General features: G+C 69.6%; 159 protein-coding genes, 3 tRNA genes and 7 pseudogenes (1 of these 169 cut by a window edge). 60 read left to right on the top strand and 109 right to left on the bottom strand.

The genetic code is table 11. The features are described 5' to 3' along the window. The 4 genes from ACFT7S_RS04385 to ACFT7S_RS04370 all read right to left on the bottom strand — a co-directional run. On the bottom strand, window positions 1–2,538 hold a 2,538-nt coding region (locus ACFT7S_RS04385), incomplete at its 3' end, for a tetratricopeptide repeat protein (RefSeq protein WP_382726751.1). Further along, the gene (locus tag ACFT7S_RS04380) at window positions 2,535–2,915 is read right to left on the bottom strand and encodes a hypothetical protein (protein ID WP_382726748.1); all 381 of its coding nucleotides are present in this window, start codon (window positions 2,913–2,915) and stop codon (window positions 2,535–2,537) included. The genes ACFT7S_RS04380 and ACFT7S_RS04385, both read right to left, overlap by 4 nt. A gap of 533 nt (window positions 2,916–3,448) precedes the next feature. Next, window positions 3,449–3,991 carry a GNAT family N-acetyltransferase gene (locus ACFT7S_RS04375; protein ID WP_382726745.1) on the bottom strand — a complete coding sequence of 181 codons (543 nt, stop codon included), beginning with the start codon at window positions 3,989–3,991 and terminating at the stop codon, window positions 3,449–3,451. Continuing rightward, complete coding sequence (locus tag ACFT7S_RS04370) at window positions 3,988–4,761, bottom strand: GntR family transcriptional regulator (RefSeq protein WP_382726827.1); 774 nt, start codon at window positions 4,759–4,761, stop codon at window positions 3,988–3,990. The genes ACFT7S_RS04375 and ACFT7S_RS04370 overlap by 4 nt, the downstream gene beginning before the upstream one ends. A 592-nt stretch (window positions 4,762–5,353) precedes the next feature. Between ACFT7S_RS04370 and ACFT7S_RS04365 the strand changes: the two genes are divergently transcribed. From ACFT7S_RS04365 to ACFT7S_RS04340, 6 genes and pseudogenes are all read left to right on the top strand, one after another. Beyond that, a complete protein-coding gene (locus ACFT7S_RS04365) occupies window positions 5,354–5,620 on the top strand; it encodes a DUF6284 family protein (RefSeq protein WP_382726742.1) in 267 nt (88 codons plus the stop codon). Beyond that, window positions 5,617–6,216: a hypothetical protein gene (locus ACFT7S_RS04360; protein ID WP_382726740.1), complete on the top strand. Its 600-nt coding sequence runs from the start codon at window positions 5,617–5,619 to the stop codon at window positions 6,214–6,216. Before ACFT7S_RS04365 ends, ACFT7S_RS04360 begins: the two co-directional genes overlap by 4 nt. Next, window positions 6,213–6,539, top strand: coding sequence for a DUF6303 family protein (locus ACFT7S_RS04355; RefSeq protein ID WP_382726737.1), 327 nt, complete (start codon window positions 6,213–6,215; stop codon window positions 6,537–6,539). Before ACFT7S_RS04360 ends, ACFT7S_RS04355 begins: the two co-directional genes overlap by 4 nt. Next, on the top strand, window positions 6,536–7,399 hold the full coding sequence (locus ACFT7S_RS04350) for a protein spdB (protein ID WP_382726735.1): 864 nt from the start codon (window positions 6,536–6,538) through the stop codon (window positions 7,397–7,399). The genes ACFT7S_RS04355 and ACFT7S_RS04350 overlap by 4 nt, the downstream gene beginning before the upstream one ends. Continuing rightward, window positions 7,399–7,635, top strand: a pseudogene (locus ACFT7S_RS04345) (RRQRL motif-containing zinc-binding protein); the annotation flags it as partial. The gene ACFT7S_RS04350 and the pseudogene ACFT7S_RS04345, both read left to right, overlap by 1 nt. 217 nt (window positions 7,636–7,852) lie before the next feature. Then, window positions 7,853–8,206, top strand: a pseudogene (locus ACFT7S_RS04340) (tyrosine-type recombinase/integrase); the annotation flags it as partial. 47 nt (window positions 8,207–8,253) lie between these two features. Here the strand turns inward: ACFT7S_RS04340 and ACFT7S_RS04335 are convergent. The 15 genes from ACFT7S_RS04335 to bldG all read right to left on the bottom strand — a co-directional run bounded on the left by ACFT7S_RS04335 (window position 8,254) and on the right by bldG (window position 28,548). After that, window positions 8,254–8,327, bottom strand: a tRNA-Thr gene (locus ACFT7S_RS04335). Window positions 8,328–8,436: 109 nt separating this feature from the next. Beyond that, a complete protein-coding gene (locus ACFT7S_RS04330; RefSeq protein ID WP_382726732.1) occupies window positions 8,437–9,966 on the bottom strand; it encodes an alpha/beta hydrolase in 1,530 nt (509 codons plus the stop codon). An 82-nt stretch (window positions 9,967–10,048) separates the two neighbouring features. After that, on the bottom strand, window positions 10,049–11,254 hold the full coding sequence (locus ACFT7S_RS04325) for a DNA polymerase III subunit delta' (RefSeq protein WP_382726730.1): 1,206 nt from the start codon (window positions 11,252–11,254) through the stop codon (window positions 10,049–10,051). 227 nt (window positions 11,255–11,481) lie between these two features. Continuing rightward, window positions 11,482–14,742, bottom strand: coding sequence for a dTMP kinase (tmk, locus tag ACFT7S_RS04320; protein ID WP_382726728.1), 3,261 nt, complete (start codon window positions 14,740–14,742; stop codon window positions 11,482–11,484). Between the two features lie 159 nt (window positions 14,743–14,901). Then, window positions 14,902–17,760: a type I DNA topoisomerase gene (gene topA, locus ACFT7S_RS04315; protein WP_382726725.1), complete on the bottom strand. Its 2,859-nt coding sequence runs from the start codon at window positions 17,758–17,760 to the stop codon at window positions 14,902–14,904. Window positions 17,761–18,062: 302 nt separating this feature from the next. Continuing rightward, window positions 18,063–18,260, bottom strand: coding sequence for a hypothetical protein (locus ACFT7S_RS04310; RefSeq protein WP_382726723.1), 198 nt, complete (start codon window positions 18,258–18,260; stop codon window positions 18,063–18,065). Between the two features lie 150 nt (window positions 18,261–18,410). Beyond that, complete coding sequence (locus ACFT7S_RS04305; protein WP_382726720.1) at window positions 18,411–19,238, bottom strand: ABC transporter permease; 828 nt, start codon at window positions 19,236–19,238, stop codon at window positions 18,411–18,413. Between the two features lie 35 nt (window positions 19,239–19,273). Continuing rightward, window positions 19,274–20,077 carry an ABC transporter permease gene (locus ACFT7S_RS04300; RefSeq protein ID WP_382726717.1) on the bottom strand — a complete coding sequence of 268 codons (804 nt, stop codon included), beginning with the start codon at window positions 20,075–20,077 and terminating at the stop codon, window positions 19,274–19,276. Beyond that, the gene (locus ACFT7S_RS04295) at window positions 20,074–21,165 is read right to left on the bottom strand and encodes an ATP-binding cassette domain-containing protein (RefSeq protein WP_382726714.1); all 1,092 of its coding nucleotides are present in this window, start codon (window positions 21,163–21,165) and stop codon (window positions 20,074–20,076) included. The genes ACFT7S_RS04300 and ACFT7S_RS04295 overlap by 4 nt, the downstream gene beginning before the upstream one ends. Before the next feature lie 76 nt (window positions 21,166–21,241). Next, window positions 21,242–21,961, bottom strand: a complete 720-nt coding sequence (locus ACFT7S_RS04290; RefSeq protein ID WP_382726711.1) for a winged helix-turn-helix domain-containing protein — start codon at window positions 21,959–21,961, stop codon at window positions 21,242–21,244. A gap of 288 nt (window positions 21,962–22,249) precedes the next feature. Beyond that, window positions 22,250–23,749 (bottom strand): methyltransferase, encoded by a 1,500-nt coding sequence (locus tag ACFT7S_RS04285; RefSeq protein WP_382726708.1) that lies wholly within the window; start codon window positions 23,747–23,749, stop codon window positions 22,250–22,252. 103 nt (window positions 23,750–23,852) lie between these two features. Further along, complete coding sequence (locus ACFT7S_RS04280; RefSeq protein WP_382726705.1) at window positions 23,853–24,467, bottom strand: small secreted protein; 615 nt, start codon at window positions 24,465–24,467, stop codon at window positions 23,853–23,855. 292 nt (window positions 24,468–24,759) lie between these two features. After that, complete coding sequence (locus ACFT7S_RS04275) at window positions 24,760–27,210, bottom strand: sodium-translocating pyrophosphatase (RefSeq protein WP_382726702.1); 2,451 nt, start codon at window positions 27,208–27,210, stop codon at window positions 24,760–24,762. A 313-nt stretch (window positions 27,211–27,523) separates the two neighbouring features. Continuing rightward, window positions 27,524–27,991, bottom strand: coding sequence for an ATP-binding protein (locus ACFT7S_RS04270; protein WP_382726699.1), 468 nt, complete (start codon window positions 27,989–27,991; stop codon window positions 27,524–27,526). A 203-nt stretch (window positions 27,992–28,194) separates the two neighbouring features. After that, window positions 28,195–28,548 carry an anti-sigma factor antagonist BldG gene (bldG, locus tag ACFT7S_RS04265; RefSeq protein ID WP_078075833.1) on the bottom strand — a complete coding sequence of 118 codons (354 nt, stop codon included), beginning with the start codon at window positions 28,546–28,548 and terminating at the stop codon, window positions 28,195–28,197. 78 nt (window positions 28,549–28,626) lie between these two features. Here bldG and ACFT7S_RS04260 point away from each other — a divergent pair, with 78 nt between their 5' ends. Beyond that, window positions 28,627–31,101 (top strand): DEAD/DEAH box helicase, encoded by a 2,475-nt coding sequence (locus ACFT7S_RS04260; RefSeq protein ID WP_382726696.1) that lies wholly within the window; start codon window positions 28,627–28,629, stop codon window positions 31,099–31,101. Here the strand turns inward: ACFT7S_RS04260 and ACFT7S_RS04255 are convergent. From ACFT7S_RS04255 to ssd, 7 genes are all read right to left on the bottom strand, one after another. Continuing rightward, entirely contained in the window at window positions 31,046–31,477 is a 432-nt protein-coding gene (locus ACFT7S_RS04255; protein ID WP_382726824.1) for an Rv3654c family TadE-like protein, read from the bottom strand. The two genes, ACFT7S_RS04260 and ACFT7S_RS04255, sit on opposite strands and share 56 nt — an antisense overlap. A 35-nt stretch (window positions 31,478–31,512) precedes the next feature. Then, a complete protein-coding gene (locus ACFT7S_RS04250) occupies window positions 31,513–31,920 on the bottom strand; it encodes a TadE family type IV pilus minor pilin (protein WP_382726693.1) in 408 nt (135 codons plus the stop codon). Further along, complete coding sequence (locus ACFT7S_RS04245) at window positions 31,907–32,128, bottom strand: DUF4244 domain-containing protein (protein WP_382726822.1); 222 nt, start codon at window positions 32,126–32,128, stop codon at window positions 31,907–31,909. The genes ACFT7S_RS04250 and ACFT7S_RS04245 overlap by 14 nt, the downstream gene beginning before the upstream one ends. Before the next feature lie 175 nt (window positions 32,129–32,303). Then, window positions 32,304–33,098 (bottom strand): type II secretion system F family protein, encoded by a 795-nt coding sequence (locus tag ACFT7S_RS04240; RefSeq protein WP_382726691.1) that lies wholly within the window; start codon window positions 33,096–33,098, stop codon window positions 32,304–32,306. After that, window positions 33,095–33,931, bottom strand: coding sequence for a type II secretion system F family protein (locus ACFT7S_RS04235; RefSeq protein ID WP_382726819.1), 837 nt, complete (start codon window positions 33,929–33,931; stop codon window positions 33,095–33,097). The genes ACFT7S_RS04240 and ACFT7S_RS04235 overlap by 4 nt, the downstream gene beginning before the upstream one ends. 23 nt (window positions 33,932–33,954) lie before the next feature. Next, window positions 33,955–35,103: a TadA family conjugal transfer-associated ATPase gene (locus ACFT7S_RS04230; RefSeq protein ID WP_382726688.1), complete on the bottom strand. Its 1,149-nt coding sequence runs from the start codon at window positions 35,101–35,103 to the stop codon at window positions 33,955–33,957. Further along, entirely contained in the window at window positions 35,100–36,236 is a 1,137-nt protein-coding gene (gene ssd / locus ACFT7S_RS04225) for a septum site-determining protein Ssd (RefSeq protein ID WP_382726686.1), read from the bottom strand. Before ssd ends, ACFT7S_RS04230 begins: the two co-directional genes overlap by 4 nt. 501 nt (window positions 36,237–36,737) lie before the next feature. On the opposite strand from ssd, the gene ACFT7S_RS04220 reads away from it, so the two are divergent. Then, complete coding sequence (locus tag ACFT7S_RS04220) at window positions 36,738–37,577, top strand: HAD family hydrolase (protein WP_382726683.1); 840 nt, start codon at window positions 36,738–36,740, stop codon at window positions 37,575–37,577. Between the two features lie 477 nt (window positions 37,578–38,054). Here ACFT7S_RS04220 and ACFT7S_RS04215 read toward each other — a convergent pair whose 3' ends face one another. Beyond that, a complete protein-coding gene (locus tag ACFT7S_RS04215) occupies window positions 38,055–38,879 on the bottom strand; it encodes an oxidoreductase (RefSeq protein ID WP_382726681.1) in 825 nt (274 codons plus the stop codon). 102 nt (window positions 38,880–38,981) lie between these two features. Here ACFT7S_RS04215 and ACFT7S_RS04210 point away from each other — a divergent pair, with 102 nt between their 5' ends. Beyond that, window positions 38,982–39,977 (top strand): ATP-binding protein, encoded by a 996-nt coding sequence (locus ACFT7S_RS04210; protein ID WP_382726679.1) that lies wholly within the window; start codon window positions 38,982–38,984, stop codon window positions 39,975–39,977. Between the two features lie 104 nt (window positions 39,978–40,081). Here the strand turns inward: ACFT7S_RS04210 and ACFT7S_RS04205 are convergent, their stop codons facing one another. Continuing rightward, the gene (locus ACFT7S_RS04205; protein ID WP_382726677.1) at window positions 40,082–41,401 is read right to left on the bottom strand and encodes a hypothetical protein; all 1,320 of its coding nucleotides are present in this window, start codon (window positions 41,399–41,401) and stop codon (window positions 40,082–40,084) included. Window positions 41,402–41,688: 287 nt separating this feature from the next. On the opposite strand from ACFT7S_RS04205, the gene ACFT7S_RS04200 reads away from it, so the two are divergent. The 6 genes from ACFT7S_RS04200 to ACFT7S_RS04175 all read left to right on the top strand — a co-directional run bounded on the left by ACFT7S_RS04200 (window position 41,689) and on the right by ACFT7S_RS04175 (window position 49,847). Further along, the gene (locus ACFT7S_RS04200) at window positions 41,689–44,211 is read left to right on the top strand and encodes a SulP family inorganic anion transporter (protein WP_382726674.1); all 2,523 of its coding nucleotides are present in this window, start codon (window positions 41,689–41,691) and stop codon (window positions 44,209–44,211) included. A 156-nt stretch (window positions 44,212–44,367) separates the two neighbouring features. Next, complete coding sequence (gene acs / locus ACFT7S_RS04195) at window positions 44,368–46,362, top strand: acetate--CoA ligase (protein WP_382726671.1); 1,995 nt, start codon at window positions 44,368–44,370, stop codon at window positions 46,360–46,362. A 225-nt stretch (window positions 46,363–46,587) separates the two neighbouring features. Next, on the top strand, window positions 46,588–47,994 hold the full coding sequence (gene nhaA, locus ACFT7S_RS04190) for a Na+/H+ antiporter NhaA (protein WP_382726668.1): 1,407 nt from the start codon (window positions 46,588–46,590) through the stop codon (window positions 47,992–47,994). A gap of 39 nt (window positions 47,995–48,033) precedes the next feature. Beyond that, complete coding sequence (locus tag ACFT7S_RS04185; RefSeq protein ID WP_382726665.1) at window positions 48,034–48,564, top strand: phage holin family protein; 531 nt, start codon at window positions 48,034–48,036, stop codon at window positions 48,562–48,564. After that, entirely contained in the window at window positions 48,561–49,538 is a 978-nt protein-coding gene (locus ACFT7S_RS04180) for an alpha/beta fold hydrolase (protein WP_382726662.1), read from the top strand. The genes ACFT7S_RS04185 and ACFT7S_RS04180 overlap by 4 nt, the downstream gene beginning before the upstream one ends. A 105-nt stretch (window positions 49,539–49,643) precedes the next feature. Beyond that, on the top strand, window positions 49,644–49,847 hold the full coding sequence (locus ACFT7S_RS04175) for a hypothetical protein (protein WP_362848261.1): 204 nt from the start codon (window positions 49,644–49,646) through the stop codon (window positions 49,845–49,847). Between the two features lie 60 nt (window positions 49,848–49,907). Here ACFT7S_RS04175 and ACFT7S_RS04170 read toward each other — a convergent pair whose 3' ends face one another. The 3 genes from ACFT7S_RS04170 to nth form a co-directional block, all read right to left on the bottom strand. Beyond that, entirely contained in the window at window positions 49,908–51,107 is a 1,200-nt protein-coding gene (locus tag ACFT7S_RS04170; protein WP_382726659.1) for a MarP family serine protease, read from the bottom strand. 99 nt (window positions 51,108–51,206) lie between these two features. Continuing rightward, window positions 51,207–51,959, bottom strand: coding sequence for an NUDIX hydrolase (locus ACFT7S_RS04165; protein ID WP_382726656.1), 753 nt, complete (start codon window positions 51,957–51,959; stop codon window positions 51,207–51,209). Window positions 51,960–52,052: 93 nt separating this feature from the next. After that, complete coding sequence (gene nth, locus ACFT7S_RS04160) at window positions 52,053–52,856, bottom strand: endonuclease III (RefSeq protein WP_382726653.1); 804 nt, start codon at window positions 52,854–52,856, stop codon at window positions 52,053–52,055. Between the two features lie 336 nt (window positions 52,857–53,192). Between nth and ACFT7S_RS04155 the strand changes: the two genes are divergently transcribed. Next, on the top strand, window positions 53,193–53,867 hold the full coding sequence (locus ACFT7S_RS04155; protein WP_014046869.1) for a Crp/Fnr family transcriptional regulator: 675 nt from the start codon (window positions 53,193–53,195) through the stop codon (window positions 53,865–53,867). Between the two features lie 153 nt (window positions 53,868–54,020). Here ACFT7S_RS04155 and ACFT7S_RS04150 read toward each other — a convergent pair whose 3' ends face one another. The 4 genes from ACFT7S_RS04150 to ACFT7S_RS04135 all read right to left on the bottom strand — a co-directional run bounded on the left by ACFT7S_RS04150 (window position 54,021) and on the right by ACFT7S_RS04135 (window position 56,498). Next, a complete protein-coding gene (locus tag ACFT7S_RS04150; protein WP_382726650.1) occupies window positions 54,021–54,851 on the bottom strand; it encodes an MBL fold metallo-hydrolase in 831 nt (276 codons plus the stop codon). Continuing rightward, window positions 54,848–55,741, bottom strand: coding sequence for an NUDIX hydrolase (locus ACFT7S_RS04145; protein ID WP_382726648.1), 894 nt, complete (start codon window positions 55,739–55,741; stop codon window positions 54,848–54,850). The genes ACFT7S_RS04150 and ACFT7S_RS04145 overlap by 4 nt, the downstream gene beginning before the upstream one ends. Window positions 55,742–55,869: 128 nt before the next feature. Beyond that, window positions 55,870–56,340, bottom strand: a complete 471-nt coding sequence (locus ACFT7S_RS04140) for a RidA family protein (protein ID WP_382726645.1) — start codon at window positions 56,338–56,340, stop codon at window positions 55,870–55,872. Beyond that, window positions 56,340–56,498 (bottom strand): DUF4177 domain-containing protein, encoded by a 159-nt coding sequence (locus tag ACFT7S_RS04135; protein WP_019992579.1) that lies wholly within the window; start codon window positions 56,496–56,498, stop codon window positions 56,340–56,342. The genes ACFT7S_RS04140 and ACFT7S_RS04135 overlap by 1 nt, the downstream gene beginning before the upstream one ends. Before the next feature lie 71 nt (window positions 56,499–56,569). Between ACFT7S_RS04135 and ACFT7S_RS04130 the strand changes: the two genes are divergently transcribed. Together ACFT7S_RS04130 and ACFT7S_RS04125 are read left to right on the top strand one after the other, a co-directional pair. After that, window positions 56,570–57,544: an ArsA family ATPase gene (locus tag ACFT7S_RS04130; protein ID WP_382726642.1), complete on the top strand. Its 975-nt coding sequence runs from the start codon at window positions 56,570–56,572 to the stop codon at window positions 57,542–57,544. Next, window positions 57,541–58,962, top strand: coding sequence for an ArsA family ATPase (locus ACFT7S_RS04125; protein WP_382726639.1), 1,422 nt, complete (start codon window positions 57,541–57,543; stop codon window positions 58,960–58,962). The genes ACFT7S_RS04130 and ACFT7S_RS04125 overlap by 4 nt, the downstream gene beginning before the upstream one ends. A 48-nt stretch (window positions 58,963–59,010) precedes the next feature. On the opposite strand, the gene ACFT7S_RS04120 is transcribed toward ACFT7S_RS04125, so the two are convergent. Further along, window positions 59,011–59,361 carry a WhiB family transcriptional regulator gene (locus tag ACFT7S_RS04120; RefSeq protein ID WP_185299971.1) on the bottom strand — a complete coding sequence of 117 codons (351 nt, stop codon included), beginning with the start codon at window positions 59,359–59,361 and terminating at the stop codon, window positions 59,011–59,013. Between the two features lie 406 nt (window positions 59,362–59,767). Between ACFT7S_RS04120 and ACFT7S_RS04115 the strand changes: the two genes are divergently transcribed. Further along, complete coding sequence (locus tag ACFT7S_RS04115; protein ID WP_382726636.1) at window positions 59,768–61,999, top strand: transglycosylase domain-containing protein; 2,232 nt, start codon at window positions 59,768–59,770, stop codon at window positions 61,997–61,999. Between the two features lie 96 nt (window positions 62,000–62,095). Here ACFT7S_RS04115 and ACFT7S_RS04110 read toward each other — a convergent pair whose 3' ends face one another. Continuing rightward, window positions 62,096–62,560 carry a GatB/YqeY domain-containing protein gene (locus tag ACFT7S_RS04110; RefSeq protein ID WP_382726633.1) on the bottom strand — a complete coding sequence of 155 codons (465 nt, stop codon included), beginning with the start codon at window positions 62,558–62,560 and terminating at the stop codon, window positions 62,096–62,098. Between the two features lie 79 nt (window positions 62,561–62,639). On the opposite strand from ACFT7S_RS04110, the gene ACFT7S_RS04105 reads away from it, so the two are divergent. From ACFT7S_RS04105 to ACFT7S_RS04095, 3 genes and pseudogenes are all read left to right on the top strand, one after another. Further along, entirely contained in the window at window positions 62,640–63,578 is a 939-nt protein-coding gene (locus tag ACFT7S_RS04105) for a metallophosphoesterase (protein ID WP_382726631.1), read from the top strand. A 284-nt stretch (window positions 63,579–63,862) separates the two neighbouring features. Then, window positions 63,863–64,039 (top strand): annotated as a pseudogene (locus ACFT7S_RS04100) (hypothetical protein); the annotation flags it as partial. Then, window positions 64,030–64,103, top strand: a tRNA-Pro gene (locus ACFT7S_RS04095). The pseudogene ACFT7S_RS04100 and the gene ACFT7S_RS04095, both read left to right, overlap by 10 nt. Window positions 64,104–64,181: 78 nt before the next feature. Here the strand turns inward: ACFT7S_RS04095 and xerC are convergent. The 12 genes from xerC to ACFT7S_RS04035 all read right to left on the bottom strand — a co-directional run bounded on the left by xerC (window position 64,182) and on the right by ACFT7S_RS04035 (window position 70,809). After that, window positions 64,182–65,348 (bottom strand): tyrosine recombinase XerC, encoded by a 1,167-nt coding sequence (gene xerC / locus ACFT7S_RS04090; protein ID WP_382726629.1) that lies wholly within the window; start codon window positions 65,346–65,348, stop codon window positions 64,182–64,184. Beyond that, window positions 65,345–65,566, bottom strand: coding sequence for a helix-turn-helix domain-containing protein (locus ACFT7S_RS04085; protein ID WP_382726626.1), 222 nt, complete (start codon window positions 65,564–65,566; stop codon window positions 65,345–65,347). The genes xerC and ACFT7S_RS04085 overlap by 4 nt, the downstream gene beginning before the upstream one ends. Beyond that, on the bottom strand, window positions 65,560–66,960 hold the full coding sequence (gene repSA / locus ACFT7S_RS04080) for a replication initiator protein RepSA (RefSeq protein WP_382726624.1): 1,401 nt from the start codon (window positions 66,958–66,960) through the stop codon (window positions 65,560–65,562). Before repSA ends, ACFT7S_RS04085 begins: the two co-directional genes overlap by 7 nt. 2 nt (window positions 66,961–66,962) lie before the next feature. Then, complete coding sequence (locus ACFT7S_RS04075; RefSeq protein WP_382726622.1) at window positions 66,963–67,157, bottom strand: hypothetical protein; 195 nt, start codon at window positions 67,155–67,157, stop codon at window positions 66,963–66,965. Window positions 67,158–67,162: 5 nt separating this feature from the next. Continuing rightward, entirely contained in the window at window positions 67,163–67,342 is a 180-nt protein-coding gene (locus ACFT7S_RS04070) for a hypothetical protein (RefSeq protein ID WP_382726620.1), read from the bottom strand. 90 nt (window positions 67,343–67,432) lie between these two features. Next, entirely contained in the window at window positions 67,433–67,717 is a 285-nt protein-coding gene (locus tag ACFT7S_RS04065) for a hypothetical protein (RefSeq protein WP_382726618.1), read from the bottom strand. 14 nt (window positions 67,718–67,731) lie between these two features. Next, window positions 67,732–67,920 (bottom strand): mobile element transfer protein, encoded by a 189-nt coding sequence (locus ACFT7S_RS04060; RefSeq protein WP_382726616.1) that lies wholly within the window; start codon window positions 67,918–67,920, stop codon window positions 67,732–67,734. Next, the gene (locus tag ACFT7S_RS04055) at window positions 67,917–68,105 is read right to left on the bottom strand and encodes a hypothetical protein (protein WP_382726614.1); all 189 of its coding nucleotides are present in this window, start codon (window positions 68,103–68,105) and stop codon (window positions 67,917–67,919) included. The genes ACFT7S_RS04060 and ACFT7S_RS04055 overlap by 4 nt, the downstream gene beginning before the upstream one ends. Before the next feature lie 12 nt (window positions 68,106–68,117). Then, on the bottom strand, window positions 68,118–68,780 hold the full coding sequence (locus ACFT7S_RS04050; protein WP_382726612.1) for a DUF2637 domain-containing protein: 663 nt from the start codon (window positions 68,778–68,780) through the stop codon (window positions 68,118–68,120). A gap of 69 nt (window positions 68,781–68,849) precedes the next feature. Further along, the gene (locus ACFT7S_RS04045; protein ID WP_382726609.1) at window positions 68,850–69,041 is read right to left on the bottom strand and encodes a hypothetical protein; all 192 of its coding nucleotides are present in this window, start codon (window positions 69,039–69,041) and stop codon (window positions 68,850–68,852) included. Between the two features lie 83 nt (window positions 69,042–69,124). Further along, window positions 69,125–70,477 carry an FtsK/SpoIIIE domain-containing protein gene (locus tag ACFT7S_RS04040; RefSeq protein WP_382726607.1) on the bottom strand — a complete coding sequence of 451 codons (1,353 nt, stop codon included), beginning with the start codon at window positions 70,475–70,477 and terminating at the stop codon, window positions 69,125–69,127. A 2-nt stretch (window positions 70,478–70,479) separates the two neighbouring features. Then, window positions 70,480–70,809: a hypothetical protein gene (locus tag ACFT7S_RS04035; protein WP_382726604.1), complete on the bottom strand. Its 330-nt coding sequence runs from the start codon at window positions 70,807–70,809 to the stop codon at window positions 70,480–70,482. Window positions 70,810–70,946: 137 nt separating this feature from the next. On the opposite strand from ACFT7S_RS04035, the gene ACFT7S_RS04030 reads away from it, so the two are divergent. The 4 genes from ACFT7S_RS04030 (at window position 70,947) to ACFT7S_RS04015 (ending at window position 76,400) form a co-directional block, all read left to right on the top strand. Further along, complete coding sequence (locus tag ACFT7S_RS04030) at window positions 70,947–71,813, top strand: GntR family transcriptional regulator (protein ID WP_382726601.1); 867 nt, start codon at window positions 70,947–70,949, stop codon at window positions 71,811–71,813. Beyond that, on the top strand, window positions 71,803–72,501 hold the full coding sequence (locus tag ACFT7S_RS04025; RefSeq protein WP_382726598.1) for an HAD family hydrolase: 699 nt from the start codon (window positions 71,803–71,805) through the stop codon (window positions 72,499–72,501). The genes ACFT7S_RS04030 and ACFT7S_RS04025 overlap by 11 nt, the downstream gene beginning before the upstream one ends. Before the next feature lie 1,352 nt (window positions 72,502–73,853). Beyond that, window positions 73,854–74,798, top strand: a complete 945-nt coding sequence (locus tag ACFT7S_RS04020) for a restriction endonuclease (protein WP_382726596.1) — start codon at window positions 73,854–73,856, stop codon at window positions 74,796–74,798. 492 nt (window positions 74,799–75,290) lie between these two features. Beyond that, the gene (locus tag ACFT7S_RS04015) at window positions 75,291–76,400 is read left to right on the top strand and encodes a hypothetical protein (protein WP_382726593.1); all 1,110 of its coding nucleotides are present in this window, start codon (window positions 75,291–75,293) and stop codon (window positions 76,398–76,400) included. 332 nt (window positions 76,401–76,732) lie between these two features. Here the strand turns inward: ACFT7S_RS04015 and ACFT7S_RS04010 are convergent, their stop codons facing one another. Further along, window positions 76,733–77,590 (bottom strand): DUF6551 family protein, encoded by an 858-nt coding sequence (locus tag ACFT7S_RS04010; RefSeq protein ID WP_382726590.1) that lies wholly within the window; start codon window positions 77,588–77,590, stop codon window positions 76,733–76,735. 457 nt (window positions 77,591–78,047) lie between these two features. Here ACFT7S_RS04010 and ACFT7S_RS04005 point away from each other — a divergent pair, with 457 nt between their 5' ends. Then, window positions 78,048–78,236, top strand: a complete 189-nt coding sequence (locus ACFT7S_RS04005) for a GIY-YIG nuclease family protein (RefSeq protein WP_382726588.1) — start codon at window positions 78,048–78,050, stop codon at window positions 78,234–78,236. Between the two features lie 448 nt (window positions 78,237–78,684). Here ACFT7S_RS04005 and ACFT7S_RS04000 read toward each other — a convergent pair whose 3' ends face one another. Continuing rightward, on the bottom strand, window positions 78,685–80,001 hold the full coding sequence (locus ACFT7S_RS04000) for an MFS transporter (protein WP_382726586.1): 1,317 nt from the start codon (window positions 79,999–80,001) through the stop codon (window positions 78,685–78,687). Then, the gene (locus tag ACFT7S_RS03995; RefSeq protein WP_382726584.1) at window positions 79,998–81,236 is read right to left on the bottom strand and encodes an aminotransferase class V-fold PLP-dependent enzyme; all 1,239 of its coding nucleotides are present in this window, start codon (window positions 81,234–81,236) and stop codon (window positions 79,998–80,000) included. The genes ACFT7S_RS04000 and ACFT7S_RS03995 overlap by 4 nt, the downstream gene beginning before the upstream one ends. Here ACFT7S_RS03995 and ACFT7S_RS03990 point away from each other — a divergent pair. The 3 genes from ACFT7S_RS03990 (at window position 81,235) to ACFT7S_RS03980 (ending at window position 83,351) form a co-directional block, all read left to right on the top strand. Next, window positions 81,235–82,662 (top strand): PLP-dependent aminotransferase family protein, encoded by a 1,428-nt coding sequence (locus ACFT7S_RS03990; protein ID WP_382726582.1) that lies wholly within the window; start codon window positions 81,235–81,237, stop codon window positions 82,660–82,662. The genes ACFT7S_RS03995 and ACFT7S_RS03990 overlap by 2 nt on opposite strands. Before the next feature lie 206 nt (window positions 82,663–82,868). Further along, the gene (locus ACFT7S_RS03985; protein ID WP_382726580.1) at window positions 82,869–83,018 is read left to right on the top strand and encodes a hypothetical protein; all 150 of its coding nucleotides are present in this window, start codon (window positions 82,869–82,871) and stop codon (window positions 83,016–83,018) included. A 162-nt stretch (window positions 83,019–83,180) separates the two neighbouring features. Beyond that, window positions 83,181–83,351, top strand: a complete 171-nt coding sequence (locus ACFT7S_RS03980; protein ID WP_382726578.1) for a hypothetical protein — start codon at window positions 83,181–83,183, stop codon at window positions 83,349–83,351. A 3-nt stretch (window positions 83,352–83,354) separates the two neighbouring features. Here the strand turns inward: ACFT7S_RS03980 and ACFT7S_RS03975 are convergent, their stop codons facing one another. The 9 genes and pseudogenes from ACFT7S_RS03975 to kdpF all read right to left on the bottom strand — a co-directional run bounded on the left by ACFT7S_RS03975 (window position 83,355) and on the right by kdpF (window position 93,162). After that, the gene (locus tag ACFT7S_RS03975) at window positions 83,355–84,710 is read right to left on the bottom strand and encodes a hypothetical protein (RefSeq protein ID WP_382726575.1); all 1,356 of its coding nucleotides are present in this window, start codon (window positions 84,708–84,710) and stop codon (window positions 83,355–83,357) included. An 89-nt stretch (window positions 84,711–84,799) separates the two neighbouring features. Beyond that, on the bottom strand, window positions 84,800–86,158 hold the full coding sequence (locus ACFT7S_RS03970; protein WP_382726573.1) for an ATP-binding protein: 1,359 nt from the start codon (window positions 86,156–86,158) through the stop codon (window positions 84,800–84,802). 2 nt (window positions 86,159–86,160) lie between these two features. Continuing rightward, complete coding sequence (locus tag ACFT7S_RS03965) at window positions 86,161–86,838, bottom strand: response regulator transcription factor (protein ID WP_382726571.1); 678 nt, start codon at window positions 86,836–86,838, stop codon at window positions 86,161–86,163. A gap of 71 nt (window positions 86,839–86,909) precedes the next feature. Continuing rightward, complete coding sequence (locus ACFT7S_RS03960) at window positions 86,910–87,188, bottom strand: hypothetical protein (protein ID WP_382726568.1); 279 nt, start codon at window positions 87,186–87,188, stop codon at window positions 86,910–86,912. Between the two features lie 82 nt (window positions 87,189–87,270). Then, a pseudogene (locus tag ACFT7S_RS03955) lies at window positions 87,271–88,398 on the bottom strand (sensor histidine kinase); the annotation flags it as partial. Window positions 88,399–88,545: 147 nt separating this feature from the next. Continuing rightward, window positions 88,546–89,220, bottom strand: coding sequence for a potassium-transporting ATPase subunit C (locus ACFT7S_RS03950; protein WP_382726565.1), 675 nt, complete (start codon window positions 89,218–89,220; stop codon window positions 88,546–88,548). A gap of 23 nt (window positions 89,221–89,243) precedes the next feature. Continuing rightward, window positions 89,244–91,403 carry a potassium-transporting ATPase subunit KdpB gene (gene kdpB / locus ACFT7S_RS03945; protein WP_382726562.1) on the bottom strand — a complete coding sequence of 720 codons (2,160 nt, stop codon included), beginning with the start codon at window positions 91,401–91,403 and terminating at the stop codon, window positions 89,244–89,246. Continuing rightward, complete coding sequence (gene kdpA, locus ACFT7S_RS03940; protein WP_382726559.1) at window positions 91,400–93,064, bottom strand: potassium-transporting ATPase subunit KdpA; 1,665 nt, start codon at window positions 93,062–93,064, stop codon at window positions 91,400–91,402. The genes kdpB and kdpA overlap by 4 nt, the downstream gene beginning before the upstream one ends. Before the next feature lie 8 nt (window positions 93,065–93,072). Beyond that, on the bottom strand, window positions 93,073–93,162 hold the full coding sequence (kdpF, locus tag ACFT7S_RS03935) for a K(+)-transporting ATPase subunit F (protein WP_361896819.1): 90 nt from the start codon (window positions 93,160–93,162) through the stop codon (window positions 93,073–93,075). A 326-nt stretch (window positions 93,163–93,488) separates the two neighbouring features. Here kdpF and ACFT7S_RS03930 point away from each other — a divergent pair. Beyond that, window positions 93,489–94,240: pseudogene (locus tag ACFT7S_RS03930) on the top strand (HAD-IC family P-type ATPase); the annotation flags it as partial. Window positions 94,241–94,394: 154 nt separating this feature from the next. On the opposite strand, the gene ACFT7S_RS03925 reads toward ACFT7S_RS03930, so the two are convergent. Further along, entirely contained in the window at window positions 94,395–95,300 is a 906-nt protein-coding gene (locus ACFT7S_RS03925) for an aminoglycoside phosphotransferase family protein (protein ID WP_382726556.1), read from the bottom strand. 275 nt (window positions 95,301–95,575) lie between these two features. Here ACFT7S_RS03925 and ACFT7S_RS03920 point away from each other — a divergent pair, with 275 nt between their 5' ends. Then, window positions 95,576–96,370 carry an SGNH/GDSL hydrolase family protein gene (locus ACFT7S_RS03920; RefSeq protein ID WP_382726553.1) on the top strand — a complete coding sequence of 265 codons (795 nt, stop codon included), beginning with the start codon at window positions 95,576–95,578 and terminating at the stop codon, window positions 96,368–96,370. Window positions 96,371–96,439: 69 nt separating this feature from the next. Here the strand turns inward: ACFT7S_RS03920 and ACFT7S_RS03915 are convergent, their stop codons facing one another. Next, the gene (locus tag ACFT7S_RS03915) at window positions 96,440–97,270 is read right to left on the bottom strand and encodes a class I SAM-dependent methyltransferase (RefSeq protein WP_382726550.1); all 831 of its coding nucleotides are present in this window, start codon (window positions 97,268–97,270) and stop codon (window positions 96,440–96,442) included. A gap of 88 nt (window positions 97,271–97,358) precedes the next feature. Here ACFT7S_RS03915 and ACFT7S_RS03910 point away from each other — a divergent pair, with 88 nt between their 5' ends. After that, window positions 97,359–99,164, top strand: a complete 1,806-nt coding sequence (locus ACFT7S_RS03910) for a S9 family peptidase (protein WP_382726548.1) — start codon at window positions 97,359–97,361, stop codon at window positions 99,162–99,164. Between the two features lie 137 nt (window positions 99,165–99,301). Continuing rightward, on the top strand, window positions 99,302–100,108 hold the full coding sequence (locus ACFT7S_RS03905; RefSeq protein ID WP_382726546.1) for an SURF1 family protein: 807 nt from the start codon (window positions 99,302–99,304) through the stop codon (window positions 100,106–100,108). 91 nt (window positions 100,109–100,199) lie between these two features. On the opposite strand, the gene ACFT7S_RS03900 is transcribed toward ACFT7S_RS03905, so the two are convergent. The 5 genes from ACFT7S_RS03900 to ACFT7S_RS03880 form a co-directional block, all read right to left on the bottom strand. Continuing rightward, on the bottom strand, window positions 100,200–101,474 hold the full coding sequence (locus tag ACFT7S_RS03900) for a hypothetical protein (RefSeq protein WP_382726545.1): 1,275 nt from the start codon (window positions 101,472–101,474) through the stop codon (window positions 100,200–100,202). Between the two features lie 47 nt (window positions 101,475–101,521). Continuing rightward, a complete protein-coding gene (locus tag ACFT7S_RS03895) occupies window positions 101,522–102,097 on the bottom strand; it encodes a SigE family RNA polymerase sigma factor (RefSeq protein WP_362848596.1) in 576 nt (191 codons plus the stop codon). A 357-nt stretch (window positions 102,098–102,454) separates the two neighbouring features. Next, entirely contained in the window at window positions 102,455–103,519 is a 1,065-nt protein-coding gene (locus ACFT7S_RS03890) for an aspartate-semialdehyde dehydrogenase (RefSeq protein ID WP_382726541.1), read from the bottom strand. After that, complete coding sequence (locus tag ACFT7S_RS03885; RefSeq protein WP_382726539.1) at window positions 103,516–104,787, bottom strand: aspartate kinase; 1,272 nt, start codon at window positions 104,785–104,787, stop codon at window positions 103,516–103,518. The genes ACFT7S_RS03890 and ACFT7S_RS03885 overlap by 4 nt, the downstream gene beginning before the upstream one ends. A gap of 280 nt (window positions 104,788–105,067) precedes the next feature. Further along, window positions 105,068–105,517 (bottom strand): hypothetical protein, encoded by a 450-nt coding sequence (locus ACFT7S_RS03880; protein WP_382726536.1) that lies wholly within the window; start codon window positions 105,515–105,517, stop codon window positions 105,068–105,070. Between the two features lie 299 nt (window positions 105,518–105,816). Here ACFT7S_RS03880 and ACFT7S_RS03875 point away from each other — a divergent pair, with 299 nt between their 5' ends. Next, entirely contained in the window at window positions 105,817–106,227 is a 411-nt protein-coding gene (locus tag ACFT7S_RS03875; protein WP_382726533.1) for a PPOX class F420-dependent oxidoreductase, read from the top strand. A 50-nt stretch (window positions 106,228–106,277) separates the two neighbouring features. On the opposite strand, the gene ACFT7S_RS03870 is transcribed toward ACFT7S_RS03875, so the two are convergent. The 3 genes from ACFT7S_RS03870 to ACFT7S_RS03860 all read right to left on the bottom strand — a co-directional run bounded on the left by ACFT7S_RS03870 (window position 106,278) and on the right by ACFT7S_RS03860 (window position 108,035). Further along, window positions 106,278–106,937 carry a DUF5063 domain-containing protein gene (locus ACFT7S_RS03870; RefSeq protein ID WP_382726530.1) on the bottom strand — a complete coding sequence of 220 codons (660 nt, stop codon included), beginning with the start codon at window positions 106,935–106,937 and terminating at the stop codon, window positions 106,278–106,280. A gap of 65 nt (window positions 106,938–107,002) precedes the next feature. After that, window positions 107,003–107,602 carry a recombination mediator RecR gene (gene recR, locus ACFT7S_RS03865; RefSeq protein WP_382726527.1) on the bottom strand — a complete coding sequence of 200 codons (600 nt, stop codon included), beginning with the start codon at window positions 107,600–107,602 and terminating at the stop codon, window positions 107,003–107,005. A 94-nt stretch (window positions 107,603–107,696) separates the two neighbouring features. Next, on the bottom strand, window positions 107,697–108,035 hold the full coding sequence (locus ACFT7S_RS03860) for a YbaB/EbfC family nucleoid-associated protein (protein ID WP_362848598.1): 339 nt from the start codon (window positions 108,033–108,035) through the stop codon (window positions 107,697–107,699). A gap of 308 nt (window positions 108,036–108,343) precedes the next feature. Here ACFT7S_RS03860 and ACFT7S_RS03855 point away from each other — a divergent pair, with 308 nt between their 5' ends. Beyond that, entirely contained in the window at window positions 108,344–109,126 is a 783-nt protein-coding gene (locus ACFT7S_RS03855; RefSeq protein ID WP_382726524.1) for an SLATT domain-containing protein, read from the top strand. 136 nt (window positions 109,127–109,262) lie between these two features. On the opposite strand, the gene ACFT7S_RS03850 is transcribed toward ACFT7S_RS03855, so the two are convergent. The 3 genes from ACFT7S_RS03850 to ACFT7S_RS03840 all read right to left on the bottom strand — a co-directional run bounded on the left by ACFT7S_RS03850 (window position 109,263) and on the right by ACFT7S_RS03840 (window position 112,223). Continuing rightward, window positions 109,263–109,913 (bottom strand): hypothetical protein, encoded by a 651-nt coding sequence (locus tag ACFT7S_RS03850; RefSeq protein ID WP_382726521.1) that lies wholly within the window; start codon window positions 109,911–109,913, stop codon window positions 109,263–109,265. An 83-nt stretch (window positions 109,914–109,996) separates the two neighbouring features. Next, window positions 109,997–110,734 carry a GntR family transcriptional regulator gene (locus ACFT7S_RS03845; RefSeq protein ID WP_382726518.1) on the bottom strand — a complete coding sequence of 246 codons (738 nt, stop codon included), beginning with the start codon at window positions 110,732–110,734 and terminating at the stop codon, window positions 109,997–109,999. Window positions 110,735–110,858: 124 nt separating this feature from the next. Further along, entirely contained in the window at window positions 110,859–112,223 is a 1,365-nt protein-coding gene (locus ACFT7S_RS03840; protein ID WP_382726516.1) for an aspartate aminotransferase family protein, read from the bottom strand. Between the two features lie 176 nt (window positions 112,224–112,399). On the opposite strand from ACFT7S_RS03840, the gene ACFT7S_RS03835 reads away from it, so the two are divergent. Next, the gene (locus ACFT7S_RS03835) at window positions 112,400–112,993 is read left to right on the top strand and encodes a type 1 glutamine amidotransferase family protein (protein ID WP_382726513.1); all 594 of its coding nucleotides are present in this window, start codon (window positions 112,400–112,402) and stop codon (window positions 112,991–112,993) included. After that, window positions 112,990–113,454 carry a MarR family winged helix-turn-helix transcriptional regulator gene (locus ACFT7S_RS03830; RefSeq protein ID WP_382726510.1) on the top strand — a complete coding sequence of 155 codons (465 nt, stop codon included), beginning with the start codon at window positions 112,990–112,992 and terminating at the stop codon, window positions 113,452–113,454. Before ACFT7S_RS03835 ends, ACFT7S_RS03830 begins: the two co-directional genes overlap by 4 nt. Before the next feature lie 14 nt (window positions 113,455–113,468). Here the strand turns inward: ACFT7S_RS03830 and ACFT7S_RS03825 are convergent, their stop codons facing one another. The 3 genes from ACFT7S_RS03825 to ACFT7S_RS03815 are packed head-to-tail and all read right to left on the bottom strand — an operon-like array spanning window position 113,469 to window position 117,744. Beyond that, window positions 113,469–114,959, bottom strand: coding sequence for a nickel transporter (locus tag ACFT7S_RS03825; protein ID WP_382726509.1), 1,491 nt, complete (start codon window positions 114,957–114,959; stop codon window positions 113,469–113,471). Further along, window positions 114,956–116,251, bottom strand: coding sequence for a tetratricopeptide repeat protein (locus ACFT7S_RS03820; protein WP_382726506.1), 1,296 nt, complete (start codon window positions 116,249–116,251; stop codon window positions 114,956–114,958). Before ACFT7S_RS03820 ends, ACFT7S_RS03825 begins: the two co-directional genes overlap by 4 nt. Further along, on the bottom strand, window positions 116,248–117,744 hold the full coding sequence (locus ACFT7S_RS03815; protein WP_382726504.1) for a DUF4331 domain-containing protein: 1,497 nt from the start codon (window positions 117,742–117,744) through the stop codon (window positions 116,248–116,250). Before ACFT7S_RS03815 ends, ACFT7S_RS03820 begins: the two co-directional genes overlap by 4 nt. A 324-nt stretch (window positions 117,745–118,068) precedes the next feature. Here ACFT7S_RS03815 and ACFT7S_RS03810 point away from each other — a divergent pair, with 324 nt between their 5' ends. The 3 genes and pseudogenes from ACFT7S_RS03810 (at window position 118,069) to ACFT7S_RS03800 (ending at window position 119,812) form a co-directional block, all read left to right on the top strand. After that, complete coding sequence (locus tag ACFT7S_RS03810; protein WP_382726501.1) at window positions 118,069–118,740, top strand: hypothetical protein; 672 nt, start codon at window positions 118,069–118,071, stop codon at window positions 118,738–118,740. Between the two features lie 94 nt (window positions 118,741–118,834). Beyond that, window positions 118,835–119,476: a hypothetical protein gene (locus tag ACFT7S_RS03805; protein WP_382726499.1), complete on the top strand. Its 642-nt coding sequence runs from the start codon at window positions 118,835–118,837 to the stop codon at window positions 119,474–119,476. A gap of 110 nt (window positions 119,477–119,586) precedes the next feature. Further along, window positions 119,587–119,812 (top strand): annotated as a pseudogene (locus tag ACFT7S_RS03800) (DUF397 domain-containing protein). 56 nt (window positions 119,813–119,868) lie between these two features. Here ACFT7S_RS03800 and ACFT7S_RS03795 read toward each other — a convergent pair. After that, the gene (locus ACFT7S_RS03795; RefSeq protein WP_382726497.1) at window positions 119,869–120,282 is read right to left on the bottom strand and encodes a hypothetical protein; all 414 of its coding nucleotides are present in this window, start codon (window positions 120,280–120,282) and stop codon (window positions 119,869–119,871) included. Next, the gene (locus tag ACFT7S_RS03790; RefSeq protein ID WP_382726494.1) at window positions 120,282–120,548 is read right to left on the bottom strand and encodes a hypothetical protein; all 267 of its coding nucleotides are present in this window, start codon (window positions 120,546–120,548) and stop codon (window positions 120,282–120,284) included. The genes ACFT7S_RS03795 and ACFT7S_RS03790 overlap by 1 nt, the downstream gene beginning before the upstream one ends. 452 nt (window positions 120,549–121,000) lie before the next feature. On the opposite strand from ACFT7S_RS03790, the gene ACFT7S_RS03785 reads away from it, so the two are divergent. Both ACFT7S_RS03785 and ACFT7S_RS03780 read left to right on the top strand, forming a co-directional pair. Next, complete coding sequence (locus ACFT7S_RS03785; protein ID WP_382726491.1) at window positions 121,001–122,317, top strand: hypothetical protein; 1,317 nt, start codon at window positions 121,001–121,003, stop codon at window positions 122,315–122,317. A 173-nt stretch (window positions 122,318–122,490) separates the two neighbouring features. After that, window positions 122,491–124,476: an Ig-like domain repeat protein gene (locus ACFT7S_RS03780; RefSeq protein WP_382726817.1), complete on the top strand. Its 1,986-nt coding sequence runs from the start codon at window positions 122,491–122,493 to the stop codon at window positions 124,474–124,476. Here ACFT7S_RS03780 and ACFT7S_RS03775 read toward each other — a convergent pair. After that, a complete protein-coding gene (locus ACFT7S_RS03775; RefSeq protein ID WP_382726814.1) occupies window positions 124,466–125,929 on the bottom strand; it encodes a helix-turn-helix domain-containing protein in 1,464 nt (487 codons plus the stop codon). The genes ACFT7S_RS03780 and ACFT7S_RS03775 overlap by 11 nt on opposite strands. A 375-nt stretch (window positions 125,930–126,304) precedes the next feature. On the opposite strand from ACFT7S_RS03775, the gene dnaN reads away from it, so the two are divergent. Next, window positions 126,305–127,420, top strand: coding sequence for a DNA polymerase III subunit beta (gene dnaN / locus ACFT7S_RS03770; RefSeq protein ID WP_382726489.1), 1,116 nt, complete (start codon window positions 126,305–126,307; stop codon window positions 127,418–127,420). A gap of 86 nt (window positions 127,421–127,506) precedes the next feature. On the opposite strand, the gene ACFT7S_RS03765 is transcribed toward dnaN, so the two are convergent. After that, window positions 127,507–128,400, bottom strand: a complete 894-nt coding sequence (locus ACFT7S_RS03765) for a glycoside hydrolase family 19 protein (protein WP_382726486.1) — start codon at window positions 128,398–128,400, stop codon at window positions 127,507–127,509. A 263-nt stretch (window positions 128,401–128,663) separates the two neighbouring features. Between ACFT7S_RS03765 and ACFT7S_RS03760 the strand changes: the two genes are divergently transcribed. Next, window positions 128,664–130,193: a substrate-binding domain-containing protein gene (locus ACFT7S_RS03760; RefSeq protein ID WP_382726812.1), complete on the top strand. Its 1,530-nt coding sequence runs from the start codon at window positions 128,664–128,666 to the stop codon at window positions 130,191–130,193. Window positions 130,194–130,271: 78 nt separating this feature from the next. Here ACFT7S_RS03760 and ACFT7S_RS03755 read toward each other — a convergent pair whose 3' ends face one another. Then, a complete protein-coding gene (locus tag ACFT7S_RS03755) occupies window positions 130,272–131,555 on the bottom strand; it encodes an adenylosuccinate synthase (protein ID WP_382726483.1) in 1,284 nt (427 codons plus the stop codon). A gap of 185 nt (window positions 131,556–131,740) precedes the next feature. On the opposite strand from ACFT7S_RS03755, the gene ACFT7S_RS03750 reads away from it, so the two are divergent. Next, on the top strand, window positions 131,741–132,589 hold the full coding sequence (locus ACFT7S_RS03750; protein WP_382726481.1) for a diacylglycerol kinase: 849 nt from the start codon (window positions 131,741–131,743) through the stop codon (window positions 132,587–132,589). Window positions 132,590–132,595: 6 nt separating this feature from the next. Here ACFT7S_RS03750 and ACFT7S_RS03745 read toward each other — a convergent pair whose 3' ends face one another. Continuing rightward, entirely contained in the window at window positions 132,596–133,117 is a 522-nt protein-coding gene (locus ACFT7S_RS03745; RefSeq protein WP_382726479.1) for a GbsR/MarR family transcriptional regulator, read from the bottom strand. 101 nt (window positions 133,118–133,218) lie between these two features. Here ACFT7S_RS03745 and ACFT7S_RS03740 point away from each other — a divergent pair, with 101 nt between their 5' ends. Continuing rightward, the gene (locus tag ACFT7S_RS03740; RefSeq protein ID WP_382726477.1) at window positions 133,219–134,142 is read left to right on the top strand and encodes an ATP-binding cassette domain-containing protein; all 924 of its coding nucleotides are present in this window, start codon (window positions 133,219–133,221) and stop codon (window positions 134,140–134,142) included. Beyond that, window positions 134,139–135,773, top strand: a complete 1,635-nt coding sequence (locus tag ACFT7S_RS03735) for an ABC transporter permease (protein WP_382726474.1) — start codon at window positions 134,139–134,141, stop codon at window positions 135,771–135,773. The genes ACFT7S_RS03740 and ACFT7S_RS03735 overlap by 4 nt, the downstream gene beginning before the upstream one ends. Window positions 135,774–135,836: 63 nt before the next feature. Here the strand turns inward: ACFT7S_RS03735 and ACFT7S_RS03730 are convergent, their stop codons facing one another. Both ACFT7S_RS03730 and ACFT7S_RS03725 read right to left on the bottom strand, forming a co-directional pair. Continuing rightward, entirely contained in the window at window positions 135,837–137,042 is a 1,206-nt protein-coding gene (locus tag ACFT7S_RS03730; RefSeq protein WP_382726471.1) for a cytochrome P450, read from the bottom strand. Between the two features lie 83 nt (window positions 137,043–137,125). Further along, window positions 137,126–137,413 carry a hypothetical protein gene (locus tag ACFT7S_RS03725; protein ID WP_382726469.1) on the bottom strand — a complete coding sequence of 96 codons (288 nt, stop codon included), beginning with the start codon at window positions 137,411–137,413 and terminating at the stop codon, window positions 137,126–137,128. 40 nt (window positions 137,414–137,453) lie between these two features. Here ACFT7S_RS03725 and ACFT7S_RS03720 point away from each other — a divergent pair, with 40 nt between their 5' ends. Beyond that, a complete protein-coding gene (locus ACFT7S_RS03720; RefSeq protein ID WP_382726466.1) occupies window positions 137,454–137,912 on the top strand; it encodes a hypothetical protein in 459 nt (152 codons plus the stop codon). 39 nt (window positions 137,913–137,951) lie between these two features. Here the strand turns inward: ACFT7S_RS03720 and ACFT7S_RS03715 are convergent, their stop codons facing one another. From ACFT7S_RS03715 to ACFT7S_RS03650, 14 genes and pseudogenes are all read right to left on the bottom strand, one after another. Next, on the bottom strand, window positions 137,952–138,614 hold the full coding sequence (locus ACFT7S_RS03715) for a response regulator (protein ID WP_382726463.1): 663 nt from the start codon (window positions 138,612–138,614) through the stop codon (window positions 137,952–137,954). After that, window positions 138,611–139,951, bottom strand: coding sequence for a sensor histidine kinase (locus ACFT7S_RS03710; protein ID WP_382726460.1), 1,341 nt, complete (start codon window positions 139,949–139,951; stop codon window positions 138,611–138,613). Before ACFT7S_RS03710 ends, ACFT7S_RS03715 begins: the two co-directional genes overlap by 4 nt. 99 nt (window positions 139,952–140,050) lie before the next feature. Then, window positions 140,051–140,926, bottom strand: a complete 876-nt coding sequence (locus ACFT7S_RS03705; protein ID WP_382726457.1) for an alpha/beta hydrolase family protein — start codon at window positions 140,924–140,926, stop codon at window positions 140,051–140,053. Between the two features lie 181 nt (window positions 140,927–141,107). Continuing rightward, window positions 141,108–142,298: a kynureninase gene (gene kynU, locus ACFT7S_RS03700; RefSeq protein WP_382726454.1), complete on the bottom strand. Its 1,191-nt coding sequence runs from the start codon at window positions 142,296–142,298 to the stop codon at window positions 141,108–141,110. After that, window positions 142,291–143,139, bottom strand: coding sequence for a tryptophan 2,3-dioxygenase family protein (locus tag ACFT7S_RS03695; RefSeq protein ID WP_382726453.1), 849 nt, complete (start codon window positions 143,137–143,139; stop codon window positions 142,291–142,293). Before ACFT7S_RS03695 ends, kynU begins: the two co-directional genes overlap by 8 nt. Before the next feature lie 257 nt (window positions 143,140–143,396). Further along, on the bottom strand, window positions 143,397–143,810 hold the full coding sequence (locus tag ACFT7S_RS03690; protein ID WP_362848404.1) for a DUF3151 domain-containing protein: 414 nt from the start codon (window positions 143,808–143,810) through the stop codon (window positions 143,397–143,399). Window positions 143,811–143,848: 38 nt separating this feature from the next. Beyond that, on the bottom strand, window positions 143,849–145,351 hold the full coding sequence (locus ACFT7S_RS03685) for an MFS transporter (RefSeq protein ID WP_382726450.1): 1,503 nt from the start codon (window positions 145,349–145,351) through the stop codon (window positions 143,849–143,851). A 202-nt stretch (window positions 145,352–145,553) separates the two neighbouring features. After that, a pseudogene (locus ACFT7S_RS03680) lies at window positions 145,554–146,703 on the bottom strand (MalY/PatB family protein). Window positions 146,704–146,795: 92 nt separating this feature from the next. After that, window positions 146,796–147,818 (bottom strand): class II fructose-bisphosphate aldolase, encoded by a 1,023-nt coding sequence (fbaA, locus tag ACFT7S_RS03675; protein WP_382726447.1) that lies wholly within the window; start codon window positions 147,816–147,818, stop codon window positions 146,796–146,798. A 178-nt stretch (window positions 147,819–147,996) separates the two neighbouring features. Next, window positions 147,997–148,536: an orotate phosphoribosyltransferase gene (gene pyrE / locus ACFT7S_RS03670; RefSeq protein ID WP_382726445.1), complete on the bottom strand. Its 540-nt coding sequence runs from the start codon at window positions 148,534–148,536 to the stop codon at window positions 147,997–147,999. 30 nt (window positions 148,537–148,566) lie between these two features. After that, window positions 148,567–149,361: an aldose 1-epimerase gene (locus ACFT7S_RS03665; protein WP_382726442.1), complete on the bottom strand. Its 795-nt coding sequence runs from the start codon at window positions 149,359–149,361 to the stop codon at window positions 148,567–148,569. Between the two features lie 21 nt (window positions 149,362–149,382). Continuing rightward, the gene (locus ACFT7S_RS03660; protein WP_382726439.1) at window positions 149,383–150,234 is read right to left on the bottom strand and encodes an SRPBCC domain-containing protein; all 852 of its coding nucleotides are present in this window, start codon (window positions 150,232–150,234) and stop codon (window positions 149,383–149,385) included. Window positions 150,235–150,321: 87 nt separating this feature from the next. Further along, window positions 150,322–151,920 (bottom strand): polyamine aminopropyltransferase, encoded by a 1,599-nt coding sequence (locus ACFT7S_RS03655; RefSeq protein WP_382726436.1) that lies wholly within the window; start codon window positions 151,918–151,920, stop codon window positions 150,322–150,324. Between the two features lie 142 nt (window positions 151,921–152,062). After that, a complete protein-coding gene (locus ACFT7S_RS03650) occupies window positions 152,063–152,584 on the bottom strand; it encodes a DUF2617 family protein (RefSeq protein ID WP_382726433.1) in 522 nt (173 codons plus the stop codon). Between the two features lie 715 nt (window positions 152,585–153,299). Between ACFT7S_RS03650 and ACFT7S_RS03645 the strand changes: the two genes are divergently transcribed. Continuing rightward, window positions 153,300–154,478, top strand: coding sequence for a pyridoxal phosphate-dependent aminotransferase (locus ACFT7S_RS03645; RefSeq protein ID WP_382726430.1), 1,179 nt, complete (start codon window positions 153,300–153,302; stop codon window positions 154,476–154,478). 87 nt (window positions 154,479–154,565) lie between these two features. Here ACFT7S_RS03645 and ACFT7S_RS03640 read toward each other — a convergent pair whose 3' ends face one another. Together ACFT7S_RS03640 and clpB are read right to left on the bottom strand one after the other, a co-directional pair. Then, on the bottom strand, window positions 154,566–155,111 hold the full coding sequence (locus tag ACFT7S_RS03640) for a YbjN domain-containing protein (protein ID WP_382726427.1): 546 nt from the start codon (window positions 155,109–155,111) through the stop codon (window positions 154,566–154,568). 121 nt (window positions 155,112–155,232) lie between these two features. Further along, a complete protein-coding gene (gene clpB / locus ACFT7S_RS03635) occupies window positions 155,233–157,833 on the bottom strand; it encodes an ATP-dependent chaperone ClpB (RefSeq protein WP_382726424.1) in 2,601 nt (866 codons plus the stop codon). A gap of 183 nt (window positions 157,834–158,016) precedes the next feature. On the opposite strand from clpB, the gene ACFT7S_RS03630 reads away from it, so the two are divergent. Continuing rightward, entirely contained in the window at window positions 158,017–158,418 is a 402-nt protein-coding gene (locus ACFT7S_RS03630; RefSeq protein ID WP_382726422.1) for a pyridoxamine 5'-phosphate oxidase family protein, read from the top strand. A 98-nt stretch (window positions 158,419–158,516) separates the two neighbouring features. Here ACFT7S_RS03630 and ACFT7S_RS03625 read toward each other — a convergent pair whose 3' ends face one another. After that, window positions 158,517–158,837 carry a (2Fe-2S)-binding protein gene (locus ACFT7S_RS03625; RefSeq protein WP_382726419.1) on the bottom strand — a complete coding sequence of 107 codons (321 nt, stop codon included), beginning with the start codon at window positions 158,835–158,837 and terminating at the stop codon, window positions 158,517–158,519. Continuing rightward, window positions 158,834–158,977 carry a hypothetical protein gene (locus ACFT7S_RS03620; RefSeq protein WP_382726417.1) on the bottom strand — a complete coding sequence of 48 codons (144 nt, stop codon included), beginning with the start codon at window positions 158,975–158,977 and terminating at the stop codon, window positions 158,834–158,836. The genes ACFT7S_RS03625 and ACFT7S_RS03620 overlap by 4 nt, the downstream gene beginning before the upstream one ends. Window positions 158,978–159,198: 221 nt before the next feature. On the opposite strand from ACFT7S_RS03620, the gene ACFT7S_RS03615 reads away from it, so the two are divergent. Beyond that, complete coding sequence (locus ACFT7S_RS03615) at window positions 159,199–160,203, top strand: helix-turn-helix transcriptional regulator (protein ID WP_382726414.1); 1,005 nt, start codon at window positions 159,199–159,201, stop codon at window positions 160,201–160,203. 158 nt (window positions 160,204–160,361) lie between these two features. Here the strand turns inward: ACFT7S_RS03615 and ACFT7S_RS03610 are convergent, their stop codons facing one another. The 4 genes from ACFT7S_RS03610 to dnaK all read right to left on the bottom strand — a co-directional run bounded on the left by ACFT7S_RS03610 (window position 160,362) and on the right by dnaK (window position 164,588). Further along, window positions 160,362–160,814, bottom strand: a complete 453-nt coding sequence (locus ACFT7S_RS03610) for a heat shock protein transcriptional repressor HspR (RefSeq protein ID WP_382726412.1) — start codon at window positions 160,812–160,814, stop codon at window positions 160,362–160,364. A gap of 1 nt (window position 160,815) precedes the next feature. Next, window positions 160,816–162,000: a molecular chaperone DnaJ gene (gene dnaJ, locus ACFT7S_RS03605; RefSeq protein ID WP_382726410.1), complete on the bottom strand. Its 1,185-nt coding sequence runs from the start codon at window positions 161,998–162,000 to the stop codon at window positions 160,816–160,818. A 93-nt stretch (window positions 162,001–162,093) separates the two neighbouring features. Continuing rightward, window positions 162,094–162,741: a nucleotide exchange factor GrpE gene (gene grpE / locus ACFT7S_RS03600; RefSeq protein ID WP_382726408.1), complete on the bottom strand. Its 648-nt coding sequence runs from the start codon at window positions 162,739–162,741 to the stop codon at window positions 162,094–162,096. After that, window positions 162,738–164,588, bottom strand: coding sequence for a molecular chaperone DnaK (dnaK, locus tag ACFT7S_RS03595; protein ID WP_382726406.1), 1,851 nt, complete (start codon window positions 164,586–164,588; stop codon window positions 162,738–162,740). The genes grpE and dnaK overlap by 4 nt, the downstream gene beginning before the upstream one ends. A 363-nt stretch (window positions 164,589–164,951) precedes the next feature. Between dnaK and ACFT7S_RS03590 the strand changes: the two genes are divergently transcribed. The 4 genes from ACFT7S_RS03590 to ACFT7S_RS03575 all read left to right on the top strand — a co-directional run bounded on the left by ACFT7S_RS03590 (window position 164,952) and on the right by ACFT7S_RS03575 (window position 170,422). Next, window positions 164,952–165,587, top strand: coding sequence for a sugar transferase (locus ACFT7S_RS03590; protein WP_382726403.1), 636 nt, complete (start codon window positions 164,952–164,954; stop codon window positions 165,585–165,587). Window positions 165,588–165,681: 94 nt separating this feature from the next. Continuing rightward, window positions 165,682–167,949, top strand: coding sequence for a (Fe-S)-binding protein (locus ACFT7S_RS03585; RefSeq protein WP_382726401.1), 2,268 nt, complete (start codon window positions 165,682–165,684; stop codon window positions 167,947–167,949). Between the two features lie 266 nt (window positions 167,950–168,215). Beyond that, window positions 168,216–169,397 carry an FG-GAP repeat domain-containing protein gene (locus ACFT7S_RS03580; protein WP_382726398.1) on the top strand — a complete coding sequence of 394 codons (1,182 nt, stop codon included), beginning with the start codon at window positions 168,216–168,218 and terminating at the stop codon, window positions 169,395–169,397. Window positions 169,398–169,504: 107 nt separating this feature from the next. Beyond that, entirely contained in the window at window positions 169,505–170,422 is a 918-nt protein-coding gene (locus tag ACFT7S_RS03575) for a YIP1 family protein (RefSeq protein ID WP_382726395.1), read from the top strand. 81 nt (window positions 170,423–170,503) lie between these two features. Here the strand turns inward: ACFT7S_RS03575 and ACFT7S_RS03570 are convergent, their stop codons facing one another. Together ACFT7S_RS03570 and dcd are read right to left on the bottom strand one after the other, a co-directional pair. Next, complete coding sequence (locus ACFT7S_RS03570; protein WP_328911052.1) at window positions 170,504–171,004, bottom strand: phosphoribosyltransferase; 501 nt, start codon at window positions 171,002–171,004, stop codon at window positions 170,504–170,506. Between the two features lie 6 nt (window positions 171,005–171,010). Then, on the bottom strand, window positions 171,011–171,586 hold the full coding sequence (dcd, locus tag ACFT7S_RS03565) for a dCTP deaminase (RefSeq protein ID WP_382726392.1): 576 nt from the start codon (window positions 171,584–171,586) through the stop codon (window positions 171,011–171,013). Window positions 171,587–172,108: 522 nt separating this feature from the next. On the opposite strand from dcd, the gene ACFT7S_RS03560 reads away from it, so the two are divergent. The 4 genes from ACFT7S_RS03560 to ACFT7S_RS03545 all read left to right on the top strand — a co-directional run. Continuing rightward, window positions 172,109–172,182, top strand: a tRNA-Gly gene (locus ACFT7S_RS03560). A 239-nt stretch (window positions 172,183–172,421) separates the two neighbouring features. Continuing rightward, on the top strand, window positions 172,422–172,880 hold the full coding sequence (locus ACFT7S_RS03555) for a hypothetical protein (RefSeq protein ID WP_382726390.1): 459 nt from the start codon (window positions 172,422–172,424) through the stop codon (window positions 172,878–172,880). After that, entirely contained in the window at window positions 172,877–173,527 is a 651-nt protein-coding gene (locus ACFT7S_RS03550; RefSeq protein WP_382726389.1) for a hypothetical protein, read from the top strand. The genes ACFT7S_RS03555 and ACFT7S_RS03550 overlap by 4 nt, the downstream gene beginning before the upstream one ends. 3 nt (window positions 173,528–173,530) lie before the next feature. After that, window positions 173,531–174,235, top strand: partial view of a putative T7SS-secreted protein gene (locus tag ACFT7S_RS03545; RefSeq protein WP_382726388.1) — the start only. The gene runs 4,044 nt beyond the window's last position; 705 of the gene's 4,749 nt are visible here — the first part of the coding sequence; the start codon lies at window positions 173,531–173,533; the stop codon falls past the right edge of the window.

The raw sequence follows: 174,235 nt of genomic DNA, 5'->3' as shown, positions 1-174,235 counted from the left end.
GACCTGCTCGCATTGGGCAAGGGTGGCCTCGTACAGAGGGATGGCCCGCACCAGATCGCGCCCTGCCAAGTAGGCGCCGGCGAGGTCGTTGCGGCTGGAGAGAGTGTGGGGGTGGGTGTCGCCGAGGACCTGCTCGCATTGGGCGAGAGTGGCCGAGTACAGACGGATAGCCCGCACCAGATCGCGCCCTGCCAAGTAGGCGCCGGCGAGGTCGTTGCGGCTGGAGAGAGTGTGGGGGTGGGTGTCGCCGAGGACCTGCTCGCGCTCGGCAATGACGGCCTCGTACAGAGGGATAGCCCGCCCCAGATCCCCTACCGATTCATACGCGTAGGCGAGGTCGTTGCGGCTAGACAGGGTTTGCAGGTGGGTGTCGCCGAGGACCTGCTCGCATTGGGCAAGGGTGGCCTCGTACAGAGGGATGGCCCGCACCAGATCGCGCCCTGCCAAGTAGGCGCCGGCGAGGTCGTTGCGGCTAGAGAGAGTGTGGGGGTGGGTGTCGCCGAGGACCTGCTCGCATTGGGCAAGGGTGGCCTCGTACAGAGGGATGGCCCGCCCCAGATCGCGCCCTGCCATGTAGGCGCCGGCGAGGTTGTTGCGGCTGGAGAGAGTGTGGGGGTGGGTGTCGCCGAGGACCTGCTCGCGCTGGGCGAGAGTGGCCTCGTACAGAGGGATAGCCCGTTCCAGGTCCCCCACCGATTGGTACGCGTAGGCGAGGTTGTTGCGGCTCGTCAGGGTTTGCGGGTGGGTGTCGCCGAGGACCTGCTCGCGCTCGGCAAGGACGGCCTCGTACAGAGGGATGGCCCGCCCCAGATCCCCTGCCGATTCAAACGCGTAGGCGAGGTCGTTGCGGCTAGTCAGCGTATCGGGGTGGCTGCCACCGAGGACCTGCTCGCGCTCGGCAAGGGTGGCCTCGTACAGAGGGATGGCCCGCCCCAGATCCCCCGCCGATTCAAACGCCCCGGCGAGGCTGTTGCGGCTAGTCAGCGTATCGGGGTGGCTGCCACCGAGGACCTGCTCGCGCTCGGCAAGGACGGCCTCGTACAGAGGGATGGCCCGCCCCAGATCCCCCGCCGATTCAAACGCCGCAGCAAGGTTGTTCCGGCTAGTCAGGGTGTGGGGGTGGGTGTCGCCGAGGACCTGCTCGCGCTCCGCGAGAATGGCCTCAAAAAGGGGGATGGTGCGGGCGGTGTGGCCTTGTTGGTGAAGACGGTTCGCAGCGGTGGCATACGCGTCGGCAAGGGGGATGTTGTGGCGGCCGGGCGGAGTCGTGGCGGCGAGGGTGACCAGGTGGGGCGTAGTGGAGTCCCACTGGTTGTTAGTGGTGTTGCCCTGGCCCGGAGGCGGGGTCAGATGGCGAAGGACACATTGTTCGGCGCGGTTGCGGCCCTGGAGCTGCCGCTCTGAGTACGTGCCGACGGTGTCTTGGGGAGTGCGCAGGACGGTTTGGACCATGCGGTGCACACTGAGACCGCTTCCGGTGTCGGTAACCATGCTGTAGGCGGCCAGGGTGCCGATGGCCTCCGCGATGTCGTCCGGCTCTGCACCAGATGGTGTGACCAGGGTGTGCGGGATGTCGTCCGGGGCGAGCCAGGAGGCGGTATGCAGTACCTCCACGGCAAGCGGACTGTCCTCCTCCAGGGTGTGGAAGGTGACGTTCCAGATCCGGGCGATGGTGCGTTCGGCGTCGATTCCATGGGCGGTCTTGTCAAGTTTGGTGTCCAGGCGACGGCGATAGGAATCGAGACTGACACCGCGGTTCTGCGCTAGGTAGGCGCCAGCCTGCCTGATTGCCAGAGGGAATTGCCCCAGGTCGGCGGTCAGAGCGCGGGCGTCCTCCTGCTGCCGTGGCGTAGGGGCAGTGTCCTTGAAGACAAGTCTGCACAGCAGGACGGTGGCATCGTCGGAAGCCAGGTTGCCCAGGATCAGTGTGGGGACGTTGTCGGGCCAGCCCGTGGTGCGGCGGCTGGTGGCCAAGTGGTGCCCCTGGTGGAGTGCCCCGGTGTATGGGGCAAGGTCGTCGGGGTTCTCGACGTTGTCGTAGACCAACAGCCAGCCCGGATTCCAGGCCAGCCACTGCATCGCCCACGCTACCTGGGCGGCGCGTCCGGCCATGGCGGCCCAGTCGGGAACGAGCATGTGCGTGAGGTTGGTGAGGGAGGTCTCGATCTCGTCGGAGGACGCGGCGTTGATCCACCAAATTAGGGTGTAGTCGCCGCGGTGGCGGTGGGCGTAGTGCAGGGCGAGGGCACTCTTGCCGATCCCGCCCAGGCCGTGCACGGCCCCGCTCTGGGTAATGGCGCCTTCACACTGGTTAGTCAAACTGCGGCGCAACCGGACCAGTTCTTCGTTACGTCCCAGGCAGAGAGCGTCCGGGGCCAGGTTGGACGTGCCCGGAGCCGCTGTGACCTTCGCCGGCGCGTACAACGCTTCGGTCGGCACCACGTCCCCGGTGTAGGCGTTGCCGATCCGCCCAGCCGCGATCGACCGGTTTCCGACGGCCTCGACACGCAGCCGGGACACGGCGTCGTCCGTACTCATGGCCGGGGTGGGGTGTGACCGTCGCCGGTGATCGCGGTGCCGATGTGCTGAGCGGCAATCGACCGCTCACCGGACGCTGTGACGGTGACTGTGCCCGCGGTCGGCACGGGCAGCAAAGCGGTCAGTTCCTCCCGCAGCTCGCGGTCATCCTGCAACGCGCTCTTGAGCAGCCTGACCAGCACGGCCGTGGTGTACACATCGTCCTGTTCGTCGACGGCCTCGTTCACCACACGTTCCAGCTCGGCCCGGCCCGCCTCGTCCCCACGCCGCCACACCGCCTGGAGGATTCGCTGCCCCAGACCGACTGTGGCATCGGCGGCCGCGTCCTGGGCCCGGGTAAGCACTGCCGCCCCGTAGGCACTCACCGCAACCGTCACGGCAGGACCAGCCTGCTGCACCCACTGCGCGATCTCAGCACTAACCACACCCAACCCCCGTCACGCACAAGACTGTTACCGGGGCATCCCCGGACGTCCGTGAACCCAGGGTAGGTCCTCACACCTCGATGTGCCGGGTGTGGCGGGATATTCGGTAGGGGCACGGAAGCTGCGGTCGGCGGAGCGGCTTTGGGCTGGAGCTGCTTCGGCGCGAGTGACCATGCCCCTTAAGTTTCCGGCGCGTTGGGCGCCTATGGACCTGCCCGGCAATCACGACGTTGCGGCCGTGATCTTCGAGGCTCGCGCCAAAGTGGCTGCCTAAAGCTGTGGAGTGGACCGCCTCAGCCACGAAGTGCCCCCTTCCGTGGCATCGGGCGGCTGATTGCTGTGTGCGGGACAGGCGCCGACCGGGCTGGAGCGGGGCGAAGACAGGGGCGCAGGCCCAGCACGGGGGCGGGCCTGCGCGCGGTGAGCGGAGCGAGCCGCCTTGATGAAGTTGGAAAAGTTCTACCGCGCTTGGAAGCAAGTCGATTTCAGGCGGGAGCGTTCTCGAATCCGTGCTTGGTCGGCGCCGTTCGACGCTGGGCGAGCCACCCGGACACCCGCGGTCCCCCGTTCACCGCACCTCCAGCTCGGACAGTACGGACATGCTCGAACCCTTGCTGGAGGTAGTAGAGCTGTAGAGGTTCGTTCGTGGTCCACGCGTCGAGGCGGAGCCAAGTTGCACCACCTCGATAGGCCCGGTCGCAGGCCCAATTGAGCACCCGACCCCCAAGGTCCTGCCCGGCGTGTGTCCGGGCCACAGTCAGCTTGGTGATGAAGATGGATGGCTCAGCCAACTCCTCGTCCGTCCACAAGCCCTCTTCCGCCTCCGGCGAGAGAGTGATGGTGGCTGCGGTCAAGTCGCCGTCCATGACCATGAAAACGGAGCCCGCCTCGATCGCGGCGGCAAGCCGGTCGGCAGGATATGGGCGTTGCCACTGGTCGCTGCCGAGACGTGAGAGCCAAGCCGCAGCCTCCTCTCGAAACGCGATGAGCTTGGATACGTCGTCAGGGCGTGCGGGCGTGATTTTCACTGGGGATCGATCTCGCTTCGGGCCGACTGGTCGCCGATCTCGTAGTTCATCCGGTTCAGGTCACCCCGGAACGTCGTGATGGTGCAGCGGATGGGGCGTTCTGCTGAGTACCCCGTGCGCATCCAGAGAAGTACGGGCACTCCCGCGCCGATCTCCAACAGGCGCGCCTCGTCGGGCGTCGGCATGCGGGTTGAAATCTCGTCGAAGTACCCCACCTGCTCGGTCCCGCGTGCGGCGAGGTAGCGCGTGGTGCCCTCTTCGATGTCTCCGGGCTCGGCAAGCCTGGGAGCCTCGTCGGCGAGCCATGCGGGGTAGTACGTGGCCTGAGTCGACCACGGCACGTCATCGACGTACCGATGGCAGAACCGCAGGACCGCACGGGACTGAGCATCTACCTTCAGCCGCTCTGCCACTTCGGCCGGCGCAGGAAGGATTTCGACCCTGAACGTCTGGTGCGGTCGTCGGCCCGCGGCGGTTACGTCGGTGCTGTACGCGTCACCGTTCTGCGGGAAGTCCAGGTTCTCGAACCGGGAGGCGTTCAGCTTGAACACCTCGTGCTTGGACACCTCGTACCCGAGCCCCTGGCTTGAGGAGACAAGGCCCTGCGTGACCAGCAAGCCGAGCCCGGACCGCACGGTATTCCGCGACGCGTCGAAGCGGGCTGACAGCTCGCTCTCCGAAGGAAGTCGGGACCCGGGCGAGTAGGTCCCGTTGTCGATTTCGCGGCGCAGAGCATCCGCGACTTGCCGGTACTTCGGCTGCTTGCTCATGACCCCATCATGACGCACTCGCTCAACTTGTTGGTACATGTAGGCCCCGATCGCTTGACGCCTGACGTTCCGTGGGTGCACCATCACTACATCGACTTGTACCAACAAGTTGAGCAAGCGGTGCAGCTCCTTCAAGTGTGCCCGGTTGCGCGTTATTCCCCTCCTTCGGGCGGCGGACGCATGACTCAACAACTCCACAGCGTGATCCACCGCAGTACGACGGCCGCGACAGTTCCGGCCGAGGCGAGTGGAGACCAGCCGACCGAGAAACGGCCCCCTTCACACCGGGGCCCACACCCCCTGACCGGGGAACGCCATCGGCTCTAAGAACCGCACGGCACACCTTCGAAGCTGCGACCTCAGACTTCTGGGATTTCGGATCTCCCCGGAACGAGCAGCGCCGTGCGCAACAGGAGAACCGAAGCACCAGCGCTCACGGTGCCCGGCATTCGGGCTCGCCTCTTCGGCGGGCTGCGGTGCCGGGTCGCCGCGGTCGCTCGTAGTCCACGAACGACCCAGACGGCGCGAGGCCCCGGTGCTCGAACACCGGGGCCTCATTTCGGGCCGTCTCACCCCTAGGAGATAACGACCCATGAAGCCCATCGCTGCACTTCAGGACCTCGTTACGGCCGCGTCGCTCGATATGGAGCCGTCGGCCGCTGAGCTGGACGCGATCGAGCTGGAGATGCCCGTCATCCTGGCGGACGTCGACCTGCTGGACGCGCAGATCATGACCATCGACCGCCTGGCCACCGAGCTGGACGAGCGGCGTATCCGCCGGGCCCGCCGGCGGGTGCTGGCCGCCCGCCGCGACCTGACCAACCGCGCCGACTCGGTGCTGTCGGGCGGTGCCGCATGATGGCCATCGCCCCCGCCCCCGAGAGGCTGCTCGACCACCGGGGAAACCCCCGGGCGTCCTTCGAGATTTCGCTCGGCTACGAGCAGGCGCGGCTTGGCATGGCGTTTCACGAGGCCGGTCACGCGGTGCTGGCCATGGCCTACGGGATGTGCGTCCTGACCAGCGAGGTCATCGCCTGGTCCCCCGAAGTAGACGAGTGGACCCTTACCGGCAACACGGCGTTCAATACGCACGACCTCAATCCGTGGCATTTCGCGGCACAGCACGCTGCCGGTGAGATCGCCCAGGTGCAGTACCTGCTGACGTACGGCCTGTGGACGCCGGAGCGGGCCTTGGCCTGCAACGCCGACCACGACCGCGAGCAGGCCATCGACGTACTCGCCGACTTCGGGTACGACCTGGGCCGCGACCACACCCCCCAGGACGGCAAGTCCTGGGGCATGGTCCGCGGCATGGCCCGCCGCAAGATCGGCTACCTGTGGCGTGAGATCCGCACCGTGGCCCTGGCCATGGACGAACGGACCATCCTCACCGGCGACGACATCGCCACCCTGACCGGCATGACCAACCCTCCGCTGTCCGGAGGTTCGGTATGAACGGGCGCACGTTGAGGGCGCGGCTCGGTCTGCGCTGCTGCGGAACGACCGCACCGCAGCGCACCACCGGCCCGTGCTGGCAGATGTTCGTGGCCATGACCGGCAGGGTCAGTGACTGGCCGGTCCACACCTGGCCCACGTCCACGGAGATTCCGAGCATCAACGAGCGCGAGGCGGCTCTCGCGTCCCTCGGGTTCGTCCTGGTCGACGGGGCCGAGTGGGAGTGGACGGAGGACACCGGGCCGGAGTACCACCCTCACCCGGTGCGCGTCTCGCTCATCGCCGCTGCCGAGGTCCGGCCGTCGGACGGGGGTGCGGCATGAAGGGGAAGACCGTGCTGCCCGCCGTCGCGATGACGGCGGTGTCGATGGTCCTCACGCTGGCCGTCGTCGTGATGTGGCTCGGCACGGCGATGCCGTGGCCTGTCGCTCTGGTCGTCGGCCTCGGGATCGACGGCGGATGGCTCGCCACCCTCGCCTACGAGCGCCGCCTGGCCGCGCAGGGCGACCACAGCAACGTCGTTACCGGCGTCGGTTGGTCCTTCGGTCTGATCGCGACTGGCGTCCTGATTGCTCACGCGCTCACCGCCGAGGGATCGGCCGGCGCGTGGCTGGCTGTTGCCTGGCTACCCGTCGCGGCCAAAGCCCTGTGGTTGGTGCACGGGCTGTGGGAGCGGACCGCACTCACCGGCCAGGCGCTGGACGCGATCCAGGGCATCCAGCAGGAAGCCCGCGACGAAGCCGCCGTGGCCCGCGCCCGACTGCGGTCTGAGGCTGCCACGGAGGAGACCCGGCTGACCGCTGTGACGCAGGCCGGGGCCCGCGTCGCACAGGTCCAGGCAAAGACCGCCAACACCCTCTCCCGGGCCTGGTCGACGCTGGAGACGACGCGTAAGGGGGAGGGCACGGGCAGGGCGCTGACCAGCGTGACGACCCGCGTCACGCCCGGCGTCACACCCCGCTGGGAACTGCCGGTCTGGGGCCCCACCGAGTCGGTCACGCAGCTCGCCCTGGAGACAGCCCCCGTTCTCACCTATGAGGCGTTGGACGCGCTGGTCGAGCAGATCCGTCACAGCGAGACGCCCGCTCTGTCCTACCGGGAGATGGCGAGCCGCTTCCGGTCTGCCGGCCATTCCGCTTCCGAGGTCCGGTTGCGGTCCGCGTGGAAACGCATGGTCGCCTGATGGCCACCCTGCCCATCTACCGGTGGCGCCTCGCCCCAGACGGCTACGCGACCCGCCGCCAACTCCGGTCCCTCGGGCTACGGCCCGGCGGGCAGGACGTCGCCGCACAGCTCGAACGCCCCCGCCGACGGCGGGGCCCGCTGGTCGCCTACCTCTACCGCATCGACCGAGCCAAGCCCGTACGCCCCATGACACCGGGCCGCGCCGCAGCGCTCTCCAGCCCCGGGCGGAGCAGGTTCGGAGCGGCCCCGCCGTCAACGGCCTTGTCCCCCAGCGCCATGCGGGCCTGGGACTCAGTGGTGGGAACGGAGGGGTCGGCGGTGGCGGCGGCCCACCCGTGGCAGACGCGGGCGACGGCTTGTCTTCGATCTCTTCGACCGTCGTCTCAGGGGCCGGCTGCAACCAATCTGCGTCCGTCCAGGCCGGCGACGATCCGGGGCATCGCCGCACTCGGATGGGCGTCCCCTTGACCCGCGCGCCGACTACGAAGAGTTCAAGCAACTGCTCGGGGAGGCTGGGATCGACGACCGCCGCCTGTACGACGGCAGTCGCCACACTGCTGGCACGATCCTGAACGAGTTGGGGGTGGACATGCCCACGATCATGGAGATCCTTCGGCACACCCAGATCAGCCAGACCCGGCGCTACGTGAAGGGGCGGTCTCACCTATCGAAGGACGCCATGCGTCGCATGGGCGAGTTCTTCGTCCCCTCGCCAACGAAGCCGGATCCGGGCCCCACTGAGACCAGAACTGAGACCGTCGACACTCGCGCGGCCCGCGCTCGGCGTCGTCGCCGCATCCAGTAAAAGCAAAAGCCCCAGGTCACGGTTAGTGAGTCCTGGGGCTTCAACGGAGCCGCCTTCGGGATTCGAACCCGAGACCTACGCATTACGAGTGCGTTGCTCTGGCCAACTGAGCTAAGGCGGCACGCCCTGTCGCACTATGGTGCGATCAGCAGCGGGCCCAAGTCTACACAGTTTCCGGGGGTGCTCCGCACCGGCCGCCCCCGGAGACGTATCCGCAGGTCAGGCGCCGGTCAGGAGCACTTCTTGCCGTCCTTGGGAGGCGTGCCCTCCAGCAGGTACGTGTTGATCGCCGTGTCGATGCAGTCGCTTCCCCGGCCGTACGCCGTGTGGCCGTCGCCCTCGTACGTGAGGAGGGTGCCGGAGGAGAGCTGGTCCGCGAGCGACTCGGCCCACTTGTACGGGGTGGCCGGGTCCCTGGTGGTGCCGACCACGACGATCGGCGCCGCGCCCTTCGCCTCGGTGCGGTGGGGGGTTCCGGTGGGCTCGGCCGGCCAGTAGCCGCAGTTCAGGGCCGCCCAGGCGAAGCCCTTGCCGAAGACCGGGGACGCCTGCTCGAAGCTGGGGACGGCCGTCCGGACTGCGGTGGGAGTGTCGAAGGCCGGGGGCAGGTCGAGGCAGTTCACGGCCGCGTTGGCGAACATGAGGTTGGCGTACGAGCCGTTCGGCTCGCGCTCGTAGTAGCTGTCGGCGAGGGCGAGAAGACCCGAGCCGTCGCTGCGCTCGGCGCCTGCCAGGGCCTCACGGAGCTGCGGCCAGGCCGATTCGTCGTACATGGCGGCGATCACGCCGGTCGTGGCCAGCGACTCGCTGAGCTTCCGGCTTTCGCCGGTCGGGATCGGCTTGGCGTCCAGGTCCGTGAAGAGCTGCTTGAGCGCGGTGCCCGCCGCGTCGGTGGAGGTGGTGCCGAGGGGGCAGTCCTCCTTCTTCACGCAGTCCGCGGCGAAGGACTGGAACGCCGCCTCGAAGCCCGCTGTCTGGTCGCGGTTGATGTCGATCGCCGGGAGGGACGGGTCCATCGCACCGTCGAGGACCAGCCGGCCCACCCGGTCCGGGAAGAGCTCGGCGTACGTCGCACCGAGGAAGGTGCCGTAGGACGCCCCGACGTAGTGCAGCTTCTCGTCGCCCAGCAGGGCGCGCAGGACGTCCATGTCGCGGGCCGTCTCGACAGTGGAGACATGCGGGAGGATTCTTTCGGAACGCTTCTCGCAGCCGTCGGCGAACTTCTCGAAGGCGGCGCTCAGCTTGCTGATCTCGGCGTCGTCGTCGGGGGTCTGGTCGACCTGGGTGTAGGCGTCCATCTCCTTGCCGGTCAGACACTCGACGGGCTCACTGCGGGCCACTCCGCGCGGATCGATGGCCACCATGTCATAGCGGGCGCGGACCGGGGCCGGGTAGCCGATGGCCGCGTACCCCTGGAGGTAGCCGATGGCCGAACCGCCCGGGCCGCCCGGATTCACCAGGAGCGAGCCGATCCGCTTGCCCGGTCCGGTGGCCTTCTTGCGGGAGACGGCCAGCTTGATGTCCCCGTCATCGGGATTCGCGTAGTCCAGCGGCGCCTTCATGGTGGTGCACTGGAAGCCCTCCGCACCGCAGTCCCGCCAGCTCAGCTTCTGCGCGTAATACGGCTTGAGATCCTTGGGGGCCGCGGCTCCGGCGGCCGACGCACTCGTCGTCGACGATCCGCTGCTGCAGCCGGAGATGAGGAGGCCGGCAGTGCCGAGCGCGGTGGCGGAGATGCGGAGCAGGCGCCTGGTGTCCATCCCCGGAGCCTAGCCGCCGAGTGACGACTCGTCCGATTCCCTACTCATTCGGATTAATACCCGCCCCACCTACGCTGCTGCGTCAGCCGGCCCGGAGCGCCATCGTCATCGCCTCCACCGCGAGCAGCGGTGCCACGTTGCGGTCGAGCGCCTTGCGGCAGGCGATCACCGCCTCGATCCGGCGCAGGGTGCGCTCGGGGGTCGACGACCGGGCGATCCGGTCGAGCGCGTCCTCCGCGTCGACATTGGCGATCGCGATCCGCGAACCGAGCTGGAGTGCCAGTACGTCGCGGTAGAAACCGGTCAGATCGGTGAGCGCCAGGTCGAGGCTGTCACGCTGCGAACGGGTCTTGCGGCGCTTCTGTCTGTCCTCCAGCTCCTTCATCACCCCCGCCGTGCCACGGGGCATCCGACCTCCGGCGACAGCGCCGAGGGCCGCCTTCATGTCCTCGGTCTCCTTGACGTCGACCTCGTCCGAGACCTGCTTGGCCTCATCGGTCGCGGTGTCGATCAGCTCCTGGGCGGCCTTCAGGCAGCCGCCGACATCGTCGATCCGGAGCGGGAGCTTGAGCACGGCAGCGCGGCGGGCCCTGGCCCGCTCGTCCGTGGCCAGGCGACGGGCCCGGCCGATGTGGCCCTGCGTGGCGCGGGCCGCGGACGCGGCACGCTCGGGGTCGATGCCGTCCCGCCGGATCAGGACGTCGGCGACGGCCTCGACGGGCGGTGTGCGGAGCGTGAGGTGGCGGCAACGGGAGCGGATCGTGGGCAGGACGTCCTCCAGGGAGGGCGCGCAGAGCAGCCACACCGTGCGAGGGGCGGGCTCCTCGACGGCCTTCAGCAGGACGTTGCCCGCGCCCTCGGTCAGGCGGTCGGCGTCCTCCAGGACGATGACCTGCCAGCGGCCGATGGCCGGGGAGAGCTGGGCGCGGCGGACCAGCTCTCGGGTCTCCTTCACACCGATCGACAGCAGGTCGGTGCGGATGACGTCGACGTCGGCGTGCGTACCGACCAGGCTGGTGTGGCAGCCGTCGCAGAAGCCGCAGCCCGGGATGCCGCCGAGGGCCCGGTCCGGGCTGGTGCACTGGAGCGCGGCGGCGAAGGCACGGGCGGCGGTGGACCGCCCGGACCCGGGCGGTCCGGTGAACAGCCAGGCGTGCGTCATCCTCGAGCCCGGGGGCACGGGCTCACCCGTGGAGATGGCGGTGACCAGCGCATCGGCATCCCGGGCGGCCGCAGCGAGCTGCGCCTGCACCCGGTCCTGTCCGACGAGGTCGTCCCATACGGTCATGGGTCACCGCCCTTCCGGTGGTGTGATGGTGCGTCGTGCGTTGGCGGGGTGGTGCGGCGCGCGTTCGTGTTGCGGTCGGGCCGGATTCCCATTGTGGGGGAAGGGTCTGACAATCCCGGCTTTCCGGCCTGAGGGGCGAGCAGGCTCCCCCGGACGCGGCCGCCGGTTACGCGCCATCGGCGGGCCCGGAATTCCGGGCCCGCCGATAAGGGGAGTCGGGCAGACGGTCAGCCGCGCGGACGCCGGCCCCGGCCGGACGGGCCCGGGTCCTCGTCATGGCCGCCGAGCAGTTCGTCGGCCAGGGACGGCAGGTCGTCCAGCGGCGTCTCCTCGGCCCAGTCGGGACGGGGGCGCTTCTGGCGGGCCTGACGGTCGTACGCGTCCTGGGTGGCCCGCGGGTCGTCGCTGATCTGCGGCAGCTCGCGCGTGCGCTCGTTCTCGCTCTCCGAAGCGGGCGCGGCAGGACGCTCGTCGCGGAAGATGCCCGGCGGCACACGGTCGGACGGTGCCTCGTCCCGTACCGACGGCAGGACCGTCGTCTCGTCCGCGTCCCGTGCCGGACGGCGCCCGGCCGGATCGTCCACCCGCGGCAGCATGGCCGTTTCGGCGTCGTCCGCGACCGGACGGCCGGAGCGGGGAGAGCGGTCGGAGTGCGGGCGGTCGGCCGGGGGCGCCACCGGCGAAGGCACCGGCTGCGTCACCTCGTTCGCCCCGACGATCGGCGTCGGCACCGTGAGCTCGTTGTCGGGCACGGACGGCCCGGAGCGGTCGGAGCGGTCAGACCCGTCGGACGGAGCGGACGGCTGTGAGCGCTCGGCACGCTCCGCTGCCGCAGCGGCGGCAGCCTCGGCCTGTGCCCTGGACGCAGCCTCTGCCTGTGCCCTGGACGCAGCCTCCGCCTCCGCCCTGGACGCGGCCTCCGCCTCCGCCTGACGCCGTGCCTCCTCGGCCCTCAGCAGGGCCTCCTCCGCCTTGCGCTGCTTCTCAAGACGCCGCGCCTCCGCCTCCTTGCGCAGCCGCGCCTCTTCCTCGGCCTGCCTGCGGAGGCGTTCCTGCTCGGCCGCGCGCACCTGCTCCTCGGCCTCGCGCCTGACCCGCTCCTCCTCCGCGAGACGACGCGCTTCCTCGGCCCGCAGCCGGGCCTCCTCGGCCTGCCGTTCGGCCTCGCGCTGCCGCGCCTCCTCCAGCTCGCGGCGCTTGCGCTCCTCCTCCTCGGCACGGAGCTTGGCGAGCTGTTCCTGCCGCTCGCGCTCCAGCCGCTCCTCCTCGGCCTTGCGGGCCGCCTCTTCCTCGGCCTTGCGCCTGGCCTCCTCCTCGGCCGCCCTGCGCGCCTCCTCCTGGGCCTTGATCTCGGCCTCGGAGAGCGGAAGGAGCCGGTCGAGCCGGTGGCGTACGACGGTGGTGATCGCTTCCGGCTCCTGGCCGGCATCCACCACCAGGTAGCGGACCGGGTCGGCCGCCGCGAGAGTGAGGAAGCCGGAACGCACCCGGGCGTGGAACTCCGGCGGCTCCGACTCCAGCCGGTCCGGTGCCTCCGTGAACCGTTCGCGCGCGGTCTCCGGGTCCACGTCCAGCAGCACCGTCAGATGCGGTACGAGGCCGCTCGTCGCCCACCGGGAGATCCGGGCGATCTCGGTCGGGGACAGATCACGGCCCGCGCCCTGGTAGGCGACGGACGAGTCGATGTACCGGTCGGAGATGACGATCGCACCGCGCTCCAGCGCCGGACGTACGACCGAGTCGACGTGCTCGGCGCGGTCGGCGGCGTACAGCAGGGCCTCGGCCCGGTTGGAGAGCCCGGCCGACGACACGTCGAGCAGGATCGACCGCAGCCGCTTGCCGACCGGCGTCGCTCCCGGCTCTCGCGTCACGACGACCTCGTGGCCCTTGGCCCGGATCCACTCGGCGAGCGCCTCGACCTGGGTGGACTTGCCGGCCCCGTCGCCGCCCTCCAGGGCGAGGAAGAAGCCGGTGGCGGCGGGCGCGACCGTGGGGTCGCCGCCGCGCACGGCCTCGCGCAGATCGCGCCGCAGCGGCACGCCCGCGCGGTCGTCCGTCCTGGCGAGGAGCACCGCGGCGACGGGCAGCAGCAGCGCGCCGATGAGCATCAGCGCGAACGCTGCCCCGCCGTGCGCGAAGACGAAGTCACCGGAGGCCAGGCGGTGCCGGCCGATGGCGGCGGCGAGCAGCGGGCCGCCGACGGCGCCGAGCGCGATGAGCACCCGGACGACGGCCTGGAGGTGTTCGGTGGTCCTGGCCTGCCGGAACTCCTCGGTCTCCTGGTCGATGATCGTGTGCCCCGTGCGGGCGGCGACACCGGCCGCGTAACCGGCGAGGAGCGCGAGAAGCAGCCCCGTCGCCGTGTCCGGCACCAGGCCGAGCGCGAGGAGCGCGACTCCGGTGACGGCGGTGGCGAAGGCCAGCAGACGGCGCCGCGACAGGGTGGGCAGCACCTTCTGCGCGGTACGGATACCGAGGCCGGTGCCGCCGGTCAGCGCCACGATGAGCAGCGCGAACGTGGCGGGGCCGCCACCCAGGTCGAGCGCGTGCAGTACGGAGACGGCCGCCGCGGCGGCGATCGCCCCGGCGACCGCGGCGCAGGCGCCGACGACCAGCGGAACCGTGCCGGTGCGGCCCTTGTCGGGTCCCGTACCGGTGGCCGGACGGCGCAGGCCCTCCAGGGGCGAACGCGGGCGGGGCGTCGGTGTGCCGGGCAGTTCGAGGAAGTACAGGGTCGAGATCGAGGCGGAGAAGAGTCCGGCCGCGACGTACGAACCGAGTGCCGCCTGGTGGAACGAGAACCAGTCGAGTCCCGCGCCGAGCAGATTGCCGATCAGTGTGGCGATCAGCAGGGCCGCGCCGGCGGCGGGGACCGCGAGGAAGTTCGTCCGCAGGGAGAGCCTGCGCAGTGCGTCACGGTGGTCGGGCAGCGGTCGCACGGCGGCGCCCTCGGCGGGCGGGGCGGGCAGCAGCGCGGGGGCCGCGCTCTCCTTCGCGACCGTCCACAGCCGCTCACCGACGCCGGTGACGAAGACGGTGATCAGGATCATCATGAGTGCCTTGTCGGGCATCCAGTCGATCCACAGCGGGGCGACGACCAGCAGCGCGAGCCGCAGCCCGTCCACCCCGATCATCAGCCAGCGCCGGTCCACCGGCCCGCCCGGTCCCGTGAGCGACGTCAGTGGCCCCAGGAGTACGGCTCCGAAGAGCACCGTGGAAATAATCCGGGCACCGAACACCGCGGCGACGGCGAAGGCCGCCCCTCGGTATCCGGCTCCGAATGAGCCCTCCAGGACCGCTGCTTGCAGCGACAACAGCACCAGCACGAGAAGGGCGAGTGCATCGCCGATACTCCCGACGAGCTGGGCGCTCCACAACCGCTTCAGCGGGGGAACACGCAACAGGGCTCGTACGGCGCGCTCGCGTGAGTCTGCGGCAAGTGTGTCGGAGGTGGGGCTCACGACCGTTGGCTGCTCGGCTCGCGTCATCCGCCCAGCCTATCCGGAGCGGTGCGGTCACCGTTGGCCCCATCCGAACATACGGCCGTCGGGGGGTGGGGCCGGCACCTGCGGGGCTGGGACGAAATACGGGACGGCGGGGCCCGAAGGCCCCGCCGTCCCGTGTGCGCGTGCTCCGTCAGTCCTCGGTCAGTCCTCCGTGGAGGCGGACGAGACCGTCTTCTTCGCCGCTGTGGCCTTCTTGGCCGTCGTCGTCTTCTTGGCAGTCGTGGTCTTCTTGGCGGCCGTCTTCTTCGCCGCCGTCTTCTTCACGGCCGTGGTCGTCTTCTTCGCCGTGGCCTTCTTTGCCGGGGCCTTCTTCGCCGTCTTCTTCTTGGCGGGTCCCTTGGCGCGCTTCTCGGCCAGCAGCTCGTAGCCGCGCTCCGGCGTGATGTCCTCGACGCTGTCGTCGCTCCGAAGCGTCGCGTTCGTCTCGCCGTCCGTGACGTACGCACCGAAGCGGCCGTCCTTCACCACCACCGGGGCCCCGCTCACCGGGTCGGTGCCCAGTTCCTTCAGCGGCGGCTTGGCGGCGGCCCGGCCGCGCTGCTTGGGCTGGGCGTAGATCGCCAGGGCCTCTTCGAGCGTGATGTCGAAGAGCTGGTCCTCGGAGGTCAGCGACCGCGAGTCCGTGCCCTTCTTCAGATACGGACCGTAGCGGCCGTTCTGCGCGGTGATCTCGACACCCTCGGCGTCCTCACCGACCACACGCGGCAGCGACATCAGCTTGAGCGCGTCGGCCAGCGTCACCGTGTCCGGCGACATCGACTTGAAGAGCGAGGCGGTCCGCGGCTTCACCGCGTTCTTGCCGGTCTTCGGCGTGCCCTCGGGCAGCACCTCGGTGACGTACGGGCCGTAGCGCCCGTCCTTCGCGATGATCTGGTTCCCGCTCACCGGGTCCGCACCGAGCTCGAAGTCACCGCTCGGCTTCGCCAGCAGCTCCTCCGCGTACTCCACGGACAGCTCGTCGGGTGCCATCTCCTCGGGCACATCGGCGCGCTGGTGACCCTCGGAGTCCTTCTCGCCACGCTCGATGTACGGGCCGTAGCGCCCGACGCGCAGCACGATGCCGTCGCCCACGGGGAACGAGGAGATCTCCCGGGCGTCGATCGCACCGAGGTCGGTGACGAGCTCCTTCAGGCCGCCGAGGTGGTCGCCGTCGCCGTTGCCCACGTCGGAGGCCGCACCCGCACCGGCCGTGTCCTCGCCCGCACCGAAGTAGAAACGCTTCAGCCACGGCACGGACTGGGCCTCGCCCCGCGCGATGCGGTCGAGGTCGTCCTCCATACGGGCGGTGAAGTCGTAGTCGACCAGCCGGCCGAAGTGCGTCTCCAGCAGGTTGACCACGGCGAAGGAGAGGAACGACGGGACGAGCGCCGTGCCCTTCTTGAAGACGTAGCCGCGGTCCAGGATCGTCCCGATGATCGAGGCGTACGTCGACGGGCGGCCGATCTCGCGCTCTTCGAGCTCCTTGACCAGCGAGGCCTCGGTGTAGCGGGCGGGCGGCTTGGTGGCGTGGCCGTCGACCGTGACCTCGTCGGCGGACAGCGCGTCGCCCTCCGCGACCTGCGGCAGGCGCCGCTCGCGGTCGTCGAGCTCGGCGTTCGGGTCGTCGGCGCCTTCGACGTACGCCTTCATGAAGCCGTGGAAGGTGATCGTCTTGCCGGAGGCCGAGAACTCGGCGTCCCGGCCGTCGCTCGCCCGGCCGCCGATCTTGACGGTGACCGAGTTACCGACGGCGTCCTTCATCTGGGAAGCGACGGTCCGCTTCCAGATGAGCTCGTACAGCCGGAACTGGTCGCCGGTGAGGCCGGTCTCGGCAGGGGTACGGAAGCGGTCGCCCGAGGGACGGATCGCCTCGTGCGCCTCCTGCGCGTTCTTGACCTTGGCGGCGTACGTGCGCGGCTTGTCCGGCAGGTAATTCGCTCCGTACAGCTGCGTGACCTGCGCCCGGGCCGCGGAGATCGCGGTGTCGGAGAGGGTCGTGGAGTCCGTACGCATATAGGTGATGAAGCCGTTCTCGTACAGCTTCTGCGCGACCTGCATCGTGGCCTTGGCCCCGAAGCCCAGCTTGCGGCTGGCCTCCTGCTGGAGGGTGGTCGTACGGAACGGCGCGTACGGCGAGCGGCGGTACGGCTTCGACTCGACGGAGCGGACCGCGAACGTGGAATCGGCGAGCGCCGCGGCCAGGGCGCGGGCGTTCGTCTCGTCCAGGTGCAGCGTCTGGCCGGAAGCCGACTTGAGCTGGCCGTCCGGACCGAAGTCGCGGCCCTGGGCGATGCGACGGCCGTCGACCGCGCTGAGGCGGGCAGTGAGCGTCGAGGGGTCGGAGGCGTCACCGGTACGGCCGGTGGCGAAGGTGCCGGTCAGGTCCCAGTACTCGGCGGAACGGAAGGCGATGCGCTCGCGCTCCCGCTCGACGACGAGGCGGGTCGCGACGGACTGGACACGGCCCGCCGACAGGCGGGGCATGACCTTCTTCCAGAGGACCGGGGACACCTCGTAGCCGTAGAGGCGGTCGAGGATTCGGCGGGTCTCCTGGGCGTCGACCATGCGCTGGTTGAGCTCGCGCGGGTTGGCGACGGCGGCCCGGATCGCGTCCTTGGTGATCTCGTGGAAGACCATCCGGTGGACCGGGACCTTGGGCTTCAGGACTTCCTGGAGGTGCCACGCGATGGCTTCGCCCTCGCGGTCCTCATCGGTGGCGAGGAAGAGTTCGTCGGACTCGGCCAGCAGCTGCTTGAGCTTCCTGACCTGGGCCTTCTTGTCGGCGTTGACGACGTAGATCGGCTGGAAGTCGTTCTCGACGTCCACGCCGAGACGACGTACCTCACCGGTGTACTCGTCCGGCACCTCGGCGGCGCCGTTCGGGAGGTCGCGGATGTGCCCGACGCTCGCCTCGACGACGTATCCGGGGCCGAGATAGCCCTTGATCGTCTTCGCCTTGGCAGGCGACTCGACGATGACGAGTCGGCGGCCGCCCTGTGCGGTCTCGCTGGTCGGGGACAACTTCGCTCTTCTCTCCGGTCGGCACTCAGTGGGCATCCGGGCAGCGCAATGACGCTGCCCGCGGTGCTGTCGCTGCGGAGTGTGACGGTACAACCCGCCCCCGTGTCAAACGGCAAAAGCCCGCAACGGCCACTCGAACGGTAACCCGACTTCCGCCATTCCTGCCGCCCGGACCGCCCGGACCGCCGTGCGCATGCCTCCTGCCTGCGCATTCCGAGGTGCCGCCGAGGTGCCGCCGAGGTGCCTTCGCGGAGTCGTCCGGAGGTGTCCCGTCCGGGATCAGGCCCTGCGGGGGTTGGGAATCAGACGCGGGTGAAGCACCAGACGCCGACCACGAGGAACGTTCCGCCGAAGAGCGTGGCGAGGGTGGCAGAGGCGACGGGGCTCACACCGTGAGCCACCGGCGCGCGGTGCAGGGTGCGCGCCCCCGTCCAGATCAGGAGCGCGGCACCGAACAGTGCGAATGCCGTACCGGCGAAGACGGCGGTGACGCTCTCCATGTCCGTACCCCTCAAACTCACTCGTCGTGATGCGCCTCAGCAGGGGGAGGCTGCCACGCCGGGGCGTCGTCGACACGAACCCCCGGTGAACAGCACTCCCACGGCTCGTCTCACCTCGTCTCACGTCCTCACATCTCACCTCGTCTCACTTCACATCACGTCGAGGGTCGCGCGTCGCCGGCTGCCGCGTTCGAACAGCGCGAGGAGGGCCACGGCGAGCAGCGCGTACCCGGCGCCGACCGCCAGCTCCGCCCCGAGCAGGCCCGTGTCGAGTACGCCGCCCGCCGACAACTGCCGGGCCGCGTCCGCGGCATGGGTCAGCGGGAGTACGTCGCCGAGTGAGCGCATCCACGCGGGGAGCTCGCTCCGCGGCACGTTCGCCCCGGTCAGCAGGAGCAGTACGGAACAAGCCACATTCGAGACCAGGAAGACATCGCGGAAGCGGAGCCCGAGCGCCCCCAGGGCGAGCCCGAACGCGGAGCATCCGGCGGAGGCGGCGAGCAGCACCGCCGCAAGTCCCGGGACGGACCCGAGCGGAATCCGCAGACCCAGCAGGAGGGACGCAGCGGTGAGAGTGAAAGCGCTGATGAGGAGCCCGTTGAGTACGTAGGGCAGGGCGCGGCCGAACCAGAGCGGAGCCCGGTGGCGGGGGCTGAGGAGGACCGCGCCGAGCGTGCCGAAGCGGCGCTCGTTGGAGATGGCCATCGTGCCGCCGTAGACGCAGGCGGTCGAGGAGGCGAGCACCGCGTTGCCGATCAGGTAGAAGCGGTCGTCCGCCACCCCGAGCTGGCGTCCGAGGAAGACGAAGAACAGCAGTTGCAGCAGCGGCCCGGCCAGCAGCGTGCCGATGAACATGGGCGGCGTCGTCCAGTTGAACAGCGCGCGGTAGGAGATGGCCCCGCCGAGGACGACAAGTCGTGCCGTACGGAGGATTCCCGAAGCGAGGGCCGCTACGGACGCGGGGACTGACGAGAGCATGCGGAGGCTCCTGGAGATCCTGAATGGCCCGGTCATCAGGCGAGGGAGAGGGTGGCGGCGGCCCGGGCGCGGCGTTCGACCCGGCCGAGGACCAGCACCGCGAGCAGCGCGTAGAACCCGCCGAGAGCGAGGGCCGCGCCCATCGGGACGAGCACCTCGGCGACGGCGGGCCCGCCCGAGGTCGCCGCGTGCACGGCCCGCGAACCCCAGGTGGTGGGCAGCGCCCAGGAGACCGGACGGGTCCAGTCCGGCAGGACGGTGACGGGGACGAGCATTCCGGACAGCAGCCACACGGGCGCGTCCAGCGGGTTGGCGAGCGCGTTCGCGTTGCGCAGCAGGACGAAGGTGGCGGCCAGAAGCAGCCCCATCATGCCGAGCGACAGCACGCATACGGGCACGGCGACGAGGAAGAGCAGCGGGTGCGCGAAGTTCAGCGGTACGTCGAAGAGCACCGCGCCCCAGAGGACCGTCGCGCCCATGGCGTAGGTCCCGATGACGGCCGTGGCCAGCGTGATCGGCAGCAGGACGAGGGAGAGCGGGGCCGGCGAAGCGACCAGCGTCTCCAGAGTGCCGAGCCAGCGCTGGTTCTGCACGGCGCCGCCCGACCCGAACAGCACCGAGGACCAGATGCCCATCAGCCCTGCCCCGACGGCCGCGGTGAGCAGCCGGTCGGGGTCGTCGGCGGCGCGGAAGAGATAGACGGCGAGGGTCGCGTACACCAGCGGCAGGAGGACGGCGAAGGTGATTTCGAGCGGTGACCTGCTCATGTACGAGACGTGGGTGCGCACACCGACGACGGTCAGCCGCAGGACCCGGCGGGGGCTCTTTCCCGTCCTCATACCGTGGCCTCCTGCTCGCCGGTCACGGCCTCCTGCTCGCTGTGGGAACGGGCTTCCCGCTCGCTGTGAGAACCGGCTTCCCGCTCGCCGCCGGGGGAACCGGTTTCCGGCTCCGGGCCGTTCGCCTCCTCGACGATCGCGATGTAGGCGTCCTCCAGGGTCGGTTCACGGGTGACGACCCGTCCGACCCTGATGTCGTCGAGCGCCGCCAGCACCCCGGCATACAGGCCGGCGCCCCGCTCCGTCTGCACGGTGACCGCCTGCCCGCTTCCCCGCTCCTCCACGGCCACACCCCGGACCCCGGGCAGCGCCCGAATGCGGTCGAGGTGCTCGTCGGCTGCCCCGTACGCCTCGATCTCCAGGACATCGCGGTCCTGGACCCGGGACTTGAGCCGGTCAGGGGTGCCCAGCGCCCGTATCGTGCCGCCCGCGATCACCGCGATCCGGTCGCACAACTCGTCGGCCTCGGCCATGTAGTGGGTGGTCAGCAGGACCGTGGTACCGCCGGCCCGGAGGTCGGCGACCGTACGGCGCAGATCGCGGGCCGCCACCGGGTCGACGCCGATGGACGGCTCGTCGAGGAAGAGGACATCGGGCTTGTGCAGCAGGCCGCGGGCGATGTGCAGGCGTTGGCGCATACCGCGCGAGTAGCCCTCGACCCGCTCCCTTTCCCGGCCCGTGAGCCCCACCAGGTCCAGCAGTTCGCCGATCCGGGCCTTCTGTTCGCGGGGCCCGACTCCGTACAACTCCGCGAAGTAGCGCAGATTATCGAGGGCTGAGAGCCGGTCGTAGAGACCCCGGTCGCCCCCGAAGACGTACCCGATCCTGCGGCGTACGGCCACGGGGTCGGCGGCCACGTCGTGTCCCAGCACCTTCGCGGTGCCGGAGGTCGGCAGGAGAAGGGTGTTGAGCATCTTGATGGTCGTGGTCTTGCCCGCGCCGTTGGGCCCGAGCAGTCCGAAGAGTTCGCCGCGCGCCACCTGGAAACTGACACCGCGAACGGCTTCGGTCTCGGTGCGGCGCGGGCGCAGGAAGCCCGTGCGGGCGGTGTAGGTGCGGCGGAGATTCTTCGCCTCGATCGCAAGCATGGCGGCGACGCTAGAGCCGCGGCCGCTGCCCGGCCATCAATTCGGGGGCCGCCGAATCGTCGTGCGGCGCAGGCCGTCAGGACACCGCGCGCAGGACGTCCTCCCCCGACAGGAGTGCGAGCAGGGCGCGGCCGGTGTCGGTGAGCTGGTAGTACACGCTGCGGCCGACGCGGTGCCGGGTCACGACGTCCGAGTCGGCGAGGACCGACAGATGCTCGGAGACCGTGCTCGGGGCGAGGCCCAGCCGGTCGGATATCCCGGCCGTGGTGAGCGGTGCGCCGAGCTGGCGCAGGACCGATGCCCGGCCCCGCCCGAGCAGCAGACCGAGCCGGTCGGCGCTGCCCGGCTCCGCCTCGGCGGGCCGCTCGCGCAGGGCGGCCGCGCCTCTGGCCTGGAAGGAGACGGTCAGGACCTCCGGGTCGTCGGTGGAGTAGAGCCGGCAGCCCTCGGCGAAGACGAGGGGGACGAGCAGCAGCCGCCGCTCGCCCGCCCGGTAGTCGGCGTCGATGTGCTTGGTCAGCTCCAGGACGGGCGGCGTCCATCTGGCCCGTGTCTCGAGCCCGGCGAAGAGTGCGTCGACGCCCTCCGTCGCGAAGGTGCGGGCCCGGATGAGGACCTCGTCCTTCCACGAGGCGGCGCATGGTCGGCCAGTGCTGCTCCAGCGCGCCTTCCCAGTACGCCGCGTACGCGTCGGCGAGCGCGGCGCAGGCCGCCTCGGGGTCGTCGAGATAGGGGCGGACCCAGGGGTGTTCGCCGAGGTGCCCGTAATGCTCGGCGATCCCGGCCCGTACGACATCGGCGGGCGTGGCCCGGACGATGTCGAGCTCCGTCTCGATGGACGAGGCCCCGACAGGCTTGGGCACCATGAAGTCGGGGAAGCCGTCCGGACCGTCGATCAGGAGGCGCAGGGCGTGCGTCCGGTCGTCCTCGCGCAGGACCTCGCGGGCCCGGCCCACCCACTCCTCGTACGGCCAGGAGGGCATCCGGTGCGGGCGGGTCAGATGGATGCTGCAGAAGGTGTCCCACAGCGGACTGACGGCGATCCGGGTCGCGCCGAGCGACGCCTCGTCCAGCGCTATGCGGATCACCTGCGCACCGGCTCCAGAAAACCCTCTTCCACCAGCAGCCTGATCGCCTGCGGGGTGCGGTCGCGCAGCAGCACCGGGTCCTCGGACATCAGCTGGGCGATGGCGTCGAGAATCCGGCCGGCGGGAAGCGACCCGTCGCACACACCGGCGAACCCGGCGCCGACGGCGTCGACCTTCGTGGCACGGCGCATCCCGCGGTGCTGGCGCAGCACCACATGTTCGGGGTCCTCCGCACCCGGCAGTCCGACCTGCTCCTGCACGACCTCGGCGGCGAGCGTGAACCGGGCGGCCAGCAGCGCCGCGTCGTCCTGGTCCCGGAGGTAGTCCTGGCGGGCGAAGTGGGCCTCGATGGCGGGGCCGAGCGGCTGCTCCACCGGGTGCGGCCACTCCTCGATCACGACCGACGGCTCGGCCGCCCCGGTCTTCCTGAGCGTGATCCAGCCGAAGCCGACCGCCTTCGTACCGCGGGCCTCGAACTCGTCGAGCCACGCCTCGTAGCGCGCGGTGTACTCGGCGGGGTCCGAGCGGTGGTCGCCGCTGTCGCGCAGCCACAGCTCCGCGTACTGCGTGATGTCCTGCACCTCCCGCTGCACGATCCAGGCGTCGCAGCCGCGCGGCACCCAGGTGCGCAGCCGGTCCTGCCACTCCTCGCCCTGGACGTGCTGCCAGTTGGCGAGGAACTGGGCGTAACCCCCCTCGTTCAGCCGGTCGCCCGCCTGCTGCACCAGGGTCCGGCACAGGTCGTCGCCGCCCATTCCGCCGTCGCGGTACGTCAGTCGGGCGCCCGGAGAGATCACGAACGGAGGATTGGAGACGATCAGGTCGAACGTCTCGTCGGAGACCGGTTCGAAGAGGGACCCCTCACGAAGGTCGGCCGGAGCGGCGCCGGACAGAGCGAGGGTGAGCCGGGTGAAGGCCAGGGCCCGCGGGTTGAGGTCCGTGGCCGTGACGCGGGTGGCGTGCTGCGAGGCGTGCAACGCCTGGATGCCCGAACCGGTGCCGAGGTCCAGAGCGGAGGCCACCGGCTCACGGACGGTGATTCCGGCGAGCGTGGTCGACGCCCCGCCGACGCCGAGGACGACACCCTCCTCGTGCGAACCGATACCGCCGGCCCCACCGACCGCACAGCCCAGGTCGGACACGATGAACCAGTCCTCGCCCTCCGGCCCGCCGTACGGCCGGACGTCGACGGTCGCCCGAACCTCGTCGCCGTCCCGTCTCAGCCAGCCGTCCTCGACGCACTCCTCCACGGGGAGCGCGGCGCGGGCCCGCTCGTACGGGACGGAGCGCTGGAGAAGGAAGAGCCGCACCAGCGTGTCGAGCGGCGATTCGCCTCTGGTCGCCCGCAGTGCGGGGACCGTTTCGCTGCGGGCGAGCGCGGCGTAGGCGGACGCGCCGAGCCGGTCGAGGAGCCCGTCCGCGGTGAAGGCGGCGGAGAGCAGGGCTTCGCGGAGCGCGGGGATACGGTCGGATGCGGGAAGGCTGGTCGTACTCACCCGCCCATTGTGTCCGCTCCCACTGACAAAGGCAGCGGCCCGGCACCCATAAAGGGCGACCGGGCCACTGACCGGCGGTCCACCAGCTCTTCCCTGGTGCCTGTTACGCCTTCTTGCTCGCCGAGGCGGACGGCGACGCCGCCTTCGAGGTCCCGGCGGACGGCGAGGAGGAGGCCGTCGGCTTCTGGCAGCCCTTCTGCTTGGCCATCGCGGTGCCGACCTCACCGGACTGGAGCTTCTTCAGCGCCTGGTCACCACTGGTGCTGATCTTGTTCAGCTCGTCGGCGATGTCCTTGAGACCGTCGGCGAACTTCGCCTGGTCCTTCGTGTTGAGCGCGTCGACCTTCGTCTTCAGCTCGGCGTAGGCGACGGAGGAGGCGTTGAGCTCCTTCACGGCCTCCTTCTGCGTGGTCTCGCCGTCGTCGACGGGCGGCGGACCCGCCGAGTCCACGGCTGCACCCAGCGCCTTGTACGCCTGCGAGATCTGCTGGAAGGCGGCCGAGTCGGTCGCCTGGACGTCGGCCGGCTTGCTGTTGTCCGCGGTCTGCCGCTGGATGTCGGCGTTGGCGTCCGCGATCTTCTGCAGCTGGGGCTGGACCTGGTCGCAGACCTCCTTGGCCCAGTCGTTGACCTTGTCGTCGCTGTCGTCGCTGCAGCCCGACAGCGTCAGTACGAGTACCGCACCGCCGGACAGTGCGGCTGCAAGCTTCTTGTTCACCGGATTGGGTCCCTTCCAAGGCTCTCGGCCCCGGAACTTACACGCCAAGTGGGCGACATTCTGGCGTCGGGCGTCGGATATGCAAGCTTTTGCAGCCATTTGCACCAAGGGAATTGAGAGAGATACAACTCACCCGAATGCTCGATCACACGTGCGGAAACTCACCGATTCGGATGAAGAACCGTGAAGCACGACGGGCGGACGAACCCTCAGAAGAGTTCGTCCGCCCGCCGCTTGAGCCGGCACTACCGCCTCCGAGCCCCTCCGGGCACGCGAGACCGGCCGTTCCGGATCAGGAAATGGCCGCCGGATCAGGCGACTTGGCAGGACGGTCACCGTCGTCGCCGTCATTTCCTGCGCTCCCGGAGCCGTCTTCGTCACCCATGACGATCCCGCGCCGCTTGGACACGTACACCGCCCCGACGATGACGACGATGGCGAACACCGCCACCACCGCCCGTACACCGGCGCTCGCGTCCTCCCCGTAGCTGAACTGCACGACCGCCGGGGCGATGAGCAGCGCCACCAGGTTCATCACCTTGAGGAGCGGGTTGATCGCCGGTCCGGCCGTGTCCTTGAACGGGTCTCCGACCGTGTCACCGATGACGGTCGCGGCATGGGCGTCACTGCCCTTGCCGCCGTAATGACCGTCCTCGACGAGCTTCTTGGCGTTGTCCCACGCGCCACCTGAGTTGGCGAGGAAGACGGCCATGAGCGTGCCGGTCGCGATCGCGCCCGCGAGATACGAACCGAGCGCCCCGACACCGAGACTGAAACCGACCGCGATCGGCGCCAGCACGGCGAGCAGCCCGGGCGTGGCCAGCTCGCGCAGCGCGTCCTTGGTGCAGATGTCGACGACGCGCCCGTACTCCGGCTTCTCCGTGTAGTCCATGATCCCCGGGTGCTCGCGGAACTGCCGCCGCACCTCGTAGACCACGGCCCCGGCGGACCGGGACACCGCGTTGATGGCCAGGCCGGAAAAGAGGAAGACGACCGCCGCGCCGAGGATCAGCCCGACCAGGTTGTTGGGCTGCGAGATGTCCAGGCTCAGCCCCAGCTCACCCGCTTCGGCCCCCACGTCCTCGACCGCCGTGGCGATCGCGTCGCGGTACGAACCGAAGAGCGCCGCCGCCGCCAGGACGGCGGTGGCGATGGCGATGCCCTTCGTGATGGCCTTGGTCGTGTTGCCGACGGCGTCCAGGTCGGTGAGCACCTGAGCCCCGGCGCCCTGGACGTCGCCGGACATCTCGGCGATGCCCTGCGCGTTGTCGGAAACCGGTCCGAAGGTGTCCATGGCGACGATGACCCCGACGGTGGTGAGCAGGCCGGTCCCGGCGAGGGCCACCGCGAAGAGCGCCAGCATGATCGACGTACCGCCGAGCAGGAACGCCCCGTAGACGCCGAGCCCGATCAGCAGCGCGGTGTAGACGGCGGACTCCAGGCCGATGGAGATTCCGGCGAGCACGACGGTCGCCGGGCCCGTCAGCGAGGACTTCCCGATGTCCCTGACCGGGCGGCGGTTGGTTTCGGTGAAGTAGCCGGTGAGCTGCTGGATCAGCGCGGCGAGCACGATGCCGATGGCGACAGCGACCAGGGCGAAGATCCGGGGGTCGCCGTCGTGCGCGGCGATGGCGCTGTCGGTGACGCCGTCCAGCTCGGCGTACGAGGACGGGAGGTAGACGAAGACCGCCACGGCCACCAGGACGAGCGAGATCACCGCGGAGATGAAGAACCCGCGGTTGATGGCGGTCATCCCGCTGCGATCGGCGCGCCGCGGGGCGACCGCGAAGATGCCGATCATCGCGGTGACCACGCCGATCGCCGGCACGATCAGGGGGAAGGCCAGTCCGGAGTCCCCGAAGGCGGCCGAGCCGAGGATGAGTGCGGCGACGAGCGTCACGGCGTACGACTCGAACAGGTCGGCCGCCATGCCCGCGCAGTCCCCGACGTTGTCGCCCACGTTGTCGGCGATGGTGGCGGCGTTGCGCGGGTCGTCCTCCGGGATGCCCTGCTCCACCTTGCCGACGAGGTCGGCGCCCACGTCGGCCGCCTTGGTGAAGATGCCGCCGCCGACCCTCATGAACATGGCGATCAGCGCGGCACCGAGGCCGAAGCCTTCCAGGACCTTGGGCGCGTCGGCGGCGTACACGAGGACGACGCAGGAGGCGCCGAGCAGGCCGAGGCCCACCGTGATCATGCCGACCACGCCACCCGTACGGAAAGCGATCTTCATCGCCTTGTGCGATACGGCGGTGAGATCCTTCTCCGGTTCGCCTTCTTCCGGAGTCGCCTCACGCGCGGCTGCGGCGACGCGCACATTGCTGCGTACGGCGAGGCGCATGCCGATGTATCCGGTGGCCGCCGAGAAAAGCGCACCCACCAGGAAGAACAGCGACCGTCCTGCGCGCTGCGACCAGCTGTCGGCCGGCAACAGCAGGAGCAGGAAGAACACGACGACGGCGAAGATGCCGACGGTACGCAGCTGCCGCGCCAGATACGCATTCGCGCCCTCCTGGACGGCTGCCGCGATTTCCTTCATGCGCTCGGTGCCCTCGCCGGCCGCCAGGACCTGGCGTGCCAGCAGCTGGGCCACGACCAGTGCGGCTACGGCGACGACCGCGACAACGATGATGATCAGCCGGTTGTCATCGGTGAGAACCGCGGCCGCGAGTGAGGTGGGACGGTCGGAAGGTGCGGAAAACTGCGTCAGTTCTGCCAGTGGTGTGTTGAAAGACCCCGCCATACGTCCTCCTTGACGCTCAGCGCTCAAGACGTGGACGGATTGTAGGGAGCAGAACCTGATCAAAACAGTGGGTGCGTAATGGAATTGACCTTCATCCCTCAATCGGCAAATGATCTCACCCTTGATTCAGCCCGAATGCAGTAACGGGGCAGGGGCATTTCCGGAAGATCACCGATCAAGCGAAAACGAAAAAAGGCCCTGCTCAGCAGGGCCCAGAAAATAATCGATCACCCGCACCCGGGAGAGTGACGGGAGCCCGGGACGTTTCAGGCCCGCGTTCGATCACGCGCACCCGGCAACACCGGCGCAGGACTCAGGCAAGTGCCGCCGCGGACTTCGTCGGCCAGCTCATGCGGATCACTCCGCCGTCTGCACCCGATCTGACTTCCACGTCGTCGACCAGGCCGCTGATGACCGCGAGACCCATCTCGTCCTCGCCGTCACTGTCGGTCTCGGAATCCATCGAGCCGGTCCGCCCGTCGGGCGTGGCGTCGGACGATCCGGTCGCGGTGGCGGCCTCGCTGCCGGGGCCGGGCACCTCGTCGCCGACCTCGATGGAGAAAGCCTTCTCCTCGTCGGTCAGCACGACTGTCACCGGGGCAGTGATGCCATGACTGCGATGCAGCCCGACAGCACGGCTGCACGCCTCGCCCACGGCGAGTCTGACCTCGTCGAGCAACGCCTCGTCGACCCCGGCCCGGCGCGCCACGGCGGCTGCCACAAGGCGTGCCGTCCTGACATGTTCGGGCTGAGCGCTGAAGCGGAGTTCAACGGTGGCCATGCGATCCCCCTCGAGCGTACGGGCGTGCTTCTCAGAGGCCCGGGCGTGTCGCCCGGTCCCCCTGCTCTCCAACCTCCGGAAGAGCCGACAAAGCGGGCAGTCGGCCAAGGGCCGACCACCTGCTCGACGCGGCCTGTCTGCTGCCGCGTGCCGGGCTGCTCACTGCCTGCCGGCCGGCCAGATGAGGCCGGCCCGCTCCGACGTCAGTCGGTGGCCGCGACAGCCTCTTCGACCGTGGTGTGAATGGGGAACACCTTGGTCAGACCTGTGATCCGGAAGATCTTGAGAATGCGCTCCTGGTTGCAGACCAGGCGCAGTGAGCCCTCATGGGCTCGGACACGCTTCAAGCCGCCCACGAGCACGCCGAGGCCGGTGGAGTCGAGGAAGTCGACGCCTTCCATGTCGACAACCAGGTGGTAGCTGCCGTCATTCACCAACTCGACCAACTGCTCGCGCAGCTTGGGCGCGGTATACACATCAATCTCGCCACCGACCTCGACGACCGTACGGTCGCCACCAGGGCCGGACACATTGCGAGTCGACAGGGACAGGTCCACGGATCCTCCAGCACCTTGCTATCGAGCGGTCGCCCCTCGGTCTCCCCGACGGAGCCAGGGGACGGATCGCCAGCCGCGATGGCATTCAATCACTTACCGGCAGCCATGCACGACGCCTTGGGACCATTGTCCGCCACGCCAGTGACACACTCGGTCCCGATGGCCAAGAATCACCGCCCCAGTCGACCGCCCGAGAGCGGGGGCTCCCGCCCCTCTCCCGCCATGGTCCTCGACCGGCTCGCCGCAGGGGCGGACCGGTCCGCGCGCATCACTCATACGGAGCACTTGCCCCCGCGGGAGGGAACCCATGCCATCTGGCCGGATCGCATCCGTCCAGAAGTCGTCGCGGCGATTCAGCAGGCCGGAATCGACCATCCGTGGGCACATCAGGCCGCCGCCGCCGAGCACGCCCTGGACGGCGAATCCGTCGTGATCGCCACCGGCACCGCGTCCGGAAAGTCCCTCGCCTACCTCGCGCCGGTGCTCAGCGCCCTCCTCGACGGCTCGCAGGCGCCGAACGGACGCGGGACGACCGCCCTGTATCTCGCCCCCACCAAGGCCCTCGCCGCCGACCAGCGGCGGTCCGTGAAGGAACTCGCGGCGCCCCTCGGCCACGCGATCCGGCCCGCGGTGTACGACGGGGACACCCCCGTCGAGGAACGCGAATGGGTACGTCAGTACGCCAACTACGTCCTGACCAACCCCGACATGCTGCACCGCGGCATCCTGCCCTCCCATCCCCGCTGGTCCTCGTTCCTGCGCGCCCTGCGCTTCGTCGTCATCGACGAGTGCCACACCTACCGGGGCGTCTTCGGCTCCCACGTCGCCCAGGTGCTGCGGCGCCTGCGCCGCCTGTGCGCCCGTTACGGCGCCGATCCGGTCTTCCTCCTCGCCTCCGCCACCGCGGCGGACCCCTCGGTCGCCGCAGGCCGCCTCACAGGCCTCCCCGTCAAGGAGGTCGCCGACGACGCCTCACCCCGCGGCGAACTGGTCTTCGCCCTCTGGGAACCCCCGCTGACCGAACTCCACGGCGAGAAGGGCGCCCCGGTACGCCGGACCGCCACGGCCGAGACGGCCGACCTCCTCACCGGCCTGACCCTTCAAGGCGTCCGCTCGGTCGCTTTCGTACGCTCCCGGCGCGGCGCCGAGCTCATCTCAGTGATCGCGAAGGAACGCCTGGCCGAGGTGGACCGCTCGCTGCCGAAGCGGGTCGCTGCCTATCGCGGTGGCTACCTTCCGGAGGAACGCCGCGCCCTGGAACGCGCCCTGCACTCCGGCGAGCTCCTCGGCCTCGCCGCCACCACCGCCCTGGAACTGGGCATCGACGTCTCGGGCCTGGACGCCGTCGTCATCGCCGGTTACCCGGGCACCAGGGCCTCCCTGTGGCAGCAAGCCGGCCGTGCCGGCCGCTCCGGTCAGGGCGCGCTCGCCATTCTGGTCGCCCGGGACGACCCTCTGGACACCTATCTGGTCCACCACCCCGAGGCGCTGTTCCAGCAGCCCGTGGAGTCGACCGTCCTCGACCCGGACAACCCGTACGTCCTCGCCCCCCATCTGTGCGCGGCGGCCGCCGAGCTGCCGCTCACCGAGTCCGACATCGCGCTCTTCGGTCCTGCGGTGCCCGAGCTGCTGCCTCAGCTGGAGGCCGCGAAACTGCTGCGCAAGCGGCCGTCGGGCTGGCACTGGACCCGCCGGGAGCGGGCGGCCGATCTCACCGACATCCGGGGCGAGGGCGGCCGTCCGGTCCAGATCGTCGAGGAGGGCACCGGCCGCCTGCTCGGCACCGTGGACGAGTCGGCCGCGCACACCGCCGTCCACGAGGGCGCCGTCCACCTCCACCAGGGCCTCAGCTACCTGGTGCGGAAACTGGACCTGGAGGACTCCGTGGCCCTCGTCGAGGAGGCGAACCCGCCGTACTCGACCACCGCACGCGACACCACCGCCATCTCCGTGCTGGAGACCGACACCGAGATCCCGTGGGGCGACGGGCGGCTCTGTTACGGCTCCGTGGAGGTCACCAACCAGGTCGTCTCCTTCCTGCGCCGTCGGGTGATCACCGGGGAGGTGATGGGCGAGACCAAGCTCGACCTCCCGCCCCGCACCCTGCGAACCCGCGCGGTGTGGTGGACGGTCACCGAGGACCAGCTCGATGCCGCCCGGATCAATCCGGAGATCCTCGGCGGCGCACTGCACGCCGCCGAGCACGCGTCGATCGGGATGCTCCCGCTGTTCGCCACCTGCGACCGCTGGGACATCGGCGGGGTCTCCGTGCCGCTCCACCCGGACACCCTGCTGCCCACCGTCTTCGTCTACGACGGCCACCCGGGCGGCGCCGGCTTCGCCGAGCGGGCCTTCCACACCGCCCGGAGGTGGCTGACGGCGACCCGCGAGGCCATCGCGTCCTGCGAGTGCGAAGCGGGCTGCCCGTCGTGCATCCAGTCCCCCAAGTGCGGCAACGGGAACGAACCCCTGCACAAACGAGGCGCCGTACGCCTCCTCACCGAACTCCTGCGCACCGCTCCCCCGGGCCCGGAAGACAACCAGAAGGCGTAACGGGCGAAGCCCCCTCAGCCCCCTCCTGCATCCGCACCCCGCCCGGTGGCCCCGCGCGGGACCTGATCTCCGGTTCGTACGGGCCGAAGCGGGCGCGGGCCGTCACGTCGGCGATCTCTCCTTGCACCGCGCACCGCACCACCACCGCCTCCTGCGCCCCGGCGACCCGCCCGGCCGCCTCGCACGCGGCTGCCGGGCCCTGGAGGGCGCGGTCGGCCGCGGCGAGGGCTGCCAGGTCCGCCGCACCGCCGGCCCGGTGCCGGGCCGCCACGGCCTGCCCCAGGGCGAGGACCACCGCGAACACCGCGCACAGGGTGGCCGTGGTCATCGCCACCCACACCGTCGCCAGCCCTCGATCACCGGACCCGGACCCGATCCCGAACCTCAGCCTCAGCCCCCTCCGCCGCCCCCTCACGGCTCCACCCCCACCGTGTCCTCGGCCAGCGCGGCCGCCTCGGCGCTCAGCGTGAGCGTCAGCGGGCCCGGCCCCGGTGTCGGCGCCTCCACGCGGACCCGCCACAGCTCCCCGGACCGCTCCACCTCGACGTGTGCCTGTCTGGGCGCCGCCGCCCGCGCCGCGTCCAGCACCGCCGCCGCAGGCTCCGAACGGGCCGCTGCCCGCGCCCCTGCCCGTGCCGCGTCCACACACCGGATCTGTGCGGCTGCGGCCACCAGGGCCCAGACCAGGACCAGAGCGAAGGCGACAAGCGCGGGAATGACCATCGCCGCCTCCGCCGTCACGGCACCCCGGTCCCGGCCGGGGCGGGCAGGAGCCCGCGCCCGGCACTTCTGCCCGGTCCCGGTCTCAGAACTTCGCATCGAGCGCATCCTTGATCAACGACTGCATCGCCGAGAGAACGGGCCCACTCGTCACGACCTTGTAGAGCACCGCGGCGAACCCGCAGGCCGCGATGGTTCCCACCGCGTACTCGGACGTCGTCATCCCACGGTCCGATCGGCCGAACCTGCCCGGCCACCCCCGCTTGCCGGTCCATACCCGGCGCACCGAACCCAGCACCCGCTCCATGAAGTTCCCGCTCATTTCAACCCCCGAAATAGATATGTCGATTTTCTGTGGCCCGAGTGGCCCGAGTGGCCCGAGTGGCCCGAGTGGCCCGAGTGGGCCGAGTGGCCCGAGTGGGCCGACCGGGCCGACCGGATGCCCGAACGGATGCCCGAACGGAGCCCCCGTCGCTCTCGTGTCAGTCGGCGGTCAGCAGCCCGGTCGCCAGCCCGATCACCACCGGCGCCACCCCGATCGCCAGGAAGGCGGGCAGAAAGCACAGCCCGACCGGTGCCGTGATCAGTACGCCGGCACGCTGGGCGCGGGCCACGGCCGCACTCGACCGTTCGGCACGCATCGCTTCCGCCAGCCGGGCGACCGGTTCCGCCGCCGGTGCCCCGGTCGAGCCCGCCCGGTCCAGGCAGCGGGCCAGCGGCCTCGCGCCCGGTATTTCCGCGAACCGCCCCCACGCCTCGGCCGGTTCCCCACCGAGCCGGATCTCCGCCGCCGCCCTGGCCAGCCGGTCACCGACCGGGCCGCCCATGGACTCGCCCACCGCCTCCGCCGCCTCCCTCGGACCGGCCCCGGCAGAAAGGCAGGCCGCCAACAGATCGGCTGCGAGTGGAAGTTGCCCCGCCGTCACCGCGGCCTCCGCACCGACAGCACCCGCATCACGCGCCCTCCGCGACCGCTGCCAGCGCCACGTCCCGTACGCCGCCCCCGCCGCGGCCACACAGCCCGGCAGTCCGCCGACCAGGACCCAGCCGACCGCCGCTGCCCCCAACGGACCTGCCCACCTCCGTACACCGGCATCGGCTCCCGGCCGCCACCGACGCCGCTTCCCCGCACCGACCGCCAGCAGCAGCGCCCCACGTCTGCGCACCGCCCGCTCCCGGCGCCGTCCGACGATGGCGAGGGCCACATACGCGGCCGTGCACACCACCGCCCCGGCCACCCCCAGGCTGTGGACAGCGCCCCCTGACGCCCCGTTCACGCCGCCTCGCCCGCCCTTACGATCCGCCGAGCCCACACGAGGCCCGCCGTCTCCAGCAGTCCTCCCGCCGCCAGGCAGGCCAGCCCGCCCGGACTGTGCAGAAGGACCCGCAAGGGGTCTGCCCCGAGTGCGGCACCCAGTCCCAGCCCCGCCACCGGCAGAAGCGCCAGCACCACGACCGTCGACCAGGCGCCCGCCAGTTGGGCCCGCAACTCCTCCCGCCGGCGCCTGTCCGCCCGTAACGCGCCCTCCAGACGGTCGAGTCCGGCCGCGAGCCCCGCCCCGCCGTCCACCGCGACCCGCCAGCACGCCGCCACTCCGGCGAGCCCGTCACGCCCCGGCGCATCCGCGGCCTGCCTCAGAGCACCCGGCACATCCCCACCGAACCGCGCAGCCGCCAGCACGGCGGCCTCCGCCTTGCCCAGCGCCTCCGCCGAGTCACGGGCGGCAACCAGCAACGCCTGCCCCGGCTCACGCCCCGCCCGCAGCTCCCCCACCACCGCACCGCACAGCGTCATCACCGCATCCGCCGCACGCTCCCGCTCCCGCTGCCGGGACCGCACACCCAGCCACCGCCGCACCAACGGCACCGCCACGGCCCCAGCGACCAACGGCAGCACCGACTCGCCCAGCACGGCCAGCAACACCGCCACCGGGGCACACAGCCACTCGCGCCGCCCATGGAAGAACACCCGCATCGCCGACCAGTACGCCCCCAGCCGATTCGGCTCCGGCTCCCCGTCCACGAACAGCACCCGCGCCCGACGCGGCGCCGGATCGCGCTGTACGGCCGTCCAGGCCGCCAGCCCGGCGCACACCGCCATCGCGTACATCGCGTATCCCGACCCCACGCCTGTCACAGCGCACCCCCGATCAACGAGCTCAACCGCGCCCAGCCCCGCTCCCGTACGAACCCGTCGGCGCCCCAGCGCAGCGCGGGCACGGTCACCACCAGCCCCGCCGCATCCCGTTCCAGCACGTGGACCTCGGCGAGCCGCCGCCGCCCGGTCCGGTCCCGCACCAGGTGGACGACCACCGACAGCGCGGCGGCCAATTGGCTGTGCAGGGCTGTCCGGTCGAGGCCCGCGGCCGTCCCCAGGGCTTCAAGGCGGGCCGGGACGTGTTCGGCGGCATTGGCGTGCACCGTGCCGCACCCGCCCTCGTGCCCGGTGTTCAGCGCGGCCAGCAGTTCCGTGACCTCGGCTCCTCGCACCTCCCCGACCACCAGACGGTCGGGCCGCATCCGCAACGCCTGCCGCACCAGGTCCCGCAGAGTCACACGACCCGCGCCCTCCTGGTTGGCGGGGCGCGACTCCAGACGCACCACGTGAGGGTGATCCGGCCGCAACTCGGCGGAGTCCTCGGCGAGCACGATCCGCTCCTGTCCCCCGACCGCCCCGAGAAGGCTCGACAGCAACGTCGTCTTCCCCGCGCCCGTCCCCCCGCTGATCAGATACGAGACCCTGGCCTCCACCAGGGCCCGCAGCACCCGGTCCCCGCCCGGCGGCACCGTCCCCGCCTCGACCAGCTCCGTCAGCGCGAACGCTCTTGGCCGCACCACACGCAAGGACAGACATGTCGAGCCGACGGACACCGGCGGCAGCACCGCGTGCATCCGAGTCCCGTCCGGCAGCCGCGCGTCCACCCAGGGGCGGGCATCGTCCAGACGCCGCCCCGCGACGGCTGCGAGCCGCTGCGCCAGCCTGCGTACGGCGGCCGCGTCCGCGAAGGTGACCCCGGTCAGTTCGAGCCCGCCGCCCCGGTCCACCCACACCCGGTCCGGCGCGGACACCAGTACATCGGTCACCGCAGGGTCCGCGAGCAGCGGCTCCAGGACCCCGGTGCCGACCAGCTCGCCCCGTAACTCCTGTGCGGCCCCGAGCACTTCCGCGTCCCCCAGGAGCCGCCCCTGGGCGCGCAGGGCGGCCGCCACCCCTGCCGGGGTCGGCGCCGCGCCACTGCGCGCCAGCCGCTGCCGCACGGCGTCGAGCAGAGCCTCCGTCATGACACACCTCCGCCGGGAAGCCCGGCGGCGAGGCTTCCGCCGCCGGTGGCGCCCGCCTGCGCCCAGAAGGCCGTGCAGAACCGGGCCAGTGGCCCGCGTACCGCGCTCCCCGGTGGCGCACCGTCATCCTGGGCCGCCGGAAGCCCCGTCTCCCACGGCAGTTCGCCGACGAGCGGCAGTCCGAGCGCCTTGGCCACCCACCGCTCGTCAAGGCCCGCCGCGTACGGGCCGCGCGCGACGACCCGCAGGTCCTCCAGGACCATTCCGGCCATCGACGCCACCCGCTGGGCCGCCGCGACCGCCCTCAGCTCGCCGGGCACGACCAGCAGCCCGAGATCGAGTTGAGCCAGCGCCTCGGCCACGCCTTCGTCGACCCTGCGCGGCAGATCCACGACGACCACGCCGCCGAGTCTGCGAGCGGCGGCCAGCACCGCCCGTATGGCCTGCGGCGGGACGACCACCTCGTCGTCGCGGCCCCAGCTCAGCACTCGCAGCCCGTGCAGGGCGGGCAGCGAATCCTCCAGCGCACCGCCGCCCACCCGCCCTTTGGACTGGGCGAAATCCGGCCACCGCATCCCGTCGGCCCGTTCACCACCGAGCAGCACGTCGATGCCGCCCCCCAGCGGGTCGCCGTCGATCAGCATGGTCCGCCGGCCGGACCTGGCGGCGGTCACGGCGAGCGCGCAGGCCAGCGTGGATGCGCCGGAGCCGCCCCTCCCGCCCATCACGCCGACGGTCAGCGCGGGACGACCCACGCCCTCCGCCGCGTTGGCGATCTGGTCGACGAGCCAGCCCTCCGAATCGGGCAGCCGCAGCACATATTCGGCCCCGATCTCCACCGCCTTCCGCCAGACGTCCGGCGCGTCCTGGTCCCGCCCGACGAGCATCACGCCGCGCCTGCGGGCGGCGCCACGGCATCGCGGGGCGGCGTCGTCGCCCACCAGAACCATCGGAGCCTGCTCCCAGCCGCCCCTGCGTTCGGGCGGCCCGTAATGAACTTCCGGCTCCGCTCCGGCCGCCGCGCAGAGCCTCAGCAGATCGTCGAGCAACTCCACGTCCTCGGTCACGATCAACGGCCCGCCCCGACGCTCTTCCGCGCTCGGCAAGCCTTCTCGTGCGAACGATCCAGCCACGATCTCCGCCCCCCTTCTCGCTGCCCCTTCAGTACGGTTCGCGGCGATCTCGGAGCGTTCCGAGATGCACGATTCCGGAACCCGTGGACTTCACGGGTGGAATCACCGTGCAGCGCTTCGGAAAAACATGTGGATCTTGCTGGAAAACTGTGGACAACTTCAGCGTTGTGAATAACTCGGTAACCCATACCGGCGACTTCCGAGCGCAGCTCTTCCGTAACGCACCGTGACGAGGCAGACTGAAGAAAGTCCCGCGCAGAGCCGGGCCGTCGCGGCCGGGAGAAGGGCGAAAACCTTGATTCCGGGCGGCAAAAACGCGTCCGGACATGCGACGACCCCCGCCGGGGGGGAGAGCGGGGGTCGTCCCCACGGCCGACTCGGGGGGGGGAGGAGTCGGACCGGGTTAGCACGGTCGCGAACGATCCGTGACTTCCATGGTGTACCCGAGAGCCTTCTCAGGCAAACCCACACGCCAGAGTTTACGCCGAATGGTGGGCCCCTATGCTCAGCCTTGTGGAAAACTGCTTCTCGCCGCGCACCGCAGCCTTCTTTGACCTGGACAAGACGGTCATCGCGAAGTCATCGACGCTGACCTTCAGCAAGTCCTTCTACCAAGGCGGACTGATCAACCGCCGTGCCGTACTGCGCACTGCGTACGCACAGTTCGTCTTCCTTGCCGGAGGCGCCGATCACGATCAGATGGAGCGGATGCGCGAATATCTCTCCGCGCTCTGCAAAGGGTGGAACGTCGAGCAGGTCAAGGAGATCGTCGCCGAGACCCTTCACGACCTGATCGACCCGATCATCTACGACGAGGCCGCCACGCTCATCGAGGAGCACCACACCGCGGGACGCGATGTGGTCATCGTGTCCACGTCGGGCGCGGAGGTGGTCGAACCGATCGGGGAGCTGCTCGGCTCCGACCGGGTTGTCGCCACCAGGATGGTCGTCGGCGACGACGGCTGCTTCACCGGCGAGGTCGAGTACTACGCCTACGGACCGACGAAGGCGGAAGCGATCAAGGCGCTCGCGGTATCGGAGGGGTACGACCTCTCGCGCTGCTACGCGTACAGCGACTCCGCGACCGATGTGCCGATGCTGGAGTCCGTCGGCCACCCGCACGCGGTCAACCCGGACCGTGCGCTGCGACGTGAGGCGACCATCAGGGAGTGGCCGATTCTCGTCTTCGACCGGCCGGTCCGGCTCAAGCAGCGACTGCCCGCCTTCTCGATGCCCCCGCGCCCGGCGCTCGTGGCGGTGGCAGCCGTGGGAGCGGCAGCGCTCACCGCAGGCCTGGTCTGGTACACCAGCCGCCGCCGGGCCACCACGCTCGCCACCTGACACCCCCGTGCGGGGAGGCCGGCCGGCCCCGGGACACGCATCCCGCCCACTCCCAGGCCCTCCCCACGACGGCCCGTGAGGGCCCGCGTGGGCCTGCGACACGTCACGCCCGACTCACCCGTATTTGAACCAAAAAGTAAAGAAGTCGGGCCACCACTTTCCCTTCCCCCGCCAGGGGAGTAGAAAGGACTCAACGGCCCGCGAGACCAAGGACATCCGAGAGGATCACCTTTTCACGCAGGTTGGCCCCACGGACCGCGCATGGAAGCCGAGCACCCACGCGACGTCGACCCGTCGATTACGGGCCAGCCGCACCAGGGCACGGGCGAAGTACCCGACCTGATGGGCATATTTCGAGGACGCTTGGTAACCCGGCGGACATGCCAGCGGCGGTACCGGTTCCCGGTACCGCCGCAACCCTTTCGGGGCCGTAAGCCTCAGCCGTGAGACACAGCCGCGAGACAAGAAGTCAGCACGTCATGCGGCGCCGCGCTGCAGCGCCTCGCAGACAGCCGTCGACTCCCGCACACCCAGCTCCACCGCACGGCCGCAATGCGCGATCCACGCCGCCATGCCCTCCGGCGTTCCCGCCAGATAGCCCTCGAACGCCGCCACGTACGCCGTCGGCCCCTGCTCCGCATGGCCCACTTCGGCCGGGCAGATCGACTTCGGGTCGAGGCCACTGCCGATCAGTACGATCCGCTCGGCCGTCCGTGCGACCAGGCCGTTGCGAGAGCTGAAGGGGCGCAGGGCCAGCAGTTCACCGTGCACGACCGCCGCCGAGACCAGAGCCGGCGCCGCGCTCCCCGCGATGATCAGCTGGGAGAGCCCTTCCAGCCGCCCGGCGACCTCACCGGCGTCCGGCACAGGGGCCTCGATCAGCGGCTCGTCGACGGCCTCACCCGTCAGTCGCGGCCGCCCGACAGCGTCATCGGGGGAGGCGCCGCCGGCCGCCACCAGGTGCAGACGCGCCAGGACACGGAGGGGCGACTGCCGCCAGATGGACAGAAGTTGACCCGCTTCGGCGGTCAGCCGCAGGGCCGCGCCGATCGTGCGGGCCTCGTCATCACCCCTGAAGTCGGTGCGCCGGCGCACCTCCTCCAGATTCCAGTCGGCGCCCGAGAGCGCCGCGGAGCCGCGAGCGCCACGCAGGGCCGCCTCCGCCGTGACCTCGTTGCTCCGGCGCCGCATGACACGGTGGCCGTAGACCCGGTCCACGGCCTTGCGTACGGAGTCCACGGCATCGGTCACGCCGGGCAGGGCGGCCAGCGCGGCGAGCGGATCTGAGGCAGTCGTACTCATAAGTAGCGAGGCTACGCGCCCCCTACACCCTTACCGCCTTGGAGTGGTCTTCTTCACGAAGTGTGACAGCGCACTGCGATCGCACCACTACCCTAGGTGAACATGAAGATCGCTTTCGTGGGGAAGGGTGGCAGCGGCAAGACAACGCTGTCCTCGCTCTTCATCCGCCACCTCGCTGCCAATGAAGCCCATGTCGTCGCGGTGGACGCCGACATCAACCAGCACCTCGGAGCCGCGCTCGGCCTCGATGAGGAGGAGGCCGCCGCACTGCCCGCCATGGGTGCGCAGCTCCCTCTCATCAAGGACTATCTGCGCGGCAGCAACCCCCGTATCGCCTCCGCCGAAACAATGATCAAGACGACGCCGCCCGGCGAGGGTTCGCGGCTCCTGCGCGTCTGCGAGGACAACCCGGTCTACGACGCCTGCGCGCGTACGGTCCGGCTCGACGACGGGGAGATCCGGCTGATGGCCACCGGCCCGTTCACCGAGTCCGACCTGGGCGTGGCCTGCTACCACTCCAAGGTCGGGGCGGTCGAGCTGTGCCTCAACCATCTGGTCGACGGCCCGGACGAGTACGTGGTGGTCGACATGACCGCGGGCTCGGACTCGTTCGCCTCCGGGATGTTCACCCGCTTCGACATGACGTTCCTGGTCGCGGAGCCGACCCGGAAGGGTGTCTCGGTCTACCGCCAGTACAAGGAGTACGCACGGGACTTCGGCGTCGCGCTGAGGGTGGTCGGCAACAAGGTGCAGTGCCAGGACGACCTGGACTTCCTCCGGGCCGAGGTGGGCGACGACCTGCTGGTGGGCGTCGGTCACTCCGACTGGGTGCGCTCGATGGAGAAAGGCCGGCCCTCCCGGTTCGAGCTGCTGGAGGCGGACAACCGGATGGCGCTGCAGGCCCTGCAGAACGCCGCCGAGGATTCGTACGCAGAGCGCGACTGGGAGCGCTACACGCGCCAGATGGTCCACTTCCATCTGAAGAACGCGGAGAGCTGGGGCAATGCGAAGACGGGCGCCGACCTGGCCGCGCAGGTCGACCCTGCCTTCGTACTCGACGAGCGGTGCGCACAGACGGGCGTCGCTCAGCCCGCGTAACGGTGGCCGGACGAGGCCGCTACCGGTGGGGTGTGCGGCATCCGGGGCAGCACTGCCTCGGACGCCGCACGCCTCACGGCTCACCGGCCGGGCAGGTAAGGAAGTCAGCCGGCGGACTGCTCACCCGTAGCGGACTTGGCGGCAGGCCCGGCGTCTGCGGGCTTGGCGGCCGGCATTCCCGGGGACGTCGGGCCGAGGTAGGTGGACCAGCTCTCCTTGGGTGCCTCACCGACGCCGAGCGTGCCGAGTTTGGCCAGCGTCGCCGGGTCCTGCGCGTCGAGCCAGTCGGCGAGCTGCCGGAAGGAGACGCAGCGCACGCCCTCCTTGGGGCAGACAGTCTCGATCGTCTCCTCGATGGCGCGCATGTACGTGCCGCCGTTCCAGGACTCGAAGTGGTTGCCGATGATCAGCGGGGCCCGGTTGCCGCTGTACGAGCGGTCGAAGGCCTGGATCAGGCCGTCGCGCATCTGGTTGCCCCAGTACTCGTGCTTGGCGGGGTCGCCCTGTGTCGTGCCGGACTGGTTGAACATGAAGTTGTAGTCCATCGAGAGCGTCTCGAAGGCGCGGCCGGGTACGGGGACGAGCTGGAGCGGCAGGTCCCAGACTCCGCCCTTCTTCGTGGGCCAGACCTGGTTGCCGACGCCACTGGAGTCGTACCGGAAGCCCATCGTCCGGGCTGCGGCGACCATGTTCTCCCGCCCTTCCAGGCAGGGGGTGCGACCGCCGACGAGTTCCTTTTCGTAGTCGAATGGCAGCGGCGCCTCGGCCTTGAGGGCCGGGGCGTTGGACTTCCAGTTCTGCACGAAGGACTTCGCCTGGCGGATCTCGCTCTTCCACTCCTCCACGGACCAGGTCCCGACTCCGCCGTCCTTGCCGCAGAAGTGGCCGTTGAAGTGGGTGCCGATCTCGTTGCCGTCCTGCCAGGCGGCGCGCAGTTCGGTCAGGGTGTCGCGAATGCCCTTGGTGTCGTTGAAGCCGATGTCGGAGCGGCCCGCCGAGTGCTGGGGCGGGTTGTAGAGGTCCCGCTTCTCCTCCGGCACCAGGTACACGCCACTGAGGAAGTACGTCATGGTCGCGTTGTGCTTCTTGGCCACCCCGCGGAAGTGCGAGAACAGCTTCTGACTGTCCTCGCCCGCGCCGTCCCAGGAGAACACCACGAACTGCGGGGGCTTCTCACCCGGTGCCAGACGCTTGGCGACGGGGAGTTTCGGCTGAGTCCCGGTGAACGCGGTGGAGCCGTCACCGATGAGCTGGACCTTGTTCTTGGGAACGGCCGGCGCGTGTTCCTTCGGGCCGGCCGCTCCCTTTTCGGCCCCGGAACCGGCTGCCCCCGACCCCGCACCGGAGCCGGCGCAGCCCGCCAAGCCCGCGACCAGTGCCGTCGCCATGACACCCATGACGATCCTCTTCGTGGCGGCCATCATCCGCCCACCCTCTTCCTTGCAGCAGGTTATTTGCGTCGAAGTGCCGACACGGCGCGGTCAACGTCGCACGCAAGCCGCACAAACCAGGACGACAGGCCGAATGAAAAGATGCATATTCACCTGATTGGGTGGGTCAAGGGGTCATTTGCCCTAGATCATAGACATGCCTCTTTACTCTGCATTACGATTCGTTTACTGAGAGTTGAGAAAACCCGCCGCTGCACGCCGTGACCCACGGCCGCGTCCCCCACGTTCCGCGACCGCGCTGCCCCGGAGGAGACGGGAACATGTCTGCATGCGTCCCCACCCGTAATGACCACTCATCCCGTAGTTCGCGCCCTTCCCGGGCCTCGGGAATCAAGCGACCACACAGCCCGCCACCGCCACCCGGCGGACGCCGCTTCCGCATCGCCGGCGCCGATCTGTCCGCGTCGGTCACTGTCTTCCTCATCGCAGTCCCCATGTCGCTCGGCCTCGCCGTCGCCATGGACGCCCCGCTCCAAGCCGGCCTGGTCTCCGCGGCCATCGGCGGCATCGTCGCCGGGCTGCTCGGCGGCACCCCTCTTCAGGTCAGCGGACCCTCCGCCGGACTGACCGTCGTCACCGCCGAGTTGATCCAGATCTACGGCTGGCGGACCACCTGCGCGATCACCATCGGCGCCGGACTTCTACAGATCCTGCTGGGCTCCCTGAGAGCGGCCCGCAGCGCGCTCGCCGTCAGCCCCGCCATCGTGCACGGCACACTCGCCGGGATCGGGGTGGCCATCGCCCTGGCCCAGCTGCACATCGTGCTCGGCGGCTCGCCCCAGAGTTCCGTCGTCGACAACGCCCTCGCCCTGCCCGCCCAGTTGGAGCGGATCAGTCCGTCCGCTCCGCTGATCGGCTCGCTGACCATCGCCGTCCTGGTGCTGTGGCCACGCCTCCCGGGGCGGGCCGGACAGGTGGTGCGGAGAATTCCAGCGGCGCTGGCCTCCGTGGTGATCGCGACCGCGGTCGCTGCCCTCGCGACCCCGGGGATCGCCCGCGTCGATCTGCCGTCCTGGCGCTCGCACGCCCTGCCCGAAATGCCGCAGGGTCCCGTTCTCGCCCTGACCACCGCGGTGTTCACCGTCATGCTGGTGGCCAGCCTGGAGTCACTGCTCGCGGCGGTCGCCGTGGACAAGTTGGCGGCGGACCGGGCGGCGGACCGTTCCGGAGGCGGGCCGTCCGGCCACGAGCCGGTCAGACGCTCCGATCTCGACCGCGAGTTGCGCGGCCAGGGCATCGCCAACTCGCTGGCCGGCCTGCTCGGCGGACTGCCGGTCTCCGGTGGCGCCGTGCGCAGTTCGGCGAACGTTCGGGCCGGGGCGACCGGCCGGGCGTCCACGGTACTGCACGGCCTCTGGGTGCTGCTGGCCGCCGCCCTGCTGGTCACGGTGCTCGAATGGATTCCGCTGGCCGCGCTCGCCGCCCTGGTCATGGTGGTCGGTATCCAGATGGTGAGCTTCGCCCACATCCGTAACGTCCACAAGCACCGCGAATTCCTGGTGTACGGGGCGACGATCACCGGGGTCGTCCTCTTCGGTGTGCTGAAGGGTGTGGTCCTCGGCATCGCGGTGGCAGTGGCCGTCGCGCTGCACCGGCTGGCGCGCACGAGGATCACGGTGACGGAGCAGGACGGCCGTCATCTGGTCACGGTCCGCGGCCAGTTGACGTTCCTGGCCGTACCGCGGCTCAGCAGGACTCTCGGCCAGCTCCCCCACGGGGTCGATGCGATCGTCGAGCTGGACGGCTTCTTCATGGATCACGCGGCGTTCGAGACGATCCAGGACTGGCGCAGCGCCCAACTCGCCCAGGGCGGCCAGGTCGTGTTCACCGGCAGATCGGGCGGCCAGGTCGCCGAGCCCGCAGCGGCGACGCGCTCCTGCTGCCGCCCCTGGACCAACCATCACTGCCACGACCGGGCCGAGCACTCCAGCGGGACCGCCACCGGATTCACGGCGCACGATGCCACGGAACGCGGCGCATCCGGCGCGTGGGGCCTCGACCGCATCAGCGCGGCGGGCGCGCCCGCAGGCCCGGGCACGGGGGGCGCGACGGCGGGCGGCGCGCCACGCCCGGCCGGAGCCCACCGCCTGTTCAACGGCCTCAGTTCGTTCCAGCGCAATACGGCCCCGCTGGTGCGCGAGGAGCTCGCCAGGCTGGCCGCCGAGGGCCAGCGGCCCTCCCAGCTCTTCATCACCTGCGCCGACTCCCGGCTGGTCACCAGCATGATCACGTCGAGTGGCCCGGGTGACCTCTTCACCGTGCGGAACGTGGGCAATCTCGTTCCCCCGCCGGACACGGAGACCACCGAGAGCGGCGACGACTCGGTGGCCGCCGCCATCGAGTACGCAGTGGATGTGCTGAGGGTCGAGTCCATCACCGTCTGCGGACATTCCGGCTGCGGCGCCATGCAGGCGTTGCTCGGAGCAGAGCCGCGCACCCCCCGGACGCCTCTGTGGCGCTGGCTGCGGCACGGCCTGCCGAGCCTGGAGCGGATGGCGTCGCGTCATCACTCCTGGGCCCGGATCTCCGGACGACTGCCCACCGATGCGGTGGAACAGCTCTGCCTCACCAATGTGGTCCAGCAGTTGGACCATCTGCGGGCACACGAATCGGTGGCGCGCCGAATGGCGGAAGGCACGCTGGAACTGCACGGCATGTACTTCCACGTGGGCGAGGCGCAGGCGTATCTGCTGGCCGAGGGGGCCAGTTCGGGTACAGGCCCCGACGAGGTCTTCGACCGGGTAGGCCCCGGCGCCGACCTCAGTACCGCCCTCGACGCCTGAACCGCACGCCCGCCCGGTCCGTGAGACCTTGTGGTCCCGCTTCCGCGTCTCACCGCACCGCTTGCGGAAGCGGGGTCTGTGGCCCCATACACGAGAACACAGGTCTAAACCAATTCCCGGCAGACACTTGTCACCCGGCCTTTGGCCTGATGAGCTATGCCCCGGGACACAACGGACACCCTGGGACTGGGAGAAGTCGTGAGCAACGAAAGCCTCGCCAACCTGCTTCGGGAAGAGCGGAAGTTCGCTCCGCCTGCCGAGCTGGCCGCCAACGCCAATGTCACAGCGGAGGCGTACGAGCAGGCCGAGGCGGACCGGCTGGGCTTCTGGGCCGAGCAGGCCCGCCGCCTGAACTGGGCCACAGAGCCGACCGAGACGCTCGACTGGAGCAACCCGCCCTTCGCGAAGTGGTTCGCGGACGGCAAGCTCAACGTCGCGTACAACTGCTTGGACCGCCACGTCGAGGCGGGCAACGGCGACCGGGTCGCCATCCACTTCGAGGGCGAGCCCGGCGACAGCCGCGCCATCACCTACGCGGAGCTGAAGGACGAGGTCTCCCGCGCCGCCAACGCCCTCACCGAACTCGGTGTCGTCGCCGGCGACCGGGTCGCCGTCTATCTGCCGATGATCCCCGAGGCCGCCGTCGCGATGCTGGCCTGCGCCCGCATCGGCGCCGCGCACTCGGTGGTCTTCGGCGGCTTCTCCGCCGACGCCATCGCCGCCCGTATCCAGGACGCGGACGCCAAGGTCGTCATCACCGCCGACGGTGGCTACCGCCGCGGCAAGCCCTCCGCGCTCAAGCCCGCGGTCGACGACGCCGTCTCCCGTATCGCTTCCGTCGAGCACGTCCTCGTGGTGCGGCGCACCGGCCAGGACACGGCGTGGACCGAGGGCCGCGACGTCTGGTGGCACGAGATCACCGCCCGGCAGTCCGCCGAGCACACCCCCGAGGCCTTCGAGGCCGAGCACCCGCTCTTCATCCTCTATACCTCGGGTACGACGGGTAAGCCGAAGGGCATCCTGCACACCTCGGGCGGCTACCTCACCCAGGCGGCCTACACCCACCACGCGGTCTTCGACCTCAAGCCGGAGACCGACGTCTACTGGTGCACCGCCGACATCGGCTGGGTCACCGGGCACTCGTACATCGTCTACGGGCCGCTGGCCAACGGCGCCACCCAGGTCATGTACGAGGGCACGCCCGACACCCCGCACCAGGGGCGTTTCTGGGAGATCGTGCAGAAGTACGGCGTCACCATCCTCTACACCGCGCCGACGGCGATCCGTACGTTCATGAAGTGGGGTGACGACATCCCCGCCAAGTTCGACCTGTCGTCGCTGCGCATCCTCGGTTCGGTCGGTGAGCCGATCAATCCCGAGGCATGGATGTGGTACCGCAAGCACATCGGCACCGACAAGTGCCCCATCGTGGACACCTGGTGGCAGACCGAGACCGGCGCGATGATGATCTCGCCGCTGCCCGGGGTCACGGCGACCAAGCCCGGATCGGCGCAGCGCGCGCTGCCCGGTATCTCCGCCACCGTCGTCGACGACGAGGCCCGCGAGGTCCCGGACGGCGGAGGCGGCTACCTCGTCCTCACCGAGCCGTGGCCGTCGATGCTCCGCACCATCTGGGGCGACGATCAGCGCTTCCTCGACACCTACTGGGCGCGCTTCGAAGGCAAGTACTTCGCGGGCGACGGCGCCAAGAAGGACGAGGACGGCGACATCTGGCTGCTGGGCCGGGTCGACGACGTCATGCTCGTCTCCGGGCACAACATCTCGACCACCGAGGTCGAGTCCGCACTCGTGTCGCACCCGGCGGTCGCCGAGGCCGCCGTGGTGGGCGCGGCCGACGAGACGACGGGCCAGGCCATCGTGGCCTTCGTGATACTGCGTGGCACGGCCACCGCCTCCGACGAGCTGGTGGCAGAGCTGCGCAACCACGTCGGGACCACGCTCGGCCCGATCGCCAAGCCCAAGCGGGTCCTGCCGGTCGCCGAGCTGCCCAAGACCCGCTCCGGCAAGATCATGCGCCGTCTGCTGCGCGATGTCGCCGAGAACCGCGAGGTCGGCGACGTCACCACGCTGGCCGACTCGACAGTGATGGACCTGATCACGACGCAGCTGCCGTCCTCGTCCGAGGACTGACAGCCACCGCATCTCCCGTACGGCCCCGAGGGGCACCCGGCAACGAGCCGGGTGCCCCTCGGGCATTTAGCCTGAAGATCGTTCGATACGGCTCCGGGCCCCCCAGGTACAGTGATGGCTCCGTCAACAACGTAATAAGAAATCTCCACTAGGTGCGCCGGGAAGTCTGGTCGGCAAGTGCTACAGCCGTGCCCCCGCTGCCGTACCGACCCGGAGGTCTCCACCGTGGCCGCGCCCACTCCAACCCCGCCTCCCGCCCGCCGTACCGCTCTCGGACGCCTTTCCCTGCCCGAGCGGAACTACGTCGCCGAAGCGCTGCGCACCGAGACGGTCGGCGGCATCATCCTGCTGGTCGCCGCCGTCGCCGCGCTGATCTGGGCGAATACCTTCGGGGCAAGTTACGAGTCGGTCAGCCACTTCCACTTCGGCCCCGAAGCCCTGGGGCTGAACCTCTCCGTGGCCCACTGGGCCGCCGACGGCCTTCTCGCCATCTTCTTCTTCGTCGCCGGTGTCGAGCTCAAGCGTGAACTGGTCGCAGGCGAACTGAAGGACCCCAGGGCGGCCGCCCTGCCGGTCATCGCCGCGCTCTGCGGCATGGCCGTCCCCGCCCTCGTCTACGCCCTGACCGCGCTCGTCGGCGACGGCTCCATGGCCGGCTGGGCGGTCCCCACCGCCACCGACATCGCTTTCGCGCTCGCCGTCCTCGCGGTCATCGGCACCTCGCTGCCCTCAGCGCTCCGCGCGTTCCTGCTCACCCTCGCCGTGGTCGACGACCTCTTCGCGATCCTGATCATCGCGGTCTTCTTCACCGACAGCATCGACTTCATGGCGCTCGGCGGAGCAGTCGTGGGCCTGGTCGTCTTCTACTTCCTGCTGCGTGCCGGGATCAAGGGCTGGTACATCTACCTACCGCTGGCCCTGGTCATCTGGGGGCTGATGTACAACAGCGGCGTCCACGCGACCATCGCCGGTGTCGCCATGGGTCTGATGCTGCGCTGCACGACGCGTGACGGCGAGGCGCACTCGCCCGGCGAGCACATCGAGCATCTGGTCCGCCCGCTGTCCGCCGGTTTCGCCGTACCGCTGTTCGCGCTGTTCTCCGCCGGCGTCTCGCTCCAGGGCGACGCGATCGCCGGCGTCTTCACCCGGCCCGAAACACTCGGTGTCGTCCTCGGTCTCGTCGTCGGCAAGACTGTTGGCATCTTCGGCGGCACCTGGCTCGCCGCCCGCTTTACCAAGGCGGAGCTCAACAAGGACCTGGCCTGGGCGGACCTCTTCGCCGTCGCCTCGCTCGCCGGTATCGGTTTCACCGTCTCCCTGCTCATCGGGGAGCTCGCTTTCGAAGGGCAGGGCGAGATGGTCAACGAAATCAAGGCCGCCGTGCTCATCGGTTCCCTGATTGCGGCCGTACTCTCCGGTGTACTGCTCAAATTGCGGGTACGCGGGTACCGGGCCCTTTACGACGCCGAGGAGCTCGACGAGGACGAGGACGGTGTCCCCGACGTCTACGAGCAGGACAACCCGGAGTACCACCTCCGGATGGCCGCGATCCTCGAAAAGAAGGCCGCCGAGCATCGCCGCCTGGCCCGGGCGGCGGGGGCGACGAGCAGCGAGACGGACAGTCCGGCATGATCTGACACCGGATGTGTTGAAGAGGAGAGGGAGTCAGGGATGAGCGACCCCGGCAACTACGCGGGCAACGGCGACCGCAGTCTCGGACAGTTGGTCGCTTCGGCGACGGCCGAGATGTCGGCACTGGTGCACGACGAGATCGCACTGGCCAAGGCCGAAGTACGCCAGGACGTGAAGCGCGGCGTCACCGGCAGCGTGGCGTTCATCGTCACCGGCGTGCTGATTCTGTTCGCGATTCCCGTGCTGAGCTTCGCGGCGGCGTACGGAATCCATAATCTGGGCCTCGGCCTCGCCTGGTCGTTCCTGATCGTCGGCGGCGCGTTCATCCTGCTGGGAGTCCTGCTGGCGCTGTTCGGCTGGGCCAAGCTCAAGAAGGTCAAGCCGCCGGAGAAGTCCATCGCCTCGGCCAAGCAGACCGCCGCCGTCCTCCAGGGCGTCAAGCCCCACCCCCGCCCCGAGGTCCTGCCCGGTACGGACCGTACGACGGTGGGCAGCACCCTGTCGGACAAGGCCATCGAAAGCCGCCCGGTTCAGGACAAGGCGTCCGCTGTGGCACGCTCGTCCACATGACGGTCCCCGATTCCAGCACGTCCGGTCCGGCAGCAGGCCCCCTGGGCCCGGCCGGTTCCGGCAGTCCCGTACGCCTCGACGGTCCATGGACCCACCGGGACGTGGCGGCCAACGGCGCGCGCTTCCACATCGCCGAGCTGGGCGAGGGCCCGCTGGTACTCCTGCTGCACGGCTTCCCGCAGTTCTGGTGGACGTGGCGCCACCAGATGACCGCGCTGGCCGACGCCGGATTCCGGGCGGTGGCCATGGACCTGCGAGGGGTCGGCGGCAGCGACCGTACGCCCCGGGGGTACGACCCGGCCAACCTGGCCCTCGACGTCACCGGCGTGATCCGCTCGCTCGGCGAGCCGGACGCCGCGCTGGTCGGCCATGACCTGGGCGGCTATCTCGCCTGGACCGCTGCCGTGATGCGGCCGAAGCTGGTCCGACGGCTCGTGGTCTCCTCGATGCCGCACCCGCGCCGCTGGCGCTCCGCGATGCTCTCCGACTTCTCGCAGTCCCGGGCGAGTTCGTACGTCTGGGGGTTCCAGCGGCCGTGGCTGCCGGAGCGTGGGCTCGTAGCGGACGACGCGGCCCTCGTGGGCCGGCTGATCAGGGAATGGGCGGGCCCCGGCACCGCGGACTTCCCCGACGACGAGGTGCTGGACGTCTACCGGCGCGCGATGTCGATCCCGTCAACGGCACACTGCTCGATCGAGCCGTACCGCTGGATGGTGCGGTCCATGGCCCGGCCGGACGGCGCCCAGTTCAACCGGCGGATGAAGCGGCCGGTGCGCGTACCGACGCTGCATCTGCACGGTTCACTCGATCCGGCGATCCGTACGCGGAGCTCCGCGGGGTCCGGCGAGTACGTGGAAGCGCCGTACCGTTGGCGACTTTTCGACGGTCTCGGGCACTTCCCCCACGAGGAGGACCCGGCGGGGTTCTCGAGCGAACTCATCAACTGGCTCAAGGATCCCGAGCCCGACCGCTAGCCCGGGGGCACGCGTGTGCGCCGAACAGCCAATTGCCTGCCGCATAGGCCAATTGGCTGACTCCCGCACGATTACCGACCTTGGGTGACGGGCAGACGTCGGGGTATGGGCTGGACGCACGACTTCGGTGACGCAGCACGCAACCGCCGCTCGACCGCAACGGTCGGTCCGAGCACTCATGAGGGGGGCGGCCCGCAGGGCCGGGTGCACGAAGTGCATGATTTTCATGATCCCCAGCTTGGAATCCCACGCATTCTCCGCCGCCGGGCCCGCTGGGTCTCGGCGCGGCTGCGTCATCCCCGTGGATGACGCAGCCACCTTCTGCCGACCGGACCCGCAGTCCGCCTGGGGCCTCTCGAACAAGAGGCCCTAGAGCGCGCAGTCCTGGCTGTCGACCTGCTGGTTCGCGCTGCGGCCGCGCTCGATGTCCTGGCGGATCTCGTCGGCCGACAACGCGTAGCCGGTCTCCGGGTCGTCGAGGGACTTGGCGAACACCACTCCGTACACCTTTCCGTCCGGAGTGAGCAGCGGGCCACCGGAGTTGCCCTGCCGCACGGTCGCGTAGAGCGAGTACACATCGCGGCGGACGGTGCCCCGGTGGTAGATGTCCGGGCCGTCGGCGTCGATGCGCCCGCGGACCCGCGCGGAGCGTACGTCGTAGTCGCCGCCCCCCGGGAAGCCCGCGACGATGGCACTGTCGCCGGTCTCCGCGTCGCTGTCGGTGAAGCGCAGGGGCTTGGCTTCGAGATCCGGCACGTCCAGTACGGCGATGTCGCGCCGCCAGTCGTAGAGGACGACCTTCGCGTCGTACAGCCGGCCCTCGCCGCCGATCTGGACGGTCGGCTCGTCGACTCCGCCGACGACATGCGCGTTGGTCATGACACGGCGGTCGTCGAAGACGAAGCCGGTGCCTTCGAGGAGCTTGCCGCAGCCGGGTGCCATGCCCTCGACCTTGACGATGGACTTCATGGCGCGGGCGGCGACGGGGCTGCCTGCGAGTGCCGGGTCCGGGGCCTTGACCTCGGTGATGGGCTCGTTGGCGAACGGGCTGAAGACCTGCGGGAAGCCGTTCTGGGCGAGCACCGAGGAGAAGTCCGTGAACCAGGTGGATGCCTGATCGGGCATCACACGCGAGACGCCGAGGAGGACCTTGGAGTTGCGGACCTCCTTGCCGAGCGTGGGCAGCGACGTGCCGGCCAGGGCGGAGCCGATCAGCCAGGCGACCAGGAGCATCGCCACGACGTTGACCAGGGAGCCGCCGGTGGCGTCCAGGGCGCGCGCGGGCGACCACGTGATGTACCGGCGGAGTCTGTTGCCCAGGTGGGTGGTGAACGCCTGGCCCGCGGAGGCGCACACGATCACGATGATGACCGCGACGACGGCGGCCGTGGAGGAGACCTCTGAGCCGTCGGTCACCTGGTCCCATATGAACGGCAGCAGATAGACGGCGACGAGTCCGCCGCCCAGAAAGCCGATCACCGACAGGATGCCGACGACGAAACCCTGGCGGTAGCCGATAACCGCGAACCACACGGCGCCGACCAGCAGCAGGATGTCCAGCACGTTCACCGTCTCTAGCCTCGCAGATTCGTCACCTGGCCCGTCGTTCGTCCGACGGGATCCGGGCCGGGCCGGAGCAGCGCAGCACGGGATGGAGCAGTCAGCCTGTCATGGGCGCCAGTCGAGCGGCACCTGTCTGGTCGGGTCCCAGGGGCGCTCCCAGCCCGCGTAATGCAGAATCCGGTCGATCACACCGGCCGTAAATCCCCAGACGAGGGCGGATTCGACCAGGAATGACGGGCCCGGATGGCCGCTGGGATACACGGTGGTCACCCGGTTGGCCGGGTCCGTGAGATCCGCCACGGGAACCGTGAACACCCGGGCGGTCTCGCCCGGGTCGACGACACCGACCGGGCTCGGCGCCCGCCACCAGCCGAGCACGGGCGTCACCACGAAGCCGCTCACGGGGATGTACAGCCGGGGCAGCACGCCGAAGAGCTGGACGCCCCGCGGATCGAGTCCCGTCTCCTCCTCGGCCTCCCGCAGCGCGGCCCTGAGCGGCCCCGTGGTCGCCGGGTCGCCGTCCTCGGGGTCCAGCGCGCCGCCGGGGAAGGACGGCTGGCCCGCGTGGGAGCGCAGGGAGCTGGAGCGCTCCATGAGGAGCAGCTCCGGACCGCGCTCGCCCTCGCCGAAGAGGATCAGCACGGCGGACTGGCGGCCCGCACCGCTCTCGGGCGGCAGAAAGCGGCTGAGCTGCCGGGGCCGGATGGTCCGCGCCGCGCGGGCGACGGGGTCGAGCCAGTCGGGCAGCCCCTCGGTGGTGACGGGGACCACGTCGCCGTGGGACGCGTCCCAACCGTCGTCGGCGGGCACGCCCGACGACGAAGTCGGAGCGGACCGCATGCCCTGTGCGTGCGTCATAGGCACCCCCTCCGTTTCACAACGCCTGTCATCGGCCATTTCGTTCCGGGGCCATTTCGCTCGGTTTCGTACGGCTCGTGCTGTGCCCGTCCCTCATTCGGCCCCGAGGGGCGGTGCCGGTTTGCCCGGGTAGTCGGGCGGGGGGCTGAGGCGCTGGCCCGGATAGCCGCCCATCTCGTACTTCAGGAGCTTCCGCGCCTTCTCCGGGTCCGTCTCCCCTTCCCCGTACGAAGGACAGAGCGGGGCAATGGGGCAGGCACCACAGGCGGGCTTGCGGGAGTGGCAGACGCGGCGGCCGTGGAAGACCACGCGGTGCGAGAGCATCGTCCACTCGCTCTTCGGGAAGATCGCGGCCACGTCCGCCTCGACCTTCTCCGGGTCCTCCTGGTCGGTCCACTTCCAGCGGCGGACCAGCCGGCCGAAATGGGTGTCCACCGTGATGCCGGGGACCCCGAACGCGTTGCCCAGAACGACGTTGGCGGTCTTGCGGCCCACGCCGGGCAGCGTGACGAGATCGACGAGCCGGCCGGGGACCTCGCCGCCGAAGGTGTCCCGGATGGCGGTCGAAAGACCTATCAGCGACTTGGTCTTGGCCCGGAAGAAGCCGGTCGGCCGAATCAGCTCCTCCAGCCTTTCCGGAACGGCCGCCGCCATGTCCTCGGGCGTCGGGTAGGCGGCGAACAGCGCGGGAGTTGTCTGGTTGACCCGCAGGTCGGTGGTCTGCGCCGAGAGCACGGTGGCGACGAGAAGCTCGAAGGGATTCCGGAAGTCCAGCTCGGGATGGGCGTACGGATAGACCTCGGCGAGCTCGCGGTTGATCCGGCGGGCGCGGCGCACCATCGCGAGGTGCGATTCCGGTTTCGTCGTTTTCGTCGTCTTCACAGCCTTCGTCTTCACAGCCTTCGTCGCGGGCTTCCCCGCAGTGGTCTCGTCCGGGCGTTTTGTGGCATTCAGGGGGTAATGTACGAACTGTTCGCCCACAGCGGAATCAGGGTCTTCCGACACCCCATCAGCCCCCTCGACCTGCGCTCTCACCGGCGTTCTGGACACCCGGCCAGCCTAGAGCCCGGCACTGACATCCGCCCCGGTCACCGCGTATCCGCGCCAATCGGCCCCCTGCCGTACGGACCGGCACTCCCGTGCGTCAAACTGGTTTGTGATTGATCGCACTGTTTTACCGTCCGGCATCATGGGGACCACGGTTCCCTGAACAGGCCGACAAGGAGAGAACTCGTGGACGACGTTCTGCGGCGCGCCCCGCTTTTCGCGGCGCTCGATGATGAGCAGGCCGCGGAGCTCCGCGCCTCGATGAGTGAGGTGACCCTCGCGCGCGGCGACGCGCTGTTCCACGAGGGCGACCCGGGCGACCGCCTGTACGTGGTCACCGAGGGCAAGGTGAAGCTCCACCGCACCTCCCCCGACGGACGCGAGAACATGCTGGCCGTCCTCGGTCCCGGCGAGCTCATCGGAGAGCTGTCGCTCTTCGACCCGGGCCCGCGCACGGCGACGGCGACGGCCCTGACCGAGGTCAAGCTGCTCGGCCTCGGCCACGGCGACCTCCAGCCCTGGCTGAACGCCCGCCCCGAGGTGGCCACCGCGCTCCTGCGCGCTGTCGCCCGACGGCTGCGCAAGACCAACGACCAGATGTCCGACCTGGTCTTCTCCGACGTACCGGGCCGTGTCGCCCGTGCGCTCCTCGATCTGTCGCGCCGCTTCGGCGTGCAGTCGGAAGAGGGCATCCACGTCGTGCACGACCTGACCCAGGAAGAGCTGGCCCAGCTGGTCGGCGCCTCCCGCGAGACGGTCAACAAGGCCCTCGCGGACTTCGCCGGTCGCGGCTGGCTGCGCCTGGAAGCCCGCGCGGTGATCCTGCTGGACGTGGAGCGGCTGGCGAAGCGGTCCCGCTGACCCGTGTGACGTTGTGCGAGGGCTCCGCCGGGTGGCGGGGCCCTTCGTGCTTCGCGGTGCGGTGGTGCGCCGGGGTACGTCGGCGGTTCGCTTCGTCCCCAATCGCCGGACGGGCTCGATATGGCCGGCTCGGGCTTCATTCGGCCAGGTCGACTAGATCAGTCCGTGCTCGGTCAGATACTCCAGCTGGGCCCGCACCGACAGTTCCGCCGCCGGCCACAGCGAGCGGTCCACGTCCGCGTACACAAGGGCCACCACGTCCGACGGCGACCGGTGTCCGGACTCCACCGCCGTCTCCACCTGGGCCAGACGGTGTGCACGGTGGGCGAGATAGAACTCGAGCGCCCCCTGCGCGTCCTCCAGGACCGGACCGTGCCCCGGCAGGACGGTGTGCACCCCGTCGTCGACCGTCAGCGAGCGCAGGCGCCGCAGCGAGTCGAGGTAGTCGCCCAGCCGCCCGTCCGGGTGCGCCACCATCGACGTACCGCGCCCCAGGACCGTGTCGCCCGTGAGCACCGCCCCGTCGGCCGGCAGGTGGAAGGAGAGCGAGTCCGCGGTGTGCCCGGGGGTCGGGACCACCCGGAGTTCGAGTCCGCCGGTGGTGATCACATCGCCCGCCCCCAGCCCCTCGTCGCCCAGGCGCAGCGCGGCGTCCAGGGCCCGCACCTTCGTACGGGTCAGCTCGGCGAAGCGTGCCGCGCCCTCCGCGTGGTCGGCGTGGCCGTGGGTGAGGAGGGTGAGCGCGACACGCCGCCCGGCCCGCTCGACGGTGTCGGTCACCGCCCGCAGATGGGCCTCGTCCAGCGGGCCCGGGTCGATGACGACCGCCAGGTCCGAGCCGGGCTCGGCCACGATCCAGGTGTTGGTTCCGTCCAGCGTCATCGCCGAGGCGTTCGGGGCGAGGACGTTGACCGTACGGGGGGTGGCAGGGCCGGAGAGGACTCCGCCCCGCGGCTGCCCGGGAAGTGCCGCCGCGTCGCTCATGCGCCCTCGCCTCCCGCGCCCCCGGCCGGGATGTGTTTGGTGAACTCGTCGTGTCCCGGCCAGCTCAGCACCAGCTCGTCGCCGTCCAGGCGGGCCTGTGCGAGTACGGGAGTGAGGTCCTGGGCATCTGCCGCCTTCAGGGCCTCTGCGGCCGTCCCGTACGGCCTGAGCGTCCGCAGCGTGGACACGGTGGGCGGCATCATCAGCAATTCGCCCCTGTCGTAGCCGTCGGCCGCCTCGCCGGGGGCGATCCACACCGTCCTGTCGGCCTCGGTGGACGCGTTGCGGGTGCGCTGGCCCTCGGGGAGCGCGGCGACGAAGAACCAGGTGTCGTAGCGGCGCGGTTCGAACTCCGGGGTGATCCAGCGCGCCCACGCGCCGAGCAGGTCGGAGCGCAGCAGCAGACCGCGCCGGTCCAGGAATTCGGCGAAGGACAGCTCGCGGGCGACCAGCGCCTCGCGGTCGGCCTCCCAGTCCGCCCCCGTCGTATCGCTGACGACCGTGCCGGCCGTCGGCCCCGCCAGGAGGACGCCCGCCTCCTCGTACGTCTCGCGCACGGCCGCGCAGACGATGGCCTGGGCCTCGGTGACCGTGGCGACGCCGAGCCGCTCGGCCCAGTGCTCCAGCGAAGGACCGGCCCAGCCGACCAGGTGGTCGTCGTCGCGCGGATCGACTCCGCCACCCGGATAGGCGTACGCGCCCCCGGCGAACGCCATGGAGGTGCGGCGGCGCAGCATGTGCACGGCCGGCCCGCCCCCGATGTCCGCGCCAGGGTCCCTGAGCAGCATCACGGTGGCGGCCCGCCTGGGGGCCACGGCTGTCAGCTCGCCTGCGGCGAGGGCCCGAATCCGGTCGGGCCATTCCGGTGGGTACCACTGACCATTGGACATGGCCGGAGGCTATCCGGAACCTTCCCGATGTTCGAGGGCCGCGGGTGATCCGTACATGCCCTGTACATGGATGATCCCGCCCGGTCACGCGGACCGAACGGGATCATCCATCGAGTACGGGGTACGGGTCAGGCCTCGACGAGCTCGACCTGGACCTCGATCTCCACCGGCGCGTCCAGCGGCAGCACCGCGACGCCCACCGCGCTGCGTGCGTGCACACCCTTGTCACCGAGGACCGCGCCCAGCAGCTCGCTCGCGCCGTTGATCACGGCCGGCTGACCGGTGAAGTCGGTGGCGGAGGCGACGAAGCCCACGACCTTCACGATCCGTGCGATCCGGTCCAGGTCGCCCGCGACCGACTTCACGGCCGCGAGGGCGTTGAGCGCGCACGTCCTGGCGAGCTCCTTCGCCTCGTCGGGCGTGACCTCGGCGCCGACCTTGCCGGTCACCGCGAGCTTGCCCTCCACCATCGGCAGCTGCCCGGAGGTGTAGACGTACACCCCGGACTGCACGGCCGGCTGGTACGAGGCCAGCGGCGGGACGACGCCCGGGAGCGTCAGGCCCAGCTCGGCGAGGCGCGCTTCGACGACGCCCGCCATTACGGCTTCTCCCGCTTCAGGTACGCCACGAGCTGCTCGGGGTTGTTCGGGCCGGGCACGACCTGGACGAGCTCCCAGCCGTCCTCGCCCCAGGTGTCCAGAATCTGCTTGGTCGCGTGCACGAGAAGAGGCACGGTCGCGTATTCCCACTTGGTCATAGGGCCGACTGTAATGCCTGGCACGTACGGCCTCGTGCGTAGCCCGGGGCACGACTGGTTAGGCTCCAGGCGTGAGCAGGTTCCAGGTCGTCAGCGGCAAGGGCGGTACCGGTAAGACCACGGTTGCCGCCGCCCTCGCGCTCGCCCTCGCGACCGAGGGGAAGCGCACCCTCCTCGTCGAGGTCGAGGGCAGACAGGGCATCGCCCAGCTCTTCGAGTCGGAAGCCCTTCCCTACGAGGAGCGCATGATCGCCATCGCGCCGGGCGGCGGGGAGGTGCATGCGCTGGCGATCGACGCCGAACGGGCCCTCCTCGACTACCTCCAGATGTTCTACAAACTGGGCAGCGCCGGCCGGGCACTCAAGAAGCTCGGGGCGATCGATTTCGCCACCACCATCGCGCCGGGGGTCCGGGACGTCCTGCTGACCGGCAAGGCGTGCGAAGCCGTACGCCGTAAGGACAAACAGGGACGTTTCATCTACGACCACGTGGTCATGGACGCGCCTCCCACCGGCCGCATCACGCGCTTCCTCAATGTGAACGACGAGGTGGCCGGGCTGGCGAAGATCGGCCCGATACACAATCAGGCACAGGCCGTGATGCGGGTCCTGAAGTCCCCGGAGACGGCGGTCCACCTCGTGACACTGCTGGAGGAGATGCCGGTCCAGGAGACCGCGGACGGCATCGCCGAACTCCGCGCGGCCGAGCTGCCCGTGGGCCGGGTGATCGTGAACATGGTGCGCCCGCACCTGTTGGACGAGGAAGCGCTGCGGACCGCATCGGGGGCCCGTCGCAAGGAGATCGCGAAGACGCTGACCCGGGCGGGCGTGACCGGTTCCGCCGCACTCGTACGGCCGCTGGTCGCGCAGGCGGCCGAGCACGCGCAGCGGGTCTCGCTGGAGCGCGAGCAGCGCGCCGTGCTGGCCGGCCTGGAACTGCCCACGGCCGAACTCCCGCTGATCGGCGAGGGGGTGGATCTCCCCGCGCTGCACGACCTGGCGGCCGAGCTCCGTAAACAGGGCGCAGGGGAAGAGGTGGAGTCATGACGCTGGGTTCGGACGTCGTACCGGGGCTGGACATGGACGCGCTCCTGGACGACCCGGAGATCCGGATCGTCGTGTGCTGCGGCTCGGGCGGGGTCGGCAAGACCACGACGGCCGCGGCTCTCGGCGTACGGGCCGCCGAACGCGGGCGCAAAGCGGTGGTCCTCACCATCGACCCGGCCCGCCGGCTCGCCCAGTCCATGGGCATCGACCAGCTGGACAACATCCCGCGCCGGGTCGAGGACATCGACGGCGCCGGCGGCGGCGAACTGCACGCCATGATGCTCGACATGAAGCGGACCTTCGACGAGACCGTCGAGGCGCACACCGATGCCGCCCGGGCCCGCGCGATCCTGGAGAACCCCTTCTACCAGTCCCTGTCGGCCGGCTTCGCGGGCACGCAGGAGTACATGGCGATGGAGAAGCTGGGGCAGCTGAGGGCGCGCGACGAGTGGGACCTGATCATCGTCGACACGCCGCCCTCGCGCTCCGCGCTGGACTTCCTGGATGCGCCGAAGCGTCTCGGATCGTTCCTGGACGGCAAGTTCATCCGGCTGCTGGTGGCTCCGGCGAAGATCGGCGGCCGGGCCGGGATGAAGTTCCTCAATGTCGGCATGTCGATGATGACGGGGACGCTCGGCAAGCTGCTCGGCGGTCAGTTCCTCCGTGACGTACAGACCTTCGTCGCCGCGATGGACTCGATGTTCGGCGGATTCCGTACCCGTGCCGATGCCACGTACAAGCTGCTCCAGGCGCCCGGCACGGCGTTCCTCGTCGTCGCGACGCCGGAGCGGGACGCGCTGCGTGAGGCCGCGTACTTCGTGGAGCGGCTGGCCGCGGAGGAGATGCCCCTGGCCGGCCTGGTGCTCAACCGGGTGCACGGCAGCGAGGCTTCCCGGCTGACCGCGGAGCGTGCGCTGGCCGCCGCGGAAAATCTTGAAGAGGGCGGCATTGTGGATCAGACGACCGGGAAGGCTGGCCTTAGTGACCCGGTGGACCCGGCGGGCGCCTCTCCCGAAGCCCACGGCACACCGCTGCCCCCTGACGAACGCAACAAGCCGCATGAGCCGCATGCGCACCAGCCGAATGAACAGCACAAGCAGTCGGAGCCGCCGACGGACGCGCATTCCGCTTCCGCTGCCGCCATTGCCGCCGCTTCTTCCGATGCCGCGTCCGATGCCGCGTCCGCCGAGCACTCGGTCGAGCAGCTGACCGCAGGTCTGCTGCGGCTGCACGCCGAGCGCATGCAGGTCGTCGCGCGCGAACAGCACACACGCGACCGCTTCACCGCGCTCCACCCCGAGGTCGCCGTCACCGAAGTGGCCGCGCTGCCCGGCGATGTACATGACCTCGCAGGTCTCCGAGCCATCGGGGACCGGCTCGCGGCCGGTTCCGTTTCCGCTCCGGCCGGAGCTGCCTAGGCCCTACTCGCCCGAACCCCTCCCCTCACGGGGTACGGGCTCGTGCGCCTACCCCACGGCGGCGTACGTCTCGTGCAGTACGTCGTCGTCCAGGCCGACCGCTGCGGGCAGGATGCCCGTCGACTGCTCGTATTCGCTGCGAGCGGTCTCCAGCAGGCGGCGCCAGGACGTGACGGTGGGTCGTCGGCGCAGCAGTGCGCGGCGCTCCCGCTCCGTCATTCCGCCCCAGACGCCGAATTCGACGCGATTGTCCAGCGCATCTGCCAGGCACTCGGTCCGCACCGGACAACCGGTGCACACCGCCTTGGCCCTGTTCTGCGCTGCCCCTTGTACGAACAGTTCATCCGGATCGGTAGTGCGGCAGGCTGCCTGCGCACTCCAGTCGGTTACCCAGCCCATGCCGGCGCCGTCCTCTCCCGAATCGAGGCTCCCCCACGGCGGCGGCGGCATATTCACCGCCACCAGTTGAGGACGTTACGGAAGGTAGGGACAGCACAACACCCCCTTCGGGCCCAATCTTCGATGGCCCGAACGGACTATGCGTACGCGGCAGATCACCCAGAGGAGTGAGGTGAGGACATACGAGACCATCACCCTGAAATCGGGGCAGTACACCCAAGTCGCAGTGGGCATTCCGTGACACACCAGGCGAATTCGGGAGCGCCTCGGGTCGCGGAGACAGTGCGTACGAAGATGGCTGGAACTGCACGGGGGTTGAAACGAAACCGGTCTGCTGTGACAGTTGAGAGCAGCTTAGGCCAACGCATATACGCCTGTCCGGCGAATGAGAACGTAGGCTGCCCCCATGCCAAAGAAGCGCTCGGGCGGGGGTCTCACGACGACCCAGCAGGCCGCCAAGTTCCTCGGTGTCGCCGCACTATCCGGAGCTGTCCTGGCAGGTATCGCACTGCCGGCAGCCGGAGTGCTCGGCCTCGCGGTCAAGGGGACGGTCGAGGGATTCGACGAAATCCCTTCCAACCTCAAGACGCCACCGCTCAGTCAGCGCACCACGATCCTGGACAACAGCGGCGGGCTCATCGCGACCGACTACTCGCGCGACCGGACCGTCGTCCCGCTCCAGGACATCTCCCCGTACATGCAGGACGCGATCGTCGCGATCGAGGACTCGCGTTTCTACGAGCACGGGGCCGTCGACCTCAAGGGCATCCTGCGTGCGATGAACCGCAACGTGCAGGCCGGCGGGGCCACACAGGGTGCGTCGACCCTCACTCAGCAGTACGTGAAGAACGTCTTCGTCGAAGAGGCGGGCGACGACCAGGCGAAGGTCGCGGAGGCCACCCAGCAGACGCTCGGCCGCAAGGTCCGCGAGCTCAAGTACGCGATCCAGGTCGAGGAACAGCTCGGCAAGAAGAAGATCCTGGAGAACTACCTCAACATCACGTTCTTCGGGCAGCAGGCGTACGGCATCGAGGCCGCGTCCCAGCGCTACTTCTCCAAGCCCGCGAAGAAGCTGAAGCTGGGGGAGGCCGCGCTGCTGGCCGGCATCGTCCAGTCGCCGAGCCGCTACGACCCGGTCAATGACGCGCAGGAGGCGACCAAGCGTCGCAACACCGTGCTGCAGCGCATGGCCTCGACCAAGAGCATCACGCAGGCCGAGGCCGACAAGGCCATGGAGACCCCGCTCGGCCTGAACGTCAGCAGGCCCCGCAGCGGCTGCATCACCGCCGTCGAGGGCGCCGGCTTCTTCTGCAACTACGTCCGCAAGACCGTCCTGTCCGACCCGGCCTTCGGCAAGACCGAGGCCGAGCGGCAGAAGCTGTGGGACCTCGGCGGTCTGACGATCAGGACCACCCTCGACCCCAAGGCGCAGGCCGCTGCCAACAAGGCCGCCACCTCCCGCGTCAACAAGAACGACGGCGTCGCCGCCTCGGTCGTCCAGGTCCAGCCGGGCTCCGGCAAGATCCTCTCGATGGGACAGTCGCGGCCGTACGGGCTCGACGGGACGAGGAACGAGACGGTCATCAACCTCGCCGTCGGCAGCGAGATGGGCGGTACGACGTACGGCTTCCAGGTCGGCTCGACCTTCAAACCCATCACCGCGGCGGCCGCCCTGGAGAAGGGCATCAGCCCGACCACGGTCTTCAACGACCCGTGGAAGATCAGCATGGCGAAGAGCGACTACCGGAACTGCTCCGGCAGCCCGACCGGCTCGGACCAGTGGCCCGTACAGAACGAGCTCGAGTCCGAGAAGGGGCCCTTCGACCTGACCAGCGCGCTGGGCAAGTCCATCAACACCTACTTCGCGCGGCTGGAGCAGAAGGTCGGTCTGTGCGAGACCGTCACCATGGCGAAGAGCCTCGGGTACGAGGCAAGCACCGGGAGGAAGCTCGGCGAGGACCCGTCGATCACCCTCGGGGTCGCGGAGAACACGCCGCTGGGCATGGCCTCCACGTACGCCGCCTTCGCCAACCGCGGTGCGTACTGCTCCCCCGTCGCCATCGAGGCGGTCACCACGCGGGCAGGCAAGTCGCTGCCCGTACCGAAGACCGCCTGCAACCAGGCGATGAGCGAGAACACCGCCGACATGATCAACCAGATGCTCAAGGGCGTCGTCGAGGACGGCACCGGCACCCAGGCCGGCCTCACCGACCGCGACAACGCGGGCAAGACCGGTACCACTGATGACCGCAAGGACGCCTGGTTCGTCGGCTACACCCCGAACCTGTCCACCGCGGTCTGGGTCGGCGACGACATCGGTGAGAAGCGCGGCATGTACAACATCACCATCGGCGGCCAGTACTACGACAAGGTCTGTGGTGGCTGCCTTCCCGGCCCGATCTGGCGGACCGCGATGACCGAGGTGCTGACCGCCGGCGAAACGCCCTCGTTCAACTACGTCAAGGTCCCGCGCGGCAACACCAAGCCCGAGAAGGAAGACAAGGAAGACAGGGACGAGAACGGCGGCGGTCGGGACGGCGCCAAGCCCGGCGACGACATCACCCTCCCGCCCGGCCTCCTCGGCGGCGCCACCGGCGGTGACGGTCGCCGGGGAGCCACCGGCGGCGGCCGGGACTGACCTGACAGCGGTGCTGGTCGTTCAAATGCGCGAAGAGGGTGCCCCGGGATGATCCCGGGGCACCCTCTTCGCGTTGCTGCGTGCCGATGCCGGTGGTCAGCCCGCGAGGAGCTTCTTCACCGTGGCGGCTACCCGGCCGCCCTCGGCGAGGCCCGCCACCTTCGGGTTCACGATCTTCATGACGGCGCCCATCGCGCGCGGCCCCTCGGCTCCGGCGGCCTTCGCCTCCTCGACCGCGGCGGCGACGATGCCCGTCAGTTCCTCGTCCGTGAGCTGCTTGGGGAGGTACGCGTCGAGCAGCTCGCCTTCGACCTTCTCCCGGTCGGCCTGCTCCTGCCGGCCGCCCTGAGCGAATGCCTCGGCCGCCTCGCGGCGCTTCTTCGCCTCCCGGGCGATCACCTTCTGCACCTCGTCGTCGGAGAGTTCGCGAGCCGTCTTGCCGCTGACCTCCTCCTTCGTGATCGCGGTGAGGGTCAGCCGGAGGGTGGACGAGGTCAGCTCGTCACGCGCCTTCATGGCCGTAATGAGGTCTTCCTTGAGCTTGGACTTGAGCGTGGTCATGCGGCGATTGTGACAGGTACGGGGCACCCGACGCCCGTGCGTTTTCCTGTCGCGGCACCGTGTCTGCGACGATGGGCACATGCGCGCACGCTACGGAGTACCCCTGAAAGTCACGGCTGTCGGCGCTGCGGTCGGCGTCGCCGGCCTCGCTTACGCGGCCGGGTTCGAGGCCCGCTCGTTCCGCCTGCGGCGGATCACCGTCCCCGTACTCCCGCACGGGGCACGCCCATTGCGCGTACTCCAGGTGGCCGACATCCACATGGTGTCCGGCCAGCGCAAGAAGCGGGCCTGGCTCCAGTCGCTTGCGGGCCTGCGTCCGGACTTCGTCGTGAACACCGGCGACAACCTCTCGGACCCGGATGCCGTACCGGAGGTGCTCGACGCGCTCGGTCCGCTGATGGAGCTCCCCGGGGTCTACGTCTTCGGTTCCAACGACTACTACGGGCCCAAGCTCCGTAACCCCGCCCGGTACCTGTTCGAGAAGGTGCAGGGCAACCACGGCCTCAACGGCAACGCTCCCGCGGTCGGCGTCGTCCACAACCCGTGGGAGCCGATGCGGGACGCGTTCGACGACGCCGGCTGGCAGGGTCTGTCCAATACTCGCGGACGGCTGAAGCTCGACGGCCTGGAGATCGCGTTCACCGGCCTCGACGACCCGCACATCAAGCGCGACCGTTACGCCGAGGTCGCGGGCGGCCCCGAAACCGGTGCGGACCTCTCCATCGGCGTGGTCCACGCCCCGTACCTGCGCACCCTGGACGCGTTCACGGCCGACGGCTACCCGCTGGTCCTGGCGGGCCACACCCACGGCGGCCAGCTCTGCATCCCCTTCTACGGGGCGCTCGTCACCAACTGCGACCTGGATACGGACCGGGTCAAGGGCCTCTCCACCCACACGGTCGGGGACCGGCGCTCCTACCTGCACGTCTCGGCCGGCTGCGGCACCAACCGCTACACCCCTGTCCGGTTCGCCTGCCCGCCCGAGGCGACGCTGCTGACGCTCACACCCCGCGACTGACGTACGGACGAATCGCGAGGTCCGGCCTCCCCCGCTTACCGTAAAGATCATGCCCCTGCCGCGGACCGCCCTGCTCCCCAGCCCCCGGTCCGCGGAGCTTCCCGTACGGGGACCGGTCCCCCAGACCCGTGGTCGCCTGCGCTTCATCCCGCAGTGGCTGCTCTGCCCCCTGGCGCACCTGGCCTTCGCCCTGACCCGGGGCGCGCTCCTCCCCCGGCACCGCGGCCCGCTACCCGTACCCCTTCGTCGATGTCGACACCTACGGCTACGGGGGAGTCCTCACCAACGCCTTGGCCCTGGGCCTGCTCTTCGCCGCCCTGACCACGCTGCTGATCGGCCTGGACCGCATCCGCCCCGACGTCTGGGGACCCCGCCCCCCACCGAAACCGGATTTCGCCTCCGGCCGCGGGTGGGCTAAAGTAATCGATGTCGCCGGGAGACCGCGTGACATCGGGGTGTAGCGCAGCTTGGCAGCGCGCTTCGTTCGGGACGAAGAGGTCGTGGGTTCAAATCCCGCCACCCCGACAGCCAAAACAACAGGTGAGGGACCTACTGAATTCAGTAGGTCCCTCACTTGTTTTGGGTGCGTGTCTATCTGCGTGACTACCTCTCCAGGCCCCGCTTGAAGATGCCGTCCATGACCACGGCACCGGTCTGGATCACGGGCCGGATCTGCTTCCGGTAGACCTCCTCGGTCACGGCCGTGCCGGAGTGGCCGACGAGGCGGGAAATCTCCTCCAGAGGGACACCCCGGTCGGAGAGCAGGGACACGAAGCTGTGCCGGAGCTCCCGGGGCGTCCAGTCGTCAGCCTCAATCCCCTCGACCGCCTTGAGCGCCACCCGGAAGGCGCGCCGGACGTTGGTCGCGTCGAGAGGCTTGCCGACAGCCGAGGCGAAGACCAACCCGTGTTCCTCCCAGTCGTTGCCCGCGGCGAGCCGCTCCCAGCCCTGGTCCTCGAACTGCCGCCAGAGAGCTTCGACGCACCGCGCCGGTAGAGCGAGCGTCCGCCGGGACTTCCGGGTCTTCGTGTCCCCACCCCGCCGGACCGAGCGCCACACGGCCATGTGCGGGGGCTGCGGCGGATCGGCATCCGGCCGGCCCTTCAGGAACAAGTGGTCCCAGGTCAGTGCCCGCAGCTCCTCAGTACGAGCCCCGGTCAGCAGCGCGACGACGATGTACGCGTACATCGAGGTCCCCTCCGCGGCCTTGAGCACGGCCCCGGCCTGAACGAAGGTGAGCGCCTTGGACGGGCGGCCCGCCTGCCCCTGGGGCACCGCGCACAGCTCGACAACATTGCGCTTGACCTTGTCCCGGGCCATAGCTCGCTTCACCGAGCGGTTCAGGCACGAGTGAACAGCCTGGAGGGTGCGGGTACCAAGGACCTTGGCCTTGGCCGCTAGCCAGCGGTCCACGTCCTCCGCGCTCAGGTCGCGCAGCTTTCGGGCGCCGAGCGCAGGTACGACGTGCTTCCGGCTCAGGTAGGTGCAGTTCTCGACCGTGCGCGGATCGCGGCCCGCCAAGCCGTACGCAAGCCAGTCGTTCACGGCGTCGGCGACGGTGTAGTTCGTGGGTGCGATGGCGAGACCGTCTTCATAGTCCCGCAACACCTCCTTGAGCTTGTTCTTCGCCTCCGTCTTGGTCTTGCCACTCCCCCGCCGGACGATGCGCTTGCCACTTGGATCGAAGCCAAGGTTCGCCGTGGCGATCCAGCGCTGTCTCCTCTCGTCCCAGTGCAACCCGCCGTCACCACGGCTACGCCTCTTGGTCATCGTGCTACCCCAGCTTCTCGCTCCAGGAGGGCCACGTACTCGCTGATCGCGGCAGCAGGAACCAGACGCGTGCGGCCTTCCTTCACCGTCCGGAGACGCCCGGTGCGGATCAGGTCGTAGACCACGCTTCGACTCAGCCCCAGGGCCCGCACGGCCTCCGGAATCCGATAGAGAGCGGGGGAGACCTCAGTCGTCCGGACTTCGAGTACGGTCACCATTCCTCCTCGGCAGTGATCAGTTCGGCGCGTACTTCCCGTACGTGGTCGCGGTTGTGTTGGATGTCGCGGTGGATGTTGGCGGCGAGCCAGGATTCGCCGGGGGTGTGGCCGTGGCCGGCGTAGGCCCAGTGCGCGAGGGTGAGCGTGGTCGCTTCGGGGTGATCGTCGGGGTCGGGGAGTCCGAGCGCCTCGCGTTGCTGGTGGGCGCGGTAGTCGGCGCGGACCTGGCGGAGGGCGCCGAGGGTGGTGGAGTAGCGGCGGGATTTGGTGGAGAAGTGGCCACGGAAGCCGAGCATGTGGGCCCAGTCGCGGAGCTTGCGGTCCGGGTAGGCGTGGTGGAGGTCAAGGCAGGCTTCGATCAGCCGGCGCGGGTGGTCCGGGACGCCGAGGAGGACCAGGGCTTCCTTGTTACCGATCCGGTGATCCACGGTGCCGGTCGTCTCGGCCGCCTTCGTGGCGTATTTGGCCACGTAGGAAGCCACGGCTTGTTCGGTGAGGTCTTCACCGTTGCCGAAGGCACCGATGGGCTGGACATCGAGCTGTGTGCCCCAGCGCAGCACCCAGTCACTGGGGAAGCCGGCTTCCTCGTTCGCGGGCACGGTGACCTCGACCCGGGCGGCAGCCGCGCGAATCGCGTCGTCGAGCAGGGCGAGGGTGGCCCACGCCGGGGGCGGCGAATCGGGGCCGTCTGGTCCGTCGAAGCGGATCACGGCGTGGAAGTGGACCGCGCCGCGCTTCTGGTACTCGGCGACCTTGCCGAAGGACAGCCGTGACTGTTCGCGGGCTGCCTTTTGGGTGAGGCCGGCTCGGCGTGCGATTTCGCGGCGGAGGTAGATCGTGAAGTAGCGCCACAGGTCGGAGGCGTGGTTGTTCCACAGCACCGCGCCCGCGTAGTCGTACCTCGCCGGATCGAGCGGGGTGCCGAGTTCAGGGGCGGTTTCGGTGTGGTGGGTGCCGCAGCGGCAGGGCCGGTTTCCGGGCCGGTTGTGGACCGGGCCGAAGGAGGGGGCGGTGAGGGTGGCGAAGACCCGCGGGTGATCCCGGATGGTGTGGGGGGTGCCCTTGTCGGGGTCTCCGGTGAGTCCGGCGCGGATGAGGTGGTAGGTGTCGCCGGCGTAGGTCCAGGCGCAGGCGGGGCAGCGGGAGGCGCGGCGGTTGCCGCAGGCGATCCGTAACCGGCCGCCGGGCTCGGTGTCGGTGGTGTAGTGGTGCAGGAGGGTGCCGGTTGCCCGGTCGGTGGTTTTGGTGGCGCCGGTGAGGTGGATGGGCTGGGAGCAGCCTTGGGTGCGGCGGATCTGTTCTTCCCAGCGGTCGAAGCCGGTGGACCCGGCCACCCTCAGCACGTCGGCGAGGGTGGTCGGGTCCAGGCCCGCCGCGGTGGCGGTGGTGTTCATGGTTAGCGCCCCCGGCGGTTGTGGGCGGGCCCGTGGTTAGCGGTGTAGCCCTCCACCAGGGCGCGGACCTGTGCGTCACCGGTGGCGGTGGCCGAAGCGCCGCAGTGGCAGACGGCGGAGCCGGTGGCGGGGGTCGAGGGAGAGTGCTTGCTGATGTGCAGGCCGGGGCGGTCCGCGGTCGGGGTCAGGTCAGACATGGCAGTCACCGCCCAACCCGGATGAGCTTGGCCGCGGTGGTGTGGCCGGTGCCGCGGCAGGCCGGGCAGTCGGCGGTGATGGTGTGGCGGTGGCCGTCCGGGGTGGTCTGGCCGGTGGTGATGGCGACCTGGGGGAAGCCGTCACAGTGGGCGCAGACGGGCAGGTTGGTGGGGCGCTGGGGCATGATGGTGTCTCCCTTTCGGGTCAGCTAGATCTGGAAGGTGTTGAGGCGCCCGGGGCGGCGGAAGTTTGGCGACCGAGGCCGCCCCGGGGGCTACTTGCTGCGGTGCTGGGGGCGCTTGAGCGTGAGGCCCACGCCGCCGGTGGCCGAGAGAACGGCGACCGTCGCGGCAGCGGCAATGTGCAGGGTCACGGCGATCATCAGGACGATCAGGGCGATTCCACCGGTGATCGTGATGGCCAGCAGGATGGGGCCCGTGTAGTTGCGGGGCGTGGCCCGGACGATGACGATCTGCTTCGGGTCGGTGCCGGGCGGGAGCTGTCCGAGCAGGTCGGCCGGGATGTGACCCGCGTTGAACTGGTCCTCGGGGTAGCGCATGGGGTCACCTCCGGTCAGGGGTTGCAGCGGTGGGTGCGGGCGGCGAGTTCGGCGGCGGAGCGGTTGAGGTAGTCGGCGGAGAAGTTGCAGCCGGGGGCGGTGCAGGCGGCGGTGTGCTTGGTCCGGCCGCGGCCGTCGTGGTGGGTGCCGACCTGGACGGGGCCGACGCGGATGACGTCACGGAAGCGGTTCGGGCGCGTCATGCCGGGCCGCCGGTGGTGCCGGTGAAGTCGTCGACGTGGGCGGCGAGCCAGGCCCGAATCTCAGGGCGCTCGGACTCGGTGGCGGAGCGGATCGCGGACTCGCCCACCTCCATCCCCTCGACGAGGCGGTTTTCCCTGGTGAGTTCGGCGGACCGCTTCAAGGCGGCACGGATGGACGGACGCATGATCGGTTCTCCTTAAGCGAGTTGGGCGGTGATGGCGTCAGCGAGCGGGGCGGGGACACCGAGGCGGGCGCGCAGGGTGTCGGGGTCGATCCGGTTGCCGGTGGTGGCGTGGTGGGTGTCGGCGAGCTTGCGGGCGTAATCGAGCAGCGCCGGCGGAACAGCCACAGCCGGAGGTGCAGGCGCGGCCGGAACAGCGGCAGGCGGGAGTTCCGGGGCAAGCTCCGGAGCGCGCTGCACCGTGACGACAGCGACTGGCTCGGCATCCGGTTCGGCCAGCGGCGCGAGGACCGGGGCCGGTTCGGGATCCGTCGGCGCGCTGGGGGTGTGGGCGAGGAGGGTGCCGCCGAGGAAGGCGAGGGCAGGCCAGCCCGCGACGAGGATGCGCAGCCAGGCCGGTACGTCGGCCAGGTCGAGGAGTCCGGCGGTGGCGATGTTCGCGCCGAGGGATGCGGCGAGCGCGATCACGAACCAGATCCAGGCGGCACGGTTGTCTGCGTGGGTGCGCATGCGGCGCCAGGCGGCGACGAGGAGCAGGTCCACGCTGATCGGGTAGGCCCACGCCTTCCAGCCGTCCTGTCCGGCCGCTTGTGCCAGGTCGTGCAGGTGCGAGAAGGACAGAGCGCCGGCGATGACCGCCTGGATCAGTACCGCGTCCAGGCGCAGGGTGCGGGACATCAGATTCACCTCCATTCGGGGTGGGACCGGGGCCGGGCGGGATACGGGGTCAACCGCCCGGCGCCGGGGTCAGGAGTCGGGGTTGGTGCCGGAGCCGAAGCAGTTCAGGCAAAGCCCGTCCTGCTGGCCGACCGGGCGACGCTTGCGACCGACCCGCACCGTGACGGCGACGGTGCCGCTACCTCCACAGGGCTGACATGCGGCCGACTCGGCCGGCGCGGGGTTCGTCGGGGGCTTGGTGGTGGTCCGTTTGGTTGCCATGACGGTGGGTCCTTTCGGTTCCGGGCATGGGCGGGGTAGGGACCTGGCGCGAGGCGGTCACGCCGACCGAGGGGAAGCAGGTGTTACTCGGTGACCGGCACCGGCTTGACCAGCGGCGAAGCGGGCGCCGGGGCGGTGCGGACGACCGGCCGGAACGGGGCCAGAACCGTGAGGTGCGGTGTCAGGTGCGCGAATTCGTGGCACACGGCGACCGCGTTGGCGGAGGTCATTTCCGGGGTGCGGATGCGGGACCATCCGCCGGAGGAGTCGCCGGCCACGGCCACACCGGGGCGATCCGGAGCAATCGTGGTGGCGGCGAAGACCGCGTCCGGGGCGATGTCGCCCAGGCCCATGTCCGCGGTCTGCTTGTCGTTGACGCGGTGCACCACGCGGCCGGTGAGCTGAGCGCGAAGCATGGTGGCGCCCTTGCCGAGTTCGGACCCGAAGCGCTGTCCGCAGACCTCCAGATAGATGCCGACCGCCCGCGCCATCTGCGCGAGACGGACCAGGTGCATCACCATCTTGTCGCGGCGTTCCTCATCCTTCTTCGCGGCGACGAGGAACAGTTCCGCCACCTCATCCACCAGGACCACCAGCGGCACCGGCCGCACCTTGACGGGCAGATCCCAGAGGTCGGAGACGCCATGCGCGCCCAGGATGTCGAAACGGTCTTCCATCTCCCGGACCAGGGCTTCCAACAGGTTCGAAGCCTCATCCGGAGTGACCGCGAGGGCAGACAACCGGGGCGCGAAGCCACGCTGTTCGACACCACGCTTGCAGTCGATCCCGACCAGGCCGACCGGAAGCTTTGCCAGACCAGCGATGAGGTTGCGCTGATACATCGACTTGCCCGACTGATTCGCCCCCAGAGTCAGGGCGTGCGGGATCTTCTTGTAGTCCCGGACGAACGCCGTGCCGTCCTCCCGCAACGCCACCGGCACCACCAACGGGCCAGACATCAGCTTGCGAGGCAGCCGGCGCGGCATCTTCACCCGGCGCAGAACGTCGTAGCCGGTCATCCGCAGCTCAACGAAACCGGGCTTGACCTCCACCACGAGGACCGAGTGAACGCCCCAGGCGTGCCGCAGCCGTTCGGAAGCAGCGACGACGTCAGCGGGCTCCAGACCGGCAGGAAGGCGGAGCGTGACCCGCATTCCGGTGGACGAGCCCCGGACTCGGCGGACCTGGGGCGGGACCGGCTGCACATCCTGGCGACGGGCCACGTTGCGGACCATGAACGCCCGCAGGCGAGACGGCTGAACCGTCAGCCCACACACATCCATCGTCGACCGGTACGTAGCCGAGAACCGGACCCGCGCGACCGGCAGACCGACCAGCGACCAGAACACGCGAGGAGCGCGAACCTTCGCATAGCCGAGACCACCGGCGGCAGCTAAGACCCCTGCCGCTTCGATCACCGTGGCGACGTCCGACATGATCAGGCCCCCGGCGTGATCGCGACCGCACGGAACGAGATTCCGTGCCGCGTCTGACCGTTGAACGTGTTCTCCCAGTCCCGAGCCTTGAGACCGATCACCGAGACCGGCGTACCCGGGGCCAACCCCTCCGGTACCCCCGTGCTCGGCACGGTCACCTGGTACAGGTTGCCCTCCCCCTCATCCGAGATCAGCAGGCCCACCGTCGCGAGCGGAGCACCGGTCTCCCGGTCCATCGCGATCTCACCGGTCTGCTTGCTGACGAGCTTCGGGGTCGGGGGCGTCGCGACGAACACGACAGCGGTCGAAACATCGATCTTGAACGACGGCATGAGTTTCCCCTTGAAGGAGGTGACTAACTTGGCTAGCCGTGTTGGCTACATGACCAACGTACGCAGCCTGGCTAGTCATGTCAACACCTGGCTGTCCTGGCTGTCCCAATGTCAGTTCCGCCGCGTACCATCGCCGTATGACGTTTGCTCCCGATCCCCTTGACCCAGACGACGACCGCCCGCCCTACGAGCAGGTGGCGAGCAGCCTCGGGGCGGCGATCCGGACGCGAAAGATCGGACCGGGCGAAAAGCTGCCGTCGCACAAGGAGTTGACGGAGCTGTACGGCTTCGCCCGTGCGACCATCCAGCGGGCGCTGAGAGACCTCGAAGACGAGGGGCTAGTGGTCTCGCGCAAGGGAAGCGGCGTCTTCGTTCGCAATCGGACGGAACGACCCGCTGGGCTACGTCCGTACGTGGAGCAGGCGTTCGCCAGCAGCAACGTCACCATCGACTTCGCCGGGTTTTCCAGCGAGACGTTGCACGGCGCACTCCAAGAACCGTTGGACAAGATCCGAGTCGGCAGGCTGACGCCGTCGAGCATCACCGTTCGGATACTGGTCCCGGACATGGCGGTTCCCCAGGCCGCCCCCGTTCGCCGCGAGGACTGCGGTGATGACGAACGCCTACGTGCCCGGATGCACGACATCATGGTCGGCTATGCCCGCAGCATCCGTGACTCGATGGCGGAACTCAGTCACCTTGGCTTGGTCCCCGAAACACGCGTTGACGTGCGGGTTCATAGCGGTACGCAGTTCTTCAAGCTGTACGTGATCAACGAGGAAGACGCATTCTTCGGCTACTACCCGATCAAGCCCAACAAGGTTGTAGCCCAAGGAGAAGCCGTTGAGATCTATGACCTGGTAGGTAAGGACACAGTTCTCTTCCATCACTCGGTCAGTGACAGCGAGTCGTCCAGCGGCACGCAGCAGGTCGAGCAGGCGCGCATGTGGTTTGACAGCGTTTGGGAGACCATCGCGAGGGAGTTCGATCTCGATGGACACTGACGAGCTGAGCGCAGCGCTGACAGGCACTGTCGCCGTGCTGTTCGACTTCGACGGCCCCGTCGTTGACGTGTTCGTCGGCGAATCTGCGAAACAGGTTAAGACGGACCTGATCGCGCTGGCAGCAACCAGCGAACCAGCCCTGCTGGGCAAGCTGTCCGACGCCCACGACTTTCTTGAAGTGCTTCGCCTCACCCACGAGTTCGACACCGAAATCGGGCTAGAGGTCGAGCGTGCCCTCACGGCGGCCGAAGTTGAAGCCGTCGAGATTGCGGGAGACCCAACGCCGGGCGCGATTGCCGCGCTTGAAGCCGCACGAGCGTCGGGGAGGAAGGTGGCGGTGGTCAGCAACAACTCCGCTGCATCCGTTCAGGCCTTCCTTGACCGGCATGGCCTCGCAGGACATGTGCAGGCGGTGGTGGGGCGCCCGGAGGAGCGGCCGGAGCTGATGAAGCCGAATCCCCACTCGCTCATCAAAGCCGCTGAACTGCTCGGCGTTGAAGTGACGCTGTGCGTTCTGATTGGCGACTCGCTGACGGATATCCAAGGCGCCCACGCAGCCGGCTGCGCGGCTATCGGTTACGCCAACAAGGCACCGAAGCGCGATTTGTTCGCCGCAGCAGGAGCCGAAGCGATCACTGAGTCCATGCAGGCCATCGCAGCCGCGATCCGCTCCCAGCCGGACAACTGAAGCTCTGACCGAGCAGGGTTGTTACAGGTTTCTCTACCTCATCAAGGCACCCGGCTGCGCTCCGCTCCGCCGGGCGCGCTTCCCGGCTCTGGGCGCTCCCGCGCTCCTGCCTCCGGCCCGCTCGTCGCTGCCGCCGCCGACGCGCGCCCGCAGTGGATAGGCCCAAGGGCATGAGTCGAGACCGATCCGCGGGCCAAAGACATGCCTCCGGCGGGGGCGCTCAGACTCCGGGATGGGACGGGGCGCCGTTCGCGGGTGCCGGCGGATTCGTGTTGAGCGTTGTGGGCTCCCATCCCGACCACCTTCGACCCAGGCAGAGCCGAGCAGTCGCGGCCCAGGGCGTCAAGGTCGTTCGTACAGTGGCGCGCTCCACCTTGACGCCCTGAACCACGACCGCTCCACGGTGTGTGGGTCAAAGGCGGACGGGATGGGAGCTAGGCGAGTGGTGAGTGCAGGAGAGACGCGGAGGGCTGAAGTGGGATTGCCATTTCCATAAACCACCCCTGACCTGCGAAAACGCTTCCAGTTAAGTCCCAGCAAGGGCTAAACGTGGTAATGTTTTACGTGTCATAGCGGGGTAGTACGCCTTCCTCTAAATGACACGAAGGACCTGACCCGGCACCACCCAGGTCAGGCCCTCCGCGCAGTTACGAGCCCGGTCGAGCATCAGACGACCGGGCTCGCTGCTTACGCAACGCCGGTTCGCCGGCCGGGCCTTCGGGTGGGCACTCAGTCAAGCTAAGTGAACTGCCCCACCAGGGCGACGAGCGCGACCACTAAACTCAGCAGCCCCAAGATCACCTGCCACATTTCGGGCCCGGTCCACTTCGGCTGCTTGTTCAGATCGGTACTCAACGCACCACCTCACCTTCATCCCAACCGACGACCGCTTTTCGGGCGCCGGAGGTCAGTGGGAATGAATCCTGCGACTCAGCCCCCAGGGATTTCGATGAAGCTCTCTAATCATACCTAGGGCGCCGACACGCTTCCGCCCGTAAAGCCACTGGGGGTGCAGGCACTTGAAGAATTCGGTGAACACTTGTACCGAAATCATTCTGACCAGCAGCGATTCCCTCGACCAACAGGGCTACTACGCAGGGTGTTTCGGTTTCACGTGAAACAACTGCGGTATTCACGCGGAAACTTGAGTCGTCGATTCGCCTTGGGTACTCGAGACGCATAACGAGCGACGCCCACCCGCTACACCCGCGACCTCACCTCTTCGCATCCCCCTCCGCGCTTCGATGTCCATTTTGGACCCCAAAATCGGCTGTCCGATTCGCCGCGCCGATTCCGGCTTCGCAAGCGTACCGTACCCTACGGTGGGACGTAGTAGATGAGGGGAGACAGCCATGCCGGAGGTGGACTCCGCAGAACCCGAGACCCTGAGCTGGGATCTCGAGCCGGGGAACGTGATCGAGCGAAAGCAGCTACACGTCAAGTTCGGGGGGCGGACACAGGGTGGCATCGGCCCGTCTGCCAGGACGCCGAACGTCATGATCTTCACGGACCCCATCGCTGGCGAGAAGCACGGCTATTACGACGGGTGGATGTCTGACGGCCTGTTCCACTACAGCGGCGAGGGGCAAGCCGGAGACCAGCGGATGCTGTCCGGCAACGCCAGCATCCTCAACCATCGGGCGGAGGGGCGAGCCCTTCGCGTCTTTGAGGGGGCCCGCGGCCATGTGACGTACCTCGGCGAGTTCACTGTCGAGGGCTGGTACGAAGCGGACGCACCCGAAACTGGCGACGGCCCACTTCGTAAGGTCATCGTCTTCCGACTTCGCCCCCTGGACACCCCCGCCAAGGAACCCGGCACCAAGTTGGGCCGGCTCCTCGCTAGCCAGGTCGACATCTGCGTCGAAATCGACATCGAGCAGCATGAGACCGAGAAGTCGTTCGTGGAGCCCCACCGCGAGCCCTACGAAGCTGAACGACGAGAGAGCGCACTCGTACAGCAGTTCAGCGACTACCTGCGGTCCAAGGGCTATCGGGTGAGCCGACATCGCATCCTGCCCGATGGCGAGACCCGGCCCCTACTGACCGACCTGTACGTCCCCGACCTCGGGCTTCTCGTCGAGGCAAAGGGCAGCGTGACGCGCGAGAACATGCGCATGGCAATCGGCCAGCTTGCGGATTACAACCGCTTCGTCAACGCGAGCTATACGGGCGTCCTTGTGCCCAGCAAACCGCGGGAAGATCTCCTTCAGCTCTTTAGGAGCTTGGATCAGGCGGTCATCTGGCCGCAGGGCAAGGGGTTTAAGTGCTCGGACGCCCGGCTCCTGCCTCAGCCCTAGCCCGTGATGGACACATGGCCCGCTCGTGCCCCTGCCGTGCCCGCTCAGCCGGGACCTGACGGGAAATCACGGTGCCTGACGGACAGCGAACATGAGAACGGCCCCTGGCCGATTCAGCTGGTCAGGGGCCGTAGCGCGCTCCGTGGACCACGGTCTATCAAGAATGCACGCTCCGGGGCGCGCCACGGCGGTGATCTACTTCCTGCGGTTGTTGAGATGCATGACCCTCAGTAGCCCCGTAGGCTGACTGGTAAGGAAATCGCCGCAGGACCTGTCTAAGCCAAGGGGTTCCCCATGGCCGCGTGGTGGCGCAACAGAGGCTTCAGAGCCAGCCCCTATCACGTTGACCCGGTTCCGGGGTCACAATATGGCGACAGACTTTTGGTAGGGCGAGACGAGCAGATCGCAGAGCTTAACGACTGTGTCACATCGGGTGTTCTCCATGCCACCGTAGAGGGTGAAAATGGGGTCGGGAAGACGAGCCTGACATCCGTGGCTCAGTACAGGCTGTGGCGCGAATTTACCGAAGATGGAGGGCCACCCTTCATACCGATTAAACCTTTCGAGATGCGCTCAAACCACACGGCGACCTCATTTACGAAATCGGTAATGTTCGACGTGGCCCACGCCTTCATTGAACATAGAAGAGTCCTCAAGGAACATGGATATAACTTCCCGGGCTCCGATAGAGTCGAAGAATGGCTGTCTAATCCCATGAACCGCTCCCGGGCAGTCGGGGCAACGGTCATGGGAGTCGGGGCAACGTTCTCTGGCGGGCGTACGTCGAACACCTCTCAGGGATTCACCGATCATGGATTCCCGGGTCACGTGCTGGCGTGGCTGGAGGAATGCTTTCCTGAGCCGGCTTCCGGCGGATTCATCTGCACGATTGACAATCTTGAGCTACTCCGAACGGCCAAAGCTTCGATTAACGCTCTTGAGTCGATGAGGGACTCAGTTTTCAGCTACCCCGGCTTGTTGTGGATCCTCTGCGGAGCCAACCATGTGACTCGGACCCTAGTGCAAACACCTAGGCTACGTGGCCGACTGAACGATCCCATCGAAGTGCCGGCGATAAGCGAGGGCCAGGTAGGAGAGGTTATCGAGCGACGATTGCAAGTCTACGCGCTTGGGAATTCGTCCGACGCGCCCGTCGATTCTGATAATTTCCAATTTATCTATGCGGTAATTGGAAAACATTTGCGGGATGCATTCAAATACGCCGAGTGCTTCTCGGCGTGGCTCCAGAGGCAACATCCCGACGCAAGTCGCAACGAAAGGAATGTCATCTTGCGATCTTGGCTAGTCAATAAGGGTAGAGATCACGAGAATAGCCAAGGTGTGCAGCTTCGAGTGAAGGAGCGGGCATGGAGACTTTTCGATTCATTGGCGAGCGCGGGTGGCTATTGCATCTATAGCCAACACATGGAATTCAACTTCCAGAACACAGAAAGCATGAGACAGCAAATGGTTCGTCTTTCGGATGTCGGCCTCGTGCGACAGGATACGGATGTGGCAGCCCGGGGCCGCAACGTCATGTCGCTGACGCCGATCGGGTGGCTCGTTGCCCGTGCCCGTGGTGTAGTTGCCGACCCTGCGTAGACCGCGCGAGATTACTGTCCGCTCGCTTGCCACGGCCCGGTGCTACGCCGCGATCTGTCCGAACGTCAAGGCGTACGTGAATGGCTTTAGCACCCGTGAAGCTGCTGTGCAGCAGCGAAGTACCGCAACCACAGCAACCGCCACCGCCAGCAGTGTCTCCCCTGAAGCCATGTATCGGCCGGTATGGCTGTCGATGACCGATCCCGGCCCACCGGTTCCCGCAGGCGCACCCCGCCGTACAAACCGCCGCCGGGTCTAGCTGGGCCAGCACTCCCAGATGCTGCGGTGCCCCGCCCCCCTCAGGTGGGGAGGCGGGGCACCCTGTGTCGGGGCTACTCGAAGATGTTCGGGACGGGGATGCGGTTGACGCGGCGGCTACCGTTCCAGGCGGAAGCGACCGACAGGTGGGCAGCCTTGAGACGGCCCTTGGTGCCGTCGGCGCGGGTGTTGTTGTTGGTCGCGATGATCTGAATCTTGCCCTTGAAGGCAATCGGGTCGCCCTGGCGCTTAAGCTTCTGCGCCAACTCCTTGTGCTTCACTACATCGGGGTGCCTGGAGATCACTATGGCGATTCCGCCGATGGTGACAGAGTGCCAGGTGTCCGGGGTGCGACCCCAAGCGTCCTCGGCGATGGCGAGTGACTGGTCCAAGGTCTCGGGACCATACTCCGCGACAATGTCGAGGATTCCCTTGATGCCTCGCACGCCGTTGGTGGTACGGCTACCGACCTTGAGCTGGTGCTTCTCCAGGACAGTGTTGGTGTCCACGAAGAGCGGGTGCCCGGCAAGCACGCCGATCCTGAACTCGTCGTTCGCGCCGACCTTCGAGGACTCCTTGTTCTTGATGATGAACAAGGACGCCTCATGGGCCATTGACAGGTCGGAATGGACCTCGCAGGTAATGGTCTGGATCGCCTCGCGGACCACCTCCGCGACCTTGACCTTTCCAGCCAGAATGAGCTGGCAGGCGTAGACACGATGCATGCCGTCCACCGCATACAGGTCATCTACACGCTGCGAGAGGATCGGCGTCCCGAGAGCGGTGGGGACCAGCTTCTCGGCGATGGTCTGCGCGCGCGACTTGTTGAGGTTGCGCTGAGCGCGGGAATCGAACTTGATAGTTCTCGGGTCCACCTGAACGTACTTGATCGGGTGGTCCGGGATGTCGTAGCTGTAGTCCTTGCCGGACACAGGCTTCTCCTTGTGTGTCAGCACCCCAGTGGGGGAGACGGCGACACATGTCAGCTCCCGAATGCGGGAGACGGCGACTGATCGCTAACCAGACTATCGGACAACTGGGCACTACATAGCCTGAATTGTCGTCTGAGTTGATCCCCGCGCAGTTGGATGTGCCGGCAACACCGCGGCCCTGAGGACAGGTTGCGTTGTGAACCGCGGTCCGCTGGGTTGTCCGTTCCGGCCCGTAGCCTGCGCTCGTCAGTCGCGGCGTATCTGGAGGCTTCATGGCAGCTACCTCTCTCACCACCTCGGATCGGTCGTGGTCGGCACAGGAGGTTCTGATGCGTCCGAGCCCTGTTCCAGCGGCGGCAGGGGTCTATGGGTGGCACTTCGAGCAGACGCCCCACTCGGACCTCGGCGCTGGACGTTTGCTCTATGTCGGCATAGCGAAGCCACTTTGGGTCAGTGGATGGCGGACAACGCGCGGGTGTGCTGGATCGAGCAGAGCGAACCGTGGGACCTGGAGTCACAGCTCATCTCCCAGCTCGACCTCCCGCTGAACCTCGACCAGAACCGCCACAACACGTTTCACACTCACCTGAAGGAGATACGAGCCCAAGCACGCCAACGAGCAAGAGAGTTGCCTAGCAGCTCGTAGGCCGATGAGCGGACCGCAGGCCGCCGTTGTCTGGGCCGTCCGAGGCCGCTCGATAGCGGACAACGACGACCAATGACGACCGCTCAGTCACTTATGAGTGCCCCTCTAACCAGCAAAACCCCAGCTCATAAAGATCCCCGGCAAGACCCAGGGCAAGAAGAAGTGGCGGTACGCCGGCGCTCTTTGAACGCACGCCACGGCCGAACACGAGTCCTCGCCGGTGAGTGTCTAACTGCGTGACAACGCAGGTGGATGGCGACGGACGCTCACGTACACCGGAGGACGATCGCAGCAGCTCACAGCGGGTCGGACCAAAGGTCGAACACTCCCCAGAGTTGCTTCGGGACGAAGAGGTCGTGGGTTCAAATCCCGCCACCCCGACAGCCACATAGCAGGACAGATCGAAGGGCCCCACCGTTCGCGGTGGGGCCCTTCGGCGTTCTCCGTCTCAGCCCGCGGCCTGCGCAGTCGCTGCCGCTGCGACGGGCTCTTCCGGCATCTGCGGCAGGCCGCGGAGACGGCTCACCGGGGACAGGGCGAGTGCGATCAGTACCGCGGCGGATCCGATCGCTGCCACGGTCAATGCGCCCTGGGCGCCTATTCGGCCGGACAGCAGGCCCGCGAACAGGCCGCCCAGTGCGCCGCCGCCGAACAGCAGGGTGCGGAAGACCGCCGTCATCCGGCCCATCATCGACTGCGGGGTACTGGCCTGGCGCAGGCTGACGATGACGACGCCGGCGACGCCGAGTCCGAGGTAGGTGGTGAAGAAGGAAAGGACGAACATCCCCACCATCACCGGCCGGGGACCGGTGGCCAGAACGATCAGCATCGGGCCGATGAGCAGGGCCGACTGGGCCACGAGGTAGACGAGGCCGAGCCGGAAGCGCCGGATGACACTGCGGGAGATCGCTGCGCCGATCAGGCCTCCCACGGAGGCGGTGGCGAAGATGCCGCCGAGGGTCGTCGGGCCCAGGTGCAGGTCCCGTGTTCCGTACAGCAGGAACATCGTCCATACGGTGATCATGGAGAAGTTGCAGCAGAACCCGATCAGGGCCAGCGACCGGAGGACGGGGTTCTTCAGCACCCAGCGCAAGCCGTCCCGGAGTTCCGTCGGCAGGTGTCGTCGTGCGGCGGGCGGTTCGGGACGGGGCTCGGGGGTGCGGATGAGCAGCAGCGAGATCAGGGACACCAGGTAGGAGAACGCGTCGACGATCAGCGCCACGGGCGCGGTCAGGGCGCCGACCAGGACGCCCGCGAGTCCTGGCCCTGCCACATCGGCCGCCGATGAGCTCATCCCCATCTTGGCGCCTGCTTCGACGTAGTGCTTGGGGTCTCGTACGAGAGTGGGGACGTACGCCATCCAGCTCACGTCGAACAGCACCGAGGCGACGCCGACGGCGCAGGCGATCACAAGGAGCGCGACCAGGCTCAGCGCGTCCGTCCAGTACAGGACGGGTACGAGCGCCAGCAGGATCGTCCGGACGAGGTTGGCGCCGAGCATGATCCGCCGCCGCCTGGCCCGGTCCACCCACACCCCGAAGACCAGCGCGAGACCGAGATACGGGACGAGCTGCAGGAACCGCAGGACACCGACCTGCTCGTCGCTGGCGTCGAAGGCGAGGATCGCGGTCAGCGGCAGGGCAAGGTTCGTGACCTGGGTGCCGAGGAGCGACAGCGTCTCGCCGAACCAGAATCTGAGGAAGTCGCCGTTGTGCCAGAGGCTTTGCGTGGACGGTTCCGGGGTGTGTGTCCGTGTGGCGGTCATCGCCGTCCCTTGCCGGCGAGGTCCGCGACCGCGTCCGCGACGTGGTCCACCTCCTCCTCGGTGTTGTAGTAGTTCGGCGACAGGCGCAGGCACCAGTCGACGCCCTTGTCCCCGAAGTCGAACTGTGCGAACTCACGGAAGCTGAGCGCCGAGTTGATGCCGCGGGCATCCATGGCCGCCTTGAACGGTTGCGGCTGCCAACCCGCCACCTCGAAGGTGACGAGTGCGGCAAGACGCGGGCCGCGGTCGAGCACACGTACCCCGGGGATCGGTGCGAGCCGGTCGCGCAGCCGGGCCGCGAGCGCCGGGACGCGCTGCTCGATGGCGTCGATACCGACCTGGCGGGCGTACCGCGCCGCGGCGGCGCTGCCGAGCACTGTGGCGTACGGGAACTCCCACTCCTCGAACCGGGCCGCCGTCGCTACGGGCTCGTAGCCGCCCGGCTCGGTCCAGCGGGCTCCGTGCATGTCGATGAACAGCGGTTCGTAGCCCGCGCGCAGGACGCGATCGGAGACGTACAGGAATCCGGAACCGCGCGGGCCGCGGAGGAACTTGCGGCAGGTGGCAGTGAGGAAGTCGCAGCCGATCTCCTCCACGTCGATGACGAACTGGCCCACCGACTGACAGGCGTCGACCAGGTAGAGCAGGTCCAACTCGCGGCAATGGCGCCCGATTTCGGCGACAGGCGAGACGAGTCCCGAGTTGGTGGGGACATGGGTGGCGGACACCAGGCGCGGGCGGTGGGTCCGCATCAGCGCGGCCATCGCCTCCACATCGACCCCGCCCTCGGGCATGTCCGGCGCGTGGACGATGCGTACGCCGAACCGCTTGCGCAAGGACAGGAAGGCGATCTGGTTGGAGACGAAGTCGTCGCGGGTGGTGAGGATGACGTCGTCGGCCTCGAACGGGATCGACGACAGGGCGTTGGCGTAGGCGTGGGTGGCGCTGCCCGCGAAGGCAATGTTGTCGGGCGTGGTGTTGATGAGGGCGGCGATCTCCGTGTAGAACTCGCGGACTTCGGCGGCTCGGGCGGCCGACGCCTCGTAGCCACCGATCCGCGCCTCGAGGTGCAGATGGCCGACCATCGCGTCGAGGACCGGGGCTGCCAGCAGGCCACAGCCCGCGTTGTTGAAGTGGATGACCTGCCGGCACCCCGGGGTGTCGGCCCGCAGAGCGGCGACGTCCAGCTGAAGTGCTTCCCGACCAGACCCAGTAGCGCTATTCTTGTCTCTCATGAATGACAGTAGCACTTCTGGGGAGTTGGCCGACAGGCTCCGTACGCTGCTTTCCCGGCTGTCCCCCGGCGACCGGCTGCCGAGCAGCCGGGAGCTGATCAAGGAATACCGGGTCGGCCCTGCGACCGTGGCGCGGGCCATCGCCGCACTGGCCGCCGAGGGCGCAGTCGTGACCCGCCCGGGCAGCGGTACGTACGTGGCGCAGCGCAACCGGCTCCGCGACGCAGCCTGCGACAGCGACACGGATACCGACTGGCAGACGGTCGCCCTCACCGACCGCGCCGTGGACACCCACTTGATCGCCGAGCCGCTCGGACCGCCACCGGCCGGGACAATCAACATGGACGGCGGCTATGTGCACCGCTCGCTCCAGCCGACCCGGGCCCTGAGCGCGGCACTTGCGCGGGCGGCGCGCCGCCCGGACGCCTGGGACCGCGCCCCGGCCGGCGGCCTGATGGCGCTGCGCACCGTGTTCGCCCGGATCGTCGGCGGCAGCGTGGCACCGCAGGACGTGCTGGTCACCGCCGGCGGGCAGAGCGCCCTGTCGATCGCGTTCCGGGCCATCGCCGGGCCCGGCAGCCCAGTCCTGGTGGAGTCCCCCACCTATCCCCGGGCCCTGGCCGCCGCTCGCGCCGCTGGGCTGCGGCCGGTCCCTGTTCCGCTCGATGCCGACGGACTGCGGCCCGACATGCTGGCCGACGCGTTCGCGATGACCGGCGCGCGCCTGCTGTACTGCCAGCCGACCTTCCAGAACCCCACCGGCACCGTGCTGGCGCCCGAACGGCGCCGCCAGATCCTCGATGTGGCGCGCGCGTCCGGCGCGTTCGTGCTCGAGGACGACTTCGCGCGGCACCTGGGACATGGCGGCGCCGCACCGCGGCCGCTGGTCGCCGATGACCGCGACGGCACGGTCGTCCACGTCACCTCGCTCACCAAGCCCGCCGCACCGAGCCTGCGGATCGGGGCGCTGGTGGCCCGCGGACCGGTCATGGAGCGCATGCGGGCGGTGCGTCTGGTCGATGACTTCTTCGTCACGCGCCCGCTCCAGGAGGCAGCGCTGGAGGTACTCAGCTCCCCGTCCTGGGACCGGCACGTCCGCTCTCTCGGTACGGCGCTGCGGGAGCGGTGCGCCGTACTGGCCGCCGCGGTCGCCCAGGAGATCCCCGGCGCGACCTTGGCCGGGCTGCCTACGGGCGGACTGCACCTGTGGGTTCGCCTGCCGTCCGGCGTGGACGACACCGTCCTCGTCGGCGCCGCCCGGCAACGCGGCGTCGCGGTGAGCGCCGGCAGCCGCTACTTCGCCACCGAGCCGCCCGCGGCCCACCTGCGTATCGGTTTCGCCGCGACCGCCGATCACTCCGAACTGACCGAGGGCGCACGGCGGTTGGGAGCCGCGCTCACGGACCTCGGCCCGAGGGAGGCATGAGGCATGAGACGTCAGGCGTGAGGCGCATGGCTGTCGGCCGATCTCCGCGAAACAGGCGTGCGCGAACTCGCCCATGGACACAACACCGGCCAAAAGCTTCGCTGTTGCCATGACTGCAACCCTGAGCGTCCCCCGGGGTACACGCCCGAGGACATCAGCACCCTCGCCGACACCGATGAGGGTCTGGTGGTGCTCACCCACCTGTGGTGGAGCGCGGACGGCCGGTCGAAGATCCGTACGCCACGGACCCTGAAGCACTGCACGCCTCCCGCGCCGCCGTCCTCGCCCTGTCGCCGACTCTCATCGTGCCGGGCCACGGTTCCGCGTTCGCCCCCACGGAGCGCACGCCCGGATAGCAGGACGCCGCCATCGCGTACGCCTGTCTGGAGGCGTTGTGACCTGTCGCCGCGCGCATCCAGGCCGACCTCCTCGACAGCTGCCCGACATGCGGCTTTCGTACGTATATGCGAATCTGATAGTGACCCATAGTCCTGGATCCGCTGACAGGAGGCACGATCGTGGGCAAGAAACAGAGTCGGCAGAACCGCGGTGCTCGCACCGGCGGCCATGAACGCAGCACGGCTGCGGAGACGAAGGAACAGACACCGACTTCGGCCGCACCCGAGGCGATGCACCCGATCGCGGAGCACGTCTCGCACAAGAAGGAGCGGAAGTTCGGGCACAACTGATTGTCAGTTCTGACCGGTCAGGGCTGCGGAGAGCCTGAGTGCAGACTCGGCTGCCGCGGCCGTGTCCTTGTGGTCCGCCGCACTGCGCAGTTCACTCAACTGTGCGTTGATCCGGGCCGCCTTTGACGGTTCCGTGCCGGGTTCCACCCGGTCCCAGGTGAGTTCGAGGCTGGTGACGTCTCCGGCCACGGCGCCCGCGTCGGCTGCGGTGGCGTCCAGTTGCAGCTGCTGCGTCCACAGGGTCATGCGAGCCGCCTCCACGGTGGGGAGCGGTTCGTAGCGAAGGTGCAGGTCCAGGTCGTTCTGTGCGACCCGGAGCACAGCACCCCGTACCAGGTCTGCGTCGCGTGCCTTGATGGCTGCGGTGAGTGCGCCCAGATCGCGGTTCATCTGTGTCGTGAGCAGGTCCGGCACACGGTCCGACGTCCGGTACGTGTTCCAGGCATGGCGGACCTGCCGCACCGACGCGTCGGTTGCGTGGTTGTGTGCTGCGCGGACGGTGTCCGACAAGGTGGTCAGCTCTGGTGGTACCGGGCCCGGAGTGGCGTCGGTGGGAACGGCCAGTTCGACCGCCTCCAGGTCTGCACCTGCCTTGCCGGTGGAGAACTCCCCGTAACCCGGAGCGAAGACCTTGTCCTCGCGGGTGCCGTCCATGTGCAGTTCGGCCACCGTGATCGCGCCCTTCACGGGCCCGTACGGACCGGAGACCGTCTGCCCGGTCTTCTTGACGGTGACCTCCTCGAAGACGACCTCCGGCGTGTTCTCGGGCCGGTAGACATCCCCGGCCTTCGGATGCGCGGGCATGATCATCGCGGCCGGTCCGGTCTTGCCGGCCAGCCATGTGCCGCCGGTGTCGGCGACCACTCCGTGCTCGTAGTTGAAGACGTCCTCGCCGAGGTACCACACCGATCCGTCGTCGGCCTGGGCGAACCAGTCGAGTGCGACCTCCTGGATCCGCCCGTCGGAGAGCGCCATGTACTGAAGGGTCCGCACCTTCACCTGCTCGCCGTTCAGGGCGATGGGCTTCGTGCCTGGCAGCAACGTGAACTCGGTACGGAACGGCTTGCCGTCCACCTGGCCTCCGTAGATCACCTGCTGGATCTCCGAGCTGGGGTGCAGCGGGTTGGTGATGGAGGTCGGGTGCGAGAACACGGGTTCGAACACGTCGACTCGGGCCTTCTCCGGTGCGAGCGGCAGGCAGGTCCCGGTCTTCTTGCCGGTGGCCTCGTCCACGATCTGTACGCAGTCCGTCGTGCCGGCCTTCGGTGCCTTGCCGACGGCGCCTGTGCTGCATGCGCCCGCCGTGAGTGCCGCGGTCATGGCCACGCTCGCCGCGGCTGTCAGCTTCCGGTTCCTCATGACTGCCTCCTCATGACTGCCCCCTCTGCCGTATTCGGGACGCTGCCACCCGGGCGCTGAAGGGACGCTGAATGAATCTGAATCCGCGTTCAGGGGCGGGGGAAGGACACCTCGAAACGGGCCCCGCCCAGGGAGCTCTCGGAAACCGTGGTGGTACCGCCGTGGGCTGCCACCAGTTCCTTGACGATGGCCAGCCCCAGCCCGCTGCCGGCTGTCCCTTCCCCGGCGCGGGCCCGCGCGTCGTCGAGGCGCACGAACCGCTCGAAGACACGCTCCCGGTCGGCGGGCGGCACCCCGGTTCCGTCGTCCTCGACCCCGAGCACGATCCGGCCGTCCTCCTCCTGGACGAGATCGAACGCCACCTGTGAGCCGGCGTGCCGGGCAGCGTTGTCTCCCAGGTTTCGCAGCACCCGGCGCAGACCCTGCGCGTCCGCATCGAACCGCGCGGCCGATACGCCGGTTGTGCCGATCCGCAGCCCGGCCGTCGCCGAGCGAAGCCGTCGCGCCTCGTCCAGGACCAGGTCGTCCAGGTCGACCTGGTGCAGCTGCGGGCGCAGCGCGTCCTCGTCGGCGCGGGCCAGGAGCAGCAGGTCGTCGACCAGGTGCTGGATGCGGAGATCCTCGGCGAGTACGGTCCCGGCCAGCCGCTCCTGGGTCGTGCTCCCGGGGTGGGCGAGCGCGACCTCGGCGTGCTGGCGGATGGAGGCGACCGGGGAGCGCAGCTCGTGCGAGGCGTCCGAGATGAAGCGTCGCTGGGCGGTCTGGGACCGTTCGAGGCGGTCCAGCATGCGGTTCATGGTGGCCGCGAGCCGTGCGATCTCGTCGCGGCCGCTCGGCAGCGGCACCCGGCGGTGCAGTTCGGCCGATGAGATCGCCTCGACCTCCGTCCGGATCGCCGTGACCGGGGCCAGGGCCCGCCCGACGGCCATCCAGGTGGCCCCTGCCGCCAGGACGAGGAGCAGCGGCAGCCCCACCAGGAGCAGCCGGGTGACGATCTGGGTGGACTCGGCGACGGCGATGAGCGCCCGCCCGACCAGGACCGTCTTACGGCTCTCGGGGCCGTCCGGCCCGTCGGCGGCGACCGCCACCACCAGGAACTCGTCCTCGTCCAGCGGTGTGGTGATCCGGGACTCGGAGTCCCCGTCCGGGGCGGCCAGCGCGGGCAGCTCCTCGACGTTCGCGCTGGAAGCGACGACCCTGCCCTCGGCGTCCAGGACCTGGATGAACTGCTCGTCCCGGTCGGCCACCGCCAGTGAGGGCACCCCGCGCCCCGACTCGATGACGGAAGCCACCTGTTCGGCGCGGGTGCCCGCCGCCTGCCGTACGTCATCGGTCAGCTCGGCCCGCAACAGCGCGACCAGGGCCACCGCTCCGGCGAGCAGTCCCACCGCGACGACGAGGACGGCCGCAACGGTCGACCGGAATCTCACTCCACGGCTAAACGCCATCGCTACCCCCCATCGGGAGCCAGCCGGTATCCGCTGCCGCGCACGGTCTCGATCGCGGCGCGCCCGAAAGGCCGGTCGAGCTTGTTGCGCAGATGACGGACGTAGACCTCGACGATGTTCGGGTCACCCTCGAAGTCGTCGTCCCAGACATGCGCGAGGATCTCCCGCTTGGACACGGTCTCGCCGCTCCTGCGCAGCAGAAACTCGAGCAACGCGAGTTCGCGGGCGGTGAGTTCGACCCTTACCCCGCCGCGCGAGACCTCCTTGGCCGCCGGGTCGAGCCGCAGATCGCCGGCGGTGAGCGCGGCGGGCCGTTCGCGGGGGTCGCGGCGCAGCAGCGCCCGCAGCCTGGCCAGCAGCACGGCGTACGAGAACGGCTTGGTCAGATAGTCGTCGGCGCCGGTGTCCAGACCCTCGACCTCGTCCCACTCGCCTTCCTTGGCGGTGAGCATCAGGATCGGTGTCCAGTTTTCCTCGGCGCGCAGGGCCGCGCAGACGCGGTAGCCGTTCAGGCCGGGCAGCATGATGTCGAGGACGATCGCGTCGTACGGGTTCTCGCGTGCCCGCCACAGGCCGTCCGTACCGTCGAGTGCGACGTCGACGGCGAAGCCCTCCGCCTCCAGGCCGTTGCGCAGCCCTTCGGCGAACCGCTCCTCGTCCTCGATGACCAGAACTCGCATGGCCCGATTGTGGCCCTCGGCACCTGAACCGGCGCTGAACGCGGGCTGGTGTCGGGAGTCTGCCGTCCCCGTCAGTAGGTACGCGGCGACATGACCTGGGGCTGGGCCCCTTCAGCCTCGAAGAGGCACCTGGGCATGCCGGGGCCCGGTGTCGCGCGTACCGTCGCCGTCGTCGGCGGATCGGTCGGCAGCTCGATGTGTACGGTGACCGGGCGGTCGCCCTGTGTGGTGGCATACCCGGTCTCCTTGCCGTCGACGAGCACCTCCACCACCACCGTGTGGCCCGTCTGGACGGTCGCGCTGACCGAGTGGCCCGCGTGGTCGATGTGGAAGTGATGGCGTTGTCTCATCGAGGTCGCCTCCCGGTGGCGCCTCGGGCGGCGTCGCCACATCAAGCGTAGGCACGGTGCCGGTGGGACGGGCAGTCGGCGGCTACGTCGTGGCGTTCGCCGGGAGGTCGGGGCGTGACGGGGGAAGGCCGTCCGCCATCCGCAGCGTGAGCGCCATGGTCAGGCCGACGCCGGGGGTGTCCTCGGCGGTCACCGTGCCTCCCATGGCCTCGACGAAACCGCGGGCGACCGCCAGTCCGAGGCCGACGCCGGCGCCGCGCGGGGAGTCTCCGTACCGCTGGAACGCGCCGAAGATCCGCTCCTTTGCCTCGTCGGGGACACCGGGACCGCGGTCCACCACGCGCAGTTCGACCCGGTCGGCGATCGTGCTCGCCGATACGAGCACCGCCTCGCCGCCGGGGCTGTACTTGACCGCGTTCTCGCCGATGTTGGCGACGGCGCGCTCCAGCAGACCGCGGTCGACCGCGACCATCGGCAGCGTCTCCGGGATGTCCAGTTCCACGCTGCCCTCCGGTACGCCGCCGAGCGCCATCGGGACGACCTCGTCGAGGTCGGTCACCCGGACGACCGGTGTGACGGTTCCGGTCTCCAGGCGAGAAACGTCCAGCAGGTTGCCGACCAGCTGGTCCAGGCGGTCCGCACCGCCCTCGATGCCCGCGAGCAGCTCGGCCCGGTCCTCCTCCGACCACTCCACGTCCTCGGAGCGCAGGGAGGAGACGGATGCCTTGATTCCGGCGAGCGGGGTACGCAGGTCATGGCTGACCGCGGCCAGGAGCGACGTGCGGATCTTGTTGCCCTCTGCCACTTTGCGGGCGTCCTCCGCCTCGCCGACCAGCCGCTGCCGGTCGAGCACCACCGCGGCATGCGCGGCGAACGCGCCCAGGACGCGGCGGTCTTCGGCCGGCAGGACCCGGCCGCTCAGCGCGAGCGTCAGACGGTCACCGACCGGCATGTCCGCGTCGGCGTCCTCGGGGCACGATGCCGGCCGGGGCCCGACACCTGCCGTGCAGATCCACGGTTCGGCCTCGTCCCGGCGCTCCAGGAGCGCCACGGAGTCCATCGCGAAGGTCTCCCGTACGCGTTCGAGCAGGGAGTTCAGGCCGGTCTCACCACGCAGCACACTGCCCGCGAGGAAGGACAGGGTCTCCGCCTCGGCCCGCAGCCGGGCGGCCTGGTGGGTACGGCGCGCTGCCAGGTCGACGACGGAGGCGGGTCGTCCTCCACCACCAGCACCCGGGTCATCGGCATGCTGCCTTCCTCATGCAGGTCATCGACACAACGTCCGGCGTGCGGCGGGAGCCGGCGGGCCCTGTACGTTCCAAGGCCCGTCGGCTCCCGCGTGATGCTGGTAATGCCATCAGTTCTTGGTCAGTTCCTTGAGGGCGATGTTGAGCTGGAGGACGTTGACGCGGGGCTCACCGATGAAGCCGAGGGTCCGGTCGTCGGTGTGGTCGGCGACGAGCTTGCCGACCTGCTTGACGTCGAGGTGGTTCTTCTCGGCCACCCGGTGGACCTGGAGCTTCGCGTACTCCGGGGAGATATGCGGGTCCAGGCCGGAACCGGAGGAGGTGACGGCCTCGGCCGGTACGTCTTCGGGCTTCACCTTGTAGCCGGGGGTCGAGTTGTCCTTGACCACGGCCGCCTTGGCGTCCTTGACCCACTGGATCAGGTCCTCGTTGTCGCCGGACCGGTTGGTCGCGCCGGAGAGGATGATCGAGTACTGGCTGTTGACGCTGTTGCTGCCGAGGCCGTTGGACGGGCGGGGCTGGAACCACTTCAGGTCCGGGACCGCCGCCTCCTCCGGGTCGTCCGGGTTCTGCTTCGGCAGGTTGTACGTCTGGCCGATGAGTTCGGAGCCGACGACCCGGCCGTCGGACTTGATCTCGGAGCCGTTGGCCTTGTCGTTGAACAGGGCCTGGGCGACGCCGGTGACGGCGAGCGGGTAGATGACCCCGCAGATCACGGTCAGGACGAGCAGAGCCCGCAGTCCGGCGCCGAGCATCCTGGCAGTGTTTCCAAGGGAGTTGTTCATGGCTGGTCAGCACGCTCCTAATTTCAGCGCAGCCCGGGGATGGAGGAGATGAGCAGGTCGATGATCTTGATACCGATGAACGGGGCGACCAGGCCGCCGAGTCCGTAGATCCCGAGGTTGCGGCGGAGCATCCTGCCGGCGCTGGTGGGCTTGTACTGGACGCCCTTGAGGGCCAGCGGCACCAGCGCGATGATGATCAGCGCGTTGAAGATGACGGCGGACAGGATCGCCGACTCCGGCGAGGACAGGTCCATGATGTTGAGCTTGTCCAGGCCCGGGTAGACGACCGCGAACATCGCGGGGATGATCGCGAAGTACTTCGCGACGTCGTTGGCGATCGAGAACGTCGTCAACGCGCCTCGCGTGATGAGGAGTTGCTTGCCGATCTCGACGATCTCGATGAGCTTGGTGGGGTTGGAGTCCAGGTCCACCATGTTCCCGGCCTCCTTGGCGGCCGAGGTACCGGTGTTCATGGCCACCCCGACGTCCGCCTGAGCCAGTGCCGGCGCGTCGTTCGTACCGTCGCCCGTCATCGCGACGAGCTTGCCACCCGCCTGCTCCCGCTTGATGAGGGCCATCTTGTCCTCGGGCGTCGCTTCGGCGAGGAAGTCGTCGACTCCCGCCTCCTCGGCGATGGCCTTCGCGGTCAGCGGGTTGTCACCCGTGATCATGACCGTCTTGATGCCCATGCGGCGCAGTTCGTCGAACCGCTCCCGCATCCCCTCCTTCACGACGTCCTTGAGGTGGATGACACCCAGCACCCGGGCGCCTTCCGCGTCCTCCAGAGCCACCAGCAGCGGCGTGCCACCAGCCTGGGAAATCCGGTCGGTGAGCGCCTGGGCGTCCTCCGAGACACTGCCGCCACGCTCCTTGACCCAGGCGACAACCGAACCGGTCGCGCCCTTACGCACCTTGCGCCCGTCGACGTCCACACCCGACATACGGGTCTGGGCGGTGAAGGCCACCCACTCGGCCTGCTTCAGCTCGCCCTGGTGGCGTTCGCGCAGTCCGTACTTCTCCTTGGCCAGGACCACGATCGAGCGGCCCTCGGGGGTCTCGTCGGCCAGCGAGGAGAGCTGGGCGGCGTCTGCGAGCTCGGCCTCCGTCGTGCCCTTGACCGGCACGAACTCGGACGCCTGACGGTTGCCGAGGGTGATGGTGCCGGTCTTGTCGAGCAGCAGCGTGGAGACGTCGCCCGCGGCCTCGACGGCACGGCCGGACATCGCCAGGACGTTGCGCTGGACCAGCCGGTCCATGCCCGCGATGCCGATCGCCGAGAGCAGTGCCCCGATCGTCGTCGGGATGAGGCAGACCAGCAGCGCGGTCAGCACGATCATCGACTGCCGGGCGCCGGCGTACGTGGCGAACGGCTGGAGCGTGACGACCGCGAGCAGGAAGACGATGGTGAGAGACGCGAGCAGGATGTTGAGCGCGATCTCGTTGGGCGTCTTCTGCCTGGAGGCGCCCTCGACCAGGTTGATCATCCGGTCGATGAAGGTCTCGCCGGGCTTCGTGGTGATCTTGATGACGATCCGGTCGGACAGCACCTTCGTACCGCCGGTGACGGCACTGCGGTCGCCGCCCGACTCCCGGATGACCGGGGCCGATTCACCCGTGATCGCCGACTCGTCGACCGAGGCGACACCTTCGACGACGTCACCGTCGCCGGGGATGATGTCGCCCGCCTCGCAGACCACGAGGTCGCCGATGCGCAGCTCGGTGCCGGGCACCCGCTCCTCGTTCTTACCGATGGCCCGGCGGGCGACCGTGTCCGTCTTGGCCTTGCGGAGCGTGTCGGCCTGCGCCTTGCCGCGGCCCTCGGCCACGGCCTCGGCCAGGTTGGCGAAGATCGTCGTCAGCCACAGCCAGGCAGTGATCGCCCAGCCGAACCAGTCGCCCGGTTCCTTGAGGGCGAAGACCGTGGTCAGTACGGACCCGATCAGCACCACGAACATCACGGGCGACTTGATCATCACCCGGGGGTCGAGCTTGCGCAGCGCGTCCGGGACCGCCTTGATCAGCATCTTGGGATCGAACAGACCCCCGCCCACCTTGCCGCTCTCGGGCTTGTGACCGGTGGGGGCATCCTGGTGCGGTGCCCGGGTCGCAGAACCGGTCGGAGTACCGGTCGGAGTACCGGTCGGAGTACCGGTCGGAGTACCGGTCGGAGTACTGGTGCTCATGACGCGAGCCCTTCGGCGAGCGGTCCCAGCGCGAGCGCCGGGAAGTAGGTCAGACCGGTGATGATCATGATCGTGCCGACCAGGAGACCCGTGAACAGCGGCTTCTGCGTACGCAGCGTGCCCGCCGTCTCAGGGACCGGAGTCTGCTCGGCCAGCGACCCCGCCAGCGCCAGCACGAACACCATCGGCAGGAACCGGCCCAGCAGCATCGCGATACCGATCGTGCTGTTGAACCACTGCGTGTCCGCGTTCAGACCGGCGAAGGCCGATCCGTTGTTGTTGGCGCCCGAGGTATAGGCGTACAGGATCTCGGAGAAGCCGTGCGCACCGGAGTTGGTCATCGAGTTGGACGGGGTGTCCAGGGCCATCGCCGCGGCGGTGAAGCAGAGCACCAGCGCCGGGGTGACGAGGATGTAGCAGGCGGCGAACTTGATCTGCCGTGTGCCGATCTTCTTGCCCAGGTACTCCGGGGTACGGCCGACCATCAGACCGGCGATGAACACCGCGATGATCGCCATGATCAGCATGCCGTAGAGACCGGACCCGACACCGCCGGGGGCGATCTCGCCGAGCTGCATGCCCAGCATCGTGATGCCGCCGCCGAAGCCGGTGTACGAGGAGTGGAAGGAGTTCACCGCACCGGTGGAGGTGAGGGTGGTGGCCACCGCGAAGATCGACGAGCCGCCGATCCCGAAGCGGGTTTCCTTACCCTCCATCGCACCGCCGGCGATGTCGAAGGCCGGTCCGTTGTGCGCGGACTCGGTCCACAGCATCAGGAGACTGAAGCCGATCCAGATCGTCGCCATCGTGGCGAGAATCGCGTAACCCTGCTTGACGCTGCCGACCATCTTGCCGAAGGTGCGGGTCAGCGCGAACGGGATGACCAGGATCAGGAAGATCTCGAAGAGGTTCGAGAACGCGTTGGGGTTCTCGAAGGGGTGGGCCGAGTTGGCGTTGAAGTATCCGCCGCCGTTCGTGCCCAGCTCCTTGATGGCTTCCTGCGAGGCGACCGCGCCGCCGTTCCACTCCTGTGTGCCGCCCATGAACTGGCCGACCTCGTGGATCCCGGAGAAGTTCTGGATCGCGCCGCACGCGACCAGAACGATCGCGCCGATCACGGAGATCGGGAGCAGGATCCGAACGGTGCCGCGCACCAGGTCGGACCAGAAGTTGCCCAGCTCACCGGTGCGGGCGCGGGCGAAGCCCCGTACGAGAGCCACCGCGACCGCCATGCCCACCGCGGCGGACGCAAAGTTCTGTACCGCCAGGCCGCCGGTCTGTACGACGTGGCCCATGGCCTGCTCGCCGTAGTACGACTGCCAGTTGGTGTTCGCGACGAACGACGCGGCGGTGTTGAACGCCTGGTCCGGGTCGATCGAGGAGAACCCGAGCGAGCCGGGCAGGTAGCCCTGCACACGCTGCATGAGGTAGAGGAAGAGGACGCTCACCGCGGAGAAGGCGAGGACACCGCGCAGATAGGCGGGCCAGCGCATCTCGGTGGTGGGGTTGGCTCCGATGGCCTTGTATATCCACTTCTCGACACGGAGGTGCTTGTCGGAGGAGTAGGTACGGGCCATGTAGTCGCCGAGCGGGCGGTAGGCCAGCCCCAGCGCGATGATCAGGGCAAGGAGCTGGAGCAGTCCAGCAAGGACAGGACTCATATCCGTACTCAGAACCTCTCCGGCTTGACGAGGGCGAGCACGAGGTAGCCCAGCAGGGCGGCTGCCACGACGAGGCCGACTATGTTCTCGGCAGTCACAGCTTCGCCACCCCCCTGGCAATGAAAGCCACCAGCGCGAAGACCGCGATCGTGGTGACGACGAAGGCCACGTCGGCCATCGTGAGCTCCTGAGTGAAGAACGGATTTTCGGGCATTCCGAGGAAACCGCCTTTTCAGAGGGCCGCGACTCCCGTTAACGGGTCCCATACGACTCTCGGCGTGCTCTTGACGCATCCCCTACGGCTCTTTGCGCCGGGGCGCGGAACCCGGTCACTCGCCGGCCCCCTGCGCCCCGGGGGCGACTGCCCCCCGCCCGCATCAGGAAATCGAGTACCGCCGCGTCGACGGATTGCGCACCAGGTCTCGTGGAGTTCAGCGCGCAGACCCGGATGAGCGGCATCGACCTGCGCTGGGAGAACGGCGCCGCCTGCCACATCCGCAAGGGGGCGGCGGCGCAGGTCATCGGCTGGGTGGAGATGTACGGCGGTAAGGTGCCCGGCGAGGCTCGCGCGTGGAGCGACGCGGTCTCTGACGCGGGCGGTACCCCGCTGCTGGTCGCGGTGCACGACTGGGACGGGCCGCGGGTCCTCGGGATCATCCACCTCAAGGACGTGGTGAAGGAGGGCATCCGGGAGCGGTTCGCGGAACTGCGCCGCATGGGTATCCGTACAGTGATGATCACCGGCGACAACCCGCTGACCGCCAAGGCCATCGCCCAGGAGGCCGGTGTCGACGACTACCTCGCCGAAGCGACGCCCGAGGACAAGCTCGCCCTCATCAAGCGGGAGCAGGCGGGTGGCAAGCTCGTCGCGATGACCGGGGACGGTACGAACGACGCCCCGCACTGGCGCAGGCGGATGTCGGGGTGGCCATGAACACCGGTACCTCGGCCGCCAAGGAGGCCGGGAACATGGTGGACCTGGACTCCAACCCCACCAAGCTCATCGAGATCGTCGAGATCGTCGAGATCGGCAAGCAACTCCGCTACACCCCCGCATCCGCCCACGACCTGCTGCGCCGCAATCTCATCGTGTACGGACTCGGCGGCCTGGTCCTGCCGTTCCTCGGCATCAAACTCATCGATCTGGTCATCTCCGCAACCCCCGGCCTCGGTTGACCAACGTCCCCGTCAGGGGTACGGCAGCGAGCGGCAGTTGAGCTTGTGCGAGGAGCTCACCGAGTGCGCGTTCCTTGCGCCTGACGGTGATCTCTTCACGCGTTGTTGACACGGCCCGTCCGTGACCGGCAGTCCCGGCGGCGTCGACCGCGGGTCAGCCCTCGCGCCGGAAGTCGTCCAGGGCCTCGCCCACCGCGCGTCGGCCGACGGCGGCCAGTACCGGGTTCGTGACGCGGTAATAGTGGTACGCCGTGAGGCCGAAGGTCAGCGCCCAGCTCCTCCCCCGTGCCCACGTCGCGTCGTCCACCTCGACGGCCTCGCGGAACAGCTCGCGGGAGCCGGCGGACAGCAGGGTCCAGGCGGCCATCGTGTCGCAGGCGGGGTCGCCGGTGCCGAGCCCGCCGAAGTCGATGACGGCCGTGAGACGTCCGTCCCGGGCCAGCATGTTGCCCGGCAGCAGATCGCCGTGGAGCCAGACGGGCTCGCCCTCCCACTGCGGGAGCCGGAGAGCCGATTCCCAGGCCGCCGCCGCCAGGTCCGCGTCCACCGTGCCGTCCGCGCCCAGGTCGCGGATCGCGTCGCGGACCTCCGTATCGCGGGTGCTCACCGGCCCGCCGCGAAAGCCCGCCGGTCCGCCGGTCGCGTCGACCGTACGCAGGGCGGCTACGAAGCGGCCCAGTTCGACGGCCGCGTGCGACTGATCGGTGAGGGGTGAGTCGTAGACGTTCTCGCCCTCCAGCCAGCGGTACACCGACCACGGCAGCTCGTACCCCTCGCCCGGCTCGCCCAGCCCGAGCGGGACCGGCACGGCCAGCGGGAGGTGCGGGGCGAGGCGGGGCAGCCAGCGCTGCTCCTTGGTGACCTGCCCCGCCGCGCGGGGGATGCGCGGCAGCCGTACGGCCATGTCCTCGCCCAGCCGGTACATGGCGTTGTCCGTGCCCGCGGAGCGGACCGCGGTGACGGGGTGGTGCGCCCACTGCGGGAACTGCGCCGCGATCAGCCGACCGACCAGCGAGGCGTCGATGTCGACTTCGTCGGCGTGCATCTTCGTGCCCGTCATGCGGGGCCTTCCTTCGCGTTGTCCGTCCGGCGGGGAACGGTACGGCCGCCGCAGTCGACGTTCAAACGATTTACACCCCGCGTCACCCCAACTGCCTTCATTTCAGGGGCCTTTCGAGGTTTATCTACGCGCGGAGCTACGGCTACCGAACAATCATTCGGGCATATCAGACGACTTCTTGCGCGGGCATTACCGGCGAGTACCGGGAGCTGCTAGAAACTGGGGCGCCCCACCAAATCCCCACTCACCCCCCATACTTCGAAGGGCTGGCAGCCATGTCAGTACGAAGAATTCGGGCATCCGTCACCACACTCGCGCTCGCCGCAGTCGCCGCCCTGGGCGCCGCCGCTCCGTCCTCCGCGGCCGCCGGTGGCTACGTCGCTCTCGGCGACTCCTACTCCTCCGGTGTCGGCGCCGGGAACTACCTCTCCGACAGCGGTGACTGCCGACGCAGCACCAACGCGTATCCCTACCTCTGGGCCGCGGCGAACTCCCCGTCGTCGTTCGCCTTCGTCGCCTGCTCGGGGGCGACGACGGGTTCGGTCTCCAGCGGCCAGTTGGGCGCGCTGAGTTCGTCGACGACCCTCGTCAGCGTGACCGCGGGCGGTAACGACGTCGGGTTCGCGAGCGTCATGCAGGACTGCGTCCTGTCGAGCGAGGCCACCTGTGTGAACAGCGTGAACGCGGCGATCTCGCAGATGGAGAACGTGCTGCCGGCGCGCCTCGACTCGCTCTACAGCGGCATCCGTTCACGGGCTCCGCAGGCCCGTGTGGTGGTGCTGGGGTACCCGCGCTTCTACAAGCTCTCCGGCAGCTGCATCGCCGGGCTCACCGAGACCGAGCGCGGGGCGATCAACAGGGCGTCGGACATCCTGAACGACGTCACCGCGAAGCGGGCCGCCGATGCCGGATTCACCTTCTCCAGCGTGGTGGACGAGTTCACCGGGCACGAGCTGTGCTCCGGTGACGCCTGGATCCACAGCGTGTCGATCCCGGTCTACAACTCGTACCACCCCAAGGCCACGGGGCAGGCGGGCGGCTATCTGCCGGCCTTCCGCTCGGCCGCGTAACGGATACGGCGGTCCACCGGAGGCTGCTCCGGTGGACCGCCGTATGCTCATGAACCCTCGTTCACGGCCTCAGAGTTGGCGTGACGCCTTGATCGAGTACATCAGCGGGATACGCGGGCGGTCCGCCGGGAAGCGGTAGTAGCCGTCGCTCTGCCGCTCCAGCGCGGCGAAGCGCGCGACGAGCGAGGCGTCGTGCTCGTGCAGCAGCTCGATCCGCAGTCCGGCCGAGGCCAGCGCCGAGACGACCTCGCCCACCGGATGCTGCCATTCGACGCTGCGGTTGTGGATCGTCGGCGCCTCCAAGTCGGTGTACGTACCCGGAGTTTCGTCCACCCAGGCTTCGCGGCTGAAGTAGTCGTAGGTGATCCGGGAGCCCGTCGCGTCGTCCAGCGCGTCGGCCAGCGGATGGAACTCCGCGAGGTAGAGGAAGCCGCCGGGCGCGACGAGCGAGGCGGCGGTCTCCGCCCAGCGCTGGATGTCGGGCAGCCAGTTCAGCGCGCCGACGCCGGTGTAGACGATGTCGTACGAGGAGTCGGGGACGGCCTCCGCCGCGTCGTACACATCGGCGGCGACGAAGGCCGCGCGCTCCGGAGTGAGGCCGAGGGAGCGGGCGAGACCGCGGGCGGTCTCCACGGCGGGCTCGGAGAAGTCGAGGCCGACCACATGGGCGGCGCCGTGCCGGGCCCAGGAGAGGGTGTCGAGTCCGATGTGGCACTGGAGGTGCAGCAGCGACTTCCCGGTGACGTCGCCGACCTCCGCGATCTCGAAGTCGCGCAGAGCGTCCTTTCCCGCGCGGAACGCGTCGAGGTCGTAGTAGTCGCTCGCCGCGTGTATCGGTACGCGTTCGTCCCACCGCGCGCGGTTGGCGTCGTGCCAGTCGTCCGGAGTCGGTGCATGCATGCCCGAAAGTTACCCACAGGCCGGGGACGGCGCGAACAGTTATCCACAGGCCACTCGGTCGTGGCGCCCGATCGGGTTGGATGGTGGCATGAGCGACACACAGAACGTCTCGTCCGCGCCGGAGTGGGAGCAGCGTTTCCGCGCGCCCCGCGTGTCCCTGCCCGACTGGGCCGAGGACGCCCCTGACCGCTCACTGTTCGTCTCCAACGCCACCGGGACGTATGAGCTCTACGCATGGGACCGGTCCAGTGGGCAGCAGCGCCAGGTGACCGACCGGCCCAACGGGACGACCGACGGACTGCTGACGCCCGACGGCTCGGCGATCTGGTGGTTCAGCGATACCGACGGCGACGAGTTCGGTGTGTGGATGCGGCAGCCCTTCGGCGGCACCCAGGGGGACGACGAGCCCGCCGCCCCCGGCCTCGAAGCCTCCTACCCGGCCGGTCTCGCCATCGGCCGTGACGGTACGGCGGTGATCGGCCGGTCCACCGACGAGGAGGGCACGACCGTCCATGTCGTACGCCCCTCGGGTGCTCCCGTGGCTATCTACCGGCACCGGGAGTCCGCCGGGGTCGGGGACCTCTCCTACGACGGCACGCTGATCGCCCTGGAGCACACGGAGCACGGGGACGCGATGCACTCCGCGCTCCGGGTGGTGCGGCCGGACGGGTCGACGGTCGCCGAGCTGGACGACACCGAGGGCGGCACGAAGGAGCTCGGCCTCGCCGTGCTGGGCTTCGCCCCCGTGGCCGGGGACCCCCGGCTCCTCGTCGGGCACCAGCGCCGTGGCCGCTGGGAGCCGATGATCTGGGACCCGGTCGCGGGGACCGAGACGAACCTCCCGATCGACCTCCCGGGTGACGCGGGCGCCGAGTGGTATCCGGATGGCTCCGCGCTGCTCGTCGAGCACAGCTTCGAGGCCCGCAGCGAGCTGTGGCGGTACGAGCCCGGCGCGAAGGAGCCGGTCAGGGTGGAGACCCCGGCCGGCACGGTGTCGGGCGCGACGGCCCGCCCGGACGGCACCGTGGAGTACCTCTGGTCCTCGGCCGCGCTGCCGCCCGTCGTCCGGTCGACGACCGGCGCGGTGGTCCTCGACCCGCCGGGTGTGAAGGCACCGGCATCGGTGCCCGTCGAGGACGCGTGGGTGGAAGGCCCCGGCGGCCGTATCCACGCCCTCGTCCAGCGGCCCGCCACCGGGGACGGACCGTTCCCCACCGTCTTCGAGATCCACGGCGGCCCGACCTGGCACGACAGCGATGCCTTCGCGTCCGGCCCGGCCGCCTGGGTGGACCACGGTTTCGCGGTCGTACGGGTCAACTACCGCGGGTCCACCGGTTACGGCCGTGCCTGGACGGACGCGCTCAAGCACCGGGTCGGGCTGATCGAGCTGGAGGACATCGCGGCCGTCCGCGACTGGGCGGTGAAGTCCGGACTCGCCGACCCTGACCGACTGGTGCTGGCGGGTGGCTCCTGGGGCGGCTATCTGACGCTGCTCGGCCTCGGTACGCAGCCGGACGCCTGGGCCCTGGGCCTGGCCGCCGTTCCGGTCGCCGACTACGTCACGGCCTACCACGACGAGATGGAGGCCCTGAAGGCGATGGACCGCACGCTGCTGGGCGGCACGCCGGAGGAGGTGCCCGAGCGCTTCGAGGCCTCTTCCCCGCTCACCTACGTCGACGCGGTGCGCGCCCCCGTCTACATCTCGGCGGGCGTCAACGATCCGCGCTGTCCCATCCGCCAGGTGGAGAATTACGTGGACCGTCTGAAGGCCCGCGACGCGGTGCACGAGGTCTACCGGTACGACGCGGGCCACGGCTCCCTCGTCGTGGAGGAACGGATCAAGCAGGTGCGCCTGGAACTCGACTTCGCGCTCCGGCACCTCGGACGAGGATGAAATCAAGCCCGTCGAGGGGGCCCCTCCCATGCCTTTGAGGCTATGGGGGAGTTCGAGGACAAGAGCGGTAGCCGGGCCACACCGGTGACGGAGGCCCCCGCTCCGGACCCGCGGAGCGGGGACCGTACCGTGGAGGGGTGTACCGGATCCTGCTGACCCCGCGATGGTGGGGGATCAACCTCTTCGTCGTGCTGGCCATCCCGTTCTGCGTGTTCATGGGCACCTGGCAGCTCGGCCGCTTCGAGGACCGCGTGCAGTCGCACGAGGAGGCCGAGAAGCGGCCCGATCCGAGTACACGGGCCGCCAAGCCCCTGGACTCCCTGCTGCCGGTCGACAAGGTGACGTCCGGCAGCCCCGCGACCGCCACCGGGACGTACGCCGAGCAGTTCCTCGTCCCCGGCCGCGAGCTGGACGACCGTAACGGCTTCTACGTCCTCAACCTGCTCCGTACCGACAGCGGCAAGGCCCTGCCTGTCGTACGCGGTTGGCTGCCCGGCACCGCGGGACGCACCGAGGTGCCCACCGCACCGGCCGGCACGGTCACGGTGACCGGCGATCTCCAGGCGTCCGAGAACGCGGGCACCGACGGCGTCCACTCCGAGGGCGGGCTGCCCGAGGGCCAACTCGGCATGATCAGCGCCGCGTCGCTGGTGAACCTCGTGCCGTACGACGTGTACGACGCCTGGGTCACGCTCCAGAAGCCCGAGGCGGGCGCTGCGGGCGCTGCGGGCTCGACCGAAGCTACGAGTGGCGCGATGAAGCCCGTGCCCGCCGAGGCGCCGCAGGGCAGTGGGCTCGACCTGAAGGCGTTCCAGAACCTCGGCTACACCGGCGAGTGGTTCGTCTTCGGCGGCTTCGTGCTCTTCATGTGGTTCCGGCTGGTGCGGCGCGAGGCCGAGGCGGCGCGCGACGTCGAGCTGGGACTCGCGGCCGACGCCGACTGAGCCACACCGGCTCCGAGCGAGGATGTGAGAAAGGGACGGCCCGCATGCGGGCCGTCCCTTTCTCACATCACTGCCACTGCCACTGTCACTGTCACTGAGGGACCGTGAGCGCACCCGTGCGATAGATCGTGCCCGCGCAGGCATTGGAGATCGTGGTCTGCGCCGTCGGAGAACCCGGCTCCGGGGTATGCGTCACCGCGATGCTGCCGTCCGCGGTCCCGCCGTCCTCGCTGCCGAACTGCGCTTCCGTGTCCGTCGGGGTCGCACCTTCGCCCGTGGAGCCGCCGACACCGTCTGTCGGGGTGGGGCTGGGCGAGGCGCCGGTCGTCGGGCAGGTGTCCGACGGCACCCAGGCGAACCGCACCTCGTACTCCATGGCCGGCTTAAGCATCACCGTGCCGGGCTCCAGGGAGGGATCGGGCAGCCCGTCCGCCGGGTCACCCGCGATGTGCTGGACGACCTGGACCTTGAGCGGGTCGGCCGCGCCCATCGCCTGCACGCCCACCGAGCCGTCGCCGCCCACCGAGCATCCCTCCCCGGACACGTTGGAGATCCGGAACGTGCCGTACACCTTCCCGTCCGCGTCCACGTCGCCCGACTCGGCCGAGACGACACGCAGCTGGCCCGAGCCGCAGCTGGGCATGGCGGCCGTCTCGGAGCGCGGTGTGTCGGCGACGCCGCCGATGCCCTTGGGGTCGGGGACGTCGCCGCCGTCCGCCGAGGGGGATGCGGAGATGTCGGCTTCGCCCTTGCCGCCGTCGGTCACCTCGTCGGCGGGCCCGGGTTCCTTGTCGTCGCCGGGCTCCTCGCCCGGCTCCTCGCCGCTGCCGCCCTGGGCCTGCTCGCCGTGACCGGCGATGGCGGAGTTGACGCCGGTGTCGCCGTCCGAACTGGCGACGTGCACGAACGCGGGGACGGCGGTGCCGATCAGCAGGGCTGCCGCGGCGACCCCGACGACCGCCTGCCGGCGCCGCGCGCGCCGGGCGGGCACGGCGCGGTGGAGGTGGTCGAGGGTGCCGTCGGAGGGTTCGAGGTCCTGGACGACCCCCTGGAGCATGCGGCGCAGGGCGAGCTCGTCGAGGGCAGCTCCCGAGTCGCCGGAGCCGGAGCCGGTGCCGGTGCCGGTGCTCGGGCGGGCACCGAAGAGGCTGGTCAGCACGCTCGTATCGGCCGAGGCGCAGTCGCCGTCGGCCACCGTGCCCCGGGCCTGCACACCGTGCGGATCCGGTTCCGGTTCCAACTCCGGTTCCAGCTCCCGCTCCGGCTCGGGTTCCGGAGCCCGACCCTGGGCCTGGCCCCGGTCCCCGGCGCCATCCGCAGGCGTATCCGAGTGGGCGTCCGGTGTGTTCTCCGACCCGTGGTTCACAATTCCGTTTCCAGTCCGGTCGCTCTCACGCCTGTGCTCGGGGCCACTCATGCCTGCGCCTCCATCACGACGCGCAGCGCCGCGATGCCTCGGGAACCGTATGCCTTGACCGAACCCAGCGATATTCCCAGGGTCTCCGCGACCTGGGCCTCCGTCATGTCAGCGAAGTAGCGCAGCACCAGCACCTCTCGCTGGCGTCGCTGCAGCCCCTTCATCGCCTTGATCAGCGCGTCCCTCTCCAGCTGGTCGTACGCCCCCTCCTCCGCGCTCGCCATGTCCGGCATGGGCTTGGAGAGCAGCTTCAGCCCGAGGATGCGGCGACGCAGTGCGGAGCGGGAGAGGTTGACGACGGTCTGGCGGAGGTACGCGAGCGTCTTCTCCGGGTCACGTACCCGGTTGCGCGCCGAGTGCACGCGGATGAACGCCTCCTGCACCACGTCCTCACACGACGCAGTGTCGTCCAGCAGCAGGGCCGCGAGGCCGAGCAGCGAACGGTAGTGGGCGCGATAGGTCTCCGTGAGGTGGTCGACCGTGGTCCCCGCAGCCACCGTCTCTTCAGCGCCCCCGCGCTGCGAAGGCAGCCGGGTGGAACGCGCAGCGGGCATGGGCGCAATCACCGGCATACCGCCGGCTGCGCGGGGCCGCCGGAGCGGACGCAATGCAGCGCCTCGCAACGGGCCCACCACTGTGATGTCGAGAACCTCTGCCACGCCAGTTGGACACGCTGCCCCCCGTCAGGGTTGTACGCGTGCGCCACCGCGTTTGGCGCTGTGCGACATGCCCTCATACGTACCTGCTCTTCCCCGAATGCCCCGTATATGCGCCCCGCCACACAAGAGTGACGGCATAGACGCAGCCGCCCGACCCGCGGTTGCACAAAGTCAGGAGATCATCGTCGGATACGGCAATGTCCCAGCTCAAGGGGTTCAGACCTGCTAGTTCCTCATAGGAAACACACAGATCCTACAAAACCGGCTCGATCAGGTCCGGGGAAATTCGGCGGCCACCGATTCGGCGATCTGCGCAACATTCAGCGCTGCCCCTTTTCGGAGGTTATCGCCGCAGATGAACATATCGAGCGCTCTCGGATCGTCCATCGACTGCCGCACACGACCGACCCAGGTCGGATCGGTGCCCACTACATCGGACGGGGTGGGGAAGTCACCGGCCGCCGGACTGTCGAAGAGCACCACCCCGGGGGCGGTCGCCAGGATCTCGTGGGCCCGGTCGACGGCGACCTCGTTCTCGAAGCGCGCGTGGACGGACATCGAGTGCGTCGCGACGACGGGCACGTAGACGCAGGTCGCGGTGACCCGCAGGCTCGGCAGGTCCAGGACCTTCCGGCACTCATCACGGATCGCCATCTCCTCGGACGACCAGCCGCTCCCGGCATCGGTCCCCGCCCACGGCACCACGTTCAGCGCCACGGGAGCTGCGAAGGGGCTCGCATCACCGTCGCCCAGAGCACGTCGTACGTCTCCGGGGCGCGTACCCAGCTCCGTACCGGCCACCAGGGACAGCTCTTCGCGGAGTGCGGCGACACCTTCGCGGCCCGCGCCGCTCACGGCCTGGTAGGAGGAGACGATCAGTTCCTGAAGGCCGAATTCGGCGTGCAGGGCACCGACCGCGACGATCAGCGACAGCGTCGTGCAGTGCGGGGACGCGACAATGCCGCGCGGCCGGAGCCGGGCGGCATGGGGGTTGATCTCGGGGACGACCAGCGGCACGTCGTCGTCCATACGGAAGGCCGCCGAGTCGTCGATGACCACCGCGCCCTTGGACGCGGCGACCGGCCCCCACCGGGCGGACACGTCGTCCGGCACCAGGAAGAGGGCCACGTCGACGCCGTCGAACACGTCCTCGTCGAGAGCGAGGACCTCTGTCTCCGCACCGCGGACGACCAGCTTTCGGCCGACCGACCGCGGCGAGGAAATCAGCTTCACGTCGCCCCAGACATCCGCGTGCTGCGAAAGGATCTGGAGCATGACGCCGCCGATCACCCCGGTCGCACCGACGACCGCGAGCGAAGGGCGACTGTGTGTCATCGTCCGGTGCCCCCGTAGACAACGGCCTCGTCGGAGTCGCTGTCGAGTCCGAAGGCGGTGTGCACGGCGCGCACGGCCTCGATGACATCCTCGGCGCGGGTGACCACCGAGATGCGGATCTCGGATGTCGAGATCAGCTCAATGTTCACGCCCGCGTCGGACAGGGCCTCGAAGAAGCTCGCCGTGACGCCCGGGTTGGTCTTCATACCCGCGCCGACCAGGGAGATCTTGGCGATCTGGTCGTCGTAACGCAGCGAGTCGAAGCCGATCGCGCCCTTCTGCCGCTCCAGGGCGTCGATGGCCTTGCGGCCCTCGGACTTCGGGAGCGTGAAGGAGATGTCCGTCAGGCCCGTCGACGCGGCGGAGACGTTCTGAACCACCATGTCGATGTTGACTTCCGCGTTCGCGATGGTGCGGAAGATCGCGGCGGCCTCGCCCGGCTTGTCGGGGACGCCGACGACCGTGACCTTGGCCTCCGAGATGTCGTGGGCGACTCCGGAGATGATCGCGTGCTCCACCTGCTGGTCCCCTTGCGGCTCGTTGCTGACCCAGGTGCCGCGCAGTCCCGAGAAGGACGAGCGGACGTGGATCGGAATGTTGTAACGGCGTGCGTACTCGACGCAGCGGTGCAGCAGCACCTTGGAGCCGGACGCGGCCAGCTCCAGCATGTCCTCGGAGGAGATCCAGTCGATCTTCCGGGCCTTCTTCACGACCCGCGGGTCGGCGGTGAAGACACCGTCCACATCGGTGTAGATCTCACAGACCTCGGCATCCAGCGCGGCCGCGAGCGCGACAGCGGTGGTGTCGGACCCGCCGCGACCAAGGGTGGTGATGTCCTTCTTGTCCTGGGACACACCCTGGAAGCCGGCGACGATCGCGATATTGCCCTCGTCGAGCGCGGTACGAATCCGGCCCGGCGTGACATCGATGATCCGCGCCTTGTTGTGAACCGAGTCGGTGATGACGCCGGCCTGGCTGCCCGTGAACGACTGGGCCTCGTGACCCAGGTTTTTGATCGCCATGGCCAGCAGCGCCATGGAGATCCGCTCTCCCGCGGTCAGCAGCATGTCGAACTCACGCCCGGCAGGGATCGGGGAAACCTGCTCGGCGAGATCGATCAACTCGTCCGTCGTGTCGCCCATCGCTGACACCACGACAACCACCTGGTTGCCGTTCTTCTTGGCATCGACGACTCGCTTGGCGACACGCTTGATGCCCTCGGCATCGGCTACGGAGGAGCCTCCGTACTTCTGCACGACAAGGCCCACGTGCGCTCCTCGCTCAATTCAATAGTGCGGTCGGCTCAGTTTAACGAGCAGTCCGGAATCGCCCCGTCCTTACCAGATGGTGAGATGTCCCGCCCACCAGGTGGTCCGGCGTGTCGCCCCGAACTGCTCGTACGAGGTTGCTGCCCGCCGAACACCGAACCACGCCCGTTTGTGGCCCAGCCCACACCGATGGGGGTCACTCACCCGCACTGAGCGGGTCACCTCCACGATAGGTCGATGTGTACGGGGTCACAGGTGCTGCGGCGCACTCGCGCGCCCATCAGCGGCGCCTGGGCGGCGGAAGCGTCCCGCGACCGGACGCGGCACGCAGCTCGACCACCCGGGCGGCGACGTCCATCTGCTGCCGGGGCCGGGCCAGGAACGTGTCCGGTACGTCGCCCGTCGCACCGGCCGCCTCGTCGCGATCAATGTCGGCGCGGCAGTCCACGCAGACCCCGTCGACCAGCGTGGTCGTGCTCTCGTCCTCGTCGCAGAACGCGCACATCATCTCGGCGCCCACGATTTCTTCCTGGTGGGCGCTCTTCTCGGGCTGCGGAGCCTTCGGGGAGCCGGTCGATGTAAGCGGCGGTGCCGCTTCCCCGGCGGGAAGATGGGCGAAGTCGGCTGCACCACGCGGGGCTTCGTCGGGCGCGTGACGCTTGCCATAACCAACTATGGCCATGGGGTGGGACGGTGCACGCAGGGCAGCACTAATGTTGGCCGTGGCCATGGGGGATCGACTCTCTTTCGATCTCACTCGGCAAGACCCCGGTTTGGTGTTGGCGCACCGCCGGGGTCGTCCGTTTTTCGGATTGTGGGTTGCTCAACGCGAACCTAGAGCGTGCACACGCTGTGGCGCAAGCTGATCACCGAAAGTCACTCCCCGCGCCATCTGCGCACGTCCGCACAGGACTTGGGAGAGTGGGTGGGATTCAACCTCACCACCCATTCCCATAAGAAAGGGCTCGGAGCCCGAGGCTTGAGCTCCGGGCCGGCCTGCGGCAACTGCCCCTGGGTAGGCTCATGTTCATGCCATTTACGTGGAACGAAACCGTTCGAAGGCTCCTGGACGATCCCCTCCCCGCCGTCCTCGCCACAGTGAACGCCGACGGAAGTCCGCAGACGTCGGTGGTCTGGATCGCCCGGGATCACGACGACATCCTCATCTCCACCGCCGAGGGCCGCCGCAAGGACCGGAACGTACGCCGCGATCCGCGCGTCAGCCTGACCGTCTACGACCCCAAGGACCCGCTCCAGTACGTCGAGATCCGCGGCACCGCCACGGTGACCGCAGACCCCGGCCGCGCGCTGGCCGTCCGCCTGGCGGAGGCGTACGAGGGCCCGGGCGCGGGCGAGGAATACCTGGCGCTCCCGCCGGAGGTGATCCGCATCGTGATCCGGATCGCGCCTCAGCATGTGGTGGGCACCGCCACGGAGTAGCCAGGGCGAGGCCGGCGACAGCAGCGCGGGGATTCCGCGCCGTTGTCGGGCTACTTCACCGGGCGCAGGCCCAGTGGGCCCGCGATTTCCTGGACCATCACGCGGCCGGCTTCCTCGGCCAGGTCCGCGTCGCCCGGGTCCTGGTCCGTGTCCAGGCCGTCCAGTTCCTCGAGGGGCTGGTTCAGGCGGATGTGGGCGACCAGGGACTGGAGGGCGCGCAGGGTCGCGGAGGCGGTGGAGCCCCAGTTGGAGAAGTACGAGAACTGCCACCACCACAGCGCCTCGGCCGTGCGGTCCGCCTCGTAGTGGGCCAGGCCGTGGCCGAGGTCCGTGACCAGGTCGGCCAGGTCGTCGGAGATGCGGTGCGGGACCGGCGCCTTGCGGGGCTCGTAGGGGTCGAAGACCTCGGAGAAGACGTCGATCGGTTCGAGGAGGGCCGCGAAACGTTCCCGCAGGCCGTCCGCGTCCGGTTCGGGGCCGAGGTCCGGCTCGTAGCGCTCGTCGGGCAGGACGTCCTCGTACGCGCCGAGCCTGCCTCCGGCGAGCAGTAGCTGCGAGACCTGGAGAAGCAGTACGGGGACGGCCTCTTCGGGCTCCTCGACCTTGGACACCTCGGTGACCGCGACGATGAACGTCTTGATCTGGTCCGCGATCTGGACGGCGAAGTCGTCCGGGTCCTGCGTGACGGAGTTCAGCGTGGCGTCAGACATCGAGGGGACCTCCCGTAGGCGCGGTCTCGAACGGTGAGTGGGGCCGGAGAAGCACAGCGCAGGCGTCAGACATCCAGGAGTCGCCTGCCTTCGAACGCACGGCCCAGAGTGACCTCGTCGGCGTATTCGAGGTCACCGCCCACGGGCAGGCCGCTGGCCAGCCTGGTCACCCTGAGACCCATCGGCTTGACCATCCGCGCCAGGTACGTCGCGGTGGCCTCGCCCTCCAGGTTGGGGTCCGTCGCCAGGATCAGTTCCGTGATGGAGCCGTCCGCGAGCCGGGCCAGCAGCTCGCGGATGCGCAGATCGTCCGGACCGACGCCTTCGATCGGGCTGATCGCGCCGCCGAGTACGTGGTAACGGCCCCGGAACTCGCGGGTCCGCTCGACCGCGACGACGTCCTTCGGCTCCTCGACCACACAGATGACCGTGAGGTCGCGGCGGGTGTCCCGGCAGATGTTGCACTGCTCCTGCTGGGCGACGTTGCCGCACACCGAGCAGAACCGGACCTTGTCCTTGACCTCCAGGAGGGCATGGGCGAGACGCCGTACGTCGGTCGGCTCGGCCTGCAGGATGTGAAAGGCGATCCGCTGCGCGCTCTTGGGACCGACGCCGGGCAGCCTGCCCAATTCGTCGATGAGGTCCTGAACAACGCCTTCGTACACGGAAAGCCTCTCTGCTGCTGTACTGCTCTGCTCGTACCGTAGTTGGTACGCCTGGGTATCAGTAGGTCTGCGTATGAGTAGGTGTGGGTCCGGGTCAGAACGGGAGACCGGGGATGCCGCCGCCCAGGCCCTGCGCGAGCGGGCCCAGCTTCTGCTGCTGGAGCGCCTGCGCGTTCTCGTTCGCCGCCTGGACCGCTGCGACGACGAGGTCGGCGAGCGTCTCGGTGTCCTCCGGGTCCACGGCCTTGGGGTCGATCACCAGGGCGCGGAGCTCGCCGGAGCCGGTCACCGTGGCCTTCACGAGGCCGCCGCCCGCCTGTCCGTCGACCTCGGTCCTGGCCAGTTCCTCCTGGGCCTCGGCAAGGTCCTGCTGCATCTTCTGGGCCTGCTGGAGCAGCTGCTGCATGTTCGGCTGACCACCACCGGGAATCACGGTCACTCCTGGCATTTCGACGACAAATGTTTCTGTATGCCGAGCCTACGTGTTCACCGGTCGGCGCGCCCCACTCACGGGGACCAACTCTTTCGGGTGAGATTTGGAACGCGGTGGTCACCCTCCTATACCTGATCACAGGCGGTGTACACGCAGAGATCCCGCAATTTCGACTCCACGGCCCACCATTCGGCGGTAGGAAGGTATGCGTATCAGTACACCCACGCGCATCAGTGGTAACGCAGAGTTACCCGGTGTCAGCCAGAGAACCCACGTCGTTCCTACGCAGAGTGCAGAGGAGTGCCCCGGTGAGTCAGCCGGAGATGCAGCCCGAAGGGCCGCCCCGCAAGGAGTCCGGCGAGGGAACCGGTGCAGAAACCGGAACTGAGCGCTCCGGTCCGGCCCGGGGGGTGCGGGCTCCCCGGGATCTCACGGGCCGCGCCTTCCCGCTCGGGGACTGGGGCGAGCCGGCCGAACGTCTCGACGAGCTCTACCGCTGGGTCGAGGACGGTGCCCTGCGCACTGCGGACTGGTATCTCCAGGACCGCCTCCGGAAGCGGCGGGCGGCGCGGGCGCTGCGGCTGGGTACGGCGGCCGGGGTGGTCGCGGGGGCTGCGCTGCCGCTGCTCGATCTGACGGGGGCGCTGCACGGGGCGGCGGGATGGGGCTACCTGTCGCTGCTGCTGGGTGCGGCGTGCATGGCGTGCGACCGGTATTTCGGGCTGACGTCCGGGTGGATAAGGAACCTCGCGACGGCGCAGGCGGTGCAGCGGCGGCTTCAGGTGTTCCAGTTCGACTGGGCTTCGGAGTGCGTACGGGAGGTGCTGGGGCCGACCGAGGGTACGGCGAGCGAGGCGGCGGACCGGTGCCTCGGGGTGTTGCGCCGGTTCTCGGAGGACGTCACGGAGCTGGTGCGGTCGGAGACTGCGGACTGGATGGTGGAGTTCCGGGCCGGGCCCACGCCGATGGGGATGCAGTCGATGGTGTCGGGCGGCGGGAGTGGGCGGGCCGAGCCGGGGGGTGCGGTGGGGCGGTTCCCGCTGCCGGCTTTGGGGCGGCCGAATATGCCTCGGCAGCGGCCGCCGGAATAGGGGGCGGGTGGAGTGGACGGGCCCGGGGGTGGTTTCCCGGGTGCCGCCTATGTCCTCAAGCGCCGGACGGGCCGCAGGGTGGCGCCCGGCCGGGCTGGAGGGGGCGCGCGGCCCGATTGGGGATGCGGTGGCTCGGTCAGCTGAAGATGATCATGGAGCCTTGGGCCAGGCTTCGCGTTGCGGCTGCGTGCAGGCCCAGCCAGACGTGGCGTTCGCGGGCGAACGGATTGTCGTCGTGGGGGATCGGGCCGGCCGGTTCCTCCAGCGTCGTCGGGCCGATGGGCGGCAGCGGGGCGGTCGGCGGGTTGGCCGGGTCGATGCCGATCGACGGGGCCACGAACTCCAGCTCCCGCAGCAGACCGTGCGAGGAGCCCAACGGGCCGCCGCCCTCCAGCAGTTCATCGTTCGAGAGGGGCGCGGCGAAGTCCACCGGGACGTACGCCCCCGCGTGGTCGTAGTGCCAGACCAGGTGCGAGTGCTGCGCGCTCTGCTCGAACATCTCCAGCAACTGCTCGTAGTCCCCGCCCAGTTCGTCCACGGGTGTCACGGCGAGGCCGCTCAGCTGGAGCAGGTAGGCGCGGCGCAGGAAGTGCAGCGCGTCGTAGTCGAATCCCGCGACCGGGGCGACGTCCCCGGTGAGGCCCGGCATATAGGCGTAGACGGGAACGGGCGACAGTCCCGCGTCGCCCAGCGCCTTGTCGTAGATGGCGATCTCTTCGGCGAAGGGGTTGTCGGGGCTGTGGCACAGCACGTCGACGAGGGGGACCAGCCACAGGTCACAGGCCACGAATTCTCGCTCTCCAACGGGTTCGTGCGATGGTCGGGACAGCGTAATGCGGACGGAACGTCGCGCACAGTGCACCTCCCGACCTATTCCGCCGGTCCGGCCGTCCCCGCGCCGCGACCCGGGTGCGCCGGGTTTCCGGCCGCGAGCCTGTCGGCCCACTTCAGGCCGTGCTCCTTGTACGCGTCGAGCACCGCGCGTACGGCGTCCGCGTCCACGTCCACGATCGCCTCCACCAGCTCCTGGTGGCCGTTCCACAGCCAGTCCAGTACGTCGGCGTCCCCGCGCAGATACGGCACGGCGAACACCCACGCCTGGACGCGCAGGCGGTGCAGGAAATCGGTGATGTACGTGTTGGAGACGATCGCACCGAGCTCGCGCCAGAAGCGCAGGTCGTAGCCGATCAGGATGTCGAGGTCGCCGCAGCGGGCCGCCCGGGAGGCCTCTTCCGCGCGGCGGCGTACGGAGATGAGCGCGTCGCGGTACGGGCCGAGGCGGGCCTGAGCCGGCTGCTGACCCTCGAAGACCCCGCGGAACACCCCGTCGATCACGAGCGCGCGGGCCTCGACCATCGACCGGTAGTCGGCCACGCTGAATTCGCGCACATGGAACCCGCGGTGCTGGTCCGATTCGAGGAGGCCCTGCGCGGAGAGGTCGAACAGTGCCTCGCGTACCGGGGTCGCGGAGACCCCGTACTGCTCCGCGATCTGCTTGACGGTGAATTCCCGGCCCGGCTGCAAACGCCCGGCCAGCACCTCGTCACGCAGCGCGTCCGCGATCTGTTGCCGCAGCGTATTGCGGGTCACACCTCCGCTCGCACGCATAACGCCCCTCCCCTTTTCGGTTCCGGTCACCATAAGCCAGGCGCGTCTGCCCGGTTCCGGGCAGGGGAAGCCGAAGGGGAGGGGAGCCGAAGAGGAGGGGGGCGGGGGCGTCGTGCGGGACTCCTTACGCGGTGTGCTCGTCGGCGACCGAGAGCGCCATGTCCAGGGCTGCCAGGCCCTCCTTGGCCTCCGCCTCGGTGACGTTGCAGGCGGGGACGGCGTGGGTGCGGTTCATGTTGATGAAGGGCCACAGGCCGTTCTTCTTCGCCGCCGCGCCGAAGGCCGCCATCGGGGCGTTGTCCGCGCCCGCCGCGTTGTACGGGACCAGCGGTTCGCGGGTCTCCTTGTTGCGGACCAGCTCCAGCGCCCAGAACGCGCCGATGCCGCGGACCTCGCCGACCGAGGGGTGGCGCTCGGCCAGCTCGCGCAGGCCGGGGCCGAGGACGTTCTCGCCGATGTGGGCGGCGTTCTCGATGACCTTCTCGTCCTCCATCACCTTGATCGTGGCGACGGCCGCCGCGCAGGCCAGCGGGTGACCTGAGTAGGTGAGTCCGCCCGGGTAGGGGCGGGTCTCGAAGGTCGCGGCGATCTCCGCGTTGATCGCGACTCCGCCGAGCGGTACGTAACCGGAGTTGACGCCCTTCGCGAAGGTCATCAGGTCGGGGGTGACGTCGTAGTGGTCGGCGGCGAACCACTTGCCCGTACGGCCGAAACCGGCCATGACCTCGTCGAGGACGAAGACGATGCCGTACCGGTCGCAGAGCGCGCGGACGCCCGCGAGATAGCCGGGCGGCGGCGTCATGATGCCCGCCGTGCCGGGGATCGTCTCCAGGATGATCGCCGCGATGGTGGACGGGCCCTCGAAGGCGAGCGTGTCCTCCAGGTGCTGGAGCGCCCGTGCGCACTCCTCGGCCTCGGTCTCGGCATAGAACGGCGAGCGGTAGAGGAACGGAGCCCAGAAACGGACGACGCCCGCCGAGCCGTTGTCGGACGGCCAGCGGCGCGGGTCACCGGTGAGGTTGATCGCGGTGGAGGTGGCGCCGTGGTACGAGCGGTACGCGGAGAGCACCTTCGTACGACCGGTGTGCAGCCGGGCCATACGGACGGCGTTCTCGACGGCCTCGGCGCCGCCGTTGGTGAAGAAGATCTTGTCCAGGTCGCCCGGGGTGCGCTCGGCGATGAGGCGTGCGGCCTCGGAGCGCGCCTCGATCGCGAAGGCGGGAGCGAAGGTGACGAGCTTGCCCGCCTGCTCCTGGATCGCGGCGACGACGGTCGGGTGCTGGTAGCCGATGTTGGTGTAGACGAGGCCGCTGGTGAAGTCGAGATAGCGGTTGCCGTCGTAGTCCCAGAAATACGCCCCCTCGGCGCCGGCGACGGCGAGCGGGTCGATCAGACCCTGGGCGGACCAGGAGTGGAACACGTGCGCGCGGTCGGCGGCCTTCACGGCCGCTCCGGCCGCGGAGTCGACATACGGGGCATGAGGGGTCATGCCGCGAGCGTAGGCGCTGGTGGGGGCGTGCTCCATGGCCACCTTGTATGGAGAGTGGCGTTCGGTTCGGCAGGGTGTCGGGTCCCGACCGATTGACAGCATGCTGCCTTACTGACAGCCTACTGTCATAGTTGATGTGTGCCGAAGGTTCCGCGTTTCCAGACCTGGAGGTCGCCATGACCCGCAAGACCGTTCATCTGGCCGTCTACGACACCTTCGCCGACTGGGAGACCGGCTACACCACGGCCCATCTCACACAGAACGGCGGCACGGTGCGGACCGTCGGGCTCACGACGGAATCGGTCACCACCATGGGCGGGGTACGTATCCAGCCCGATCTGGCGCTGGACGAGCTGCGGCCCGAGGACAGTGCGCTGCTCATCCTGACCGGGGCGAGCCTCTGGGACACCGGTGACGAGCTGGCCCCCTTCGCCCGCAAGGCCCGCGCCTTCCTCGACGCGGGGGTGCCGGTGGCGGCGATCTGCGGGGCGACAGCCGGGCTCGCGCGCGAGGGGCTGCTCGACGACCGGGCCCACACGAGCGCGGTCTCCTTCTACCTGGCGGCCACGGGGTACGCGGGGGGCGCGCGGTACGTGGAGGCGGACGCGGTGACGGACGGCGGCCTCATCACGGCCGGGCCGACGGAGCCGGTGGCGTTCGCGCGGGAGGTGTTCGGGCTGCTGGGGGTGTACGGGGCGGAGAAGCTGGACGCCTGGTACCGGCTGTTCCACGACTCCGACGCGAGTGCGTACGAGGTGCTGGCGGGATGAGCGGCTCCGACGACCAGGAACGGTTGAGCCGGACCGCGCTGGGGGTGTTCCGGCTGAACGGGCAGTTCCTCGCGGTGTCGGAGGAACTGGCCCGGCCGGCCGGGCTCACGGCGGCGTGGTGGCAGGTGCTCGGAGCGGTGCTGCATGAGCCGTTGCCGGTGTCCGGGATCGCGCGGGCGATGGGGATCACGCGGCAGAGCGTGCAGCGGATCGCGGATCTGCTGGTGGGGAAGGGGCTGGCGGAGTACGTACCGAATCCGGCCCACCGCCGGGCGAAGCTGCTCCGTCCGACGGAGGAGGGGCGGGCGGCGGTGTCGCGGATCGGCCCCGGCCATGCGGAGTTCGCTGCGCGGCTTGCGGAGGAGTTGGGGGCGGAGGGGTTCGCGGAGACGGTGCGGGTGCTGGAGCGGTTGTCGGAGGCGGTGGACGCGGTGGGCGGCGAAGCCGCCGGAGGCGCCTGAGTTTGCTCGGGTGGTCAGGTCAGGTTGCGGGTCGTCAGGGCTACTCCTACCGCCAGGACCACCAGCGCCGTCAGAACCGGCCCGTATCGCGTGTAGCGGCGCAACCCCGGCAGCCGCCGCTCCCCCAGGCTCGCGAGCCTCGTTCCGCCGCCGGACAGCAGCAGGCCGGCCGAAGTCAGGGTGAGGGCCATGCCGACCCCGTATCCGACGACGAGCAGCACCCCGAAGTACGTACGGCTCAACGCGACCGCCCCCAGCAACACCACCAGAGCGGAGGGGCTGGGCACGAGACCCCCCGCCAGTCCCACACCGAGCAGCGCGGGCAGCCCGGTGCGGTCACGGTGATGGTCATGGTGATGGTGATGGTGATGGTGATGGCCGTGGCCGTGGCCGTGGCCGTGGCCGTGGCCGTGGCCCTCTTGCGGGCCGCCCTCCCCTCCCGCCCGCAGCCTCCGTACCGCCGTCACCACCAGCACCGTCCCCAGCACCGCGATCACCGCCCCGCTCACCGCACCCAGCCACCCCAGCAGCCGCTCCCCCAGGAAGCTTCCGCCCCCCGTCAGCAGCAGGCCCATCGCCAGGACGCCCGCCGTGTGGGTCATCGTGACCGTGGCGCCCACGGCCAGCGCCGCCCGTACACCTCCCTCGCGCCGCGCCAGGCACGCCGCCACCGCGAGCTTCGCGTGGCCCGGCAGCGCCGCGTGGCCCGCGCCCAGGAGCAGGGTCAGCAGAACCGCGAGCAGGCCGACGGGCAGCGTCAGGTCCCGGCCCGCCGTCAGCTCCGTGAGTCGGTTCTCCAGCGCGGGGAAGAGGACCGCACCCCGGTCCACCGCCTGCGCTCCCCCCTCCCCGACCTCGCCGACCGCCCCGGCCGCCCCGCCGCCCGGCGCCGTACGGAACTCGGCGCCGGGCACGTCCAGCGGCCGGTCCGACCCGCTCGCCGGGTAGCGGCGCAGCACCCGGCTCGGGCTCGTCGCCGGGGCCGACGACTCGGCCAGCCGTACCCCCGGCCCGGCTACCGCGGTGATCTCCTTCCAGCCGGCCCGTGTCACGTCCGCCCCCGAGGCGAACGTGACACGGGCCGCCCGGGAGAGATCGGCGTCGGCGCGCAGCGCGCAGGTCAGGCGGCTGACAGGAAGGTTCGCGGTGCCTCGCGCGTACGTCAAAGAGGCGCGCCCGGTGCGCCAGCGCAGCTGCTGCCCGTCCACCGCGGCCCTGGTCCTCCGCGCCAGCCCGGTGCACCGCTCGGTCGCCCTGACCGCCGTCTCGGCCCGGGAGATCCGCCCGTCGTGGTCCGTGTCCGTGGCGGCCCGGTCCTGCGCGGTGGGGATCTCCGCGCTGTCGACGACGGCGGTGTCCTCGATCCGGTCGTGCGCGAGCCGCAGCCCGTCGTAGTGGTTGACGCTGAAGTTCCCCAGCGGATGGGCGTGGGCCTGCGGCGCCGCCGTCAGGGTGAGCAGGATCAGTGCGGGTGCCGCGGCTGCGACGCGGCGAAGGCGGGTCATTCACGGCTCATTTCGGTGGCGCGCGGTGCGTGGTACGGAGAGAAGTGCGGGTTCAGAGCGAGGGCTTCGCGCAGGTGCCGCGCCCCTTCGGGCCTGCCGAGTGCCTGCTCGACGGCGCCGCGGTGGTAGCGGAACAGCGCGCTCTTCCAGCCCGTCGAGGCCGCCTTGCGGACGTACGGGAGCGCCTCCGCGGCCCGGCCCGCCCGGTGCAGGGCCCAGCCGAGCGCGTCGGCCGCGATGACGCTGCGCGTGTGCTTCCACTCCCGGCTCATGAGGTCCACCGCGTCCTTCGGATCGCCGTGGTCCGCCGCGAAGAGGGCGAGCTGCGGGTCGACCGGTCCGCCGTCCGCGAGCGAGAGGCGCACCTGCGCGGCCAGCGCCGCCGCCTCTCCCCCGGGCCGGCGCCCGTCCGACGGTGCCGCACCGCGCAGTTCGAGCGCCTCCAGCAGGAATTGCGGCAGCGGTGTCCGTGCGACAAGCCGCTCGTACAGCTCAAGTGCCTTGCCCCGCTCGCCCCGTGCGGCGAGCACCCTGGCCGTTCCGGCCTGTGCGTACGGGTGGTCCGGTACGGCGTCCAGCGCCCGGCGGTAGTGCGTGTCCGCCCGGTCCACAGCACCTCGGGACCAGACCAGATCCCCCAACCTGGCTTCGGCGAAGGCCCGTTCGTCCGGACCAGTCGCGCTGTCCACCGCGCGCCGGAGCGCGATCTCCGCATCCTGCGTTCTGCCGTTCGTCTCCAGGTCGTACGCGGCTCTGCTGTACGCGGCCGAGGCCGGGGCGAGGTCGAGCAGGCGCTGTACCGCCGCCCGTGCGGCCGAGTAGTGGCCGAGCTGAATCTCCGCGTCGGCCAGTACGGCGTAGCCGTCCGGCCGGTCCGGTGCCATCCGGGTGGCCCGCAGCCCCTGGGCGCGGCCCTCGGTGAAGGCGTGCCGGGCGTTGGCGAGCAGCCCACGGCCCGTCTCCGCCGCGTAGTTGTCCGTGGGGCCGAGGGACAGCGAGCGGCGCAGGGCGAGGTCGGCGGCGTCCAGACGGGCCGCGTCCAGCGTGGTGCGGGCCTGTTCGATCTCGGCACGGGCCAGGGCCGCCCAGACCGTGGGCTCCTTCGGGTGCGCCCGGGTGCGCTCACGGGCGGTGTCGAGCTCGCCAATGGCCCCGGCCCGCACGTCGGTTCCCGCTCCGGCGAGTGGGGGGTCGGCCGGTGGCCGGCCGGCTCCGGGCCCCAGGTACAGGAGTCCCGCCACACAGCCGGCCACGGCCACCGCTCCGCCCGCAGCGGTGATCAGACGCTTCACGGGCCCGCGTGCGGGAGGTTGAGGTAGGGGAACGTGGCCTGCGCGTCGGCGGGTTCGAGGCGCAGGACCGGGTCGGGCAGCAGACCCATCGCGGACGGACCGGCGGGCTCGCCCTCCAGCATCCGGATCAGCGGTCCGTCGATGTTGTCGTTGAGGCGACGCCCGTTGGGGAAGCCCTGGAGGTCACCGTCGAGGACGCCGTGCGCCCTCGGGCGGGCCGTCACCGGAGTGGTGAGGTTGAGCCGGAGCATTTCGGCGAGCCTGATGCGGCCGGGGTCGGCGTCGGCGTTCATCGTGTGGGTGTTGAGGTCGAAGCCGAACAGCGAGCCGTTGGACTTCCCGATGCCCTTCATGAACAGGGCCTGGATGTCGCGGCGGGGGACTGCGGGCGCCTTGCGTCCCTGGGCCCTCTCGATGCGCTTCGGCGGTACGGGGTCGAGCGTCGCGGCCAGGAAGTCCGTCTCCAGATGGTCGTCCTTCGGGGCGCGCGCCTGGAACCGGTCCTCGGGCCCGCCGGGCTTCGAGAACCCGATCGTGGAGCCGTACACCCCGAAAGCGACGTGCGGGGTGCCGTTCCGGGAGACCTGACGGAAGGTGGGGGCCTGCTCCTTCAGACTGCGCCCCAGGTCGGCGCCCTGCCGCGAGACGGAAGCCCACACACCGACGACCGGGTTGCGCTCCGGGTTGCCCTTGAGTGCCACCTCGCTCTTGGGTACCTGCAGCACAAGGCTGTTCACGTTCAGCGCGGACAGCGGCTGGGCGTCGGGCAACCAGCCGGGCACGGGGCCCGACGTACCGACCGTGAAGAGTCCGAAGACCTGACTGTCGGCCTTGAAGGAGTCCGCCGCCTGGGTGGCCACCGTACGTCCGCCTCCGGGCAGGTCGCGGGTGGCCTGCGTCCGCAGCTTGCCGTAGTTCGGCATCAGGACCCGGCCGGTGTTGGTGGGCGAGGCAATGGCGTCGGTCAGCAGCTTCGTGGCGGAGCCGTCGGCGGCGACCTTCTCCAGGGTGTACTTCTGCCGGACACCGAGCGAGCTGTCGTCGAGCGAAGTCACCGGCAACGGACCGACCTTCGGGCCGATCCCGAACGGCCGACGGTCCTCGTCGCGGAACGTCCAGCGGTACGTGGTGTCTGGCGCCCCGTCTCCGTCGGCGTCGGTGTGGATCTCGTAACGCGCCCCGGTCGCGAACGGGTAGTCGACCAGCGCGTTGGCCGCGGTGCCCGGCATCTGGAAGGGCCGGACGTTGGCGACGAGGGTGACCATGTCGTGGTTGTCGGGGCTCGTGAAGGCGTAGACGTCGGTGAGGTCCACCGGGGAATCGAGCACGGAGGACGGGGCGTCGATATGTCCGCCCGCCTCGCCGGTGCCCATGAGCGGACCCGCCACTGAGGCGGCGGTCAGCGCGACGGTGGCAGTGGCGAGGACGGTGAGTTTCCTGCGGGACAGTCCGGTGAATCTGTTGAATCCGGGAGTTCCAACGAATCCAGGCATGCCGTTCTCCAGTGCTGTGTGGGGGGAGTTGCCCCACACTGGATCGCTGTTGATCTTGACGCGACCGCAGCGCGCTGATCGCCGCCAGTCGCGTGGCCGATTTCCGCCGGGCGGCCTAAGGCGGACCAAGAACGCTTTACCACAGTGCACATATATGCATTCATGGACATACCCGACAGGGAGTCGACCGCTTCGCCCGTTGCGCGGCATCACGGCATCACCGATGAACTCGGCTTACAACTAAACCTGTTGGGCCCGGCCGACCGGAGTCTCCGGTTGCGGCCCCCATCCCGGCCCCCACCCCCCACAGACAGAAAAGGGTCCATGAGTATGCGCGGAATCCGTCGTCTCACCGTCCTCGCCGCCGTGGCCGCACTCACCGTGCCGCTCGGCATGGCTTCCGCCGGAGCTGCCTCCCCGCAGTCCGCCGACGCCGCGCGCACGGTGGCAGCCGCCGACCCGTTCCCGGGCGCCTACATCTCGCCCTGGGGCGATGCGCAGCTGGCCCTCAGCGAAGAGTCGCTGGCCTGGCTGGAACAGTCGGGCGTCACCCTGGAGACCATCAGCCCGTTCACGATGGACGCGGACGGCCGCGGATTCTCCATGCCGATCGGTTCGACTGCCGGTGACGGCCTCGACTCCGAGGGCCGCATCTTCTACCCGGGCGGCCTGAAGCTCCACCACGCAGCCACCAACCAGACGATCACGCTCAAGGCGACGTACATCCGCCTGATGCCGACGCCCGGCTACTCCGCGGGCGTCACGGTGAACGGCGAGGCCCTCTCGGACGAGGTCCAGGTCGCCGACACCACCCGCACCGAGGCACTGGCCAGCGCGCGCCCGAGCCTCACCGGCTTCCGGCTGGAGAAGGTCCCGTTCCGCACGACGGAGGAGTTCTCCAACCTCTTCGCCGATGTGACGGGCTCCCCGGGTCCGCGCCCGGGCAGCCTGTTCGGCACGCTCACGCCGAACTTCGACTACATCCCGACCACGTAGTCCCAGGCCGGCCTTCGTTCCCGTAACCCGGCGGAACCGTACGACGGCAGCATGACGTCCCCCGTCATGCTGCCGTCGTCGTCGGGTGAAGGTCGTGGAGGTCGTGCACCACATGTGGACTGTCCTGGGGATACTCTTCGCCGTCGCGCCCGTCGTCGTCTGGATGACGATCGCCCGCACCCGCCCCATCGGCTTCGCGATCGGCGGCGCGCTGCTCGCCGGAGGGGGCGTGCTGATCAGCGTCCAGCAGGGCTGGATCGACGCACCCCGGCCCGACGCCCATCTCGTGTACACGGCCCTCGCGCCCCTGCTCATCGCCTGCGGCGCAGGGCTGGAAGGCCGGCACGAGAGCTCCCCTCCCCCGGAATGGATCCCCCGCCGCAACGGAGCCATCGGCTTCCTGGGGACGCAGTTCGCCCTCACGCTCGTCGTCGGCCTCCTGTACGCGCTGATGATCACCGAAGGCTCGGACGCCCCGTCCGCCAGGGCCGTACCCCCGCTACCGCCCGGCATCACCGTGGTCGACGAAGGCACCAACTGCGGTTCCGGCGGCTGCTGGCGCGTCGTGACGGTCACCAGCGAGGACGGCCTGTCCCGCCCGGAGATCATCCGCAAACTGGACCTCCAGCAGGAGACCTGCCGCCCCAGCGGCTGGCTGCTCGACTGGCGCGATGTGTGCGTCGGAGCCAGGGACAACGGCAAGAACGTCGCCATCTACGCAGGCTGGGGCTACTGAGCCCCCGCCCCGTCACCCCAGCAGCAGAAACGCCGCGTTGAGCAGGATCAGCGTGTGCACGAAGCGCCCCGGACACGTCGGCGGATACCGCCACGCCAGCGGCCAACACCCTGCGCTGGTTCAAGTCCAGCTACAGCAGCGACAGCGGCGGGAACTGCATCGAAGTCGCCTTCGACTGGCACAAGTCCTCGTACAGCAGCGATAGCGGCGGCGAGTGCATCGAGGTAGCCACCTGCCCCCCACGCCGTCCACGTCCGGGACTCCAAGGTCCCCGGAGGCCCCGCCTTCGAGGTCGCCCCCGACGCCTGGTCGATGTTCCTCACCTGGGCGGGCTGAGCGCGTGCGGAGCCGGGCACGTATGCCCGGCCCCGCGTTCCTGCCCTCGTACCGGGCTAGTCCTCGATACGGATGGCCCGTACGCCCGTGCCCTTGTACCGGGACGGGCTCCTCGTCAGGACGGGACGGCCCCTCGGCCACTCGATCGACGGCCGGGCGAGGTGCAGCGCGTGCGCGCCGCTCCAGTCGCCGCGCGCCTCACCTCGCAGCTGCTTTCCGACGGCTGCCGCGCCGGCGAAGTCCAGTTCCGTGATGTCCAGGGACGGCAGCGCGCCCAAGTGCTCTGCCACGCCCGCACGTTCGCTCTCGGCGACGGCGAGACACAGAGCCGGGATGTAGATCCGCAGCGCCTGATCCTTCTCCGCCTCGACGACGAACCGGGACGTCATCCGGTTGCCCGCTCCGAGAGCGAGCGCGGCGGAGTCGTCGAAGATGATCGCGCGCGGGAGTGGGTACTGCTCCTCCGCCATTACTGGACCTCTCCGATGCGCCCGGCCAGGACGTCGGCCCAGAGCTTGTCTCCGGCCTTCTCGTCCTCGTCCGTGTAAGGCCTGCCGAGGAAGTGCTCCTCGACGTACGCCTTCGTCTCCTCGCGCTGCCTGGCCAGCTCCTCCTTCGTCGGAGTCGCACCGGCCAGCTCGGTGAGCAGATCGCGCATGGTGATGCCACGGTCCCGGGCAAGCTCTTGAAGGCGGTCACGTACGGCGGGGTCGACCTTGATCGTGGTGTCAGCCATGCGGTCAGTATACCTGCGGTATACCACCTCAGGGCGTACGAGTGTGACGGTCACGGCGCTCCGTTTCTCCATGGGCGGGCTCGACTGTGGTGACGCTAGCGCCACACACAGCCACTCGCGCATTAGCCAGTGGCATAGTCCAGATACGTTCGAGGCATCACGTCCCGCGCACCAAAGCGCCCCTGACCTGCCCTTTCATCCGGACGACGGCCCACTGCGCCGAACCACCGGCCGCCCCGCACCCGTACGACAGTTCATCCATTGGAGTGACGACGGCATCCTCATTGCGGTGCCGCGCTCCCGCGTGGCTGAATGCCCCCAACATCGTTTCTGCAGGGTGGGGGCAACACACATGACCGCACGTACGTCTCGTCGCAGACGCGTGGCCGTACTGGCCGCAATGACCGTCGCCGCCGCGACGCTGTCCGGGGGGGACAGCGCTCGCCGCGCCGATGCCGGTGCCGCAGGACATCAACGGGGACGGTTACGCCGACCTCGTCGTCCCGGCGCCCCGCGCCACCGTGAACGGCCACTACGACGCCGGCGCCGTGGTCGTGCTCTACGGGTCCGTCACCGGAGTTTCGGCGGGCAAGAAGGCCGTGATCACTCAGAGTTCGCCCGGAGTGCCGGGGGCGGCCGAGCCCGGGGATCACTTCGGTTCGTCCAGTGCGCTCGCGGACCTGGACAAGGACGGGTACGCGGACCTGGTGGTCGGCTCCATCTACGAGACCATCGGTACCGCGAAGGGGGCAGGCTCGGCGACGGTCCTGTGGGGCAGCAGGAGCGGCCTGGTGTCCGGGGCTGTGCTGCCGACGCGGGTGGAGACCGGCGGGTACGTGGGCAAGGACGTGGCCGCGTGGTCCGGTCCGGACGGAGCACAGGTGCTGGTCGTCAACGAAAACACGACTACGGAGCTGAGGGGTCCGATCAGCCGGACCGGCGTGGTCGGTTCGTCCACGCTGCACGACGAGACCGGCTGGATGCGGTCCGCGTCACTCGGAGACCTGAACGGGGACAAGGCCGCCGACCGCGTGCTCGTCACCGGCCGCATGGGCGGGCACAGCGGCGGGCTCGTGTTCGTGAACTCCACCGACCATCCCTATGCGCCCCTCAAAGTCATGGGCGAGGGGCTCACCTCGGCCATCGGTGACGTCAACGGGGACGGTTACGGGGACCTGGTGGCCGGCGACCCCGACGAGCCGGACGAGGAAGGTCCCATCGGTCACATCGGTGGCGCCGTCCACGTGTGGTTCGGTTCCGCGACAGGTGTGGCGTACGACAAGGCGCCCATGACCATCCACCAGGACACCTCCGGCGTACCCGGCGGGGGCGAGCGCTACGACACGTTCGGGGCGTCCGTGGCCGTCGCAGACCTGAACAAGGACGGCGTGGGCGACATCGTGATCGGCGCGCCCGGTGAGGATGTCGGCACCAAGTCGGCCGCCGGGGCCGTGACCGTCGTGCCCGGCCGCCGTACGGGCCAGTTGGGCACCGGGGCGTACGGCTTCACGCAGAACACCGCCGGGGTGCCGGGCGGAGCAGAGGCCGCCGACCAGTTCGGATCGACCGTGACCGCCGGGGACCTCAACCGCGACGGCAGGCCCGAAATCGCCGTAGGGGCGGCCTGGGAGGACGACCGAGGTGGCGTGTGGGTGCTGCCGGGCAGTACGACCCTGCCCGTGTACACGTCGTCGGTGGCCTTCGGGACCGCCCACCTGGGGCTTCCCACGACCCTCGGAACACTCCTGGGCGGCGACCTCCAGCAGTGACGGGGCGGCTGACGGGGCGACGGGGTACCACCCCGTCCCTCGTCAGCCACATACGTCAGCCGCATATTCCGCGCTGACTGTCGGTGCCATGCCATACCCTGCGATCCGGGCCGCACCCCTCTCTCATCTCCGGGTGCCACGCGGCCCCTCTTACCGTGGGGGTAACAGACACTTTGCGTACGCGCAGAATTTCGACCGCGACAGCGCTCGCGGTCCTCTTCAGTTCAGTAGTTCTCGTCGGTGGCGCCGCCAATCCGGCCGCCGCCGACAGCAGTGCGATCCTGCCGATCATGGCGGCGGGGGACATCGTCGTGGACGGCGTCCACCAGAGGATCTTCATCAGCGATCCGTACAGCGGCAAGCTCGTCGCCACCGACTACGCGGGCCGGGTCCAGGCCACACTGACCGGACTGCCGGGCGTGAACGGGCTTGCTCTTTCCGCCGATTCGGGGCAGTTGTACGCGGCTGTGCCGGGTGACGACTCCATCGTCTCGTTCGAGACGCAGACGGTCACGCAGACCGCCCGCTACGCGACCGGCGAGGGAACCGATCCGGAGCACCTCGCCCTCGCGGGCGGCAAGGTCTGGTTCGGATACGGCTTCGAGGAGAAGGGCAACCTCGGCTCGCTGGACCTGTCCGGTCCCGAGCCCGTGGTGGCGCTCGGCCAGGACGACGCGAGCGGCTGGCGTGGGGCCCCGAAGCTCGCCGCCACGGCGGGTGCGCCGAACACCCTGGCCGCCGGGGACGAGACCACGTCCTCGGGCCTGCTCGGTGTCTTCGACGTCGCCACCGGCACGGCCACCCGTACCGCCTTCACGGACGACTCGTACGGCAGCACCAAGGACCTCGCGTTCACCCCGGACGGCAGTCGCCTCGTCACGGCGAACGTGGCCGACCGTCACTTCGTCCGGCAGACCACGGACCTCGCGGAGGTGGGGACCTACCCCACCGAGCACTACGCGAACGGCGTCGCCATCGCGGCCGACGGGACGGTCGCGGCGGGAAGCGACTCCTCGTACGACCCGGACGTCCATGTCTTCAAGCCCGGCGCCTCGACCCCGGTCAGGCAGTACGACTTCCCCAACACCGGGGACAGCAGCGGCTCGGACCTCCTGGCCGTGGGCGGCCTTGCCTGGGAGCCGGGTGGCAGCCGGCTCTTCGCCGTGTCCGGCAACAGCCGGAGCGAGTTCTCCCTCCGCGTCCTGACCGAGCCCACCAAGTCGGCCACCACCGTCACGGTGAACGCCCCGACGACGGCGACCCGCGCCCAGCGGCTCACCGTCACCGGCAAGGTCGCGTCGAACACGCCGTTCCCGGCCGGTGCGCGGATCGCGGTGACCCGCGTCGACATGGAGTCGCCGAAGGGCACCGCGCCGAGCTCGGTGGCCCTGAACGCGAACGGCACCTTCTCGTTCACCAACTCCCCGCCCTCCGGCGGCAAGGTGACCTACAAGGTGGCGTACGCCGGTGACGCCACGCACTCCGCGTCCTCCGGATACGACTCCGTCACCGTGTCCCGGGCCAAGCCCAGCCTGACGCTGAACCGGAACAAGTCGGTCTACTCGTACGGCAAGGACGTCTCGTTCACGGCACACCTCGGTACGACGTACAAGAACCGCGTGGTCGAGCTGTGGGTGGACCCGTTCGGTGCCGACAAGCCCAAGAAGCTGGTCCGCAAGGGCACGGTCAACTCCAACGGCAATCTGTCGGTCGTCGTCGACATGAAGCGGGACACGGCCGTCACCGCCGTGTTCCGGGGTGACTCGCGCTACGCGCCGAGGTCCGTGAAGTCGACGGCGTACGCCCGGGTGAAGGTGTCGACCTCCGTCACCAAGGAGTACAAGAACGCGAAGATCGGCACGCGGTCGTACGCGTACTTCCACAAGACGACCAACCCGGTCTTCAACACGACCATGAGCTACTACCAGGGCCGCTCTCACAAGCTGTCCCTGGAGCTCTACTACCAGGGCACCTGGTACGACGTGGGCTGGGACTACTTCAAGCTCTCCACCAGCGGCCGGACCTCGATCACGCTCAACGGCCCCCACGAGACCGGCTACAAGATGCGCGTGCGTGCCTCGTACGTGAACGGGTCGTCGGGCGACAGCGTGAACAGCACCACGCACGGCAGCTGGAAGTACTTCATCTTCACGAGGTAGTGAGATCCGCGGCCCGGAACGCCAGCCACAGGTCGTAGCGGGCGCTCGGGGTTCTGAGCAGTGAGCGCTGGAGTACCGCTTCGAGCCGGGTGAGCCGCTTGCGGGCACCCGGCACGGAGATGCCCAGCTCCTCCGCCGTAGAACCGAGGCGGCCCTCGCACGCGAGCCAGGTGCGCAGGGTCGCCTCTGCCGTGTCACCGGCCGGGGCCAGCGCCCGTACCTGCTCGGCCGCCCAGGCCTGGAGGGCGGGACCGGCCAGCAGCCCGTCGAGGTCCGTGACGGAGCCCGGTTCCGGGGTGCCGGGGCGCGTGGTGCGGGGCCGGGCGGGTGTCGCGCGTACGCGAAGGGCGAGGTCGAGTGCGGCCTGGTCCGCGAGGCGGTCCAGGTCCAGGCCGAGCAGCTCGCCGATCAGCCGCAGCCGGGCGGTCAGCGTGTTGCGGTGGATCTTGAGGTGCTGGGTGGCGCCGGACGAGAAGGCCAGCCAGGAGCCGAGGGTCGCAGCGAGTTCCTGGCTGCCGGGGTCCTGGGAACGTCTCGGTCGGTACGCCAGCAGGGGGCCGAGCAGGGTGTTCGCCCACTGCGCGCCCGCGCTGCCGACGACCAGGGCAGGTTCCGGCGAGAGGCCGAAGCAGGAATGCCGGCTGGGGAGTCCGCGGGCCACGGCGAGTGCGTGGAACGCCTGCCGGTAGCCGGTCGCCGTGTCGGAGAGCGGGATCACCTCGCTGATTCCGACGACGCAGTCGTCCACGAGCGCGGCGATGGCCAGATCGAGAGGGGTGCCGGCCGCCTTCTCCCCCGCGGGCATCACGAGGATCAGATGGCGTGCGTAGACAGGGCAGCGCACGATCCACGACCGGTCGCCGGAGACGTCTCTGCAGACCCTCGCCACCTCGTCGCGGCTTCCGCCCGAACACTCGACCACGCACACCTGAACCGGATCGGGGAGCCTCGGCCGCAGCGCGCCGGCCACCTGGTGCGCGATGGACAGCTGACCGGTCATCAGGAGGTGCAGGACGGCTTCCCGGCCCCGGGACTCGGCGAGGTCGACGCGGCGGCGCTTGCGTTCGACGGTCTCGGACTCCCAGCACAGCGTCAGGGGCATCATCACGTCGGCCAGCAGCGTGGAGAGCCCGGCGGGCGGTGGGCGGGGTGCGAGGACGGCGAGCACGGGGACGGATGTGCCCGCGGGGCCGTCGAGGGGGAACAGCAGCCCGGTGTACGTGTCCTTGTCGAAGGAGTACGCGCTGACGCCCCGGCCCTTCAGTACGACGACGCCCTCGGCCGCCAGCGCGGCGGCCTCCTGGAGCACTTCAGGGAGCACCCCCGGCTGCGGCGCGGCGGCGGCGTGGAGCACCGTGCCCTCGGAGTCGAGCAGACCGGCCCAGCCGTCGGCGCGCAGGGCGAGCCACCGCAGCAGCTCCGCCGTTCCGCCGACGCGGGCCAGGCGGTGCATCCGCAGTACGTCCTCGGCCCGTTCCGGCCCGTGCACGCGATCTCCCGTTCGACCGGCCTCCGCCGGCTTGTTCGGCCGGCTTGCTCCGCTGAAATCGGAGCGAAGCGTACCGGTTTGACTGTGCGAACTGATACCCCCGAAGTCCCACGGAGTGCGAAGTGAAGCTCCCCGTCTACTGCCCGGCCCCCTAGAGTCCGAACGTGTCCCGGCCTTCGGGGGAAGCCGGGCATGAAGGGAAACCGGGGGAGCAGTCGATGGCAGCGGCCCACGGGGGTGGTCGCTGTCGTCGGCTCTCGCCCGGCGGGCAGCAGGGGGGACTGTCAGTGGCGTCCCCTAGCGTCGGCACTCCGGTGACCGATGAGGAGAAGCCCCGCCATGGAGTTCCGCATTGAACGTGGTGAGTTGACCGACGCCGTCGCCTGGGCGGCCCGGGTGCTGCCCACACGGTCGCCCGTGCCCGTCCTGGGCGGGCTGCTGCTCGCGGCGGAGGGTGGCCGACTGCGTATCTCCGGGCTCGACTTCGAGGCATCGGCCTGTATCGACGTGGAGGCCGAGACGCTGCGGCCCGGCCGGGTGCTGGTGATGGGGCGCAGACTGCTGGACATCTGCAAGGTGCTGCCCGAGGGCGCCGTGGAGTGTGCGGTGGAGGGCTCACGCTTTGCCGTCACGGGGGACGGCGCCCGCTTCGGCCTCTCGGTGCTGCCGCTCGACGACTATCCGGCACTGCCCACACTCCCGGAGGTCCGTGGGGCGGTGGACGCGGCCGAGTTCGCGGCGGCGGTCGCCCATGTGACGGTGGCCGCGGGGCGGGACGACACCCTGCCCACGCTCACCGGCATCCGGCTCGGCCTCGACGGAACGACGATGACGCTGGCGGCCACCGACCGGTACCGCTTCGCGGTGCGCACCCTGCCCTGGAAGGCGGCGGCGCCCGACGTCACCGCCGATGTGGTGGTGTCGGCGCGCAGACTGACCGAGATCGCCCGCTCACTGGGCCGCTCGGGGCTCGTCAGCGTCGCGCTGGACTCCGGTTCGGCCGGCTTCGAGCATGCGGGGATGCGGACGACGGTGCGGCTGCTGGACGGACGGCTGCCGCGCCACGACAAGCTGTTCGCGATGGCGGACCCGGCGCTCGCGGTGACGGACCGGGCGGGTCTTGTGGAGGCCGTCAAGCGGGTCTCGGTGGTGGCCGACGGCGACAGTCCGATCCAGCTGACCTTCTCGGCCGCGGACGGCTCGGTGCTGCTCCAGGCGGGATACGAGGACGATGTGGCCGCGCAGCGGCTGCCGGCCACGCTGGAGGGCGCCGACGGGATGACGGTCGCGTTCAACCCCTCGTATCTGATGGACGCGCTGACCTCCTTCGAGGAGCCGGTGGTCCGGCTGCACCTGCTGGGCCCGGGGCAGCGCGCGATGATCACGGGCGATCCGGTCCCCGCGCGGACCACGCACCAGCATCTGCTGATGTCCGTGAAGCCGCCGCTGGTGTAGGGCCTGTCCGGGCACTCCGGGCACCGCAACGGGGGGCACACCCGGCCGCAGCCGTGCGCACCCCCCGTCCGGGTGGGGGCCCTCTGTCAGCAGCTCAGGTTCGAGCCGGGGGTGGTGCCCAGGATCTGGGTGAAGGCCCGGTACTTGTCGATGCGGCTCTGGACCTGCGCGGGGTTGCCGCCGTTGCACTCCAGGCTGCCGTTGATGGAGCGGATCGTCTCGCCGAATCCGGCGCCGTTGACCATGGCGTTGTGGGCCGTCATGGTGCCGGGGCCGTTCTGGGTGTTCCAGTACCAGAGGCCGGTCTTCCAGGCCACGGAGGCGTTCTGCTCCACCAGGTACGGGTTGCGGAGGAGGTCGATTCCGAGTGCGTCACCGGCCGCCTTGTAGTTGAAGTTCCAGCTGAGCTGGATCGGACCGCGGCCGTAGTAGGCGGCCTGGCCGGCCGGGCAGCCGTAGGGCTGGCTGCTGTCGCAGTAGTGGGGGTAGTTGGCCTGGTTCTGCTCGACGATGTGCACCAGACCGCCGGTCTCATGGCTGACGTTGGCGAGGAACGCCGCCGCCTCCTGACGCTTGACCGTGTCGCTGCCGGTGGTGGCGAAGGCCGGGTAGGCGCTCAGGGCCGCGGTCAGTCCGCTGTAGGTGTAGAACGAATTCCGGCTCGGGAACATCTGGTTGAACTGCGCCTCGCTGACGACGAAGCCCGAAGGACTGGGCTCGCCCGGGTCCGTACCGCCGCCGGAACCGCAGGTGCCGCTGTCGGCCCAGACCTGGGCTGTGCCCGGGGTCTCGTTCTGGGTCCACCACTTCGCGGACCAGTTGTGCCCGTTGTAGGAGGCGGTGCCGCCTCCGGTGTAGACGGACGAGGCGTTCCAGGCCGGGGCGCAGGTGGCCGCCGCGGCCGTGGTGGCGGGGAGGATGACGATCGTCGCGACGACCGCGCCCAGCGCGGTCAGCAGACTCAGGACGCGTCTGATCAAGGTGATCACTCCTTCGGCGCGGCGCAAGGGGCTGCCCGTACGCCGCAATGGGGGGTGACCGTCACTCAAGCCGAATGGTCTGTACCTGTCAAGGTCTAGACCAGGGTTGGCGGAGCGGGCGAACAACGGGCGAACTTCAGTCGACGGGACCTCTGCGCACCCTCCAACCCCCTTGCGCCGCACGTACGGTGACGCGAACTGATGGCCGCGACAGGCGCACGCCCGTGCGCGTCGGGGAGTGCTCGGGGGAGTGCGAGGAAGCCGTGGAGTGGTTCAGCGCCGAGAACGTCGTGGCCGTGCTCACCGCCGTACTGGGTGTCCTGGCGTCCGTCGGGGTGCTCTGGTACGAGCGCCGGGTACCCCGCCGCAAACGCATCGGCTACCGAGTCCAGATGGACACCCCGATCGGCAGGGACGTCAGTCACGGGCGGGCCAATGTGCGGCTCGGGCTCTTCAACGAGACGCCGGACATGGCCGATGCCACGCTCGTCCTGCTGCGGGTGGAGAACGACGGCTCGCAGTCCATCGGGGACAGCGACTACACGGGTCGTGAACTGCACGGTCTGACCGTCGAGTTCACCGACCGCACGGTCCGGGGGATAGCGGTCACGCAGTCGCCGAACGCCGACCATCTGATGGAGCACTTCACCCCGGCGGGCGGGATGCGGCACAGCGGGCCCCTGATCCGGCTGCCCCGGGTCCCGCTCAACCGCAACGAGCACTTCAAGCTGCTCGTCCTGCTCACCGGTGGGAACGTGGGCAGCCCCATCACGATCACCGGCGGCATCCGGGACGGCGTGGTGGCCCCGAACAAGGCCGCCCGCCCCGACGAGAAGCCGCCGCTGTTCGGCCGGGCCGCCCGGCTGATCACCGTGGCCCTGACCGTCTGCGTCGTCACGCTCGCCTCGATCATCCTCGTACGGGACGACAGCCGGCCGCCGATCGGCTGCGCCACGGGCGAGCTGACGGTCACCGGTTCCACCGCCTTCGCCCCCGTCGTACGGGAACTGGCGGACAAGTACGAGAAGGAGTGCGAGGGCTCCACCATCCAGGTGGACGCGCACGGCTCCACCGCCGGCATACGGCGGCTCGCCGACCAGGGCGCCAAGGAGGCCAAGTACGGCTCCCCCGCGCTGGTCGCCCTCTCCGACGGCCCGAAGACGGGCGGCTACCCGCAGCTGCGCGAGAACCGCATCGCGGTCTCGCTCTTCTCCCTCGTCGTCAACGACCGGGTGCCGGTGCGCGACCTCTCGCTGGAGGACATCCGGAAGATCTACCAGGGCGACATCCGTAACTGGAAGGTCCTCGGCGGCCCCGACCTGAAGGTCCTGCTGGTCAGCAGGGACGCCAACTCCGGCACCCGCGAGGTCTTCCAGCGGCGCGTACTCGGCCGCAACGAGCCCGCCCAGTCCTCCCACGACTGCGCCACCAAGGACGACCCGCATGCCGTGGTCACCCGCTGCGAACTCGACAGCACCGAACAGGTGCTGTCCACCGTGGCCAAGCTCCCCGGAGCCATCGGCTACAGCGAGCTGCGCGCCGGAACCGAACTGAAGGGGCTGCACCAGCTCGCGATCGACGGCGCCACCCCGTCCGTCGACACGATCGGCAGCAGCGCCTACCCGTACCGCGAGATCGAATACGCCTACAGCTACGGCCAGCCGCCCGCGGACTCGCTGGCGTCCAGCTTCCTCGGCTACCTCAGCCGCGGCAGCGGCCAGGACGTCATCAGGACCCACGGCCATCTGCCGTGCGCGACCCCCAAGGGCCTGCGGATCTGCGGCGCGGACTGAGGCGTTACGGGACGCGGTACGCGGGAGGGCCGGGACGCACGTGACGTCCCGGCCCTCCCGCTCTTCGGCTTTCCCGCTCTAGAGGAAAGAGTTGATCTCGATGGTCTCGGTGCGGCCGGGGCCGACACCGATCGCCGAGATCGGAGCGCCCGACATCTCTTCGAGCGCCTTCACGTAGTCCTGCGCGTTCTTCGGCAGGTCGTCGAAGGTCTTCGCCTTCGTGATGTCCTCGGACCAGCCCGGCAGCATCTCGTAGATCGGCTTCGCGTGGTGGAAGTCGGTCTGGCTGTACGGGAGCTCCTCGACGCGCTTGCCGTCGATCTCGTACGCGACACACACCGGGATCTGCTCCCAGCCGGTCAGCACGTCCAGCTTCGTGAGGAAGAAGTCGGTGAGACCGTTGACCCGGGTCGCGTACCGCGCGATCGGGGCGTCGAACCAGCCGCAGCGACGGTCGCGGCCGGTGGTGACACCGCGCTCGCCACCGATGCGGCGCAGCGCCTCGCCGTCCTCGTCGAGCAGCTCCGTCGGGAACGGACCGGCACCGACACGCGTGGTGTACGCCTTGAGGATGCCGATGACCCGGCTGATCTTCGTCGGGCCCACGCCGGAACCGGTGCAGGCGCCGCCCGCGGTCGGGTTCGACGAGGTGACGAAGGGGTACGTGCCGTGGTCGACGTCGAGCAGGGTCCCCTGGCCACCCTCGAAGAGGACGACCTTGCCCTCGTCGATGGCGTCGTTCAGGATCAGCACCGTGTCGGCGACGTACGGCTTGAGCCGGTCCGCGTAGGTGAGCAGCTCTTCGACGATCTTGCCGGATTCGATCGCGCGCCGGTTGTAGAGCTTGGCGAGGAGCTGGTTCTTGAATTCGAGGGCCGCTTCGACCTTCTGGACGAGGATCGACTCGTCGTAGAGGTCCTGGACCCGGATACCGACGCGGTTGATCTTGTCCGCGTATGTCGGTCCGATACCGCGACCGGTGGTACCGATCTTGCGGGAGCCGAGGAAGCGTTCCGTCACCTTGTCGACCGTGACGTTGTACGGAGTGATCAAATGAGCGTTACCGCTGATCAGAAGCTTGGACGTGTCGACGCCTCGCTCGTTCAGACCGTTCAGCTCGGAGAACAGCACCGCCGGGTCGACCACGACTCCGTTACCGATGACCGGGGTACACCCCGGCGACAGGATTCCGGAGGGAAGGAGATGCAGTGCGTACTTCTGGTCGCCCACGACGACCGTGTGGCCGGCATTGTTGCCGCCCTGATAGCGCACGACATAGTCCACGGATCCACCGAGGAGGTCGGTGGCCTTCCCCTTGCCCTCGTCACCCCACTGAGCACCGAGCAGCACAAGTGCGGGCACAGGCGTACACCCCTTCCGGGCGGGGCATGTCCAAGGTCAGGGGGCGTACGTAAAGGTGTACCTGCCGCACGACGATGTGCGGCAAAGCCTGAGCCGTCGAACCGGGTGCCCCGGAATAGACGAAGCCCCTGGCGCAATAGCGCAAGGGGCTCTTGCACCAAGATGCTACCCGAGGAAGGACCGAGGTGTCGGCTGCAGAGCCCTCCGGCGACGGCGACCACCAGCTTCTGGTGCTCATCGACCCGGTTGCCCGCCGGACCGACGGTGAGTCCGTCCGTATCGCAAAGGATGTGCTGAGCGCCGGCTCGCACGCCAAGATCTGCCTTCCGGACACCCCCGAGGAGTTCAACAGGGCCCTGTCTCGCCGGGGCAGCCGAAGGCCGGTGATCGTCGGCGACGACCGGGCGCTGCTGCGCGCCGTCGCCCATCTCCACCGGGAGCGCGAGCTCTCCGGCGGCGCCCTGTCCCTGATCCCGGTCGGCGCCGCACCCACGCTGGAACTGGCCCACGCGCTCGGCGTGCCCCGGGGCGCGGTGGCCGCGGCCCGCTCGGCGCTCGACGGCACGGTCCGCCGGCTGGACCTGCTGGTCGACGACAGCGACGGCGTCGTCCTCGGCACGCTGCGCATCCCGGCCCTGCCCCCGTCCGCCGGCGCCCCGCACACGGGCGTCACGGCGGTCTGGGACACCTGCCGCTCACTGGTGGCGTCCCTGGTCCGCCCGGCCCCGGCCACCGCCCACACACCGCCACGCACGCACCGGCTGCGCGTGGAGGCGGACGGCGTCCTGCTGAACGACCTGGACCGCCCGGTCGAAGGCATCACGGTGACCACACAGGGCGACGGCGGCCTGGTCGACGTGGTGATCCACACCGGGCCGGGCCTGACGGAATCCAGGGAGGCCAAGGCGGTGACGGTCTCCGGCGCCGACTTCCGCTACCGGGCCGACATACACGTCACGGGCCCGGTCCGCACCCGGACGTGGACGGTGCGGGCGGGGGCGTGGTCGCTGATACTTCCGGCAGTCGGGGGCTGATCCTCGTCAGTCCGCCTTGCCGCCCGGGGACGCGCGGTGGGCGCGCCAGCGTTCCATCATTCCCGCGAGCTCCGTCTGTACGAACTCGAAGAACTCCGCCGTCTCGGCGAGCCGCTCGCCGGCCGGGGTGTCCTTGCCCAGGGTCCGGGCGCCCTCCTTGAGGGTTTCCTCCCAGCGGGTGAGGACGCGGTCCCGGCTCGCGAAGGTGGTGTACCAGATCTCGTTGTGCAGGCGGTAGCGGTCGCGGCGGGAGCCCGGCTCGCGCTCCCTGCTGACCATGCTGACCTGGGTCAGATAGCTGACCGCGCCGGAGACGGCGGCCGGGCTGATCTGGAGGGCGAGAGCGAGCTCGGCCGAGGTCATCGAGCCGTCGTCGTCCGCGAGGAGTGCCGCGAAGACGCGGGAGGCCATGCGCTGCATGCCCGCCTCGGTCATATCGGCGGCGAATCGCTCCACGAACCGCGACACGGCTTCGTCGTCACGCCGGTCTGCGCCGGTCTCACCGGTTTCGGTGGTTTCGCTGGTCATCGTCCCATCGTCTCCCCATCGCCCCCGGACTCGTTCATGCACTGGATTTTATACACTTCCTTAACTTCACAAGTTTGTGAAACTAGCGTACGTTGTGAAACATGACGAAGGCAATCACCGTGGCCGGACTGCACAAGTCGTTCGGGCGGACACATGCGCTGGACGGCCTCGACCTGAGCGTCGAGACCGGTGAGGTCCATGGCTTCCTCGGGCCCAACGGCTCCGGGAAGTCCACCACCATCCGGGTCCTGCTGGGACTGCTGCGGGCCGACTCCGGCGCCGCCCAGATCCTCGGCCGGGACCCCTGGGACGAAGCGGTGGAGGTGCACCGCCGTATCGCGTACGTCCCCGGCGACGTCACGCTGTGGCGCAACCTCTCGGGCGGCGAGGTCATCGACCTCTACGGGCGGCTGCGCGGCGGCGGCCTCGACAAGCAGCGGCGCGCCGACCTCGTCGAGCGGTTCGAGCTGGACCCCACGAAGAAGGGGCGCACCTACTCCAAGGGCAACCGCCAGAAGGTCGCCCTCGTCGCCGCACTCGCCGCCGACGTCGACCTGCTGATCCTCGACGAGCCGACCTCCGGGCTCGACCCGCTCATGGAGGAGGTCTTCACGGACTGCGTGCGAGAAGCCGCCCGTGAGCGCGGACAGACGGTGCTGCTCTCCTCGCACATCCTCAGCGAGATCGAGACGCTCTGCGACCGGGTCAGCATCATCCGCAAGGGCGTCACCGTCGAGACGGGATCCCTCGCAGACCTGCGCCACCTGACCCGTACCAGCGTCACCGCCGAACTGGCCGCCGCACCCAACGGGCTCACCGACCTGCCCGGCGTCCACGACCTCGACGTCCAGGGCAAGCGCGTACGGCTCCAGGTCGACACCGACAAGCTCGACGCCGTGCTGCGCTCGCTCACCACCTCGGGCGTCCGGTCGCTGACCAGCACCCCGCCCACCCTGGAGGAGCTGTTCCTCCGCCACTACCAGGACACCGCGTCCACGGTCGCGGAAGAGGCGATGACGCGATGACTGCGGACCTTGCGGTACGGAGCCCGGGCGGCTCCAGCCAACTCATCGGCACGAACCCCCTGTTCAGGCTCGCCATGCGCCGGGACCGCATCATGCTCCCGGTCTGGGTCCTCGTCCTGACCCTGATGGTCGTCAGCGGCGGCTCGTCCATCGAGACGCTGTACGACACGCCGGCCGACCGGGCCGAGGTCGCCCGGTCGATGACCGCCAACAGTTCGTTGCGCGCCATGTACGGACCGGTCTTCGACGACTCCGTCGGGGCCCTGGTGGCCTGGCGGTTCGGCGTCTTCGCCGCCACGCTGGCCGCCGTGATGAGCCTGATCATCGTCATCCGGCACACCCGGGAGGAAGAGGAGTCGGGCCGTCAGGAGCTGCTCTCCTCCGCGATGGTGGGGCGGCGCGCCCCGCTGACCTCGGCCCTGTTCACCGCGCTCGTCGCCAACGGCCTGGTCGCCCTGTTCATCACCGGCGGCCTCGCGGGCCAGGGCGGCACCGGAGCACTGGCACTCGGGCTCGCGGTCGGCGCCACCGGCATGGTCTTCGCCACCATGGCGGCGATCGTCGCGCAACTCACCGAGAGCGCGCGGCTCGCCAAGGGAATGACAGGCGGCGTGGTCGGCCTCGCCTTCCTGCTGAGGGCGGCCGGTGACTCCGGTAGAGCAGGGGAAACCTCCCAGGCGTTCAGCTCTTGGGGAGGCTCCTCCGTCCTGACCTGGCTCTCGCCGATCGGCTGGGCCGAGAACGTCCGGCCGTACGCGGGCGAACGCTGGTGGGTGCTGCTGCTCTCCGTGACGGCGATCGCGGCCCAGGGCGCGGTCGCGTACACCCTGGCCGGCCGGCGCGACATCGGCATGGGCTTCCTCCCGGCCCGGCCGGGACCGGCCGAGGGCAAGCTCGCCACCGCGGGCGGCCTGGCCTGGCGGTTGCAGCGCGGCACCCTGCTCGGCTGGACCGTCGCCTTCGCCGTCGCGGGCGTCGTCTTCGGCGGCATGGCCGAGGGCGCCGCCGATCTGGTCGGCGACAACGAGCAGGCCAAGGAGATCTTCGCGCGGATGGGGGGCCAGGAGGCCATGACCCAGGCGTTCCTGGCCGCGATGGTCGGGATGCTGGGAATGATGGCCGCGCTGTACGCGGTGGCGTCGATCCTCCGCCTCCACAGCGAGGAGACCTCGCAGCGCGCCGAACCCCTCCTCGCGAACCGGCTGGGCCGGCTGCGCTGGGCGGCCGGTCACCTGATGATCGCGTTCGGCGGAGCGGTGGTCATCATGCTGGCGGGCGGTCTGGGACTGGCCATCGGCTACGGCGACGAGTTCGGCGCGGTGCTGGGAGCGGCGCTGGTCCAGGTCCCCGCGATCTGGCTCCTGGGCGGCCTGGCGGTGCTGCTGTACGGGGCACTCCCCAAGGCGGCGCCCGTGGCCTGGGGCGTGGTCGGCGCGAGCCTGCTGATCGGCTGGATCGGCCCGGCACTCGACCTGCCCCGGTCAGCGATGGACCTGACTCCCTTCGGCCACCTGCCGAAGCTGCCGGGCACGGAGATGGCGTGGACCCCGGTGCTCCTGATGACGGCGGGAGCGGTGGCCCTAGTGGCCGCAGGCCTGACGGCCCTCCGCCGCCGGGACATCCTGACCTGAGGGGCACCGGGCGCGCCCGGTAGCCGTGGGGGCCGGGGCCAAAGCCCTCGGCCCCCCACCCTCTCAGAGCTCCACGTTCAGCTCCTTCAGCCCCCGGATCACATAGCCCGGATGCCACTCCGGCTCCTTGACCAGCCGCATGCCCGGCGCCTTGCGCAGCAACTCGCCGAACGAGGCTGCCAGTTCGATGCGGGCCAGCGGCGCACCCAGGCAGTAATGGATGCCCGCCCCGAACGTGATGTGCGGGTTGTCCGGACGGGACAGGTCCAGCGTGTCGGGGTCGGCGAACCGCTCCGGGTCCCGGTTGGCCGAGCCGAAGAGCAGCGCGACCTCCGAGCCGCGCGGAATGACCGTGCCGGCGATCTCGATGTCGTCGAGCACCCAGCGCTCGAACATCTGCAACGGAGTGTCGTACCGCAGCAGTTCCTCCACCGCGGTGGGCAGCAGACCGTGATCACCGCGCAGGGCCGCCAGCTGCTCCGGGTGCCGGAACAGCGTCCACCAGCCGTTGACGGTGGTGTTGACCGTCGCCTCGTGCCCCGCGTTCAGCAGCAGCACACAGGTGGAGATCATCTCCTGCTCGCTGAGCCGCTCTCCCTCGTCATGGGCGGCGATGAGCGCGGAGATCAGATCCGTACCGGGGTCCGTCCGACGCTCCGCGATCAGCCCCCGCAGATACGCGGAGAAGTCGACCGACGCCCGGACGGCCTCCCGGGCCGTCTCCTCCGACGGGTTCAGCTCGAACATCCCGCAGATCGCCGAGGACCAGGGCCGCAGCAGCGCCCGGTCGGCCTCCGGCACACCCAGCATCTCGGCGATCACGGCGACGGGCAACGGCTCGGCGACCGCCGCCAGCAGGTCACCGCCGCCCGAGGCGACGAACGCGTCGACCAGCTCGGCGGCCAGCCGCTCCACCGTCGGCGCGAGCCGCTCGACCGTACGCGGCGTGAACGCCTTGGAGACCAGTCGCCGGATACGGGTGTGGTCGGGCGCCTCCAGATCGAGGATCCCCTGCCCGTTGAGGGTGTGGAAGGGCTCGTGGGCGGCCGGCGGAGCGGTGAGCCCGAACTCCTCGTGGCTGAACCGGTGCAGATACGTCCGGCCCAGGCGCCGGTCACGCAGCAGACCGGACACATCGGAGTAGTGCGGGATCAGCCACTGCCGGGTCGGCTCGAAGTAGTGCGCCCGGCCGGCGGCGCGCAGCGCGGTGTAGGCGGGGTACGGATCGGCGACGAACGCGGGCGACCAGGGGTCGAAGGACACATACATGCCCTGACGCTACCCGCGGCCGAGGTCCTGCTTCGAGAGCCGAAGCGTTATCGGGCGTCGCTTCAGTCGGCACGTTCGCGTTGTTACGTTGAGCGCCCTGTCGAGACGGACTTCGCGAGGGCGGCAATGCGAGGCATAAGAATGTGTGTCGCAGGTACGTCGGCGGCGCTGCTGGCTGCTGTGCTCACCGGTTGTGCCGATCCGGCCGCTCCGGCCGATTCGCAGAGCGCGACGACGGTCGCAGAGACGTCCGCCCTGCCGTCGGCCTCGCCCACGGTGAGCGACATCTCCGCGACGCCCTCCGCTTCCCCGTCCCCCACCGCCGTGCGGCCGAGCAGCCCGTCGGTCTCGCCGACCACCCGGCCCGCCACAGCTCCCAAATCGTCTGCGCCGATACCGACGTGGTTGCGGATGACGGTCGCCACCAGGGCCGGCCGGCTCGACCTGGTCCGCGGCGGGGCCGCCCAGGAGTTCACTGTCACCCTGCGCAACGGCAACACCCAGGCGTACGGACATCTGCGGCTCGCCTTCCAGATGGAGATCCTGATCGACGGAACCCCGGCGAACGAACGTCCGCCGTCCGACGGCTTCGTACTGGAGCGCTGGGACGACGGGGCGGGCGTGTGGCGCAACGCAGAGCTGCGTATCGCCAATGACGCCATGCCGCACCAGCTCTACGAGGGCGGTGCCCCGCTGGCCCGCGACGCGGTGCGCACCGAGCGCTATCGGCTGCGTGCCGGATCCGCAGGTCCCGTCGGCAGTACCCCGCTGATGGTGGCGCTGATCAATACTGACGCGCCCGGGAACGCGTCGGCCGGCGAGGCACGCCCGGCCTCTCTCTCCCTGCCCCACACCACGCGACGGAAGTGATCGAGCAGGGGCTTACGGAGCGCCCCGGCCGCCGGACCCCTACCCGGGCGTGACCAGGCGTGCCTCGTACGCGAACACCGCCGCCTGTGTCCGGTCGCGCAGCCCCAGCTTCACCAGGATGCGGCTCACATGCGTCTTGATGGTGGACTCGGCGACCACCAGGCGCGAGGCGATCTCCGCGTTCGACAGCCCCTGCGCGATCAGCACGAGCACCTCCGTCTCCCGCTCCGTGAGGTCCCCGATCCGAGCGAGCGCGGGAGGGCGCGGCGCTTCGGAGAGCTTCGAGAACTCCGTGATCAGCCGCCGCGTGACAGCCGGGGCGAGCAGCGCCTCCCCGGACGCCACCACCCTTACACCTTCGGCGAGTTGGCGGGCCGACGCGTCCTTCAGCAGGAAGCCGGAGGCCCCCGCGCGCAGCGCCTGGTACACGTACTCGTCGAGGTCGAAGGTGGTGAGGACGAGGACCTTGGCGTCCGCGTCGGCGGCGACGATCTCGCGGGTCGCCTCGATGCCGTTGAGTTCCGGCATCCGGATGTCCATGAGCACGACGTCGGGGCGGAGGGCGGCCACCTGCGAGACGGCCTGGCGTCCGTCGACGGCCTCGCCCACGACCTCGATCCCCGGCATCGCGTTGAGGAGTACGGAGAAACCCTCGCGGACCATCATCTGGTCGTCGACGATCAGCACCCTGATGTTGTTCATACGGCCCCGCCCGGCAGCGTGCCGTCCGACGGCGTGCCGTCCGCGGCCTGCTCGCGCACGGTCTGTACGGGGATGAACGCGGTGACCTCGTAACCGCCGTCCGCCGTCGTCTCCGCAGTCATCTCACCGTCCAGCATGGCCACCCGCTCGCGCATCCCCGTGATGCCGTGCCCGGCCCCCGGCGACGGCTTGACGAGACCGGTCGGCGGCCCGTTCACGACGCGCAGCCCGAGCCCGCCGAGTACGTAGCCGATCTCCACCTTCGCGGTGGCGCCCGGCGCGTGCCGCAGTGTGTTGCTCAGGGCTTCCTGGACGATCCGGTACGCCGACAGCTCGACGCCCTGCGGCAGCTCGCGTACGGCTCCGGTGACCGTCTTCTCCGTCGCCAGTCCCGCATCCCCCACATTGGCCAGGAGGCGGTCCAGCTCGGCGAGCGTGGGCTGCGGGGCGTCCGGGGCCTCGTAGTCCTCGGCCCGTACGACCCCGAGGACCCGGCGCAGCTCGGTGAGCGCGGCGACGGCGTTCTCCCGGATGGTGAGGAACGCCTGCTCCAGCTCGGGCGGCGGGTTCTCCACCCGGTACGGGGCGGCCTCCGCCTGGATCGCGACGACCGACATGTGGTGGGCGACGACGTCGTGCAGTTCACGGGCGATGGTCGTGCGCTCCTCCAGGAGCGTGCGCCGGTCGCGCTCGACGGCGGTCACCGTGCGCTGCACGGTCACCTCGCGCTGGGCCTCCCGCCGCACCTGCACCATGGTCACGACGAGCAGGGCGAACGCGGAGGTGACGATCATGGGCGCGGTGGACGTGGAGTACTGCCAGGACCCGACGTTCTCCATCAGGATGCCCAGCAGCGCGGTGAGCGCCCACATCCAGGCGGCCGTACGCGGCCGGGTCCTGGCCGCGACGACCACCATGACCACCAGGTGGGCGAAGAAGCTGCTGGGCCCCCACGGCACGTCGTTCCCCACCACACCGACGACGACGGTTGCCGCCATCGAGGCCCAGTACGCGGCGACGGGCCTGACCAGGGTCATCGCGACCGGAATCGCCGGCAGCACACCCACGACGAACTGACCGTGCCCCATGCCGGCCCCGACGAGCACCGTGATCAGCGCGGCGAACAGCACCAGGGCGTGCCGGATCCAGACGGCCGGCTCGCCGAGCCGCCGGGGCAGCCGTCGGATCAGCCGCCCGTCGCGGGGCAGCGGATCCAGCGGACGGTAGGCGAAGACGTCACGGAGAAGGTCCTGCCGCAGGCCGCCTATCACCCCTGCGGCCACCCGGAACTCCGGGCTTCTGATCTTGGTCTTGGTCTTGGTCTGGGTCTCGGTCACGCTTCCACGGTAGGCGGCGACACGGCGCGGGTCGTCAGCAGTGATGCGGATCCCGCACCGTCCGTCGCAAGTACTACACAGGGGCCCGCGAGGCGCCCCTCACCACGCCAGCTGGGCCAGCTCCTCCGCGACCACCGCACACGCGTCGGCCGACGGATCGATGAGCGGGAAGTGCCCGACCCCCTCCAGGAGCGTCAGCCCCACCATCTCCCCCGCCTTCGCCGCCGCGTCGACGAACGCCTCCGACACCGCCGCGGGCACGGTCAGATCGCAGGTGCCCTGCACCACGGCCGTCGCGATACCGGTGGGCAGCAGGGCGGCCGGGTCGGCAAAGGCGCTCCGTACCGCGAAGTCACCCTCCCCGCCCAGGAGTTGGTGCACCGCACCGGAGCAGACGTCCAGCTCGACGGCGGTCGCGAAGTCGGCGACCGGCGCCAGTGCGACGACGCCACGCAGGGGCGGCGGTGCGGGCAGCCGCCACGGCGACCCCTCGGGGAGTACGTGCCGGGCAGCGGCCCACAGCGCGAGCTGACCGCCCGCCGAGTGCCCGGTGACCACGGTCCGCCGCACATCGGCCTGCGGCAGCTCCCGCCCGGCCAGCAACGGCATCGCGTCCATCGCGGCGGCAACGTCGTCGAAGGTCTCGGGCCAGCGTCCGGCGGCCGGCTCGGAACCACGCTGCTGCGGGATCTCGCCGCCCCGCCGGTACTCGACGCTGGCGACGGCGAAGCCGCGCCGGGCCAGGAAGTCCGCGAGCGGCGACACATGGTGCCGGTCGTACGGGGCCCGCCACGCCCCGCCGTGCAGCAGGACGACGAGTGGCGCCCCGGTTCTGCCGTCCCGGGGGGCGTAGAAGTCGATCACCTGGTCGGGGTGGCTGCCGTAGGCCGCGGACCGGTCGGGGGCGATCACCGGATGGGCGAACGCCGACTCCTCCTCGGCGGCATCACGATCACGCGCGGAAGAATCCGACATGCTGCTCCAACCGTCCTACACCTGTGCCCAACTGGCTTGACCTGCGGGGACGTTATCAGCACCGGCCCCATGCGCCGGACGGGCTCGATCCTCCCGGCTCAGCGGAAAATCAAGCCCGTCCGGAGATACAGGACAAAACGGCAACCGGACAGCCCGGCATGATCCAAACGAGAGGCCCTGGCTACCCCGCCAGCACGTCCGCGAGGATGCGCGCCGCGCGCTCCGCATCCGCGAAGCCCACGTACAACGGGGTGAATCCGAACCGCAGCACATCCGGCCGCCGCAGGTCTCCGACGACTCCCCGCTCGATGAGGGCGCGCATCACCGGCTCGGCGTCCTCGCACCGCAGCGCGACCTGGCTGCCGCGTTCCGCGTGCGCGGCCGGGGTGACCGAGGTGACCCGGCCCTCCGGCACATACGCGGCGACGCACTCCAGGAAGAAGTCCGTCAGCGCGAGGGACTTCGCCCGTACGGCGGACACCTCCACCCCGTCCCACACGTCCAGTGACGCTTCGAGCGCCAGCATGGACAGGATGTCGGGGGTGCCGACCCGGCCCCGTACCGAACCCTCGGCGGGGGCGTATCCGGGTGTCATCGCGAACGGGTCGGCGTGCGACGTCCAGCCCGGCAGCGGGGAGTCGAAGGCCGCCTGGTGGCGCTCGGCGACGTACAGATAGGCGGGCGAACCGGGGCCGCCGTTCAGGTACTTGTACGTGCAGCCGATGGCCAGGTCGACCCCGTGCTCGTCCAGGCCGACGGGCAGGGCGCCCGCGCTGTGGCACAGGTCCCAGACCGCGAGGCCGCCCGCCGCGTGCACGGCGGCGGTGAGACCGGGCAGGTCGTGGAGCCTGCCCGTGCGGTAGTCGACATGGTTGAGCAGGACGACCGCCGTACGGGGGCCGAGCGCGGCCGGTACGTCGCCGGGCGCGACCGGGACGATGCGGTGGCCGGTCATCCGGGCGGCGGACTCGGCAATGTACCCGTCCGTGGGAAACGTCGTCGCGTCGACCAGGATCTCGTCGCGTCCGTCCGCCGCGAGGCGGGTCGCGGCGACGACGGCCTTGAAGACGTTCACGCTCGTCGAGTCGCCCACCACGATCTGCCCGGCGGCGGCCCCGACGAGCGGGGCGATCCGGTCACCGATCCGCTCGGGCGCGGTCCACCAGCCGCTCTCGTCCCAGGACCGTATGCGCAGCTCGCCCCACTCGCGGGTGACGACCTCCTGGAGCCGCGCGGGCACGTGGCGGGGCAGCGCACCCAGCGAGTTCCCGTCGAGGTAGACGGTGTCGTCGAGGGTGAACAGCTCGCGGAGCTTGGCCAGCTCGTCGGCGGCGTCGAGTGCCGCTGCCTTGTCGGCGTAGGCCTCAGACATGGCTGCGTGCCGTCCACAGCTCGGGAAAGACGTTCTTCGTGGCCCGCTTCTCCAGCCAGGCGACCCCGGCCGAACCGCCGGTTCCGGTCTTCGAACCCATCGCGCGGCGGGTGGCGACCAGGTGGTCGTTGCGCCAGCGCCAGACCAGCTCGCCGACATCGGTGAGCGCCTCACCGAGGCGGACCAGCTCGTCGTGCTGGTCGGGGTTGGCGTAGATCTGCGCCCAGACGGTCTCGACCTCGGGCGAGGGCTCGTACTTCTTGGCCAGGTCCCGGCCGAGCACGGACTGCGGCACCGCGTGCCCGCGCCGGGCGAGCAGGGCGAGCACCTCGTCGTACAGGCTGGGCTCCTGGAGCGCCTTCTCCAGCTCGGCGTACACGCGGGGCGCGCCCCGGTGCGGTACGAGCATGGAGGCGGACTTGTCCCCGAGCAGGAACTCCATCCGCCGGTACATCGCCGACTGGAATCCGGAGCCTTCGCCGAGCGCGCCGCGGTAGGAGTTGAACTGGGCGGGGGTGAGCCCTGCCAGCGGGGTCCAGGAGGCGTTCAGGGCCTCCAGCTCCCGTACGGACCGCTTCAGCGCGTCACGCGCCACGGGTATGCGGTCCTCGCGCAGGGCGTGCGCCGCGGTCTCCCACTCATGGACGATGACCGTGAACCACAGCTCCATGACCTGGGTGGTGACCAGGAAGACCATCTCGCCGGGGTCGTCCGAGCGAAGGTGCTGGAGGTGGGTCAGGACATCCGCCTGGACATAGTCCTCATACGGAGTCGTTCCCGCGAAGTCGAGGTGCGGGGTGTCCGCACCGGTGGCTTCGGGGTCGGGGTGATTCGTCGACATTTCTGTCTCCTCGACACGAGCTTCCGGGTAGCGGTCCGCCCCTTCCGTGAGGAAGTGGAGCTCCGGTCCCCTGCCCGCACATCCTAAGCCGGGACCGGGGGCGCCGTCGTCCGGGAGTCAGGTCGGGCGGCAGGCCGGGCGGGCGGCACAGGCCGGGCGGGCGGCACAGGCCGGGCGGGCAGCACAGGCCGGGCGGGCAGCACACGGGCCCCGGGGACATCATGCGTCCACGGGGCCCGTGTACAGCGCGGGCGGTCTCAGCCCAGGGTGTCGGCGGCGGTCTGCGAGGAGTCGCGCAGGAACGTCGAGCAGCGCTCGTACTCGTCCTTCTCGCCGATGTCCCCAGCGGCGCGGGCCAGGGCGTGCAGCGCGCGCAGGAAGCCGCGGTTCGGCTCGTGCTCGAACGGGACGGGGCCGTGGCCCTTCCAGCCGGCACGGCGCAGGGCGTCGAGGCCGCGGTGGTAGCCGGTGCGGGCGTACGCGTACGACTCGATGACCCGGCCGCCCTCGTACGCCTCGTCGGCGAGCTGCGCCCAGGCCAGCGAGGAGGTGGGGTACTTCGCTGCGACATCGGCGGGCGCCGCGCCGTTGGCGAGCAGCTCGCGCGGCTCCGGGTCGTCGGGCAGATGGGTCGGGGAGGGCCCCCCGAGCAGGTTCTCGTGGATGGACATGGGTTCAAGTGTGCCTGGTGGGACGGGCCCGTGGGGCATCACCCCGGTTCCCGTTCCGGTGCGCGTACGGGCTCCAGGGGCGGGGCCACGACCCCGCAGTGCACGGTGCACGCCGGCCGGGCGGCCTCCGGCGGGGTCCGCACCGTCCACCAGGCGATCGCCGCGCCCAGCACCAGCAGGCCCGCACACATCGGCATCGCCCGCCGGAAGGTCTCGGCGAACTCTTCGGCGTCGCGGTACGCCTCCGGGCCCATCCCGGCGAGCAGCGGCAGCGCGGCCACGGCGATGAGGCCGGCGGCGCGCGCGGCCGCGTTGTTGATGCCGCTGGCGAGCCCGGCCCGCTCGGCGTCCACGGCGGCCAGGACGGTCGCGGTGAGCGGGGCGACGAGGACCACGAGGCCGAGGCCGAGCACGAGGACGGCGGGCAGTACGTCGGTGAGGTACGAGGAGACGGTGGCCCCGGGCCCGACCCGCAGCATGAGCAGCATCCCGGCGGCAGCCAGCAGGGGCCCGACCGTGAGCGGGATACGGGGCCCGATCCGCCGGCCGAGATCGCCCGCGGAGGCGGAGAAGAGCAGCATCAGCACCGTCGTCGGCAGCAGCGCCGCGCCCGCCCCGAGCGCCGAGTATCCGGCGACGACCTGGAGCTGAATCGCGGAGAGGAAGAAGAAGCCGCCGAGCGCCGCGTACACACAGAGGGTGACGATGTTGACCGTGGTGAACAGCCGGGACGCGAAGATCGACAGCGGCAGCATGGGGTCGGCGCGCCGCCCCTCCACCTGCACGAACGCCACACCGAGCAGCACCCCGCCCACCGCCGCACCGATCACCACCGGGGAGGCGCCCTGCCCCGGCGCCTCGATCAGCGCGAACGTCACGCCCGCCAGCGCGAGCGCCCCGAGGGCGGCCCCGAGCACATCGAAGTGGCCGTGCGCCTGTGGGTCGCGGGACTCCGGTACGTGGCGCAGGGCGACGGGTACGCAGAGGGCGGCGAGCGGCAGGTTCAGCAGGAACACCCAGCGCCAGCCGGGCCCGTCGACGAGCCAGCCCCCCACGAACGGCCCGATCGCGGCCCCCACCCCGCCGAGCCCCGACCAGAGCCCGACGGCACGGCCCCGGTCGTCCGGATGGAAACTGGCCTGGATGAGCGCGAGGGACCCCGGGGTGAGCAGCGCCCCGCCGACCCCTTGGAGGGCGCGGGCGGCGATGAGAACGCCCGCGTTCGGCGCGATCCCGCAGAGCAACGAGGCCACGGCGAACCACACGACCCCGACGACGAACACCCGCCGCCGCCCGTACCGGTCCCCGAGCGCCCCACCGAGGAGGATCAGCCCGGCGAGCGTGAGCATGTAGGCGTTGACGGTCCACTGAAGCGCGGCGAGATCGGTGCCGAGGTCTTCGCCGATGCGGGGGAGGGCGACGTTGATCACGGTGGAGTCGAGCATGGCCATGCTCGACCCGAGGACGGTGGTGAACACGACCCACCGGCCGACGGGCGACGACACCCGAATTCCGTCACCGCCGCTTTGCGCATCGCCCATGCGGCCAGCATCACCGCTCCCCGGGCCCCCGGCCACTCCGCCCCAGAGCCCGCCCGGCGATTGAGGGCGTCTTTCAGCCTGTCCGGCGTTTGAGGACCGGGGGCCGGGGCAGCGCCCCGGGTTCGGGAAGGGGCGGGTAGGGGAACGCTCGCCGCAGGCGCAACCCGGCACCCGCACCTGCGCCCGGGCCCGCACCGCCCGCCTACCGCCCCACCGCCCGAATCAGCGCCTCCACCCCCGCCACCACCTTGCTCCGCGGGCACCCCACATTCAGCCGCAGGAACCCCGGCGCCCCATACACCGCCCCCGGCATGATCGCGACCTTCTCCCGCTCGATCAGCACCCGCTGCAACACCTCGTCGTCCACACCCAGCGGTCGCAGATCGATCCACGCCAAGTACCCCGCCTGCGGCGGCTCCCACCCCAGCTCGGGGAACGCGCCGTTCAGCCGTTCCGCCACCAGCGCCAGGTTCCCCGCCACATACGCTCGCACCCCGTCCAGCCACGCCGCACCCTCCCGGTACGCCGCGATGTGCGCGGTCAGTGAGAGCACCGCCGGCGAGGCGAGGCCCTCCGCCGTCTCCATGCGCCGCAGAAACTCCGCCCGGTCCGACGCCCGGCCGACGATCCCGTACGACCCCGTCAGCGCCGGGAAGTTGAACGACTTCGACGCGGACGTGATGACCGCCCAGCGCCCGTCACCCCCCACCCGCGTCCAGGGAACATGCCGGTACCCGTCGTGCACGAAATCCGCGTGTATCTCGTCGCTGACCACCGCCACCCCGTACCGCCCGGCCAGCGCGGCCATCTCCGTCAACTCGGCCTCCGTCCACACCCGCCCCGTCGGATTGTGCGGCGAACACAGCACGAGCACCTTCGCGTCGGCCCGCGCCAGCTCCCGCTCCAGCGCCTCCACGTCCCCCACCGGCACCCCCCGCAGCTCGCGCCCGAGCCCGGTGACCGCCTTGCGGAAGCCGTCGTACGTGGGAGTGTGGACGAACCACCCCGTCCCCCACCGCCGTCCACATCTGCAACAGCTGCGAGAGCTGGCTGAGCACGGACGGCCCGTAGACCAGCCGCCCGGTGTCGAGCCCGGTGCCGTACCGGGTCTCGTACCAGTGCGCGATCGCCGACCGGAAGTCGTCCTGCTGCCAGTCCGTGTAGCCGAACACCCCGTGGTCGAGCCGCGCCCTCAGCGCCGCCAGCACCTCCGGCGCGGTCTCGAAGTCCATGTCGGAGATGGTGAACGGCAGCAGCCCGTCCACCCCGAACCGGTCGGCGACCCCGTCCCACTGGACGCACCAGGTGCCCCGGCGGTCGACGACGGTGTCGAAGTCGTAGGACGCACTCACAGCAGTTACCCCACATCGCTCGGACACGCCGGACATGCCATGGGCCCGGCACCCCAAGGGGTACCGGGCCCACCACAACAATCTTGTGCCGACTACTTCAGCTTCGTGCCCGTGGACCGCAGGTTGGCGCACGCCTCGGTGACACGCTTGGCCATGCCGGCCTCGGCCAGCTTGCCCCAGCTGCGCGGGTCGTAGGCCTTCTTGTTGCCGACCTCGCCGTCGACCTTCAGCACACCGTCGTAGTTGCGGAACATGTGGTCCACGACCGGGCGGGTGAAGGCGTACTGGGTGTCGGTGTCGAGGTTCATCTTCACGACGCCGTTCTCCAGTGCGGTGGCGATCTCCTCCGCGGTGGAGCCGGAGCCGCCGTGGAAGACGAAGTCGAACGGGGACGTCTGGCCGTACTTGGAGCCGACGCCCCCCTGGAGGTCCTTCAGCAGCTCGGGACGGAGCACGACGTTGCCCGGCTTGTAGACACCGTGGACGTTACCGAAGGACGCGGCCAGCAGGTAGCGGCCCTTCTCGCCCAGGCCGAGCGCCTCGGCCGTACGCAGCGCGTCGTCGACGGTCGTGTACAGCTCGTCGTTGATCTCGTGCGTGACGCCGTCCTCCTCGCCACCGGTCGGGGTGATCTCGACCTCAAGAATGATCTTGGCGGCGGCGGCCTTGGCGAGCAGCTCCTGGGCAATGGACAGGTTGTCGGCGAGGGTCTCGGCCGAGCCGTCCCACATGTGGGACTGGAACAGCGGGTTCAGACCCTTGGCGACGCGCTCCGCGGAGACCTCGATCAGCGGACGCACATAGGTGTCCAGCTTGTCCTTGGGGCAGTGGTCGGTGTGCAGCGCGACCGTGATGTCGTACTTGGCGGCGACGATGTGCGCGAACTCGGCCAGGGCGACAGCGCCCGTGACCATGTCCTTGTTGTACTGGCCGCCCAGGAACTCCGCCCCACCGGTGGAGATCTGAATGATGCCGTCGCTCTCGGCCTCCGCGAAACCGCGCAGTGCAGCGTGCAGGGTCTGGGTCGACGTCACATTGATGGCCGGGTAGGCGAACTTGCCTGCCTTCGCCCGGTCGAGCATCTCGGCGTAGACCTCGGGGGTTGCGATGGGCATCTGTCCGCTCCTTGGGATGTGCGGGTGTGCAGTGCTGGTCCCTGACCTGGGGGCGACGTCATCGTCGCCCCCATCTTCCCAGACTCTCGCCGCGGCTCCACCCGGCCTCCTCCACTCAGGCAAACGCAAGGGCGGGCTGTTTCACGTGAAACAGCCCGCCCTTGTTCGAATCCGCAGGTCAGGCCAGGTCGAGGTCCGCCACGGAGTAGACGTGGATGTACGGCAGTCCGGCCTCCGCGACGGCGGGAGCGGCCCCCCGCTCCACGATCACGGCGACGGCGACGACCTCGCCCCCGGCCTCGCGCACCGCCTCCACGGCGGTCAGCGGCGAACCGCCCGTCGTCGAGGTGTCCTCGACGACCAGGCAGCGGCGGCCCTTCACGTCCGTGCCCTCGATCCGGCGCTGCATACCGTGCGCCTTCTGCGCCTTGCGGACGACGAAGGCGTCCAGGCTCTTCCCGCGCGCCGCGGAGGCGTGCAGCATCGACGTGGCCACCGGGTCGGCGCCCAGCGTCAGTCCGCCGACGCAGTCGTAGTCCAGATCGGCGGTGGCATCGAGCATCACCTGGCCGACCATCGGCGCGGCCTTGCCGTCCAGCGTGATCCGGCGCAGGTCGATGTACCAGTCGGCTTCCAGACCCGAGGAGAGGGTCACCTTGCCGTGCACCACGGCCTTGTCCTTGATCTGCTGGAGCAGCTCAGCGCGTACGTCAGTCATGTCAACGAGGGTAAGCGCTGCCGTCGCCGGTCAGAGCCGCACCCAGCTCCAGGTCGTCGCGATCTCCAGCGGCTCGATCGGGGTGACCAGCCGCGGCGCGGTGTTCAGCCCGTTCGGCGGGCCGGACTGCGGCTCGACGCACACCGCCTCGTCCTGCTCGTCGTAGACGACGACCCACTCGTCCCGGCTCTTCACCGTCAGCTCCAGCTGCTCCGGCCAGGTGAGCTTCACATCGACGCCGTCGGGCATCCCGAAGCAGTCGTCCCACGGGCCGGGCAGCGCGTCGATCCGGCGGCCGGTCGGCAGGTGGTTCTCGTCGCGCTCCTCCTGCCAGGCGGCGTCGAAGTCGAGCCGCACGTCCTGGCCTCCGATGGTGCGGAGGAACCACGGGTGCCAGCCGGCCTGCGCCGGGAAGGAGTCCACGTGCGCCTCGACGCCCATCCGGAGCGTCAGCGAGTCCTCGGCGAGCTCGAAGGTCTGTGTGACCCGGCCCGGGTAGGGCCACGGTTCGGCCAGGTCGTAGTAGAAGGCCGCCTCGGTCCCGGCCTCCCGGGCGATATGCCAGGAGGTGTCGCGCCCGGTGCCGTGGATGGCGTGCGGCGGGGAGTTCAGCGGCAGGCCGTGCAGTTCGCCACCGTTGCGGAACTGCCCGTTCTCGGTACGCCCGCACCACGGCACCATCGGGAAGCATCCGTACCGCTCCCCCTGGCGCAGCAGTTCGGTGCCACCGATCCGCAGGCTGCTGATCCGGCAGCCATGGGTGGGGTCAACGGTCAACTCGGCGTCGCCGACGGTCAGCCGGACGTTCTTCGCAGCTCTGCTCACCCCACGACACTACTGGCGCCGCTACCTCCGCCGCCGCAGTGCACGGCCCACGACCACCGCGGAGGCGAGCGCGAGGGCGGCGGCGGGGGCGATCCAGCGCAGGGCCGTCGCGGCGCCGTCCGCATCGGGCGAGGGCACGGGCGCGTACCGGCCGCGCGGCGGCGCGTGGTCGACCTCCTCCGTGCTGCGCCCGATCATGGTGCGCCTGGCATGCGCGGCCTCGGCCGGAGGCCCGTCCGGCACGGTGAACTCCACCTCCGCGAGGGGGTCGAGCGAGGGCGGCGGCACCGGAGTGTCGAACACGGACCCCTTCCCGGGCGCGGGCTCGTCGCACGACTCCTCGTCGGGCGCGGCCTCGTGAGTCGGCGCGACCCCGTCGTCGGCAGCGGACTCCCCCGGCGACTCTCCCTGCGACTCGGTAGGCGACTCCCCCGGCGAAGCCGCCAGCGACTCCGTCACCAGCTGCTGCGTGAAGCGGCCCAGCAGGCGGTGGGCCGCCGCCATCGCCGCCGCGTCCTCCAGGTCCGCGATGCGGCCGTCCCCGCCCGCCGTGCCCGCGAACTCGATCGTCGTGCCGCCGTCGGTCTCCGTGAGCGTGACCGTCAGGGCCAGCTTCGCCGAACCCGTGCCCCGGGCCTCCATGCCCTCCCCGGCCACGGCGAAGGTGTCACCGTCCCGGCCGGCGAGCTTCAGCACACCCCGGTAGGTGATCGCGTGGCCGCCGACTCTGATCTTCAGGCGGCCGGACAGCGGGCCCGCCGACGCGTCGGCGTCCTGTTGGAGTCCCGGCACACAGCGCGCGACCCGGGCAGCATCGCCCAGCGTCCGCCGCAGGGACAGGACCGGAACCGGAACGAACACCTCATGCTCCATGGAAACCGAGCCTACTCAGACCCGGCCACCACGTCAGCGCTTCCCGCCTTCCACATGTCAGCGCTTCCGCGCCGACGCGCGGCACCGTCACGGTTCCTCCCAGTACCGCGGGTGCACCAGCGTCGACGGCGCCTGCCCCGGTATCCGTACGCGCTCCGCGGCCACGCCCGCCTCCCGCAGCTCCCGCTCCCCCAGCGACCGCAGCTCCGGGACCCTGAGGTCCAGCGCGAGGGCCGGGACGGTCCCCCGCGAGGCCAGGACGAAGCCCCAGTCGCGCGGTTCCCGCGTCTGCTCCGTGACCCGGTCCTGGCCGGCCGCGAAACCGGAGATCCTGCTGGTGACGCGGTACGGACGCGTCGACAGGCCGCCCGCCCGCACGGATGCCTCCGCCGTCCAGAACGACCGCGGCCTGACACCCACAGGCCCCGCGTGCACCACCAGCCGCCCGCCCGGCGCGAGGGCCTCCGCGACCAGCCCGTAGAACTCCGCCGAGTAGAGCTTCGTGCTCTCCGTGATCCCGGGGTCCGGCAGATCCGATATGACGACGTCGTAGGAGCCCCGCGCCGCCCGCAGCCAGTTGAACGCGTCCGCGGCGACCGTCCTGAGCCGCGGGTCCTCGTACGCGTGTCCGTTCAGCTCGGAGAGCGCGGGGTCCGTTCGGGCCAGTCGGGTGACGGCGGAGTCCAGCTCGACGACCGTGACGGCCCGTACCTCCGCGTAACGCAGCACCTCGCGGGCGGCCAGGCCGTCGCCGCCGCCCAGGATCAGCACCCGCCCGTGCGGCCCGCGCATCGCCGGGTGCACCAGGGCCTCGTGGTAGCGGTGCTCGTCGCGGGCGCTGACCCGCAGCCGCCCGTCCAGATAGAGGTCGAGGGAGTCCCGTCCCTCCCCGGTGAGGACGACCTCCTGCACCTCGGTCTGTACGGCGACCCGCACCCGGTCCCCGTAGACCGCGCGCCGGGCCGCGCGCTCGAAGTCGTCGACCAGCACCGTGGCGGTGGCCAGCAGCGCGATCACCGTGACATTGGCCAGGACCAGCAGCCACCGCGACCTGGAGCTCAGGTCCCGCCGGAACAGCCACAGCACCAGCGCCCCGCCGGCCGCCGCGTTGACCGCGCCGGTGAACAGCGCGCCGGTGAGCTGGCCCAGCACGGGCAGCAGCAGGAACGGGAAGGCTAGCCCGCCGACCAGCGCCCCCACGTAATCGGCGGCGAAGAGATCGGCGACGGCGCCGCCCGCGTCCTGCCGGTCGACCCGCTGGATGAGCGTCATCAGCAGCGGGATCTCCGCACCGATCAGCACGCCGATCGTCAGCGAGAACCCGACCAGGGCGTACCGCGACTCACCGAGCCAGGCGAACGAGGCGTACAGCACGAGCGCCGACGAACCGCCGACGAGCGCGAGGGCCGCCTCGATGAGCCCGAATCCGACCGCCGCGCGGCTGCGCAAACGTTTCGCGAGGAGCGATCCGATCCCCATCGCGAACACCATCACGGAGAGCACGACGGATGCCTGCGTGACCGAGTCGCCGATCAGATACGAGGCGAGCGCGACCAGCTCCAGCTCGTACACGAGTCCGCAGGCGGCGCAGATGAACACAGCGGCCAGCACGAGGAACCGTCCGGTCCTCGGCCGTACGGGAAGCCGCGCCGCGCACCCTCGCAGCGGCACCTGCTGGTCGATCATGAAGCGAACGCTACGTCACGAAACAGTCGCCGCCTGTCACCCACACGGGTGTAAGTGAGGCATTGGCGCGCCCCTGCGCACAGGCTCCGCGAAGCGGGGCGCCGGAGCGGGACGCGGGTCGAAGCCCCCGGACCGGCGCTGGTCAGAGCGCCGGCGACTGCACCCGCATCCCCACCCGGGTGCGCGTCACCACCAACTGCCCCTCCTGCGGGTACGCGTGCCACGTGCGCCACCGCACCTGGCCCTCGGTCCGCTGCGCCAGCAGCGCGGTGAAGGCGTGCGGACTGCCGGGGAACGTCCCGGCCAGACCGTGTGGATGGTCGGCGACGAGCGCGAGCAGCTCCTGTGCGCGGCCCGCGAACGCGCCTTCGGTGAGCGTCTCGACGCGCGCCGCGAATTCGTACTCCCATTCACCGAACCGCTTGGCGACACCGAGAGGCAATGGGGTACTGCTTCCGGGGATGCAGGCAACAGTCTCCGAACAGGTGCCGCGGCCCTCCTCCAGGAGGACCTGGTGGGAAGCGCCGAGCAGTCTCAACTGCAGCTTTACCTCCTCGAACTGGAGGTCGAGGACGGCGAGGGCGGGCAGCGGCTCCCGTCCGAGCGCCCAGGCCAGGTCGGCGGCGCGGGTGTCGGAGTAGGCCGTCTGAAGGGTCGTGAGCATGGTTCGGCTCCGCAAACACACATGGACACATGGACAGGGGGCGCCCCCTGGAGATGCGCGTGGGGGAGGGAAACGCCCGATCAGGTCCAACTGGGGTCCGAGGGCTGAATGTTCTCTACAAGGAGGGAATCACGAAGTACGCCGTACTCACAGCGTTTTTGCCCAACTTGACGTGGTTTCCATCCTCCAGGGGGCAGCCCTGTTCAACTGTTCAACAAATCTCTCCGCGTGGCTCAACAAAAAGGTGTCCGGCGGGAGTTCGCCCACCGGACACCTCACCCGCGGAGCGCCCGCCGACGGACCGGCTGCCCGGTGTCAGCTGCCTCCGCCACAACCGCCCCCGCCACCGCACGACGAACTGCTGCTGCCGCACGAGGAACTGCTGCTCCCGCACGACGAGCTGGTGCTCCCGCACGACGAGCTGCCGCCGTACGCGCTCGAGCCCCCGCCTCCGGCCCCTCCGGCGACCCGGCGGCGCCGTGACACCTTCCCGGGCACCGGCCTGCGCCGGTTGCGCCCAACGGCGATCCCGGAGGCCACGGCCCCCACCACGATGGCCCCAACCAGCAACACTGCGAAAATCGACACCGACCTCACACCCTTCCGTCCCCCGAAGCGAGGTCACCCGCTTCCTGTGTGTCAGGGGGATGCCCTCTGCATTCCGGAGCCAAAGCAGACTTGAGCAACTCCAGAGCTTCGGCACAGGATGGCGGCCATGACACAGGGACGACCGCTGCTCAACCGCCGGCTCACCGAGTTCGGCACGACCATCTTCGCGGAGATGTCCGCACTGGCCGCACGGACCGGGTCGATCAACCTCGGCCAGGGCTTCCCCGACACCGACGGCCCCGAAGAGATCCGGGAGGCCGCGGTCCGTGCCCTGCGCGCCGGGCACGGCAACCAGTACCCGCCCGGCCCGGGCATCCCCGAACTTCGTACCGCGATCGCGGAGCACCAGCAGCGCTTCCACGGACTGGTGTACGACCCCGATACCGAGGTCCTCGTCACCGCGGGCGCCACCGAGGCCATCGCGGCCGCCCTGCTGGCCCTGCTGGAGCCCGGCGACGAGGTCATCGCCCTGGAGCCGTACTACGACTCGTACGCCGCCTGCATCGCCATGGCGGGCTGCACCCGCGTCCCCGTCACCCTGCACCCGCACGACGGCGCCTACCGGCTCGACCTCGACGAACTCCGCGCGGCCGTCACCCCCCGCACCCGCCTCATCCTTCTCAACACCCCGCACAACCCCACGGGCACCGTCCTCACCCGCGAGGAACTGGCCGCCATCGCCGACCTCGCCTGCGAACGCGACCTCCTCGTCGTCACCGACGAGGTCTACGAACACCTGGTCTTCGAGGGCGAACACCTGCCGCTCGCCTCGTTCCCCGGCATGCGCGAGCGCACGGTCACCATCAGCAGTGCGGGGAAGACGTTTTCGTTCACCGGCTGGAAAGTCGGCTGGATCACCGCGAGCCCGGAACTGGTCACGGCGGTCCGCTCGGCGAAGCAGTTCCTGACGTACGTCTCCGCCGGACCGCTCCAGTACGCCGTCGCCGAGGCCCTGCGCCTGCCCGACACGTACTTCAACGGGCTGCGCGCCGACCTCCGCACCAAGCGCGACCTGCTGAGCGACGGACTCGCCGACGCGGGATTCGGGGTCTACCGGCCGTCCGGGACGTATTTCGTCACCACCGACATCCGCCCCCTCGGCGGCGGGGACGACGGCTTCGCCTTCTGCCGCGCCCTGCCCGAACGCTGCGGTGTCGTCGCCATCCCGAACGCCGTCTTCTACGACCACCGCGAGCAGGGCGCGCCCTTCGTGCGGTTCGCGTTCTGCAAGCGCACAGAGGTCCTGACCGAGGCGGTCGCCCGTCTGAAGACACTCAGGCGCTGAAGCCGCGTCGACAGCAGTCCGGCCCGGGGCAGCGGCCTGATGGCCACCGCCCCGGGCCGGGCGTCGTTCCGCTGACCGGTCTCCGGATCAGGCTTCCGGCGGCTCGGTGCCGTCGGGCTTCTCCTCGGCGGACTCCAGGCCCAGACGCTCCACGAGCCACTTGTCGAACTCGATCGAGGCCCGCACCCAGCTGACCGTCGAGGAGACGAAGTGCTCCAGGTTGACGCCCGTACCGATGAGCATCTGCGCCTCACCGATCAGCCGGACGGAAGCCGCAGCGCCCTCTTCACCCTCATGGGCGTGCGTGTAGACCTTCGGCCACAGGGTGCGGCGGTTCCAGTCGTCGATCGCGTCGAGGAGCACGGGACGCTGGTCGAGGGCGTGGGGACGGTCGTAGAACGTACGGACCGAGAAGACCTGCTGATCGGCCTCGCCGCGGAACATGAAGTACGTGCGGAATTCCTCCCACGGCGCGGCGAGGTCGCCCTCGTCGTCGACGACGAACTTCAGCTCCATCTGCTCGAGCAGCTGCTTGACGAGGTCCTGGTCAGGGACGACGGGGCCAGCGGGTCCTGCCGCCTGCGGATCGGGCTGCCCCCCGAAGTTGGGAATCGAGGACGGGTCGATAGACATCGCCGGTTACTCCTGTGGATCGCACGTGGTTGCCTGACTTTGCCTTCGACCCTAACCGCGAATGACGGCCATTGGTCCTACGCCCTGAGGAGAATCGTCCCCGCGCCTGTTCCCCGGGCCGTCACACGGCCGTACCGGCCGGCGCGGGTCCCACGGTCAGCCCGTCCCCGACCCGGTCCACGCGCACGGTGTCGCCGTCCGTGATGTCGCCCGCGAGGATCTCCTTGGCGAGACGGTCGCCGATCGCCGTCTGGATGAGGCGGCGCAGTGGCCGTGCCCCGTACGCCGGGTCGTTGCCCTCCTCGGCCAGCCACGCCAGGGCCTCCGGGGTGACGTCGAGGGTGAGCCTGCGGTCGGCGAGGCGCTTGGCGAGGCGGCCGATCTGGAGTCCCGCGATGTGCGAGAGCTCGTCGCCGGACAGGGCGGAGAAGACCACGAGGTCGTCGAGCCGGTTGAGGAACTCCGGCTTGAACGAGGCGCGTACGACGTCCAGGACCTGCTGTTCCTTCACCTCGGGCTTGGTCAGAGGGTCGACCAGGAACTGGCTGCCGAGGTTGGACGTCAGGATCAGGATCGTGTTGCGGAAGTCGACCGTACGGCCCTGTCCGTCGGTGAGCCGGCCGTCGTCGAGGACCTGGAGCAGGATGTCGAAGACCTCGGGGTGGGCCTTCTCGACCTCGTCCAGCAGGACCACGCTGTACGGGCGGCGGCGCACCGCCTCCGTGAGCTGGCCGCCCTCCTCGTAACCGACGTACCCCGGAGGGGCACCTACGAGTCGCGCGACGCTGTGCTTCTCGCCGTACTCGCTCATGTCGATGCGGATCATGGCCCGCTCGTCGTCGAACAGGAAGTCCGCGAGCGCCTTGGCCAGCTCGGTCTTGCCGACACCGGTCGGCCCGAGGAAGAGGAACGAGCCGGTGGGACGGTCGGGGTCGGCGATTCCGGCCCGGGTACGGCGTACCGCGTCCGACACCGCCTGCACGGCCTGGGACTGCCCGATCAGCCGCTTGCCGAGCTCTTCCTCCATGCGCAGCAGCTTCTGCGTCTCGCCCTCCAGGAGACGCCCGGCCGGGATGCCGGTCCAGGCGCCGACGACATCGGCGATGTCGTCCGGGCCGACCTCGTCCTTGACCATGGTGTCCTTGGCGGCTTCCTGCTCCGCCTCGTCCGCTTCGGCCAGCTCTCGCTCCAGGCCGGGGATCTCCCCGTAGAGCAGCTTGGACGCGGTGTCGAAGTCCCCGTCGCGCTGGGCGCGCTCGGCCTGGCCGCGCAGGTCGTCGAGGCGTTCCTTCAGCTCGCCGACGCGGTTGAGGCCTTCCTTCTCCTTCTCCCAGCGGGCGGTGAGACCGCGCAGCTCCTCCTCCTTGTCGGCGAGGTCGCGGCGGAGCTTCTCCAGGCGCTGCTTGGACGCGGGGTCGGTCTCGTTCTTGAGAGCCAGCTCCTCCATCCGCAGCCGGTCGACGGCGCGCTGGAGTTCATCGATCTCGAGAGGCGAGGAGTCGATCTCCATGCGGAGCCGGGAGGCGGCTTCGTCGACCAGGTCGATGGCCTTGTCGGGAAGGAAGCGGGAGGTGATGTAGCGGTCGGACAGGGTCGCGGCGGCGACCAGCGCGGAGTCCGCGATGGAGACCTTGTGGTGCGCCTCGTACCGGCCCTTGAGCCCGCGCAGGATCGCGATGGTGTCCTCGACGGAGGGCTCGGCGACCAGGACCTGCTGGAAGCGGCGCTCCAGGGCGGGGTCCTTCTCGATCCGCTCGCGGTACTCGTCGAGGGTGGTCGCGCCGACCATGCGCAGTTCACCGCGGGCCAGCATCGGCTTGAGCATGTTGCCCGCGTCCATGGCGGAGTCCCCGCCGGCGCCGGCCCCGACCACGGTGTGCAGTTCGTCGATGAAGGTGATGATCTGGCCGTCACTCTCCTTGATCTCGGAGAGGACGGTCTTCAGCCGCTCCTCGAACTCGCCGCGGTACTTGGCGCCCGCGACCATCGCGCCGAGGTCGAGCGAGACGAGCCGCTTGTTCTTGAGGCTTTCGGGAACGTCGCCCTTGACGATGCGCTGGGCGAGTCCTTCGACGACGGCCGTCTTGCCGACGCCGGGCTCACCGATGAGCACGGGGTTGTTCTTCGTGCGCCGCGACAGCACCTGGACGACGCGACGGATCTCCTGGTCCCGGCCGATGACGGGGTCGAGCTTGCCTTCCCTGGCCGCGGCCGTGAAATCCGTACCGAACTTCTCCAGGGCCTTGTACTGACCCTCCGGGTCGGGTGTGGTCACCCGTCGCCCTCCCCTGCTCTTCTCGAACGCGTCCAGCAGCTTCTTCGCACTGGCACCCTGCTGAGTGAGGATCTCACCGGCGCGGCCGCCCTTCGCCGCGAGCCCGATCAGCAGGTGCTCGGTGGAGAGGTAGTCGTCGCCGAGCTCCTTCGCGCGCTGCGCGGCGTCGGCGATGACGGCGAGGAGCTCGCGGTTGGGCTGCGGGGGCGCGACGGTGGAACCGGTGACGCTGGGCTGTGCCCCGAGAAGCCGTTCTGCCTCGGCGCGTACGGCCACCTGGTCGGCGTCGACGGCGGCCAGCAGGTCGGTGATGTTCTCGTTGTCCTCGCCCGCGAGCAGCGCGAGCAGCAGGTGCCCGGGAGTCAGATCCGGATGCCCGTCCTTCACGGCCCGGTTACTGGCCGCGTTGAGGGCGTCCCGGCTCTTGTTGGTCAGCTCGGCGTCCACGTGCGCTCTCTCCTCCGTGCGATGGGCGGTATGTCGTTAACACTGACATGGTCAACGTGCACAAAGTTGAGCGTACTCCGCTCAAGCCGAAATCGGGACCACTGCCGGGCCCGTTTCGAGTGAACCGTCCACCATGCGCCCCCGCCACCGCACCACGACATCCCGGCTGCCTAGGCTTGGGCCATGCCCGATGTACGCAACCCCAGCCCCGAGTACCTCGCCTTCTGGCGCGAGCGCCACGTCTGCACGCTGACGACGCTCCGCCCGGACGGCACCCCGCACGTGGTGCCCGTCGGCGTGACGTACGACCCCGAGGCCGGTCTCGCACGTGTCATCACCAGCAAGAGCAGCCGCAAGGTCGCCAACATCCTGGCCGCGGCGCCGGGAGAGGCACGGGTCGCGGTCTGCCAGATGCACAAGGCGCGCTGGGCGACGCTGGAGGGCGTGGCGACGATCCGCACGGAGCAGGAGGACGTCGACGACGCGGTACGCCGCTACACGGAACGCTACGAGCGCACGCCGAGGCCCAACCCCGAACGGGTCGTCATCGAGATCGCCCTGAACCGGGCGCTCGGCAGGGCCTGAGCCGGCCCGGGGCAGCACAGCGGCGCCATCGTGTTCAGGTCACGATGGCGCCGCTGTGTGGGGGGAGCGCCTGAACGATATGGAACGACGGGGGTCGCTCAGGCACTGCGGGGGGTGGCGGAGATGGCTTCAGGTTCGAACAGCTCATGGTCCCGCTGATCGAGATTGACGAAGATCATGCCGTACCTCACGGCACAGCGGACCGGTTGCGGAGCCCCGCGGGGCCGACGGAGGCAGCGATAGGCACGGACATCCTCGCCCTCTTCCATCACGACGACGATCGGCTCACCGAACAGAGTGACCATCAACGAGTCGCCACGACGGGGGAGTGCCGTGAGCAGATCGATGAAGTGCCACCCGGAGCGATAGGCCGTGGCCATCTCGCGCCGGAAGGTGCGGTCGTCCGGCGGGGTGGTCATGCGCCGGTCTCGTTCTTCGGCGCGATGTCCCATGCCAGGTCGGGCGGTACCGCAGCATTGGTGGGCTCATCGGTCGTCCTGGCCGGTGCGCTGTCCCACGCCAGATCCGGCGGCGGCGCAGCCTGAGCGTAGGAGTCCACCGCCCCCACGGACCCACCTCCCCAAGCCGGACCCAGGGCACTCATCGCCCCGAATGTCAGCCCGGCGGAGAAGGCCGCGGCAAGCACCGAGCGAAGCATTTTGTTACCCATAGTTGGCTTCGTCCTCACTTCCAAGGTTTCCTCTCCCCCGCATGACAAGACGATTGCTCATCCAGGCACGTCAATGCCACAGAACCGATGCATCATGTTCCTGCTGATGCATGTTCCTGGGGGGTGGAGAATTGACCACAAGTAGAACAAACGTGACACATCCACACCCTGTCAGTTCCCTGTGCGACGAGGGAGCGCGGCTGTACGCCAGCGCACTCAGCGTAGGCAAGATCGCGCGGACCGAGGTAGACCTCGCTCCGTGCCTGCTGGAGTTCGCCCTACTGCACCCCGACCCCGATGACCCGACCTGGCTCCGTCCCGTACCGCCTTCCGCGGCCCTCACCCAGCGGCTCCACCCCATCGAACGGGAGATCCAGGACCGCCGGCGCCTTTCGGTGGAGCTCACCGAAGCCTTCGAGCCGTTCATGGCCATCAGCGCCCAGACGCCGCCGATCACTCATGCGATCACTGTGCTCGAAGGCATCGACCGCATCAACGCGTCCATCGAACTCGCCCTGACCGAGTGCCGGTCGGAAGTCCTCACGATCCAGCCGGGCGGCGGACGCAGCGAAGACGCGCTCAACACCGCACTGGAACGCGGCAGCATGCTCACGGAACGCGGCGTGAGCATGCGCACGCTCTACCAGCACACCGTCCGCCACAGCCACGGGACACTCAACTACGCGGCACGCATGGCGGAAGGGAAGGTGGAGATACGCACGCTCGAAGAGCTCATAGAACGCCTCATGATCTTCGATCACACGGTCGCCTTCATACCCGCCACCGACGACCGTCGCGTGGCCCTGGAACTGAGGCACCCCGGCATCGTCGAATACCTCGTCAAGGTCTTCGACCAGTTCTGGCAACGCGCCGTCCCCCTGCAGGAACCGATCCCGTACGACCCCAGCCCCTCGGGCATCTCCGGCGTACAGCACTCCATCGCCAAACTGCTCATCGAGGGCCACGTCGACGAGGCCATCGCCCGCCGGCTGGGAATGAATGTACGCACATGCCGCTCCCACATCGCCAAGCTCAGCACAGCACTCGGCAGCAACAGCCGCGCCCAACTCGGCTACCTGATCGCCCGGTCAGGAATCCTGGATCAGGATTCCTGACCGTCCGGCACCCATGATCCCCACCCCGGAGCCGGAAGGCGCGACCGCGCAACGGGGCGGTCGGTGGCCACGGGCCTCTCGTGCGTGACAGCGGACGCAACTAGGGCCTCTCGCTCGGATCATGCCGGGCTCGCGGGGCCTGATCCAAACGAAAGACCCTAGTCCGTAGCCCGCTTGGGCTTGGGACGCCACACCACCAGCGCGCTCGCCTGCTGCACGTCCTGGTACGGGACCAGGTCGCGGCGGTAGGAGGCGTGTACCTGGGCCTCGCGTTGCTGCATGGCCACCGCCGCCCCGTCGACCGCCGTGGAGAGTTCGGCGACGCGCTGCTGGAGCGCGGCGACCTGGTTCTCCAGCTCGATGATGCGCTTGATGCCGGCCAGGTTGATTCCCTCGTCCTGCGACAACTGCTGCACCGTGCGCAGAAGTTCGATGTCGCGGGCCGAGTAGCGCCTGCCGCGCCCGGCGGTGCGGTCCGGAGAGACCAGGCCGAGGCGGTCGTACTGGCGCAGCGTCTGCGGGTGCAGGCCCGAGAGCTGGGCCGCGATCGAGATCACGTACACCGGTGATTCGTCGGTCAGCTGGTACGGATTACGTCGACGGCCGTCCATCTCAAGCTCCCTTCGCAGCCTGGAACAGCTCCGCCCGCGGGTCCTCCTCCGCGGTCGCCTTCCGGTATGCCTCCAGTGCCTCCCGGGCCTCGGGTGCGAGGTCCTTGGGCACCGCGACCTCCACGGTGACCAGAAGGTCGCCGCGGGTGCCGTCCTTGCGGACCGCACCCTTGCCGCGGGCGCGCATCGTACGCCCGTTGGGGGTGCCGGCCGGAAGTTTCAGGGTGACCGCGAGGCCGCCGAGCGTCGGGACCTTCACCTCGCCGCCGAGCGCCGCCTCCGTGAAGGCGATCGGCACGGTGACCGTGAGGTTGTCGCCCTTGCGGCCGAAGACGGGGTGGGCGTCGACGTGGACGACGACATACAGATCGCCGGCCGGTCCGCCGCGTTCGCCCGGGCTGCCCTTACCGCGCAGCCGGATGCGCTGGCCGTCCAGGACGCCCGCCGGAATCCTGACCTGCATGGTGCGTGCCGACTTCGCCCGTCCGCTGCCTTTGCAGACCTCGCAGGGGTCCTCGGCGATGAGGCCGCGGCCCTTGCAGTCCACGCAGGGATCGGTGAGCGAGAAGCCGCCGCCGCTGCCGCGCGACACCTGTCCGGTGCCGACGCAGGTCGGGCAGACCCTCGGGGTGCCGTTCCTGTCACCGGTGCCCGAACACGCCTTGCAGGGTGCCTGGCTGGACATCCGCAGCGGGACCGTGGCCCCGTCGACCGCCTCGGTGAAGCTGAGCGTCACCTCGGACTCGATGTCCTGGCCGCGCCGGGGCTGGACACGGGTGCCCGCACCGCCGCGGTTGAAGAGGCCGCCGAAGACGTCTCCCAGACCGCCGCCGCCGAACCCTCCGGCGCCGCCGGCCTGGCCGCCGCCCGGGGTACCTCCGAAGAGGTCGCCCAGGTCGAAGTTGAAGTTGCCCCCCGCGCCACCGGGACCGGCCCGGTAGCCTCCGTTGCCGAAGAGAGCGCGGGCTTCGTCGTACTCCTTGCGCTTCTTGCTGTCGCCGAGGATGTCGTTCGCCTCGGAGATCTCCTTGAAGCGCTCCTCCGCCTTGGCGTCACCCTTGTTGGCGTCCGGGTGGAACTCGCGGGCGAGCTTCCGGTACGCCTTCTTGACCTCGGCGTCGGTGGCGTCCTTGGGGACGCCGAGAACCTTGTAGTAGTCCTTCTCGACGAAGTCCTTCGTGCTCATCGACGTCCCTCCTTCCGGACGATCGGCCGAGGAGCCGGCCCTGAGGCCGGGCTCCTGGCCGGTCGGTGTGCACCGAGGTGGTCGGACTGAATGTCAGACCTCCTCCGTGCCACCGCTCTCCTCGTCGTCTGTCTTCTCTTCCTTCGCCGCTGCCGGCGTCGCGCCGGGCTGCGGCTCGGCCACGGCCACCCGCGCGGGGCGGATGGTGCGCTCGCCGATGCGATACCCCGGCTGCAGGATCGCCACGCAGGTGTCCTCGGTGACGTCCGGCGCGTACGAGTGCATCAGGGCCTCGTGGATCGTCGGGTCGAAGGGCTCGCCCTCCTTGCCGAACTGCTGGAGGCCCAGCTTCGCGACGACCATCTCCAGCGATTCGGCCACCGACTTGAAGCCGCCGACCAGCTCGCCGTGTTCCCGCGCGCGGCCGACGTCGTCGAGCACGGGCAGGAGCTCGGACAGGAGACCCGCGACTGCGATCTCCTTGACCGTGACCCGGTCCCGCTCGACGCGGCGGCGGTAGTTCTGGTACTCGGCCTGGAGCCGCTGGAGGTCGCCCGTGCGCTCACCGAGCGCGGTGCGGACCTGGTCCAGCTGTGCCGTCAGACCGACTGTCTGTACTGAGTCCCCGGCCGGGGACGCCTCCTCCGGAGAGGGGGTGGCGTCCTTCGGCTCAGCTCCGTCAGGGGTGGCGCCGGAGGGGACGTCAGGCTTCTCCTCGAAGCCCGGAGTCTCCTCGGTCACACCGCACCGCCCTTGGTGTCCTTCTCGTCGTCGACGATCTCGGCGTCGACGACGTCGTCACCGTCGGCCTGACCGGCGCCCGGCGCGTCCGCACCCGGCGTCGCACCCTCGGCCTGGGCGTTGGCGTACATCGCCTGGCCCAGCTTCTGGGAGACGGCCGCGACCTTCTCGGTGGCGGTACGGATCTCGGCGGTGTCCTCGCCCTTGAGCTTTTCCTTCAGCTCGGTGAGGGACTCCTCGACCTCCGTCTTGACGTCGGCCGGAACCTTGTCCTCGTTGTCCTTGAGGAACTTCTCCGTCTGGTAGACGAGCTGCTCGCCCTGGTTACGGGACTCGGCGGCCTCGCGACGACGGTGGTCCTCGTCCGCGTACTGCTCGGCCTCTTCGCGCATCCGGTTGACCTCGTCCTTCGGCAGCGAGGAGCCACCGGTGACGGTCATCTTCTGCTCCTTGCCGGTGCCGAGGTCCTTGGCAGCGACGTGCATGATGCCGTTGGCGTCGATGTCGAACGCGACCTCGATCTGCGGCACACCACGCGGGGCCGGCGGCAGACCGGTGAGCTCGAACATTCCGAGCTTCTTGTTGTACGCCGCGATCTCGCGCTCGCCCTGGTAGACCTGGATCTGCACGGACGGCTGGTTGTCCTCGGCCGTCGTGAAGATCTCGGAGCGCTTGGTCGGGATGGTCGTGTTGCGCTCGATGAGCTTCGTCATGATGCCGCCCTTGGTTTCGATACCAAGCGACAGCGGCGTGACGTCGAGGAGCAGAACGTCCTTGACCTCGCCCTTCAGGACTCCGGCCTGGAGCGAGGCGCCGATGGCGACGACCTCGTCCGGGTTCACGCCCTTGTTGGCGTCCTGACCGCCGGTGAGCTCCTTGACGAGCTCGGCGACGGCCGGCATACGGGTCGAGCCACCGACGAGAACGACGTGGTCGATCTCGGAGAGCTGGATGCCCGCGTCCTTGATGACGTTGTGGAACGGGTTCTTGCAGCGGTCCAGAAGGTCCGCGGTGAGCTGCTGGAACTGAGCGCGCGTGAGCTTCTCGTCCAGGTGCAGCGGGCCCTCGGCCGACGCCGTGATGTACGGCAGGTTGATCGTGGTCTCCGTCGAGGAGGACAGCTCGATCTTCGCCTTCTCCGCGGCCTCGCGGAGACGCTGGAGAGCCATCTTGTCCTTGGACAGGTCCACGCCGTGACCGTTGGCGAACTGCTTGACCAGGTAGTCCATGACCCGCTGGTCCCAGTCGTCACCACCGAGGTGGTTGTCACCGTTGGTGGCCTTCACCTCGACGACGCCGTCGCCGATCTCCAGGAGGGACACGTCGAAGGTGCCGCCACCGAGGTCGAAGACGAGGATCGTCTGGTCGTCCTTGTCGAGCCCGTACGCCAGCGCTGCGGCGGTCGGCTCGTTGACGATACGCAGGACGTTGAGGCCCGCGATCTCGCCGGCCTCCTTGGTCGCCTGACGCTCGGAGTCGTTGAAGTACGCCGGGACGGTGATGACCGCGTCGGTCACCTTCTCGCCGAGGTAGGACTCCGCGTCACGCTTCAGCTTCTGCAGGATGAAGGCGCTCATCTGCTGCGGGTTGAAGCTCTTGCCGTCCAGGTCGATCTTCCAGTCAGTGCCCATGTGGCGCTTGACGGAGCGGATGGTCCTGTCGACGTTCGTGACCGCCTGGCGCTTGGCGACCTCGCCGACGAGCACCTCACCGTTCTTCGCGAAGGCGACGACGGACGGCGTGGTCCTGGCGCCTTCGGCGTTGGTGATGACGGTGGGCTCGCCGCCTTCCAGAACGCTCACGACGGAGTTAGTCGTGCCCAGGTCGATGCCGACCGCACGTGCCATTTCAATTCCTCCAACTGAATACCTGAGTGGATCTGACTCAAGGATGCATGACACCCGCCCCAGAGTCAACAGACCTGAGCCGAGTCGACTCAACTAAGGTGCTCACAGCCGAGTCCACCAGCGGTTTTCCCGTAGGAGCCGCTCCGTGCCATCGCGCGACTCGCGCCCCACAGGGCGACACCCGCCCCTTCGCGCGCGCCACACACCCCGACCCACCATCGCACCATGGGATCGTTCTGTCACAAAATGCCGCGAGCCGGTCAAAACCGGCACGCCATCGATCCCCGGGCAGGTGCGATGCAGAACGCGAACCGGACTGCGGTACGAACGAGGGCGCACGCAGGCTCCCGGACAGCGGAGACGGTGGCGAAAGCGACCGCGGCCGCCCTCACCCGTACCGCGGCGCGCACCATCGAGTACGCGACGGCCCGGCTGACGGCCAAGCGGCTCCTCGACCTCACGCTCGGCACGGCGCTCCTTGCCCTCGCCTCACCGGCGCTCGCCGTGGGCGCCCTCGCGCTCGCCGCACGACGCCCGGCCGACGGCGTACTGCTGCGCGAACAGCGGACCGGTCTCGGCGGCCGGACCTTCGAACTGCGCTCCCTGCGCACGCGCAGCTGCCGGCTCGACCTGCTGTCCCGGCTGCCCTATGTCGTACGGGGAGAGCTCTCCCTCGTCGGTCCCGCACCCCTCGCGCCGGGCGACCCCAGGACCGAGGGGCCAGGGGCCAGGCGCTGGCGTCAGGAGCTGCGGCCGGGCCTGACGGGCCTCGCACAGGTGCGGGCCCGCTCCGGGATGCCCTGGGACGAACCGGCCTTGCTCGACCAGCACTACGCCGAGCACCACTGGGTGGGGCTTGACCTGGCGATTCTGGCGGAAGCGGTACGCCTTCCACTGCGCGCGGCCCTGCACGGAGCCCTGCACCGGCGGCCTCGCGGCAGCAAGGCGCACCTGAGCGACGCAGATCACCGCCTGCCCGGCTACAGCGTGGCGGAATAAGTGGATAGTGTCGTCACAGACTCATTAAGTTACTGCTTAGTAATCCGTAATCATTGGTGTACCCCAACCCCTCGCAGGCCCGAGGAGCCCCCAAATGCAACTCGCCGCGATCATCGTGTCGCTGGTCATCACGGTGGTGGCCGTCGCGCTTTTCGGCCGCGCCATCGCGCAGATCTACCGCTTCGTGCGACTTGGTCAGCCCGTACCCGCGGGCACCCGCACGGGTGACCCCACACAGCGCACCATCACGCTGGTCAAGGAGTTCCTCGGCCACACCCGTATGAACCGCTGGGGCATCGTCGGCTTCGCACACTGGTTCGTGGCGGTGGGCTTCTTCTCGCTGCTGCTGACGATCGTCAACGCCTTCGGCCAGCTCTTCCAGGCCGACTGGCTGATCCCGTTCATCGGCGACTGGCTGCCGTACGAGATCTTCACCGAGTTCCTCGGTCTGATGACGGTCCTCGGCATCGTGATCCTGATCGCGATCCGGCAGCTGAACAGGCCGGGCAAGGCGGGCCGCAAGTCCCGCTTCGCGGGCTCCAAGACCGGGCAGGCGTACTTCGTCGAGGCCGTCATTCTCATCGTCGGCGTCTGCATCATGACGCTGCGCGGCCTGGAGGGTGCCCAGCACGGCGTCCACGGCTGGGAGCCCGGCTTCTTCGCCTCGTACCCGCTGATCGCCGCCTTCGACGGTCTGAGCCTCGGCACGCTCCAGCAGATCACCTACTTCGTCGCGGCGCTCAAGATCGTCACGTCCTTCACCTGGATGATCACGGTCTCGCTCAACACCAACATGGGTGTGGCCTGGCACCGCTTCCTCGGCTTCCCGAACATCTGGTTCAAGCGGAACGCCAACGGCTCGGTCGCGCTCGGCCCGCTGCAGCCCATGACCTCGGGCGGCAAGGAGATCGACTTCGAGGACCCGGGCGAGGACGACGTCTTCGGCGTCTCCCAGGTCGAGCAGTTCTCCTGGAAGGGCATCCTCGACTTCTCCACGTGCACCGAGTGCGGTCGCTGCCAGTCGCAGTGCCCCGCCTGGAACACCGGCAAGCCCCTCTCCCCCAAGCTCCTCATCATGTCGCTGCGCGACCACGCGCACGCCAAGGCCCCGTACCTGCTCGCAGGCGGCGGCAAGGACATGGAGGGCAACGAGAAGGCCACCGCCGAGCAGCTCAAGGACGTCCCCGCCTCGGCACTCGCCGAGGCCGAGCGCCCCCTCATCGGCACCGCCGAGGAGAACGGCGTCATCGACCCGGACGTCCTGTGGTCCTGCACCAGCTGCGGCGCGTGCGTGGAGCAGTGCCCGGTCGACATCGAGCACATCGACCACATCGTCGACATGCGCCGCTACCAGGTGATGATCGAGTCCGCGTTCCCGTCCGAGGCGGGCACGATGCTCAAGAACCTGGAGAAGAAGGGCAACCCCTGGGGGCTTGCCAAGAAGCAGCGCGTCGAGTGGACCAAGGAGGTCGACTTCGAGGTCCCGATCGTCGGCAAGGACGTCGAGGATCTCTCCGAGGTCGACTACCTGTACTGGGTCGGCTGCGCCGGCGCACTCGAAGACCGCGCGAAGAAGACCACGAAGGCCTTCGCCGAGCTGCTGCACATCGCGGGCGTCAAGTTCGCGATCATGGGCGGCGACGAGAAGTGCACCGGTGACTCCCCCCGCCGTCTGGGCAACGAGCCGCTGTTCCAGCAGCTCGGCCAGGAGAATGTGGCCATGCTGAACATGGCGTTCGGGGAGGACGACGAGGACGAGGCGACGAAGAAGCCCAAGTCGTCGAAGAAGATCGTCGCTACCTGTCCGCACTGCTTCAACACCATCGCCAACGAGTACCCGCAGCTCGGCGGCGAGTACGAGGTCATCCACCACACGCAGCTGCTCCAGCACCTGGTGGACGAGGGCAAGCTGATCCCCGTGACTCCGGTCGAGGGCCTGATCACGTACCACGACCCCTGCTACCTGGGCCGTCACAACAAGGTCTACACGCCCCCGCGCGAGATCATCGCGAGCGTCCCGGGTCTGCGGAACGAGGAGATGCACCGCCACAAGGAGCGCGGCTTCTGCTGCGGCGCCGGTGGTGCCCGGATGTGGATGGAGGAACGGATCGGCAAGCGCATCAACAACGAGCGTGTCGACGAAGCCCTCTCCCTCAACCCGGACATCGTCTCCACCGCCTGCCCGTTCTGCCTCGTCATGCTGACCGACTCGGTCAACGGCAAGAAGAACGACGGCCAGGCCAAGGAGTCGATCCAGGTGGTCGACGTCTCGCAGCTGCTGCTGGAGTCCGTGAAGACCCCGGCGGACCCGGCGGGCGAGCCGGAAGCGGCGGACGCACCGGAGCCCGAACCGGTGAAGTAATCCACTGTCGTACGAACAGAAGCGGCCGGACCTGCCTCGGGGGCAGGACCGGCCGCTTCTGCGTGTGATCGGGAACCGTGATCGGGACTGTCATCGGGACTGTGATCGGGACATGTACGCGCCGGGACATGTACGCGCCGGGACATCTGGAGCATCATGTGGGCCGAACACCTTCGAACGCGTCGGACCGCCCCGCCCCACCGGGCACGCCGGCCGGGCCGGATCTCCACGCATCACGACGCACCACGACGGATGAGGGGCCTCCCGTGCGGACACGCATCACACCGGCCCTGTCGCGAGCCACGGCAAGGAGCACCGCCAGGTCCACCGCGACCGCAGCTGCCGCGCTCACCGCGGGCACCGCCTGCCTGCTCCTCCTGACCGCATGCGGCAGCCCCTCCTCCGCCCACGCCCCCTCGTCCTCGCCCACCGCCGGAGCGAGCAAGAACGGCGACGCCCCGCCCGAGGCCCTCGCCGGCCGGGCCGACGTCCCCCGTATCCCCGTCCCTCGCGGCAAGGGCAGCCGCACCGCCGACGACTTCAACGGCGACGGGCACCGCGACCTCGTCATCGACGACCTGGTGAAGGCCCCGGAGGACAGCCACGGCGACGACGCCGGCATCGGCGTCGTCTACGGCTCCGCCGACGGCGGCCTCGACCCGGCGGCGCGCCAGCTGCTGAGCGCGCGGACCCACGCGGCCAAGGTCGGCGACACGCTCCCGGTCGCCTTCGACGCCGAGGCGGCGTGCGACCTCGACGCGGACGGCTTCACCGACCTGGTGGTGGCCACGGACCCGCCGTACAACGGCATCGGCCGCCCGCCCGTACCGCTCCAGGTCCTCTTCGGCTCCCCCGAGGGCCTCACCGGCAAGGCCGTCACCCTCCGCATCCCCGACGCGGCCCGGTTCGGCAACGAGTGGCCCGACCACCCGGTCTGCGGCGACTTCGACGGCGACGACCGCACCGACCTCGCCGTCACGGCGGGCGAGGGCCGGATCAGCTACCTCCGCGGCCCCTTCACCCGCGCCGCGGCCCCGCGCGCCGCCGCGTCCCTGCCGGGCGGCGGCCCGTACCTCGCCGCCCCCGAGCCCCGCGCCGACACGAACGGCGACGGCTACGACGACCTCGTCCACTCCGCCAAGCCCCTCCGGCCGGGCGCCCCCGCCAAGGCCACCCTGCTGCTCGGCTCGGCCAACGGCCCGGCCCGCCCCGGCGGCACGTACCGCGTCAAGGCCCCGGCACACGGCATCCCGACGGCCCCGGTCCGCACCGGCTCGGGACCCACGGAGACGGCTCTGCTCCGGTACGCGGACTTCGACGGCGACAAGAAGCCCGACACCGTCGTCCGCACCTACCGGGGCGAGGAGACGGACCTGATCGCCCTGTACCCGTCAACGACTGCGGACCGCCCGCGCCTCACGTTCAGCACGGCACTGTTCCTGCCCTGATCCTGCCCTGAGGGCACCCCCTAGTGGATGTCACAGCTCGGCCGCAAAGGCGGGCGGGATCCCCCGGCTCCCCCACCACACACACGCGGACCAGGTACGTTCGATTCGTGGCTGGATTCAGGATCGGACGCGGCCGGGACAACAACCGCACCCCGCAACAACACCCGCAGCAGCAGCCGTACGGCACGCAGGCACCACCGCCGCCGTACGGCCAGCAGTCGTGGCCTCCGGCAGGAGGCACCGGCGCGCCGTACAACGGCGGCGGGCACCAGGGCGGACCTCGCACCGGCGGGCACCACGCCGGGCAGAGCGCCGGCAGACACGGGGAGCCCGAGTACTTCGGCGATCCGTATCACCAGGCCCCGCCCCAGCAGGACCCGTACGCCAACAGCCCGGGTCACACGCAGGCGTTCAGCATCAACGAGGACCCGTACGGCGACGGCAGCACGTACCACGCCGGTCAGGCACCCGCCCAGCCCGCAGGCCCGCGCCTGCCCTGGAAGGACCTGCTCAAGGGCATCGTGCTGCGCCCGGGCCCGACGTTCTGGCAGATGCGCGACTACCCGGTCTGGGGCCCCGCGCTCGTCATCACGTTCCTCTACGGCCTGCTCGCGCTCTTCGGCTTCGACCAGGCCCGCGACGAGGCGATCAACGCGACGATCTCCACCGCCGTCCCGTACGTCGTCGTCACCGGCATCGGTTTCGTCATCGGCGGGCTGGTCCTCGGCGCGGTCACCCACACCCTGGCCCGTCAGCTCGGCGGCACCGGCTCCTGGCAGCCGACCGTGGGCTTCTCGATGCTGATCATGTCGATCACGGACGCCCCGCGCCTGCTCTTCGCGGTCTTCCTGGGCGGCGAGAACTCCCTGGTCCAGGTGCTCGGCTGGATCACCTGGCTGGCCGCGGGCGCGCTGTTCACCTCCATGGTGAGCAAGTCGCACGACCTGCCGTGGCCGAAGGCACTGGGCGCATCCGCGATCCAGCTGATCGCCCTGCTGTCGATCATCAAGCTCGGGACGATCTGAGCGGCTCCGTACGACAACGGAAGGGCCCCCGGCACAAGCCGGGGGCCCTTCTTCGAATTTCGCCGCTGTCCTCGTCCCGTCCTACGAGTCGAGGACCTGACCCTCACGACGCACGACGGGCTTCTCCACACTCCACGGGAAGTTGATCCACTGATCGGTCTTCTTCCACACGTACTCGCACTTCACGAGCGAGTGCGACTTCTCGTAGATGACCGCGCTGCGCACCTCGGCGACGTGATCGATGCAGAAGTCCCGCACCAGCTTCAGCGTCTTGCCGGTGTCGGCCACGTCATCGGCGATGAGGACCTTCTTGCGCGAGAAGTCGATCGCGTTGGGGACCGGCGCCAGCATGACGGGCATTTCCAGGGTGGTCCCCACCCCCGTATAGAACTCCACGTTCACCAGGTGGATGTTCTTGCAGTCCAGCGCGTACGCCAGTCCGCCCGCGACGAAGACCCCGCCCCGCGCGATGCTGAGCACCACATCCGGCTCGTACCCGTCATCGGCCACGGCCTGCGCGAGCTCGCGCACGGCCAGCCCGAAACCCTCGTACGTCAGGTTCTCCCGCACGTCACCGCTCATCCGGCATCACACCTGCGTCCGATGGAAGTTCATGAACGAGCGCGAGGCCGTCGGCCCGCGCTGCCCCTGGTACCGCGAGCCGTACCGCTCGGAGCCGTACGGGAATTCGGACGGCGAACTGAGCTTGAACATGCACAGCTGCCCGATCTTCATCCCCGGCCAGAGCTTGATCGGCAGCGTCGCGACGTTCGACAGCTCCAGGGTCACGTGACCGGAGAAGCCGGGGTCGATGAACCCGGCCGTCGAGTGCGTCACCAGCCCGAGCCGCCCGAGCGAGCTCTTGCCCTCGAGCCGCGACGCGAGATCGTCGGGCAGCGAGATGACCTCGTACGTGGAGGCGAGCACGAACTCACCGGGGTGGAGAATGAACGCCTCGTCCCCCTCCGGTTCGACCGTGCGGGTCAGGTCGGTCTGCTCAACGGCAGGGTCGATATGCGGATAGCGGTGGTTCTCGAACACCCGGAAGTAGCGGTCGAGCCGCACATCGATGCTCGAGGGCTGCACCATCGACGCATCGAAGGGGTCAATGCGCACCCGTCCGGCGTCGATCTCGGCCCGGATGTCCTTATCTGAGAGAAGCACGTCCCGAGGATACGCAGAACGCGCGAGCCCGCCCCAACCGGACCGCCCTCGCGCGCCTGCCTGCCACTTTCTTCCGGGTCCCGGACCCGACCCGATACCCCCGGCCGAACGCCCTACCGCTGCTCGAACACCACGGGAACCGCCTGCCTCAACCGGGCACAGCGCGGACAGCGGATGAGCCGCCCGGGACCGATCCGGCCGGACCCGAGCTGCTGCATCGGGAACGACGAGGTAGCAAAAACGTGCCCTTCGGCACAACGGACGACGGTGCGCTCCATCGACTCCATCAAGCCCCTTCCCCAACCAAGCCTTGGACGAGAAAGCCACATTAGGGGATGAACAGGACGCCGCTCCAGGCGGCACTCCGACCACCACGCTACGCCTTCAACTCCCGCCCACCACACCCGCGTCCACCCCAACGCACACCCACCCCAACGCCACGCAGACCCTGCGGCGCCTACGCCGGGGGTCTGCCATGAGGTACAGTGTGCGACGATGCACTGCCGATCATCGGCGCGCTTCGCGGGTGTAGTTTAATGGTAGAACATGAGCTTCCCAAGCTCAGAGCGCGAGTTCGATTCTCGTCACCCGCTCCACAGCTCGAACCAAAAGCCCCAGGCCAGCGGCCCGGGGCTTCTTTGTTGTCTGAACCACGCTACGCCTGATGCGCCCGGTAACCCTGCCTTGCCTCGTGTCCCAGGCCGCCGGTCGACGGGGGGCCGACAGGTCGACGGAACCGCGGATTCATGCCGAGCGTGATGTCCTACGGTGTTCGGGGCCGGGATTCAGGACCGGTGGCAGGGCCGGTGGGCGGCGGTAGATGAACGGGGGCTCCATGGCTGACGGGACAGCACTGACCGAGCGGATAGCGGAGCAACGGTCGGGTGCCGGTGATCCGCGGGCCATGCTCGGTGAGTTGCGGCGGGCGTTGGTGCTGGTGCCGTTCGACGGCGGTGGGCTGTGGACTGCGGAGCTCGGCGGAATCCGCTGGTTGTGCGGGTTCACCGACGAAGAGGCGCTGGCACGGTTCACCCGGGCGCGGGGCTCGGAGCATGACGCCGGAGCGGTCGGGCGCTCGTGGGAGTACGCCGAGTTGCGGGGTGCGCGGCTGCTGGACGAGATCATTCCGGCGATGGGGGTGCCGGCAGGTATCGCGGTGAATATCGCCGACCCAGATGGCTCGATGCTCTTCCCGCCGGTGGCCGGGATCGTGCCTGACGAGGTCGCCGTCGACGCGCAGGAGGCGCAGGCCACGGTGGGTACGCAGACCCAGGACGGGAGGTGGGGACGGTGAGCGGCGGCGGTGCGGAGGAGCTGAACATAGCTCCGGCCAGTGTTCAGCAGATCACCGCTGGACTGCGGGCGGCGGTGGCCGAGCTGAAGGAGATCGGTACCGGTACCGGAGCGGTCCTGGGCAAAGGGCTGTCGGATCTGTCGATGACCGGCATGGAGGCCGGTCACCATGGGCTGGCGGTCGACTTCGAGGACTTCTGCGAGCGGTGGGAGTGGGGGGTCCGAGCGCTGGTCCAGGACGCCAACGCCATCGCGGCGAAGCTGGGTCTGGCCGCCGGGATGGTGTGGGAGGAGGACCAGTACGTCCAGGGCACGATGAAGGTCGTGGCCAACGCGGCCGTGGGCAATCCGCACGCCTCCGAGGACGAGATCGTCAAGCAGAACTGGGGTGACGTGCTCACACCGGACTACCTCAGTCCCGACTACAGCGCGGAGTCCTTCCAGCGGGCGGCGGACGAGGCCGGGCAGACCTGGAAGGACACCGGGCGGGCGCTGGTGACCGAGGGGAACGGCGGCCGGCAGAGCGAGATGATGAACGACTTCCTCGGCATCGACCAAGAAGCCTTCGACCGGTCCGTGGACGACACGTTCGGGCCCTCGCCGGAGGAACGGGCGCGGCAACAGCAGCAGGGCAACGGGGGGAACTGATCCATGGGGATCGGAGATTTCGTCAGCGACCTCACTCCGGACGTCGTCGAGGACGCCGTCGAGGAAGGTACCGAGTGGGTCGGCAACCGGGTCGAGGACGCCGGTAACTGGACGGGCGACCGGCTGCAGGACGTGGGCTGGGACTCCGGCGCCGACTGGGTGCGCGAGCAGTCCCGCTCGGTGGCGAACAGGATGGGCGCCGAGGTCGACGAGATGAACCTCGGGCAGACCGAGGACAAGACGAAGCTGATCTACGGCAGCCCGTCCGAACTCCACTCCACCGCGTCCCACCTCAAAGACCTGCAAGGTGCTTTCGACAAGGTCGGCGGGGGGCTGAAGGGACTGGACTCCTCCGCCCTCAAGGGGCAGGCGGCTGACGCGTTCCGGGACTCGGTGTCCGTGGAGCCGCCGAAGTGGTTCAAGGCCGCCGACGCCTTCGAGAAGGCCGCGAGCGCGCTGAAGTCGTTCGCCGATACGGTCGAATGGGCGCAGGGCCAGGCCCAGACGGCGATCGACGGGTGGAAGGCGGGCGCCAAGGCGTCCGAGGAGGCGATGGACGCCCACAGGGGCCGGTGCGACGCATACAGCCAGGCCGCCGAGAAGTACAACGCGCTTCCCTCGGAGGAACGCGATCCGTCCACGTTGCCGCCGAGGCCCGGTGAGTTCACGGACCCCGGCAAGGCCCGCATGGAGGAGGCGCAGCAACTG

The organism is Streptomyces sp. NPDC057136 (assembly GCF_042670885.1).
GTDB lineage: Bacteria > Actinomycetota > Actinomycetes > Streptomycetales > Streptomycetaceae > Streptomyces.
The sequence above is the reverse complement of the archived record's forward strand: the minus strand, read 5'-3'. Positions and strand labels throughout refer to the sequence as shown.

Coding starts and splice junctions, on each gene's coding strand:
- ACFT7S_RS04370 (WP_382726827.1), bottom strand. CDS start 4,761: ATGAGCAAGCAGCCGAAGTACCGGCAAGTCGCGGATGCTCTGCGCCGC.
- ACFT7S_RS04365 (WP_382726742.1), top strand. CDS start 5,354: ATGAAGCCCATCGCTGCACTTCAGGACCTCGTTACGGCCGCGTCGCTC.
- ACFT7S_RS04360 (WP_382726740.1), top strand. CDS start 5,617: ATGATGGCCATCGCCCCCGCCCCCGAGAGGCTGCTCGACCACCGGGGA.
- ACFT7S_RS04355 (WP_382726737.1), top strand. CDS start 6,213: ATGAACGGGCGCACGTTGAGGGCGCGGCTCGGTCTGCGCTGCTGCGGA.
- ACFT7S_RS04350 (WP_382726735.1), top strand. CDS start 6,536: ATGAAGGGGAAGACCGTGCTGCCCGCCGTCGCGATGACGGCGGTGTCG.
- ACFT7S_RS04330 (WP_382726732.1), bottom strand. CDS start 9,966: ATGGACACCAGGCGCCTGCTCCGCATCTCCGCCACCGCGCTCGGCACT.
- ACFT7S_RS04325 (WP_382726730.1), bottom strand. CDS start 11,254: ATGACCGTATGGGACGACCTCGTCGGACAGGACCGGGTGCAGGCGCAG.
- tmk (WP_382726728.1), bottom strand. CDS start 14,742: ATGACGCGAGCCGAGCAGCCAACGGTCGTGAGCCCCACCTCCGACACA.
- ACFT7S_RS04310 (WP_382726723.1), bottom strand. CDS start 18,260: ATGGAGAGCGTCACCGCCGTCTTCGCCGGTACGGCATTCGCACTGTTC.
- ACFT7S_RS04305 (WP_382726720.1), bottom strand. CDS start 19,238: ATGCTCTCGTCAGTCCCCGCGTCCGTAGCGGCCCTCGCTTCGGGAATC.
- ACFT7S_RS04300 (WP_382726717.1), bottom strand. CDS start 20,077: ATGAGGACGGGAAAGAGCCCCCGCCGGGTCCTGCGGCTGACCGTCGTC.
- ACFT7S_RS04295 (WP_382726714.1), bottom strand. CDS start 21,165: ATGCTTGCGATCGAGGCGAAGAATCTCCGCCGCACCTACACCGCCCGC.
- ACFT7S_RS04290 (WP_382726711.1), bottom strand. CDS start 21,961: ATGTCGTACGGGCCGGGATCGCCGAGCATTACGGGCACCTCGGCGAAC.
- ACFT7S_RS04275 (WP_382726702.1), bottom strand. CDS start 27,210: ATGGCGGGGTCTTTCAACACACCACTGGCAGAACTGACGCAGTTTTCC.
- ACFT7S_RS04270 (WP_382726699.1), bottom strand. CDS start 27,991: ATGGCCACCGTTGAACTCCGCTTCAGCGCTCAGCCCGAACATGTCAGG.
- ACFT7S_RS04260 (WP_382726696.1), top strand. CDS start 28,627: ATGGCATTCAATCACTTACCGGCAGCCATGCACGACGCCTTGGGACCA.
- ACFT7S_RS04250 (WP_382726693.1), bottom strand. CDS start 31,920: ATGCGAAGTTCTGAGACCGGGACCGGGCAGAAGTGCCGGGCGCGGGCT.
- ACFT7S_RS04245 (WP_382726822.1), bottom strand. CDS start 32,128: ATGGAGCGGGTGCTGGGTTCGGTGCGCCGGGTATGGACCGGCAAGCGG.
- ACFT7S_RS04235 (WP_382726819.1), bottom strand. CDS start 33,931: ATGTACGCGATGGCGGTGTGCGCCGGGCTGGCGGCCTGGACGGCCGTA.
- ACFT7S_RS04230 (WP_382726688.1), bottom strand. CDS start 35,103: ATGACGGAGGCTCTGCTCGACGCCGTGCGGCAGCGGCTGGCGCGCAGT.
- ACFT7S_RS04220 (WP_382726683.1), top strand. CDS start 36,738: ATGCTCAGCCTTGTGGAAAACTGCTTCTCGCCGCGCACCGCAGCCTTC.
- ACFT7S_RS04215 (WP_382726681.1), bottom strand. CDS start 38,879: ATGAGTACGACTGCCTCAGATCCGCTCGCCGCGCTGGCCGCCCTGCCC.
- ACFT7S_RS04210 (WP_382726679.1), top strand. CDS start 38,982: ATGAAGATCGCTTTCGTGGGGAAGGGTGGCAGCGGCAAGACAACGCTG.
- ACFT7S_RS04205 (WP_382726677.1), bottom strand. CDS start 41,401: ATGATGGCCGCCACGAAGAGGATCGTCATGGGTGTCATGGCGACGGCA.
- ACFT7S_RS04200 (WP_382726674.1), top strand. CDS start 41,689: ATGTCTGCATGCGTCCCCACCCGTAATGACCACTCATCCCGTAGTTCG.
- acs (WP_382726671.1), top strand. CDS start 44,368: ATGCCCCGGGACACAACGGACACCCTGGGACTGGGAGAAGTCGTGAGC.
- ACFT7S_RS04185 (WP_382726665.1), top strand. CDS start 48,034: ATGAGCGACCCCGGCAACTACGCGGGCAACGGCGACCGCAGTCTCGGA.
- ACFT7S_RS04180 (WP_382726662.1), top strand. CDS start 48,561: ATGACGGTCCCCGATTCCAGCACGTCCGGTCCGGCAGCAGGCCCCCTG.
- ACFT7S_RS04175 (WP_362848261.1), top strand. CDS start 49,644: ATGGGCTGGACGCACGACTTCGGTGACGCAGCACGCAACCGCCGCTCG.
- ACFT7S_RS04165 (WP_382726656.1), bottom strand. CDS start 51,959: ATGACGCACGCACAGGGCATGCGGTCCGCTCCGACTTCGTCGTCGGGC.
- ACFT7S_RS04150 (WP_382726650.1), bottom strand. CDS start 54,851: ATGAGCGACGCGGCGGCACTTCCCGGGCAGCCGCGGGGCGGAGTCCTC.
- ACFT7S_RS04145 (WP_382726648.1), bottom strand. CDS start 55,741: ATGTCCAATGGTCAGTGGTACCCACCGGAATGGCCCGACCGGATTCGG.
- ACFT7S_RS04140 (WP_382726645.1), bottom strand. CDS start 56,340: ATGGCGGGCGTCGTCGAAGCGCGCCTCGCCGAGCTGGGCCTGACGCTC.
- ACFT7S_RS04135 (WP_019992579.1), bottom strand. CDS start 56,498: ATGACCAAGTGGGAATACGCGACCGTGCCTCTTCTCGTGCACGCGACC.
- ACFT7S_RS04125 (WP_382726639.1), top strand. CDS start 57,541: ATGACGCTGGGTTCGGACGTCGTACCGGGGCTGGACATGGACGCGCTC.
- ACFT7S_RS04120 (WP_185299971.1), bottom strand. CDS start 59,361: ATGGGCTGGGTAACCGACTGGAGTGCGCAGGCAGCCTGCCGCACTACC.
- ACFT7S_RS04115 (WP_382726636.1), top strand. CDS start 59,768: ATGCCAAAGAAGCGCTCGGGCGGGGGTCTCACGACGACCCAGCAGGCC.
- ACFT7S_RS04110 (WP_382726633.1), bottom strand. CDS start 62,560: ATGACCACGCTCAAGTCCAAGCTCAAGGAAGACCTCATTACGGCCATG.
- ACFT7S_RS04105 (WP_382726631.1), top strand. CDS start 62,640: ATGCGCGCACGCTACGGAGTACCCCTGAAAGTCACGGCTGTCGGCGCT.
- xerC (WP_382726629.1), bottom strand. CDS start 65,348: ATGACCAAGAGGCGTAGCCGTGGTGACGGCGGGTTGCACTGGGACGAG.
- ACFT7S_RS04085 (WP_382726626.1), bottom strand. CDS start 65,566: ATGGTGACCGTACTCGAAGTCCGGACGACTGAGGTCTCCCCCGCTCTC.
- repSA (WP_382726624.1), bottom strand. CDS start 66,960: ATGAACACCACCGCCACCGCGGCGGGCCTGGACCCGACCACCCTCGCC.
- ACFT7S_RS04075 (WP_382726622.1), bottom strand. CDS start 67,157: ATGTCTGACCTGACCCCGACCGCGGACCGCCCCGGCCTGCACATCAGC.
- ACFT7S_RS04070 (WP_382726620.1), bottom strand. CDS start 67,342: ATGCCCCAGCGCCCCACCAACCTGCCCGTCTGCGCCCACTGTGACGGC.
- ACFT7S_RS04065 (WP_382726618.1), bottom strand. CDS start 67,717: ATGCGCTACCCCGAGGACCAGTTCAACGCGGGTCACATCCCGGCCGAC.
- ACFT7S_RS04060 (WP_382726616.1), bottom strand. CDS start 67,920: ATGACGCGCCCGAACCGCTTCCGTGACGTCATCCGCGTCGGCCCCGTC.
- ACFT7S_RS04055 (WP_382726614.1), bottom strand. CDS start 68,105: ATGCGTCCGTCCATCCGTGCCGCCTTGAAGCGGTCCGCCGAACTCACC.
- ACFT7S_RS04050 (WP_382726612.1), bottom strand. CDS start 68,780: ATGTCCCGCACCCTGCGCCTGGACGCGGTACTGATCCAGGCGGTCATC.
- ACFT7S_RS04045 (WP_382726609.1), bottom strand. CDS start 69,041: ATGGCAACCAAACGGACCACCACCAAGCCCCCGACGAACCCCGCGCCG.
- ACFT7S_RS04040 (WP_382726607.1), bottom strand. CDS start 70,477: ATGTCGGACGTCGCCACGGTGATCGAAGCGGCAGGGGTCTTAGCTGCC.
- ACFT7S_RS04035 (WP_382726604.1), bottom strand. CDS start 70,809: ATGCCGTCGTTCAAGATCGATGTTTCGACCGCTGTCGTGTTCGTCGCG.
- ACFT7S_RS04030 (WP_382726601.1), top strand. CDS start 70,947: ATGACGTTTGCTCCCGATCCCCTTGACCCAGACGACGACCGCCCGCCC.
- ACFT7S_RS04025 (WP_382726598.1), top strand. CDS start 71,803: ATGGACACTGACGAGCTGAGCGCAGCGCTGACAGGCACTGTCGCCGTG.
- ACFT7S_RS04020 (WP_382726596.1), top strand. CDS start 73,854: ATGCCGGAGGTGGACTCCGCAGAACCCGAGACCCTGAGCTGGGATCTC.
- ACFT7S_RS04005 (WP_382726588.1), top strand. CDS start 78,048: ATGGCGGACAACGCGCGGGTGTGCTGGATCGAGCAGAGCGAACCGTGG.
- ACFT7S_RS04000 (WP_382726586.1), bottom strand. CDS start 80,001: ATGACCGCCACACGGACACACACCCCGGAACCGTCCACGCAAAGCCTC.
- ACFT7S_RS03990 (WP_382726582.1), top strand. CDS start 81,235: ATGAATGACAGTAGCACTTCTGGGGAGTTGGCCGACAGGCTCCGTACG.
- ACFT7S_RS03995 (WP_382726584.1), bottom strand. CDS start 81,236: ATGAGAGACAAGAATAGCGCTACTGGGTCTGGTCGGGAAGCACTTCAG.
- ACFT7S_RS03975 (WP_382726575.1), bottom strand. CDS start 84,710: ATGAGGAACCGGAAGCTGACAGCCGCGGCGAGCGTGGCCATGACCGCG.
- ACFT7S_RS03970 (WP_382726573.1), bottom strand. CDS start 86,158: ATGGCGTTTAGCCGTGGAGTGAGATTCCGGTCGACCGTTGCGGCCGTC.
- ACFT7S_RS03965 (WP_382726571.1), bottom strand. CDS start 86,838: ATGCGAGTTCTGGTCATCGAGGACGAGGAGCGGTTCGCCGAAGGGCTG.
- ACFT7S_RS03960 (WP_382726568.1), bottom strand. CDS start 87,188: ATGAGACAACGCCATCACTTCCACATCGACCACGCGGGCCACTCGGTC.
- ACFT7S_RS03950 (WP_382726565.1), bottom strand. CDS start 89,220: ATGAACAACTCCCTTGGAAACACTGCCAGGATGCTCGGCGCCGGACTG.
- kdpB (WP_382726562.1), bottom strand. CDS start 91,403: ATGAGCACCAGTACTCCGACCGGTACTCCGACCGGTACTCCGACCGGT.
- kdpA (WP_382726559.1), bottom strand. CDS start 93,064: ATGAGTCCTGTCCTTGCTGGACTGCTCCAGCTCCTTGCCCTGATCATC.
- ACFT7S_RS03925 (WP_382726556.1), bottom strand. CDS start 95,300: ATGACGGGCACGAAGATGCACGCCGACGAAGTCGACATCGACGCCTCG.
- ACFT7S_RS03920 (WP_382726553.1), top strand. CDS start 95,576: ATGTCAGTACGAAGAATTCGGGCATCCGTCACCACACTCGCGCTCGCC.
- ACFT7S_RS03915 (WP_382726550.1), bottom strand. CDS start 97,270: ATGCATGCACCGACTCCGGACGACTGGCACGACGCCAACCGCGCGCGG.
- ACFT7S_RS03910 (WP_382726548.1), top strand. CDS start 97,359: ATGAGCGACACACAGAACGTCTCGTCCGCGCCGGAGTGGGAGCAGCGT.
- ACFT7S_RS03895 (WP_362848596.1), bottom strand. CDS start 102,097: ATGCCGGTGATTGCGCCCATGCCCGCTGCGCGTTCCACCCGGCTGCCT.
- ACFT7S_RS03890 (WP_382726541.1), bottom strand. CDS start 103,519: ATGACACACAGTCGCCCTTCGCTCGCGGTCGTCGGTGCGACCGGGGTG.
- ACFT7S_RS03880 (WP_382726536.1), bottom strand. CDS start 105,517: ATGGCCACGGCCAACATTAGTGCTGCCCTGCGTGCACCGTCCCACCCC.
- ACFT7S_RS03875 (WP_382726533.1), top strand. CDS start 105,817: ATGCCATTTACGTGGAACGAAACCGTTCGAAGGCTCCTGGACGATCCC.
- ACFT7S_RS03870 (WP_382726530.1), bottom strand. CDS start 106,937: ATGTCTGACGCCACGCTGAACTCCGTCACGCAGGACCCGGACGACTTC.
- ACFT7S_RS03845 (WP_382726518.1), bottom strand. CDS start 110,734: ATGCGTGCGAGCGGAGGTGTGACCCGCAATACGCTGCGGCAACAGATC.
- ACFT7S_RS03840 (WP_382726516.1), bottom strand. CDS start 112,223: ATGACCCCTCATGCCCCGTATGTCGACTCCGCGGCCGGAGCGGCCGTG.
- ACFT7S_RS03835 (WP_382726513.1), top strand. CDS start 112,400: ATGACCCGCAAGACCGTTCATCTGGCCGTCTACGACACCTTCGCCGAC.
- ACFT7S_RS03830 (WP_382726510.1), top strand. CDS start 112,990: ATGAGCGGCTCCGACGACCAGGAACGGTTGAGCCGGACCGCGCTGGGG.
- ACFT7S_RS03825 (WP_382726509.1), bottom strand. CDS start 114,959: ATGACCCGCCTTCGCCGCGTCGCAGCCGCGGCACCCGCACTGATCCTG.
- ACFT7S_RS03815 (WP_382726504.1), bottom strand. CDS start 117,744: ATGCCTGGATTCGTTGGAACTCCCGGATTCAACAGATTCACCGGACTG.
- ACFT7S_RS03810 (WP_382726501.1), top strand. CDS start 118,069: ATGAGTATGCGCGGAATCCGTCGTCTCACCGTCCTCGCCGCCGTGGCC.
- ACFT7S_RS03795 (WP_382726497.1), bottom strand. CDS start 120,282: ATGGCGGAGGAGCAGTACCCACTCCCGCGCGCGATCATCTTCGACGAC.
- ACFT7S_RS03790 (WP_382726494.1), bottom strand. CDS start 120,548: ATGGCTGACACCACGATCAAGGTCGACCCCGCCGTACGTGACCGCCTT.
- ACFT7S_RS03785 (WP_382726491.1), top strand. CDS start 121,001: ATGCCGGTGCCGCAGGACATCAACGGGGACGGTTACGCCGACCTCGTC.
- ACFT7S_RS03775 (WP_382726814.1), bottom strand. CDS start 125,929: ATGCACCGCCTGGCCCGCGTCGGCGGAACGGCGGAGCTGCTGCGGTGG.
- dnaN (WP_382726489.1), top strand. CDS start 126,305: ATGGAGTTCCGCATTGAACGTGGTGAGTTGACCGACGCCGTCGCCTGG.
- ACFT7S_RS03745 (WP_382726479.1), bottom strand. CDS start 133,117: ATGACCAGCGAAACCACCGAAACCGGTGAGACCGGCGCAGACCGGCGT.
- ACFT7S_RS03740 (WP_382726477.1), top strand. CDS start 133,219: ATGACGAAGGCAATCACCGTGGCCGGACTGCACAAGTCGTTCGGGCGG.
- ACFT7S_RS03735 (WP_382726474.1), top strand. CDS start 134,139: ATGACTGCGGACCTTGCGGTACGGAGCCCGGGCGGCTCCAGCCAACTC.
- ACFT7S_RS03730 (WP_382726471.1), bottom strand. CDS start 137,042: ATGTATGTGTCCTTCGACCCCTGGTCGCCCGCGTTCGTCGCCGATCCG.
- ACFT7S_RS03720 (WP_382726466.1), top strand. CDS start 137,454: ATGACGGTCGCCACCAGGGCCGGCCGGCTCGACCTGGTCCGCGGCGGG.
- ACFT7S_RS03715 (WP_382726463.1), bottom strand. CDS start 138,614: ATGAACAACATCAGGGTGCTGATCGTCGACGACCAGATGATGGTCCGC.
- ACFT7S_RS03705 (WP_382726457.1), bottom strand. CDS start 140,926: ATGTCGGATTCTTCCGCGCGTGATCGTGATGCCGCCGAGGAGGAGTCG.
- kynU (WP_382726454.1), bottom strand. CDS start 142,298: ATGTCTGAGGCCTACGCCGACAAGGCAGCGGCACTCGACGCCGCCGAC.
- ACFT7S_RS03695 (WP_382726453.1), bottom strand. CDS start 143,139: ATGTCGACGAATCACCCCGACCCCGAAGCCACCGGTGCGGACACCCCG.
- ACFT7S_RS03690 (WP_362848404.1), bottom strand. CDS start 143,810: ATGTCCATCCACGAGAACCTGCTCGGGGGGCCCTCCCCGACCCATCTG.
- ACFT7S_RS03685 (WP_382726450.1), bottom strand. CDS start 145,351: ATGGGCGATGCGCAAAGCGGCGGTGACGGAATTCGGGTGTCGTCGCCC.
- fbaA (WP_382726447.1), bottom strand. CDS start 147,818: ATGCCCATCGCAACCCCCGAGGTCTACGCCGAGATGCTCGACCGGGCG.
- pyrE (WP_382726445.1), bottom strand. CDS start 148,536: ATGACTGACGTACGCGCTGAGCTGCTCCAGCAGATCAAGGACAAGGCC.
- ACFT7S_RS03660 (WP_382726439.1), bottom strand. CDS start 150,234: ATGGAGCATGAGGTGTTCGTTCCGGTTCCGGTCCTGTCCCTGCGGCGG.
- ACFT7S_RS03655 (WP_382726436.1), bottom strand. CDS start 151,920: ATGATCGACCAGCAGGTGCCGCTGCGAGGGTGCGCGGCGCGGCTTCCC.
- ACFT7S_RS03650 (WP_382726433.1), bottom strand. CDS start 152,584: ATGCTCACGACCCTTCAGACGGCCTACTCCGACACCCGCGCCGCCGAC.
- ACFT7S_RS03645 (WP_382726430.1), top strand. CDS start 153,300: ATGACACAGGGACGACCGCTGCTCAACCGCCGGCTCACCGAGTTCGGC.
- ACFT7S_RS03640 (WP_382726427.1), bottom strand. CDS start 155,111: ATGTCTATCGACCCGTCCTCGATTCCCAACTTCGGGGGGCAGCCCGAT.
- ACFT7S_RS03630 (WP_382726422.1), top strand. CDS start 158,017: ATGCCCGATGTACGCAACCCCAGCCCCGAGTACCTCGCCTTCTGGCGC.
- ACFT7S_RS03625 (WP_382726419.1), bottom strand. CDS start 158,837: ATGACCACCCCGCCGGACGACCGCACCTTCCGGCGCGAGATGGCCACG.
- ACFT7S_RS03615 (WP_382726414.1), top strand. CDS start 159,199: ATGTTCCTGGGGGGTGGAGAATTGACCACAAGTAGAACAAACGTGACA.
- ACFT7S_RS03610 (WP_382726412.1), bottom strand. CDS start 160,814: ATGGACGGCCGTCGACGTAATCCGTACCAGCTGACCGACGAATCACCG.
- dnaJ (WP_382726410.1), bottom strand. CDS start 162,000: ATGAGCACGAAGGACTTCGTCGAGAAGGACTACTACAAGGTTCTCGGC.
- dnaK (WP_382726406.1), bottom strand. CDS start 164,588: ATGGCACGTGCGGTCGGCATCGACCTGGGCACGACTAACTCCGTCGTG.
- ACFT7S_RS03585 (WP_382726401.1), top strand. CDS start 165,682: ATGCAACTCGCCGCGATCATCGTGTCGCTGGTCATCACGGTGGTGGCC.
- ACFT7S_RS03570 (WP_328911052.1), bottom strand. CDS start 171,004: ATGAGCGGTGACGTGCGGGAGAACCTGACGTACGAGGGTTTCGGGCTG.
- ACFT7S_RS03555 (WP_382726390.1), top strand. CDS start 172,422: ATGGCTGACGGGACAGCACTGACCGAGCGGATAGCGGAGCAACGGTCG.